This is a genomic window from Vibrio sp. KUL80, assembly GCF_059725495.1.
This window is the reverse complement of record NZ_AP045842.1, coordinates 1,153,428-1,384,113: the sequence shown is the minus strand read 5'-3', so window position 1 is coordinate 1,384,113 and position 230,686 is coordinate 1,153,428. Positions and strand designations below refer to the sequence as shown.

The following is a 230,686-nucleotide window of genomic DNA, read 5'->3' as shown; positions in this document are numbered from 1 at the left end:
TGGCTACAAGGTTCGGCACCCTACCTAGGGGGTGGTTTCGGTCACTTTTACGCTTATGCGCCGGAAAAGTTCGAGTACCCAATCAATCGCTTTACGATGGAAACCAAGCGCCAACTTCACCTTCTTGATGCTCGATTGGCTGAAAATCAGTTCCTTGCGGGTGACGAATACTCTATCGCTGATATCGCTACGTGGCCATGGTATGGAAACCTAGTGATCAATAACCAGTACGATGCGGCTGAGTTCCTAGATGTCGAAAGCTACCCTAACCTAATCCGCTGGGCAAAAGAGATTGCTGAGCGTCCAGCTGTGAAGCGCGGCCGTATTGTAAATCGCGTCTGGGGGGAAGAGTGGGAAACGTTGGCTGAGCGCCATAGTGCAGCAGATATTGACGAAGTACTCGCCAAGCAACCTAAATAGAGTAATACCGACATTGCAACAAGGTGTACAAAAAATGCGACGCCTACGGGAAAGCGCCAATATTGTGTGATAGGCTCCACAGAAATAGCGGTGTTGCATATGAGCACACCGCTATTTTTTACATGGAGTCATACAAGGAACGTTGAGTTAAATGTCTAAAGAAGAATTCTGTCATCTGGCAAGCTTTGAGGCATTCGATGGAATGGATGTCATCAACGCACAATTTGTCGATACCACATTTGGCAAACACGCACATGGAGAATTTGTGATTACGCTGGTTGATGCAGGCGTTCAGCAATTCTTTCATAAAGGTGCAACCCATAATGCTATTAGTGGCGATATTTGTGTCATTAGCCCAGACGAAATCCATACTGGCAGCAAAGGGTGTGAACAAGGATGGCGCTATCGCGGTATCTATCCAAGCGAACAGCAAGTCCGCGACATCTACAAAGAGATGTACGCAAAGGATGGACTGCCAACATTTCGTAATAGCACCATCTCTGATGAGCGGTTAAAACGGCAAATGCATCTGCTGTTTTCAACCATCAACAACGGCGGCGAACAGCTAGAGGTGGAGAGCCATCTAGAACTACTATTGGTAAAAATGATCCTACAATACGGTTCATCGAGACTTGCTACTACAGATGGTTCCAATGCCAAGTCCAACATCATTATCGCCCGTGACTACCTCGCTGATAACTGCACCAAAAAGGTCGCTCTCGATGAACTAGCGCAATTAACTGGTGTGAGTAAATATCATTTAATTCATGAGTTTAAGCGTCATTTAGGCGTTACCCCTCACCAGTTTCAAGTCCAACAGCGGATCAGCTACTCTAAATCCTTATTAAAGGCTGGCAACAAGCCCATCGACGTTGCGCTAGCTTGTGGTTTTCATGATCAAAGTCACTTCCATAAAACCTTCGTCAGCGCGATGGGAATCAACCCAACGACTTACCAACAGCAATTTTTTACAAGATAACTGACTCTAGGCTCATTAGAGTGGCTGCTGCATAAACTAATAAAATAACAACGTCAGTAGCTAGGTTAGTTGGAGTAATAAATAAAATGGAGTTACATCAAGTCGAGTTCTCGACAGAACGATCTCGTTCGTACAAATTGGCTTTGAATCAATTTCCAGAGTGTTGGAAAGAAGACACCTTAATGATGTTTGATTTTCTTGCCCCTCAATGTGGTGAGGCAATACTAGAAATTGGAGCGGGAAGCGGCTTTTTCTCATTCGACATTTCTACCGCCATTGGTCCAGAAGGACGACTTTTTGTTGTTGATCCCTCTCCAGATCAATTAAGACCCATCTATGATCGAGCCAGTGAAAACATCACCATAATGCAAAGACCCGCTGAAGATATTTCTCTGTCTGAAGGCGTAGCACTCGACGCAATTTGGTCACGCGGTGCTTTTCACCATGTAAAAAGTAAAGAAGCAGTATTGGGCAACTTAGCACAGTTCGCCAAGCCTGGTGCACGCTTGGTGATCTGTGACATCTTCAGTGGTACTAAGCTATCGGACTACTTTGATGAGCATGTGGCGATTTCATGCACAACAGGGCACGAAGTAAGTTTTTTGAGCAAACCATACGCCAAGAGTTTGTGCAAACTGACCGGATGGAGTGAGCCCAAGTTCACAGATTTAGCACTGCAGTGGCATTTTGAGCGAAAAGAAGATATCGGTGTCTTTCTGTCACTACTTCATTCAAACAAGCCTGAGTATTCCCACAAACACAGTTTGGATGATGCTGAGCGCCTACTCGGCATACGACGCACACCGCAAGGGTGGGCACTTAACTGGCCAATGACTGTGATGACAGCCATCAAGGAATAAAATGGAAAGTCAGCTAGCCTTTATCACCATTTGCATAGCTTCAGCGGCATCCCCTGGACCGGGGATGTTGGCAGTATTGAGCAACAGTTTGAACCAGAATATGCAACGTACAATTCCAGTCATTCTCGGCATTTCCACTGGGCTTTTGCTTGCTTCTATACTATCCAATTCTTGGTTGCTGACCTTAGTTCATACTAATGACCTCGCCTACCAAGTCATGACAGGGCTTTGCAGCAGCTATATTATCTACCTTGGTTGTCGTGCGATTTATTATTCACGAAGCCAAGCGATGATTGAGGCACGTTCATACGGTTACAAGAGCGGAGTTCTGATCTCGCTATTGAATCCAAAAACTATTGTTTTTTTTGGCGCTCTGTTTCCTCTTTTCGTGAAAAGTGAACAATACTTCGCGCTGCAAGCAGCATTGCTAACTTTGGAATTGGTAGTAATTACCCTTTCTATTCACCTTTTGTTATCTCTTGCGACGGAAAAAGTCGCTAGGTTCTTAAAGCGGTATGTAGTCACGATTAACAGACTGACGGGATTATTGTTTATTGGTCTTGGGTTTAGTGGGTTGCTACTTCAAGCGTAAAAAAACGGCCACTAGATTAGTGGCCGTTTTCTATTTATTTGTTTAGGTTTAAAGAACCGTAATGATATCTTCTTGAGCTAAACGAGACTTAGGCAGACCATAGTTATAGTCTTCACCTTCTTTGTGGTAGCCAAGTGCAAGCGCAAAGTCACACACATAACCACCGAGTTCGTCTTTAAAGATCTCACCAATCATCTCTGGGTCAACACCTTCCATCGGAGTAGATGCGATGCCCATGCGCGCAAGAGTATGAAGTACATTACCTAACGCGATGTAAGTTTGCGCTTTCGTCCACTGACCGTTAAAGCCGTTTTCATCGGTGTTTAGCTCTGCAAAGCCAAACGCACCATTTAGCATTTGGTCGTACATGTCTGCTGGCAAGTGACCGGATGTTACTTCCACATCTACCACTTTTTTGTAGTCATCTTTGGTAAAGTGCGGGTTGTGTGCGAATAGAATCGTGTGAGACGCTTCTTTCGCATGTGGTTGGTTGAACTGGTGCATGTTTGCAAAAGTGTCGTGGAAACGCTGCTTCGCTTCATCACTCTCGATCACAATAAACTTCCACGGCTGTGAGTTGATAGAAGAAGCTGACAAGCGAATTGCCTCTTTGATTACTTCCATATCCTCTGCAGAAATACGCTTAGCCGCATCGTATTTTTTAGCTGTGTAACGATTGTTTAGATCTTTAATGATTTGATGAGTCACTGTGCTCTCTCCACTATATATTCACTACAAAATTGGGGCTTCAGCGAATGTTTCGGTGATTTACAGCATCGCAAACCGCTTGTTAACCCATAGCCAACTCGTGTCGGCGAGGTGTAGATTAGAGCTAAAGCGCTAGAAGAAAAAGAGCCAAATCCCCCAGACATTATGGGCAAAATCTTCCACAATACTGTCGGTATGCATCTCTAGATCAATTTTCGTTCACTTAATCGCCGATACGAGATCTGTTAGACACAAATTTTTCTGATTTAAGACTATGATTGAGGTAGGTTATACGGCAAGAGGGCGTGGTTATGAAATACAAACATATCCTAGTGGCACTTGAGCTTTCTCCTGAAAGTAATGTGTTGATTGATAGGGCTGTTTTTCTAGCAAAACTATTGGACGCCGATGTTTCATTTATCCATATTGATGGCACACACGGTGAAATATATTCAGACCTAGTTGACTTGAAAGACGACCCTGAGCAACGGCCGCTAAACATCGAAGCGATGGAACAGTTACATGGTTTTGCAGAGTATGCCGAGTGCGAGCTAAATCACTTTATTATTGGCACAGGCGACCTTGGTGACAAATTGAAAGTTGCGATTGCGCAAAATGATTTTGATTTATTAATTTGCGGTCACCACCATGATTTCTGGAGCAAAATTGTGTCTGCTTCCAGACAAGTTATCAATAGCTCACCAGTGGATGTTCTTGTGGTTCCAATTGAGGATTGATTGCTGTCAAACCAGTATAAAAGCTCAGCCTTGCGCTGGGCTTTTTTATGACATTACTTATTGAGCGTCAAAGAGATACGAACGAAGTTTTCGTCTTCATATTGGATCTGATAACCGAAGATTTCATTCGCATAGATTGTTCCTAAGAACAGGTGCTTTTCACGCACAGTGCCGCGGAACAGGATGGAGATGTCGGCAACAAGCTGGTTCTTCGTGCCAAAGTGAGCATTGAGATCATTGGACAACACACAAAGTAAACAGCCATTTTCGTCATGGCTAAGATCCACATCTTCAGGTGTAGAAAGAAGCGCTGTTGTACCCAGTTTCTTCTCTATTTCTCGGATCAGTAGCAAGTAGCTATCTAGGTGAGGCTGCAGTGCTTCAGGTTTAGCCTCTACGGCTGTAAGCAGCACATCCTCTAGATCTACCTGAGACTTTTTAGCTTGCAGACTCATCGTCTTCAACTGCTTGCGAATCGCTTTGTACTTATTGCTCTTTAGCTTGGGTTTTAGCCAACGAACAAGTAACTCGTTCTTCTTTTCGCGGTCGAAGTACGGAGATTTGCGATCAAGCTTTTGAAATTCAAGATATAAAAGGGCGTGCAAAGACACCTCGGTCAATAGACGTATTGATTCCGAGTTAGACGTACTCATTTGCTTTGAACTGGATCCTTTGTTCTGCATTGTAGTCTGTAGGTAGTATAAGGAAAGGAATAATGGTGCCGAGAGAGGGACTCGAACCCTCACACCAAAGGCACTAGCACCTCATGCTAGCGTGTCTACCAATTTCACCATCTCGGCATCGATAATGCGGCGTGTTGCTGCATTTATTGACATCCACTTAATTAGTGGATGTTGAAATATTAACTGACGATTTTAGGCTTGTATAGCGTTTCGTTGGATAAATGTAGTGAAATCAGTTTGTTCGGTGAATAATTCATCACTTTGCGCGTTAGACGCTCAAACCGTTGTTTTCTCTCATCCATCTCCCCCATCCCTACTCACCATAAAGCAGCATGATTCATAAACCATATTTATGTTTAAAGCCAAGTTCAGGCTATGTATCCAAAAGTAACCGTTAGTTACTATGTTCACACCCAAGGCAATAGAGACTAAATAAAAATGACTTGGGGTGTTTTCCAATCACATAGCTACGGAGAGCCTGAATGAAGGAGCTGACATGGTCAGACTACTAAAATCAGCATTACGATTGAGTGTTAAATCAATCGTTATCGTCGGCGGCTTTTTGTCGCTGAGCTACGCGTTTGCGCAGCTTTCTACCGTCCATGGTAAGGCTTTGCCTGCGGAGTATTTTTCACAAGACCTGCCTAATATCTTAGGTCTGCTTAACTCCGAATTTTTTATGGGAATGATATTTGTCATTACCCTCTCAATCATCACATACGTACTTTATCTTCTTTGGCAATTGCACGAAGTGGCGGTACATCGCAGTCAATACATGCAAAGTGCGCAAGCAAACCTGGTGTTTGCATTGTCACTCTGCGGTCTGTTTATCGACAAACTATGGTGGGTACTCGCCGTCATTATCGCCTTTACCAACTGGGAAGCAGTAGCAAGTGCAGTGAGTAAAGTCATCAATGTGGGTATCCACGGCAAGAAAGAGTCGGAGGAAGCGTAATGAAAGAGATCATGCTGCCTTACGTATTGATTATTTGGTTACTCGTGAAACTTGGCGTCATAAAGTGGACGCTCAGAAATGCGGTTATCAGTGTTGGCTTTGGTGCATTTCTAGCATTCATGCTATTTACCGCACACCGATTTTGGTCGCCTGCCGACCTCACAGACAGCACCACGGTAAAAGCACCGCATGCAGTCCTTAGCCCGCTTTTTGGTCAACAGGTTAAAGATATCTATGTGACCCATAACCAAGTAGTTAAGAAAGGTGACTTACTGTACACCCTAGAGTCAGAAGACACGGATGAAGAGCTTAAAAGCTTACAATCCAGTTTAGTTGCTGCAGAGCACCGCATTACTAGTATTCGCGAGCAAATCTCTATTGATGAAAAGAACTACAAACGCCTAGTGAATCTAGATGAGTTCAGCTCAGAACAAGAGCGCGATGAATTATACACCCAGATTCAAAAAGGCACTGCGGACTTAATGGCGGCAAAATCTGATGTGGACGGTATCAAGGCTCAGATCAACCAAAAGCAATGGTTGAACGACCGTAATCAAGTGAGAGCACCGTTTGACGGCGTTGTCGGTGTTATCAATATTGCCGAAGGTTCACGCACTGGTAACTTGCACTTGTTCGATACCAGTCGAAAATTTGTCGAAATGCGAGTGAGTGATCAAACGTATCGCTACATCGAACAAGGTCAGTTTGCGGAGTTCTTTGTCAACTCGCATCCGGGAGAGGTATTTAGAGGACGCGTACACAGTGTAACAAGCAACACTGGTGAAGCAGCGGTGTCGGCACATGGTTCAACTCAGCATGTTAGACAGCATGTTGGTAACAACACCAGTACCCACGGACGTACAGTCATCATTGAGTTTAATGAGCCAGAGGGCTACAACGTACCGCTTGGTGCCACAGGTTCAGGTTGGATTTCAGCCACTAAACCTACGCCAAAGCTCGGATTTATGGACATTATCGGCGGAGCAACCGTTCGATTAAAAGCCTTGAAGGCATACTTGAATGCTTTGTAATACAACCCGTTAACCCTTTTTGGACCCGCGCATAGTTGGAACTCTGATTGGAACTTGGAACGGAAACTTGGGTCTACCGCACCTCACTTAGTTGAGGTGCTTTTTTTTTGCCTAAAATTTAATAATTTAACGCCTCTGAGACAATTTTTTCTTGGTGTTTTCGATACTCCACCGCCTTTTCCTGACTGCCAAAGCACCCTCTCGCGTACGGGTTAATCTTTCTTTGTGTTAGCTCGCCGTAGACGCTGTCCATCGTCACCTCTTCGTCACCAATCATGGTGCTATTTTCTGCCACATTACCCTTTTGTAGTGCCGTACAAAGATCATCACTTGATACGCCAGATACTTGGTCTAAGGGTGCGCTGCATGCAGCCAGCAAAAAAAGAGGGGAAATGATCAAGATTGGCTTCATCGTTATGCTCCATGTTTCGATAACACGTATATAGGTGTGGGCTTTGTTAAGTTTAGACGAGGGATTGAGGAACGATACTTGGGATATTTGATAAATCTCTGAATCCTGTCTATTTACAGAATTCTGGCTTCTCACCTTAGAAGCGGGGCGCGTAGCCGGAAGGAGTGAAACGTTAAGCTTTAATCGAGCTATATACGCTAGTTTTGAGTCCGCTTTACCCAGGGCGAGCGCATGAGTGTCTAGTTTTTCGCCACTTGACTAAAACCAGCACTTAATACAGCCTCTAGCATGGACGTATTCATCATACATCGCTTTTGCTTCCCTACGATGCTTAGCTTGGTTGGCTCTTCTTGGAGCATGTTCAAGCTCATATGACGTAGGCATGATAGGTTCTCTGCACCGTGAGCTTTGTATATCTGGCACGCATCTTCATTCATGGTGACATCAAGCACCCAGTGCATTGACTCTATGCCCCAATGTTCTCTGACAGCCATAGCTGCTTGCTCTGCACTAAGCTCTTTGGAGCTGATGTAATAACGGTACTCTAGGTCGACAGGTTTACCTTTCACAAGGCGAAAATTTTCAACCATTACAATGCTCTTCAAGCCTTTCCAGCGAGAGAAGTTACCGTCAAGCTTTGTACTGTCATAAACATAGCATTGGCGAGATTCTATGCGGCCGTGTCCCTGCTCAAGAGAGATGTCATCAGCCATATTAACTCGCTGGGAAGAGAATGCTTTTTTCGATTGCTTGTCGGAGTTTTCCTTGGTTGCTCTTTACGGCAAGCAAGTAGTCTCCACCTTGTTCTACAATGGCTTTAGCAATCTTGGTTTGACAGGCCATAGCATCAATAGTTACTAGAGCGCCCTTGATATCGAGCATCCTTATAAGTTCAGGTATCGCGGTAATTTCATTGCTTTTTTGTTCAGTTTTTAGCTGTCCCATTACGAGCTTGTTTGACGACGCATAAGCGCTGACCATATGAATCGTACTCGCCCTGTCTTCACGATTATATGAACCGCGAAGTGTTTTACCATCAATCGCAATCACTTGACCTTCTGTAAGAGTATGTATTGATGACATCCAGTTAACGAAGCACTCATGAAACTGCTCAGGTTCAATGGTAGAGATGATACGAGCAATCGTGTCATCCGCAGGAATGCCATTCAAAAACAGGTCATTACGCTTAAACCAATCATGATGACCGAGAATGTATTCACGAATATCAAACCAGCCTTTCGCGCCTGCAATTACCGCACATAGCGACCCAAAAAGGACATCAAACAAGCAATATGTGACCTTTGCACTTTGCCGTTGGTCGATAATCGTTTGAAAATGTTCTTTGAAGTGGTCAATGTGCATGATGCTCTCCCTAAAAAAGGGAGTATATGATCACAGCTAAATGTGATCGTCAAATCGATCGTGATTTTGATTGAAAAATGTTCACGATCTCACCCTGCCGCTTTACCCCCTCTAACTCCTCCTATCAATGGGGAGAACTGCAGGCTAGCTCCTATCGTCGCATCGCCTAAGTTAAATAGCGTTGCGCAGCGAGCCTGTTGCTCCTTCCCTTACTAAGAGGAGGTTGGGAGGGGGGGCTCTTACAATACAAAAACTCCCCGACCAATCAAAATACCGAATAGTTCCTAACTTAGACCTATTGCGTTTTCTAGGTACCTTTGTGCCGCTCCAATTACAGGAGCGAAAACAATAAAATAGGTAATAAGAAAATGAAAAAAACAGCAATCCTTCTCGCTATGACATCTGCATTCTCTGTAAACGCAATGGCTGAGGGCGTGACTGGCGGTATCGAGCTAGATGCTAAGTTCGTTGACGGTGTAAAAGAATACACAACCACTAACGGTTCTGGCATCAAAGCTTTCGTGGGTTACGAGGGATTTGGTCTTTCGGCAAAGCGCAAAGCAAACTTTGAGAACGAGTATAACGTTAACTACAAACACGACTTTGAAAGCTTCTGGCTAAAAGGTGAATACGAGTTCGTCGATAAGAAAAGTGTTCAAGGCAATGTGAACGACCAGAACAAGTTCGGTGTTACTGTAGGCGGTAACGTTGCTGATATGTTTGATACATCACTTCGCTTACGTAAGGATATTGACCTAAACTCAAACAATGGCAATGCTCGCGGTGACATCACTCGCTTTGACCTAGCTGCTGGTAGACAACTTACTAAACGCATGTATTTAAACGCTAAGTTAGTTGGTCAGAAGCAACATGAGAAAAAAGTGATTGCTGGCGACAAAAACAAAGACATGATCTACAACGTTGAGCTACGCGCGACGTTCAATGCTATCGACAACATGATCCCTTATGTTGAGATTGGTAACGAAGGTAAACACGGCACAGACAAACGTAATACCTACGGTAAAGTTGGCATCGTCTTCCCGTTCTAATTTTTTAAACTTCCTCTTATTCCAAGATATTCGAAGGAATGAATATCTTCTCTTTCCCAATAGAGCTTCCTTGCTCAACCAACAAATTAATCTAACCACTCGTCAAAGCTGCAGCTTCTAGAACTGATAGTTAAACTCCACTCTTTGATCGCCGTCGAAATAGCTTTGCTCTTGAGTCCAGTTAGCAAAATAGCGAACATTAAAACGTGGTGTGAACTGATAGGACACAGCAAACTCGTTAGTGAAAATAGAACCCATTCCTTGACCATAAGCATTTTCAACATAGGACTTTGAACCTGAGATCGTTGTCAGCCACATAGGATTGTAGTTTAACCATAGTTTGTCGGTAATCGCATACTTAGTATAAGCACCCACAACCGCGTAGGTTCCTGGGATGGTGTAACCGATGTTCTGCTGATCGATTTGGCAATCTACGCCGACATTAGCACAACCAGGAAACTCTCCATTTTGCACATTTACGCCAAGCCCCGCTAGCGGGTATAGGTTCAAGTTGCCCAATTTTGGCAGCGCTTGAATAAAGCTATACGATGCATTTAGGCTCTCTTGCTCAACGTTGTAATTAAGATCAATTTGAGCGCCACGGCCATTGGTCGTGTTGACGCTAAAATTGCGAAAACGAACGCTATCAATTGAATTATCGCGATGGCTTGAACCTGACCAGCCTAAATATTCACCAGCGATACCCTTCACCTCAATGATGTTCATTGCCATCGTTTCAGAGTTGCCCGTATCATAAGTTCGCCCTACTTTAATGTTGAGGCCCTTATCTGACGCACCCGCGCCCGCTTGGGTATATACCGCTAACGGATCAGACATATCCTGAACGTCATTATCAGAGTTTTGGTCTGCAAAAGAAGAAAAAGAAACCGTCGCGGCGATAGCCGCGCTTAAAATGGAAATGCTCGCACGCATGTAAACTCACCCTGAAGTTAAAAAGCGCGTCCTTACTCAGTGTGGTTCGAAAACTAGCGACCACAGCACTTCAATCCTAAAGTGCGCGTGCAGCCTAAAGGGGCGGAGCGGTGAGCTCAATTAACTGAAAGTTATAGTATTTATTCCGACGAGATTATTGACCAAACTATTAGTAAATTAAAACAGAGACTTACTACATTTGACATGATCTCTGTGACATTCTGAAAATGTAAGCGCGATCACTATGGGTTTTGGTCGTCTTATAGTCCAGCGGCCAGGGGCTCCTTTCGTGTTGACACTACAAATGGAATACAGTGCCAATACGAGCGATTTTCTCTACCAAACATCGTCCAAGGCAGCATCCACGATCGCATCATCAACTAAGCTATCTTCATAGTCGGAAACGATAGCATCTTCAACAACTGCTTCGCCAATCAAAGCATCACACTCAGCCTCATCATACGCCCCATCAACTACGCCAGCAGCGCCGCCAATCATAGCGCCAGTTTTGGCATCCCCAGCAATGGCGCCAACGACACCACCAACGACTGCGCCTTCGACTGCATCGGTTACGACATTTCCAGGCTCACAAGGGTGATACGCAAATGCAGAATGTGCGCCGAGCGCTAATACGCAGCCAATTAGTACTTTTTTCATTGTTTTCTCTGTATGTTGATGTGCATGGAGCACGATAGAAATGAGGCTGCACTTTAATGCGGCGGTACAAAACTGAGAAAATAGTTCCTATTGGTTGTATGAATACATCAAGATTATTTTTCGCAAGTTTCGTGAGACATGATGTCTATAAAAACTAGTTACTCGAATCTTCGATATTAACCAATCTAAATACAAATAGATGAAGTCTACGCTCATTTGAGAATGAAATTACCGAGGCGTACACTCGGCACAATTATTCATCAATGGGTAGCTGACATGTTTAAAATGTTCATAGAACGGCCAAAGTTTGCAATTGTCATTGCGCTTTTGATTTCACTTATAGGGGCAATCTCTGCCGCTAATTCTCCCATCGGGCGATACCCCGATGTTGCTCCTGTCACCGTCGAAGTTAGTACCTTTATGGACGGGGCTAGTGCCGACGTTATGGCAAAATCTGTTGCACCAGAGATTGAAAAGCAAGTCAACGGCGTGGCTGGTATGGAGTACATGAAATCCACCAGCGGCGCAGATGGTACCTACACCCTTGAAGTCGTTTTCGAGAGCGGTACTGACTCAGACAAAGCGGTTAACTTAGTTCAGAATCGTGTCAATCTTGCTCTGCCAGAGCTACCTGGCGATGTGATGCGAAACGGCGTCAAAGTGGAGAAGCTATCCAATGGTTTGATGCTTGGTATTTCGATTACCGACCCTTCAGGGAACGCCTCAGCAATTGATATCAGTGCGTTTGCTGGTGGTCCGCTAAAAGAGAAAATCCAACGTATCAATGGCGTGTCAAAGATCGACGTGCTTGGCGAGAAGAAGTACTCCATTCGTGTCTGGCTCAACCCAGACAAAATGAAGTACTACGCTATCAATGTTAACGAGATAAATGACGCGATTGCTACTCAGAACAAGATTGCTTCTGCGGGTAGTTTGGTTGACGACAAACTAGAGTTTCCGATTACCGTTGAAGGTGGTTTGGCAACGCCGAGCGAGTTTGGAAATATCGTTGTGCGTACAGATGCACTCGGCAAAACCATCTTCTTGAGAGACATCGCTAATATCGAGCTAGGCAGTGAAATCTATACCGCCAACGCATACGGAGAGAATGCGGATGGAGCGGTACTGTTCATCTACAAGACACCAGAAGCCAACGCTATGGACGTCGCCTCTGGTATTAAAACACTGCTCGCCGAGCCAAGCGACTACCAAATCAAAACGGTTTATGACGCCACTACCTTTATCGATGGCGCGATATACAACGTACTCGAAACCCTAGTGCTCGCGGTCGCTATTGTATCTTTGGTCACGCTCCTCTTTATGCAAAACTTTAGACTGACCTTGATTACGGTAACGGCAATCCCTGTTTCTCTAATCGGCACCTTTGCGGTTATGAGCGGACTGGGTATTCAAATCAATATCATTTCAATGTTTGGCTTGGTCATGGCCATCGGCATCGTCGTTGATGCAGCAATCATTGTTATTGAAAATGCAGAGCACCAGCTTCACGAACACCCAGAGATGACGGTAAAAGAAGCGGTTTCCAAAGCGCTGGATATTACTTTCTCCCCTATCATTGCCTCTATGTTGGTTCTGCTTGCCGTATTTACACCTTCTCTGTTTATCCCTGGTATGGCGGGCACGATTTATTCAGAATTTGGCATTGTATTGTGTGCGTCTATTGTTGTGTCCACATTGGTAGCACTCACCCTTACGCCTGCGCTCTGCGCACTGTTCATGAGGCCGCCAAAGAAAAACGTCATTGCGAAATCGGTGGAATGGGTGATCACTCAAAAGATCAGAGCGTTTACCGGTTTAGCTTGGACCGCCACTCGCCTCCCTATCCTAACTATCGCTTTACTTGCAGGTGGCCTGTACCTATCTGTTGAGCGTGGAGCAAGTTTGCCAACAGGCTTACTTCCAGAGGAAGACACTAGCGCAATCTTTGTCGTTGGCAGTTTCCCTCAAGGTACGGCTTTGTCTAAAACAGACGAGTATCTCGCTTCACTAACAGAGCAGCTTAACGCCCTACCTGGCGTCTCCACCAGCGTTGAGGCTTCAGGCTTCAACTTGCTGACCAATACCGCTGAGATGAGCAGCTTCATGATGTTGCTATCGCTTGATGAGATGCAAAACCGAGCCGCAAGCGATGCTGCAATCACAGAACAAGTGAATGGAGTTCTTGCATCCAATACCGATATTCAAGCGTTCGCATTTAAACCACCAGTGATCCCAGAGCTTGGCATGGTGGATGGCGTTAATTTTGTTTTACTCGCGCCAGAACTCAACCCAACTGAGCTATATCAGCTGACGATGGACTTTAATACACGTCTGATGGAAGACGAGCGCATCGGTCTTGCTATGGGGCAGTTTGAAGTTACCAAGCCTTCAATGAAACTCAACATCAAGCGCGATGATCTGCTCAAGTACGGTGTTACTTTCGCTGACGTTGTAGCAGGAATGCAGACTCACTTTGGGGGGATGTACATCAACACCTTTAACATGGGTGGTCGTAACTACAAGGTGATGGTGCAAAACGACCCTAAGTACCGACTGGATCCTGAAGCATTGAAGAAAACAGGGCTTTCAAAGTCCAACGGGACTCGCATTACCTACGATAAATTCTTCGATGTAGAAGAGATCAAAGTCCCTAACTTCATCACTCGTTACAACGCAGAGCAAGGCGTATTTATCGACGTCATCCCGAGCGTCGCTTCCGGTCAAGCGATTGAGGCTATACAAGAATTAGCTGATGAGTTTGGCTACCGCGTCGAGTTCACTGGTGCGGCAAAAGAAGAAGTTAGTGCAGGAAATACGGTCGCTATCGTAATGGGGTTGGCGATGCTTATTACCTTCTTGGTATTGGTTGCCCAGTACGAATCATGGCTTATTCCGCTAGCTATCATGCTAACGGTACCTACTGCGGTTATTGGTATTGTGGAAGGCGTGATTCACATTAACGGTAACATCAACATTCTCACCCAACTATCTGCCATCTTGTTAATCGGCATGACAGTGAGGAACGCAATACTTATCGTTGAGTTTGCCAAGACACTTCGAGATGAGGGTGAGTTAACCATCAAACAGGCAGCGGTACAAGCGCTACGCTTACGTGCTCGCGCCGTGTTTATGACCGCATTCTCATTCGGTGTTGGACTCATTCCACTGATGCTCGCTAGCGCGGTAGGCTCTGGTGGTCAACAAGCTCTGGGCTGGGCCTCCTTTGGCGGAATTGTGACTGCGACGTTTGTTGGCTGCATTATGGCGAGCGTGTTCTTTGTGCTTATCCAGCAAATTCGAGAAAGGTTCAAGCCCGTTGCCATTCAGGCTATTTAAAACCTATGACGTTAAGGAGAGCTCCAATAGCAGCTCTCCTATTAGCATAACTGATAGATACTAACTCGCACAATCTCGCCTTTCTGAGACAATAAGCCCATCCAAACACACAAACCTTGATTAACGGACTAATCACCTAAACCGATTAAACGAGGTCATGATGAAATATTTCCTAATCCAAAATGGTGCCAACCGCTTTGTTGTTGATTCTAGCGGCTTTAAACAGATCTGTGGCGAAGGCTGGTATGTTATCGATGTCACGATAGCTCCTTGCTACAAGTCAGCCGTTACTCTGTTTGCAGAATCGTAGCGGAGGTCTAATGGATATCGTATTGCAGCAAATGCACTACTGCTTAACCGACGATGCCAGCAATTGGCTGGTCATCGCGATTTCCGCGTTACTCGTCGTGCTTTGGTATGAACGTAAGCGCATCAAAGAGGCGATAAAGCAAGACAATACACATTAATCATGATGGGCAGGGAAATGGGTTCTCTGCTCCAATGGCTTTATGACTCCACTTTTTTGGTGAAAGAAGAGAATGAAAAGCCCGTCACTAACATAGTGCCACTAATAACCAATACGGTTCCGACGACTGTGTTGACACCTATCGGTTCTCCAAGAAACAGATTGCCCCACAAGATGCCAAACATTGGGATCAAGAAGGTCACCGATAGCGCAGATGACGGACCAATATCAGTAATCAGTCTAAAGTACAGCAAGTAGGCCGCTCCCGTGCACACCACGCCGAGCAGGACAACAGACAGCCAAACTTCTTGTGTTGGCACTTCTCGCATCGGTACAAAAGGGATCAAGGGTAAAACTATCAAGCACGCCGCCCACATACTTCCGTGAGCATTATTAAACGCCGGAACCGATGGGGCGTTTTTCGCATAATTGGTCGCGATGCCATAGCAACACGCAGCCATGACACCGGCAATAATTGGCAGTGTCGCCTCTTCTCCGATGCGGACTGCATCCCAACCAACTAATACCGCTACACCAATAACACCAACAAATAACCCTAGAGCACCACGCTTGGTCAGTGGCGTTTTAGTCCAGAAGACTCCAATCACAGCCCCCCAAATGGCAGCCGTAGAGTTAAGAATCGACAAGGTCGAGGCATTTAGCGTTTGAGCCGCGTAAGCAAATAGCAGAAATGGCAGCGCGGTATTGAAAAGCCCAATGGTGAAAAAGTGGCGGGTATGCTTGGTGAACTCAAGCTTCTTTTTTAGATAGAGACTTATAACGAGCAGAGCAATCGCTGCAAAGAATACTCTAGCCTCTATCAGAACCGCTGGTCCCATCACGTTAGCAGCTATACGCATAAATAGAAAGGAACCGCCCCATATTGAGGCAAGAAGAATCAACCTTAAAAAACTCGCTAAATCCATCTGTCTGTCTTTGTAGTAGTAATTTTCCCCTACTTTGCGCCATGGATATTTAAATCACAACCCCCACTTAGGTCTTATTTCAACTAGAGATCCGAAAATGACCAGTATTCATCATCACCTTTAAACATTCAAATATGCACGCTTCTAATTCATTACTGTCTATTTTTGAATGATAAGAAGCTCGGTATCATGCTTATCACTTGGTCACGTTCACTACAGGTTCAATACTATGAGCACTTCACAACTCATCCTCGAATTATCGCTAATCGTTACTATGTTGCTTGTCACTAGTTACTATCTTTTTCGCACTTATGACGCTTCAGACTCTGTCTCAAAGCGCTCACAAAAAATCCTAACCGGTTTACTGGGTGCGTTTATGGTTATGGCTGGAACCGTTAAGTTCTTTGACCCATTCACAACCATGTTCACACAACAAATCGCGCTAAGTGAGCTTCCGTTTCCGACCTTGTCTCGCTGGGCAGGTCAATTAGGAGAGATTACCGCAGGCGCTTTGTTAATGGTTCTCATGATCGCATTTCATCGATTGAGTACCAGAACCAATGACATTCTGATGACAGCTTCTACATTACTGACGACAGCAATCATGATCGTCGCCGCGTATGTTCATTTACTGCCAAGCGTGCCTGCTGAAGTACTCCCACTTCAATCTAAACCGCCGGTCATGACGCTAATTATTCTCGGATTAGCTTGGCTAAATGCCTATCTATATCAGCGAAACCGTTCATAAAAAAGAACCCGCATATGCGGGTTCTTTTTATTCTATTTGGGTTTTCTCATCACCAATCGATGCCAAAAATTGGTCAGTCTTTCCAAATTTCTCGAATACCATATCTCTAAATGCGACAACCCTTGTCGCAATCAACTTCCTATCTGCCCAAACTAGATAGGCCTTACCTGCCGGGCATTCTACTTCAGGTAATACTCGCACTAATCGCCCAGCCTTGGCATGTTTATCAAATGCCGCCAATGGCATCATGCAAACCCCCGCTCCCTGCAACGTCGCTTCAATATTCAAACGTAGACTGCTGATGTCATATTTGGGTTGATAAGGAATGCGCACGGTCTTGCTGCCCTCTTTTAGTTCCCAATAAGGGAGGTTATTTCCAGACAGTAAACGATGCATCAGTAAGTCTTCGGTACTTTTAGGCACACCATGCTTGGATAAATAATCCGGCGACGCCGCCATGACGAGCGGTGATTCAAAAAGACGTCGTTGAACTAAGTTTGTGGCATGGGGCGGACTCGTCACGATAGCAAGGTCAATCTGATCGTCAAAAAAGCGCTCAGTCCCAGCACTAAACTGGATACTTATGGTGATTTCTGGATGCTGTTCCATAAAATCGATAGCCAGTTTTTGCAAAAAGTTATCCGCAAATGGTTCTGGGCATGAAACACGGATTTCCCCGGTTAATACAGGTTGGCTATTTGAAAGCTGAACCCATTGATCATTGAGCTGAGAAAACAGAGCAGCAAATCGCTGATAGTACTCATCCCCTGCCGTGGTTAATTGAAATTGCTTGGCGTTTCGGTGAACTAACTTCTCTCCTGTTTGTTCCTCTAGACTAGCAACAGCTCGTGAGAGAGTTGGAGCAGATACATGCGTCTTGAGGCTCGCAGCAGCAAAACCTCCACACTCTACTGATTGGCAAAACAGGTACAGATTGGATATATCTTTAGCTTTCATAATTGCACGCTTCAGATTCAATATTGTCTATTTTTGATTGATTAATCGAAGACTAGAATAGCGTCATAAGTTAGTCAACTGGAGCAAACAATGAAAAAGTTTCCACGTAAATTTCAGTACCCATTAATGGTATCCATGGTATTGCCAACCATGCTGTTAGGTATGCCGGCAATCATGGTGGCTAAGAATCTTCCAAATGGCGCCTCTTTCCTAGACGCTTGGATGAATGCTGCGGGACAAATGCTTCCATCAGCCTTGCTACTTCTCGCGATCGTCGCACCGACAGTTCGCCTATTAGTGACTAAAATCCTTCTTGAGCCAGAAGCGAAATAATCAACGTAACCACTATCAAAAATAGTCAGAATTGAATGAGGAAAATACTATGAATAACTTCAAACTACATACCGTCGATAGCGCACCAGAAAAAAGCAAAGCGATTCTAGAGGGTGCTCAAAAACAGATGGGGATGGTTCCGGGGCTTTATGCGGTGATGGCAGAGTCTCCAGAAACACTCAAAGCCTATACCCAACTGCATCAACTGTTCACCCAGACGTCTTTTGATGCTGAAGAGCTCACTGTGGTTTGGCAAACTATCAACGTTGAACATGAATGTCACTACTGTGTACCTGCACACACGGGGATCGCTCATTCGATGAAAGTCGATTCAGAGTTGATCGAAGCACTTCGTAATGATGCAGCAATGCCAACAGATAAACTGCAAGCGCTTAAAGACTTCACTCTCAGCATGGTTCGCAATCGCGGAAATGTGCCACAAGAAGAGGTTGCTGCATTCTACGATGCCGGATACGGGCCACAGCAAGTACTTGAAGTGATCTTGGGTCTATCACAGAAGGTGATCAGTAACTATGTAAACCACATGGCGGATACGCCTGTCGATAAGGTTTTTGAAAAGTTCGCATGGCATAAATAATAACGTAACTGTGCATGCAAAGAGGGTTAGCTTTAAATAAGCGGACCCTCTTCTTTTCAAATTGAAGTGTCAGATCTAGTCTGAACTAATACAGTTCATACTTGGCGGTTTTGAAATCCTCAGCCCTCTAGATACTGCCCCCATACCCAAAGAGCTAGTACTCAAAAGGCACCCCAAACTGTACTGTTTTTTCCTGGAAATGATGGTCATCACTCCTTAAATGCCGCTCAATAGTTAGTAGATTGGGTTGTTAAAACGGTTACGCTTCAGGCTTATCTAGTGACTTTTCACTTCCTGATAGCTTTATTTGGCGATTGAACTCTCTATCAGCCAGTTCTTGCTCGTCATATAGGTCCTCTAGTACCACTTGATCCATCGCCATCACGTCAAAAAACTGATCTTTGCAATAGTCACTGGTCCATTTGGGTAGCATTTCTGGGTCGTTAGCGATGTCCTTTACATGGTCTGAAGCAAAATGCGCATAGTGCTCAAACAACTCCTCATCTGTGCCATTTGCAACCCATGCCAGCTTTTTAAACCACACCGCAGACTGCTCTTCGGATATGTGTTCGTTAACTTTGCAAACCGACATTGCCACCAGCGATTCGGTGTAGTTCTCATAATGCGGCAAGGTATTGTGGACGTGAGCGCCACAAGCAATAGCCAAAGTTGGAATCAGTGCTACCAAACCAGTTACGACTTTCTTCATAACGATTTCTCCTCAGGTTGAGTACACATTTGTTTGACATGCCCTTTCTGCTCGGCTTCTTGAATCAGTTTTTCCCCAAGGCTGACGCCCTGTAGATACATTTCATCCTCTTCACTGAAGGTATAAGTTTCATGAAGTACTTCTTTTGAAAGCCCTTCAATGGTTTCTCTAATCATCATGGCGTTTTGAAGTGAATACTCCTGGCTCATCGAGCCTAGCTCTACGCAGTATGCATTTACCCTCTCAACAGCCGCCGCGGCCATTACGGCATTATCTCGGCTAAAGAGTGTGTCGTGATCATGTTGCGCGGCATGAGCTGCGGTACCAATCAGGCTCAAGCTCATCAATGTGAAAGTGGTCATTCGTCTAAACATAATGTGGTCTCGATAAAAAAGCGGTTGGAACACGGGCATCGTGCGTGATGCCCGCCAGTCTGGGTTATTGTTGTTTTGTATTGTCTTTGCGAGTATCACGATAAGGGTCTGCAGACTCTTTTCTGTGGACAGAACGCGGCTCTAAGCCATGCGCTTCACGCATTTCATCCACCATTCGTTGCTTCTCACCCATGCCGCGTTTCATGCTCTCAGGTAACACTTCCGTTGGCACAATAAGGTCACGATCAAGCGGCCACTCTTTTAGCAGCTCTGGGTGATAGCCTTCTGGGTAATACAAAGCTTCGTCAATCTCGAGGTCTCTGATTTCTTGTTCTTGAATGTCTGCTCGTGAGTTTTTAGGAACAGGTACTCGGAATACTTCACCATCATTAAGGTTGAACTGAGGCGCTCGGTTATTTGGAAAATCTGGAATGATCCCTTCTCGTACCCATGCTTTCTCAGGGGTAATGTTGGCAACGATCATGTCTGGCGCGCCAAAATGGTAAGGTCCCTTCCAGTGTTCACGGACCTGCGCTACGGTCTCATTGTTGTAATAAGGGTCGAATTCCATGTGTGTGGTCATAAACAGCCTTGGCTGCACTTGATTTGCAAGCCAACCCGCCGCGTAGCCAGACGTGTGGTGCGTATCAATGGTGTAGCGCGTCAAGAAGGCTGGAACACCTTGTACGATTGAGGCAAGCCCGACCAACTCGGTTTGCACTTCGGTGACAAACAAGTCGCAGCCTTTGCCATATTCAATATCAAGTTCGGTCGGTCGACCATCGCCTGTCCATACAAAACATAACGACTCTTCTTCATTGATCGTCCAATCGAGCCTGTAAGCAGATGCGCCATCTTTCGCGTGTGAGCGACGCCAGTGAGAGACTTTGACACCGTCAACGTCGTAGATAACGCCGCCATCGTCTTTAAAGTCGTACTCCACTACTTCAATATCGTTGCCTGAAGGGAACACATCAAAGGCATCTTGGTGCCACGAAAGCATCTGAAGCATGCCCTCAACCATGTGACGTGTTCCGTCTTCTGGATTTCGACCTGACGGGCCATAGATGGTTAGTGGTTTTTCCCAGCGACCGTTCCATCCACCAAACTGGTACAGGTACGGTAATGAACCGAAGTGGTCTACGTGTAGGTGTGTGATAAAGACCTTATCAAGTTCGTTTAAAGCTACGCCAGCACCGATGTAGTTGGCGATCGACGCTTCTCCCAAGTCGAATACAAAATTATCGCCGTTACCCAGTTCTACATAGATAGATGTATTCGCCTGACCAGGTCGAATCATTGGCGACGTACCCATGAACGTCACGCGCATTTCGTTGTGCTGAACCTGTTCTGTTCGAGGAAACCAGTTTGCCGCGGTAACCATATGGTCCATCGGCTCGATACCATCAAACATCAGGCCCTCTTTCCAGAGCTCTTCACCCGTTTGAATGTCCGTTTTGAGACCGCCTTGTAAAATGGCGTGAATCTCTTCTGGAGACGAATAAATTTTTCCTCCTTGTTTCATCAGCTCATCCGTACTGACATTTTGTTCGTAGTTGTAGTGCTTGTAACCTGAAAAACTGGCTGAATTTTCAGATTGATAGTGCTCGAAAGGGTTCTGTGCAAATACCGCGCTCGACATGAGAATCGCGCCCGTGATAACACTTAATTGGTGAATTTTTCGCATAGTGATCTCTCCACACCCACAATGTGAGGCTGGTGACTAAAAGTTGAGGTTTAAGCAGCAGGCTACCCCCTATTTGGTTTAGGGTGACGCTACAAGGGCAGTCGAAAACCGACCAACAATGTATTCTCAGGCAAGAAACGTGCGTCGGTATGGGAAGTGTGAATGTCGGTTTTAAACTCAGCATAAACGGGGACTTCTTGGTGTTGCACTCGAAGACCGATGTTAGAACTGAAACCTAGGTGACCGTCTCGGCTCATGCCTTCAACTTCATTATTCATGACACCCGTCGTCATGCCGCCTTCAACAAATGGGCGAAGTTCAAAACTGTTTGGTAAAGCAAAGTTGTAGCCAAGCTCAAGAGCAAAACCGCCACCGGTATAATCAATACTGCTGTCCGTACCTTTATAAAGATCGAAATTGATCCCCAAGTATTGATTTAGCTCCAGACCGATAGTGGCATTGACTGCTGAATGGTTGCCTTCAAGAGATGAATAGCCTAAACCGCCTCTAAACTTAAGATCTGACTCAGGGGAGTGAGCTTTCGCTGCGCCAGTGAATATCAGCGCTGACAACGCCATAATAGAAATGATACGAGTGTTTTTCATTGTTTGAGTTCTCTTAATCTCTGAATAACCAATCACCTCCTTGTGTCGTTGAGAGCAAGTTTAAACATCCATAAAAATGATATAAATAAAGAAGAAAACCATTTAAATATAAATATGATTTATATTTAAATGCTGCGATGTCCTAAATGTTTAGGCTATTTCCCCCAATTGACAGCACTCAACCCTCTGCTAGGATAGAGATATCATCCATCAAATCAGTTTGTTATGGACTTAAACCTACTCTCAACGTTCAGCGCAGTTTATCGCCATCGCTCTATCACCAATGCAGCGGAAGAGTTGGAGCTCACACAGCCGGCAGTTAGTGCCGCATTGAAACGTTTGGAAGGCGTCGTAGGTAAAACTTTGTTCGTGCGCTCAGGTAGAGGCATTGCACCGACTGGGGCCGCGGTGGCTTTAGCGGATAAAATTGAGATGCCGCTCGCCGTTCTAGAAACGATAGAAAAACGCCAAGAGATAACAAAGGTTTACTGTAGCGAGGCATTGATGCACTTGGTTTGTGACCTTCCGGGATTGTCATTCATCGAAGCACCATTAAGTGAAGAGCAACTTTTGGCAGATATAGACTCACAAAAAGTTCATCTCGCGATTGATATCGCAACAAGTATGAGCCAAGCCCATATTGTGGAGGATATCTTTGATGAGCCTGCCGTGTGTGTTTGTAGAAAAGATCATCCAGACATCGGCGACACTCTGTCTTATGAGGAGTACTTCAACGCACAACATATCGCACTAAAAATTCGCCGTAACAACGTCAACATGATGGACTTCCTATCGGAAAAACCTAGCCCGCACAGAGTGGTTAAAGCCGAAACAGGCTCAGTTTCTAGCATGTTGGCATTGGCAGCAACAACCAACCTTCTAGGTGCGTCAACGCTCTCGCTTGCAAACCATTTGGCGCCAATGCTTAACCTAAAGGTGTTCCCGATTCCATTAGAGATACGCAACGTGCAACATCGAATGATCTATCATCGCCGATTCATAAACGATGCCGATCACAAGGCAACACGTGAAACACTCAAAGCGGTCATCCAAAACAATCAGTATCAATAAATAAGAGCACTTATTACGTTAACGAAGTTGATGAGCGCATTAAGCTTGCACTATGGTTAACACTAGAAGTGACAACGTCGTAACGTCAAAGGAGTGACTGTGAAACGAGTAATTCTACTATTTACCCACCTCGGAGCCCTCTTCTTTGGGTTCATGCTAGGCATCTATGTATTGCCAATCTTGACTCAACCAGAATCGCCATCAGAAGAGATGGTTCGTTCTCAATCTAACGCCATCCTCTATCAGGGAGAGTTTGATAAAAACCGCCAAGACAGCGATTTTCTTCATTGGGGAGAAGGAACCATCAGCTTCTCAGCGGACAGTGCTATTTTCGTTGGGGAACTGGCACCGGGACCAGACTACAAGCTGTACCTATCGCCGACCTACGTTGAGACTGAAGCTGACTTTATGGCGGCCAAAGCATCAATGTTGCAGGTGGGAGATGTGAAAACATTTGATCGCTTCTTGATTCCACTTCCAGAGCAAACAGATTTGAGTCAGTATCAGGCGGCGATTATTTGGTGTGAGAGTTTTGGGGAGTTTATTACTTCAGCCAAACTAGCAGGAATGCCTTAATAACAAATACTTAGTTGGAACTGTGAACACAGTTCCAACTCACCATAGCACTAACATTGCGCTCACCTCATCCTGACAAAGGATAATGCAAGTCGATGCACTATGGCGATGCCTTAAGCACCTAGTGCATGTGTTATGCGTGTAACTCGAGGCAATACCCCCTTTTGTATTGCCTCTTTTTTTATCTCTGTTAGAATTTCCAAGATACACCTAAGTCCACACCAACTCCGACATCCGCACCATCATTAAACTTCACCTCAGGTGTTGCAAAAAGATCCACATCTAAGTTTTTCACTGGCTCCCAACGAAGACCGACAGGCGCGTGAATATCAACACGTTCGCTGTTCCAGTTATAACCGACACCACCCTCGACAAACCAGCTGATATTGTGTTCTGCAGAAATCGGTTTTTCTAAGAAAGCAAAGCCACCATTCACATAGTTGTCTTTAACACCAACAATCACCTTATCGAATTGGAAGGTCACACCGCGTTTGGTATCCGCACCTAACTCAAATGCCTGTGCCGTCGTTGTCAATGCCAAAATACCAGTAGTTGCTAGTGCTAGTTTTGTGATGAATGTTTTTTTCAAAGTCGTTGCCTCAATCAAGCCATCCTAAGCGGTTCAATCCTCAATAATGGGAGTCGGACACAATGCGATTCCTGCTGGGCATGTTGTTATTTACCCGTCGTTAGCAGCTTCTCATTTGTGTGTTCGACCAAGTGATGGAGCGTATTTTAGAGCTGAATGATTTTTGTACTTACCATTTCGTGCCACGATGATGAAAAGCACTCGACGTCCACTAGGAAACATAAATATGATTAATGGTACAACCCTATATGACTACCTATATCTAAAATGACTTGGTGGTTAATCTAGCTAGTAAGCCCCACAGAAGAGAAAACGATGACGACACTTAACCCTTATGAGCAATCGAATCAAGATAATGCTCACGCATCTCCAATCTGGATCGGAACACAGATGCGCAATGTAAGACAGGGAGTCGCCGCCGCCAATGAGCTGGAGTTAGAACATATACAACGTGCTTATCAAAGCTGGGAAAACCTCGTTGCTTATGGCATGGCACCGTCAATGATTTGCCATCTCGCTGACATCACGCCCGCAGATCTTATTCATATTCGCTATCTCGCCACACGAGAGACAACGACAGAAATTCAGGGCTAGCAGATAAAGAAAACCCAACGCAAAAGCGTTGGGTTTGTTGTTTTCAAGGATAAGGTTCGAAATACGAGTTAGTTACTTCAACAAACCCACCTCTTTGTAGTACTTCTCAGCCCCTGGATGAAGAGGCGCAGAAAGGCCATCTTTGATCATCTCTTCTTTCTTCAGGTTCGCGAAAGCAGGGTGAAGTCGTTTAAAGTCATCGAAGTTTTCAAATACTGATTTAACGATGTTGTAAACCACATCCTCTGGCACGGCAGTAGATGAAACAAACGTCGCACCAACACCAAAGGTCATAGCGTCCGCATCGTTACCCTTATACATGCCACCAGGCACTGTTGCTACACGATAGAAGCTGTTGTCTGCTACCAGCTTTTCAACCACCGGACCTGCGACGGTCACAATCTTGCTATCGCACGATGTGGTCGCTTCTTTGATTGCGCCGCTTGGGTGTCCTACGGTGTAGATCATGGCGTCAATCTTGTTATCACAAAGTGCTTTCGACTGTTCTGATGCTTTGAGCTCTGATGTCAATTTAAAGACATCCATCCCCCAGCCATAACCATCCATCAGAACTTCCATGGTACCGCGCTGACCTGAGCCCGGGTTACCAATGTTTACTCGCTTACCTTTTAGATCCTCGAATGTCTCAATACCTGAATCGGCGCGGGCCACAACCGTGAACGGTTCTGGGTGAATAGAAAATACAGCACGCAAGTCCTTGTATGCACCAGCATCTTCAAACTTACTTGTGCCATTGTAGGCGTGGTATTGCCAATCCGATTGAGCGATACCCAGATCCAACTCGCCTGCTCGAATCGTGTTGATGTTGTAAATTGAGCCACCCGTACTTTCTACCGAACAGCGAATCGAATGGTCGGCGCGGTTCTTATTTACTAGGCGACAAATCGCACCTCCAGTAGGATAATACACGCCCGTTACGCCACCAGTACCTATTGTCACAAATCGGTCTTGAGCTTGCGCGAGGGTCGCTCCGCCCATTGCCATACATACAGCGGACACGGTTAACATGGTCTTCAATTTGGTCATAAGTATTCCTTTTCCTGTCGTAGGGGTCCTAACCGGTTACTCCTTAACTACCGGTCGAAGTGAGATGGTATTTCATCCTTTCGGCTGTCATTCGTTCAATGTTGAGCGCACTTGCTGTCTCTACCAACTGAGAGACCAAAGTAGCGTTATTCGGGGCGATAGCACCTTGATTGTCATAATGATTATTTTCAAACCCAACACGAACATCAGCCCCCATAAGCATAGCAGCGGTTAAACACTTGTGTTCAAATTGACCAAATGCACACACTGCCCAACGGTGATCGAGCTCAAATAATTGCGATCCAAGTATGGTGATAAGATCGCTCGGATAAGCTACCTGCCCATCGCTATATCGCCCTAGTACCAATAGCAAATGGTGATGATAGTTAGGCAACACACCTTGAGATAACCACTGTAAGTAACGCCGTAAATCATGATTATCGTAGAGTATGTATTGAGATAAGATCCCCTGCTCAGCCACCCAGTGAAAAAAATGACTCGCTGAAGCAGTGTCGCTCTCGTCAGGAATGAGTTCTCTCAACGCAAAAGAGGCCGCTTCTGGCTTTACCGCTCTTATCAGCGCTTGCTGCTGCGCGGGGCTGTATTGACCGACAGCCTCCGTGGTGAGTTGTACCAAAATACTGTCGCCAACCTTGTCTTTTAGCGCTTCATAAAGCGGGAGGTTGTCTTCTATCTCAAGGGAATGCTGGCCAGTTCGCTTACGAGCATGAAGATGCACCATGGCAGCTCCCGCATCTCGACAGGCGATCACCTCATCTATTATTGATTGCTGCGCTATCGGTATATTAGGGTGGTCCTCTTGAGTCTTACGAGCGCCGTTGGGAGCGACAATGATGGCCGTTTGGGATGGCTGAAACAATGACATATTTAGCGCCCCCATTTATTAGCAGCAAGACTAAGCGACACACTGAGCTTTGAAACTAACTCATCAAGCTCTGACTCTGAAATGATGAAAGGCGGTGCGAGCAAGACGTGGTGCCCGAGCCTACCATCTATCGTTCCAGACATGGGATAACACATAAGGCCATTGTCCATCGCTATGGACTTCACCCATTTATGTGCCTGTGTTTCTATGGCTAACGGCGCTTTGGTTTCTCTATCTGCCACTAGCTCTATACCCACAAATAGCCCCCTCCCTCGAATATCACCGACAAATGGCAGTTCACCAATGGTATCTTGGAGCCTCGACTGTAGCCCTTGCCCCTTGCTGAAGACCTGTGCAATCAAACTTTCATCAACAATAGTGTCTATGGTTGCTAACGCTGATGCGCATGCCATTGGGTGGCCCATAAATGTATGTCCATGTTGAAAAAAGCCTGAGCCATTGGCGATTTGATTGTAGATTTTCTCATGAGCCAACACTGCCCCAATGGATTGATACCCCGCTCCTAACCCCTTCGCGACGGTAACAAGATCAGGCACCACAGCGTCTTGCTCGAAAGCAAGAAATGACCCTGTTCGTCCGATACCGCACATCACTTCATCAAGAATAAGCAGTACATCATATCGGTCACATATCTCTCGAATGCGATGTAAATAACCCGCTGTTGCTGGCACCGCGCCAGCGGTTGCCCCAACGACCGGCTCGGCGACGAACGCCATGACATTCTCAGCGCCTAGGGTCAGGATTTTACTCTCAAGCTCATTCGCCACCCTCAGGCTATATTCCTCCTCAGTTTCCGAATCCAGTTTGTCACGATAGGCATAGCAGGGGGCGATATGATGGCTTGTCGAAAGCAAGGGCCTAAATGGCTCCCGACGCCACTCATTACCTCCAACAGCGAGCGCTCCTAGAGTATTCCCGTGATAGCTTTGCCGCCGAGCGATAAACTGAGTCTTTTGTGTTTTGCCTTGTTCGACAAAATACTGACGTGCCATTTTCAGCGCGGCCTCTACAGCCTCCGAGCCACCACTCACAAAATACACATGCTTTAGTGAGTTAGGCGCGAGCTCCACTAAGCGGTCCGCTAAGCGTTCACTACTCTCGGTGGTAAAAAACCCGGTGTGGGCATAGGGGATGCTCTCGAGCTGATCTCGAATCGCCTGCTTAACTCTGGGGTGACTGTGCCCCAAATTAGACACCGCAGCTCCACCACAACCGTCTAAATATGCCTTGCCCTTGGTATCAAAAAGATAGACTCCGTTACCATGACTCACGGTCGGCAACTGCCCTCGGCAACTACGATGAAATACACTACTCATGGTTCCCCTCGGATGTGGTGAGTTATTCGTTAATAGTTGTTGGCTTTAAGGGGTTTTACAAACTTAAACGCAAGAAATTGATGTGACGGGAATCTTGAAAATACAAATTAGGCACAGAATGAAAAAAGCCCTCTGAACACAGGGGGCTAGCAGTGAGAATTAGTTGTTTAACGCTCTCTATTGGTTATTGAGCTTACCAATAAATTTATCCGACTCCTCTATCGCGGCATTCATCTGGTTGATCGCGACTTGAATGTCCTTCTCCAGACTGATTAATTCGCCTTGCAATGAGCCAATTGCACTCGCGTTAAGGTTGTGTTTGAGGTAGAGGGTGTTGTCACGCAGTGTATTCAATACAGGTGTCATCTTCTGCTCTGCTCGCTTCATCGCCTGAAGCATGGTTTGATAGGATGCTCGAGTATCCTTTAGCTTCTGCTCACTCGAACGACGCAGCTTGGCGCTGGTATATTGCTCAAGTTCAGTTTGCCACTCTTCAAACAACGCTTCTGAGACATCCTCTACTGCCGAAATGCGATCGCGCACCTCTTCCGCTGCCTTTTCGCTGTCTTCATACTTATCGTTGATGTCGTTGTAGACTTTTTCTAAATCACCACCATCAAAACCACTCAGTGCTGATACCGCTTCCAGAGCACTCGTAAACTCTTCTTGCGCTTCCTGCTGAGATTCTTTGGCGTCTTCAACTCGCGTCACCATAATGTCGCGTTTGTGGTAACCAACTTGCTCCATTGCAGAGTAGTAAGTTGATTGGCAGCCTACTAAACCACCTACTGCCAAGGCTCCAATTAACATCCAACGCATTGTTTTTATTCCTTTTCGGTATGCTTGATAGGTTAACTATAAATGGGATGGCTTGAAGATACCAAGTTCAAAGCTTGAACTTGGACCAGAAGGCTCAAAAAAGCGACAGCATCAAGTAGAGTTAGTGACGTTTGGCTACCAAGGTGAACTTGTACTCGCTCGACTTAAAGTAGTTGCGGCTATACTCAAATACCGTGTCATCTTGTAAGTGACTGCGAGTGCGTTTCTCTATGATAGGTTGAGCGGGGTCCATATCGAGTAGCTGTGCTATTTCATCAGGTGGTAGGATTGGGATAACTTCCTGCTCGCTACGATCAATGACCATCCCTTTCTGCTTCTCGATGTATTCATATTTCGATCCCTGCATCACTTGGTAAGTGAGATCAGGAAACATTGCGGTTGGCATCCAAGTTTCCTCTACCGTGATTGGAGCGCCGGGTAAGGCGATGTTTTTGCATGCGGAGACTCCTCATGCATATGTCGAAGGAACTGGTTTAGAGATCATGGCGAGTTCAGACAATGTGCTGCGCGCAGGCTTAACACTGAAGTACATAGACATATCCGAACTTATCGACAACGTTAAGTTCCAGCCTATCAAGCCAGAAGATATCAGACTTAATCCTGTGAAAAAGTCAGGCAGGCTAAGTTACCCTATCCCAGTGGACGACTTTGGGTTTGACATTATTCAGTCTAACCAAGAAGTCCAACGTCAATACTTGCGCAGTGCAGAGATACTGTTCTGCGTAGAAGGTGAAGTGACCGTATCGTCATCAGACAACCAAGTTGCATTAAAACCTGGCGAATCGGTGTTCATCAGCAATGATTCTGCTCATTACCAATATCAAGGGAATGGTGTTCTTGCTCGTGCGTTTAACTAACCCCCGGTTACCGTGAACACATTCAAAACACCTAGAGCCTGTTTAATTGAGACTTCACAGGCTCACTATTGGTAACTTATGGTCTTTTTACGTAAATCGTAACAACCGCTTTGACCAACCCCGCTGCTAGGCGGGGTCTTTTCTTGTGTTTCTCTGAGCTCTAAAGTTGGACAACCAATAGAATCATTAACGACCCAGCATTCGGCTTAGCGTGCCATCTTTGTCTACGACTTGGTGTTTGATAGCGCCTAGTACATGCAAAGCAACAGCAACCATCAACACCGTCGCGCCAATGCCATGCAAGTTACTGCCGAGCGAGCCAAGCCACTCAATTTTGTCGCCCTTGTCATACAGAACCCAACCAAACACATCGATACCTCTTCCTCCGCCGATGCTCATCATGATGCCAGACGTTGGCATAAGTAATGTGCCCAACAGAAGTAAGTGATGAATAGATTTTGCGGCGATTTCTTGCAGTCTTGGCATAGGTGCAACGCTTTCGATCGCACCCTCTTTAAATCGCCAGAGCAGGCGAGTGGTGGCGATCACAAGTAAAATCACACCCAGTGATTTATGAATTCCGAGGAGTTCGAATTTTTCTGGACTACGCTCCATCGATTCAAAGACTTTACCGAGTACGAAGATCCCGATAAAGGTTAGTCCTGTTAACCAGTGAAGAGCAATTGTCGGTTTTGATAATTTTTTTGACATGATTATGTTTCCTTAAAAAAGCTAAGGACATTATCAAGAATTTACAATTGTTAGGCGATAGTCAGGAATGTAAAGCTGTGTAAACATTCGTGGTTCGACGGTTCGATGGTTCGACGGGTCGATTAAGCCAAATCTAGCTAATCGGGAGCTTGGTTTTTCGCTTAACTTGCCCGAATGCAAAGCTGGATTCAATAGAAGCGATGTTAGTAAGCGGCGTGAGCTGACGACGAATAAACTGCTCGTAGGTTTTTAGTGATTCGCTCACCACATGCAGCAAGTAGTCGTGATTGCCTGTCATCAAAAAGCACTCCAATACCTCGTCCATGCTGTCGATATGACGCTCAAAGTCACGCATATTGTCCTCGGTTGGTTTATCCAGTTTAACCAACACAAACACGTTTATCGGTAAGCCACACGCTTCTTGATCCACGCTCGCGTGATAGCCGAGGATAACACCTTGTTTCTCCAATGCTCGGACCCTACGCAGGCATGGAGAGGGTGAGAGAGCAATACGATCAGCAAGCTCCTGATTACTCAGCCGGGCATTGCTTTGAAGCTCTTTCAATATCTTCTTATCAATCTCATCCATTAGCAGGTTCCTTCAATAATTTGTATCTACGCGCAATTTTATTGCTCAAAGACCCTAAAACAGTTGGCACATCGCAATCATTAACATTTTTATAACGCTAAACTTTTAAGAGGTAAAACAAAGGATGGAAATATGAATACCTCGACTCAACTCAGCCCTCTACGCAAAACAACCAAACACGAACAAGCAGAGGCATTGGCTATCGAGCAAGCCAAACACTTTGGTATCGATCCAAACAGCGAATACGGCATGTCGCTCGTAGAACTCGCGACTACTTTATACAAAGCGAACAACAAGACTCATGACCTTTGGGCAATCACGGTCGAAGGCCTATCGGAACTTGATAAAAGCGACCGTATCGCATGGTTTAATGCCAAGCGATTTTTGTCGTTCCAGATCGCCAAGATCCTCGACAATCTGCAAAATCCGATGCGCGCTACCTATCAGTCGATTGCAACCAACAATGGTAACTTCGCGTCCAAAGGGGCCTACCCTATTTTTGACAATGTGGCGGCTATTTTCTCAGCGAGCCCGGTTATCACTCGCACAGCAACCTATCTTTTCGCTTGCACTGAGTGGATTGAAGATGCATTTAACGGCAAAGAGCCGCTGCATGACATCTACTCAAGGCTTCTTAATCCAACGTCTATCGCTCTCGCGAATCATATGGTCGATTTGGAAGCGGGGGAAAGAGCCAACCAATATCTCGCGTGGAACTTCAACTCTGGGATGGCAGCAATAGATGGTCTACTGAGTCATCTGTTGGGCTATGAAGATATCGTACTGGCGTCACGAAACATCTATGGCGGGTCCTATCAATTGCTAGAAGACTGGTTCGCTAAACCTTCAAATCTCAATGTCGCGGTTGAATGGGTAGATGGTTATTCCGGTGATGACTTCGCCAAACGCTTGGATGAAGTGGCCGAAAAATACGCTGATCGAATCGCAAACGGGAAACGCATCTATGTCTACCTTGAATCACCGTGCAACCCTCACGGATACGTGCTGGATGTCGCTGCTATTAGCCACGCCTCACACACTCGCGGTTGGGATGTGATCGTCGACTCAACGGTTGGTACGCCAATGCTACATCCTGTGCTGAAACGCGATGACGTTATGGAGCGCCCTGACTATGTCATTCACTCGTATACTAAAGAGCTCGCAGGCTCGGGAACAACGACCGCCGGCGTGGTCATAGGTCGAAACGAAACCATGTTTATCCCCAAAGGCGAGAGTGTTCCATTCACTAAACCCAACGGTGATGAGGTCACTATTGAGTGGAATAACTCGCTGTTTTGGAACGTTTACTACATCAAGGGGGCTTTCCTTGATGCGGACAAGGCGTTTGAAGTACTCAACGGCATGAAAACCTACGAGATGCGTGTGGTGCAAAAAACGATTAATACGCTAACGCTAGCCAAGATCTTCGATGCACATCCCGATATTAATGTCTCTTGCCCTGCTCTGCCTGATAGCGACAACTACCATCACTGTCAGAAGAACATGTATCTCGGTTTGCCAGCGGCGCTGTTTACCATCGACATGGAGGGAAATGGCAATCGAGCACCTATCAATCGAGAAGTGTTCAAGCAGTTCTTTGACATGCTTGAGCCTGCGATTGGCATGCAAGTCAGCCTTGGACAAACCAACACGGTCGCGCTGTGCCCTGCTCTGACGACTCACTCAGAGCTTAGTGATTCAGCGCTGTCCGAAGCAGGTATAAAGCCCACCACGATGAGGCTTTCTATTGGTCTTGAAGATCCACGTATGTTTATTGCCCACATCATAGAAGCAGCAACTCTGTCTATTGATAGTAAGCATCCTGAGTTTTCACAAAGTTTTCCGTGTGCTGAGCAGATTGACGACATCTACCTGCAAACCTACACGCAGGTTCATGACAAAATCGTTCGCAATCAACCGAGTTTCAATACATTAAGGCGATAGCTCCGACTATCAGAGACGAGAGAAGCGAGAGCCCAGGCTCTAATGCCGTTCACTTAAGGTGAGCGGCATTGTTTTTTCTAGGGTATCGGCATGGTTTTTTCTTCACTACTCTAGGGAAGGATCTTTCCCGTCTTGGCTCTAATATTAAACTCTCGCTTATTGAGTAAAAGTTCTGGAGTTGCCTAGGTATTGCTCCTGGTGACGAATATGGAAGGCCTACTAGTAAGCGCATAATATGGGCTAATGCACCGTTGAAGCTTAGTTGGTATGGCAGGTAATCTCCATTCAACGTGTGACACATTTGAACCATTTGATACCTGACCAAGTTATACGTTAGCAAGATCCCCCATAGCTCCTGCTTCACTAATTCTGGAAGTCGACTTCTTAGTGTAAGTCGGTTGCCAAGCATATATTGTTTTTGTTCTCTGTATCCGAGCTCAATTTCCCAGCGGTATCCATAAAGACCAACTATGTCTGACTTTGGGTAAAGCATCGGGTCGGTCATTGAGGTAAGAACATCATATGACTTGCCATTCTTGACCTTCGTGATTAGACGGACAACAACTTCTCGTTCTAGCGTTGGCCATTTCTTGCGAGCTTGCGGATTACTCTTCAGTTTAATGAGTTTATCTTGTCGACCAAGGGACTGAACGACTTCGTAATTTAATCCCTTTTTCATTGGGATGAGCCAATGTCGATTTACACCTTTAGCGCTCCACTCTTGAAGTAACCCAAGAGAGTAAAAGCCTTTATCGAAAAGGGTTAGACTGTTATCGGGAGTCGTTTCTATTAGTTGCTCGGCCAGCGTCATTTCATTCACGGTATAACAGCCGAAAGCGCTGCCTGTTATTAGATGACTGCTTAGTTCCATCTGGCACACCATACGTAGCTGAGGGTACTGTGTTTCTTTACCATCACGATTGGTAGGCTTTGCAAAAGCCTCGGCGTTATCATTAGTATCTTCTGTTCGCCACAAAACCCCATCAACACCAAGCAGTGTGAGTCCGTTCCAGTTGGGTAGTCTTGCATGCTCAAACCAATGCCTTTGCGTACACTTAAATAGGGCTTTAGCCGCGGATTCACCGAGATTTTTTCTACGCTGTGTCAATGCACTCGGGGCAACAAACGGTTTACCTGAACGGTCGACAATATCAAGCATATTGGCGATATCAGCCATAGATTTGTCGTTATAAATAGCCATTCCGACCAAAAGCCATGCCATCGATTCCAAAGTCAGTTTTCGCTTTCTAAGAGTGACTGTGTCTGTCAGCTCATAGGCATCTTTGATTAGCTCAATCGGTAGGAGGTCTGCGAGAGTTTCGACTTGATTCGGTTTGTAGTTATTTATGATATCGAGGGCTTGAGAAACGTGCATAAAAAAATCCGATAAACAGGGTCTATCGGATTTTTACACACTGGAGGGATCATTCAATTGATCTGCCGATTAATGTTTAACTGATCGGCATTAGAGCCCAGGCTCTCGCTTTGTTTTATTCCCTTGTTTGCTGTCAAATATGTCATTTAATCAGATGGTTATAATATCGACATAAAACTGTCATACCACTTCTCTACAGTCGGCGAGTCTACTTTCAAGGAGGAAACATGAAACACACACTCGCACTATCTGCAATAGCTCTAACAACATCAGCCTTAATAGGATGTTCTTCTAACTCACCAACATCCACTACCACCAGCTTTTCAGCGGTTGAGTCATACAACATCCAGTGTACAACTCGCATCGAACCTCAGCCGAGCGAAATGTCGGTAAGCGGCCTAACTTTGGTCGGCACTTCAATAGCAGACGCGCCATTTGGCACATCAGCAGCCGAGATCGTTAGCTATGACACCTGTACCGACAAGCTATACGTCGTCAACGCGCAGGGAAAGAAGGTTGACGTTCTATCGCTTTCAGAAAGTGGCGAGCCTAGTGCGCAAGGTCAAATCGATCTAACCTCAGCAGCGACTCAGTCTGGCGTTGCAATCGGCGCAGCAAACAGCGTGTCCGCGCACCAAGGTCTGGTTGCGGTCGCCATTGAAAACGAAAACAAGCAAGAACCAGGCATCATCGCACTGTACCGCTCAGACTCTCTTGAGCTGATCACCACCTACCCAGCAGGTGCATTGCCAGATATGGTCAGTTTTTCAAAAGATGGTCAATACATCGCAGCAGCTAACGAGGGTGAGCCTAACGCCGATTACTCCATCGATCCTGAAGGGTCTGTTACCTTAATCGACCTGAAAAGTGGACCACTCGATGCGGTTGTCACTCAGATTGATTTCCGTGAGTTCAATGAGGGCAACGCCCGTCATGGTGAACTGTCTTCAGACGTTCGTATCTCCCATCCGAACGCAACCGTCGCGCAAGACCTGGAGCCTGAATATCTAACCTTTGATAACAATGGTCAGTTGTTTGTCGCTCTGCAAGAAAATAATGCTCTGGCTTCGATTGATGTCAGTGCAAAACGAGTCACAGGCATCTATGGACTGGGTGGTAAATCTTGGCAGGACGCTAAACTCGATGCGTCAAACAAAGACAAGATGGTCGGCAATCTTCAAAGCTACCCAATGCTAGAAGGGCTGTACATGCCTGACAGCATCGCCAGCTACACGGTTGACGGACAGACTTATATCCTCACCGCAAATGAAGGCGACGGTAGAGAGTATGGCTTTGATACCACACAACAAAAGTGCGATGAGTTAGGTTACAAGTGGGATGGCGACGAAGACCAGTCGAAAGCTGATTATCAATCGAAACAAGACTTCTGTATCGCCTATATTGATGAAGTACGTGGTAAAAAGCTAAAGGTTGCTGATAACCACCCGCTTGCCGCAGCACTCAAAGACAACAAGCAACTTGCGCGCTTAAAGGTGATTAAACCTGAGGGTGAACTAGCCGCCGATCAGAAAGTGCAGGCATTTGGTGCTCGTTCGTTCTCTATTTGGAATGATAAGGGCGAAAGGGTGTATGACAGCGGCGACGAGTTTGCCAATATTGTCCTGATGAACGACAACGTCAACTTCAACAGCACCAATGACAACAACGACTCTGCGGATGACCGCAGCGATGACAAAGGCGTTGAGCCAGAAGCAATTGAAGTCGCATCGATCAATGATCGTCACTACGCCTTTATTGGGTTAGAGCGTCATGGTGGCATCATGGTTTACGACATTACCATACCAACTCAAGCACTGTTCGTAAGCTACGTAAACAACCGTGACTTCAGCCAACCTGTTTGTACCAAGGTGGATGATGGTGATTGTGACAACGACACCTACAATCCAAAAGCGGGCGATCTCGGTCCAGAGTCTATCAAGTACTTCACCAGGCAAGGTCAGCACTTTATTGCCGTGGGCAACGAAGTGAGTGGCACGACATCGGTATTCCGTATCGATTTCTAAACATAAAAAACGGCGCTTCACTTGAGGCGCCGTTTTTATTGCGATCCGATTTAGCGATTATGCCAATACACCACAGCCTTCACTCAGTTCTGCAGGTCGCTTCCAAGTATAAAGGTACTCATCTAGATACTTGCCACACGGCGATTCCATACGCTGCTTGAGCTCTCGATTTCCACCCAAAGATTCATAGAACTTAATTGCGTTAGCGTTATCTGCTAATACTTCAAGAAATACGCCGTTGTCAGGATAGAACTTCTCTGCCCACTCGACCGCTTGTATGATCAGTTGCTTGGCGATACCACGACGCTGCGCTTCGGGAGTAACGTGTAGATTATCGATGATAGTGCCGTAATCCACATTGTGATTACCAAAAAGACAGATAAAGCCCAATAACTTCCCGTCTTCTTCCGCAACCAATACGTGTTGGCTAAAAGGTGGATTGAGCAATCTTGTTTGCCAAATCAGTTGCTTATCTTCAAGTACGGTTTCATCAAGATAAGACTGACGCATGATGCCTTTATAGGCGGTTTGCCAACTTTCTGCATGAAGTTGCGCAACACTCTGAAAGTCAGCATATTCTGCTACTCTAAATTCCATTTTACAGTACCTAGTGCTTTAGTTTTTACATATCCTTAAATTACATACTAGTTATCTGTAACTAAATTGCAATCCATGCTGATTATCTTCTGTTCATTTGAACGTAAAAAAGGGAGATCTATCGCGATCTCCCTCAAATTGACTGGATAACGGCTTGTTTTTAACAGCTGACTACATCAGCAATACGCTCGAGCAAACTTACCTGAGCAGCTCACCTTATAACCTTTCGCAGATGCAGGGATAAATACCGATTGTCCACGCTCAATCGTCAGTATCTCGCCATCAGTATGCGTCAGTTCGACTGGCGCATCTAAAGCAAGAAGGATTTCAGGGGTGGTCACCGTTACCTCTCGGTTAACTTGATTGACGTACACACTAAACTTGAAGTCACCAACGGGTACTGGATAGTGCTCTGCGCCATTATCAAAGCTTGGTGCGGTTAGCAGTTCATCGCGAGCCTTTGGTTCAAAGATGGTGCAAGACGCCAGCTCTGCGACATCAATGTGCTTTGGTGTGAGCCCAGCTCTTAACACATTGTCTGAATTCGCCATGATCTCAAGCCCTGTGCCCTGACAATAAGCGTGCGGCGTACAAGCATGGAGGAACATGGCTTCTCCCGGCTCAAGAGTCAATACATGAAGCATCAACGGAGCGAACAGTCCAATATCTCCTGGGTATCGCTGTTCAAGCCACACAATGAGCTCAAAGGTCTCATTACCCGATTGGCTTTGAGCATAAGTCAAAAGCTTATCTAACGCGGCTTCTTTCTTGTGCCCCTCTAAGTTCAGCATTCGTACGAAAAAGCGTTCAAGCCCCTCAGCGTTTTGATTGGCTTTATAGCCTTCTACCATTTCCGACAGCTCTGCGATATCTAACGCTTCAAAGTAGCTCAGTATCTCTTGATAAGGTCGAAAACCGTTCATCGCTTGATAGCGCGTTAGAGCGTAGACCAACTCAGGCTTGTGGTTTGGGTCACGGTAGTTACGAGTGTCACTGCTTCTCGGAATCCCTTCACGGTCTTCTTTTGCAAAACCTTGTTCAGCCTGGCTTTTACTCGGGTGAACTTGAATCGACAGCGCACTTTTCGCCGCAAGGACTTTAAACAAATAAGGCAGCTCACCGAACTCTTGTTCGATCGACGCACTTAACACTGCCTCTGGATTCGCCGCTATCAACTGATCAAGACGAACTTGCTCGTTGTTTAGCGTGACATAAGAGCAACCGTTTGGATGGGCCCCCATCCAGAGTTCGGCTTGTGGTGTGTTTTCTGGGTTGTCGATACCGAGAAGCGCCGAGAACGACGTATCGCTGCCCCACGCATACGTTTGAATCACGTTACTCATCGGTAAAAAGTGCTGCTGTGTCATTGTATTCCAACCAAATTTCAAAGGGATCTTGATAGCCATCTGCGCCAAATCGCTATCAAGATCCGAATAAGTCACTGGGATCCTGTGAGGAGTCTAGATAATTTAACAGAACTACATTTATAACTATATAGTTTTGAATGTAGAAGAATATATAAATAAGCACCAGATCAAACTTTGAAAAAAATCACAGGAGAAAAAAGGTTGGAAGATCAAAAAAGCCCCCTCGGGCTCGAATCGAGGGGGCTTGTGTTATCGGAGCGAAAGTGGAGGTTTGGGGGTTACTTCGCTACATCCAGAATGATGGCTTCTAGCTTATCTAAGCCCTCTGCCAGCACATCTGATTCAATCGTCAATGGGGGAAGCAAGCGAATGACGTTTGCTTTCACACCACACGATAGCAAGATAAGGCCATTTTCTTGGGCTTTGGCGATCACTGCCTTAGTAACATCTTGCAAAGGCTTTTGTGTCTCTGGATCGGTGAACTCAATCGCCATCATTGCACCAATTGTTCGAATCTCACCAATGGCAGGTACCGTTTTTTGCAGCGCTGTCATGCGAGCATTGACGACTTCACCAATACCTTGAGCTTTCGCGCACAGCTGCTCTTCTTCGATGATCTTCAGAACTTCTAAGCCAGCAATACAGCCAAGTGGAGAGCCCGCATAAGTTCCGCCCAGACCACCCGGAAGTGCTGAGTCCATGACTTGTGCTTTACCCACAACCGCTGAGATTGGGAAACCACCAGCAATCCCTTTTGCCATAGTCATCAAATCTGGTTCGATACCAAGGTGCTCAGTGGCAAACATTTTACCTGTGCGAGCAAAACCCGTTTGAATCTCATCAGCGATCAACAAGATGCCGTGCTTGTCACAAAGTGCACGTACCGCTTCGGCAAAATCTTGAGGCGCTTGATAGAAACCACCCTCACCTTGAACAGGTTCAAAGATGATAGCAGCGACGCGACTTGGTTCGATATCACAAGCAAACAGATCCTCTAGCGCTTGTAAGCTATCTTGAGTGCTAATGCCGTGGAACGCATTTGGGTATGGCACGTGGAAGATCTCATTTGGGAAAGGACCAAAGCCCGCTTTGTAAGGGGCGATTTTGCCCGTCAGGCCCATAGTCATGTTAGTACGACCGTGGAAGCCACCTTTAAATGCGATAACACCGCTACGTCCCGTGTGCGCTCGCGCTACTTTTACCGCATTTTCTACCGCTTCCGCACCCGTGGTTAAGAAGATCGCCTTCTTTTCAGTATCACCAGGAGCAAGTTCAGTGAGCTTTTCTGCTAGCTCAACGAATGACTCGTAAGGCGTAACCATTGCACAAGTGTGTGAGAAATTCTCAATCTGCGCTTTCACCGCTTCTGTAATACGCGGATGAGAGTGGCCTGTGTTGGTTACAGCGATGCCCGCCGCGAAATCGATGTATTTGTTGCCATCGACATCCCAGACATGAGCGTTTTCTGCTTTTTCAACGTACAGTGGATACAGTGCGCCCATGCCCTGAGCGATAACCTTGCTTCTTCTTTCGTGTAGTTGTTGATTTTTCATTGTTTAATCCTTGATAAGTTATCGCTTAGTTGCCACCAAAACATAGGTATTTCACGTCCATATACTCGTCGATACCTTGCTTCGCGCCTTCACGTCCAATGCCTGATTGCTTAACACCGCCAAACGGTGCAACCTCAGTAGAAATAATGCCTTCGTTAATTCCAACCATGCCGTATTCCAGTGCTTCTGCGACTTTCCATACGCGGTGGATGTTTTGGCTGTAAAAATAGCTCGCTAGACCATAGATAGTGTCGTTTGCCATCTCGATAAGCTCTTCGTCTGTCTCGAAGCGAATCACAGGCGCAACCGGACCAAAGATCTCTTCTTGAACGATATCCATGCTGTGCTCAACATCTTTGAGCACCACTGGCTGCATGAAAAGACCATCTAGAGTTTTCAACGGTGTTACTGGTGTCGCACCTTGCTCAACCGCACGGTCGATCAGTGCTTGGATACCTTCTTTTGCACTTTCGTTAATAACCGGACCGATGTTCACACCTTCATCTAGACCGTTACCAATCTTAAGCTGTTGTACCGCAGCATCAAACTTAGCAACGAACTCATCATAGACATTGCTATGGACGTAAAAGCGGTTTGCACACACACAGGTTTGTCCAGCGTTACGGAACTTAGACGCCATGGCGCCTTGTACCGCGGCATCAATGTCAGCATCATCGAACACGATGAACGGTGCATTACCGCCAAGCTCCATAGAAGTACGTTTCACATCTTTCGCCGATTGCGCCATCAATACGCTGCCTACCTGAGTAGAACCAGTGAACGAGAGCTTTCTGATCAATGGATGCGAGGTAAAGATTGCGCCAATCTTACGAGAGCTTTCACCCAACACGACTTGTAATGCGTCTCTTGGGATACCCGCTTGATATGCAAGCTCAGCCACGGCAAATGCTGATAGCGGTGTAGAATCCGATGGTTTCACCACAAAGCTACAACCTGCTGCCAATGCTGGACCCGCTTTACGTGTGATCATCGCAATTGGGAAGTTCCAAGGGGTAATAGCAACAGCCACACCAATCGGCTGCTTGATGGTGACGACACGTTTATCCGCTGTTGGCCCCGGAATCGTATCGCCATAAGTGCGCTTAGCTTCTTCTGCGAACCATTCAATAAAGCTCGCCCCATAAAGCACTTCACCGGCCGCTTCTGCCAACGGCTTACCCTGCTCCATCGTCATGATTCGAGCAAGGTCATCTTTGTTTTCTAGAATAAGTTGGAACCAACGGTTCAGCAGACCAGCTCGAGTTTTAGCCGGCACTTTTGCCCACTCTTTTTGAGCCACGTGTGAGCGCTCAATGGCATCCATCAGTTCTGCTTCGCTTGAGCGAGGCGCGTAACCAACGATCTCTGCCGTTGCAGGATTTGTTACTTCAACAGCGTCATCCGCTGCCGTCACCATAAAGGACAGTAGGCTTTTGTTATCAATTTGCTGCATGGTGATTCCTTATGTTTCATCAACCCAGCGAGGGGCTGGGCGCTAATCTTTTAGCTGGTTTTCATTGAATAAGCAGACAAGCTATGCCGGTATCTGCTGCGTGATACAGTGAATATTACCCCCTCCAAGGAGGACTTCACGCGTCGGAATACCGACAATTTGGTAATCTGGTAATGCTTTTGCGAGTATTTCTTTGGCGATGTCGTCAAAGTCGCTATCTAGTAATGGCAGGAAAATATGCCCATTCACCATGAGGAAGTTGGCATACGATGCGCTTAAACGTTCCCCTTCTTGGCGATTCATGCCATCACTCGATTCAATCCCATTCGCTTCTTCATGAGAGTAGAACAAAGGTCCAGGTAGTGGCACCTTGATGACTTCAATCGGGCGACCTTTTGCATCTGTTTGTGAAGCTAGTGCCGCGAACGCTTCTCTTGAAAGAGAATATTGAGGATCGAATGGATCATCAGTCCAGCTCAGCACCACTTTCGCAGGCGCGACCACATGGATAAGGTTGTCTACGTGACCATCAGTCTCATCGTTAAATAAGCCTTTTGGTAGCCAAACCACCTTATCGATACCCAAATACTCGCGCAGTTGCGCTTCGATTTGTGATTTAGACAGACTCGGGTTTCGACCCGGACTCAATAAGCACTCTTCCGTCGTATACAAAGTACCTTCGCCATCGGTATGGATCGCTCCGCCCTCTAGTACAAACGGCGCACGGTAATGGTCAATGCCCATTACATCGCACACAGCTGCGGCGACCTTGTCGTCATCACTCCAATCCTCGTAAAGACCGTTGTACTCACCACCCCAAGCATTGAACTGCCAGCTCACTCCGCGTCTTTCTCCAGCCGAGTTAACAACCACCGTTGGACCAATATCTCGCATCCATGAGTCGTTAAACGACATCTCAACCAATTTGACAGAGCTGTTCAGCATGGCTCGAGCGGTTTCATATTGCGCGGAGCTCACTGCAATAGAGACCGTCACGACCTCAGAAATCGCATTGGCGACAGCTGCAAAGGTTTGCTGAGCGGGCTTGGCTTTGTTACGCCAGTTATCGCGGCGCTCAGGCCAAGCTAGCCATACTTCTCTAATTGGCTCGAACTCTGCTGGAAATACGAACCCATCTTGTCTTGGTGTTGTGGTGAGTTTCATCGGTCACCTCGTTACTTCGCTAGGCTCAGAACATCTTGATAAAGATCTGGGCGACGGTCGCGGAACAATCCCCATGCGTGACGTGCTTTTGTCGTCTCTTTAAGATCAATCTCTGCGTAGATGATCGCTTCGCCTTCACGCGGAGCTTCTGCTAGCTTGCCACCTGTGTGATCGGTGATAAATGAAGAGCCATAAAAAGTCGTCTCAATGCCGTCATCAACTTCAACACCCACACGGTTCGACGCAATCACAGGAACTAGGTTTGCTGCTGAATGACCTTGCATTGTGCGTTGCCAGTGATCGCGAGAATCAAGTGTCAGGTCTTGTGGCTCAGAGCCAATTGCCGTTGGATAGAAGATCGCTTCAGCACCATTCAATACTAGGCTGCGAGCTAACTCTGGGAACCATTGATCCCAACAAATACCTGCACCAAACGTACCGTACTTAGTCTTCCAAACCTTAAAGCCGGTGTCGCCAGGGCTAAAGTAGTACTTCTCGCTGTAACCAGGGCCATCTGGAATGTGAGACTTGCGATAGTTCTCTAGTACCGAACCATCAGCATCAATCATCACAAGGGAGTTGAAGAAAGTGTTGCCTGCTTTCTCAAAGTAGCTCACTGGAATCACTACATCGAGCTCTTTTGCGAGTGCGCTGAGTTCTTTGATTAGGCGACAGTTATCTGTCTCTTCTGCTAGCTCAAAGTACTTAGATTCTTGTTTTTTACAGAAATAAGGGGCAGCCATGAGCTCCTGTGGCACAATGACATTGGCACCATTTGATGCTGCTTCACGGATCGCACCTTTAATTTTCTCTAGGTTTGCTTCTAGGTCCCAAGTTTTCGTCAACTGAAGGGCAGCAAATTTGATTACTTTACTCATAGGATCTTCCTTTATCTCTTCTCAATTAGGGCTGACTGAGTGCCTGTCATTGCAGGCACTTCTTTTTGTCTAGTAGTGTCTTTATATTTTTTTGGGATTAGATTGCGAGTTTGTCGCGCAAGTTATAGTACGCCGCACCCATCGCCGTGAAAGGAATCGCGAAATGGCGACCGCCAGGGAAGGTTACGTGCGTAAGGTCGGCGAAGGCATCAAAGCGTTCAGCGTGACCCGATAGCGCTTCAGCGAGCAGTTTTCCTGCAAGGTGCGTACAAGTCACACCATGGCCGCTGTAGCCTTGCAGGTAGTAGATGTTGTCAGCAAAAGAGCCAAACTGCGGCATACGGGAGTAAGTCAGCAGGAAGTTACCCGTCCACTTGTAATCAATGCCGATACCTTTTAGTTGCGGGAAGATCTTTTCCATCTTCGGACGAATCAAGGCTTCAATGTTCTCTGGGTCACGTGCGCCGTATACTACGCCACCACCAAATAGCAGGCGTTTATCGGCACTTAGACGGAAGTAATCTAATAAGTAGTTACAGTCTTCAACACAGTAATCTGATGGCAGGATATCTTTCAACATCGCTTCTGATAACGGTTCAGTAGCCACAACTTGAGTACCACAAGGAATCGCTTTATTACTGATGTTTGGTGCCAAACCACCCAAGTACGCATTTCCTGCTAGGACAATGTACTTCGCTTTTACGCTGCCTTTTTCTGTGTGAGCAACAGGGTTTACGCCTTTCTCCACGCGAGTTACGCCGGATTGCTCAAAGATTTGACCACCGAGAGCTGTAATAGCAGCAGCTTCTCCAAGCGCAAGTTTTAGTGGGTGAATGTGACCACCACTCATGTCGAGTAGCGCGCCTTTATAAGCTTTTGTACCGACCGTAGCTTCAACTTCACTTGCATCCAGTAGGCTTAGCTTATCGTTACCGTAGCGTTCCCAATGTTTCTTATGCTCTTCCAAGCCTTTCATCTGCTTGTTGTTTAGTGCAGTGAACATACCGCCTTGTTTGAAGTCACAATCGATGTTGTGTTTGTCAATAAGACCGCGAATGATGTCGCCACCTTCGAAAATCATGTCACACAGAGCTTTTGCTTGCTTCTCACCGTAGCGGCTTTCAATGACATCTACATCGCGGCTATAACTATTTACAATCTGACCGCCGTTGCGACCTGTAGCACCAAAACCAACCTTGGCATTTTCCAATACGACGACTTTGAAGCCTTTTTCAGAAAGATGCAGCGCTGACGATAGTCCCGAGAAACCTGCACCAACCACGCAAACATCACATTCGATATTATCTTGTAGTTGTGAGTACTCACTTACATTCTGAATCGAGTGAGCGTAGTATGAATCTGTATGTTTATTCATAGTTCTATTCCTTGTTGTTACAGCTTCGGGCTTAAGGTTGGAGACGAATCCACGTCGTTTTGGTTTCGGTAAATTTTTCAATGGCATGGATAGACTTATCACGTCCGTTACCACTCATTTTGAATCCACCAAATGGGACGGTCATATCGCCCTCGTTGTAGTTGTTCACCCACACTGATCCCACCTCTAATTGCTTAGCGACGCGGTGTATGCGATTGACGTTATCACTCCATAAAGCCGCACCTAGCCCGTACTGAGAGTCGTTGGCAATGGCAATGGCTTCTTCTTCTGTTTTAAATGGAATGACACAAAGAACAGGTCCGAATATCTCTTCTTGGGCAACACGCATGCTATTATCGACGTTGTCTAGGATCACAGGCTCAACAAATGCGCCCTGACCTTCAACATCACCGCCGCAGCGAACCACAGCGCCGGCTTCTTGGCCCAGCTTTACATAGTCGAGTACTTTCGCTTTATGCTCGCGGTCGATTAACGCACCCATGGAAGACGTTGGGTCCATCGGGTCTTTTGGCATAAAGCCTTGAGCGGCACTGATGACCTTATCGATGAACACGTCTTTAATGCTTTCATGTACTAGCAGTCGGGTAGCGGCAACGCAGACTTCACCTTGGTTGTAGAAGCATCCCGCCGCTGTTTCTGCCGCAGCTCTATCTAGGTCAGCGTAATCTTCAAATACGATATTGGCATTCTTACCGCCAGCTTCCGCCCACACTCGTTTCAGGTTAGTTTCACCCGACGCGATCATCAGATGGCCCGCAACACGTGTTGAACCAGTAAACGCAATGCAGTCTACCCCTTCGTGACGAGCTAGCGCTTCGCCGGCTTCATGACCGAAGCCCGTAATCACTTGGAATACACCAGCAGGGATCCCTGCTTCATTGGCGAGTTTGCCGAGGAAAATGGCCGTCAACGAAGACTTTTCAGACGGTTTAAGGATAACGCTGTTCCCAGCTGCCAATGCCGGACCTAGCTTCCAGCAGCCAATCCACAATGGGAAGTTCCAAGGCACCACGGCCGCAACCACACCAATGGCTTGGTGAGACACGAACGCGTGTACGTCTTTCTCGGTTGGAGCGACTTCGCCGTACACTTTGTCGATAGCCTCTGCATACCAACGGATGGACTTAGCAGCGCCTGGGATGTCTGTTGAGACACTATGAGAAATAGGTTTACCCGTATCAAGGGTTTCAAGTAGTGCTAACGCTTCGACGTTCTCGTCGATGAGGTCAGCAAACTTGGTCAGGATAGATTTTCTGTGTGCTGGAGAGCTTTGACTCCATTCGCCCTTTTTAAAGGCTCTTTTCGCGTATTCAACGGCAAGATCGACGTCGGCAGATTTACAGCGAGCAATGTTCGCGATGATCTCATCCGTGGCAGGGTTGACCACTTCAAGTGTCGTTTCATCAACAGCGGCAGTGTATTCGCCGTTAAGAAAAGCGCGCTGTTCAATTACCTGCGCCTCTCGTTGTTCAATCCATTGTTGTTGCGTTTTCATACGCTCTCCTTGGTTACCTCAAGGCGCTAGAATGCTTTTGGTGTATGAGCACTTATCATTCTGCAAGCCTTATCGGAGTAATTAGTAAATTTGTGTGGGATGGTCGTGTCAATAACATAGGATTCGCCTTCTTTGATTAGATAGGTTTCACCGTTGTACTCTAGTTCGACTTCACCGCTCAATACGGTGCCGACTTCCTCTCCGTCATGCTTAATATTGGACGCTCCTGTTGTGCTTTTTGGAGCGTATTCCTCTATCAAAAATCCAATTTCTTGTTTGTTGCTGCCGTTGTTGACCAGTTTCATTGATACCGTTTCACTGCCGATTTCAATCAAGTCTTCCGGCTTAATCACAACCTTCACTTCTTTGTTTTCTTGCTGCTCCAGAGTAAAAAACTCTGAAAGTGACAAGGAAAAAACGTTCACTATTTTTTGCAGAGAACTCACCGAAGGACTCACTTTGGCATTTTCAATGGATGAGATAGCACTATGTGTAATGCCTGCTCGCTCTGCCAGTTCTCGTTGTGAAAGTCCGCGCTCTTTTCTTAGTTGAGCAATATTTTTACCAATCTGGTGGTTGTCCATGCATTCAGCCTCTAAATTACTGGGAAGCTGACATAATAAATTCTTTAAACAAAATTTGTGAGAAATGATTGTTTTTTGCTTCCCATTCTGGGTGCCACTGCACGCCAACAAAGTATTTTTGCCCCGGCAAGCTAAATGCTTCAATAAGACCATCCGGTGCTTTTGCTTCCACTTTTAGTACTGAACCGAGCTGTTTAACCCCTTGGTTATGAAGGGTATTGACCTCAAACTTGCTGGTATCTTCCCATTTGGCATTCACCAGCCACTCTTTAAATACACCGTCACCTTCAACGAATACTGGGTGAGCGGGTGCGTATTTCTCAGTAAAGTCTTTCGACTCGTTTTCACGGTGATCTTGATATCCTGATTCATGTACCGCCGGATCTAAGCTACCACCCAGTGCCACGTTCATTTCTTGGAAGCCGCGACAAATACCTAGACATGGGATGTTCATATCAATCGCACGGCGAATCAGTTGAATGGATAGCTCATCACGCGCTTCATCTTTCTTCTTCTCTTCATGACTGCCGTTATAACGGTGTGGTGCTACATTAGAGTGACTTCCCGGAAACAGTAGCCCGTCACAAACAGCCAGTATTCTGTCTAACTCATCCGCTTCTATAGCTGATGGCAAGATGATTGGTGTACCACCGAAATCTTTTACCGCTTGTAGGTAGAACTCATTCAATGCCTGTATTTGATAGCCAGCGAGCTCTTTCTTACAGCTTACGAGTCCTATTATTGGTTTTCTTACCTCAGACATTGTCACACTCACGTTCGATTTATTTAACAAAAACCGTACAACCCACGTACATAATTATCAACACTGGTGTTCAAAATAGATGCCAAATCGTGATTTTGATCTCTATTTTGGTCAAAAAAAGCACTTATTTCGCTCGATATATTGAGCAAAAGCCGATCAACTGTTACAAATTAGTTAACGTTTAACACGGTTGAAATAATTACCAAATTAAACAAAATACAATTAAAACAATAATTTAAACTTACAATTCAGCCAAAAACCCTCATTTGCTAATGGTTATTGTGTTCAATTTGTTAAACACCAACAACGTTAGCGTCAGTCAGACAGGGTAACTAGGAGTAGTTAAGATGGATACCTATTTACAGGAAGTTAAAAATTTTCGACAAAACTGGCCAGAGATTAAGTATGTAGACGTCATATTTACCGATCTTAACGCCACGCCTCGCGGCAAACGCATCCCAGTAGACGCGCTTGAGAAGCTCGCTAAAGGTGTCGCCCTCCCTCTCTCTACTATTACTCTAGATACCAAAGGCGCTGTTGTTGAATCGGCTGGATTGGGTGAAGACCTCGGTGAACCAGATAACCTTTGTTTCCCTGTTTCTGGAACACTGCTACCGACAGCCAAAGAAGGGACGGGTCAGGTATTGCTTTCCATGATGGAAGATGACGGCAAAACGCCACATCGTCTATTTATCCGCAATATTGTTGAACGTATGGTGGATACCCTACACGCTAGAAATCAGTTCCCTGTCGTTGCGCTCGAGCTTGAATTCTATCTTATCGACAAAGAGCGCGGAGAGAATGGTGAACTGCAAACCGCCATTAACCCAACTAAGAATAAAAGAGAACGTGACACCGAGGTTTATGACGTCGATGGCCTCGATGACTATGCCGACTTCTTATCAGAACTGAACGCCGCAGCCGCTGACCAAGGTTTAAACACAGCAGGTGCACTTGCTGAATCCGCGCCAGGTCAGTTCGAAATCAACTTCAATCACTCCAAAGACGTACTACGTGTTTGCGATGAAATCGTCTTCTCAAAACGCCTAATCAAACAGATCGCTCACAAGCATGGCTTTGACGCCACCTTCATGGCGAAACCTTTCCTCGAAGAAGCTGGAAACGGTCAGCACATGCACATCAGTCTCATCAACGAGCAAGGCGAAAACCTATTTACTAATAATGAGGATGACTCAGCAAGTCCATTGTTCTTCCAAACAATGGCAGCGATGTTGTCCCAAATTCCGGACGCGATGGCACTTCTCTGCCCGAACGTGAACTCTTACCGTCGATTTGTACCAGGTGCTTATGTACCAACACGTGCCGATTGGGGTGAGAACCACCGAGGAGTAGCGCTGCGCGTACCGATTAGCGATGGTAAAAACCGTCGTATTGAACACCGCATCGCTGGTGCGGATGTTAACCCTTACATTCTCGCTGCAGTAGTACTATCCGCAGTATTAGCGAGTGATAACTATACCCAAGAACAGTGTCCACCAGCCCTAAGTGAAAATGCCATCGACCTGCCAACACGCATGTCCGATGCCCTGACTCAACTCGATAACAGTGAGTTAGGCACGTATTTCTCCCAGGACTTTATTGATATGTATCTCGCTTGCAAACGAAGTGAACTGGCAGAATTTGAGCGCATTATTACGCCGCTTGAAATCGACTGGATGCTTCACTCTGCATAACGAAAGGAATTAGTTTATGACTACGCAGACAAAGGCGCTGGAGGCGCCGCTCAAAATAAGCAGTAAACATTTGGCGGTCAGCCTGACTATTGTCTTCCTGTTTATTACCTTTACTTCAATTGGATTGAACCATGTCGAAGGTGAAAGCTATGGTTGGCTCGCACTGCTGCCAACATCACTCGTTCTTGTGTTCGCACTCACCACTCACCGAACTGTCGAAGCGCTGTTCAGCGGTACCATTGCTGGGGTGCTGCTGCTTGACCCAACAAGCGCGGTTGAGCAAATCGTTGGCATCTCGATGGATGTTATGATGAACGAGACCATCGCTTGGATCATCTTGGTGTGTGGCCTAATGGGCGGTCTAATCGCAATCCTTGAGAAAGGCGGCAGTATCTTAAGTTTCAGTGACATGCTGGTAAACAAGGTTAAGAGTCGCAATCAGTCGCTGCTGATGACCTTCTTCTTGGGTATCCTGATCTTTATCGATGATTACCTCAATGCGATTGCGATCTCATCGTCAATGAAGAAGATCACTGATGGCTATAAGGTGTCACGTGAAAAGCTCGCGTACCTCGTAGACTCAACAGCGGCTCCGATTTGTATCCTAGTTCCTATCTCTACTTGGGCTATCTTTTTCAGCTCCCTTCTAGAAGCCAATGAAGTAGCAGAACCAGGTCAAGGTATTGCAGCGTACATCCAAGCTATCCCTTATATGGCTTACGGCTGGGTCACGCTTGGTATTGTATTCCTAGTCGCAATTGGCAAAATGCCAGACCTAGGTGCGATGAAAAAAGCGGAAGAGCGTGCACGTAATGGTCAAGTGAAGCCAGATGGTGCTGTAGACATCGATTTTGGTTCAGACATCAAAGCGCACTCGAATCCAACAATGGGGCTTATCAACTTCCTACTGCCTATGGTCGTGCTAGTCGGTGCATCTTGGTACTTTGGTATCGATCTACTTGCCGGTGTGTTTGTGGCTATCATCTTCACCATCTGTTTCTACGGCTTCCAAAAGCTAGTAACGATGAATGAGCTATTTGATGCGGTTTATGATGGCATCAAGGTAATGTTGCTTCCTTTGGCGACGGTTATTGGCGGCTTTATGCTGAAAAGTGTCAACGACTCACTAGGTCTAACGCAATACGTTATCGAGACGGTCAGCCCGTACCTATCTGCTCAGTACTTCCCTGCTCTGATCTTCCTGGTCACAGGCGGCCTGGTATTCGCATCGGCGTCTTCTTGGGGTACGTTCGCAGTTGCCATGCCAATCATCCTGCCACTAGCAGAGCAGATTGGTGTGCCGCTACACCTTACGATTGCAGCAATGCTTTCAGCATCGGCGGCAGGTAGCCACTCATGCTTCTTCAGTGATTCAACGGTACTTTCGGCTCAAGGCTCTGGTTGTACGTCAATGCAACACGCAACGACGCAGTTCCCATATGCGCTTATCGGTATTGTTGCTACTACCCTATTCTTCATTGTGGTTGCTTAACACTCGTTAACAAGTTCAATGAGAATCCAAAAGGGATGCCACTCAGCAGGCATCCCTTTTTATATCTGTTTTTCATCACTTTCACTCAGAATCTAACCCACTGTTTTGTAGTCTTTTTCTCACCTAAATCGCCACCCTTTGTAAATTAATGTAAATGAGAGGTGTACTCATTTAACTTTTGATCCACATCAATACCCACCTCTGTAAAACCATATTATTTAGTAGTTAATTCATACAATATGACGTGAATTTAGCCATCCCAAATCCAGCTTTGGGACTATATTTAACGGAAATTCTTAGCGTTGGTCGCAAATCGGAGGCGTATATGCAAAGTGATAAAAATGCACCGCAAGGCAAATGTCCTGTTATGCATGGTGGTAATACTCGTGTTGGTGGTCGTGGTACTCAAAATTTAGATTGGTGGCCAAACCAACTAAACATCAAGATCCTTCATCAAAACGATCGCAAAGGTAACCCTTACCATGAGAGCTTCAACTACAAGGAAGCGTTCAAACAGCTAGACCTTAAACAAGTTAAACAAGACATTGAGCATGTGCTGACCGATTCTAAAGATTGGTGGCCAGCCGACTACGGTCATTATGGTCCATTCATGATTCGTATGGCATGGCACGCAGCTGGCACCTATCGTACTGCCGATGGTCGCGGGGGCGGTAACTCTGGTAACCAGCGCTTTGCACCGTTAAATAGCTGGCCAGATAACGGCAACCTAGACAAAGCCCGCCGTCTACTTTGGCCTGTGAAGAAAAAATACGGGCAAAGCCTCTCTTGGGCCGATTTGTTTATTCTTACTGGTAACGTTTCTATCGAATCCATGGGCCTAAAAACCTTTGGTTTCGGTGGCGGCCGTGAAGACATTTGGGAACCAGAAGAAGATGTGTATTGGGGTATGGAAAGCGAATGGCTGGGTGACAAGCGTTACTCTGGTGACCGGGAGCTAGAAAGCCCACTTGCTGCAGTACAAATGGGTCTTATCTATGTAAACCCAGAGGGTCCCAACGGCGATCCAAGCGTACTTGCATCAGGTCGCGACATTCGTGAAACCTTCGCACGTATGGGTATGAATGACGAAGAAACCGTAGCTCTGGTCGCTGGCGGTCATACTTTTGGTAAAACACACGGTGCGGGTGACCCTGAGCTAATGGGTCCAGAGCCGGAAGCGGCTCCTATCGAAGAGATGGGCTTTGGTTGGCGTAATGGTTTTGGTAGCGGTAAAGGCGACGATACGACCACCAGCGGCATCGAAGGTGCATGGACACCAAACCCTATCCAATGGGATAACGGCTACTTCGACATGCTATTTGGCTACGATTGGGACTTGGTGAAGAGTCCAGCAGGTGCATGGCAATGGGTACCTGTCGGTGTTCCTGAGGAGCATATGGCTCCAAAAGCACACGATCCTTCTCAACGTGTCACAACCATCATGACAACCGCTGATATGGCGATGCGCATGGATCCGATCTACGGTGAGATCTCTAAACGTTTCCATCAAAACCCAGATGAGTTTGCTGATGCCTTTGCACGCGCTTGGTTCAAGCTAACCCACCGCGACATGGGTCCAAAAGCGCGCTACCTAGGTGAGGAAGTTCCTGCTGAAGATTTGATCTGGCAAGATCCAGTTCCAGCCGCTACATCTGCGCCTATTAGCTCAGAAGATGCAGCGACACTGAAAGCATGCATTTTGGCCTCTGGACTCACGGTTTCTGAACTGGTCTACACGGCTTGGTCATCGGCCTCGACGTTCCGCGGTTCTGACTATCGCGGCGGCGCAAACGGTGCGCGTATTCGTCTTGCTCCACAACGCAATTGGGATGTAAACCAGCCTGAGCAACTCGGTCGTGTATTGGAAGTCTATGAGCGTATCCAAGCTGATTTTGGTACGCCAGTTTCTATTGCTGACCTGATCGTCTTAGGTGGTAACGCTGCGATTGAAAAAGCAGCAAAAGATGCAGGTGTTTCTGTCGATGTGCCTTTCTCTGCGGGTCGAACTGACGCACTGGAATCTCAAACTGATGCTGAATCATTTGCTGTACTTGAGCCACTTGTTGATGGTTTTAGAAACTACAGTCAGAAAGCATTTAGTGTGTCTGAAGAAGAGCTATTGCTAGATAAAGCTCAACTACTAACGCTAACTGCGCCAGAAATGACCGTGTTGATCGGTGGACTGCGCGTCCTGGGTGCAAACTATGGTGACAGTGACTTTGGTGTGCTTACTGACCGCAAAGGCCAGCTAACCAACGACTTCTTCGTTAACTTGACGGATATGGGCACAGAATGGCGTCCGACCAACGAGGACGCGACTGAGTTTGGTGGCTTTGACCGTGCGTCTGGCAGCCAGAAATGGAAGGCGAAACGTGCTGATCTTGTGTTTGGCTCTAACTCACAACTGCGTGCACTGGCTGAAGTGTATGCGTGTGATGATGCCAATGAGAAGTTTGTTTGTGACTTTGTCTCTGCTTGGGTCAAGGTGATGAACGCGGATAGGTTTGATGTTTAATGGGTAATTGGGGAGATGGGCGTTTGCTGTTAGTCTCGCGCATTTACCCCTCCCAGCCTCCCCTAACTAGGGGAGGAGCCTAGTGCTCGCTGCGCATCGCCAACAAATCACAGGCGATGTGACGCTAGGAGCTAGCCTGCTGTTCTCCCCCTAATCTAGGGGGAGCTAGAGGGGGTACTATGCGGTGAACTATCAACCAGTGATTAACCCAAAAGAACTCAACTCCACTTCAACACCCTAACCTCATTCCCCTCTTCCGGCTTCTTCGGAATATTCTACGAAACCTTCGTCTGTGACTTTGTCTCTGCTTGGGTCAAGGTGATGAACGCGGATAGGTTTGATGTTTAATGGGTAATTGGGGAGATGGGCGTTTGCTGTTAGTCTCGCGCATTTACCCCTCCCAGCCTCCCCTAACTAGGGGAGGAGCTTAGTGCTCGCTACGCATCGCCAACCAATCACAGGCGATGCGACGCTAGGAGCTAGCCTGCTGTTCTCCCCCTAAAATAGGGGGAGCTAGAGCTGTAATGCCGTTCACTTAAGGTGAGCGGCATTGTTTTTTCTAGGGTATCGGCATGGTTTTTTCTTCACTACTCTAGGGAAGGATCTTTCCCGTCTTGGCTCTAATATTAAACTCTCGCTTATTGAGTAAAAGTTCTGGAGTTGCCTAGGTATTGCTCCTGGTGACGAATATGGAAGGCCTACTAGTAAGCGCATAATATGGGCTAATGCACCGTTGAAGCTTAGTTGGTATGGCAGGTAATCTCCATTCAACGTGTGACACATTTGAACCATTTGATACCTGACCAAGTTATACGTTAGCAAGATCCCCCATAGCTCCTGCTTCACTAATTCTGGAAGTCGACTTCTTAGTGTAAGTCGGTTGCCAAGCATATATTGTTTTTGTTCTCTGTATCCGAGCTCAATTTCCCAGCGGTATCCATAAAGACCAACTATGTCTGACTTTGGGTAAAGCATCGGGTCGGTCATTGAGGTAAGAACATCATATGACTTGCCATTCTTGACCTTCGTGATTAGACGGACAACAACTTCTCGTTCTAGCGTTGGCCATTTCTTGCGAGCTTGCGGATTACTCTTCAGTTTAATGAGTTTATCTTGTCGACCAAGGGACTGAACGACTTCGTAATTTAATCCCTTTTTCATTGGGATGAGCCAATGTCGATTTACACCTTTAGCGCTCCACTCTTGAAGTAACCCAAGAGAGTAAAAGCCTTTATCGAAAAGGGTTAGACTGTTATCGGGAGTCGTTTCTATTAGTTGCTCGGCCAGCGTCATTTCATTCACGGTATAACAGCCGAAAGCGCTGCCTGTTATTAGATGACTGCTTAGTTCCATCTGGCACACCATACGTAGCTGAGGGTACTGTGTTTCTTTACCATCACGATTGGTAGGCTTTGCAAAAGCCTCGGCGTTATCATTAGTATCTTCTGTTCGCCACAAAACCCCATCAACACCAAGCAGTGTGAGTCCGTTCCAGTTGGGTAGTCTTGCATGCTCAAACCAATGCCTTTGCGTACACTTAAATAGGGCTTTAGCCGCGGATTCACCGAGATTTTTTCTACGCTGTGTCAATGCACTCGGGGCAACAAACGGTTTACCTGAACGGTCGACAATATCAAGCATATTGGCGATATCAGCCATAGATTTGTCGTTATAAATAGCCATTCCGACCAAAAGCCATGCCATCGATTCCAAAGTCAGTTTTCGCTTTCTAAGAGTGACTGTGTCTGTCAGCTCATAGGCATCTTTGATTAGCTCAATCGGTAGGAGGTCTGCGAGAGTTTCGACTTGATTCGGTTTGTAGTTATTTATGATATCGAGGGCTTGAGAAACGTGCATAAAAAAATCCGATAAACAGGGTCTATCGGATTTTTACACACTGGAGGGATCATTCAATTGATCTGCCGATTAATGTTTAACTGATCGGCATTAGAGCTAGAGCTGTCTTTCATACACAAATAGCGCAAGGTTAATCCTTGCGCTATTTTATTAAACTTATTGATTTAACTGCGATCTAAACGATATCTAAAACAACACGGATATCGACATGTTCATCACAGATACTGCAAAATGGGCCAAAGCCACTTTTAATGATGCTCAGCTTGGTGACCCACGACGTACCCGTCGACTTGTTTCTCTTGCGAGCTCAATAGCCAGCCATATAGGTAAATCTGTGTTGCAATCTCTCTCCAATCCAGCCGATATTGAAGCCGCTTATCGGTTCATTCGAAACGAAGATATCAAAGCAGACGACATTGCAGAAGCGGGGTTCTCTACAACTGCTGAGTCTGCGAAAGGCTTAGGGACATTGCTTGCCCTTGAAGACACAACCTCGTTAAGCTTTACCCACAAAACTGTATCCAAAGAGCTAGGGCACACGACTCGTTACGAGAAATCGAAAGGTTTTCAAGCTCACTCAGTGTTGCTTTTTTCTCCTAAGCAACACCATGTTGTGGGTTTGATTGAACAGTACCGCTGGACCCGAAATATAGCTGAGAAAGGAAAAAGTGAAACGCAGCCCAAGCGTCCATATAAAGAGAAAGAAAGCTATAAATGGGAACAAGCCTCTCGCAAAGTAGCAGAACGACTGGGCGATACAATGGAGCACGTCATTTCTGTCTGTGATAGAGAAGCAGATCTGTATGAGTACCTGACGTATAAAACAGAAAATAATCAAAGATTTATTGTTCGTTCCATGCAAACTCGTTGTATAGAGGAGTCAGACGATAAACTCTACTCTTTCGGTTCTTCGCTTAAAAGTGCAGGAGAGCGAACGGTTCCAGTGATGCAGAGAGGTGGGCGAAAAGCACGAGAAGCGATATGTGATATTCGCTATGCATCTGTGACGCTCAAAGTTCCATCGGCCAAGAAGGGAGAGCCGGTTCAACTTAATTACGTGAGTTGTGTTGAGCAAGGTAATAGCAAAGGGTTGTGCTGGCATATTCTGACTTCTGAGCCAGTGAAAACCAAAAAACAAGCCATCACCATCCTAGAATATTACGAGCGACGCTGGTTAATTGAAGACTTCCATAAGTCGTGGAAGACAGGGGGAACTCAAGTTGAAAACCTACGTATGCAAAGCAGAGCCAATCTAGAGAAAATGATTGTTTTACTTAGCTTTATAGCATGCCGAATTCAGCAACTTCGATACTTGGGTTTAGATAAAGATAGAGCTAAGAAAGTGAGTTGCGAACAGATACTAAGCCCCAAGGCTTGGAAATTACTTTGGTTAAAAAAGAGAGAAGAAACATCTCCCAAAGAAGCCACCACACTTACACTGGGCATACCTAAATCTAGGGAAACTGGCCAACTGGCATGACACCAAGCGAACTGGCCGAGTTGGATGGGAACGACTCTGGGAAGGTTGGTTTAGACTGCAAGATATTGTTGAGGGGTATGATCTAGCAAAGTCTCTTGATCCAGACTTGTGATCAAGAGACAGGAGCTAGAGGGGGTACTATGCGGTGAACTATCAACCAGTGATTAGCCCAAAAAAACTCAACTCCACTTCAACACCCTAACCTCATTCCCCTCTTCCGGCTTCTTCGGAATATTCAACGACAATAACAATGACACTGCCGCCATCGCCGCACCGATATAAAACACACTAGAAGGCGAAATCAACCAAATAAAGCCAAACGTCACTGGGATCACAACTGCCGCAATATGGTTAATCGTAAATGACACGCCCGCCGTCGAAGCCATATCCGCAGGGTCAGCTATCTTCTGGAAATAGGTTTTAATTGCCAGTGCTAGTGCAAAGAAAAGATGATCGATGACATACAGCGCAGCAGCCCATTCCGCTGTTTGCACCAAACCGTATCCAACAAACACGAAAATCAGCCCAACATACTCAACGATCAGCGCCTTACGCTCACCCACAACGCCAATAAATCGACCAATCTTCTTCGCAAACAGGAAGTTAAATAGGTAGTTAATCAAAAATAGTAGTGTGATATCGGATACGCTGTACCCAAACTTTTCTACCATCAAAAAGCCAGCAAAAACGGTAAAAATCTGACGTCTAGCACCACTCATAAAGGTCAGCGCGTAATACAGCCAATAACGCTTCTTAAGCACCAACTTTTTAGTTTGTGGTGTGTCTGTCTTAAACTGAGGAAAAGCGAAGGCAATAAACAGAACCAGAATAAATCCAATACCACCGGAGATACCGTAAACCCATGCGTAATCGAGCTTAAATATTTCAACCATGACCCAAAGCCCAGCGTAAGTCAGCAGTGATGCCAACGCTCCAACGGAGATGAGCTTACCCAGTACCTCTGGCGCTTCTTCTTTAGTCAACCATTGCAGTGACAACGACTGTTTCAAGGTTTCAAAATAGTGAAAACCGGTCGACATAATAAGCGTCGTAATCAGTAGCCCAGCAACCGATGGGAAAAGTCCCGTAATCGCTGTGCCTGCGGTAAGTAAAAGCAAAGATACGATCATGAATTTTTGTTCTCGAATGAACAAAAGCACAAACACCGTAGTAAACGCCAAGAAGCCAGGTATCTCACGCACACTTTGTAATAAACCAATATCCGAACCGTCGAAATTGGCTTTCTCAATGACAAAGTTATTAAGCAGCGCCATCCAACTTGAAAAAGCGATGGGCACTATAATCGATATGATGATGAGGAAATTTTTGGGCGTTCGCCAAGCTGGTTCGGTTTGCTGTTGAGACATTGTTATTCCTTTGAATGCGTTATTTTTATATGCTCATCCTTAACCACAGCGACTTGGGTTAGACATAAGCTGTCATGGAGTCTAATACTTTGACACAAATAAATAAATTGAAAGTCACTACGTGCAACCTGTGCAATTTTGTAGAGCCACCGTTTGCATTTTATGAGATGGATAACATCTATGATGCGAAGCAATGGGCTCAAAAAACAAGCTGGCTCTCAAAAACCTTAACATCGCTCGACAGTGACGTTATCGCGTTCCAAGAAGTATTTTCTATTGAAGCGCTGCGTTCGCTCACCTTAGCTCTTGGTTACCCATATTTTGAGTATAACCAACAACCCACTATCGAAGCAGATTACATCTATTCCAATCCGGCGTTAGCGTTCGCGTCTAAACACCCGTTAAAAAGACACCCCAACTTAATTATGTCTGAGTTATTCTCAGGTGACTATAGCCGTCCGCCACTTCACGTGACATTAATGGCGGAAGGTCTGGGGGAGATCGACCTTATCAATGTTCACCTTAAATCTAAAAGAGCCATTCTTGGTGAACAAGACGACAACACTGATGAGGTCAAACTTTGGTTAGATGAGTTGCACGGTGTGGCCCTTTCCGAGCAATTAAGGCAACAAGAAGCGTTATCTCTACATAAGACGCTCATTGAGAATAAAAGCAGGAGTCAGCGTCCCGTTATTCTGTTAGGTGACTTCAACAACGTATTGAGTGCCAGTGAGTTTAACCCTTTTCATTCTAGGCATCGACAACGACGTAAAGAGTCTCGGTACTTTATTTCCCCTTACCACTTTTATGATACTTGGACGCTTATGCGACATGGCGAGCCCATCCGCCCTCAAGACCAAATCAAAGCGCCCGTTACCCATTATTATGGAGAGAAAGGGAATCGAATTGACCACATTCTAGTATCCAGTGAGTTTGCACCAGAATATGATCATTCGCTCTATGAGCTAACCGAATATACCATCACCGACAAGCATATTGTCGACCCGAGATTTGGTATTGATGACGTCGCCTCAGACCATGCACTCGTTTCTATTACATTTGAATCAAGACACTAGCATGGAACGAATAGAATTGCCTTGCTAACACTCGCTAATTCAATTAGTTATATAGCAAAGATACTTTACTTTTTTGACGCAATAACTTGTCATAACGGAGACTTCGATGAACGTCAATATTCGACCAACGGAAGAAAAAGATGCCGCAGGTTTATGCGAACTATTTTCACAACCTAAGGCTCAGAGGGAAACTCTGCATCTGCCTCACTCATCGCTAAAGATGTGGCAAGAGCGACTTAGCAATATTCCCACTGGTGTCTATACCTTTGTTGCTGAGCTCGACGGAAAAATCGTTGGCAATATAGCACTGACTCACTCTCAGCGTCCTCGCACTATGCATACGGCAACCTTTGGGATTGCGGTTCACGATAACTATCATGATATGGGTATTGGTAGCCAACTGATCGAAACGGTTATCGATTTAGCCGACAACTGGCTTAACCTAATGCGGATTCAGATTGAAGTGAATACCGACAATAAAGCTGCGATTGCCCTCTATTCAAAGTATGGATTTGAAATCGAAGGTGAAGCTTTGTGCTCTGCTTTTAGAGACGGTGAATATATTTCGACCTATTACATGGCAAGACTCAAAGATCAGTCCCTTTAACATGTTTCTAGCTAAGACCAAGAGACCTTTAACACCCAAATTAGGGCTAGTCAGATGTTTAACTGCTGATAACCAACTGTAAGAAATAGTTAACCTAATATCATCCTGTCTAGATCAGCTTTTTAAGATATGTATCGCTCTCGATTTCACGTGGTATTTTTGGAACCAATGTCACATTAAAATGAAAAAACGGAGCAAACATGTGTGAACATGGTGCGTGGCTACGACGTCATAGAAGAAAAAAGCTTATGAAGGTGCTAGGAATCAAGGAGTTCTACATTTGTAAAAATTGCGGGTATCAACTATTGGTCTATTCTGAATCAGCGATGCTTCGAAGAATTACAGATATCATATTCCCTCAACCAGAAATGATTTCGAGTTTGTCTTAGCTCTTTAGACCTTGATCAGAGAAGTCTGCCGATGAATCAATTTAACCGACGACGATATGACTCGCACTTATTCTCATGAGTTTCTAGACCTATTGTTGGTTTCTCTGTTTAACTTAGGTAGAGTACGCCACCAAATATAACACTCAAGTGATAGATAACGATGAACATTGATAACGAAGTAATTGAAACCCTTGAGGAACTCGAGCAATTTCTGATTCTTTTGGAAAGCGGAGCTTTAGGTTTACAAGGGGTCGCAGGGGTCGCACTGGCAACGTCGAACTCCGACGGTCGTCCGTTTGTTGCCGTTCTGAGTGACAACCATGAGCTTATTCTTGGACGCTGGGTATCTCAAGACGTCTATGAAAATGGTAAAGACTTGGTTCGCAATGGACCTAAACGCAACTAGATCTCAATGAAATAGAGAATGGCGCTAATCAGCGCCATTTTTGTTTTAGCTCCCCTTCCTAAGCAGAAGAAGGAAATAAGCGCCGCCAATAACGGAAGCCATTAGTCCCGCAGGAAACTGCCACGGAAACCAAATCGTCCTTCCTAACCAGTCTGCACTCACCATCAAGATGGAACCAACCAAGCAGGCAACGACCAGCTGGTTTTTTGCTTTGTATTGTCCAAGCGCTCTTGCAATATGCGGCGCCAAAAGACCCACAAAGCTAAGCGGTCCAATCACAAGCGTAGAGAGGGCTGTTAGCAAAGATGCCATCACAAGTAAGAAAAGACGCGTTTGCTTGGTATTCACGCCAACTGAAACAGCGGATACCTGCCCCAGATTCAAGATATCTAACCATCGGCTAGCAGCGTATGTCGCCCCACCAAACACGACAATACCTAGCCCTAGAGCGAATACATCATTGTAGCTTGCCAAGTAGGTAGAGCCAGACAGCCAAGTTAGCAATGCTTGCATGTTATCTTGCCCTGACGATAACGCAACTCGAAGTATTGCATCGAGCCCAGCACTTACCGCTATTCCCGTAAGCAGTAATTGCGACGGTGCATAGTTTGAGCGCTTGCTAAACTGCAGGATGACTATCATGACCAGAGCGGCACCGACCCCACCGTAAACAATCTGTTCGATTCGAGTTGGTGTGAAGCCAAACCAAGCACACAATACAAGTGCGAGTGCAGCACCAGAGCTGATACCCATCACCTCAGGGCTTGCCATTGGGTTCACAGTAATGCGCTGCACCATGGTACCCGCAAGTGCCAGTCCGCAGCCTGCGAAGATCGCGCCGAGTACACGAGGCATACGCAGATCTAGAATACTCAGGTCGCCGCTAAAGCCCCAACCAACTTGTGTGCGCCCCAAAAGAACTGCCAGTGCTGTTGCAACGACGAGTAACGTAGCTAAGATGAGCGACACTAAGGCAAAAGATTTAGGGTGATAGACTTTGTTAGCGACTTCTTCCGCTTTGAAGCTAGATGCAAACTTTTGTTTGGTTAACAGCCAGAGCAAGCAAGGCGCGCCAAACAAGGCCGTCATTGCGCCCGTAGGCAATAGTTCGCTAGAAACACCGGAAAATGGCTGAATGATCAAGTCAGCGGTCAATAGAAGCAGCGCTCCTACCACGCCACTTAGCAATACGCGCTGAGCAAATTTTCTCGCGCCCAACATTTTTGCAATGGTTGGTGCGACTAGACCGACAAAACCTATAACGCCAACTGTCGCGACGACGACAGAAGTAATAACAACCGAAAGCCCTAGCCCAAAAGCACGAACTCTAGCAACATTGACCCCAGCCGACTCTGCGACCTCGCTACCTAACTCCAGTGCTGACAATGGTCGTAGCATCACCATGACCAAGCCGAGCACAACCGCCAGCACCCCAAAAAGCAAATGAGCGTTTTCCCAACCTTGCTGAGCGAGAGCGCCAGCCCCCCATACAAACAAACTCGTAAGCTGCTGTTCGTTTAGCATGACTAACATCATGTTGGTCGCTCCTATGAACAGGGTGACAACCATACCCGCTAAAACCATCTGAAGCGGTGCGAACCCTCGTTTGGCAGTAAGCAAGAAAACCAAACTTGCTGCAAGCATGCCTCCGCCAAACGCGTAAGCATATTGAATCAAGCTTCCCCCAGCGACACCTGCAAGCAGACTGGTTGTCATGCCGAGTTCGGCACCGGCTGCAACACCCAGTGTCGTTGGTGAGGCGAGTGGGTTTTGTAGCAAATGCTGCATCAAACAACCAGCAATCGCCAGAGCAGCACCACACAGCAGCGCCATACCTAGACGTGGAAAAAAGGTAAAGTGCAAAATGAGCTGACGATAATCACTGTCATCTCGACTTAAAAAGTACGTTTGCCATTCAGAGAATGACAGGTGATATGGCACCGCATTTTGAAAAAGCCAGACGAGTGCGAGCGCACTAATAAAAACAAACAGCGCCATTTTACCAAATGGCGCTGCACCGCGGTGGGTTGTTAACTGCATGAAGAACCTACTGCTTACCCAGTGTTGAAACCTGTTTGACGACTTCATCGCTCAAACGCTGCATCGCGACCAAGCTACCAAACGTCCATACTTTAGGTACGATCTTAACTCTGTTTTCTCGCGAAAACGCCATCGCTGCCCATAAAGGCGAGCCATTAAGCTGTGCTTGTTCGGCATCCGATAGTGGACCAAAAATAAGCACATTACTATCTTGGTACTGGGCAAGCTGCTCAACGCTTGCGGAAGAGAATCCCCAGCTGTTAGTCGGTCCTTGCCAACTGTTTTTCAGAGACATAGCAGAAATAGTGTCATTCATTAGAGAACCCGTGCTGTGAACACGAATGTGCTTGTCTCCAATAAAACGCACCATAATAAATGGCTTGCCATTGGTCATTTTTGCTACCTGCTCGCCATTTTGAGCCAGCTTCTGATTGGTTTCATCGACAAGCTGCTGTGCTTGCCCTGGTCGGTCGAACACTTCTCCGAGGGTTGTCACAAGTGTTTTCGCATTTTGATAAGGCTGTTTCTTGTCATTATAAATGCTCATTACCAGTGTCGGTGCGATTGCATTCAGCTTTTCATAGGCCGGAGCCAAATGTCCGCTCATCAAAATCAAGTCGGGCTTCAAGCTTGCTATCAACTCTAGGTTTGGCTCGCGACGTGATCCAACATCGGTCACCTCACTTGGCATTGTTGGTGACCCAACCCAATCCTGATAGCCTTTTACATCAGCGGAAGCGATAGGAGTCACACCGAGTGCAAGCACTGACTCTGCAAGAGCCCAATCCAACACAACCACACGCTTCGGCGCTTCGTTTATCTCAACAGTTCCTAACTCGTGTTGGTACGTTTTTGCTGATGCAGCGAATGATGGTAAACACACCAATAGACTGACTAATACAACAGTGAAGTGCGTGGTTTTAAATCTGTTAAACACAATAATGATCCTTTTATCGATTATCTAACGTAGCTGATGACATGCTGAGTGCTAGGGTCTGTGAAAGTGGACAGCGGCATACCATAGATTTCGGTCAGCGAGGCTTCGTTCATCACACGTTCTGGTGTGCCGTCGGCGATAATTTTCCCGCCTTTAAGAGCAACCAACCTGTCGCTGAATCTGGCAGCCATATTAACGTCATGGATGACCATGATTACCGTTAGGTTGAGGCTTTGATTAAGCTCTCGTATTAACTTGAGCAGCTCATATTGGTGAGCGACATCTAGGGCTGACGTCGGTTCATCAAGCAAGATACATTCACTTTGCTGCGCTAAGAGCATTGCTACCCATGCTCTTTGACGCTCCCCTCCTGACAAGGTGCTAACAAACCGCTGTGTAAATGCGGTTAGCCCAACCCTTTCGATCGCTTCATCCACCAGTTTGTAATCTTCTCGGGTATATCGCCCCAACACGCCTTTCCAAGGGTAACGACCGAACATAACCAGTTCGCGAACAGTAACCCCATCTGTGATAGGCGGATGCTGAGGCAGGTAGGCAACTTTTTTGGCGTACTCTTTTGCTACGTAACTATCAAGTGGCCTTTCATCCAACAAAACACTCCCAGAAGAGACTTGATTCTGACGGCTAAGAAGTTTGATTAGGCTCGATTTACCACTGCCATTATGCCCAAGCAAAGCGGTGACTTGTCCCGGAACAAACTCCAAGTCAAATGGCGATAGAATCTCAAGCGAGCCAATATGGAAGCTCGCCTGCTTAAGTGAAAACATAACTACTCATCATCTTATGGTTGACGCAGATAAATCTAACTGCAAATGAGAAATATTTGTATACGCATTGTATTAATTTTATTAACTCATGTCATTACGAGCTTCAAAAACGTGAACCAACGCTCTCATAGGGCGTGATACTCCTACCGCAGCGAAGTCAATTCGATGAAAATTCGAAACTTTCTTCTCGAGTAAAATCGCAAACTAAGTATGCAACTGATTGGATCAAATGGTTTTGCCCTAATCTAGTCGCCGAAAGCGTCCGCTTTCGCAAACGTCAGTAAACTAAGGATAATTATGAATACAGCAATGAAGCTTGCATTGGTCATCGGCACAGCAGTCTCGATCACTGCACCGGCTTATTCAGCGGAATGGGGATATGGTGAGGGCGATGGCCCTGCGACATGGGGGAAGATAAGCGCCACTTGTGCCAAAGGGCACAACCAGAGCCCAGTTGATATTCAAACCAACCAACTCACTCAGGCGAAAAAGGCACCACTGAGCTTTGACTACAATGGACGAGTAGATCAGATTATTAATAATGGTCACACAGTCCAAGTTAATGTCACGGGTAGTAATTCTCTGCACCTAGACGGTCAAGATTTTGAACTCAAACAGTTCCACTTCCACACACCATCAGAAAACACTATCAATGGCAAATCAGCCCCTCTAGAGGCACATTTTGTTCATGCTAACCAGAAGGGACAGTTAGCCGTTGTTGCAGTGATGTATAAAGACGGAGAACGTGAAAGTGATGAGCTGGCCGGTATCCTGAAAACCTTACCTGCCGCTGGAGAGAAGATAAATGCGGAATCCGATATCGGGCTTGAGCAACTACTCCCTAGAGTAAAAGACTATTATCGCTACAATGGCTCGCTTACAACGCCACCTTGCAGTGAAGGCGTACGATGGATCGTACTCCAAGAGCCTCAATTTATTCCAAAGAATCAGCTAAAGCGCCTATCAAACACCATGGGTGATAATGCAAGACCAACTCAAGAACTCAACGCACGACTTATCTTGAACTAATCATACTGAGCCCATGCTACCAGTCTTGAATATGGGCTCACATCTATCCATAATTTCAAAAAACTTAGCAAAACCCGCCATTTGTGTTCCGCTTTATGCGATCAACATTCCATAAATTTGGTTTGAACGTCATACAAATTAGACTATTTGAACTGCTTCAAAGTTTACCGTACGAACAACGTGTAATTTAACTGTTACACAAAAACAAGATTATGTTGCAATGATGAGATTTTGAATAACATGCTATTCATCTGCGTTCCCTGCACTCAAACGTGTGGTTAGCCTTGAATAACAGTTAATGAAAGTTTTGGGGGACAGTGGTATGCAGCAGTATGAAATTAATGTTTATGATATGCGCTATGAAGAGCAAGCGATTGTTCTGAATATCGAGTTCTCAGACGCAACCAAAGCCGACTTCATGTGGAGCAATATGCCTACTACGTCGTGCCGTGACTACATCTCACACCTAGTCGTTGCCGGTAATGTCGTCGCCAAAAAATACATCACTGAAGATGACCTTAGTGATATGAATCGCGCGACCAGCCTACCTTTTTCAATGACCTGTTAAAAGCGGAGCTCTTTGGCTCCGCTAGGCATTCATTAGGCGATCTTAACGCTGGATAACGGCTCTTTTAGCCCCTCTACAACGTCTTTAGCAATAACAAGTTTGCCTTTTTCGTTGCTGCCAGCAGCTGATGTGACAATCACATCACGCATATCTTTACCGCCAAAACCAACCATTGTTGGGTTTTCCGAAGGTACGTCAATCACCGCAAGGACTTCACCATTCGGCGCGATCTTAACCACAGATTGACCTGCGTACATCGCAACCCAATAGTTGCCATCGACATCAACACTCGCGCCATCAGGACGACCGTTATAGTCAGCCAGGTCGCAGTGAAGCTCCTGCTCGCCGTATTCGCCAGTCTCAGCATTGTATGCGTGCTTGTACACTTTGCTTGAGCCTGTATCTGACCAGTATAACCACTGACCATCCGGTGAGAATGCTAAACCATTACATGTCCATGCGAACATAGGTAACGCCTCAATCGTGCCATCTAGGTGAAGTTGCCAGAATTGTCCTTGGTCTCCTTCTTTCGCACCGTTACGTGTGCCGGCAACGAAACGTCCTCCTGGAGCACAACGTCCGTCGTTGTAGCGCATACGCGGGAACTCAGAAACAAGAGGGACTAGCGACGTTAATTCCGCATTCCAGTCGCTGAGATAATACATACCCGTTTTCATACCGAGCATAAAGCCCTGGTCGCCATGCATCGCAAAACAGCCAAGCATATCATCAAACTTACGCTTCTCGTTTACGCCATCTTTATGACGCCAAAGCTCTCCGTCATTGATGTTGACCCACATCCATGAGTCAGTGCGCCAATCCCAACGTGGGCATTCCGCTAAATCAAAATCAAGGTCGACGAACTTTTCAAACTGTAGAGACTGTGCCACGTTGATGTCCTTTTTTATTCATTAATATTGTTTGTTTACCCGCTATCCTCAGTCAATGATTCCCGCAGGCAGGTTTGTGCCCTGTTTTAACAAAATAGAGGCGTCGGTGCTAGGGTTATTTGTTATCAAAATCTATCTCTAAATAGCGCCAACATAAAAAGTTCGATAAGCTAGATTTCTGATTTTGTTAAGGTAAAGAAGTCATGACGATCAAAACCCTAAGCTCAAAAGTCGTTTATCAAAACCCATGGATGACCGTTCGAGAGGATGATATTCAGCGAGAAAGCGGTGCCAAAGGCATTTATGGCGTTGTCGATAAGCCTGATTGTGCGGTCATCATCGCGATCGAAGATGAGCGAGTTCATTTAGTAAATCAGTATCGTTATACCGTTTCCGAAAGCTACTGGGAATTGCCACAAGGAGCCTGGGAATCGAACCCTGATGCTGATCATCTAGAACTAGCTCGAGGCGAGTTGCAGGAAGAAACCGGTCTCATCGCTGATAAGATGACGTACGTTGGCAAACAGTTCATTGCCTATGGCTTTTTAAACCAAACCTGTCATATCTACCTCGCAACGCAACTCACCTTGCAAGATCGCAACCTTGATACTGAGGAAGAAGATCTTATCACTCAATCGTTTCCAATTACTGAATTCGAACAGATGCTGATTGCAGGAGATATACCAGACGTGGTGACAACGGCTGCTTGGGGTCTTGCAAAACTTAAAGGGCTCATCAAGTAACGAGCGATCTTGATCTCATTTTTTTCTTTTTAGCTCGACTTAACAAGATGCTGTCCCATCATACGCTCAGAACCGATGCGCAAGGAGGCAGCATGGACCAACTTACCCTTCAAGAAACGTTAATTTCTACGATAAGGCAACTAGAGGTCTACAAACCCAACATTCGATTAAGCGAAGAAGCTTATGACCTAGAGCTCGCGCTCAGCAAGCTCACCGAACAACTGTTTAGTTTGCAATCGCTAAGCTCATTGAAAGGCTCCATTGAAGATATTTCAGCCTCAATTGAGATGTTGAATACCTTGTCATCGAAAACAAAACATTCTCTCGAGCAAGGCATCGACATTGATGACCCAAGACTCATCATCAACGAATCCTTGCGGGTGAACTCTGAGCTTTCAAAACTCACAATGGGTGAAATGCACGCTTTGTAATAACACTTGGGCAGCTGAGATACTGTGCTGCCTATATTTTACATTGTAAATAATACATTCATCTTTATGTCGGCCGAGAACCATTCCCCCCACAATTTAAGTTGTTTTCCTTTTGTCGCCGTACAACTCGGTTACACATTGGAGGAAATGCGACATGAATACAAAACTCAGCACGCTTGAACAGTTCGCGAGATTCGACAAATTAGTCATTCATTCGTTAGAAATGTCGTTGTACCAAGCGTCGGTAATACTGGACGGAGAAGAACACTACGTCACTCATGATAACGGGTCACTGCTTCGAACGCACAACGTCGTCGATATGAGAAGGCTGTGTCAAAATTTAACCGCGACGGAAACGGTATTGAGACAGGATAGTGCTTACGACGAAATGGTTGGTAGCCCTATTCGAGCAGGAGAAAATACGCTCGAGGTACCGCTTGGAAGGTTTGATTCTGTCATCTAATTGACCAGCTAAAATGAAGTCGAACTGGCTGTTGGTGATATCACCCAAGTAGCTGACTAGCAGTTATTGCACTTCTTCGACTTGGGGTCATAGTCCATCACGTTACCCTGTGTATCGAACGAGAACTGACAACACTTCTCGTAGACGCCGCGTAGCTCGTGGCGACTTTTTTGGACTCTTGATTTAAGTGTTGAATAGCTTATACCAAGCTCTTCAGCGACCTCTTTCTGAGAGCGACCGTCTATATCAATCGACTTAATTAAGGCAGTGGCGCTCTCTGGCAGCGATTCCATCATTGGGAGCAGACATTCAGCGAGCTCACGACTCACTTGTTCCTCCTCTTCCTCCGTCCAAAATGTGTCTAAATCGACATCCTCTGTCGCGTTACCTTTACGGTAATGGTCTATCACACTTCGGTTGGCGATTTGGAACAGCCAAGACTTGATGCTCTCTGGGCTCTCAAGCTTGTCTATGTTCTTATAGGTTTTAATCAACACCTCTTGAAGCACATCATCAACATCGGCTTCGTTTGCGATCTTGCTACGCAAGAAACGACGCAGCCCGTTTTGATATTCCGACCATACCGCTTCTAACATTGCATGACTCCTATTATTAGAATGATGATTGACGATTAGCTTCATACAGCACCGTGTGATTTTGCTCTTTTTACGCCATCTAAAGCCAATATTAGCAGAGCGATCATGACCAATACATAGGTAGGCATGTCCGCGGCGTCAACTCGCTCACCAAGCAGTAACCCAACTCCAAACACCAATACTGGTTCAACATAACCAAGCAACCCAAAGATTGACATAGGTAGCGCTTGAGATGCATAGAGGAACAGCAGCATAGGTACAGAGCCTGCAATAGCTAATCCGAGATAATATACCCAACTGGTTAGCTCTATTTGCTGAATTTGTTCAACTGGAAGCAGATAGAATAAAGCACCAAACGCGATTGGTAATAAAAACGTGTTATCCAAAGCGAAACCAACATCACTCGGCACATTAAGAGTCTTACGGTGAATGAAATAGATTGGATAACCAAGAGCAATCAGCAAAACAATCCAAGACAGCCCCTCTGCCATCACATAAGCGTAGATAACCCCAATGGCAGCAACTAAACACGCGATCAGTTGAAGCGGAGACAACTTGTCACCGTAAACAAATTTGCCAACCACCACTAGTACCAAGGGAAGCGTAAAATAACCCAGAGCAACAGAGAGCGTCTCGCCATACAACGGCGCCCATACGAAAATCCAATATTGGGGACCGACAAGCAAAGCAGAAAACAGATATCGATGCCAGCGGCGCGTTTTTCTCAACTCTGACCACAAGCGCTGAATGCGCCCACTCACCGTTAAGAACACGATCACAATCAAAACGCTCCAAATGATTCGCTGTGCCGCAATCCAATTGCCCGCACCGCCGCCTGAACGGAAGGTTCCGACATCGGGTTGAAATTGAACATACAACGGCAATAGACCAAATAAACAGGAGGCAATTATAGAAGCAACGACACCTTTCGACGTTTCTGACAAATCTTGAAATCTGCGAACCATAGCTAACACACAACCATAATAGAGTGTGCGGACATTACCGCATTTAATCCCAATAAAATACTGTTTTGTTCGCAAATTTATCGAACAAAACGTTAGCCCTTCTCTAGTGTATAAAACTAACCACTATTCATCATAGAAATTGCGTTTTAATTGAGCCCGGCTGTCAAAAAACTCTCGCCCCACTAGAGCAAAAAACCTAATAATCAAATAGAACCTATTCGATAAACAATTGGATGAAGCCGCAACTTTCAAAACAAGTACAGTTAGCCGCTCAAAAAATTACATTAACGTCGTTAAAATGCCGATATAATTGGACAAATTGCATGGAGCACCTATAAACACACCTTAAGCGACACATTGAACTATGAACTTAAATAATAGATCGATACGGCTATCTCTAATAACCAGTGCTTTAGTCGGCGGCTCCTTTTCTCATGCAGGCATGATGGATAATTTCATCGATCCACAAGATGGGCGGCTCGACGGTAGTCAGTTCATTCTCGACAACGCCGTTGGTTTTCTCCCTGTTCCATTGACGGTTACTGACCCAGCGGTTGGTGTTGGTGGCGGCGCGGCATTGTTGTTTTTCCACGAATCTGAAGAGCGCAAGCAGAAGCGATTAGCTGGGGAGGAAGTTAAAGATATTCCTGCAAGTACATCTGGTTTAATGGCGTTAGGCACCAATAACGGCAGTCATTTATACGGTGGCTTCCATTCAGGAAACTGGATGAATGATCGCATTCGCTATCTCGGCGGCCTATTCGGTGCCAAATTCAATCTCAAGTTCTATCCTGTGGCAGAATCAGCGCCAATGGACCTGAGTTTAGAGGGCTTATACTTCTTTCAAGAATTAGACGTAAGACTCGGTTATTCCAACTTTTTTGTTGGTGGTTCATACAGCTATATGTCATCAAAACCAACACTTGATGGCTTTAGTCACGCAGATTGGGCGCCGAAAGATGGAAAACTGGGTTGGCGTTTTATGTACGACAGTCGCAACAACCAGTTCTCACCGAGCGAAGGCACGAAAGCAGGTGTAAAAGTGGACTATCACAACAAAGCATTTGGTGGTCAGTTTAACTACCAGAAGTATAACGCCTACATGCAGAACTACTCTCGCCTATCCGATAAGTGGGGGCTAGGTTTGCGAGCTGATTTCAAGTCTATCTCTGAGAATGTCGATCCGAGAGCATCGGTCTACGCGACACCTTTTATTGAAATGAGAGGCATCGCGGCGATGCGTTATCGTGCCGAAAATACCGCCCTTGGCGAAGTCGAACTCAGCTACGACATTGATGACCGATGGACAGTACTTGGCTTTGTTGGTGCGGGCACCGCCTATAATCATGACGAGAGCATTGCCAAAAGTCAGGTACATTACACCCGGGGCGGCGGTTTCCGTTATCTTATCGCAAGGCAGTTAGGGCTTCGCGTCGGTGTTGATGTTGCGAAAGGTCCGGAAGAATGGACGACCTATATCCAATTTGGTAGTGCTTGGCGCTAGGCAATACGTTGAATGATGCCGCAGCAAAGCGGCATCTTCGGCGGGTATCATGACGATTTTTTCATACTGTACACAGAAAAAGTCACCAGACACAGCCCAATGAAATGGTACAAAGTAAAGGCTTCTGAGAGTATCGCTACTGCCATGACTGCGGTCACACCAGGTCCGATATTTGACGTAATACTCAATTCTGTTGGCGACAATCTCGCCATTGCAGCTGCGACAAAATAAGAAGGAAGAACAGTACAAAAAACGCCTAGCAATACGCCGAGTACAATAAGCTCAAAAGACCATTGACTCATCTCAGCCGAAGATAGGGACAAGTGGGTAATAATCGCAATGCCAGCGCTTCCCATTCCAATACTCGTGAACAGGTCACTACCCATCTTTCTGATAATACTTTTGCTCAGCATCAAGTAGACCGCAAAGACAAACGCTGAGCCCACCGCCAAGGCACTTCCTTTCCAAATTTCCTCACCTAGAGATTGAACATCATGAAACAGTATTGCCGCGATACCCAAATAGCCAAGACCGACGGCGCGCAGCACATTCCCAGTTGGCTTCTGCCCTAGAAACATCCAGCTTAATATCACAACAATGCTTGGGAAAAGAAAAATCAATAGACGCTCTAGCTGAGCGCTTATATATTCAAGCGCCGCAATATCGAGATAGCTCGCCACATAGTATCCCATCACTCCTACCAAAGCCGCTTGCCAACCAAACTGCGTAACCTGAGTTCGACGTTCCGGCTTTTTGCACAACATAAGAAGAATCAGGGCATAAAATGGGAGGGAGCTTAATGCACGAAGCGACATGATCGCCGTTGCATCACCACCATATTGATAAGCAACCTTGACGAAAATAGGTTTAATCGAAAAAAGCGCAGTTCCGATCAGAGCATAGATAAGCCCTTGCACTTGCTTCTGTCTGTTGGATTTTGGTTCTACTGATGTCGCTTGATTCATTCTTGTTCCCTTTTAATGGTGGCGACGAGAATGAATGTATGAGGTGGCTACAATCAACTCGTAGCCAGGCGCAAATAATCCTACCGAGCTAGAGGCATAATAAGAGAGAGCCAGAGGTAGGAGTGTGAAAAGTGCATTGAAAATCCTTTGTGATGAAAATTCAGGCTACAAGAACTTAGTCCCATATGCAACCACTATGGAGAAACCTCAAGCTCACGAAGGTATGTACACAGCCATTGAACCGCAGGGTCATTAATACTTGCTCGGTTCCAAACAACGCTATATGCGACTTTACCATACTCAAAAGGTAACGTTTTAACGGTCAGTCCTTTCGCTTGACGAGCAACATCGGCCCAATGCTTAGAGCAAGTAAAAAGCAGCTCTGACTGATGGCACATTACCGCCGCGGCACCAAAATCAGGCACGACTATTTTCACTTCTCGTGTGCCATGTTGTTGTCTTAGTGTCTGCTCAAAATAAGGGCGGCTCAGCTCAGATTCCGCAATACCGATATGCTGACTATTAAGGTAATGCTCGACGGTCAGTTCTACATCAGCCAAAGGGTGTTCCGGAGACATTAGACACACGAGCTCATCCTGCAGTACTACTTCCCAAACCAACTCCTTGGTATTGGTTGGTGGCTGGCTAACATCATGCGGCAATATAATGAAATCGACCTGACCACTGTGCAGGGCACCAAAGCCAAACTTTGCCTTGGTCATAATGTTGAGCTTGGCTTTCGGGATGTAATCAGTAGAGAGTTTCGCGAGCGAGTGTGCAAATAGTTCGAACGTACTTTCGCGCATTGATAAACTAAAACGCCCCTCAAACGCACTAGGCTCAAAGCGAGCTTGGTTAAGTAATCCATTCATGCTGGCCAGCATCGAATGGATAAGCGGCGCTATCTCTACGGCATAAGGTGTCGGGGTTAATGACGTACCATCGCGGAAAAATAGCTCATCATCTAGAATTTCACGAAGCTGAGTAATAGTTTTACTCACACTTGAGGGAGTCACAGATAACTGTTCGGCTGCTTTAGTTACATTGCATGTATCCAACATCACGTGGAGTGCTAGCAGATGCTTAAACCCAACCCGTGTAAGTCCTTCGATATCCATTTTTTAATCCATTAAATTATTGGTCAAGCGCTCACAAATACGCTTTAGCATTGTGGCTTCTTCCTCTGATAGTTTCGCCTTGCATGCTATGGCTCCAGGAATCGACATCGCTTTTTCACGAACCGCGTTGCCCTCTTCGGTAACAAAGATCATTCGAGCGCGTTCGTCGGTTTCGCTACGTTTTCTTTCCACCAACCCTTTTTGCTCCAAACGTTTTAGCAAAGGGGTTAGCGTACCAGAGTCTAACTTCAACTCTGCGCCAATGTCTTTAACGTTCATCGGTGCTTTTTTCCAAAGCACGAGCATCGTCATATATTGTAGATAAGTAAGATCAACTCGTTCCAGAATTGGGCGGTAGGCACGTGTCAGCGCATTACTCGCGCTGTAAAGAGCAAAACAGACCTGTTTATCCAAATCGAGTGCTTCAGAGCTTTCTAGATCCATAACCAGTCATCTTTTCAATTAAGTTGTGCACAATATACTTGCAATCCGTTCGTTTTGACAATATAGTTTGTGCACAACCTAATTTCACACAATTAAAAACTTGAGAAAGGAATACATCATGTCAGCACTCTATACTACTTCTGCCACCGCTCTTGCGGGTCGTAACGGTCAGGTTTCTACCGACGATGGTCTACTTGATCTTGCTCTCTCTTATCCAAAAGAGCTGGGCGGGACTGGCGCTGCAACTAACCCAGAGCAATTATTCGCAGCTGGATATTCGGCGTGTTTTTCTAATGCGATCTTGCACGTTGCTCAACAACAAAAGATTGCTGTGAAACAGGCTCCTACAAAAGCGACAGTAGCTCTGAAGCCTAATCAAGAAGGTGGGTTCGTATTGGACGTAGCACTGGATGTGACTCTTGCTCTAGAAGACAGCGCAGCAGTTGAACTCGTCCGTGTTGCTCACCAAGTATGCCCATACTCAAATGCGCTTCGCGGCAATGTTGATGTCGCAGTCACAGCGAATGGGCAAGCAATCTAAGTCTTACTCCAAGGGCAGCACCTCTCCTGCCTTTGTCCTCTCTAGCTTTAATCAACAAAGTCACTTTATTCTCCTTCAAAATTTTGACGATTAAAGAAGTCCATTTCGTTTACATTTCCGCAGCAAATCCACTAAAAGGCGATCGTGTTCAAGAAAAATCGCAAAATTCACAGAAAAGTAATAGCCGTGTCGAAAAGCTTTTTTTATAATGCGAATTAATGTTTCAGAACAAACTAAATTCTTTTATTAGGGGATCAACATGAGACTTATTCCATTACAGAACGCAGAACAAGTAGGTAAGTGGGCTGCACGCCATATCGTTGAGCGTATCAATGCTTTCCAACCAACAGCGGAAAAACCATTTGTGTTGGGTCTGCCTACTGGTGGAACACCTCTATCAACGTACAAAGCGCTGATTGAAATGCACAAGGCTGGTGAAGTTAGCTTCAAGCACGTTGTTACGTTCAACATGGACGAGTACGTTGGTATTGACCCTGAGCACCCAGAATCATACCGCTCTTTCATGTACGATAACTTCTTCAACCACGTTGATGTACAAGAGGAGAACATCAACCTTCTTGATGGTCTAGCCGACGATATCGATGCTCACTGTGCAGCTTACGAAGAAAAAATCCGTTCATATGGCAAGATCAACCTGTTCATGGGCGGTATCGGTATCGACGGTCACATCGCATTCAACGAACCTGGTTCATCTCTAAACTCTCGTACCCGTATCAAAACGCTGACGACTGAGACTCGCATTGCAAACTCTCGCTTCTTCGACAACGACATCAACCAAGTGCCTAAGTATGCCCTGACTATTGGTGTTGCAACTCTTCTAGATGCTGAAGAAGTGATGATCCTTACTATGGGTCACAACAAAGCTCAAGCTCTGCAAATGGCCGTAGAAGGCTGCGTAAACCATATGTGGACAGTAACAGCGCTACAAATGCACCCTAAAGCAATCATTGTTGCTGACGATGCAGCTCAACAAGAGCTTAAAGTTAAAACGGTTCGTTACTTCAACGAACTTGAAGTTGAGAACATCAAAGGCCTATAAGCCCTGTTCTCTCTCACATCAACTAGTCTTTTGATGATGTGTACACGTTTAGAGTAAAGCAGTGGAACTTTTTCACTGCCTTGTGTCTAAAAAATTGTTACCTGGTTTTACTGTGGTAACAAAGGCGATGGAAAATGCAAAATTATCCAAAGCTCCGTATAAGTCGGGCTTATATGCCAAGCTAAGCCCGACTTCCCCTTTTGTTCTAACCCCTCTCTCGCAAGTCGTACAACTCCGTTTGCACAAAATAGCGTTTCCACTGCGAGTACAAGCACAAACCTCAACCACCCTCTTGAAAAGCAAAGCACCTCCTGACAGACTCATGGTTCATTCTCGACCTGATACCGACTCCAATTTACTTATGACCCCTAACGAACTGCTCAAGTCCTTATTTGGCTATGATGATTTTCGACACCAGCAATCCGACATCATCGATTCTCTTATGGCTGGCAAAGATGTATTAACCTTGATGCCAACAGGTGGTGGTAAGTCAATTTGTTACCAGATCCCAGCAATCCTTCGTCAGGGTGTTGGTGTGGTGGTGTCTCCGCTTATTGCTTTAATGCAAGATCAAGTTGAAGCCCTGCATCAAGTTGGTGTAAACGCCGCGTACTTAAATTCAACACTCAGCTCTTATGATCAGCAAGTGGTCGAGCAACAGGTGCTAACCGGTGAAGTACAAATCTTATATGTGGCTCCAGAGCGTCTTTTATTGGAGCGAACGCTGCGCTTACTCGAGCAGTCCAATTTATCTCTTTTTGCGATTGATGAAGCGCACTGTGTGAGCCAATGGGGTCATGATTTTCGCCCGGAGTATCAAAAGCTCAGCGTTCTTAAGCAGCGATTTCCATCCATACCAAGAATTGCGCTGACGGCAACAGCTGATCTTAAGACTCGAGAAGAGATCATCGCGCAGCTAGCACTTGAACAAGCTGACGTTTATGTTCATAGCTTCGACAGACCAAATATTCAGTATCATGTGTCCGATTCAGGCAACGCAAAAAAAGAGCTTTGGAGCTTTATTAGCACTCACCATCCCGATGATGCAGGGATTGTCTATTGTCTATCTCGTAAAAAGGTCGAAGAAACTGCTCAGTGGCTTACTGATATGGGTAAAGTCGCGCTACCCTACCATGCTGGCCTATCAAGTGAGCAAAGAGCTAGCCACCAGCGCCGCTTTTTGAGCGAGGATGGCATCATTGTAGTTGCCACTATCGCGTTTGGTATGGGTATAGATAAACCTGACGTTCGATTTGTCGCGCATCTCAGTTTACCTAAAAGCATTGAGGCGTATTATCAAGAAACGGGCCGTGCAGGGCGTGATGGAATGCCAGCCAACGCATGGATGACCTTTGGTATGCAAGACATGGTGCTGCAAAGACAAATGGTTCAAAACTCAGATGCCGCCGAACAATATAAGCGTGTATCACTTCAGAAGCTCAACCGCCTCTTAGGCTACTGCGACCTCGCCACCTGCCGACGCCAATCTCTACTCGCTTATTTTGGAGAGACGCTTGCAGAGCCTTGCGGCAATTGCGACAACTGTCTTAACCCTCCAGAAACTTGGGATGGCTTACAAGCAACGCAAAAAGCCCTATCCACTGTCTATCGAACGGGACAACGATTTGGCGTGAGTTATTTGGTGAACATACTGCTAGGTAAAACTGACGCTCGCATCACGCAAAATCAACACCATACCCTATCGACATTTGGTATTGGCACTGAGTTATCCGCGAAAGAGTGGCAAGGTGTATTCAGGCAATTGCTGGCGATGAACTTGCTTGAAGCGCACGGCGAACATGGCAGCCTGCAACTTACCGAGACTTGCCGGCCTTATCTTAAAGGGCAGCACCCAATTGAACTAAGAAAGATTCGTGTTTCGAAGCAGTCAACAACTAAAGGCGCTAAAAAGAGAAGCAAGGGCTCACTATTGACCTCGGATATGCCTCAATTCGAGCGACTTCGTGAAGTTCGATCTGAGCTTGCCAAACAACAATCGGTTCCAGCTTACGTAATCTGTCAAGACGTCACGCTAGAAGCACTCGCCACCGAGCGTCCTACCCACTTGGACCAACTGGCAACCATACCGGGATTGGGTGAAGCAAAGATTGAAAAATATGGTGAAGCATTCATTGCAGTAATTGAACCGAAATCATTGGCAGAGAAAACTCTCTCAGAGACTGAGTTAGAATCGCTATCACTATTGAACCAAGGCCTTACCGTTCAAGATATCGCTAATGCTCGCGGGCTAAAAGCAACCACGGTCCAAACCCACTTAGCGAGTGCCATTGAACTGAATGTTTGTGAACTATCAAATGTCGTCGCTTTATCCAGCGAAGAAATAGAAGGCATTAACCAGCAGATCATCGCGTTGAACACTATTGAAGACGGAGCCCTCAAGCCTCTCTATGAACACTTCGAACAACGCTACGACTACGGAACATTGAAATGCGTGGTAGCAAAGATGCTCGCAAATTCAAATGCAGTTGCTTAATAAAAGTGCAAAATCAGATTTCATCTATGACGTTCGCTTTACCCCTTTAGTCTAATGTTGTTATCAGCGGTGTGAATATAAGATCACTTTCGTTGCCCTACATGTGTAGCCAACGATCCTTAAGATTTTTGTGTTGGGAGACTCAGCCCTCCCGAGTTTACTATTACTATCTTTTTTGACGCCAAGACCTATTGTCTTGGCGTTTTTTTATCTGTAGATCTTTGCTTACCTCTTACATCAGAGCAAAAAAAACCGCGCTCGAAAGCGCGGTGTTACCTTGGGCTTGGTAATTACAGTGTTTTATCTTTGTTGTGATTTTAATTTGAGTCGCATTGCGTGCAATACGGGCTCGGTATAGCCATTGGGCTGTGCGCAGCCTTCGAACACCAACTGACACGCGGCAGAGAACGCAATGCTGCTGTCAAAGTTGGGGGCCATATTGTTGTAATTTGGGTCGTCGGCATTTTGTTGGTCAACAACTTGTGCCATACGCTGCATGGTTTTCATCACTTGAGATTCAGTGCAAATACCATGACGTAACCAGTTGGCAATATGCTGGCTTGAAATACGTAGCGTAGCGCGATCTTCCATCAGACCAACATCATTAATATCTGGCACTTTGGAACAGCCAACACCTTGGTCAATCCAGCGTACTACATAGCCGAGAATGCCTTGCGCGTTGTTGTCTAACTCGCTCTGAATTTGTTCTGCTGTCAGCTTTTGCGAGCCTAATAGTGGAATCGTCAAGATATCATCCACACTCGCCATCACGCGCTCACGAAGCTCTTTTTGACGGCTTGGTACGCTCACTTGATGGTAGTGAAGCGCATGCAACGTCGCTGCAGTCGGTGACGGTACCCATGCAGTATTGGCACCTGATTGTGGGTGACCAATCTTAGCATCCATCATTTTTGCCATGTTATCTGGCTCCGGCCACATACCTTTACCGATTTGCGCTTTGCCTTGTAGACCGCACGCTAAACCGAGATCCACGTTTTGATCTTCGTAAGCACCAATCCAAGTCATGGTTTTCAACTGCGCTTTCGGGGCAAATGCGCCCGCTTCCATACTGGTGTGGATCTCATCACCCGTTCTATCCAAGAAGCCTGTATTGATGAATACGACACGCTCTTTCGCAGCATGAATACACGCTTTAAGGTTAACCGAGGTGCGACGCTCTTCATCCATAATGCCGACTTTGATGGTATTTCGTTCCAGACCAAGCGCATCTTCCACTCGAGTAAATAGCTCGTTGGTAAACGCCACTTCTTCAGGGCCGTGCATCTTAGGTTTAACGATATTGATGCTGCCTGATGTCGAGTTTTGATACTGGCTATTACCTTTGAGATCATGGATAGCTATCAGCGAAGTGATCATGGCATCCATAATACCTTCAGGCACTTCACGCCCTGCACTATCAAGGATCGCTGGGTTCGTCATCAAGTGGCCGACGTTGCGAATAAACAACATACTACGGCCTTTAAGATGGATCTCTCCGCCCGTCACGCTGGTATATTGACGATCTGGATTTAGACTTCGAACAATGGTTTTGCCATTCTTTTCTAGGCTCTCTTGCAGGTCGCCCTTCATCAGTCCTAACCAGTTACGATAGGCCAGTGCTTTATCCTCTCCATCTACCGCTGCAACCGAGTCTTCACAATCCATAATGGTGGTAAGCGCTGCTTCAACAACCACATCTTTGATGCCCGCTACATCTACACGACCGATAGGTGTGTTCGGGTCGATTTGAATTTCGATATGAAGGTTATTGTGTTTAAGAAGAATGCATGACGGTGAACTCGCCTCTCCCTGATAGCCGATAAACTGCGTGCTATCCATCAAGGTCACTTCCTCACCATTGGTAAGGGTGGCAGTAAGGGTGTTACCGACACTAACATTGCTGATGCTGTACTGAGCAACTTCTCGGTGTGATACGCCGTTGAGTGGCGCTGCTGAGTCAAGAAACTCACGAGCATAAGCAACCACTTTTTCACCACGTACTGGGTTAAAGCTACCACCACGCTCCGCACCGTCTTCTTCGCCAATCACATCCGTGCCGTACAACGCATCATACAAGCTACCCCAACGCGCATTCGCTGCGTTAAGTGCAAAACGGGCATTCATAATAGGTACCACCAGCTGTGGACCTGCTTGTGTCGCAATTTCTGGTTCTACGTTTTCTGTGGTGATTTCAAAATCTTCAACTTCAGGGACTAGGTAACCAATCTGCTGTAGGAAAGTTTTGTACTCAGTCGGGTCAATGGCCTGTCCCGCACGCTCTTGATGCCAAACATCAATTTGATGTTGTAGGTCGTCACGCTTGACGAGCAGCGCGCGATTTTTTGGTGCTAGGTCAGATAAGATCGACTCGAACGATTGCCAAAATGCGTCGGCTTCAATGCCAGTACCGGGAATGATTTGCTCATTAACCAAATTGTAGAGGGTGCTATCAATGTTCAAGCTTCCCTGTTGAATACGATTGCTCATAAAATTTCTCTCGAATTAGTCGATGACCACTACTTAAAAATCTACGTAACTGAGGAGAATTTGACTAATTTATGCCACTTATAGTTAACATTCATAGAAAAAATACCCCTATAATTGACCTTCTCTGTTACTCCGTTACGCCACTTTCTAGCTCATTAGCGACGCTTTTTATTAGGCGGCGCATCCATTGGTGATCGGGATTACTTTGCAAGAGTGGACTCCATGCCATCTTGACTTCAAACGGCTCAATCGCAAATGGTGCAGGTTTGATAAGCAACTTGGGATTGTTGCGTTGTGATTGGGCTGCCTTGCTCGGAATCGTCAAAATCAGATTCTTCTGCTGAGCAAAAAGGATGGCGGAGAGGTAGTGGCGGGTGAACACAGTGATATTACGCGTTTTGCCTATCTTCATTAACGCCTCATCAATCCAGCCTAGCTTCTGAGCTTGACTTGGGTTGACGCCGTGCCCAGTGCCCATGCCGGTTTTACTTACCCAGATATGCTGCGCTTTCAGATATGAGAACAGATCAAAGTTATCGGCGATGGGGTTGTCACGGCTGAATAGACAAGAAAAGCCATCGTGCCACAGGCTCATTTGGTGGAAGGACTGAGGGATATCATCAAAGCGGTTGATGACGATATCGACCGTCCCCTGCTCGACATCCTGATAGCTCACATCACTCGGTGTCATGATGTCCAAACGTATCTTGGGAGCAATTTCGCTCAGTTTTTCCAATAGCGGTTGAATAATCGTGGACTCGGCATAGTCACTGGCCATGATGCGAAACACGCGCTCGCTATCCTCAGCATGAAACTCGGTCGTGGTTTGCACCGTCTTTTCCACATTGGCAAGGATATTTCGGATCTGCGGCTGAAGCTTTTGCGCTCGCTCGGTTGGGATCATCCCCTCGCTGGTTCGCACCAACAGCGGATCTTCAAACAAATCGCGCAAGCGACGCAATCCATTACTCATCGCCGGCTGGGTAATCCCTAACTGATTCGCCGCGCGGGTCACGTTACGCTCGCGCAGCAGCATGTCTAAATACACAAGCAAATTAAGGTCAATACGAGCAATATTCATAATAAAAATACCGAGTATAACAACTATAAATTAACAAAATTATCACACGAGAGGCTAGGATTTGTCCATAACAACAAGTTAATACTACAGGCCACTGGCCACCCTATATCCAACGTGAAACTAAGGAATAGTTATGTCGCAAATTAATCAAGATATCGAAATGATCGAAGTTGCAAAACGCGCTGCAGGTACGCCATGGGATGCCATTGATGCTGAGTCTGCTGCTCGCATGCGAGCTCAAAACAAATTCAAAACTGGCCTAGATATCGCGCAATACACGGCGGATATTATGCGTGCTGACATGGAAGCGTACGACGCAGACAAGTCTCAGTACACTCAGTCTCTGGGTTGCTGGCACGGTTTCATTGGCCAACAAAAGATGATTTCCATTAAGAAGCACTTTGGTGGCAAGACAGACAAACGCTACCTGTATCTATCAGGTTGGATGGTTGCGGCGCTGCGCTCTGATTTCGGTCCACTTCCAGACCAGTCAATGCATGAGAAGACCTCTGTTCCAGCCCTTATCGAAGAGCTCTACACTTTCCTTCGTCAAGCGGATGCACGTGAACTAGGCGGTCTGTTCCGTGAACTAGACGCAGCACGTGAAGCAGGCGATGTGGCACTTCAAGACCAAATTCAAGACAAGATCGACAACCATCAAACTCACGTTGTGCCAATCGTTGCCGATATCGATGCTGGTTTTGGTAACGCAGAAGCAACTTACCTACTGGCTAAGAAAATGATTGAAGCGGGTGCTTGTTGTCTACAGATTGAAAACCAAGTAGCCGATGAGAAACAATGTGGTCACCAAGACGGTAAAGTAACCGTACCTCACGCTGACTTCCACGCGAAACTACGCGCACTGCGTTATGCATTCCTTGAGCTTGGCATCGACAACGGTATCATCGTTGCGCGTACTGACTCACAAGGCGCTGGCCTAACCAAAGAAATTGCGGTAGTGAAAGAGCCTGGCGACCAAGGCGATATCTACAACTCTTACCTAGATGTTGAAGAGATCGATGTAGCGGACATGAAGCAAGGCGACGTTTGCTTTAACCGTGACGGCAAGCTAGTACGTCCGAAGCGTCTACCTTCTGGCCTATATCAGTTCCGCTCAGGTACCGGTGAAGACCGCTGTGTATTTGACTGTATCGAAGCTATAAACGCAGGTGCAGACCTACTGTGGATTGAAACTGAGAAGCCACACATCGGTCAAATCAAAGAGATGATGGACGGCGTACGTGCAGTACACCCGAACGCGAAGCTGGTTTACAACAACTCGCCTTCATTTAACTGGACGCTAAACTTCCGCCAACAAGCGTACGACGCAATGGTAGAAGCCGGTGAAGATGTATCAGCATACGACCGCGCAAACCTAATGAGCGCTGAATATGACGAAACTGAACTATCAAAACGCGCTGACGACAAAATCCGTACGTTCCAAGCAGACGCATCTCGTGAAGCAGGTATCTTCCACCACCTAATCACACTACCAACGTACCACACTGCTGCGCTATCAACAGATAACCTAGCGAAAGAGTACTTCGGTGATGAAGGCATGCTTGGCTACGTTAAGAACGTTCAGCGTCAAGAAATCCGTCAAGGTATCGCGTGTGTTAAACACCAAAACATGTCTGGCTCAGATATCGGTGATGATCATAAAGAGTACTTTGCGGGTGAGAACGCGCTGAAAGCGGCGGGTGAGTTGAATACTTCGCATCAGTTTGACTAAGAGCTTTACCCCTCCTAGCCTCCCGGCTTCAAGGGGAGGAACAAACAGAGACGTTATGATAGTAACGAGCCGAAGTTCTCCCCCTATATAGGGGGAGCTAGAGGGGGTAACCACAGCGCGCTCCCAACCCCCACCCTCCAAAAAAATAACCACAGAGGCAGCCCTATGACCACTCAAACTCCCCCACATCTACAAGACGCAAAAGCCCTTCTATCAGATAACGGATTTGCCACCAGCAACACGTGGTATCACGGCACCTCTTCTGCTCTCGTCGCGTCAATCCAAGCACAAGGGCTCAAACGCTCAGGTGATAAGGCGCTAAATGAAGTTGCTAAATCCACCATGGCTACAATAGGCAACCAATACACAGAAATCGTTGAGCCTGTATTCCTAACCCAAAGTAAAGAGCTAGCTTATTATTGGGCACAGCAGACTGTTCGTGAACGTAGCATGAGATTTGAAAGGGTCGAAGAGCCGATTGTATTGCAAGTCAACCTCAACGAAAAACAGCAGACAAGCGTAAAACCTGACGTGGGTGCTATGAGTTTATTGATGATGCATGACGGCGAGGCTTATATGGCGCACATCGCTAAGTTATACCAAGACAACAATTTGGCAATTCCAGAGATCGACTTACGAAATGCAGATCGAATGGCCTTTTTAGACACGCTTGGCATGGCATACATCGACCAAGATGTTAGCCGTGGGAGTATCGAAGTGCTCCAAGAGCCTGCAACTGCGTAACTCAATCTACTCTACACGGCAAATTCTCAAACACCGAGCGCGAGGCTCGGTGTTTTACTCTCAGTGAAGTTGATACTAGATACGGATATAACCCGACGTATTTAGGCCATCGCCTTCATGAATAATTTTGCCGTCGATTTTGATGTGCTCCGGACACTCCAACGCTTTCCCCCACTTTAGTTCAAGCGGCATTTCAGTACTTCCTTTATAGAGGCAGGTTTTCACCTTTGTACTCACATAATCACGTATAACTACCTCTTTTTCACCGACATAAGCCCCATAAGTCACATCATCGTTGTTCGCAAACGAGAATGAAGACATCGAAATCAAGCACGCAGCCAGTACACATTGAGTTAATTTTTTCATCGTAACCACCCCACCTTAAAATCTGTAGTGAATAGCCGAATACTCCATCACCCCGCCTGTTGTTAATAAATATATCGAACAAAGTCGGAACAATGAAAACAGATACCATCAGGTTGACTGATACATATAGGTAACTTGTTGTTTCTTGAGCTAAGGCGATGAATTAAAGGTGCCTATCTATACGGTAATCTAATAGATCGCTGCAATCCGAGCTCACCTCGCATAATCAACTTAAGAAACCTTCTATTGAGAGCTCTTCAGTCGATATGTTCAGAACGAAAAAAGGTTGGCGCAATGCCAACCTTTTCTAACGCTTTCGCTTGTTAATTACTCGTAATCAGACGCGTAAGTTTCTTCGTATGTGTGCGAGTACAGTTCAAACAAGTTACCAAACGGGTCTTCTAGGTACACCATTTTCGCTGGTTTGCTGTCATCTTCTGGGTGGTAGCGCATGATATCCATACGTACTTTACCGCCAAACTCTTCAGTACGTGCAATCGCACCGGCAAAATCGTCTGTTTGTAGACAGAAGTGGAAGATACCTAGGCGAGAGAAGTCCACTTCATGGCGCTCTTGACGCTCTTTCATTTCGAACAGTTCTACACCGATACCATCTGTCGTTACTAGGTGAGCGATGTTGAAACCTTTAAACCCTTCACCAAATACTGCGATACACATTCTACCAATCGCTGTTTCACGCTCTTCGATAACCTTTGTGTTGTTCATAACGATTTTTAGACCAAGCGCTTTAGTGTAAAACTCTACCGCTTTGTCCATGTCACCAACCATGATGCCTACGTGATTCATTTTCATAATTTGTTACCCCAATTCGTGTTGTTTGTGTCAGACCTTGCGTCGATGAGGAGAGTATATGGAGAATTATGAATTAAGTTAAATTATCAATAATTATTTATTTAATAAATTTTTGTTATCACTATAACCAACTAGAAAATTCGTTACTGATTAGGCGATCCTAAACCAACAAGTTGAAACAAACGTGTGCTATCTTGCCGACCAATATTCATACTCTGGGCTCTAAACATGCTATCAATCCCTCCCTACCTCGCTCTTGCCATCGCAATAGGGCTTGAGGTATTTGCCACATCTTGGCTTCCTAAAACTCAACAGTTTACCGCTGTCGTACCAACACTTGCGGTCTTAGTGGGTTATGGGCTCGCTTTTTATTTACTCGCCGTAGCAGTGCAAACCCTTTCACTAGGAATCGCCTACGCGATCTGGTGTGGTGCTGGCGTTGTATTGGTGGCGGGTATTTCTTGGCTGGTTTATGGTCAGAAACTCGATATCTACGCGATTGTGGGGATTGGTTTTATCCTCATTGGGACGATGATCATCAATATTTTCTCGTCTTCGGTTAACCACTAAACGCGCATTCATGCGTCAGTAAAAATCCGCCTTCTTAGAAGGCGGATTTTTACTTTTTAGTGACCAAACTTATCTTGAAAATACTGATAGCAAAGTTCTTGAGCTCTGTCGTTACGCTCGACGACTTCGTTGTCTCGTAACTCTAAGTAAAGAGAGACACATTGCTTAACCGCTGAGATCAAAGACTGCTTCTCTACTGTTGCGACCGTTTTAGCCAGTTTTTCGGCAAACTCAGGAAGTCGCTTTTCAATCGTGCGCACACCAGATGGAGTAAGCCCTGCCTGCTTGAGCGCTAATGGCGATAAAACGTGTTGACGCAAGAATGAGAGAAACTCAAGAGTTTCAAAATACTCACCACGAGCAATTTTTGTTGCGGCATAGTGAGTCCAAATCCAAAAACGGTCTTCAATCCATTGCGGGTCTGGTTGCGGATAGGCGGGTACAGCTGTCGCAAATGCATCGGTTAGCATTGTCCCTTTCTCCCAAAGCACCGCACAGTCGTCTACTCGATTCGCGGCATCTGCCAGTGAGACGAATTTGAAATCAACGTGGATTGCATCCGGTGCGAAGATAGAAACGATCAATCTTGGTTCGCCCACATGTTCACCAGAGAAGCCTGCGGTATAGCCTTCTATCTGACTCACAATCTCAAAACGCTGTTCGAAGACTTCCTGATAATCATTTGGGTGAATCGCGATAACCAAATCGAGGTCGCTGTACTCATCCATTTTGTTCGAGCCATACGAACCGCTTGCTGCAATACCGCAAAGGCGAGAATCAGCGGATAGAGCTTCGATAATTCGATTAAGTACCGCTTTGTGTGTTCCTGGAAGTGTCGTTGGATAGTTCATATTTTACCTTTTAACTTGTGGAAACTACGGACGTAGCTAGTGCGGTAAAATTAACGCAGCATTGTAGAGTATTTTAAGAATGAGTTTCTTGCAATGCCGATCTTTTGTAGATCGACATATAGCGGAAAATGAAAGCCAACTGATATCAAGCTGGCTTTAAATCAACAAATTAACCCCTACGATAGTTGATTCCTTTACTCTCTAGATAAGAGAGCTGGGCGGAAACCCTAGGCAAGAAATGCGGCCAATCTTTATTTTGTGTCGATGTCCAGGCAACTTCAGCGACAGCAAACAATCTTGGATATAACAAAAACTCTAGTGTTTGTTTATCTTTCACAAACTCAGTCCAAACTAACGCTTGCGTCCCTATCACTTGCTGGCTGCTCTCAATGTTGGATGGCTCAAACTGATAGGCGGTTTTAAGATCAATCGTGCCCGCCCACAATACACCCGTTTCATTGATGTCTTTATTCCAAGCCATGTCTAGGTAAGTAGCTTGAGCAGGGCACATAATAACGGGGTACCCCGCTTTTGCGGCTTTTTGTCCCTCTGCACTATTTGACCATGCACAAACCGTCGCATTGTTGGTAATTTTGTTGCCGTGACTCGCTTCCTCCCAAACTGCAATTCGTCTGCCTTTATCTGCTAGGTATCGCTCTAGATGCGAAATCAAGTGTCCTTCAAGTTGTCTAACATCTTCAAACTCTAGCTCCTTGGCTTTCTGAATACAGGCTGGAGATTGCTCCCAGACATGAGCAGGTACCTCATCCCCACCCAAATGAATCACCTCCGAAGGGAACATCTCACACACCTCATCAAGAATAGTTTCGAGTACTTCGTAAGTCGCTGGCAGGCCCGGGTTGAGAACGTTATCTTGATATTGCTGAATCGAAACATAGTCAGAAGTATCTTCTTTCTCAATCAGCAAGTGAGGTAGCGCCATAATGAGAGCACGCGCATGTCCTGGTATATCGACCTCAGGAATGACAGTGATCTCTCGCGCCTTCGCATACTCAACCACTTCTGCTATTTGCGCTTTAGTAAAGAAGCCGCCATATCGATTCGAACCAGACCCAAACTGCGGAGGCTGAATCTCGCCCTCTCCGCGCCATGCACCTAAATTGGTAAGCATCGGATAGGCGTCAATTTCCATTCTCCATGCTTCATCATCGGTTAGATGCCAATGGAAGGTATTGAGCTTTAGCCAAACCATCTGGTCAATGACAGACTTGACCGTATCGATGTCGTGAAATGAGCGAGCACAATCAAGAAACTGACCTCGGTAAGAGTATTGAGGCGCATCTGTAATCACCACACAATCAACTGTATCTCGTCCTGTTACCACTAATTGAGCTAGCGTCACAGCGCCATAAAGAAAGCCGCTAGAGCTTGACGCCTCTATCTTTACAGACTCCTCGCTGATGGTTAGTTGATAAGCCTCTTCTGCTAATTGCTTTGACTCAACAAAAGAAACCAGAGGATTAGCGTTAGTCTGTTCAAACTGGGTATCACTAAACTGTTGTGTCAGCCAAGAGATCGCATTGTGAGAGACTTCATTCGCCACATTGATCGACACCGAATTTTGCCAAATAAATGTGCCTTGCTTCGCAACTACTTGGTTGGGCTGAGGAATCACACCAGCTTTTGGTGCTGGCATTGGTTGAGCGTTCAGTTCAAGCGCTTCAGGCTGTGGCATGCTATGGCTACCAACAGCTACCTCGATGAACTCCTTACCGACTTTCAAGTAAGGTCCGTTAGGTCTTTCTGACAGATTAAACAGCCCGCTGGTATTGCTCTCAATCGTTACTGTCCAACTTTCTCCGACGGCCAAGCTCATTCCCTCAAATGGAGCAAGTTCAATATGAGAGCCAACTTGGCTTTTCACAATACCATTGACAACTTTGCCTTTATCTAAAAATCGCGGCATATCAAAACACAAAACAAAATCATGGAGCTGAGACTCCGTGCTGTTTTCTAGAATAATGTGGAGCTTAAGTGATTGGGTTTCGTTATTGACCACTTCGAAGTGCAGCATTGGTTTACTCACGATGTTTCCTTATTACCGGGCTCAGAGGAGAGGCGTTAAGACCTGAAGCCTATGAAAGCAAGTTTCGACAAACGTGGTTCAGATTACCAATAGCCGCTTTATGTGTCGGCAAAAGCATTAGGATTAAGTTAAAAATGCGAGGCACCGTTGATATTCCTCTCTTAAATGAGCTGTGCTGTAGTGACTACTTAATTGGTACTTAGTTTGCTCAGCTATTCGTTCAAATATCTTACTATTGGCCTTAAAAATCACCTCTGACATCGCTTTGTTACTGAGTGCCATCTGCGTTCCAGATGCAATAGCAACAACGAATATAATGATAGTGACGATATGAACATGGATTGGAAACGACCTTTTCGAGATTTTCATTACATTCCCTGTAAATTGAGCGCCCTTGTTTAAAAATAGAACTTTTCTCATCCTCACGTTCAAATTAATCCTCGATATAAGACTCAAATCTTCAACTTCAAAAATACAATTCCGTTAGACAACATTTTCCTTCGTTACTATTTGAAAGTTCGCGATTTCTGTCCGAATCTTAATTCATATGGTTCATAAGTGGATTACGTATGGAGACGACACTTTCAGCAGGCCTATCAGGTATAAGGAAAGTCCTTATACCCTCGATACTGATCAACATTCTTTCCCTAGCGGTTCCACTAACTGTTTTGCAGATCTATGACCGCATTATTCCAAACCAAAGCTATGGTACCGCGACGCTTTTGCTGTTTGGCGCCACTGTTGCCGTGCTTCTCGACGCATTTTTGCGTTTTGCACGAAGTTGGATACTGGCGGCAGAGTCCTCGAATATGGAAAAGGCTCGCTATGCCTCGGCGGTTCGCGTGCTCGCAAGCTCACCAACCGCAGAGATTAAAAAGCTAAAGGTTGGAGGGGTTCAGAATGGATTGGAGTCAATATCTAAGATCAAGGATATATATTCAGGCGGGTTACTATCTGGTTTGATTGATGTTCCATTTGCATTGTTGTTCCTTTTCTTAATCTACTATGTAGGCGGAGCTTTAGTACTCGTTCCGTTGACTGTCTGGGCGATTACCTTCTCAATCGTTTGGTTTTCAGGAAGAAGAGCCAAGCGTCGAAGTGAGAAACACGCTCAACTCGACGATCTTAGAGCGGCTTTGTTGCGCAATTCGAGTGAACTAAATCAGAATCTTACGATCAGATCAGTGAAATCCACTCGTTAACATCGTTTCATGCCTAAACCCTACTTCAAAACCAAAAACTGGCGCCAGTACAACAGTTCATTGATTAACAGAGGCTCCCTCACATTTTGGATCGACGAGGAAGCGATAAGAGACTGGAAGCAACCAAAGCAAGGAAAGCGCGGTAGGCCTCGTACATTTAGTGATCTCGCTATCACCACGGCTCTTATGGTGAAACGCGTATTCTCGATGCCCTTAAGACCACTTCAGGGCTTTATAGACTCAGTGTTTAGGTTGGCCGATGTTCCATTGGTATGTCCCCATTATACCTGCATCAGTCGCCGAGCGAAGGATGTTGAGATCTCATTTAAAACCTCTACTCGCGGCACAATACAACACCTAGCCATTGATGCAACGGGCCTCAAGGTTTATGGCGAGGGTGAATGGAAAGTCAAGAAGCATGGTACCGATGGCAAGCGAAGAGTGTGGCGCAAGCTTCACCTAGCCGTCGATACCTCAACTCATGAGATCGTCGCTGCAGAGTTGAGTTTATCTGGTGTGACAGATGGAGAAGTGCTGCCAAATCTTCTGCAGCAAACACGCCGCACTATCAACGCAATATCAGGTGATGGTGCTTATGATACAAGAGAGTGTTATCAAGCTATCAGTCGCAAGAAGGCCACACCTTTGATCCCCCCACGTAATGGCGCGGTATTTTGGGAGAAAGGGCACCCTAGGAACTTAGCTGTAGGCCGTCAGAAACTCTACGGTTCAAACAAGAAATGGAAGCAGAAATACGGCTACCACAAACGCTCACTGTCAGAGACAGCTATGCACCGAGTGAAGCAACTTTTAGGCGCTTCATTAAGCTTGCGAAACTACAATGCTCAAGTTGGAGAGACTTACGCCATGATCAAAGCGTTGAACAAACTCACTAGGCTAGGTATGCCTGAATATATGGTACGTCCCGTTATTGCAACTAGAGTTCTAAATAACGAGCTGATTTGCGCAAATATATTCAGAGTCTATTAGAGACTTTCAATTAGCCTCAGCTCTATGATGAGGTGTGCGCCAGACTGTCCTCACAAACTCAAAAGCATATTAAGTTGCTGTTTCAGGCAACAGGTCTTCAGTCTGGTGGTCTAACCGTTGTGTCATCTTTTACTCTCATTGCAAATTCGATTATGTTCTTATTTCAAAAGACTTTTTATTGACTAATACTGCCCATGCTATGCGGGCTATCTTATTAGCTAGTGCTACCACAGCTACGTTAAAGGGTTTTCGTTTCTTAAGCTCAACTAACCATGAGCCAAAGTATTTCTCGCTCGACTTATCTCTCCATAAGATTGATCTTGCAGCATGGATAAATAGCGTTCTCAGTTCCTTATTTCCTCGTTTTGATATCCCAAGGAGCGTTGATTTTCCTCCTGTAGAGTATTGAATAGGAACAAGCCCTATCCATGCAGCAAAATTCCTTCCGTTTTTAAAGTCATTTGGATTACCAACAGTTGATATACAAGCGCTCGCGATAACAGGACCAATGCCAGGAACACTCTGTAATTGCTTCATTTGTTCATTGTCGGCGAGAATTTTTTCGACCTTATCCGCTTGTGAATCTATACGTTTATTGAGGTTGAGATAGTGTTCATGCAGCTCACTCAATTCAAAAATAATTAGAGGTGGGAGCTGTTGATTTTTGTCCACTAACCATTGAAACAAGCTTTTCATACAAGCGTGTCCTTTGGGAAAGTTTATTCCGAATTCAAGAAGAATAGATCCGATTCGGTTCATACAAGCGGTGCGTTCTCTAATATAACCGCTGCGTATTTTTCGGATAGTAGAGACTATTTGAGCTGTTTCAGTTTTTGCCGAAGAAAACCTCATTGTTGGCCGCGAAGCTGCCTCCGCTATAGCATCGGCATCATTGAAATCATTTTTATTAGTTTTAACGTATGGCTTCACATACTGAGGAGGAATTAGTTTGGCTGTGTGGCCGAACTCATCACACTTCCTAGCTAACCAATGAGAGCCTCCACATGATTCCATTGCTATGATTACAGGTTCATGAACAGATAAAAATTCTAGAAGTTTTTGACGGGTGAGTTTCTTTTTAAATAATTGATGTCCATACTGGTCATGACTGACCAAGTGAAAAGAGTTTTTACCTAAATCGATTCCGATAATGTGAGAGTTATTCATGGCACTTTCCTTTAAAGACTAAACCAGTTCAAGTTTAGCTGTAGAGAGGGACGTACCATCTCATTAACTCAGTATATTGTTTGAAAATCAGTCGTTTTATAAGGATTGCGCCTTGAATTCGATTTATGCAACAGAGCCCATCAGTGCCGTAGTAATGGCTCAGTCGCTAAATCGGCGTGGTCTACCACGCTTACCTTGTTTAGCTTCCACTCAGCTATCGTTTCCTCATCAATCCAAAAGGTTAGAGAACCACGACTGATTAGGGCTTTATGTACAGCTTCCAGTTAGTTGTTTTGTAACGAGGTTTCGGCATGAGGCTACAAGGGTTGATGCGTGTCGCCGATCAGATCGTAGCTTATTGATTTAGTTCCATCGATTTAAGCAACAAAGCCGATGCAAACCCACGTTTCTTAGAACGTTTTGATGGAGTCGACGTAGAGAAACAAGCACGTATGCTCAAAGCGTCTTTGGTTCTGATACAGAATGCGTCCACGACTACTTCCATACGTGAAGCCATCAGAAAATTGGCCACAAAACATAAAGAGATGAGGTTGGATATTTCTGAAAATGAGCTCGACATGTGGGTAGATAGCCTTTTAGCGACCGTAACAGTACATGACCCATTGTATGATGAAGACATTGAACTCGCCTGGCGTAATGTGCTGGCTTTAGGGTATTGAGATAATGAAGGAGGAAGCGTGCTGATAGCCGTTTCATTTGATACCTAGAAAAAGCATCACTTTAATAACGCGCTTCGCTCAAGGGGACTACCATACAAATGATGAAACTTTGGCATTCTCTCACTAATACTAAAAAGAAAAACTCGCCATCACGGTAAAAAGCTGAGCGCTATCATCGTTGCCCGGAGAGCTTATAAATAAGCCAGAACCACTGTTGAGCACTTGAAAATACTGGTACTCGGCATTGATGGACAAGCTACTTAACAAGTAATACCTCACACCAACAGTGGCACTGGCATTGGAACGTTCATTGTCTTGACACAATTGTCCGTAAGCGATGTATGGTGCGAGCGGAGCGAGACCTCACATCAAAGCCATCGTAACACTAAAACAAAACATTAGTTCAACGAACTCGCGTTTTGTTTACTAGTAGCACCTTCTCGTTATGCGTAAAGCCCAAAATAAGAGCGCCAATAACAATAGCACAAATTATCGAAAGTAAACGCATCAACTGTGCAGTTAAAGAGTCATATCCGGGATGACTCAGAATCTGATATGCCAAAGCAACAAAGTTAGTAAAAAGCAACTGATAAATGGATAGCGTTGTTTTATGTCGTATAGCAAAGCACGCCAATTGCAAACCGCACACTAAAGCAACTCCAAACAATACTAAATCTGGAACGCCCGCCATCATCAACAGCACAATCGGTATGGTGAATAGAATGCCAATCATTGTCGTCACCAATTTGTTTATGCTAAATGTTCGATGGTCATCACTGTTCCTGCTTTTTATCATGTTACTGATAGTTATGGCAATCAACATGGTTTGAGAGGCATTTATCCCTATCAGTAGTGCTAATACAATGGTTAGTGCCGTTGCTTTCAAAATAACTACAACGTTATCTCCCGTAGTCTCGTCCGCTTCGCTCACTCCTTGCTCTGCAAGAATTTCCTTATCCTCACCGGGGAAAACCCAGAAACCCAAATAGGTCACCACAATTGCGACTACTAGCTTTTCAAACAGCATTAATGGCAAAACACCTAAGGGGATGTTCATCTGTTTATTGAAAACCACCATCACGACAACTACGATGAGGGTAAGGGTTGCAATGATATCTTTAGGGTCACGATGACTACGAGAGTAGCCCCAATAAATCAATAACCAACTGTACAACCAAAAGCCTGTTGGAGAATCTACAAGAACGCCACCAAACAGCACCATACCAAAACTGATCACCAACATAGCGGCCATCACCTTTAATAATGTACTAATAGGTGGACGCGACGGCATAATCGTCATAAACATAACTACGAAGATAGGCGATAGTACCGCAAGACTAACACCACTGTTTATGAGGTAAAAAAGCAGAGCAAGTGGGATAAAGACTAAACGGATAACTGGGTTCGCGGCACTATGAAACATAAGTCCACACACTCAAGACACGCATCCAAAACCCCGCAAGTAACTCTCCAAAGCTACTTTGTCCAGTCATGATTGCAACGGTTGCTTGAGAACCAAAACGAACATTATGTGGTACATCATCACTGTCAAACACGATATTGACAGGATAACGCTGAGCATTCAGTGAGTTACTCTCAGCATTAAGAAAACCTGTTGCTTGATCGATGCTATTACTGCCTCCCGTGCCCCAACCAATGCTATCGACCTTACCCACTAACACACGCCCTGGGAGTGCATCTAGAACGATTTTCACTGTTTGCCCGACTTTCACATGCTCGAGCGAGTTCTCTCTAAACTGTGCGGCAATCCACACTCCACGAGGGTCGATAAAGGTTAACACTGGCGATCCTGCGGATGCTCGTTGACCGACTGTCAATTGTAAGTTAGTCACAATCCCTTTTGATGGTGCCAGAACCTTGGTTTTTTGCAGATTGAGCTGCGCTTGCTCTAGTGCAGCTAATGCAGCCAAGATCTGTGGGTTATCATTACCCTCTGGTCCCAACGCTTGTTTGGCTTGGGTTAAAGATGCTTCAGCAGCATGCAGGTTTGCCTGTGCCCTATCCTTAGCCTCTATCGCATTGTCAAGATCAGATTGGCTAAGCACCCCCTTTCCTGCCAACTCAGTGACACGAGCCGCCTGATCTCGAGCGTTATCTCGCGCAGCAACCGCATCAGTCACTTTCGCTTGCGCTACCTCAACCGCAGCGGTACTCGCACCAATATTCTGCCCTGCTAGTGCCAAATTTGCTTCAGCCGAGCGGAGACTTACCTGATAGTTACGATCATCAATTTCAAATAGCGTATCACCTACTTCAACAACTTGGTTGTTGAGAGAGTTAACCGCAGTGATATTGCCCGATACTTCAGGTGCAACGCGCACAAGATAAGAGTGGACCCGGGCGATCCCGGTCATAGGTGTAACGCGATCCGCCCATAAACTATAGAGCCAAACACAAACAATAACCGCAACAATAATGAAACTTAACTTTCTCGATGATTTCTCGGCTTTAGACATTTTTTTCTTTCACTCGTTATAATTAACATCTGATCTAATATTTATGAATTCAAATTAATATAGTCAGAGTAGATCTCTTTATAAACTGACAAAGTAACTTATAACTATTGCATTAATGAGGTCGACAAAAAAACCACACACCAGAGGCACGACTATAAACGCTTGAGGACTAGCACCATAACGATTCGTCACCGCCGTCATATTTACTATCGCCGTCGCAGTCGAGCCTAGTGTGATACCACCAAAACCGGAACAAATAACAACCGAATCGTAGTTACGACCCATCAAATAATAGACAGCAAGAATGGTAAAGACCAGTGAAACGAGTATTTGGATTGCCATAATTGTCGAGATGTAAGCAAATAGACCATCTAGATCCCATATACGCAATCCCATTAGTGCCATCGTCAGGAACATTCCCAGACAGATATCGGAAATCATCGCAAGACCCTTACGTCCTTGTTCAATTTTTTCTTGAGTCCGACGTTCTTTGAAAAGCGCACGACCAATATTGCCGACGAAAATACCAGCAATCAAACAGCTCACAAACAGTGGTAGCTTCAACCCCACTGCCTCAATTGCTTCACTCACGCTATAGCCAATCATAAGCGTAACGTTCAATACAAGCCACGCCCACAAGACACCATAGTGACTAAGCTCTGCACGTGCTTCGCTCTCATGGTAAGAACCCACAGAAACGTCCAGTTGATTTGACGGGCTAATGCGGTGTCTTTTCATCAGATAGTTTGCTATCGGGCCACCGATGACACAGGCTGCTATCAAGCCCACGGTATTTGAAGCCACGCCCAGCTCCATCGCATTACTGATTCCGAACTCTTCAACAAACGTCGGTGCCCAAGCGAGCGTGGTCCCAACTCCACCAATCAAGCTTATAGAGCCGGAGAGGAGGCCAGCTTTAGCATCTAAGCCGTACCCCATAGCAACTGCCATGCCTACCATATTTTGAATAACAATGAAGCTTGCTGCTAAAAGGAGAAGAATGAACAATGGGCGACCACCATTGATCAATGTCTTAAAATCGGCTTGTAGGCCAATACCCGCAAAAAAATAGAGAAGCAAAAAATCTCTTACATCCAAACTAAAGGTAATTTGAATGTTGAAGAAATAGTAGAGCACAGCGACCGTCGCTGCACATACAAAACCACCGATCACTGGTTCAGGCAACGAGTACCTTTGCAGTGTATCAGATCGCTCAATAAGTGCTTTACCTATAAACAAAAGGGAGATTGCAATCGTAAAGGACAGTAAAGGGGGAACGAGAGTTTCGATCATAAATCAGTTATCTTCCAGAAATAGAGTATCTTGCAAGCACACCGTTGTTCATGGTCTTAAGATGCCGCAGGATTGAAAAATATAGTAAAAAATCCGCCCAATTTACACTATCCAACCGATTTTAATAGGTCACTTTGTGCCAAAGTTTCACCACCGATCAGAAATGTGTACTGGCGTTCAAGTCGAAGGTTACCCATAGTTGGTCTATGCTCAATGTCACTAAAACTAAAATTCTGAAGCGCTGCATGTTCCGGAGCTACAAACTATGATTCGTTTTAAAGAACAACCTTTTTCTGCTTTGCTTGTGAGTCTTTGCTTACCTCTTTTAATAACCATAGCACATGCTAGTGATATCCAATATGACGTGGTCATTAACAATGGGCGTGTTATGGATCCAGAAACAAACTTCGACGACATCAGAAACATTGGCGTCAAAGATGGCAAAATTGCAATCATAACCGACAAATTGATCAACGGGAAAACCACTATAGATGCAACTGACCATGTCGTGGCACCTGGTTTTATAGAGGGTCATCACCATGCAACAGACCCTTTCGGCAGAAAGTTAGCGCTTCGAGATGGCTTAACTACCATGATGGACTTTGAAGCTGGTGTTCGAGACATAGTGCAGTTTTACGATGACGCTGAAGGCAAAACTCAAACCAATTATGGTACGGTCTTGAACGTGGGTTTAGCTCGAATGTCTGTACTAGATGGCAGTGAAGTCGCCGATCTTGGAAACGATGCGGGTGACATGTTCAGCATACTGCTGAACGCAGCTGGGCTGAAAGCTCAAAAAGAGGGGCGTAAGCCAGGATGGTCGGCTACCTTGGCGAATAAGTCACAAATGGAAGACATTTTTACCCTAGTTGACGAGGGACTGAGACAAGGAGCTCTGGGTGTGGGGATTCCAGTGGGGTATATGACAACGGGGCTAACGCATTACGAGCTGTTCAAATATCAAGAACTCGCAGGGATGTACGGACGCTTATCTAATGCTCATACTCGTTTTGCTGGAGTCAGACCTCCCAATGGCGGGTTGCTAGGTATCCAAGAAATGCTAGCCAATGCCCTTGTGCTTGACTCCCCTTTTATGGTCGCACACCACAACAGTATTCAAGATTGGGAATACAGCATTCCTATGATCAACACAGCTAGAGAGAAAGGGGCAAAAGTTTGGGGAGAGGTGTACCCTTATGCCGCTGGCTCCACCATGGCCTCAACAGATATTATCTTAGAAGAAAACATGCCAAACATGGGAATTACCTACGAAGACGTATCTAGCCTCGACGGTACTCGTTGGACTAAGGATATGTATGATGACATTAGAAAAAACAACCCTGGAGCGCCAATATTAATATTTAACAACAAGGTGGAGGATATTGGCAAATGGTTAGCTATGCCCGATGTCGTCATTGTCTCTGATGGTATGCCAATGCTCAATGAAAACGGGGAGTATTACAGTTGGGGTGAGCCCTACGAGGGTAAATCCGCTCACCCGCGAGCTGCTGGAACACGAGGCAAAGTACTGAGGATGGTTCGAGAAGAGAACATCATGCCTTTGATGGAGGCAATATCGAAAATGAGTTATTTGCATGCCAAGTATTTTGAGGAGTTAGGAGGAATAAGGCAGTTTTCTAATAAAGGTCGCCTACAAAATGGCAAGGATGCAGATATTGTCATCTTCAACCCTGAAACGGTGACGGATAATGCAACTTATCAAATCGGAGAGGGTGCTTTACCAACAACAGGAATACCTTACGTCTTAGTTAATGGGGTTGTTGTGGTCAGTGACTCCAAGGTCCAGAAGGTATTTCCAGGAAAGCCTATCCGTTTCCCAATACAAGACAAAGGCACAACTATCGAGGATCTAAAGTTGGAGCCGAGAGCGTTTGATCCACCGCAATCGTAACATTAGTATAATTTTTGCAGGAGGATCACGATGCTACCGTTGAATCTTCTCATGATAAGTTTGGCCGGTCTGGGTTTAATTACGGATGCCAAACCTACCCTAAATTGGTCTGATCTAATCGATAGGCATTCGTTGAATGTTGATGAACGAGATATTGATCGTGTAAGACCAGAGCTACAAATTGAGTTACAACTAGTTGTGAATTATCGCCTACATCAAAGCACTTTTTTGACTCAAAAGCCTAAGAGGGTTGAAGATGCGGAAGCCCTGTTACGTAAAGAAAACATTGATATCCAGGAGTATATCTCTCAGGCGGAAGCAATGGTACGAGAAACCTCAACCTCGGGGCGTACAATCAACCAAAAAGTTATCGGCAAAGTGCAATCGATCGCGGGGTTTATTGCCCCCCTTTCAATAGAAGGACTTAAAGTAACAGAATTTCTACTTGTTCCAACTGCTGGGGCGTGTGTCCACACACCTCCTCCTCCCGCTAATCAGATTATCCACGTGTTTTATCAAGACGGGATATCTGTTTCCCATCTCAACGATCCTTTCATTATTAAAGGCGTTCTCAATGGTCAACACAGAGATATTGACATCCAACTAAGCGACGGAAAGCTAGGTATCCATTCATCTTACGAAATGTATGCACAAGCCGTTATGTTAATGTCTACTTATTAGACATCAACACTGCACGTTATGTAGGAGCTAAGCCTGAGCAATTAACCTTTACTAATGGATCTTTAGGTGCTTTGGAACTGATATTTAATAAGCTTTTGCCCAAAGAGAAAACTATGTTAGGTGTAGGTCCTCAGTTTGTAGAAGTCGTGTCTGAGTTAGGCATACCAAGTCCTGTAATCTTGTTCAGCGCTTTAATCATTGCGTAAGTCTCGCCAACCTGAGCGTTGTAATTTCGGAGACTGAGTTTACCACCCAACAACTGTTTCACTCGATGCATTGCTGTCTCTGATAGCGAGCGCTTGTGATAACCATGCCGCTTTTTCCAGTTCTTGTTGGAGCCGTACAGCTTCTGGCAACCTACCGCCAGATTGCGAGGGTGTCCTTGTTCCCAGAAGGCTGCTCCTTCCCTTGGCGGAATGAGCGGAACCGCTCGCTTTATACGTATTGCATCATGGCAATGTCTTGTGTCATAAGCACCATCACCCGATATTTCAATAATTTTACGACGTGTTTGCTTGAGTAGGTTGGGAAGCACTTCGGCATCTGTAACGTTAGATAAACTCAGCTCTGCTGCAACTATTTCGTGGGTGCTGGTATCTACTGCTAAATGTAGCTTACGCCAGACTCTGCGCTTCCCATCAGTTCCATGCTTTTTGATCTTCCATTCACCTTCGCCATAAACCTTGAGACCAGTGGCATCGATGGCCAGATGCTGTATCACACCTCTGGTTTTGGTTTTAAATGAAACCTCAACGTCCTTAGCTCGACGGCTTATACAGGTGTAATGCGGACATTCAAGCGGTATCTTAGCCAGCTTAAATACGGAGTCTAGAAAACCTTGCAACGCTCTCAATGGCATAGAGAAAACGCGTTTTACCATGAGTGCTGTAGTAATGGCTAACTCACTGAATCGACGAGGCCTACCTCGCTTATTCTGTCTACTTTGCGTCCACTCTCTTATGGTCTCTTCATCAATCCAGAAAGTAAGTGAGCCACGGTTGATTAGGGCTTTGTTGTACTGTTTCCAGTTAGTTGTTTTACAACGAGGTTTCGGCATGAGGCTACGAGGATTGATGAATGTAGCCGATCAGATCGTAACTTCCTGATTTAGTTCCATCGAATTACGCAACAAAGCCAGCTATCTCATGAAAAGTAACTAATCAACATCCATGGCAATTTTTTTTTGATATTCGAACAAGGATAATGGCAATACTGAACCTTCGTTCAAACTATCAATATAATACCATTGACTATCATGCGAAGATTCTTTTTTATTTATCATTGTAGAAAATAATGGTGAACTCAATCCGACAAGAATTGACTTGGGATGGAGCTTAAAATGATCGAAACCATTAGATTCGTAGACAGTATTTGAGGTACTATTCCAACCAGAACTAGCTGAAAAAAACTCCCCTCCAGATGTCTCTATGTTCCAAAATGTATTTCTAGTTCCAGCATGAGGCATGTTTTGAACCGCACCAGAACTATTGACTAATACATTTTTTGAACTTTCAACCAAGTTGAACGATGGTAACCCTCCACCATGGAAGTCGATCATAGTTGGATTTTTGAGTTGGTCATTAACAGCATGAGTAACAACGTTACCATTTGAATGTCCATTAAAAGATACCCCATGAACAAAATAAGCAGCAAGCTGTACATCTTTTATTATGTTTGCATGTGAAGATTGATATATACCAATACCATGATGCCCTCCACCACCCACACTTGTTAACTTAACATTTGTGATCTCATTAAAATTTGAACTGCTTAATGTTACATTTTGTGTAAAGCTCTCCAGTGTCACGTTTTTAACCCAAGAATTTGAAACATTAGAAAATCGTATTGCAGCATTTTCATACTGAAGAGGCTCATCTGATGAGTGATCATAGTAGTAACCGTTAGGCATCACCATTGAAATTTTCAAATCTTGTATACCAGAATGATTGAGTGTTTTTTCTGATAACCGCATGTCGGAAAAATATTCTGGCTTAAAAGTGAATGGTAAGCGTGCTTCAAGTGTAACCAACGTACCTTCAGACATTACCTCAAGCGACTTAATTTTGTTTAAATGTGTAAATGCAATATATCGATTAAAATTAGACCAAATATTATATGGCTTTAGTGGTTCTATTATATCTAGTGACGCAAAAGGATCTTCTCTATCTTTAGAAATATTATTAATGGTAACAGTATTACCTACCTCTAAGCCCGACACATTGTTAACTAACACCTGATAACTACCAACATTGGCTTCTTTAAGAATAGGGTTCGAAATTGCACTGGATTCTACTTCACCCTCGAAATTTATAAAATGTGGCTTGTGAGTTCCTTTGTTAACCGGATCTCTGGCCGAGTAATACTGCCTAAGTATTGTATCCTCTCCCATCCCCCGAATAATTATGTTCGAGCTACGAACATAAAGTGGTATAGAGGATTCAGTACTATCTACGTTAAAGTCGTACGTACCTTTCCCAAACTGTATTATCCCGCCACCATTTTTCGTAACATCATCTATCGCATCCTGTACCGCCTTTCGATTATCAAAACCCGGTATCGGTATAGCGCCGTATCCTTCTACATCAAACACCCCCATCTCGTTAAGGTCGAGGTCATTTAAAGGCTCTATACCCAATCAACTTGAAGATGCAGGCTTGAACACCTGAAAATTATCATTGATTCGAGACGTCAGCGAGCCTGCAATCTCTGGAAGAGTCACCGTAAAGAATTGGGTAATGGCTTCCTTGAAATCCCGTTTACTTTTGAAGTAAACGTTATTCCTTGACTTCTCGTTCATAACCTTCCAAAGCCGCTCTATTGGGTTAAGATTCGGGCTGTAAGGTGGGAGATAATGCAGTTCAATATTAAGGACAAATGCCGCATCTCTGACTAAATCACTGCGGTGATATCCAGCTCCATCTAAGATGACATGGAGCTTGTGATTTAGCGGGTAGCTCTCTCTGAGTTTGCAGAAAAATCGAACCATGTTTTCACTGTTAATGCTGTCGTATTCGCTAACAATGGTCGCTCCAATATCTGATAGGTTCAGAGCACCAACAATGTTCAATCGGCTACGATTACCTGTTGTGTCCAGAACTTTACTTTGACCTGTACGTATCCAACCATGGGAGAGTTTGGTTGACAGTGTGGGGTGAACGGCATCGATAAACACTATCGATTCATCCTCGCCACAGCTTGCTTTCAGTGCTTCATAAGCCTCTATGAACGCTTGCTGTTTTTCCTCATCGAACTTATGTGGAACGCCTTTCGGCTGCTTGTAGCTGAAACCATTGTGATGAAGCCATTTGTTCATGCCAGGAACACTATAGTGAATCTGAAACCTTTCAAACACGTACGCAATAATCTCGGACGAATGGTGGTATGTATTTTCAGTTAGATGCTGAACCAACTCTTGGGTTTGCCGAGCCGATAGATAGCTTTGTGAACCGCCATTTTCAGGCTTGAGCTTGTTCGACTCTAGGTAATCTTTGATATGTTGTCGAACAGTGGATTCATGAATAAGAAGTGCGTCTGCAATTTCTTCGGGGCACCAACCATTACTCGCATGAATAACCGCTTTTATACGGTCACGAACTCGTCCGTCACGCGTTGTGCTGTGCTGGATTTTTAGTTCCTGCTTTTGTTCATTGGTCAGAGTAATTTTCATAGTTGCTAGCATGATCCTCTATTCAGGAAAAATCAAGCGTCTTCAATGATCACGGGTATATAACACCAGCAAGAGACCAGTCATTTAAATAATAGTCTCGTGAATAGTCTTCATCTAAGTAAGCATCAAGTATCTCCGGGAATCGATTCGGAATTTCAACGAAGTCATCTTTAATTTTAACACTCAGTTGAGGAGATTTATTTCTCCCATCAGTTACTTTATTTGAGAAAATCTGCATTGAAGATTTGTCTTCACTACCTTCTGCAGTTATTAAGAAAGAGAGTTCGCTACTATCACTAGTTTTAAAGTAATCTGTAACATCCAGCTCTACAACTCCTACACTTATAGCACTATCCGGCACAGCCCCAAGATAGTCTCCCCTTGACAAATCGGTTCTACCAGTAACGGTTTCTTCTATCCAGTCATTAGACAGTGCGTAAACTTCCACTCTCAAAGGAGCCTGCACTGCATTAACAAGCCGCACATCAAAAACTAATTTAACACTGTCGATCTTTTCCGCACTCGGTTTATTTGATATATCAAACTTTAGTAAAGTATCAGCGTACCATTTATCTGATACACTTTCTTTACTATCTCTAGAAATATAAAGATAACCTACATTGCTATAGTTAACATCATTCCCTCTCCTGATCCAACTATTCTCTATTACATTATAGTGCATGTACTTTGTAGTATCTTTCTGTTCTAAAGGTATAGAGCTTGGAGGATCCGATGTTTCATGGCAGGCGGTAAGAATAGTAATAATCAATCCACATATAATTTTTTTCATTAAAACACACCAATTTAAATTGACCATATTTTTGTTAAGTTGATAACTCATTGCCTCACGGATATCCAACGTAAATTTGTCAAAGACAAAAGGCTCTGCAAATATGCAAAGCCTTTTAAAGTCACACGGTTAAACTCATTTTATTAGTAAGTGTTACCAACCGTAATATGCTTTCTGAACGAAACAGCTTGATGTCTTTAAGTTTTCCGGGCTGTTTTCTGTTACAGAGGTTGTCCAGACATTCTCTGCATCAGTTATCAAAGGAACGCTGATATCCACCATTATCGTATTCAAGTATTTTGCATATGCATTGTAATAAGATACCCTTTGAACGGGGCCTAGATGCCAAGAAGCAGCACCATTGCATTCAAGCCCACCATTCACAATATTTGTTACGGTGCCTAAGCGATACGCAATGACAGCTTCATCATAGGACTCTCCTTCCTCTGTAGGAACAGAGCCAGAATCGTTACGTTGTGGCAATCCTTGGTCTCTGCTCGATTCTGATACGTGAGTCATATCTCCATACATTACATCATGCGCAGATGGTTTCGCTTCTTGTGGTGTCATCCAAAACCAAATTCCTGACAAAATAGACAGCTCGCCATTGGTTGCGACATAATCAGGTCGAATGAGCAAAGTATCTTTGTCTTTTATAAGATCTGCCAGCATGCCGTTATTATACAACCATTCACTGAATGCGCCGTAATTGTAGTTCCACGAAAGCTGAATGACTCCACGACCATAATATGAGCGACCGGATACAGGTTTGTAATTTGAAGCTGCATCTACATAGTTGATAGTCGGGCTCGTGCCATCTGGGTTAGTTGAATAACCAACTTCTTCAACCCAGTATAACGCCCCTTTCCAAACATCTTGGCCATCATTGTCTTTAGTGATCCAAGGTTCCGGAGCATTTGCCCAAGTTCCTGACGTCTCACGAGATGCCTTACCCCAAAAAGAAGCAAACTCTAATGCTTGTTGTGACTTTGAACCCTCATTCAAAAACTGCTTGTAGTTGTGTTGAGCAGCCCACGCATTGTATTCAACAACGGCTTCTTTGAACGCTTTCAGTGTAAAAACGTCGGTTGAACCGTCAGGGTTTGCAAATGGTGGGCGATTCCTAGCATCACCGCTTTCATTGTAGCGACCGGAACGCATCGGAAAGAACCAATCCCAATTTTCTTTGGTTAAATCTCGGAGAAATGCGTACCCCTCTGCTGGTAGCACATCATCACCTGGGCCAGGCTCTGGTTTAGGCGCAGGCTCCGGATCAATCAATGGCTCTTCAGGCGGCCCAGGAATAACTGGAGGAATGTTCGGGTCCTCAGGTAATTTGCAATCGTCACCTTCACAAGGAGGCAGTATCGGTAATCCATGCTCAGGCTTTGAAGGGTCTGGTTTGTCTCCCTCCTCTGGAGCCTGGGTTTTCTCCCAAGGCGTTTCCCACTTTTCTAGATCGCCACCATCTTCTTTAGTTAGTGCTGGTGTGTCTCCCTTAGTCCAATATCTTGCTCGGAACCAATACTCAACATCACCTATTCTGTATTTTACCTTGTCATCAATAAGGTATGTACTGTCGATTCGCCACTCTTTGACTGAATCAAGTTCAGTCAAATAGCGACCATTGGAGTCAGTTTCCGCTACAAGAGTCCAAGGACCAGATTTATCATCAAAACTCGGCACATTACCTTGCGTCCACCACTTGTTAGAGAATACACCGTAGCGTTGCCCATCAGTAAATATGACTAATGTTGCAGTTTGGTCGTATGTTTCCCCCTCAATAAAACTTGGAAGTTCATCAAACCCTGGGTAAGAGTCTTCATTGGATTGGGGGTACTGATGAGCAATCTCGTTATAAGTAGTAACCCTAGATTGATACTCTTGTGACATATGCTCCCATTCAGCACTTTCTTCTTTTTCATAGGCGTATCGTACATCAGTAGCCTTATAGCCTTCTTGAATGACAACAGCTTGAGAAGGTGCTGTTTGAGCTTTTTCTATATCAGGAAGCGTTGGTCTACTATCACCTTCATCTTGGTGATGACATCCGGAAACAACTCCTATAGTGACCATAGCTAATAATAATTTATTTAATTTCAACATTGTATTGTCCGAAAAATATTTCTTTTTATTATTATTATTGAAAGATTAGATTATCTTCATTTAATAATATCTTTTAGTTCTATATTTTTATGTTACTGAAACGTGATTCAATATCTCTTTGTTAATATTTCCACTCCACTCCCATCATCACTCTATGGTTAACTCTTGAACCATCTTGGGTTCTTACGTATTTCGAATAATCATACTCGACACCAACTGTTAGCGCCTTCTGAACTTGCCAAAGAAAATTAATCATTGCGTAGTCACTGCTTGTAAATGTATCGACATTCTGTTGTTCCTGCCAATTTAATGGCGAAGACTTAGCATGACCGTAAGCGGCAACAGACTTTAATGATGAATTCCATTGACGTGTATACGACAGCATCAAACTATTAGTTTCTCTTAGGTCTAATGAACTCGTATTTTCGTTCCAAGTAGCACCTGTTCCTGAAATGCCAAGTAAATACCTTTCCATACCTTTACCAGTATTTGTTAATAGTGTGACTTGATCACCATTAATGAAATTGTGTCCTAAGGAAAGCTGTACACCATACTTAAGCTCTTGGTAATTATTTGAATCATCTTGCACTCTAACCTGCCCAAGCGCTGAGGTTAAACGCAACCAATTCTGCTCGCCTGTGAATTCAATGCCTCCGACTAGATCAGGTAAACTACCACTTGTTGTCAATTCCTTACTATTGCTTATCTCGCTATTAGTGCTGCTTTCTAAAGCAATATCATATTTCACACCACTGAAATCTTGACTCCATCTAATCATAGGCTGCCTTTTAAACACGACACCACTTAAAGTTGGCTCCGCTAAAGACAGTGGATAGTTCTTCATGTCCATAAATGTAGACCATGTCTGACCAAGAGTTAAAGAACCAGAACCAAGTTCCCAATTTAAATACGCTTCTCTTAACCGAGGAGACATAGTGCCATCATTATTAGCATTAAAGTCCATTACAAAATGAGAACTTATCTCTGTACCGTTATCAAAGTCTTGAAGAAAGTTAGCTTTAATTTGAGATAAAGAGGCATCAATCTTAAAGTCAGTATTATTATCCCGACCATATAATGCATTTGCGGGTATGTTTACACCTATACCGGTAGCACTACTATCAAAAATTGCGAGAGTTTTAATTGACCCACCAAAACTTGTTTCAAGTGCCATGACAGGTTGAGATTGTAGTAATGCTAGCCCTATTGGAAGGGCAAGCTTACACAGTATTGTTTTTCTATTCATGTAACTATTTATAGGATGAGACGACTCTTCTTAGGTATGACTCAACTAAGAAAAGTCGTTTTTTGAAATATCTTGGGGGAATTATTTATCCGCTAACTGCTTCGCAGCAGAGCGCATTAGTGCAGGTCCTTTATTCTCGCCGAATCCAGAGTGATATGGATTGGTAGAGAACATTACGCCTACAAAATCACGAGCCGGGTCGATGTAAATAAATTGACCTAAGTTACCGCTCTTAGCCATCGCACCGTCATCGAAAATGTAATCGAATTGATATGAGTTGTAGTCTGCTTTCTCGTTAAATGCATGAACAGAAGAGGACTCTTTACTGGTGCCCTCGAATGCTTTTTTATCACCGCCATTTAGGATTCGATCAATAACCGCTTTCGATACAACCGGTTCATCAGCTACTGCATTCCAGCTTGGCGTAAATAGCGTACCCCATCGAGCCATGTCTTCAACAGTCGTTGAAACTAATCCTACAGCGATCGCCATCCCATCAGGAGTCATATTGAACTTCATAGACTGACGAGCATTAACCTTAGACCAAACTCTATCCTCAAATACACGAGTCCACGTTTTATGCTCAACGTTTTCTACCATTTTTGTCAGTATCATCGTATTGATTGAGGCATATCTGAAGTGATCACCAGGTCCTTCACCTTGTAATTTTTGAGCGCCTTTGGCAACCTCCATCCATGTTTCTAGCTCGCCCGTCTTGGCTCTTGGAGAGTTAAACGATGCTGCGAAAAACCTTACTACGTCTGAGTCAGGATTTAGCACTGACTGGAGTGTTTCTTCGTTATCTAAACCTGTAGCCATATTCAGTACGTTGTGCACCGTAATGTCACTCCAGCTTGTACCCTTGAGCTCGGGAACGTAGGTAGTAATTAGTGCTTCTGGATCAATCTTTCCTTCTTCGACGAGCATAGCTACCACTGTACCTACCGTTGTTTTCGCAGCAGAAGCCCAAATATGTGAGTCTGTTGGCTTCATACCAGGGTATGCTTCGTATACTATTTTCCCTTGATGGATTAACATGAAGCCCTGAGTTCTAAACTGCTCATCTGCAAGGTATTCATCCATTGTTACCTCACCTTTGGTCTCAGTCTTCACTATCAATTTTCCAAGTTGAGACTGAATGTTTTTAACCAAAGGTTTGTAGTTTTCACTTGGTGCAGCCAGGGCAGTTGGCATGAATTCACTCATGTGCATATTATAATACAGTGCATGATCCCCCCCCATCTGCCAATGGAAGTTGTTGAATTCTTTGCGAGCGGCCGAAGTGAATTCGGGTGAAAACGGCTTTTTAGCATCTTTTACTGGCATAGTGACCAGTGCTCCTTCGACTTGAAGTGCGGCTTCCACTGGGTTTAGAGCTGCTCCACTGCTCTCTGTAGAACCAGCGAAGACAACGTTTGAAAGAGCTAATGAAGCAGTAAGTGCAAGTGCTATCGGTTTAACTTTCATCTTTATATTTTCCTGCATAGTTTGTACGGTAATATGATATGATTGAGCACCACACTGGTATAGGTCATTTAACGCCAATATGTACATAGAGATCCTTGATGAGTAGTCAACTTAACACAACACTTTCAGACAACTTGCTTCCTTTCATAGCGTATTTCGAGAAACGAAATATTCAGTGGAAACAAGTAGCTGATAAATACAACATTCCAACAGCTGAAGTCGACGAATCATTGTGGTTATCCTCTGCTCATATTATGCAGTTCTTGAATGAAATGAGCCTTATAACCAATACTAATCTTGGTTATGAAGTAGGAAAAAATCTCTCACTGTCAAATATTTCGCCTTCTATCGATACACTTGTGAACAGCTGTAATGACCTTGAAGGCTGTATTCATAAACTGATTGAGATCATGTCCGATTTGAACAATCACGTGATTGTTTGGACAGAGGAAATTGACGGACGTTGGTATTTATGTCATCGTGGATTTTATTCCCCAAGAACAGTTGGGTATGAACACACTGAGTGGTTTCGTACCTTTGCTTTAGTTTTATTATGTAGAAACTTTTTAGGCGAAATTTGGGTTCCCCTTAAAGTCTTCATGAGTTCACCTTCCAATATTGCCAATCAAAGGCTGGCAGGAAAATATACATTCAACTGCGAGTTTGGTGCTATCCAAGTCCCATTGAAAAATAATTTTAAGCCTTTAGTTGAAGATATACCAAATTTAGAATGGAAAACAAAGATCACAAGACTGGCAAATACGTATGCACTACTACCATTTTTTACCTCTGAGTGGTTTGGTCGATTCTTGGGGGTGTCTAAGAGAACATTACATCGACAACTTAGAGCAAATAACACGTCGTTCAAAAGAATAAGAGATGAAGCGAGGAACAGAACTGCAAGGCGCTTATTGAGTGACACACCTTTAACGCCTAAAGAAGTCGCGTGGCGTTGCGGATATAGCGATTTGTCAAACTTTAATAGAGCCTTCAAAACCTGGAACAATTGCACGCCATCTCAATATAAAAATATGACCTACAGTTCAATTGGTTGACCTTTGTCGAAGTAAAAGCCTTGTATGCCCCACAAGAGATTCAGAAGTGGACTCGCTCTCTCTAGGGTTGAATCAGATTCAACATTTTCGAGTATAATTTTTTCTTTCCTATACCGAATAAATGATTCAAGCACTTTCCAATGCTTACACTGAGTAGGAGCGGGGATCTTTATATAGTCATAATATCCACTGCGGACTTCATTAAATCTTGGATCTCCTTGATAGATATCCAAGTCATCGATCGCTAGAGTCACTCCTTTATGCTTCAAATACTCTAATGCGACTCTAGTACCTTCGCAGCGACCACAGTAGTTTCTTTCTGTTATTTCTACAATCAATCCATATCCTTTAGATTTCAAGTCATCTTTTAACTTTACAATCTGCTCTAGAACTAGGTTATTACAAATAGTTTTTCTCTCTATATTTATGAATATATTTGGTATTTCAAACACATCCTGATATGTTCCAGACGCAACTGACATTCCTAGTCTGGAAAGTAATATATCATCTAGAGTAGTAAAATCCACCGCCTCTCTAGTATAACTAGACCTTAATATTTCATTGATACTCTGGCTAGATATTAGCACTTCAAGGCCCACATCTTTAAAAGTTGAACTCACTATTCTTTGACCTTTATATTTGACTTTGCTTTCAGACATAAAAAACCTTGTGAAACCATATTAATTAGTATAGATAAAAAGTATCGATTAGTACCTCCTTGTACTTAATGACATTATTGTTAAACACAATGCATTTTTATTAGAAGTATGCTTTAAAGAATGCCCATGCGACTGTATCGTTAATGTCAATTTTTTGACTTGTAGACTTCATGCTTCCATTTGAGTTCTCTATCTTGAACTGAGCCCATTTCTTACCATCACTAGTAATTGGAGTCCCAACAGTAAGAGAAGTTTTTAGTAACGATGTATCAATGCTGCCATCCATATATGTATACTCTGGGTTAAGCATGATATAAGTACCATCATCACCTGTTTTATATGAAAGGTAGATTGCTGCCATACCACCAAAAATATTGTTGTTAGATTCTCCCATTGATTGTGCAAAGTTCGAATCATATTCACCGCCCAGTACACCTACGCGAGCAAAACTCATGAAGTTCTTAACTCCAGGGTTAATCATAGAAACAAAACCAAGTGCACCAGTAGTAAAGTTCTGATTATCAATAATATCTAACGAAGCTGCCATTTTGGGAGCTATTGCACTACCAGTGTTATAGACTTGAAAATACTGAAGCCTACTATCACTATAATCACCATCTTTGTCCATGGTCGCTTCCGCTGTTACCATTGAACTACTACCAGTTTTTGAACCTAGGCTAACCGAACCAGACAGCTTCATATCGCCTTGGTTATTAAAACCTAAATAACCTGAAGTATTAACTGCAGTAACGTCAGATGGATCAATCTTAGTTTGTGTGTCGTCAGCTAATGCTGTGTTTACTCCCACACATAACAGTGTTAATGACAATATACCCTTTGAAATACGTCTCATAATGTAACCTTTTGTTTAGCTTTGAAAGGAATATATAATATAGAATTAGCTCGGTATAGGTCATTTAGCGCCAAGGGTGCACTACGTATAAACAGTAGTGGTTTAGTGATCTCGGACACCAAATTAGGTGGTAAAGTCTCCACCATAAATGAGGTGTTCAATGACAAAACGACAACGACGTACGTTTTCTTCTGAGTTCAAAGCAGATGCCGCAAGCTTGGTTCTTGATCAAGGTTACTCAATATCTGAAGCGGCACGCTCTCTAGACATCGGTGATACGGCCTTACGACGCTGGGTCGACCAACTAAAGATTGAGCGTGGCGGAGAAACGCCAACGGTCAAAGCTCTGACGCCCGAACAGCAGAAGATCCAAGAGTTGGAAGCTAGGATTAATCGCTTAGAAAGAGAAAAATCCATACTAAAAAAAGCTACAGCTCTCTTAATGTCGGACGAACTCGAACGTTCTCGCTAATTGACCAGTTGAGGGAGCATGAACCGGTCAAAGTTCTTTGTGAGCTGTTCGATGTCGCGTCTTCTTGCTACTACGAGTTTAAACAACGAAAGCCGGTTGCTAATCGCTGTCTCGTCCCAAAATACTGTCAACAGCGTTAGTTGTTGGCTTTTTTCATGCTCTTCATTTGGCGTTTTCATGCCGAGGCTGAGATGCAGCCTCATACTGTTATAGATACTGATTGACTCTTTTACGGAGTCTAGAAAACCTTGCAAGGTTCTCAATGGCATAGAGAAAAGTAAACGCCCCATGAACCCACGGGGCGATATGACTAATGTTTGAAGTTCCAAGGTAGGAGCGCATCGACATCTGGCTCTGCTTTTGCCAGCTCTTTCATGCACTTGACCATGTAGTCGTATAGGATAAGGCCGTTGGCTTTTGCAGTTTCCACGATACTGTAAAGCATCGCGCTCGCGTCAGCCCCGTTAGGATTGGCCGAGAATAACCAGATGGTATGACCTTATATACTAAGACTCACCTATGGTGCGTTTTTGGAGGTCATCAATATGGAACCCGTCAACTATTCTGCTTATATTGGGCTTGATGTGCACAAGGATACGATTGCTGTTGCGATTGCAAGTCCAGAACGGCAGGGAGAAGTTCGCTTTTATGGGAACATTTCTTCAGCAAAGGATGCCGTTATTCGTCTAATGAAGAAGCTCATCAAGCTACACAGTACGATCCTTGTCTGCTACGAAGCAGGCCCAACAGGCTACGGGCTGTATAGGTTGCTACTTAGCATGAACATAGATTGTACCGTTGTGGCTCCTTCTAGAATACCTAAGATATCAACCAACAAGATCAAAAACGATCATCGCGATGCCGTCGCTTTAGCGAGGTTGTTGAGAGCGGGCGAGTTAGTTGATGTCTGGGTACCTGACATGACACATGAAGCTATGCGTGATCTTGTGAGAGCCAGAAGTTGTGCAAAGAAAGATACTAAGGTTGCAAAGCAGCGAATTCAAAGCATTCTTCTGAGAACGGGGAAAAAGTACGAAAAGAAAATGTGGACTGTGCGCCATCGAGTATGGCTAGCCAACCAATCTTTCCCCTTGGCGTCTCAACAAATAGCTTACGAACACTATCGACAAAGCTTGGAGCAAATAGAAAATCGTATTGAGCAACTAGACCAAGAAATTGATAGGTTACTTCCTAACTGGTCGCTTTATAGCCTGGTTAATCAACTGCAAGCTTTAAAAGGTGTCGGACGTACTATTGCAATCTCCGTCGTGGCTGAGCTGGGTGATTTCTCTCGATTTAGTAATCCTAAACAAATAATGGCGTTTCTTGGTCTAATACCTGGAGAGCACTCAAGTGGTAGTATTACTCGTAAAGCTGGGATCACTAAGGCTGGAAATGTTGAGTTAAGACGGCTTCTGTATGAGGCTGCATGGGCATATAGAAACAATGCTAAGGTCGGTAGTTGGCTAATCACGAATCGACCAGATAGCGTATGCCAAGAAGCCAAAGATATATCCTGGAAAGCTCAACAGCGGTTATGCTTTCGTTACCGAAGCTTGGTAGCTAAAGGGAAAAAATCACAAATAGCAATTACTGCTGTTGCTAGAGAGTTGCTTGGATTCATGTGGGACATTGCAGTTACTACTCGAAACCAGAACGTTTAAAAATTTGCTTGAAAGTGAAGAAGCTCTGGTGAGTAATCCTCGTCAAGAATTTAAGCGACCACTTGGTTAGATGCTAGTAGCCAGATAGAGGTAAACTCATTACGAAAACCATGTTGGGGCTAAAGATCCCCGAATAAGAGTATGTATAACCCAAGTAATTGCTGATTCACTTTCAGGCAATTCTAGCGTTGAAAACATGCCTCATCTCACAGAGGAGAGAGAGGTTTTACCTAAAAACTTGAAAAAGGTCATAAGAATTTTTTCGGCCAATGACCAGCGGTTTAATTGCGCGTTCAGCACGGTTATTGGTAAACGCCCCATGAACCCACGGGGCGATATGACTAATGTTTGAAGTTCCAAGGTAGGAGCGCATCGACATCTGGCTCTGCTTTTGCCAGCTCTTTCATGCACTTGACCATGTAGTCGTATAGGATAAGGCCGTTGGCTTTTGCAGTTTCCACGATACTGTAAAGCATCGCGCTCGCGTCAGCCCCGTTAGGATTGGCCGAGAATAACCAGATGGTATGACCTTATATACTAAGACTCACCTATGGTGCGTTTTTGGAGGTCATCAATATGGAACCCGTCAACTATTCTGCTTATATTGGGCTTGATGTGCACAAGGATACGATTGCTGTTGCGATTGCAAGTCCAGAACGGCAGGGAGAAGTTCGCTTTTATGGGAACATTTCTTCAGCAAAGGATGCCGTTATTCGTCTAATGAAGAAGCTCATCAAGCTACACAGTACGATCCTTGTCTGCTACGAAGCAGGCCCAACAGGCTACGGGCTGTATAGGTTGCTACTTAGCATGAACATAGATTGTACCGTTGTGGCTCCTTCTAGAATACCTAAGATATCAACCAACAAGATCAAAAACGATCATCGCGATGCCGTCGCTTTAGCGAGGTTGTTGAGAGCGGGCGAGTTAGTTGATGTCTGGGTACCTGACATGACACATGAAGCTATGCGTGATCTTGTGAGAGCCAGAAGTTGTGCAAAGAAAGATACTAAGGTTGCAAAGCAGCGAATTCAAAGCATTCTTCTGAGAACGGGGAAAAAGTACGAAAAGAAAATGTGGACTGTGCGCCATCGAGTATGGCTAGCCAACCAATCTTTCCCCTTGGCGTCTCAACAAATAGCTTACGAACACTATCGACAAAGCTTGGAGCAAATAGAAAATCGTATTGAGCAACTAGACCAAGAAATTGATAGGTTACTTCCTAACTGGTCGCTTTATAGCCTGGTTAATCAACTGCAAGCTTTAAAAGGTGTCGGACGTACTATTGCAATCTCCGTCGTGGCTGAGCTGGGTGATTTCTCTCGATTTAGTAATCCTAAACAAATAATGGCGTTTCTTGGTCTAATACCTGGAGAGCACTCAAGTGGTAGTATTACTCGTAAAGCTGGGATCACTAAGGCTGGAAATGTTGAGTTAAGACGGCTTCTGTATGAGGCTGCATGGGCATATAGAAACAATGCTAAGGTCGGTAGTTGGCTAATCACGAATCGACCAGATAGCGTATGCCAAGAAGCCAAAGATATATCCTGGAAAGCTCAACAGCGGTTATGCTTTCGTTACCGAAGCTTGGTAGCTAAAGGGAAAAAATCACAAATAGCAATTACTGCTGTTGCTAGAGAGTTGCTTGGATTCATGTGGGACATTGCAGTTACTACTCGAAACCAGAACGTTTAAAAATTTGCTTGAAAGTGAAGAAGCTCTGGTGAGTAATCCTCGTCAAGAATTTAAGCGACCACTTGGTTAGATGCTAGTAGCCAGATAGAGGTAAACTCATTACGAAAACCATGTTGGGGCTAAAGATCCCCGAATAAGAGTATGTATAACCCAAGTAATTGCTGATTCACTTTCAGGCAATTCTAGCGTTGAAAACATGCCTCATCTCACAGAGGAGAGAGAGGTTTTACCTAAAAACTTGAAAAAGGTCATAAGAATTTTTTCGGCCAATGACCAGCGGTTTAATTGCGCGTTCAGCACGGTTATTGTCTATCGATAAGTGACCGTCGTCAATGTAGCGGATGAGCTTCGGCCATTGTCCAAGCGTGTATTTTATCGCTTTACCCAACGGGCTAGACGCTATCACTTGTTGAGTTGTCATCCACTCGTACAACTCATCCAGTATTGGCTTGGCATGCTGTTGGCGTTCAGCTTTTCGTGTTTCGACAGACGCACCTTTTAAGCGGGATTCTATTCCATACAGCTTCTGGATTTTGGCCAACGCTTTATCTGCTTTGCCTGACTTACCTTTACCTTGAAGCTTCTTAGCATCCATGAACTTACGACGTGCATGCGCCAAGCAGCCGACATTGGTTACTTGATGAAGGCCATCATAAGCACCATAGCCATCGGTTTGCAGATAACCACTGTAATCCCCCAAGAAGGCAACAGGGCACGCCCTCGCGCGACTGTTTTGATAGTCGTACAAGGCGATATTTTTCACGTTGGGAAGTGCGACTTCTGGCGAGTCTGCGCCTGAGCAGTATAGCCACATGTAGCATTGCTTATCTTCCTTGAGGACATTGAGCGGCGTTTCATCCGCCTGAACCACCACTTGTTCAAGTAGGTGTGTTTTCAAGGCCGCGTAAAGCGGTGCGAACTTTTCACTGACTTGGATAACCCACCTTGCCATAGTCGTGCGCGATAGTTCGATACCCGATTGGGTAAAGAGCGACTCTTGGCGATACAGCGGCATCGCGTATTGATATTTGCCAAGAATGATATTGGCCAGCAGGCTTTCTGTCGCGAAGCTTTTAGGGATAATGCTTTGCGGCGCTGGTTTTTGAACGATGTGGCTTTTTTCTTCAGTTTGCTCGCACTGACGACAAGCATATTTAGGACGAACATATTCCAGCACTTTGAGTACCGCTGGCGAGAACTCTAGCTTTTCACTGCGGTCTTCACCGATTTTATGCAGGTTATGCTTGCAGCACGCACACTGCTTTTCATGGTCGTCTAAATCGAGTTCGATAACCTCACGAGGCAAGGTTTTTGGAAGTGGCTTACGCTTACCACGTTTCTTCGTTGTGGTGGTTGTCGTGACCTCAACCTCATCTTCCTTAGCGGCTTCACATTCCACTTCGTTGAAGAGGTCACCTTGAGATGCATCGTAAGGCTTTAACGCCTCCGAGCGTTTAGCGAACTGGCGGTCGAAGGCAAACTTGAGTTGTTCAAGTAGCGATTGGCGCTCTTGTTTCAATCGGTTTTCTGACGCCATGAGCGCTTTCACCATCGCTTGTAGCTCGGCAACATCTTGACTTTCTGGGTTGATATTTGGCGTCTTTTTCATGGCATTTATTATACTGAAATCATGCCGCTAACGCTTGGTATATAAGGCTTTATTATCGTTTAAGTCATTGTAAAATCGTTTATTCTTACGGGTCTATGGCCGATAATCGTGAAGCCTGAAAGCAGCCTATCAAGCTCAAATTGAGTCAGGGTAAACACCTCATTTTTCTCTTTTGATGGCCATTTGTACTTGGCTTTTTCGAGGCGTTTGTACCAAAGAGCAAAGCCTGTTTTATCCCAGTACAATACCTTGATTTTGTCGCGCTGTTTATTGGTGAACAGGAACAGTGCGCCACTTCCTAAAGGTAAGTCGGTGTCACTTTCGATAATCGCGGCGAGGCCGTTGATGGACTTTCTAAAGTCGACACTCTCACGATATAAATAAATCTCTGGAGCGCTAAGCATGCGTTTCATGATAGCGCTCCGATGAGTTCTGCTAAGTAAGCGGCTGGCGTGCCTTGTGGGATGCTCAGCTCAACATCATTGACGAGCAGAGTCATGTTAGCCGTTACCACTGTCGCTTGATACTTGGTTGTCTTTTCGACAACTTCAGCTTTTACGAAGCCTTGAGAAACCTCAATTTTATTGAGCTGCTGGCGCTTGGCATAAAACGTCGAAGGGTTGATCTCCTTGAGTTTGCAAAAAGCGAGTGTTGACAACGAACTCGATTCAGATTGCTCGATAAGCGTTTGCCATTCTTGGTTAGTGCGTCGTTTTCCCATTTCCAAATCTCCTTATGGTTGGAGATTTGATCTTATTGTTCGTTCTAGGTGATTAGAATGCGGGGTTTATGATGCGCTTACAGAGAAAACGCGTTTTACCCGATATTCCGCAGCCAATTTAGGAATAAACCGCTTCATACAGTGCGCCAAGAAGCTTGAGCAGCCGAATCTGATGCTCTTGAATGCCCGTGATGAAGTTTTGACCGCCAAACTCGAGTGTGTCGATACCTTCGAATTTTAAGAATACCCAACGAGCCGTCGGTTTGGTTGTCGTTTTGTTCTTCACCATGCTAGGAAAGAACTCTTCGGTCTTAGTGAGACTCTCTCGGATTTTGTGCTCTAAGCTTGCGTAAACGAGTAGGCTAAGCGTCATGATCATCAACAGTGCCTCAATTCGCTGAGGTTTCTTCAGGAAAATTGATGATGTTAGGAACTCAGGGCTTTTCAAGAAGCGAAATCCGCGCTCTACCTTTTGCTGTGACTTGTAATGCTCAAGCAACTCAGCCATTGTTAGATCGGCGCAGTCAGTATCGTTGGTTGCGAGAATAAACATACCTGCTTTAAGCTTGGCCAGCTTCACTCTTTCTAGATCGGTATAAGGCGTAGCATCTATAACATAATGGTAACCCGCTGGCTTTGCGCCTTTCTTCGGCCGACCGCGACCTGAATAGATTGGCTCTTTAACGATGGTTGGTTGCGCAAAGCCAAGCAAATGACACTGGCTGACGAAGTCGCTCATTGCTTGCTCGGCATCCACTGCGCAAGCAAACTTCTTTTCATTAGTTGTCCCAGTACTTTCAGCTCTTTGGTGATATTTTTATCTAAGTTCTTATAGAACGTTGCCTCTTCTCGTTTGGTTGCTTGTTCACTATGAACCAACAGCCATTTCTGAGATACTGAGCCATAGTCAGCGTCAATCCAACAACCCGAGTAACCATTACCGATAGGACTCAACTGCTTTAGTTCAAGGTTCATTAAGGCTTCTTTGGCCGACTTAATGGTCATTGGAACACGCGTAATAAACTTCTGTTGTTGCTCATCCAGTGAACGAATGCTTTCCTCGGTGTATAGAGCGGCATCGGCGATGAAGTAGCGACTGTTTTGAGCAGCCTTAAGGCAATGAATATGCCGTTTAGTGACCTCTGAAAATGCCTTAGCGTCATTGGTGTTGCCACTGAGCGCTTGCATGTAAACAGGTAGGCCTGCTTGATTTTCACAAATCAGTTCAAGAACCACTTGATTTAGCTCTGGACGGTGGTCTCGGCTGTAGCCTTTTACCAGTTTGATGGCATTAAGATCTTCGTTTTGGGCGTATTCACCATCGACATGAAAACTCGTGATATCGAGGTGGACAGAGTCTGTTTTAAGTCCAAGCTTATCAACGACATGCTCTGCAATCGCTTGATAAACTGCGGACACATCTGCTTCATATAAAGCATCTAACGTGCGTCCGAGTACATCGTCAGTTAAATGGTGCGCTTCAATGTCTTTAGCGAGTAACTTGGCAACAGGCTTCGTCTCGAAGAAGTCAGAGAACATATGCAGCGTTCTACTGTGAAAGCCAAGACCATTCAGAATCATAGCTAAGACTGCATCGCCATGTGAGACGTTGTGATCCGAGTACTTGGGAATGATGCGATCAATAATGCCTGGTAAACCGACTTCATGACAGAAAGCAGCGATTAGCCCTAAGTGGTCCAGGCGTTTAATGACAGGTTGAACAGCAGACATAATAAGTGACCGTTAAATAACAGTAATAGATCAAAACTGGGGATCGCGGTCAAGAGGCCTATCGCACTAACCGTTGTAAATGATCACTGGATCACATTATTTTAATTCTGAAATTGGCTGCGGAATGACGGTTTTACCATGAGTGCTGTAGTAATGGCTAAGTCGCTGAATCGACGAGGCCTACCTCGCTTATTCTGTCTACTTTGTTTCCACTCTTTTATGGTCTCTTCATCAATCCAGAAAGTAAGTGAGCCGCGGTTAATTAGGGCTTTGTTGTACTGTTTCCAGTTAGTTGTTTTATAACGAGGTTTCGGCATGAGGCTACGAGGATTGATGAGTGTAGCCGATCAGATCGTGACTTCCTGATTTAGTTCCATCGAATTACGCAACAAAGCCTTTACAGAGGTCAAATAACCTCTTTTTTTCATTTTGGCTCATTTGGACAGAATTCGCTTAGAATCATCATGCAAATTAACAAAAATGAATAACTTCAATTATGGACCGTCGCCTAGTTCGGTTTCACAACAGCAGTGAAGGAGTAATATTATACAGAGCTAACGACAACAAAAATGATGGCTTGTTTAAACACCTTTTCTATCACTAATAAACAACACTCAGAATTGATAAATCAAACCTGTGTTATCAAGCGCGCTATAAATGGTTCTTTGATTGTTAGTGGTAAAACCTCTAGTCCCGCCTTGTTCACGCACTTTACGTCTCATTTCAATCCACTCAGCACTACCCCAGCGAGACGACTGCGCTTTCAATCGTTCGAATTCATTGTTTAACGTGTCGATCACATCACCACCTAGTAGGAAGAAGCCCATTTCATTATTGTAGATTAGCGAACGAAAATCTAAGTTGGTTGTACCAACAAATGCACGGTCATCAACCACCAAAAATTTTGCGTGCAATTTACCATAATGTTCACTGCCACCAAGGTTGACCGCGTCTGGCTTACCAAGCTGATAAAAGAAAATCCGCGGATGGTTCACAAGCTTTTGCCAAGACTCCGAGTCCAAAAAATCACTATTTTCTTCGTTCAAACTGAGATCACGGTCTAGCCACTGCTTCTTATCTTCCTCCGACATCAACATATTTGGTGCGGTATGCATGTCGATAACCGCTTGAGTAAAAAAATTGTCACTGGTTAAGACAGAATTAGTAATGATCTCCAGTTGCCGATTAGGGTCTTTTTCAAGCCACGCAAGTGTCGCATTAACATCTCTCCCTAGACGTTTTTCATCTTTCAATAAGTCAGACTGTAGAAACAAATAAGGCGAAACAATGCGTACTTTAGTCACAGTTTGATCTTCGTAACCGACTCGCCCTAGAATGCCACTAATCGAGTTGGCATTCGCAAGTTTATTATGGCTGTAGTTACCAATTAACTCAGAGTTAATTAGATTATCTAGTTCATGTGCAAAGCGGGTTTCAGTACGTGTAAACCCTTTCTGCAAATGTTCTCCTGCTTTTAGATAAGCGGGTTTGAAAGTGCTACTCCCGCGTAATGATTTAAGTACATCACTCTGTTTTTGCATTTCGAGGTTATAACTTAAGACCGTAGACAACTCTTTGTTCCCAGGTTTCGAGAATAGTACTGAGTAATAGTATTCCGCTAGCTGGGTGGGTGAACTGTGTATATCTGAATTTTCCAACGGTTTAATGATCACCTCGATATCTTTAAACGCTGTCAGATCAGGCTCAGCCTCTTCGGTTAGCCCGTAATAATGCACTGAAATATTACGACCACCCGTCATCAATGCCGCACGATTTGGGTAAGCTCCATCAGCAATCAACAATTTATCATGTGAGCGCCTATTTAAGTCTGACTCCCATTTCGTCAGCGCATTGAAGATGACAATTTGAATTCGTGCTCTTTGTTCAGTGACTTCACCCGTTTTTGAGATCACATACCCAGCTTTGCTTTCACATTGCTTAAGCCCTTTAAGATCTTGATGTACCATACTAAACGAGCCTAAGCTATCTACCATTAGTCGGATATCAACTCCCCTTTGCACCGCTTCACATAATGCACCCAGTACCGAGGTACCAACGATATCTGTGGAGAAAATATAATAAGTTAAGTCGAGGGTGTGCTTGGCATGATCAATAAGATAGATTTTATCCGCTATACTTTGAACACCACTATCCATGTCCGTTCCGAGGATTTTAACCCAAGAATCTTGGTGTGGCAGTGCGGATTCGCTGGCCAGCTTAATGTAGTCCCTATCTTGCTCTTTCGGAGAACGCCATCTTCTATCTTCCATATGTTGCGTTGTCCACGGATCGATAATCGCATTTTCAGGAGGTTGTGGTGCAGTTGCACAACCAGAGACAACGACGCTGACAATCAGCATAAGCAATAGATGATTTAATTTCACAAAAAATTCCCTTTGATCTGTAATACAGATTGAAATATAACTTTGAGGTCAATAGCTTTCCAAGTTCTTTAATTCTAGTACACTTTCACGTAGCCCGAACCATTCGGGGAATCTATTGCAGTACTCGACGAGACTATCTATGTTAAGAGAGTATCAGCAAGCCTGAAGTGACCATCAAAAGGGTCATTTAACTGTTCAACTATATGTTTGCTTTGTACCTGCAAGACTGGACACCACATTAAACGACATTTTGCTGTTCAAAGTTAACTGAGCTTGGGTACCCAAGAGCACTGTGCCTTCTCGTTCGATTATAATCAACTCTATGTTATCGAAGATCGTTGGTCACATCTGCTCTCTCGTCATAACCGGCTCATATTGGACCACTTCACTTTCATTAAATGGAAAAAGCTCTCAGCACAAGAATTGACGCTTCCTATGTCAAGCCAATCTCGCTAGATCTTTCAGAACTAGTGGGAATAACTCTCTCACTATATAGCGCTTCAAGTTACAAGCTATTTCTTTAGTTAATAGCCCTTCCGCTGTTCGTCGAGCAACATTGTCTTTTGTTCTGAGATCCCTGCGTATCCTTACCATTGCGACAATCCCAAGGGGCTTGTCGCAAAATCAGCTCGAGGGAAAAGCTATCATCGTCTGTGGTGATGATTGGTGAGTTAAATGACAAACCCTGAAATCATTTTTTGGTGTCTACGTTGGTATGGCTCAACTCCAATGAGTTACGCTAACCTCTGCGACATACTTCAAGAGCGAGGGATTTAAGTTCATCGTTCAACCATTTATCAGTGGTTCATTGAGTATGCCCCAGCATTACGAAAGAGGTTACGCCGTCGTCTATTTGTCCGAACAGACTCTTCGTGGGTGCTTGATGAAGCCTACGTGAAGGGGAAGGGGCATGATCTGTATCGAACTATACTATAACTAGCAAGGCAAGACATTGGGCTTCTATTTCTCTCATCAGCAGGCTGCTTATCAATTCTTGAAGCGACGCTTAAGATACTATGATGTAGATGCGCAGCCTAAAACATTAAACACAGACAGGTACTTTTCATATGCCAGTGCTATTGCTCACCTGAGAGACAAGGACGATTTCGACCGCATGTCGAGCTGCGGCATGTGAAGTATCTCAATAATGGTATCGAATCCGACCACGCTCTCATCAAGAAGCTCGTAGTAGGTATTGTGGTTTTAATGTAGTGGTACGGTAAGTTTGGCCACATAGTGAGGTGAGGAAAAGTAAGTCAAATGACGCTTTGGTAAAGTGTGTGTTGAATCAGCCGAAACAAACAATGGGGCAAAAACACGCTAGATCAAACAGCAAAAAGGCAGCGAGAACGAATCTTCGCTGCCTTTTTAGTATGAAACTTTATTACTCTCGCACATTTCATGTCGGGGGACAATAAAGTCTGATCAAAAAACTAAGCTTTTAGCCTTTCAATGACGATACTAATATCTATAGATTGATCATTTTTGTATTAGACTGCACGAACTACAGGTCATAGCTTGACAATAAAGTTTGATCAAAAATTTATACCCAAGTCGCTTAGTGATCACATAGAGACACATCCAAACGTAACGCCCCTATGAGCATTCACCAGTTAGGTCAAACGCATAAAGACCAGTACTAAATATGCCCGTCAAGACTGCAAAACTCAGCCTTAAATTCAAAACTATTGTTCATCAAAATTAGACTATAGAGTTCGAAAGATAATATTTGATTATTCTTTGAGTTAACCAATACAGAGGGCATGAAATGGACAAAACAACCCAACCTGGAGCTGTCTATTCAGTACTAAAGGTGTTCACTATCGTCTCTGCCTTGGCTGACCAAAAAGAGGCCTGTCTAACTGACCTCTCAAAACAGTTGAGAATGTCGAAAGCAACGACCTTGCGTTTTTTACAAACAATGAGGAGTTTAGGATTTGTGCATCAAAAAAGAGGCGAAGAGAAGTACCTATTAACATCGAAGCTATTTGAGCTTGGTTCAAAAGCGCTTGAGCATGTTGATTTAATCGACGCGGCAAACAAGGAAATGACCACTGTCTGCGGCGCCTTTAATGAAACTGTTCACTTGGGAGCCATTGATGAAGACGCCATTATTTACCTTCACAAAATAGATTCAGACTATCACTTTCGAATGCATTCAAAAATTGGTCGACGAAACCCTCTCTACAGCACCGCAATTGGCAAGGTTCTTATGAGCTACTTATCTGACTCCGAAATCAGGAAGCTTCTCGCTACTGTGGAATTCAAAGCTCACACAGACAAAACACTCAAAAACGTTGAGCAACTTCTTGCTGAGCTAGATTGGGTCAAGCATCAACATTATGCGGAAGATATTGAGGAGCAAGAACCGGGGTTACGATGCGTCGCTGTACCTGTGTTTGACCGATTTGGAGAAGCTGTCGCAGCGATTTCAATCTCTTTTCCGACTAATCGATTTGATGAAAAAAGAAAACACGATTACCTCAACTCATTACAACATGCTGCTCGTAACATTTCCAAGAACCTCGGGTATCATCATTACCCTGTATAGCGTTTGAGCTTTATAATGATCACACATTTTGAAGAGCCACTCCGAAAAAGAGAGGCTCTCCTAAATGCTAACTAAAGCGATATTCTATTCACCCACTTATCGAGTCTAGAATAGCTATTATCCTCGATAACAACATTCGTCGTTTCTCTACCATCCTCCGGACGAAGGACGATACCCCATGTCGTTGTGTCTTTCTCCCGTGAACCGTCTTGCGTGATTCCGTTTATTATATTTTTTGTCACACGATTACTGCCCTGAACCCCATTGAGCGCAATACCTTCGTATTGTTTTCCATACTTGTTTGTCGGCGTAGGAGAGTCGGCAACAATCGAACCAAGGTTATCGATGCGATTACTGTCTATCACCACATCGTTAGCACGCTCGACACTGATGGGTCTGACTGAGTTTGACACACTATTTTCAGAGATATTCACGTTAGTTGCAGTCCAACCGTCATACACTCTTTTGATACTCAGACCTACAACGACATCGTTCATAACATTGTTTTGCATTTTGATATTATCAGCGCCTCGTTTACTAGTTATGCCATCATAGGCTCTTTCTACGTAGTTATTGACGAGCGTGAAGTGGTCTCCATACTCTCCGGACTCGCCCCCAGCAGAGACATAGATTGCTGCATCACGAACGCCAAAGAAGCTGTTGTTTCTAATGATTGCCTTTAGTGCTCCCGTCATGAGAATTCCACTATCTCCACCCGCTAAGTAGTAAGGATCCGTATAATTTTGAGTGCCTATGAAAACAATATTCTCTATGAGTAGTTCATTTAGTTTGCTCTTACCTGAGCTTGTCGCACCACGAATTGAGAGCGCATCTGCTGTCTGCTTTGTTCCTTCTCTTCCTTCCGGGGTCTTATGACGAAGAGGAACAACAGTAGAAACCTTGGCTTTTGACATATTGAACGTACCACCAGTCCAATCGAAGTTCGCTAGTACGCTCACACCGCCACACTCATCCGATTTTGACGAATGCGTATCGAAGCTAAACATATCCCCATCCAACTGCTCCGTAGCAATAAAACTAGCCTCACTAGCATCTACTTTAAGATCGTTCCTCAAATAAACTTTTGTATCCTGACTGATGTAATACGTGCCCGTAAGCACCAGTTCAGAGCCTGTATTGGTCGCTTGTTGGAGCGCAGCTTGGAGTTTGCTTGAATCACCCTTGGGGTTTATCGGAGCAGAAATACAGTCTTCGGCGATTGCGGCGCTAGAGACTAAGGAAAGGATCAGAAAGGGTAGTTTTTTTGATAAATGATTGAGGTTCATGAATTTCTCTTGTCTTATTTCTGTTATTGTTTAAATGAGTATGTATATTGTTGTTATAAGCACTAAGGCGTCCACCTTAGCTAACAAATTAATCATTTTCAGTAAATAACAATTGAACAAGGTAATTTATTGCCTTCAGAAACATCATAAGTTGCCTGCAAGGCTCGAAATCAAAAACAAAGACATCAATTATGTTTCGCCGGAAACTAAAAAAACCCTTAACGAGAGTCAACTCATTAAGGGTTTCGTTATTATGTATATCTACACTGTTGCTGCAGATTTGGTTACTTTTGTACCTTCAAGTTTACGTTCAGACCTAACCAACAAGGTGCCGATTAGAGCTAGAATTGCTGCAATTACGACAAACAGCATTCTTCCCCACAATGGGTTAGGAACTAACGTTAAGGAAACAATGAACACCGATGCGATAAGTACCATCTTACCTAGTACGCTGTTCTGCTTGTTATCCATTGCAACACTTTCTATCGTGTCTTCAACGACAACTTCAGTATCAACATTGGTGAAGAATTGCTTTACTTCGGCTTCTCGTTTAGCCGTTAGGCCCTTGTAGAAGAACTGAGAACAAATAAAGAACGGTAATGTAATCGACATGTGTCCAATCAGACCTAACGTTACTGACTTCATCTCAGTGTATTCACGAGAAGTGAGTGGCTGGTCTAAACCAAGAATCGATTGCAAAACTTCTGGTGTTAGAACAAAGGCAATAAAACTAGAAACACACATACCGACGACAACTGTACCCCACCCTGCCCAATCTGGTGTTTTTCTAACAAAGAAACACATGATAGATGGGATAAGAATAGGGAAACCAATTAGCGTACTCACTAACATCGTTAAATCAAACAGACCAAACTCTTTGAGTGATGTTAGGAAGAGTGCTGAAACAATAATAATGATACCAAATAGCGCTGTCAGTAGTTTACTCACAAAAATCAGATGCGATTCCGATTGATTCTTACAGAAATATGGCTGATAAACACTCTTTAGAATAATACCCGCATTTCTGTTTAGCGCTGAATCCATTGAAGACATAGTGGCAGCAAACATAGCGGCCAGCATCAAGCCAACCATACCCACAGGCATTTCACGACTAACAAACATGAAGTAGGTCGCATCCGCTACTTTATTACCTAGTCCAGCCAATCCCCAAGTGCTTGTATCTGGATAGTGAGCTGCTACATACCAAGCTGGTACAAACCACAATAGTGGACCAATAAGCATCAGCGTACCCGCAAGAATTGCGGCTTTACGAGCATTTTTAGTGTCTTTTGCAGCGATATATCGATACGAATCCACCATGTTGTTGGTACTAAAGAATTGTTTAATAAACATGAAGATAAACCAACCAACAAACAAGTAAGCGTGGTTGTATCCGTCACCGATGAATGGCTGCTCAGGAAGACCTGCTTCAAGCAATGGTGTTAAGCCACCTGATTTCCAAATCGCCACAGCACCTGTTACCAGGGTCATTGTCGTTAGAATTATCATTTGCATAAAGTCTGATGCGATAACAGCCCAGCTACCGCCCACAAGGGACATAAACAAAACAACAGAACCAGCGACTATGATTGTTAACTCAAGAGGTAACCCAATTACTGCACTACAGAATACTGCCAGTGCGTTGATCCAGATAGCGGCTTGTAGAACACTGAGTGGCACGTTAGCCCATGTAAAAACCTGTTCGTTCACGGGCCCCAATCGCATACGGACACCTTCCAGTGGGGTGTCAACTCGCATTTGACGCGCTTTTGCAGCAAAAAACAGGTAGTTACATAAGTAGCCGAGAGCATTTGCATAAAAAACGGTTGTCGCAACTGCAAAGCCTCCAGTTAATGCTTTTCCCATGTGACCTGTGAACGTCATAGCACTAACAGCTGTCATGAACGATGTGGAACCCACCATCCACCACAGCATTTTGCCGCCCCCACGAAAATAATCACTTGTGGAGTTACTGAAGGATTTGAATAAGACCCCAATTGCCACAAGGAAGCCAAAGTAAACCAATACGATTGCTATATCAATCATGTTTCTTCCCTTTCATATTTATTTCAACGTAATTTATTTTAAATTTGTTCGTTTTGCCCGAACATTAATCAAAAAATCCGATTTGAATATACAGTGAACATAAGCGACATCTGCGTACAAATCGCGATATAACTTATTAATCACCGACAATCCTTATGTGGACCACATTTAACAATCAATTAAAACCAACGATACCAATTTACATTTTCTAACTTCTAAGTGAAATGATAATTTTTGGTAACTTTGAGGGCAAATTTTGCGCGACACGGTTTTGTTATGAGACCTACCCTTTCGGTCAATTGTTGTTAAAAGCTAGCAAGCCCCCTTAACTTAATTGTAAGCACTTACTTTGCCCCAAATACTTATATTAAATAATGTAGTCACAAATAAATGAGAAAAAGTCTCAATTGCAACTCCTGTTCCTAACTCAACTTCAGCCACCGAACACATCTGTTGAGCCCGAAAAAAGGATTAAATCTCTGCTGATGAAAAGTCAATAGTTATACAACCAATAGTTATAAAACCAATGGCTTATGCAGAGTCTTTATAGTTCAATACTGTAAGCTAGAAGAAATATTTATACTCTTAAAGTAGCAATCAGTTCGGAAATAACATTTGGACTCTCTAACTTGCATTTTTATAAAACAAAATGTTCTTTAAACCTAAATCTGTGACTTTAATCACAGTGTTAAGTAAGCTATTAAACTTACCGAAATAACCAGCATAGTCACCGAATAAACATGACGATCTGACATACGTTTCATCAAGTAGGCAGCCACCGGAACACCAAGAAATGAGCCAATAAAAAATAAGATTGCCGTGTGGATATCTGACTGTCCACCTTTGGCATACCCTGCCGCAGCAATCGCAGACAAGCAAAGTGCAAGAACCACGGAAGAACCAACGGCCTTCTTAATGTCAACATGCAACACGTTGTTGAGCACCGGAAGTAGCAACACACCGCCACCAACGCCAGTAGACCCCAAAACAGAACCACAGAACATTCCAGACATGATGGCTTTTTTAGTGTTTGTCTTTGGCGCTATCGGTACCGTTTCAACCGTATCCGCCACTGGTGTAGATTTGTATTTTGAGAAAACAGAGATCAATGAACCAACCATGACGACTGTCACCAGCCAAGCAACCATCTGCTCCGTCGCTTGAGCATAAAAAGGGTGGTTACTGAAGAAAACCACCATTTGCGTGACAACCAATGTGACTGGTACCGCGCCGACAAACAACAAAGCGATCTTGTTCCAAGAAACGTTACGCGCTTTAATGTGCACTAGCGACGCATTGATCTTAACCATTGCCGAAATCATACTTGCAGTACCCACAGCCAGTACAGGAGACATACCACAGAACAACTGCAACATCGGTATTAACAATACACCTCCTCCCACACCAGTCAGCCCCAGGCATAAACCAAAAACACTCCCCAGAAGCAGTTTCAAAACTACTGCATCGGCAGACCATACGTTCGTCAGCAGTTCATAGAACGGCATAACACTCTCCTTCACAACCATAATTAAAACACTTTTTCAATAAAAACAATCTAACGTACCAATTAGTTTTTTATTTATGGCGTTGATCATATTTTGGCTGTTTTATTTGCAGTACACTAACACTTCTAGTCACACGTAACGATGACAGTATGACCATACCAGTACCCACATCACTGCAAGCAATGACAACTAGGCTCACAATCGACAAACGAGAAGCCGTCTACTTCAGTAACAACAAAGCATCCGGGTTTTATCGGGTTGAGAGCGGATTTATAGGCCTATATCAGGTGGCAGAAACGGGCAAAGAATCTTTGCTTAGGTTGTACGGAAAAGGGTCGTACTTTGGCTACCGCTCTCTGTTTACCGGTCAACGCTATCCTGCTACGGCCAGAGCCATGGAAAACAGCATTATCAGTAAGGTCAATGTCCATACTTTTGAGGAGTTGCAGCAACAGTCTCCCGCTCTCACCAAGGCGTTAACAACAGAGGTCTGTCAAGAGTTGGGGGAAGCGGAGCGACGTCTGGTCCAGTTTAGTGCTTTCAATGCCAAGAATAGAATCATCGATGCGATACAACATTTTTTCACGCACTACCCGCACTACCCTTGGACTTACCGAGAGATAAGCGAATACAGCGCTACTGACGTCACGACTGTGATTCGTTTTTGCAAATCACTAAAACAAGTAGGCGTATTAAGCAAACACCATCGCAAACCCTATCCTCTAGATCTATCCAAACTGACTAGTGCCAAGCCGAAATCCAAGGAACCTGTTGAATGAAAAAGATCCGCTCTAAAAAGTCATCGTGGCGACAACAAGGAATCGCCCCTGATTATCGCTTTTCACTTGCTAACGAGCGTACCTACCTAGCGTGGATTAGAACGTCATTAGCCTTACTAGCGGGTGCTATTGCCCTTGATCAGCTTACCCCTGAGCTCGCTAACCCATTAGTGCGCCTATTGCTTTCTTGTTTCTTATGCATCTGCTCAGGAGTCGTTGCCATCTACGCCTATCGGCGATGGTCTCGCAATGAACAAGCCATGAGACTAAATCAAGAACTGCAATATACATCCAACATGAAGATCATCAGTGGGGCCATTTTAGTTCTCACCTTCATTATTACCTTGGCCATCACTCTATGACTACCGTCAAGGGTCTGCAGTTGGAACGGACTGCCTTATCGTGGTTACGAACTCAGCTAGTCATGTTTGCCATCGGTGTTGTGCTGCTAAAAGTGTCGATGCCTGAGCATGCAGCACTGCCTTATTTAACCGGTGCGATAGCGATGCTTGTCGCTATTGTTTGCTCTCTCTCTCACGGCAGAATCATCAAATTTTTTACATCAATAATAATAGTACTGATAGCCGTTACGTACGCCCTAACTATGCTATCTGAAGTCTTCATAGGAACTATCTAATGAACCAAGTTACCAATTGTCATGTCATGGCTAAGCCATCTGGATCGGTGTGTAATATCGACTGTGACTACTGTTTTTACCTAGAAAAAGAAAAGCTCTATCCAGACAGGCAGAAGAACTGGCGCATGGATGAAGCAACACTAGAAATGTTTATTGAGCAGTATATTGCCGCTCAGCAGAGCGATACTGTGCAGTTCGCATGGCAAGGTGGCGAACCCACCTTGCTCGGTGTTGATTTCTACCGTACCGTTATTCAACTGTGCGAACGCTATCGGGGCAAAAAAACAATTTCTCACGCCTTTCAAACCAATGGAATTTTGATCAACGATGAGTGGTGTGAACTATTCAAGCAAGCCGATTTTCTTATTGGCGTTTCAATAGATGGTCCTGAAGACCTACATGATGCATATCGTACCAACACCAGTGGTAAGGGGACTCACAGTAAAGTCCTCGCAGCAATCGAGCTATTGAAAAAGCATCAAGTCGAGTTTAATACCCTCACGGTTGTCAATGACAAGAACGTCAAGCACCCTCTCAGGGTCTATCAATTCCTAAAAAGCATCGGTTCGAACTTTATTCAATTTATCCCATTAGTTGAACGACAAGAATCTGACCAATTGACAAACGACACTTGGTTAGTTAACCCTGACCAAAAACATGGAAAAGTCACGCCTTGGTCTGTACAGCCTCGTGAGTATGGTCAATTCCTCAATACCATCTTCGACTACTGGGTAACCAAAGATGTTGGGCGCGTCTTTGTTCAACAATTTGATACCACACTAACCACTTGGCTTGGTCAACCCAGCCCGATATGTGTATTTGCACCTCGATGTGGACATGCGTTTGCCATCGAAGCAAATGGTGACCTTTATCAATGTGACCACTATGTGTACCCAGAGTACAAACTTGGCAATATCCATGACCGTACCATCCTATCGATGAACAATAGTCAAGAAGCTATCGACTTCGGACTCAACAAGTCAACACAACTGAATAGCAAATGCCAGTCATGTCGATATCGATTCGCCTGCCACGGAGGCTGCCCGAAACATCGATTTTTGCCTGGACCAACAGGAGAGTTCGACCATAACTACTTGTGTGAGGGTTACTATAGTTTCTTTGATCATTCTCAACATGCGATGGCTTATATGGCGAAGCTAATAAAGAATGGCCAGTCCCCTGCCGAGATCATGGCGCAGTTTGCCAATAGCCAGGTTGAGAAAGTGGGCAGAAATGACGCCTGCCCATGCGGCAGTGGCAAGAAATACAAGCGCTGTTGTGCATAACGAGTAGGTAATATTCCGCCTTCTAAGAAGGCGGATTGACTTTTAGTCCTGCCGGACCATATCCTCATTTACTCCCGCTGTATCAACGAACGATCCTCACCAATTATGGTTTCCTTATAGTTGCTTACGAATAAGGACAATAAAAAAGTCCACAGTGTTTCCACTATGGACTTTTTCAGTAAACACATTAATGTGTATTCAGTACCAACCGTTATGCTTCAATGATTTCCGGTTTAGCACCTTCAATACGATAAATCTCGTCCAGTAAAAGCTTTCGTAGCTCCTCTTTCACTGGCTTCAGATCTTCATTCGCCACCAAGTTTTCTAACTGATTAGGATCATCAACTAGATTGTACAAGAACTCTTCTTGGTACACCGCACTGTCTTTCTCAATTAGACCACTTTGATCTGGAGCGGATACCGAATACGTCCATGAATCCGTGCGAATAGCACGACCAATCTGTGATTCACTGATCTGAATAAAGCTGGCATTGCTCTTCTTAGCATTGTCAATATACAGATCTTGAAGCGGCTGACCCTGCATATAGCTTGGCACTTTCACACCTGCAGCCTTAAGTAGAGTTGGCACGACATCAATGATGCTTGCATGGTCATCAATCACCTGACCCGCTTTCGCACGTGGATCATAAATCACGAACGGAATACGAATCGAAGAGTCGTGACATGAACGCTTGTATTCACCATTACGTGTCTTGAAGTGAGAGCCGTGGTCACTCAGATATACGATCACAGTGTTGTCATCTAAGCCTTTGTCTTTTACCGCTTGGCGAATCTTACCGACATTTTGGTCGAGATTATTACAACAACCTAAATAGTCTGGGTATTCTTCTGCCCAATCGCCATCAACAAATGGTTCTAGATCGCCGGGGACTTTGAAGTTACTCCATTTATCTTGCGAGCCATGTGGACCTTCGTACGTCTTTCTGTCATTCTGGTGATGCGGTTCTAGATAAGACAAGAACAAGAAAAACGGCTTCTCTTCTTGGTAACTATCGATGTAGTCCGTCGTCAAGTCAGTTAAAAAATCTGCGCGATAGACATCTTCATCCCAACTTACCTTGTTGCCATCGATGTCAAACATATGACCGCCATAGCCATGCGATGTGCCTTCTAGGATATCGGAAGCAACCCAAAAGTCTTTATATCCACCACGGTACTGTTTTGGTATTGCGGTAAAACAGTTATCGATGGTTTCACCTGAACTCTCGGTAGGTGCAGCAACGACAAACCCTTCATGAGCAGTATTGTTTGAAGCAAGGTGCCATTTACCCACATAACCAACACTGTAACCCTCATCAGATAAAAAGTGAGCTACCGTTTTTTGGCCTTCCGGGAGAATAATATCGTTTCGGAAGCAGCCAGTTTCAGTTGGGTAAAGACCTGTTTGCATTGTTGAGCGTGTAGGACCGCATACTGGGTTAACTGTAAATGCGTTCTCAAACATAACCCCATCACGTGCGAGCTCATCAAGATTCGGCGTCACAGGCAGCTCTTGACCATAACAACCTAACGTATCCCAGCGCTGCTGATCACTAAAAATTACAATGATGTTCGGCTTGTTCATATTTACCTCTTGATACTTATTTGTTTCTTCGCGTTAGCTGATCGTAGTTACGCTAGATAAAACATCTCTGTTAACTCAGTGGATTTAGGACTACTATCTGGATTTGTCTCCATGATATCTTCCATATAACTCCACCACTTTTGACAAGCCTCAGTTTTTGAAACATCGTTCCACTTATCAACAGATTCTAACTCGACATACCCAAACAGACAACCTGTCTCCTGATCTAGGAAGATCGAATAGTTGTTAGCGCCTGCAGATTTAAGCACTTCAACGAGTTCAGGAAAAACATTGTCATGACGCTTTTTGTATTCCTCAAACTGGCCTGCATTAACCTTGAGTTTAAACGCTTTTCTAATCATTCAACGTTTCCTCAAGCCAATGCTTTTTCATTCAGCTTCACGTTGAATGCAGACTCTAGTTCCTTGAACTCTTCTGGTTGAATAGTTTGTCGTTTTCCACCCATAGCAAGAACTTTAACCAATATTTCTGCTGCTTTTTCCGCAGTATCCATCAGGCCAAATGCAAGGCTAAGATCTTCCGCTGAACAGAAAGTACCGTGATGCGCCCAAATAGCGACGTCATATGTCTTCATCAACTCACTGGTGTGTTCTGCAATCGCTTTTCCACCTGGAACCATCCAAGGTACAATGCCTACACCAGCAGGGAATACCACTGGACACTCAGTTGCCATCTCCCAAAGTTCTCGAGTAAACGTTTCTGCTTCAAGCGGTAGAACGAATGTAAGCGCAATCAGATTAGTGGTGTGAGAGTGCATTACCACACGGTGCTGACCGCCTGTCACATCAAATTTAACTGAATGGTTCATTAGGTGCGCAGGCAACTCACTTGTTGGCTTCGCATCATTGATAAGTCCCCACAGAATTTTGTACTGAGCACCATCCTCTGAAACTTGAATAATCCCAGCATTCTCTTCAATGCAAACTTCTACGTTACGAAAATACTTGCCGCTACCGGTGACGATAAAGTACTCGTTAGCTAGATTAGGTACGCTTACACCGATATCCATCCACGTAGACGACTCATTGAAAAACGGACGAGCCTGTTCAACTTCTGACGGTTTTAGACGATATGAAAGGTTACCACCGTTGCGTTCATGCCAACCCTTTAACCAGGCATCCTGCGTGGTTTTCGTAAATTCTTGAATAAATGCTAGCTTTTCCATTATTTGCCTCGCTTGAACAGAACGTCTTGCTCATAGATTTCGATAGACTTGAACCAGTCTTCGTTCGCTGGAACATCGTTGATTTCACAGAAGTAGTTCCAAATATCGCCTAGTGGATAAGTTTTTAGTTCTTCCATCAGTACTAGACGCTGGGTAAAGTCACCCTCATTTTGAAGCGCAGTAAGCTTGTCATGTGGCATCAGCATCGCTTCTAACAGTGCTTTTTGCATGTTACGTGTACCTAGAACCCAAGCAGCAACACGGTTGATACTAGCATCGAAGAAATCTAGCCCTAGGTAAACATTATCTAGGCTGTCGGTACGAACCAACTCTTTAGCGATTTCTTTTACTTCATCATTCAGCGTCACTACGTGGTCACTATCCCAACGAACTGGGCGAGTCACGTGCAATGCAAGCTCATCTTGATAAAGCAGCATTGAAGAAATCTTATCTGCTACAGACTCTGTCGGGTGGTAGTGACCATTATCAAGCAAACAAAGCTTATTGTTGGCAATGGCATAACCCATGTAAAACTCGTGAGAACCAACAGTGTATGACTCAACACCAATACCGAATACTTTTGACTCTACTGAGTCTTTGTTGAATTGCTCATCAACCTCAACAGCAAAAATTTCGTCTAGCGACTCTTTTAGACGTTGACGCGGTTCAAAGCGGTTGCTCGGTGTATCCTTATAGCCATCTGGAATCCAGATGTTAGTTAGACACGTTTGGTCCAATTCTTTACCAAAGTATTCGCCGATTTTACGTGACGCAATACAGTGTTTAATCCAAAAATCACGAATCTCTTTGTTAGGGTGAGACAACGTCAAACCATCACCAGCGTTTGGATGAGAGAACAGACTTGGGTTGAAGTCTAGGCCTAGATCGCGCTCTTTAGCCCATTCCACCCAATTGGCAAAGTGCTCAGGTTTTAGCTCATCACGGTCAATAGCAACGCCATCTGTTTCTGCATATAGTGCGTGAAGGTTAATCTTATGCTTACCAGGGATCAGGCTTAACGCCTTATCGAGGTCTGCACGCAGCTCTTGCGGGTTGGTCGCTTTACCTGGGTAGCTACCCGTAGCAGAGATACCGCCAGACAATTCATGAGCCGCTTCTTCGAAGCCAGTAACATCATCACCCTGCCAGCAGTGGATAGACACTTTTACCGCTTTGAGTTTCTCAAGAACGGCATCCACATCAATGCCCCATTTTGCGTATAGTGATTTACTCAATTCGTATCTATTCTTTAAACTTTGTTCCATGATAATTCCTAATTAAATGCTGTTTCTAATATAATTTTTCGCTTGTTTTAAATGAGCAATTTCGCCCATAGATAACATTTGTACAATAATATTGCCCATACCAGTTGCTTCTACTGGGCCGACAATAACTTCTTTCTTGGTTTCCTGTTCAATTAACTCATTAAGAAACTGATTTTTACAACCACCGCCGATAATATTAATCTTATCAACAGTCTTACCCGTAATACTGACAAGTTCTTCAATATACTGGTTATATGATTTTGCTAGACTTCGATAGACACACATACAGACTTCGCCCGTTGTTTGGGGGATGTCTTGTCCTGTTTCTTTACAATAACCACTAATTTCTTCAATCATATTTTCGCTGACGAAAAAGCGTTCATTGTTTACATCGATAACTGATTTGAAAGAGCTCGCCTCTCGAGCAAGATCAGCTAGCTCTGCGTAGGAGTACTTATAATCCAGCATCCTTGAAACTTCTTGAACTATCCAAAGACCCATAATGTTCTTCAAAAATCTATATCGTTTATCGTAACCACCTTCGTTGGTGAAGTTACTTTGACGAGAGATATCAGAAACTATCGGTTTCTCAAGTTCGGTACCCAACAGTGACCAAGTACCAGAACTCAGAATGACACCATCGTCTTCAAGATCGAGAACACTGGCAATAAACGCAGACGCTGTATCGTGTGACGCTGGTAATACTACCTCGCAATCAAAGCCAATTACCTCTTGTATGGAAGACTTAAGATTTCCAAGTTGATGGCCAGGATATTGGGGTTTAGTAAAGATATCTTTACTAATGCCACACACTTCAAGTAAGTCTTTATCCCAATCATCAGTACCAATATTTAGCATTTGAGTCGTTGTTGAGTTGGTATACTCATTTGCCTTAACGCCAGTTAGGAGATAGTTAATATAATCCGGAATCATCAAAAACGAACAAGCTTGTTGCTTCGCCTCTGAATTCACAGATTTCATCTGATATAGGGTATTAAATCCCATAAACTGAATGGCAGTTTTCTTGTATATTTCTTGGTGTCCAACCTGTTCACAAATATCATCCATAACACCTTTTGTACGACCATCTCGATATGATACGGTATTACCGATAATATTCTCTTCATTATCAAGCAGAACGAAATCGACACCCCAAGTGTCAATACCGACACTTTTTGGTATCTTGCCGATCGTGACACACTGCTTCAGCCCTTCAAGAATATGACCAAATAGCTTGTCCAGCTCCCAACAAAGTTGACCATCAACCGATGAGAGTTTGTTTTCGAATCGATATATTTCTTCAAGCACTATTTGTTCATTCTCAATATGCGCTAATAAGTGCCTTCCACTAGAAGCACCAATATCGACTGCCAAAAAGTAATTCATAACCACCTCCTAGTGTTTGATCTCATCATACAAGAATCAGCGGTTAGCAAAATGCGCTAAATTGCCCTTAATGGTGTCATTTTTTGCTACGCAACCAATCGAGTCCAACACAAAACAAATAAAAAATTATCCCTTTAATTCAATAGATTACAATTCAAAGGTCGGGATAATGATAACGAACACCACCTATTAAATTGTGCGTAGAGTTATCGCGAATACAAGAAGTTAGTCAATAATTGCCACGCTGGGATTTGTCGGTATTCGTCTCAATTGGCTGGGGTGCGAGAGAGTTATATAGTGGTGAAGTAATAAAAAAACCAGTTACCAAGGATGGTAACTGGTGAACTAGACTCAACGTGAACTAGGGGGTTCACTAATAACGTAATTATACTAGACAATCTAGCTAGATTAAATCATGTCTTTACAAGATGCTATATTAAACCTAAATGTAGAAACATGGCTATTTTATGCCAATCTCATGGTTAATTTTTGCAAGTAACTGGAAATATTAGTAATACTATCAATCACCAAACACTAGACATTGAAAAATGAAATCATAACGTGAACCAGATCACAAAACTGATGCAGGACAATCTTAATAAAATATAAACTTTCAGCTAACTTCATCTTTCAACACCCTATTCAGAGGATGTTATATATCACCTTTTAGCTTTCCATCGGATTAGTGATATAGCCTCATCGCCACAGTTGATATCTAGATGCAAATTTTGTCTTCCAACAAGCCAAAAATAGCCATGGAAACAAGCATGCCCCAACTTTACGATAACATAGGACTTCTTTATGCAGAAAATCAACGATTGATAATCCATAGTTTTCTAATTTTGGTTTGTTATTCAATAAAAAATATAAGGAACATTGATGAAGATTAGTAATGACAACATGTTACATGCACAACCTGGTACCTGTACGCAATCTCGATTTAAGAAACGCCTATTAGCATCTGCCATGATATTTTCTCTAGGCACAGCCGCATTCAACGTGATGGCAGATCAGACAGCCAAAGATAAAGGGGAGATGGTTGACTACTTTGCTAACAATGGATTCGGAAACCCTCTTGCCGTAGTTCAAGCGCCCGCAGGGATCTATGAAAATGGTATCACCTATCTTACTTACCAAGGCGACCTAGAAGATCCCTATGTCGTAGCCTACAACCACGACACAAAGGAGTGGCAAGGTCCAATAAAGGCGGGCTTTAGTGAGTTAGGTAAAGATAACTATTGGGCACCGTCTGGTCGCGCGATTGATAATCACGGTAAACCGACGATGATTATCGATGATCTTGGTTACATCCACATTTTCTTCGGCGGTCATGGTGGTAGTGCGCGCCATGGTGAAAACCCATTAGGTGATGTTCATGATGGCAGAAATAAACATATCGTATCTAAGAAGCCATACGACATTTCAGAGTGGTTAGAGCTTGATAACATTCCTCCTTTTGGCAACTACAACCAAGCGGTAAAAATGGATAATGGCGATATCTATCTGTTCTATCGCCATGGTGCCCATGAGAGTGATTGGGTGTACCAAAAATCGACAGACCACGGCCGTACGTTTGAAGATCCTGTCTCATTCCTCAAACACAAAGAACGTGATGACGTAGAGGCAGTCGACAGCTGGTATGCTTGGGCTGTCAAAGGACAAGGCGATGACATCATAATCACTTACGACTATCACTTGTGTTGGAAAACCCACGCAAACAATGGTCGTGGACACACTACAGAACGTCATAACGCTTACTATATGGTATTCAATACTAAGGAAGGGACATGGCGTAATATCCAAGGTGAAAAGTTCGACCTACCGGTCACCAAAGAGCTCGCAGATAAGAAGACACTCGCGGTTAACACAGGGGATAAGTGGACCTTCAATGGCTCAGTGCATTTAGACCAAGATGGTAACCCTCATATCGGAACCAACATTGGTGTTGACTTAGGTGTTAAGAAAACAGGTGGTCCAAAACAGACGTCTCACATTCGCTGGACAGGTGAAGAATGGGTAGGTGGGAATCCAGTCAACCCTGCAGCAGTAAACTGGGGGGTCGATACTCGTGGTGATTTCTTTATTTCATCACCTGAGAAAGTAACCTTTGCACTTGGTTATAAAGAAAAAGGTGATGGCGTCGTCGCTTACTTTACCTCTGAAGATGGCGGCGAGACTTTTAAAAAGAGCCAAGAATTACTTCGCAAGCCTAAATCTGGGTGGGCTATGTCGGCTATGATCACCAATGCTCACCCTGACGCTCGACTCTTTGTCGCAGAGAAAATGAAAGGCGAAAGAGAGTGGAGAAGAATGTATCTAGTGGGCGATAACGGTCCAATCCCACGCTCTTTAGAAGAAGCAACTACGCGAACCAAATAAACTAACAACAATTAAAAGCCTCAACTCGCGCCTACAAAGATGAGTTGAGGCTTTTTTCGTTTCAACCGCAACGTTTGGCTAGTCTATGTCCGCGTCTGACCACATATCCAGAGCTAGTTCAAAATCGTATTCATACTTAGCCTCTAAACTCAGATTACTGCACTCTTCAGAGCTCAGGGTCCATGAACTGCTCTCAATCCGAGAGCGCATTTCATCAAAGAACTGCACCTGTCCTTGGGTGTTGTTTGAGGCGATAGCAACGCCATACGCCTCACAAACATCTTGATCGGTCATTGCATAAGCGCTCAATGACATACAGACTGAAACTACTGCAACAACTACTTTCATGTTTTATTCCTCATTTCAATGGTGGGTCTCATCAATAAATGTAGCCAACATCACACTTTTATCAAAAAATATTTTTCAATAATATTTTCAATGGCAAAAATAAACACCAAACAGAACCAAATTAGCCAAAATTTCAGTGTTATGAACTATGAAATGAGAATGGATGGAATCAGTAGAAAACAGTATCTATTGCATTGTAGATAAAAAAGTAGGATAGAGGTGTAGTACATTTAGCTATCGTAATTGTTCTTATTTTGCTGCCATAAAAAAACAGACCCTCAAAAGAGGGCCTGATTTTATATAATACCAGCTAAGTAATTTTATACTAGAAGCTATACAAGAAGCCTGCCCTTGTACGCAGTTGATAGTCTTCTGAGGTCGCACTAACTGGTACACCTGCAAACGTAACAAATGGCGTCCAGCCTTTAGCAACGCGGTAATACGCTTTGAACTCTAGATGCTGTTTAAAGTCATGGTTATTATACTGTTTTACATTGTCTAGGCTTTTAAAGTAGTCATATTGCACACCTAAAGTCAATGCTTTGTGTCGATAGTTTAGGTTAAATTGATATTGACTCTTTTGTGTTGTATCTTTGTCGCGTTCGTTACGAACGAAAAACTCATGCTTATACTTCAGCTCAGTAGAGAAACCACCTCCGAGCTGATAAAGCATGCCCATTTGTGGCTTGTACATCAGACCACTGGTTGCCGATGTCACTTGGAGTTGTGGGATGAATCTTAACGAATCATTTACGTTATAACGATAACCAAGTTGAACCTCACCACTACCCAGTTGATACGTGCTCAACGTTTCGCCTTTATGAGAAACTTGTACGCCGAAGAATGTGTTACCTGAGCTACCACCCAGCTTGATGAGTGTCGCATTTTTATTGAACGCTTTATTGGGATCAGACAAGTGTTCTTGACGGACCATCAATGTTGCTGAGAGTGCAGAGGTACTGATAAGGGTAGAGGCCACTGCTAATGCTATTAGATTCACTTTTTTCATGTTTCAATTCCTTGAATTATTATTTTTCAACCAAGTATCGTAACGAAGTTTACTTGGCCTATATTCAATCTTTTGTTTTGCCAACTTTATAATTACAATTATCTCTACAAGTTATAAGATTTATTTTTGTTAACTCCTGAGACAATTTCTGCATAACTACCTAGATAATGTTAAAGTGCTTTTGTAATACAATAACGATAAAATTAAAGCAATAGTGATTAAATGCGGGAGCAATATATGATAAGTCATTGAGCAATAATAGTTATTGTAGATAGTATGAAGTCCATCGATACTAAAAGCGATGAATACATTTAATTTATAAGGTAATGCGGTATGAAAAATGTTGCACTTTTACTCAGTGACGGATTCGAAGAAGGTGAAGCTATCAACGTGATTGACATATTGCGTCGCTTGCAGCTATCAGTGAAGGTGTTGTCCTGCGATCCAACCGTCAACCTTACCTCCTATCATGGAGTAAAAATTGTTGCAGATGACCTATTATCGGCCAACACGCAATATGATTTCGATGCAATTGTTCTTGTTGGTGGTCCACCGAATACCGACAAACTGGGTACAGACAGTCAGGTGATCAGCTTTATTGAAAAACACATCAGTAAGGGAGCTTATATTGCAGCGTTATGCTCCTCAGGTGCAAAAGTTCTAGCTAAGAACTCACTGTTGGGTACTCATCGCTATGTTTGCTGTGGGAGCTTCCACGAAAATTACTCTGATGGCTCTTACATCAATCAACCCATTGTTATGGATGGCCAATTTATTACCGGGCAAGACTATGGCTACACAATCGATTTTGCGTTTGCGATTGCAGAGGTTCTACTCGGCGACACTAGAACCAGATCTAATGAGGTTAATGATGTCGACTGGGTAGCAAAGCATATTAATTATCGTCGTTTTACTGAATACAGGCTGTGATAACTCGTCTTTAGTAATTGTAACTTCGATTTATATGTAAAAATCCGCCTTCTTAGAAGGCGGCTTTAGCTTTCAGCTCCCTCAAAGGGGGCATCTCCACGCATGTTAGTTCGTCTTCAACTCCAACTGAGCCTCATACTCTTGGTCTTTTTTGTCTTGATGTCTAACGTAACGCCGAATTATGTCCTCGTTCACTCCTACCGTATCAACAAAGTATCCCCTCACCCAAAAATGATTTCCCCATAGTTTCTTTCGAATATGAGCAAACTTATGAAACAGGCGAATTGCAGACCGCCCCTTCAAAGTACCCATTAACGTTGAAATTGAAACTTTCCTTCATATTACAGAGTATGTAGATAGACTTGTACAACTCTTTGGCTACGTTGCCCTTAAGAATTTTGAACCTGTACTTTGGAGTCCAAACTATATGGTATTTGCATCGCCAGTAGACGTGTGATGAACTTCTATAATCGCCCATGTTAATTGTTTCCTCTTACTTGTGGTGAATAAGAGTCTTACTTCTAACATGGGCGTGTTTTCGGGCAACAGCCCTTAGGAACAATCACCACCGCCAAAGGCGGTGGTTTAGGGATGACAATAAAAAGGGCCAACAAGATAATCACCTTGTTGACCCTTTTATTATAGACTTAGATTATAGATCTAGGTCAATAACTTGTAGATAAAGTGGACGAGAGTTCCCTTTCCCACGTTCCATTAGATAGTAATACAACTTACCATCTGTAATATGCACTTTCCCGTGGCTAAACTTCTTGTCCGATTTGGACTCATAGACACGTTCAAAGTCGTTAGTACCACCTTTCGCTTTTTCAATATATGGTTTTCCATTTTTGCTCAAACCAATAATATAGACGTTATCACCAGCAGTATATATATTAGAAGCACCTACAAAATCATCAGTAATAATAAAATCTTTAGCACCAGCAGGCTTATATGAGTGTAGATTAACCCTCTCGTAATCTGAGCGTTTTTTATCTCTGGACTGAACAAGGCTGATCATGTGTATGTCGCCCTTCTCTGTCACAGTCCAGTCAAAGTTGCGTACAATATGGACCGAATCTTTTTCAGTATGACTAATATAGTCGCCTGGCTCAAACACCTTGATTTCATCTGAATTGACAAGTGGGAACGTCATGCTCTCACCTGAGTGGTTTTTCCATTGACCATCACCACTTGGGCTATCAGAGTATGCGTAGTAAACGCCATTTTGATAAACAAATTTATCGTCCCGTTTGGCGCGCTGCTGGAAACCAACCCTAAGCTTACCATTAACATACTTCATACTGCCATACAGACCCCAATTGTAGGCATTTCCTTGGGATTTAGCATTTAAAACGTTAAATTGGTTCCAGTCAGACCAATGACCTTTCTCGGCATCATAATGAGCAAATACATATCCACCATTATTGTTACCGCCTTTACGCATATAAACCAGTAAGGTGCCATCATCGTTTGTGTAGAACGTTGGATAAGTGAGGCCGTGGTAGTTGGCGTAATCAATCTTGCCACTAAGCGTTAAGTGCTTGTAGTCATTGTCACCTGCACTTGATGGGCTGGTGTCCTTAACGAACTTATCCAGCGTGAAATCTTTATCCGCAACCTCAGCAGCCCCAGGCACACTGTATGAATAGCGGAAGTAGTCCTCACTAAATGAGCCATCTGCCGGTCTATCTTTACCATATGCATGCATATCATAAAGCATATGAATCGTTCCATCGATCGGACTTATCTCAACCGCGATGGTGTTGTGTGACTCACCGATGTGCGGTTGATTTAGAAAACCTGTATGTTGATGTGGGAATTCAATCGTTTTAATAGCACCAGTTTTAGTGTTAAGTCGACTTAACATGACGTGTCGATCTTGCTTACCGCCACGATACCAAGTCATAAACACGTAGTCTTTGTAGGTTTTTACACTGTCTCCATGAGCTGAGATCTGAGGGCCAAATTTATAATCATAGACATCAGAACCGTTGTCATCGGCATGTCGAGCTTTAATGTGCTTCCCGTCAAAATGTAGGGCTCCATCGGTGATTTTTACTTCACTCTCAAGAGTGATAGCTGCATTGGCTACTCCAACAGGTACAAATATCATTGAGCCTAATATAGCACTCGTACATAAGCTAAATTTAAACTTATTCATTGGCATTCCTATAACAATTACTTTTGCTTCTCGTTAATATAACAGTTACTTATTATTTGTTTGCTTAGCGAATTTAGATATAAATAACACTGTCTATATAGTTTATCAAGATAATTACCAGTAAGTAACACATACTATTGCAGTAAAAAATGACAATATTTGCCATGTACAGATATAACACCACCATTTTATACCTAGCAAAGTCAAGTTCAATATCGCTTGTGAGATCACATTTATGAACTAAGTATCGTTGACTACTAAAATTAACAAACTATATCACTTTGAATATCAAGTAGCGATTTGTGACATATTTATAGCTCACTACATCTAATAATTTCTTTTGCCGAAGATAAGTCGGAAATTTCATTAATCGCAATCATCTGTGTGACTATGTTACCAATCCCTGTTGCTTCAATCGGGCCAATAATCACCTCACGTTCCGTTTCTTTTTCTATCAATTCGTTGAGGAACTCATTCTTACACCCACCACCAATAATATTGACAACTCTAATTTCTTGCCCTGTGATTTCGGATATTTCATCAATATATTTCTTGTAACAGATTGCCAAACTACGGTAGACACAAGCACTGACTTCTCCTACGGTCGACGGTGGCACTTGTCCCGACTCTTTACAATAATTGACTATTTCTTCGATCATATTATCGCTTACAAAGAATCGTTGGTCATTCACATCAATTACTGAAGTAAAGTCTTTTGCTTCTCGAGCCAGGTTAACAAGTTCTGAGTACGAATATCGATGATCCAAGTTTCGTGACACTTCTTGGACAATCCACAACCCCATTATATTCTTCAAGAATCTATAGCGCTTGTCGACGCCACCTTCGTTTGTGAAGTTCTTCAACCTTGACTGTTCGTTGACTATAGGCTCTAGTAATTCCTTACCTAATAGTGACCATGTGCCTGAACTAAGAATGACACCGTTGTCTTCTATGTTTAAAATACTAGCTATGAAGGCAGCTCCAGTATCGTGAGTCGGTGGTAGAATCACCTCACAATCAAAGCCTATTTCATCTACCAACTCTTGTCTTAACCTGCCTACTTTTGATAACGGAGGAAGTGCTTCATGAAACACCTCTTTCTTAAGGCCAACAAACTCAATCAACTCATCGTCCCAGTTATTAGTTTCGACGTTAAAAAGTTGTGTTGTGGTGGCATTCGTATATTCGTTGACTTTTTTTCCTGTCAGTAAATAGTTTAAGTAATCAGGAATCATTAAGAAAGACTTGGCTTGTAACTTAACCTGTTCTGGGAGTTTCTTTAACTGGCAGATGGTATTGAAGTCCATAAATTGAATACCAGTTTTAGCATAGAGCTCCTTGTCACCAAGTTGTGAGCAAATCTCGTCCATTACGCCATGGGTTCGCCTGTCTCGATAAGACACAGCATTACCAATCAGACGATCATCACTATCAAGGAGGACAAAATCTACTCCCCACGTATCGATACCAAGTGCTGCTGGCTTCTTTCCCAATTTTGCACATTTTTTTAGGCCGGTAACTATTTCAGAGAACAGATAACCAAGATCCCAACAAAGTTGGTTGTCTACATTAAAGATTTGATTTCCAAATCGATGGATTTCTTCAATCTTGAGTTTGCCATCATCTAGATGGCCCAACAAGTGTCGTCCGCTTGAAGCACCAATATCAATTGCTAAAAAGTAATTCATTACAACCTCCAATCGTCACTGATCAGTTATTGTAATTTGCTAGAACACTCCAATAAATACAGAGCTTTGCACTCCAAAACATCATTTTTTGCTAGATAACTCGACCATTTGCCCAACTTGTCTTGGCTGCGCTTATGACACTATGCTGTCGACTGTTCGGTGATATTGGTGCGTAAAGCACTGTATGTAGATAACGAATAGATACAAGGTGATCTTTCCGACACCGAGGGTAGTTACTCCCATCGTGATCGATACCAAAAAAAATACATCTAGCACGCCGCCATTGTTGACTCAAATCACAATTAAAACTGAGGTTCAATTTTTTTTCTTGTTTGTGTGTATATTTTAAATCCAGTAGGGTACGTGGCAAAAGTTGGTCGTTAGAAAGTCAATGTTTGCGAAACATCACACGAGTAGAACTAGATAGTAAGCGAGGTTTATTATGGATAGAGGACTTTACAATTTCATGGAAAAGATGAGATCTACTACTATCGAAGAACAGGCGATAATCAATAGAGATTCTGGTATCGATAACAGCATTTTTACCGATAGATACCGAAACATCATATCGTTTGATAAAGTCTGTCCAACAGGTAAGATGATATCTATAAGAAAACATACACGTTTTATCCATTACCCTGCTCATAGCCACGATTACGTCGAGATCTGTTATGTACTGAGTGGGCATTCGCTACAAATTGTAGAAAATGAAGAGGTGGACCTACAAACGGGGGATTTATTATTCTTAGGCCCAGGAGTGACACATGAGATTTATCCTACTGGGGATGATGATATACTAGTAAACTTTATTATCCATAAAAAGTTCTTTAGCTACATTTTCGAATTTATAAATGAAGACTGCAACTTATCTAATTTTTTTACTGATGTCGTATTCAAAAAATCTGCGACCTCAGCGCTTATTTTTCCAACAAAGGGGAATAATAGGCTTGAGACGTTGCTCAATGAGATGCTTTCAGAATTAGACGATGAGGAATATTTAACAGAGCCACGTGTTAAGTTCTTACTCGGTATTCTTGTTCTTGATCTAACGCTGGAAAATCCTACAATAATTGAGAAAGTATCCTATGATCAAGGTGTTCTGTGTAAAGTAATTACCTATATGGAGAAACACCTTAAAACAGCCAACCTAAATGAGATCTCTGACCAACTAAAAATGAAGAACTACAATTTGTCTAAGCTGATTAAAAAAGAAAGTGGTGTCACATTCAACAACCTACTTAGAGAGATTAGATTTAATAAGTTCTGTGAGATAATTAAGATTAAGAATATAAGTATCAACGATCTTGCAATAGAAGTTGGTTTTTCTAATACCAGTGACTTCTACAAAAAGTTCAAAGCCAAGTTTGGTGTATCACCAAGGGAATATAGAAACACTCACTAATTAAGGTATCCCAAATTAATAATGACATTTCCGCAATTTCAACTCTGATTCAAACATTCAACTAACAAGCGCCATCCTTATAATTGATATGATGGCGCACAATCCTAGAATGCAAAGGTGATTAACTGACAAAGAGCAATTAGTTATTTCCTTATCTTGCTACCCAAGTTGGCTTATGTTGCCAACTTGAGATTGCAAAACCTGGTATGATTAGATCTAAGTACTAAATATTGGTAATCACACCAAGCTGTATCACATAAATCTATTTCATACTCGCGCCTGTTACCAAAACTAAGATATCGTCAACAACCTCAGTTTCACCGACATAAATACCCCAACGGAAACCAACCTCTTCTGTACGCTCAAATTGACCACTACCAACAAGTTCCTCATCGATATACATTTCATAATCTAAGCCATTGTCACGGACTCGCATATCAAATGGTTTACCAATTGCATTGTCACTAATTTTGATCTTGTCCCCGATACGTGGGTAGAACCACAAACTGCCGTCGCCGTGGACCCTTAACATAACTGACCAATGGTCCACATTGTTGCCTTTGGCTTGAAACAATGAACAGTAATGCTCTTTTACCGGTTGGGCTGAACAACCCTTAGCTTTTAGCACGTTAAAGCGCGCAGAAAACTCATGCCATTCACCTGGTGCCCAGCGGTCATCCGGACTGAAAGCCTCTATGCGAGCAGCTAATCCACGTGCTCCGCTGACACTTTCTTCGTCTTTAAACAAGCGGAAAATTTGAGTATTGCTATCCTCTTGATACCAGCGGCTCCATGCGCCAAATTTACTTGGACTAATTGATGTATTGCCAACTGTATGTATACGGTAATTATTGGCCTCGCTGTCTATTGGTCGATTGCCGTATGGACCTGTTTCGACCGTCTCTGGGTTTATAGTGATAGTCGAACCCTGAACACCTGTTGACGTTGGCGTGCCAAGTGGTGATAGATTACCGGAGTCTAATACCTCTTGCCACGTCATATCAGTTCCGTTTTGACTATAGAACTGACTAATATCAACGGGAGCTTCTCCCTGCACAGTAGTTACAGATGATTGAATAGTGCTAGAGTGATAACCACCCACACTGCCTCCAGTTAAATCTTGTCCACTACTATAGCTCTCAAAGTCATCAGAAAAGACCACTTTTTGCGAATCATTTGAGTACACCTCGAGATTGTCCACTAAGAACTCGTAACGACTGGTTTTACTGACCGAGCCTACACGCAGAGAAAAGCGATCGACAGGGCCAGCGATTACAGCGTAATCTACTGTTTTGTCGGCGATAACTTCATCACTTTGTATGATCTTAAATGTGAAGTAATTCTCGTCCCAGCTTGTTTCAATGGACATAGGAACGCCAAATTCAAATTTACCCACCTCATCAGAAAAGCCAGGATTTCCCTCACGGTAGCGAATTCTCCCTTCTCCTCCGTCAGCTGGGTCATTATCCATAACGATGTCGCCGAAGTTTTTACCCGAAGTGAAACTACCATTAAAGAGACCCACATATGCGTAGTCGCTTTGATTATCACCAACCTCATCATCGGTGTTAAGACGCACAGTGGCATCTAACGTGAATTTACCAGAGCTAACTTTATCTGACGGAACAACAAATCGAAGCTCACCGGCGCTAGTAGTCAAAAGATCTTCGATTTTGCCCACTTTGTTTTCAGTGGTATTGTCGGCCTGCTTAACAGCATCGGTTACCGCTTCATCATCAGAGCGGTCTTCACCGATTAAGTCACCTTGATTTCCAGTATTAATGGTAAGTACATTACTCTCGACAGAATATGTCCCAGATACTACGGAAATAGCATCACCTTCGTAGTATGTAAATGAAATGGTTTTTTTATCCTCATCATGATCATAATCAGAGTACTCGATTTGATAGCTTCCAGCTTCTGCATCATCATGATAGTACTTCAGATTTTCATCGGAGAATAGATAGATATTAGGTAGAGCTTCAGCTGTATTTGACAGGGAAGTTACACCTTGTGGTGCTAGCTCCCAAAGCACGCCTGTTAGCTCATCACTGTCTCCAGGAGGAGCTGTCGGCCCTTCATTTATTTTATCGTCACTGTTACATCCAGCAATCAGCAAGGAACCACAAAGTATAGATAATAAGATCCTGTTTTTCTTCATATAATGCTTCACCTAATGTTGGGATTAAGTCCATTTTTCAATATATTCATGCACGCATAGTTTTATGTTTGATTAAATAACCCACCTAATTTAAGTAGTTTACTCGCGTGCAATTACTTGTATTTTGCTTAGGTTACTCAGTCCAAACAATGTAAATAATTGGTAACTGTTGTATCAAAATTTGCATTGATAACGAGCACTATATGTTAAGCGTTGATTAAGCATCTTGTTAATTAACTTTAACTATACTGACTTTGTGTGTTGTTGTTTAACAGAATAGTTTGATTGACTTAATGTAATACAATAGAACTTTTAGTTAACGCTACAACATTATGTATAGATTTAACGAGGAATCGCTACTTCAATACCGACTAGATACAAAAACGCCCGATACTCTATATCGGGCGCTCACATTCATGGGTCGTAGCTTAGAATATATTCAACATTACTGACATCACACCACAATTTCTTGGGCGAACGTTTCTTTTTTCTCAACAGATAGTTTTGTCACCAGTTTAGATAGAGCTTCTACAAAGTAGTAGTCACCATAAATAAGCGAGCAATTTACACCCAAACCTTTAGGGCAGTTGAACGCCCCTCCTGTTAAAATTCCCTGCTGGGTATCATCACCCGCAGTACAGTAGTTGTCGTACAGACTCTTGAGGATTCGATTAGCAGCATCAAAATAGTGAGCTTTCTTTGTTTCATCTTCAACAAGCTCAGAGATGAGAAGCATACCGCTCGCAGCACACGCTGCGGCCGAGGTATCTCTTGGCGTATTTTCATCTCTTGGAGCTCTAAAGTCCCAATGTGGGACTGAATCTTCTGGTAACTGATCAATAAAGAAGTCAGCGGTTCTCATGGCCGCTTCAAGGTATCTTGGCTCTTTAGTATATTTATAACTTAGTGCACAGCCATGAACCGCCCACGATGCGCCTCTACTCCAAGCTGAGTCCTCATTGTAGCCTTGCCCACCATAGTAGCTTTTCACATCGCCAGTCATATAGTCAAACTCAACCATATGTCTTACCGAACCATCTGGCCGAATAAACTCTTTAAGCACTGTATCAGCATGCGCCATGGCAATCAGTTTGAACCGCGGTGCATCGAGTTGATCGGCAGCCCAGTACAAAAGAGGCAAGTTCATCATGCTGTCGATAATACTCAAACCTCTCGGGTCTGCAGCACTTACATCATTCTTGTTCCAAGCAGTTAAGAAACGCCCATTGATGTTAAATCGGCTCGCCAAATGACTTGCGGCTCTAAGTGCGCGATTTTTAGAGCGCTCGTTGCCAAACAATTCATACTGTTTGATCGAAGTTAGTTGCCACATAAAGCCAACATCATGGTGGATATTGACATATTCATCAAGTGGGCCATCCATGGTCTTCTCACGTGCTATTGCAATGTCTTTAAACGGTTGGTAGTGCTCTTTCTCATACAGCAACCATAGCAGGCCAGGCCAAAAGCCGACAACCCACGCCCAAGGTGCGTGGGTATCTTCATAATGACCCTCCGATGTCATGGAAGGAAACTGTACTGAAATGTCTTCGCTGGTAAATTTGACTTTCTCAAACACACTTTTCCAAGCATCATTTGCCCACGTTTTCTCTGAATCCATTGCTATCCCTCTACTTCTTTCGGTGATAATTGCGTTAAGTCTATAGGTCAAATATAGGGTAATCACCTTGGAAAAAACATGTCTGTTTTTGGTGTAATCAGGGGTGATTTTTGCGATGGTCAGCGTGTTTACTTGAGTAAGTCAGAGAATACTTCTGCATCAGTCACTCCTGAGGAACGTAGTCCTGAGCTGCCCCTTTACCCCATTTTTCATCTAAACGCTTTTGATCTTTCTTATTAAGTGCCTTTTGTACATCTGATATAAAAAACCCCTACTAAACCAAACTTAGCAGGGGTTAAAAACGATCAAACTTTATTGTCTTCCGACAACTTATTAATCAGAGCAACTCAAATTACTCAACCGTCACCGCTTTCGCTAGGTTACGTGGTTGGTCAACGTCAGTACCTTTGATCAATGCTACGTGGTAAGACAGTAGCTGCATTGGCACTGTGTAGTAGATTGGAGCAATGATATCGTCTACATGAGGCATTTGGATAATCTTCATGTTTTCGTCGCCTTCAAAGCCCGCTTTCTCGTCTGCGAATACATAGAGTAGTCCGCCACGTGCACGTACTTCTTCGATGTTTGACTTAAGCTTCTCTAGCAGGTCATTGGTTGGTGCTACGACAACGACTGGCATGTCTGCATCGATGAGTGCTAGAGGGCCGTGTTTAAGCTCACCTGCAGCGTATGCTTCCGCGTGGATGTATGAGATCTCTTTAAGTTTTAGAGAGGCTTCCATCGCGATTGGGTAGTATTCGCCACGACCTAAGAATAGTGTGTGGTGCTTATCAGCGAAATCTGTTGCCAGAGCTTCGATTTCTTTGTCGAACGCTAGTGCTTTCTCGATGTTTGCAGGCAGTTCGTGCAGTGATTTCACGATTTCAGCTTCACGCTCTTCAGTCATGCGACCTTGAAGGCGAGCAATAGACACAACCATCATCAGCATCGCTGCTAGCTGAGTTGTGAATGCTTTAGTTGAAGCAACACCGATTTCTGTCCCTGCGCGAGTCATGAATGCAAAGTCAGATTCACGAACCAAAGAAGAACCAGCCACGTTACAGATAGTCATTGCAGACATGTAGCCCTTCTCTTTCGCAAGGCGAAGTGCCGCTAGCGTATCGGCTGTTTCGCCTGACTGCGAAAGTGTCACAAGTAGGCTGTTTGGACGAACAACGAAGTCGCGGTAACGGAACTCAGACGCGATTTCTACGTCACAGCTTACGCCAGCGATAGATTCAAACCAGTAGCGAGCCGCCATACCAGAGTTGTATGAGGTACCACATGCGATGATTTGAACGTGCTCAACTTTCTTAAGGATATCAACTGCGTTAACACCAATAGCTTCAGTCACGACTGCTTTATCAGTAACGCGACCTTCCATTGTGTTAATAAGCGCACGAGGCTGTTCAAAGATCTCTTTTTGCATGAAGTGACGATATTGGCCTTTGTCACCTGCGTCATGTTCTGCGTTCGATTCCGTGATTTCGCGCTCTACAGGGTTACCGTCAACATCAAGAACTTTAACGTCGCGACGAGTAATTTCTGCTACATCACCCTCTTCTAGGTACATAAAGCGGCGAGTCACGCTAAGAAGGGCAAGTTGGTCAGAAGCAAGGAAGTTTTCACCAACACCGAAACCGATAACGATTGGGCTACCAGAGCGAGCAGCAACGATGCGGCTTGGGTCTTTGCGGTCAACAACTACTGTACCGTAAGCACCGTCTAGTTGAGCTGCTGTTTTTTGTAGCGCTTCAACCAGTGTTTCTGACGTGCGACGCTCCCACTCAACTAGGTGAGCGATTACTTCTGTATCTGTTTGAGATTGGAACACATAACCGCGTTCTTGAAGTGTTGCACGTAGTTCTTCGTGGTTTTCGATGATACCGTTGTGTACAACCGCGATATCACCAGATACGTGTGGGTGAGCGTTCGCTTCAGATGGTTCACCGTGAGTTGCCCAGCGTGTGTGTGCGATACCTGTACCACCTGTCACATCTTGTGCATCAACGGCATCAGCAAGCTCTTGCACCTTACCTAGGCGACGAACGCGCTTAAGCTCTAGATCAGCATCAACAACGGCTACACCCGCTGAATCATATCCACGGTACTCCAGACGGCGTAGACCCTCTACCAAAATTTCTGCTACGTCACGTTGTGCTACCGCACCTACGATTCCACACATAGTAATTCTCCACTTTTAGTTTCTGTTTCCCTCTATGAACGCAAGCAAGTCAATAGAAGAGGGATAAATTGTTTAAGCGCAAATAACCTTTACGCTATTGGATTCGATGAGAGCTTTTTGCTCTTGAGTTAAGCCTTGATCAGTCACTAGCACATCAATTGCATCCCACGCTAATTCTAGATTAGGAATTCTTCGGCCAATTTTCTCGGATTCGATCATGACGACAACTTCACGGGCGACTTCAGCCATGACATTACTCAGCCCGATAAGCTCGTTAAAGGTTGTCGTACCGCGCGCTAAGTCCACTCCGTCAGCGCCAATAAACAGCTGGTCGAAGTCATAAGAGCGTAATACCGATTCTGCTACTTGACCCTGGAAAGATTCAGAATGTGCATCCCAAGTGCCACCTGTCATCAACAAGGTCGGTTCGTTTTCTAGGTCGTTTATCGCGTTGGCAAGAGAGAGCGAATTTGTCATCACTACCAAGCCCTTCTTGTTGCCTAGGCGAGACACCAATGCACCTGTTGTGCTTCCGCAATCAATAACGATACGATAATGGTCGTTAATCAACCCTACCGCGGCTTCTGCGATCTTCTCTTTGGTTTCAGACGTCGCCACGGATTCGTTTAGCACTTCATCTACGGCTTCTTGAGGAAGAGAGACGGCTCCGCCATAGCGACGAAGCAACTGACCATTTTTTTCTAGCGATGTGAGATCTTTTCGAATCGTAACCTCTGAGGTATCAAATAAAGCAGACAACTCTTCAACACTGACTTCACCACGCTCTTGGACAAGCTGGGCAATGGAATGGCGTCGAACCTGAGTATTACGTTTTCTCACTTTAACTTTCGCTTCAAAACTTAACTGATGCAAAAATTATTTCATAACGTAACTTATAGCGCAAGAAAATGGCGGTATTATTTGTAAGACACGATTTAACTGATGAAAAATCGAACAATTAAGTTTCGTTTCGAAAGTTAATTGTGTAAGTTTACAGAATAAGTTCGAAACTAAGCTCGCTAACGTGGATAAACGAAAGTGGGTCTAGGGAAATTGGTAAAAGACGAGAAGGCAATTAAAAGCCCCAACACTTGTTAAGCATTAGGGCTGAAATAGACTAGACGAGAGGGTTATCTCGGCAAAGTGTGTTCACCATTTCGGTGATGGCAAGGATGATAGTAGATTTCACTCGCTGATAATGACGCTCTAAAAACATCTCCAGCATCACTTCATCAAGACCTGCGGTCATGCTGGCATCGTATTCGATCGGCATCATTTTTTGAATAGCACTGATTTTATTCAGCTCGAATAAAACGTCGACTTCTGTAAAGCTGACCTTGTTCTCTTGATGCTTTGTCCACTCTCTTAGGGTTACAAAAATGTCTATATCATCAAACACTTCTTTAGATATAACACCGAGGCCGAGGAGCAATTTAGCGCGAACAAGAATGTCGCCAAGAGGACCATCACTGGTAAGAAGGGGATCAACAACGTACTTCACTGCGTAGTCGTCTTTATGAAAGATACTATTGATAAGGGTGTCCAGAGTGTCGTCGATGGCATCATAAGCGGCCATAAGACATTCACTCGCGTCCTTTGCTTCGGACAGAGCTTCTAATAGTTCGGTTTCATTGGGCGGGTGCAGTGGCATAACATCTCTTAAAACAAAGGGTGCCACTTGCGTGGCACCAACAACTTGAATCATTTGAGCGCTAAATACGCTTCATGCGCTAGTGTAACAATTTCTGAATCAACATTCAGCTCTGAATAATGAGCCAGTGTTTTTTCAAATCCTTGTTCTGCAAACATAGCTTGAAGCTCAACCGCTTGTGGGTCATCGTCGTTTTTGTAAAGGAATGCTGCGGCGATACCTTTTAATAGGTGACCATTCGGCAATCCATACTCAAGCGTACCGTTAAGAGGCTTAATCAAGCGATCTTGCGGGCTCAGTTTGCGGATTGGTTGACGACCAACGCGGTCCACTTCATCACGAAGATATGGGTTGGCGAAACGGCCCAGGATCTTCTGGATGTAAGCAGCATGCGCCTGCGCATCAAAGCCGTAGCGACGAATCAGTACTTCACCGCTCTCTTGCATTGCAGCGGTTACATCAGCTCGAATCGCTTCGTCTTCAATAGAATCTTTGATCGTTTCGTGACCCGCTAGCACACCAAGGTAAGCCGTGATTAGGTGACCTGTGTTAAGTGTAAACAGTTTACGTTCAACGAACGCCATTAGGTTATCGGTACATTCCATACCTGCAATTGTCGGAATATCACCCACAAACTGAGTTTGATCGACGATCCACTCGCTAAACGTTTCTACCGTTACTGCTAGAGGATCGGTTTCACCTTCTTCTGCCGGCGGTACGATACGGTCTACCGCTGAGTCAACGAAGCCAATGTTTGCCTCAGCAAACGCTTTAACATCGTCTGAAAGGTGTTCAAAGATCATTGCTTTTAGCTGGCTAGTACCGCGCACCATGTTTTCACAAGCAATAATATTAAGTGGCGCTGTATTGCCATTTGCTGCACGCTTTTCAATACCTTGTGCGACTGATTTAGAGATGATCTTCAGTACTGTTGGGCCAACGGCTGTCGTTACCAACTCTACGTTAGCGATAAGGTCGATAATGTCGCCGCTGGTCGAGTTTACTGCGGTAACATTCGTTACTTCTTCTACTACTACATCTTCGCCAACGATTTTTACAGGGTAGGATTGACGTTCAATCAGAGCGTTAACCACGGTTTCGTTTACATCTGCAAATGTTACGTGAATGCCTGCATCTGCAAGTAGTTTTCCGATAAAGCCACGACCGATATTACCTGCGCCAAAATGTAATGCTTTCATAAGACGTCTTCCTAAATAACTCATTAAAAAAAGAAAAAGAAAAAATCAAAAATGAGACCAACAAGGGGGGCTGTTGGTCTCTTTCACTTAGGAGCTATGACTCAAAGCCAAAGTGATAATCACCACTTCTGCTACTTACCACTCAGGATGCGAAGTACATCTTCAGCATTGGTGGTAGACTTCAAACATTCGACAGCTTCGTCGTCATCAAGTGAATTCGTAATCGCAGTGATAACCTGAATATGCTCATCACCTTGCGCTGCGATACCAATAACCATCTTAGCTACGTCATCTTCGTCCTCGCCCCACTGAACACCTTCAGGGAACTGACAGAACACGATGCCCGTCTTTTTAACGAATTGTTTTGCTTCAATAGTGCCGTGAGGTACTGCAATCGACTCACCTAGGTAGGTAGAAACCAACTCTTCACGAGCCAACATGCCTTCAACATATTGCGGTTCTACATAACCAAGTTTTACGAGTTGCTCACCAGCAAACTTGATAACCTCTTCTTTGGTTTTTGCTTCCATTCCCAAGAAGATATTTTCATTTGATAGCTTAAGCGTTCCTTCTTCATTGCTTGAGCTAGTGTCTGCTGGCGCTTCAGGCTTTTTTGGCTCAGCGCCTGCTTGTTGTGCGTTAACTAAGTCAGCGACTAAACCGTCGTACAGTGCACCATCTAGGAAGTTACCCAGAGAGATGTGGTGTGCATCTGGCGCGTGAGTGCGAGCACGATCAGTCAGGTCTTTGTGAGTGATAACAATATCCGCACCATCTGGTAGGTTGTTAATCGCTAGGTTAGTCACCTCAATGCCTAGGTCTGCCGCTTCTACTTTCTTACGAAGCATGCTTGCACCCATTGCGCTTGAGCCCATACCTGCGTCACAAGCAACGATGATTTTGCGTACTTTTGCTAGGTTTAGTTCGCCACCTTGACCTTTAGAAGCTGCCTTCATGTCTGCCATTTGGCTTGCTGCTTTCTCTAGTGACTCTTCTTCATCATCTTGCTTAGATGTTTTCATTAGTAGCGAAGCTACGAAGAAGGTAACCGTTGCTGAAGCAATCACTGATAGAATCACACCAAGGAATGAAGACTTAGGTGTCATTAGTAGTACAGCAAAGATTGAACCTGGTGATGCTGGAGATACTAGACCTGCATCAAACATGGTTAGTGTGAACACACCAGTCATACCACCAGCAATAACCGCAATGATTAGACGTGGGTTCATTAGAACGTAGGGGAAGTAGATTTCGTGGATACCACCGAAGAAGTGGATAATTGCCGCACCCGGTGCTGATTGCTTAGCGTTGCCACGACCGAAGAACATGTACGCAAGTAGGAGACCTAGACCAGGACCTGGGTTTGCTTCAATCAAGAAGAAGATAGATTTACCCACTTCCTCAGCTTGTTGGATACCGAGTGGCGAGAAGATACCGTGGTTGATTGCGTTATTTAGGAATAGGATTTTCGCAGGTTCAACAAAGATAGAGGTAAGAGGTAGTAGACCCGCGTTAACCATCATGCCAACGCCAGCAGCTAGCGCTGTTGAAAGCACTTTTACTGCAGGACCAATCACAAGGAAAGCAAGGATCGCACAAAGCATACCAACGATACCGGCTGAGAAGTTGTTCACCAACATCTCAAAGCCGCTCTTCACTTTGCCTTCAACTGCTTGGTCAAACTTCTTAATCGCTAGGCCACCAAGAGGACCAACAATCATAGCGCCCATGAACATCGGAATGTCCGTACCGACGATAACACCCATAGTGGTAATCGCACCGACGACAGCACCGCGATCGCCTGCTACCATTTTACCACCGGTATAACCGATAAGTAGCGGTAGAAGGTAGGTGATCATAGGACCAACCATTGCGGCTAGTGTTTCGTTTGGAATCCAACCAGTAGGAATAAATAGCGCCGTAATCAAACCCCAAGCGATAAATGCACCAATATTTGGCATCACCATGTTGGAGAGGAAACGACCAAAGTTTTGTACTTTGATTTTTGCTTCAGGAGATAGCATAAGGTCATCCTCGTTATTAGAATCTGTGTCCAATGGACTAAAAATGTTTATTTAAAAGTCCATTAAAAAGTAACACAGGATTTCCAAAAGTCAGCATGACGGCAATTTTTGTGACAGCAATCACACCAAAAGACTCATAGATTATTTTTTATAGTGATCAATATCACGTTATTTGCGCGTTGATAAATTACACAGCATTTCAATTGATAACAACTCTCATTCAATGGTGATCTAAATCACTAATTAACATCAAGACACCCCCAAATAGTTAGTGACCAAAGTCACATAATGAGCAAATCACTTCACAACCACCTATTCAAGGCAGCTATTTCATACGTAAAACTGAACACGTATTAACCGCAATAGTATTGAAATGTAATTTAATTACAGGTTTGATGTTTTAATTTCACGAGACTTCTGACAAAGTAGAGCGAATAAAAAACGTGAAAATAAAGAGGGCATCACAATGTTCAAAGCACTACTGTTCGATATGGACGGACTTATCTTTGATACCGAGACGGTATATAAAGCGAGCTGGCAATACGCAGCAACGACGATGGGGTACGACTTAACGGATGAGTTCTATCAAGGTTTTATTGGTGTGCAAGATCCAGACTGCGAGAGAATGCTGGTTGAACATTTTGGTTCAGGCTTTGACCTCAACCACTATAAAGCCATCCGCGACGCGCATTACCATGAAGCGCGTCAAGCAGGCATTGCCTTTAAAGAAGGGTTTCATGAACTATTTGCAGAAGCCAAAGCCCAAAAGCTCAATATTGCTCTCGTTACTTCTTCCCATTTACCCGAAACCAAGCTGAACTTTGGTGCTACTGACTACCTCAATCAGTTCGACCTCATTATCACCGCAGAAGATGTCGATAATGGCAAACCTCAGCCAGATTGCTACATCATGGCGTATGACAAACTCGGACTTGAGGCACAAGACTGTTTGGTGCTTGAGGATTCTAATAACGGGATGCGCTCGGGGAAAGCTGCTGGATGCTATGCCGCAATGATTCCGGATATCATGCCGCCGCATCAAGATGTCATAGAAACAGCGGACTATATTTTCGACTCACTTAACCAAGTCACTGAGTTGTTGAAGTCACAACGCTAATACATAGCGTGTAAAGAATAGGAAGCCCTGTACCGTTTGGTTACAGGGCTTTTTGTGTTGTATTTTCCGAAGTGAAGGGCAGTTGTTAACTCAACGAACCTTTAAACGGTGCGCTTGCCGCGCTCAATGGGTAAACATCAAAATCTGACGCCCCTCCACGTAACTCGATACCAGTAGCATCTTTGTCAGTGAAGACTCGACCAGTCATTACAAACTCACCACCATTAACGAAGATCTCCAAAGATGACTCATCCGAGAGAATTCGCAGCTCTACTTTTTCGCTATCCAACAGCAATTCGCGCTTTGTATCTCCCTCACGAATTAAGGTGTGGGTTCTATCAAACACTAATGAACGAGTCGTTTCATCTAGTCGTATCGATACGTATTGATCCGCTTTTGCATGCAACCTAAGCTCACTACCCCACTCTAGAACCACACTCATATCAAACGCCTTGTCACAAAGAGATGGGTATCCGCTGTTGTCTAATGTGAAGCACTGCTTCTCTTTACGTAATGTCGCAATTTCAGCTATTGGGGTTTGGACAAGTCGCCCGTTTCTGTTCGTGAGTTCACGAAGCGCTGTCAACTGATGCACCCAACCGTTATCACTCGACGGATGGTTGATTTCATCTGGCAGTCCCATCCATCCAGAGAGAATTCGACGACCATCGGCAGCTAACATGGTTTGCGGCGCATAAAAGTCGAAACCTTTATCAAGATTGTCAAAATCTGTTAGAGAGATTTTTCCCTCTAAATCCAGTTCAGCCTTCACATACCCATTGTGATGAGGGATGGTGTGGTACGCGCTGTCCGACTCAATCCCCTGAGGTCCAACAATCGCAAAATGCTCGCCATTCAGTTCGAAAAGATCCGGGCATTCCCACATATAACCAAAATCCCCCATTTCATCACCACAAAGCGATACGAATTCCCATTGATGTAAATCGCTTGAACGGTAGATTGCCAATCGCCCCTTGAGATCGGTTGTTTGGGCGCCTAGTAGCATTAACCAATGTTCACCGTGACGAACGATTTTAGGGTCTCGAATATGAGGCGTGACACCCTCAGGCAGTTTCGGGATCACAGGCCCCAGTTTTTCAAAGGTAATTCCATCATTCGATACCGCTAAACATTGAGTCGTATGACGATCTCTCTGATTACCAATTCTTGTATTACCGGTATAAAACAGCATGAGTTGCTCGCCTTGGCTCAACGCATGACCAGAAAAAACGCCGTGGCTATCAAACCAATCTGATGGCGTTAATGCGAGAGGTTGCCACTCCCAATTGATCAGATCTTTGCTCGTTAAGTGAGCCCAGTACTTGTCTTTGTGGACACAGGCATATGGATACCACTGATAGAAGAGGTGGTACTCTCCGTTGTGGTAGATAAAACCGTTAGGGTCGTTCAAAAGTCCTTGAGGTGGAGAAACATGCCAAGACGGTCGATGCTCGCAATCAACTGGTTTGCTGACAGCCTCAACTTTCAATACTTGCTGCTGACTAATTACGCTACCCAGCTCAAGTAACGATGAATCATCGAAATGATCAGGCATATCAAACGTCAGTTGAGGCTTACCTAACACCTCTTCAAGCGAATAGCGTGGCGCGCCCTCGTTAACTAGAGATGTGTTAACTAGAGACGTATCATGGATTTCAATTACCAGCTGATTATTCGGAAATAAGACACGACTCACGTTAGCCGGACCACCAAGCAGGTTCACCAAGTCGCTCACTGACATCGCGGTTGTTGAAGACTTCGCTTCAGGATCTTTGGTTGCTGAAACCTTGCTAGTGACTGAAACCATAATAGCTATACACCTATACCAATGATTAATATTTTTGGGAACGTTTGCAATACTAGCGATGAAACAGGAGTGATACAAGAGCAATGGCTGAGTTTAATAGAAACTGTGACTTAACACACACCATGACTCCGTTGGATTAGGAGCCATAGTGAGGGTGTTGTCGTGAAAATTTGGGGAGGAATTAGCAGGTTTGTCGTTCGATATTTTGGAAAGTAAGAACGACCTTACTCATAACAGGTGGATGCCCATCAAGCAATTCAATCAGTACCTTAGCAGCACTTTCCCCCGCTTTATCAAAGGGATAGTTAAAGGTTGAAATACTCGGCGAAGATACCGAGCCCAGTTCATCATTACCGACTCCTAGTACCTTAATATCCTCTCCGGCTTGTCGAGCACTCTCTTCAATCGCCTTAACCGCACCTATTGCGATTCTGTCAGTCGCGCAAAACAAGCCATCTAGGTTTTCATATTCTGTTAGTAGCTGTTTCGCCTGTTGGTAGCCCGACTCTATGGTGAACTCACCACGACTATGAAACAAAGGTTCGCCTTTACGCTTGAACTGTAAAGCTTGTTCTAAGCCTTGGTAACGCAGTTTATCAACAGCAATGTCGGAACTCGCCACACCAATAAAACCAATATTACTACAACCTGCTGATAGTAAACGATTTCCCGCCTCAAATCCGACGCGAAAATCATCATGCACAATGCTTGGGATATTGAATAACGAACCATCCTGACCGACGAGTACAACAGGAGCTATCGAGTGCTGAATCGCTTCTACCAATTCTTCGTCCAAATGGGTTGCATAAAGAATAATGCCTTCAACCCGCTTTTGGTTAAATAGACGAATAAACTCAATCTCTTTTTGAAAAGACTGTTGAGTACTGGCTAATAAGACGTGTTTTCCAGCACTTTCAAACACCGCACTTAATCCATCAACCCCTTGTGAGGTGGCGTTAGACGCAACCCTTGGTACGATTACTCCGATCAAGTTGGTCTTTTGCGATTTAAGGTCTTTAGCAACAAGGTTCGTTTGATACCCCAACTCATCAATGGCCTTTTGTACCTTATCTTTGGTCGCCTGCTTGACTCCATACTCATTATTTACCACGCGAGAGACTGTCGATTTAGAAACGCCAGCAAGTTTGGCGACATCATGAAGGCTTGCCATAGGATAAGTGTCCGATATTTATGGGAATGTTTGCAAAGAATACCACGATTTTCACCATTCTTATAACCAGTTAGGGCCCCAAGTATGGTTCTAATTTGATAGCTTCAAGAAAAAACCTTATCTAGCGCACATTCTTTTGACTCCTAGTATACTAAGAAATGATCACGGTCACACTGTCGCCTTTTATCTTTTGACACGACCTCATCCATGCTTATGATTCGAAATTGCAAACGTTCCCAAAAGTATTCAACACACAATAGGGAGCGAATACGATAATAACGCACAAAATGTAACCGGAGCTCGTTATGAACTACCCAGTCATAGCCAAAGAACTACTTACTCTGTTAGGGGGAAAGGAAAACCTCTCTGCCTTAGCTCATTGCGCGACTCGCTTGCGCCTCGCCGTTAAAGATGAATCTCTGATCCAAGAAAAAGCCATTGACGATCTTGAGGGCGTAAAAGGACAATTTAAGGTAGCAGGCCAGTACCAAATCATTTTTGGCTCGGGCATCGTAAACCAAGTTTATGCAGAACTCGCAAAACTAACGGGCATGTCCGAAATGTCGACCAAGGATGTCGCGTCTGCGGGTGCCGAGAAACAAAACTGGTTGCAACGCGCAGTAAAAGGTTTGTCCGATATCTTCGTACCTATTATTCCAGCAATCGTGGCCGGCGGTCTGTTGATGGGTATTTTCAACCTTCTCACTGCACAGGGTCTTTTCATTGAAGGGCAATCTCTGATCGATGCAAACCCAGGTCTTGCTGACCTCGCAAGCATGATCAACACCTTTGCCAATGCACCTTTTGTCTACTTACCTGTTCTATTGGCATTCTCTGCTTCCAAGAAGTTTGGTGGTAACCCGTTCCTTGGCGCAGCTTTGGGTATGTTGATGGTGCACCCTGATCTACTCAACGGCTGGGGCTTTGGTGGCGCAGCAGTGTCTGGCACGATCCCAACTTGGAACATTCTGGGCTTCGAGATCCAAAAAGTGGGCTATCAAGGTTCAGTACTACCTGTATTGGTATCGGCGTTTATTCTCGCTAAAGTTGAGAATGGTCTTCGCAAGTTTATCCCGTCCGTGTTGGACAACCTGCTCACTCCGATGCTTGCCATCTTTATCACAGGTTTCCTAACATTCACTGTGGTGGGTCCATTCACACGTGACATCGGCTTTTTATTGGGTGACGGTCTAAACTGGCTCTACGATTCAGCTGGCTTCATCGGCGGTGCACTGTTTGGCTTTATCTATGCACCGTTTGTTATCACCGGCATGCACCATAGCTTTATCGCCATTGAAACTCAGCTTCTTACTGATATCGCAATCACAGGTGGTACTTTCATCTTCCCAATCGCGGCAATGTCTAATATTGCTCAGGGTGCAGCAGCTCTAGCTGTTGGCTTCACCACTAAAGATGTGAAACAAAAAGGTATTGCAATGCCATCAGGCGTAACAGCTCTGCTTGGTATCACTGAACCAGCGATGTTTGGTGTTAACCTTAAACTGCGTTATCCATTTATTGCAGCGATTATCGGTGCAGCGGTTTCAAGTGCGTTTATCACTATGTTTAATGTAAAGGCTCAAGCGCTTGGTGCGGCAGGTCTACCTGGTATTATCTCAATTCGCCCAGAAAACATCGGCTACTATGTCGCCGGCATGGCAATCTCATTCGCGGTTGCGTTTGGTTTAACCATTGTTCTTGGTATGCGTGAAAAGCAAAAAGCTTCAAAGCGAGTTACAGCAACCGCTTAACTAACTGAATGCTTTCTACCCCCATAATAAACAAAGGCGCTAATTATCAGCGCCTTTGTTTTGCTTCGTTCCCTTCCTCACTCCACCAGCGCTCATCGTTTTTTCGAACATTAAGCTCACCCACGGTCACTTTCTCTCCAATCTTCGGGCAAACAAAATCAACATTGCGACGCTTAGCTTCGCTTTCTGCTCTTAGCAAAGGTTCATTCCATTCATGATAGGAAAGATCAAAAGTCGCGTTGTGTATCGGTAGCATCACCGCGCCTTGTACATCAATGTGTGCCTGTACACTTTGTTCAGGAAACATATGAATATCCGCCCAGTTCTCATCATAGGCACCCGTTTCTATTAATGTCAGATCAAAGGGACCGTATCGTTTACCCACTTCTTTGAATCCACCAAAATAGCCAGAATCACCGCTAAAATAGACTCTAGACTTAGTCCCTAAGATAGCCCAGCTTCCCCAAAGCGACGTATCCCTTTGCTTGTACGAACGCCCTGAAAAGTGCTGCGTCGGAGCAAAAACAAAGCGGGTCTTTTCCACTTTTATTGATTCCCACCATTCGAACTCAACGATTTTTCTTACCTCGACTCCCCACTCAATGAGGTGGTCGCCCACACACATTGGCACCAGGAACTTACCAACTTTATGATGCAGTTGTTTTACAGTTTGTTTGTCTAAGTGGTCGTAGTGATCATGGCTTATCAAGCACACATCAATATAAGGCAGCTCTTCAACCGAAATCGGCAGCGCGTGATAGCGCTTGGGGCCCGCCCAATCGAGAGGCGAAGCTCGATTTCCTAGCACCGGATCAGTCAAGATTGTTATCCCATCGACTTTAAGCAATACCGTTGAGTGTCCCAAACGATAAACGCAGTCTTGCTTCTCTGTCTCTATCGCATCAGCTTGCATTGGCTCTACGGGAATATTAGGAACTTTGAAGTTCAGTATCTTGTCGATGTTAAGGTAAGAGCGAAGGGTAGTGATCGTATCTTTAAAGGTGGGGTTGTAGAGAGTCTCTGAGTTTGTGAACCGCTGGGGCTTGGATGCTTCTGGCAATAGAAGGGTCTTTACACTTCTTGATGATAACGCTGGCATACTTGGCTTCCGATTGAGTAGTTAAGCCTATCCAGTGTTGCCCCGCTCAATGACACTTAGATGCCAGTAAGACGAAATAAATGTGTCGATAAAATGACCGTTTTGACATATTCAACACAAACAAAAAACCCCACCGGTTAAGGTAGGGTTTTGTTAACTTAAAAGCGCTAAATTAAGCTTCAGCTTCTGCTTTTAGGTTAGTGAAGTAATCGAAGATTACTGGCACGTCGTTTTGACCTAGGCCAGCATCAACTGCTGCTTGTAGGCTTGTAGAAGTACCTTGAGCGATTAGAGACTCAGTACCTAGCTCTTCACATAGAGCAAGGAAGTAGCCAAGGTCTTTGTTTGCGTTAGCAACAGAGAAACCTAGTTTTTCTTCGCCGTCAACCGCGTAGAACTTACAGAACTGCATGAACGGAGAGTTAGATGGACCCGCTGACATGATGTCAAATAGTTGCTGACCGTCAACGCCTGCTAGCTTAGCTACTGCGAAAGCTTGAGACATAGTTGCAACAGTAGTCATACCCATGAAGTTGTTAACTAGCTTAGTAACGTGACCTGAACCTAGAGCGCCTAGGTGGAATACGTTTTCGCCTTGCTCGTCAAGAACTGGCTTAACTTTGTTGAATGTTTCGATGTCGCCAGCAGCCATGATGTTTAGAAGACCATCTTTAGCGTGAGCTGGAGTACGACCTAGAGGAGCGTCAATCATGCCTGCGCCGATAGCAGCAAGGTCAGCACCAATCTTCTTAGTAGAAGCTGGGATAGAAGTACCGAAGTCGATAAGCGTTTTGCCTTCTGACATACCCGCTAGGATACCAGTGTCGCCGTAAACTACTTTCTCAACAACTTCAGAAGTTGTTAGACATAGCATAACGATGTCACTTTTCTCAGCTAGTTCTTTACCAGAAACTGCTTCAGATGCGTTGCCACGAGCTAGAACAGCTGCAACTGCATCTTTGTTAAGATCCATTACGTTTACTTCGTAACCACGGTTTTGAAGATTCTCAACCATGTTGCCGCCCATAAGGCCAAGACCGATGAAACCAATTACTGGCTTTGTCATGTGTGACTCCTAATAAAATACTATTGTATGACTATTTGCAGTTACTATATCTGCTCGATAGGAATTTCGCAATCTTCATTCCTCGAGAAAATGTGATCAGATCTAAATTATGAGAGATAGAACAGAAAAATTCATACAAAAAGGAAGAAATTGCCTGAATTGCGCCTAAATCGTTCAATTTTTACGCATCACTTGTAATACATTATACCCAATTTATCGACAAGGGTCTTCATACAATTCACCAAATGTCTTGCTAGCGCACATATCAAGATTGAGAGAATTGAAAAACCACCCACGACAGACTGCATACCATCCGACGCAATCAGCATTCTGGGTATATAGTTAAAGTGTCCAAACGCGAAACCTTGGCATGGTGACTATGAACGACCCACATCAAATACAGTGGCCGGAGTATTTCCACCCTAAGAATGCTCCTGTTCACGTGAAAAACGAAATTGTCATCCCCTCAGATTGTGAGACCATCTGGAGTCACATTGTGCGAGCCCCATGCTGGCCCAACTGGCAGCACCGAAAGACCGCAGTACAAATCGTGAAAGGCGACAGTAACGAACTTCACAAAGGCAGTGTATTTAATTGGATAACGAAAACCATGCGCTTTGAGTGCACGGTGGTCGAATATGAACCTTTTGAGAGAATAGCTTGGCGAGGTAAAACGGGAGACGTGGACATGTACCACGCATGGCTCATCTCACCCTGTACTGAAGGGTGCCGTATTGTGACAGAATCAACGCAGCGTGGTGGTCTGCGTTGGCTCACTGGGATTTTTGTTAAACGTCAAGTAGACGCCTACCACCAGCATTGGCTCGAAACATTAGTGCACAAAGCCAAAGAGTGAGGCTGGATCTTTATTGACTCGTGCTAATTACCTCGGTTTTTGCTAGTTACTTGAATCCTCACTATAGAGCTTTAAGCATCCATACATCACAACCATTGTGCAACGTGCCTTCATATGGCTCGCTGAGATGCTCAAATCCAGCCCGCTCATATAAAGCAATGGCTGATCCCATTGAACTCAAAGTATCTAGGTAACACTGTTTGTAGCCTTGCGCTTTTGCAAATGACAAGCATTGTTCAGTCAGCGTCTTGCCAAGGCCTAAGCCTCTACTTTCGGGTAGTAGAAACAACTTTTTGAGTTCGCATACGTCATCGCCTTGACCAAATGGTGCGATACCACCGCCGCCCACCACTTTTCCATTTACCAACGCCACTAAATACAGGCTGCGGTCTTCTTCATTGTAATACTGACTCATCGCTAGCACTTCTTCATCCGAGGGACCAAATCCTTCTCCCACCGCACCGAACTCTGCACCGACAGTCTTGATAACCTCACACAACGCTTCATCAAACTCTGGTGACACCTTTACTACTTCTACGCTCATCCTTTACTTCCTATTCAAGCCGCTGAGGTTACTCGGGTATATATCTTATAAACAATTATCTGTTTAGCGATTGCTGACATCAAGTTAGGATTTAGACATGCTCAAGATAGGCGCCCAATAATGAATAACACGCTTACCCTCTCCTTCGCTGCAATGACAGCCTTTGCTTTTAACTCTTTGCTGTGCCGCTTGGCACTGGGAACATCGGCTATTGATCCACTTAGTTTCACCTCTATTAGGCTCGTGAGTGGCGCTGCAACACTGGTCTGTTTAGGTTTGATACTCAAAAAGCAGCAGGGCGATTCAAGTCCATCACTAAAAATGTCTCTCGCCTTAGGAGTGACACTTTTCGGTTATGCGCTGTCATTTTCACTGGCCTATATCACGCTCGATACGGGTACGGGGGCGCTGATTCTTTTTGGTACGGTGCAGTTTGCACTCATCCTTCATCATAAGTTCAGTGGACACAAACTCTCTTTCGTTGAAATGATTGGAATCGCAGTCGCACTGGGCGGCTTTGTATTACTGATGTTACCCAGTGCCTCCCAGCCTTCTATTCTAGGAGCATTGCTTATGATGGTCTCAGGGTTGTGCTGGAGCGGTTTTACCTTATTGGGCAAAAAGGTGGCTTCACCGATAACCGCGACTCGGCAAGGGTTTGTGGTGGCAAGCATTCTGGTTATCGTTGCGGTGCTTGTTCATGGTTTAACAGCTTCAACAAATGGCTACCTGACACTGAGCGGCAGTTTGTATGCGCTTCTTTCTGGTATTGTCGCTTCCGCTCTGGGGTACTACCTTTGGTACCGTCTCTTGCCGAAGATAGATGTACTGGAAGCATCATTAATGCAGCTCACGGTCCCCGTTATTGCATTATTGCTTGGCTGGCTATTCTTAGCTGAGTCTCCTTCATTACTCGCGTTGATAGCGACTTTGTTTATTTTATCGGGAATCGCAATAACCTCTTGGGCAAAAGCGCGCAAATGAACCTAGCTGCAGTCTTCTTACCCATAAGAAGATGAATAAGAAAGTGAATAAAATACAAAACCTTAATTGGTATCTCGACTCGAACTGCACTAACTTATAGCAACAGTAATTCATCCTATGACTACCCGAGATGATCATGAAGAGACCATTTATTCTATTGCTTGCCGTCCTTTTGCCACTACAAATCAGTATTGCGGCAAGTGATCTTCCTGCGGACGACGCTGAACAAGAAACAGAGCAGCCTTTAGTGAACATCAATATGATGCTCGACCTAAAGGGGATAGAACAGTCGATCAACAGATCAAGCATTGCCATCGATAATTTAGCCACCTCTCTCACTCTACTTTCAAACAACCAAAGTTTGAATGAAGAGCAACGACAAGTGCTGGTTGATACCATGGACAACATCAATGAGCTGACTGAGATGTCTAAATCCTCGTTGGCGGCACTGCCAGGCGCTTTAGAGCAATCGCAAAATTCGATTGCTAACAGCACCAAAAAGTTCGCTTATGATGTTCGCTTTAATGTGCTGCTTCTGTTAGCGCTACTGGTACTCTCGATTGTATTGGCGCTGATCGCTGCTTATTGGCTGCTACTGCGTCCAATGCAGGGCACGATACTGCATGCAACACGCAACGTATCTAAGATGGCATCAGCGATTCATAAAACTGCGGAGTCACTGGAGACAACAACATCGAATCAAAGAGTGTTGACCGAGAGACTGGAAACGTATGAGTCAGAAAAGGCTCAATCTGCAGACCAAACATCTCGAATTTGAGGCCAGCCCCAAGTCGTTATCTCAACGCCTTTTAAAATTCCTTGAAAGCTCAATGTCTGCCTATGATGGAACATTGGGCTTACGATACCTTCGTGTATCAAAAGAGAGCCGATTTGTTCGAGCTCTGTTAGGTATTTTTCTGGTCTACAATCGGCACGAATCTTATTAAGCTCCGCCTTCAACCATTGGCTCACATCATCACCGATACCAGCATGCAGTACAGGGTCACTTAAGAAGAACAACAGTGCTGATACCTGCCTATTGTCATCAAGGTTTAGACTGCTCATCACAATATCTTCATCGAAAGGCTCCCTTGTCGCCTTGCCAACAAATACATCAAAGTCATAAAGGTTAAGCGTTACCCCAATGCCTTTCGCTTCTAAAATTTGCTTTACGGCTTTAGCGCTTCTTAGTATCCCTGGATGATTGTAATAGGCAATTTTTAGCTCTCGTGGTAGTTCTACAGCTCGATTGTGGATGCGTTTTACGTTGTGCCAGAACGGGAAGAAGCTGCTCGCAAACTCGGCGCCAAAGGTGTCTTGATTTCTAACAAGTTGCTGCCAAACTTTTTCGCCACTTAACATCTGACTGAGCCAGCTGCGCTGCGCAAAAGACAACGAGGGATTCGCTTGATTGAAAATCATGAACATACAGCCGTCTTCGATTCGAGCTCGAGAGGTTGTACTGCTCAGCGCCTCTTTTTCCAAATCAATCTCTGGATGCGTGATCACCTTTTTAGAGTAAGGTTCGTTGACTCGTGACCCTGACACCAAAGCTTGTTCGCAAGATGCCTGATTTTTAGGAGTATGGCCATCAGAATCCTGGCTATTAGCACTAACAGACCATATCGAAACATGATCGGTAAGAGAACGTAAACCATGATAGCGCTCATTGGCAGAAAGGTTGAGGAGAGAACTCGATTGTTCGGCAAGTGAAAACACGCCACACCCAACCACATTAAGATCTGACTCTTCAAGCTGTTGTGGGGGTTGGATGGAATATTTTAAATCACTAAGCAGTGCCGCAAAGCCTCTATCAGATCGACTAAGCGAGACCGTAAATCCAAGCGCATGATTGACTTCAATGCTCTCTAGGTGATCGAGCTCTGAACGATAATAATCGTGCTGTTTCAGTTGCATCAATAATGTGGCGATGGACTCTGCGTTTACCCTAGTACCATCATGAAAGTAAACGGACGGTCTTATATAGAATGACCATTTTCTGAAGCGCTCATCGGCTTCCCAATGATGGGCGATATCTGGTTTTAGCTCACCGTCACGGCTCATCGACACTAAACAAGCATGAACCTGTCGCACCAAAAAACGTTCACTATTGCGATGCGGTACGTTCGGTGCTAATCGAGCAAATGACCGGTTGTAAGTAAGCTGAACATGTACACTGCCCTCATTAATCTGAGCCCCTGCGGTTTGCTGCAAAAGCTGGCCAAATGTGGACTGATCATTATCTAAGAACTCCAGCGCACGATCATACTTACTCTGTTTTAACCATTCGGTCGCAATTAACTTCTTAACGTCACTTCGGTCCAGCTTTTTAATCAATGTCGATCGCTGGTTCCTTCCCACTTTGGGCAACCAAGCAATCCAGCTCAGTTCGGTCATCTGCTTTAGGACAGAGCGAGCATGGCGCGGACTGGTTGCCATCGTATCGGCAACATCGGCGAGGGTCACCGCGTACTCAACTGAGACTTCAAACTTGATGAGACGCTCATAGTAACGATATAGGTTTATACTTTCCAAATTAGGCACTCCACCTGGTGCAAACCATTCCTTATATAGGACAATTATGGCGTAAAAAGCTGAAAAAAATCATTTCCAAATCAATATAAGGAACAAGAAAACCAAAAGTCTATCTGTTTTATTATACCGCATAAAACAACACAATATGTACAGATTCCCCCCAACACAAAAGATACCGGAGAGCCTAATGAGAAAAGATACAACGCGACGAACCAGCAGCTCTGCACGCCCTTTAAAAGCTTACTATTTAAATCAGCTAAGCAACGCCAAATCTCAATTACAAGCAAATGCCCTTTTGCAACTCGCAAAAACCTGCCAGTTTTTTGACTAGAAGAGTTCAGACGGTCGTGAACTACATGTTTATGCTCCTACCCCCACAAGCACTATTCATGCTCACGATCGTCACCTCATACGTCACATTAATTGTTACCCCGAAGCGCTCAAAGGAAAATTCTGACAGTCTTTTAAGTCAAAACATCAAAGCATACTTTCTTAACTCGTAAGAAACGCAACGGCTACTTACACTGCACATACCACAAAACATCATAGAGTTAGTAACGAGACCCATCCTCTTATAACGCCTACTAACACTGCATTCACGGCTCGCAATCAGGAATGTCACTTTTATTCACACAAAAATTGCATGGTATAAAAATCCATCATGCTAAGATGCCGTTTTTTCATCGCTTGATAACAAACATGCCTATTACACAACGCATTGCGATTACAGCAATGGTTTGTAGTTCACCGATCGCTAACGCCACTGGCCTTAACTTTTGGGAATCCTCTACGTCAAATAGCGCGCTCGCGAGCGCGAATGGCGCATCGGCGGTCGATGCGAGTATTTTGGCAACCGCACCGTCCAGCATGACGCAGTTAAATACCACTACAGTAACCGCAAGTGTCACTCGCTATCAGGTCGATACTGATTACGATATTCTGGGCACGCAATCGTCTTACTCAAAAGCGAATCCGATTCCAGCTGGCTTTATGGTGATGCCGATTGACTCAAACTGGTATGTTGGGCTTGCTGCCTATAGTCGTACCGCTGCGGATATATCGATTTCAGAGTTTAGGCTTCCGCCACCGCTCGGTTTTCGTATCTTGGAACAAGCGCGAGTGCGCCCTATCGTCGTGTCCTTTGCACCGAGCGTTGCCTATAAGATGGGTGATGTGAGTATTGGTGTGACGCTTGAATATCAATATGCAGACTACTTACTTGAAGTTGATAAATGTAAGTTCTTAGGCGGGTGTAATACTGAGACCACAACAGGCAATACCGATGGCTGGACAGGTGCTATCAGCGCAACTTGGCAAGCTAACTCGTGGCTGACTCTTGCAGCAACACACAGGCTCGATAGCCAGTTTGGTGACAGTAACATCCAATTTGCTCTACCATCGATAACAAGCGTCTACGGGACCATTGCTTTGACCGACAGTTGGTCATGGCACAACACCTTCAGTCTATCGCGTTGGGATGGGCAAGGTGTTACCTACACTGACTATGACGATCCTATCCAACTATTGAAAGGATCCCGTCACAGCAAACGCTACGCGACTTCCATGGAATATCGAATTGGGCAGCTAGCGCTACGTGGTGGCGTCAGTATGGATGAAGCTATTGATTCCTTTGGTGGAGAAGATGTTCGTTATCGACTTGGCGCAGCCTACACAGTTAACGAACACCTGACCTTAGATCTTTCTGGCTTTAGCGAAAACTATGCGAGAAAGAACGTGAAGCTGAATGAAAGCTATCAGGTGGATGTGCAAAACAAAGGTTATGGTGTGAGTTTCGGTCTAACCTATCGCTACTAACCCCCAATAAAACAACTACCAACGAATATAGATGGGCGTACCAATCTTAACTAGAGAGACCAGTTCGTCCATCTCATCGTTGGTAATGGCAATGCAGCCATTGGTCCAGTCGAAGCTTTGCACAAACTGTGGCGGCTTATTGTTGTCATTTTTAAGTCCGTGGATCTTAATGTTGCCACCTGGGCTCACCCCTAGACTTTGCGCGCGCTTCTTATCTCTCAAGTTTGGATAGCTAATGTGCATCGAACGATAAAACGCAGAATCATCCATCACGAAGTCGAGGTAATATTTGCCCTCAGGGGTGCGATTGTCACCTTCCTGAATCTTGTGACCACGTGGATTTTTCCCGAGTGCAATTCGATACTCTCGGACCACAACATCACCGTCCATCAAGTACATTCGCCTCGAAGACTTTTTTACTTCCACTCGATCAACGACAGCCTCTTTTGCCAATTCCAAACTAAGCGCTTGAAATGGAAGAGCAATAGACAAAACTAAAACCAATAACCACTTATACATCAGTCTTCCCTCAAAATTCGAACGCAAATCTTATCCCTTTATGACAATAGTTCCAACGAAATGTGCCATTTCATCGCTCTTGTTATCCTGATACGAACTAATGCAATGAGTAGAGTATAGAAAGAAAACGAGCAAGTTAATTATTGCAATATGACAACACTGTTTTAATTAAATCCCCATATATCAACAATAGTTTATTGACTAGACTTGTTAGCAACTTCACTACAGAAGTCCACTAATTCAAACAAGGGTGAACATATGAAAAAGCTAGTTGTTATTACAGGTGCAAGTTCTGGTATTGGTGCAGCGATAGCACGTCGTTTAAGTGATGCTGGTCACCCACTACTTCTTCTTGCTCGTCGCGTAGAGAAGCTAGAAGCACTGCAACTACCTAATACACTGTGTGAAAAAGTCGACATTACCGACAAAGCGACGTTTGAAGCAGCAATTGCGAAAGCGGAAGAGCAATATGGTCCTGCTGACGCACTGATTAACAATGCTGGCGTTATGCTACTAGGTCAGATCGATACTCAAGACGCATCAGAATGGAAAACCATGTTTGACGTGAATGTCGTTGGTCTTCTCAATGGTATGCAGGCGGTACTTGCACCAATGAAGGCACGCAACGCCGGCACCATCATCAATATCAGCTCAATTGCGGGTCGCAAAACCTTTGGTAACCATGCTGCGTATTGCGGTACAAAGTTTGCCGTTCACGCTATCTCGGAGAACGTTCGTGAAGAAGTTGCAGAGTCTGATGTTCGTGTTGTCACCATCGCTCCTGGTGCAGTAGAAACCGAACTGCTGTCGCACACGACTTCACAAGAGATCAAAGATGGCTATGATCAATGGAAGGAAGTCATGGGTGGCGTCCTTGCCGCCGATGATGTTGCGAGAGCGGTAGAGTTTGCTTATGCGCAACCTCAGAACGTGTGTATTCGTGAAATCGTATTGGCTCCGACCCGTCAGCAGCCATAAAATCACAGAAACATCTAAAAGCAGCGCCATTTGGCGCTGTTTTTTTGTGTCTACTTAAAGGCAAAGTCTTACTCAGGCAAAATGCTATATCGTTATCAAACCCAATCTCTTAAGTGAAATAACTAAAGTGATATTCGTCAGCATCAATAATCAAAATTGATTGTAACCAGTTGTAATTCTATGACGCGTTCGCGTTTTACGGAACATAATTCATAAATCGATTTAATAATAGCGTCGGCTCGCAATTTGGCCTTGTGGGTTATTGTAAAATATACCCAGTCAATAACGGTTCCTGATTTAAGGAGAAGTAATATGGAGAGAATAATCAACACCTTAGGGTTATGTATCATAGCAAGCAAGTACGCTATCGTGCTATTGATGGCTGGTATCACATTCAGTAGTGGTGCATTCGCCGCTGAATTATTACTGTGCACAGGGATGGAAAACTCTGATTAATTTTTGTAAGGGAATATACAGCGACATTCTTCTAATAAACCTTTTTACGTTGCTTTATATTTTTAGGGAGCTATTTGCTCCCTTTTTTTATTTTAAGGCATTAAGCTTGACTTAAATCAATTATTTCATGCCTTCCTATATATCAATAATATCCAGTTTATCGTTAAAGTCCTCTGCCCCTTACCGTAACTTAGCGGTACAATGTCGCCCTCTATGACCTTTGATATTAAAAAGGATGATTCATGCTTGCTGATTGGCTCAGCCAAACCTCACTCATTGCGATGCTATTGATCTTCGTTGGCGCTTACGTGCAAACAGCAATCGGCTTTGGGCTCGCAATTGTGGCGGCACCTCTCTTGTTTCAGGTCTCTCCAGACTATGTGCCGGCTCCGATTTGCCTCGTCGCTTTGTTTATCTCACTCCTTAACGCCATGAAGCATAGAAGCAACATCGCTATCGGCGGACTTAAAATGGCAATGATAGGTCGCGTTCCTGGCTCTATTGCGGGTGCAGCTTTGTTGCTATACGTATCGACTCAAGTGCTGTCACTTTGGCTGGGGCTGTTGGTTGTATTTGCCGTTGTGGTTAGCCTTTTACCCGTGCGTATTGAACCGACACCAACAAGAATGGGTATTGCAGGCTTCTTTTCTGGCTTCTTTGGCACTAGCAGTGGTATTGGTGGTCCGCCGATGGCACTTCTACTTCAACACCAAGAAGCAAATCAATTACGCGGCAACTTATCTGCGTTCTTTGTGTTCAGCTCAATTATGTCGCTCATTGTGCAAGCCCCTATCGGCTTTCTAACACTCCATCACCTCTATATCACTGTGCCACTCATTCCCGCCGCGTGGTTAGGCTATCACTTAGCAAGACTTACTACTCAGTCACTACCTAAAGAGAAAGTTCGACTGGCGGCTTTATTGCTGTGTTCAATTAGTGGTCTGACGGCGATTTGGCAGAGTTTTTAAGGGTGTGGTGTTTGAGGACTTAGTCCCCAAAAGCGATGCTAATGCCGAATCTATACCGATAAAGGGGGTGCAAATAGCTCTACGCATCTCTTTATATATTCGGCTTTCGCTCAGCGATAAAGCGCTCGCTATCTAAGTTCGGTTCCCACGTAAGCAATATTGCTCGAAAAAGCATAGTTCCCATCTGGCCACTTTACTGCTGGATAGTGATAACGCTTCGACTCGAAGATTTTCACAAGCCCCGGCAACATGTGCTGTAACTCTTTGCGCGTTTTGACACGCATCTCATCGCTTTCAAGATCGGCTTTAGAGCCCAAGTATGCGGCCGTTCCCAAATAGAAGAACTCTATGGTTTTACACGCATCATCACAGGTAGGGTCATCATACTTATACAGCCCTTGTTGCTCCGCTAACTGCCACTGTTTATAGATCTCACTGCGTTGTGTTTTACTGTCACTAAACACCTTCGGCAAATATGATTGCCATCCAGCATTGACGATAAGGTGATGAATCTCCTCTTGAGACGCATCTCGTTGACGATGCGGGTCGGTTTCATTAGCGGCTAGATCCTGGCCAACCATATAATCAAAATAAGGCTCAAGTTTATCAAACGCTTGGTCGCTAAATCCTTCGCTGCTCATCAACAAAGTCGCATGATTGCCCTGCAGTGGAACAATCAATCTTGGTTCATCAACCACGCCATCTTGATTATTATCAAGCCATTGCGCCGTCACGTTCGCAGCATGCTGCAATTTTTTATCTGACACACGTTGAGTGGCACAAATGGTCACTGCATCAAAGACCTTAGCCTTCTTAGTAAAGAAATCACCCGGACAACCTGCCGCCGGCGATTCAGCAGTAGAAAACTCCCCTGCACTAACCAAACTACTTAGTAAAGCGAGCGCACTAAGACTGTATCTCATCCCTGTCCCCTTATATCTATCGCGCTAGTTGCTTACATGTTAATCAACTAGTGCAGAATTACTGTATTAAGAGGTCAGTAAATGTAAGGCTAGGAAGCTTCAGATTCAGGAGCGAATTCTTGCAAGATGAACTCGATAAACTTGCTAAGTCGTTGCGAACGGTTAACGATGGGTGGATACAGCAAGTAAAAGTCATTCGACGTCGATATATGGTCTGATAACACGCTGAACAATTTACCACTGTCTACTTCTTTACGAACAAAGTAGTCCGGTGTGTAGATGATGCCTCTGGCTTCAAGAGCCTGCGTTTTTAGGATCAAATTATCGTTATTCTTAAGCCAACCACGAATTGGGTAATCACCGTCTGCAAATGACCAGGTCGCATCATCACTATTGTTCATGCAATCATGTTCGACCAATTGTTTTGGGTGTGTAGGCACACTTTTTTGCGAAAAATAGTCGGGAGAGCCCGTCACTGCATGGCTATAAGAAAAGAGCTTTTTAGCAATCATGTTCTCAGGTGGATTTCGCGTTGCTCGAAAAGCGAAATCGAAATTGTCTCTCACCAGATTAAAGCTTCGATAGCTGCATTCAACATCAAACTGTATGCCTGGGTGTTTATGACTGAACCGGCGGCACAAATCTAACAATACCCCTTGAGTAAACTGCATAGGTGCAGTAATTCGAATCGTCCCCTCAAGGCACTGATTTTCATATTCGGCTCTACGTTCAAGATCCACCAGCGTCTGTGAGATAGACTCCATCCCAGCCGCCACCCTCTCCCCTTGAGGCGTTAATCGAATGCTTCTTGTAGAACGAATCATCAAGCTGTAGCCCAGCTCTTTTTCAAGCTGTTTGATTTGTGTCGAGAGATAGCCACGCGAAATATCCAGCGCATCCGCTGCCCTGGTGAAACTCAGCTGTTTCGCTACTTCTGCAAATAACATCAGCTTTTCTATTTTCTTATGCTGCATTCACTTTACCTAACTCTGATCTCGCTCACTTTATTGTTTGTTATATCAAATAATGATTTTTATTGGCTATATTTTTCTTACCAATTTCTTCAGGCATTCTAGTGTCAGTCAAAATAAAAATGGAGTCGTAAGATGTCTTCTCAAAATGTGAACAAAGGAAACCACTCTCAACTTATTTACGGTTGCATGGGGCTCGGTGGTGGATGGGATGATAGCCCTATTACCGCTAACCACATTCAACAAGCCCATCAAGTTATTGATACTGCGATTGAATCTGGAATTACCGTGTTCGATCATGCAGACATCTATACACGCGGCAAAGCGGAAAAAGTCTTTGGGATCGCGCTAAAAGATCGCCCAGAGTTAGCCGACCAACTCACCATTCAGTCTAAGTGCGGTATTCGCTTCGCCGATGAAACCGGTCCAGGTCGATACGATTTTTCGAAAACGCATATTCTCAACATGGTTGATGGCATTCTTGAGCGTTTGGGTATAGAGCAAATCGATACACTGCTCCTTCACCGTCCAGATCCACTGATGGTGCCAGAGGAAGTAGCAGAAGCGGTCGAGGCGTTGAAACAGTCAGGTAAAATCCGTCAGTTAGGCGTGTCCAACATGAACTTGCACCAGATGGCCCTGCTTCAGTCGGCGCTATCTACACCTATCGTTTGCAATCAGTTAGAGATGAGTATCACCAAACTAGACTGGCTTGAAGAGGGCGTTACCTCACATGCAAGTTCAACACTTGGCACCATAGAGTATTGCCGCAGCAATAACATAGAGCTACAAGCATGGGGTAGCCTAAGCCAAGGCCTATTTACTGGTCGTGACATCAGCAACCAGCCGGAGGCAGTGAAAAACACCGCCGCTACCGTCGCTGAGCTAGCCGCCAAATATCAAGTCTCTACAGAAGCTATCGTCTTAGGATGGCTGTTGCGCCACCCTGCGAAGATTGCACCTGTAATTGGTACCACTAATCCTGACCGTATCCGCGCTTGTGCTCAGGCTGAGTCTTTCGAACTCACTCGTGAAGACTGGTATTCACTATTTGTCGCTGCTCGCGGCCAGCAAATGCCATAGGAAGGACAAATCATGACATTAGACCAAGCACAAAAGATACTGAACTTTGTTCAAGCGTACGCGAACGAAAACAACCTGCACCTCGCCGCAGCGGTGACCGACAGTCACGGAGAACTCATCTCGTTCTTCAAGATGGATAATTGCAGTTTACAATCTGGCGTATTAGCCCCAAACAAAGCCTATACTGCCGCACGAGAGCGCCAACCAAGTGGCAACCTCGGCAAATGGGCTCAAGAAACCGGCAAGGATATGGGCTACTGGACGGACGCTAAGTTCACAGGTCTCGGTGGCGGTGTCCCTATAGAATTGGATGGTAAAGTCATTGGTGCGGTTGGTATAAGTGGTATGAGTGAAGCCGAAGATGAAGCTTTAGCGAAAAAGGCGATAGCTCAAGTAATCTCTTAGAGCTGCGTTTATAGCCGTTCGCATCGCAACGACAAGGAAGCCAAGGCATATCGCTTCGGCTTTCTTTTAATCTGAGGTCAGTAAAATGTGGGTCACGAAGTCCAACGACACCTCATCTAAACTCATTTGATAGTTCGCTTAAACGAAATGAATAAGTGTGAGCTTGGCTCACTCAACGCTATGCTGCTTAACAAACTGTCCCGGTGTCACGCCAAAATGCGCTTTAAATGCCCGAGTTAAATGAGATTGATCGTTGAAGCCAAGCTCTTGCGCCGTAACAGCAATGTTAACACTACAAGCACTGAGCCTCTGCTTGGCTTGCTCAAGCCGTTGGCTCACAAGATATTGATAGGGGGTCACGCCAGCAAGCTTTTTAAACTCTCGCAGAAAGTAAAACTTACTACAGCCCAAAAGATCTGCGAGATCGTCCACCGAGATGTTGCTACCGATGTTTTCCGCGATATACGCATCAACACGATCCATTTGCCTTTGATCGAATTTAGACGCAGCTAGTTGACTGTTCTTAATGTCAACATAGTTGGAGTAGTTTTGAATGTAGTGCGTCGCCAAAAGAGATATCAGATTATTGAGGTAAACAGGACCGTTACGCCCTTTGTTCTCACTCTCTAGCAAGAACAGTTCTATCACACCTTTAATGGACTCATCTAATACATTGTAATTATTGAGAAACTGAAGTGGTACACCCTCTAAATTTAATGGACAAAGCTCAAGAAAGACGCTCTCTTCCACAGCAAGGATGACGAAATAGCAGGGCTCATCAATATTATGTGTAAACGGGGTTTTGGGAGGGTTGATCCAGATGTTACCAGGACTCGTTTTCAGAGATGCAATGCCCTCCTCTTTTTCGACTTCCCAAGTAAGGTCCTGCTCTAAAGCCAGCGCAAAATAGAAATAAGGCGTATGGACATTTTGCGGATAGAAATGCGGCGAACTGCCCTTTTCAATCACCACACCATTCCAACCTAAACCTTGATTAGAGTTTTCAATATCAAGCACTTGCCCACAATCGGACAGCGCCCCGGTTTCGTGATCTATAAAGGTTAATTGCGACTTCATCATTCATTCCATTGGTCTCCATATTATTTGAAACTAGCGCAATGTTGACCTAATCGTCAATGACCAAAAAGCCAGTTAATCGCGCTGCAATAAAGTTCAAAAAGCCAAGCAGGAATGTTCAATCTCAAAACCCACTCCAGAGCTAATCTATACCCAAGTTAGCCAAACAGAGGCTAAGTCGAAAAGTCAGCAAGAGGGATACAAGATGATTAAGCCAGCGCTCATTTCAACAATCGGTCTATTCTCGATATCAGGGATGGCAAACGACCTTGACCAATCTAGCAATCCAGCTCAATACGAGGACACAACTATGCAAGCGATTCAACTCGATACTAAAGTCGGTCAATTAGCAGCAAATCTTTACCTACCTGAAGGTGTAGAGAATCCACCTGTGGTCGTTGTGACAGGAGCATGGACAACCGTTAAAGAGCAAATGCCAGCAGTTTATGCCCAAGCGTTAGCAGACCAAGGCTACGCAGCAGTCACCTTTGATTTTCGTGGATGGGGTCAATCGGGTGACACCGTCAAATACCTAGAAGATCCGACCCGTAAGACAGAAGACATTCGCGCCGTCATCGACGCAGTAGCGAACCTTCAACAAGTCGATGGCAGTCGAGTGGCGGGTCTGGGAATCTGCGCGTCTTCCGGTTACATGATGGATGCGACGGCAGGTAATGACAAAGTGGCTGCAGTCGCACTAGTCGCACCGTGGCTGCACGACAAACCAATGGCAACTGCCATTTACGGCGGTGAAGAGAGTGCCAATAATCTCCTTGCTGCTGCCCACCAAGCGGAGCAAAGTGAGACCCCAGTGTACATTGAAGCTGCAAGCCTAACCAACGAAGGCGCCCTGATGTATCAAGCACCTTACTACACAGAAACCGACCGTGGTCTTATTCCAGAATACGACAACCAATATAACGTGGCTTCTTGGGAAGGTTGGTTGAACTACGATGCTCAAGCAAGCGCAGCGACTCAAGATAAACCCGTCATCATGGTTGCCTCTGAAGCGATGGCGCTTCCTGCAGGTGCACATCAATATCTTGACCATGCTGGCAAAAACGTTGAAGCGGTCTGGCTAGAAGATGTCTCTCAGTTTGATTTCTACGACCAACCAGAAGCCGTTCAAGCCGCAGTTGCTGCGATGACCAAACATTTCAAAGCCAACCTGTAATTAATGGGAGCTAAGAAAATGCGTATTCGTAACCTGTTTATCTTGTTAATTGGAGTAGTCTCAATGAACGTGCATGCTCAAACCCAAGCTCTATCTAAGGATGAAGCGATCATTCGTAGCAATATTCAAAGCTTCTCAGCAATGGCAGACCAAGGTGCTTTTGAATACTTAGGTCGACTGTTTGCCCCGCAAGTGACTGTGGACTATACCTCACTGTTTGGAGGCGAAGCAGCGCCCGTTGACCGTACGGATTTAATGAAACAATGGGCGGCATTCTTGCCTGGCTTTGATGCCACTTATCATGATCTTAGCAACCTAAGAGTGGATGTGAATGGCAGCTCTGCAAGCGCATCAGCAGATATTACTGCCAGCCACTGGCTTGGCGATGACGGTTTTTGGGCGGTATCGGGTAACTACGAGTTTACGCTTCAAAAAAGCGGCGATAACTGGGTGATTACCTCGGTAAAACTCAATAGTCAAAGTGAGTCTGGAAGCCGAGACATTCTAGGTGAAGCACCTAAAAACGCAGAACAGAATCTCTCTACAGAGCAATCTGAGCTAGTAAAGCTATAAAAGGTAGGCTATTACCGCAAAGGCGCCCATGATGGCGCCTTTTTGTGGTGACAAACTCTCAAGTGTCAGAGACCTTTCTCCACAATCAGATAGGTGTGAAGCTCTGGGTGCTGATCAAACTCTAAGTGGCGAATGATACAGCCAAGGTCCATAAACAATTTCAAGAAACCATTTGTCCCCAGAGAAGAGTAGTAAACCTCGGGGCCCATAAAATCATCGGTATGCTCCCCTGCTTCTAAGGTGCCGCCAAATGAGAAGATGAACACGCCACCAGCATTGAGGCTTTCCACGATTTTGGTTAGCACCGGAACTTGTTGTTCTAAAGGGATATGCCAAATGCTATCCCATGCTGTGATAAAGTCGTACTTGGATGGCAGTTTCCCTTCGCAAATATCTCGATGATGAAAGGTCACATCAGGGTGTCGCTCCCTAGCAAGCTCAACCATCTTAGTCGAGATATCCAGACCTTCCGGCTCGAACCCTTGTTGGCAAAGTAAATCGATAAATCTTCCGGTACAGCCACACCCAATGTCCAGCGCTCTGCCGTTTTCTTTAGCGAACCCTAGTGCACGTTTATGAGCTTGGATCCCGTTATTTCGATTGAAATCTTTGCTTTGCCACATATAGGTGATCGTATCGTACGCTTGACCTATCTGACGGGGTTTGATCATTGCTAACTGTCCTGCTCGATAACTTGATTCATACAGTCGATCTTCAAAATTGTTGATAGACCTATTCGAATTACTCCCGTTCATTGTTAATTACCGCGCGTCTACACTAAATCCCAACCCTACAAAGTTACAAGCAAGGGAGACTTATTATGATCACTGTCAGACACTCGCAAGACCGAGGCCGTGCAAATTTTGGCTGGCTGGATAGCAAACACACTTTTTCATTTGGGAGTTACTACGACGCTGATTATATGGGTTTCTCAGCGCTACGTGTAATCAATGATGATATTGTGCAAGCTGGCGCAGGCTTTGATACTCATGGGCATCGCGATATGGAGATCATTAGCTATGTACTTGAGGGAACTATCGAGCACAAAGACAGCGAAGGGAATGTACAAAGTCTACCAGCTGGCGAATTTCAACTGATGTCAGCGGGAAAAGGAATTTACCATAGCGAGTACAACGGCTCAGCCACCGATGAGCTAAGGTTTTTACAGATTTGGATTCAGCCAAATGAGTTTGGCAAAGAGCCTGGCTATCAACAGAAGAACTTTGGTCGCTCGTCGGGCATCACCGCTGTTGCAACACCTGATGGCAGAGATGGGACTTTACAGATAAAACAAGATGCGTCATTGCATCAATTGATTTTAGAGCCTGATACAGAGCATAGTTTCGAGATACTAGAAGGTCGCAACCTTTATGTTCATCAAGTACAAGGGACACTGCAGGTAGGCTCAAGCTCACTCGATGCAGGAGATGGCGCGAAGGTAGAATCCGAAACAAAAGTATTGCTGGCAAACCACTCTTCGGAAAAGGTAACAGCTCTGCTGTTTGATTTGCCCTAATATCTAGAGCGCTCTAACGATACGGTCAAACTCATACTCCAAATCGCGGGCAATCATTCGAATATGATGGAAAACATCGAACCCTAAGATGTTTTCCAACTCTCTTGGATGTTGACTCGCGATCACCAGCCCAAGAACAAGCAATAGATACGTGACTAACCTACTCAATTGATATCCTTATCTTTTTTGAGGTTAAAATTGCATTCACTATTGAATGGCAACTCAATAAGTTAGTCTAAAAAAACTAGAGCAAATGTCCAATCTATTTGAGAATAAAACCTGTTCCCGGTTAAACACAGAGCATGCTGCGAATGATATAGTGCGCCTCCGAGAGCATAGCCTCATCCCCAGAACATATGACATCGAGCGGTTTCTTACCTTCAAAGAAAACACTCTTCGATGGCTGCTTCAAAAAACTAATTTTGCGAGACAAGTCCGGATACAACATCTGCAAGCACTCCTCAATTCCCGCAATGTGCTCCCCCTGTGACTCTAAATTGCCGCTATCGACAACGTTTTGTATTTGTTGAGGGCTCGCTCCCCAAGATTGCAATATCGAGATGATGCGCTCGCCTTTACTCATTTTGCCTCCAACAAGTCAACGATATCTTGGTATTGATATTCTCTCGCAAGCTCGAGCGGTGTTTTGCCATCAAAGCTCACTAACTCTGTATTTGCACCTGCTTCGATCAGTACTTTTGCAGCCTCGGTATGACCGTGCCAAACAGCGTCGTGCAACGGCGTATAGCCGTTATTAGGGCCTTGAGCATTCAAAGTTTCTTTGAATCCAGGGTACTGTGCTAACAGTTTTATTGCGTTGGTTCTGCCGTTATATGCCGCTTTATGGAGCGGGATTGCCTTCATGTAATGATCGGGGATCGTCTGATCACCACCGTGCTCCATCAGAATATTCAAAGATTCGACCAAACCATCTCGAGCAGCAACCATTACCGCAGTGTGTTCGTCATTGCCAGAGGCTGTAACCGCAGACGGCGCATTTAACGACGACCAGTCTTCAAGTGCATTTAGCTTTGCCGCTTTTTGCTTATCTGACAGCGCTGAATCAGTGACAATTTGATAGGCACTTAGTGAAGAGTCGTACTGCGAACGACGTGCGCTGTAGTCGATAAAGATCTGCTTAAGTTGGTTAGCTTGTTGCATACCAAACTTGTCTTCCTCGCTAGCGCCGAACTCGGTCAGATCAGCCGCTTTTAGCCCAAACGTTGAAATTATTTCACTATTAATTAAAGGCTGAGCAAGCAGCGCTGTTACCACCTCTGGCTTACGATGCCAAACCGCCACCATCAGAGGCGTCACACCATGTTTTGGCGTTTGTAAGTTGATAAACGCTCCGGCATCAATCAATGCCAACGCCCACTTTGCCGACGACTGCTGCGACGCAATGTGAAGCGGTGAGTTACCCATTTCACTATCCAACTGATTCACGTCAGCACCTTGTTCAATCAGCGCGATAAAGGTGTCGTAGTCACCAGAAATAATCGATTGATGGAGTTTCGGTAAGTTCATCTCAGCCTCACTTGGGATGTGTCGTTTCGGTGGAGTTAGTATCGACCATTCTTTCGTTAACTTGTAGCACTCAATTAATCACCATTAAGATAACCATTAGTTAATGAGATGACGTCTAACTCTATTGCTCACCTTCATTCTAGTTGCTAAAACAACAGTTTCACTATACCGACACGAATACTGGGAATCTCAGCTACCGCTATAGTTAAGACTGAAATCAGGCGAGAAAAGTAATGGAGTTTTATTTAACGAACGTCAGAATGCTCGTTTGATTATCTGGTTCGAAAAATTAAGAGAAAGGATAACAATCAGCCCATAGAATGGGCTGATTAGGGGGCATCTATAACGCTTGGGAGCGAGTCGGCAAGAAGACTTCACCCAACATACATCGAACGCTTCCACCACCAATACTTTCTATGGTAGATACGTCAAATGGCAGTAATTTCCCGTGGGTGGCAAGCTGCTGTTTTTGAGCGGGAGTAAAGGCGTTAAAGGCCGATTGCGACATGGCAATCACCTTATCACCATTCACCGTCTCCAATTGCAGAATGTTGCCGCAGAATTGGTTTACTTGCTCAAGGCTTATATCAATAACCTGTTTACTGTTCGCAAGTGACTTAACCACAAAACGCCTCTCGTATTCAGGGATGACCTCTGAACATATCACCGCAAAGTACTCACCGATCGCCATCATCACGTTGGTGTGATAGATAGGCTGTCCTGATGGAAGTGCTGTCTGGAAGGAAACCACTCGATGGTAACCAATGCGTTTAGCGTAATCCTCGAGCGCTTCACGCTCACAGCGTTGAGATAGTGCCGCATAGATGGTTTTGTTGATGTGGTCTTTCACCATAACGCCAGTGCTTTCTAGAAACGCGCCCTGGTCAATATACCCAAGCAGATTATCTGTCGAAACCACCTGCCTACCCGCGGCGTTTAAGCTGCTTATCAGTGCATCAGGTCTCACCTCTCGCTGGCGATTCTCACAGGCCATTGGGAAGGTAAAGAACGCACCATCATGGGTCGTGCTAAACCAGTTATTCGGAAACACAGCATCCGGCGTTTCTTTGGCTTCAGACGGGTAGTCAAACTCTACTACTTGCACGCCTTCTTTACGAAGCCCTTCAACCATAGCGTTGAACTCAGACATCGCTTTTTGCTTCACTGAACTCGCATCAAGGTCAACTTGATGCTGAAATTCATTGTCCGCGGCGGTCTCTGCGTTAAAGCCAAACTCTTTCGGCGGTACCATAACCACACAATTGGCGTTTTGAACCGACTTCCCTACTCGGACTACTTTACTTTGGTTGATTTCGTCTTGGTCGATAAAACTGAGATCGCTGCGTGCTGTCATTCCGTGATTCATAGAACATCCACTTAACTAGAAATGTTTTCAACAATCCTTAGATTGTAAATAACGTGTTAAATATTAATTTACTGAATACTGAATTGAATCACAGAGTAAACAAGAATGTTTACTGCTAGATGACAGGAAAACCGCAAATCTTCCTGCACAAAAGTCAGGCATAAATGAAAAATATGCACCAAATTGTGGATTATTATTCCGAGTGACCACGAAAATAAGGTGTTTATCTTCGGCAGTTATTGAGAGAGGTGGTTAAAAGCTATACACTTGTCATCATCTGATTCGTCAGATCTCTTTCATGTGTTCTAACCTGCGAAACGGAACATTCGCTATGTAAAATCAAAACAATAACGCTCTTACTATTTACTCTAATCCCATGACTTCAAAAGCGGATTGGAGGTTTTCTTGTCTCTTCTTGAAAGTGCCCCTTTAAAACTGAGGCACTTTACAACGTTACTAGGTGAATCATGTTTAAACGCTTTGAAAAATTTACCGAAGCTTTTCCAAAGCAAGATCCTGAGAAGCCGCCAGAGGGCATACTCGCTTTCTGTCGTTACTACACTCGGGGCTTTGAAAAGCCCATTATTCTAATGTCACTGTTCTCGACCGTCATTGCGATCGCAGAGGTGATGCTGTTTGGCTTTATGGGTCAAATAGTCGATTGGTTGACAGCGAGCGACCCGCAAACCTTCTTGTCTGAAAACGGACACACCCTGTTTTGGGTCGGCTTTTGTGTGCTTGTGGTACTGCCTACCATTCTATTAATCGCATCCTTGTTGGTGCACCAGACTCTGCTTGGCAACTACCCAATGGCGATCCGTTGGCAGGCACACCGTTACCTGCTTAAGCAAAGTCTCTCCTTCTATCAAGATGACTTCGCAGGACGTATTGCAACTAAGGTGATGCAAACCGCACTCGCCGTTCGCGAGACCGTGATGAAAACGGCTGACGTGTTTGTTTATGTGTCGGTCTACTTCACATCGATCTTAGTGATGCTGGCTGCAGCGGATTGGCGACTCATGATGCCGATGCTGGTTTGGCTTTGTGCCTACATCGGCATTCAAATCTACTTTGTGCCTAAACTGAAAAAGGTCGCGACGGAGCAAGCGGATGCCCGCTCAACCATGACAGGACGCATCGTCGATAGCTATACCAATATCTCTACTGTCAAACTCTTCTCGCACACCGATCGTGAGACCGAGTATGCCGAGAAAGGTATGAAGGGATTCTTGGATACGGTCTATCGTCAAATGCGCTTGGTGACAGGTTTTGATGTCGCTGTTGAGTTTACCAACTATGTATTGCTGTTTACGGTTACCTCTATCTCTATCTATCTTTGGATGGATGGTGCTATCTCAGTCGGTGCGATCGCGATTGCGATTGGTTTGGCGTTACGTATCAATGGTATGTCGATGTGGATCATGTGGGAAGTCGGTGCCCTGTTTGAAAACATGGGTACGGTTGTGGACGGCATGAAAACGCTCTCGAAGCCCATTGATATTAAAGATGAAAAGGACGCGAAGCCTATCGTTGTTGACCAAGGCGGTATCGACTTTGATGACGTGAGTTTCCACTATGGTGAAAACAAAGGGGTAATCAGTAATCTTAATCTGAACATCAAGCCGGGTGAGAAAGTTGGCTTGGTTGGGCGTTCGGGTGCGGGTAAGTCAACGCTTGTGAACCTGCTTCTGCGTTTCCACGATGTAGAAGGGGGCAATATTCGCATTGATGGGCAGTCAATCTCAAAAGTGACTCAAGACTCGCTGCGAAGCAAGATTGGTATGGTGACACAAGATACGTCACTGCTGCACCGTTCTATTCGCGACAACATCTTGTATGGTAAGCCAGATGCAAGCGAAGAAGAGCTGCTTGCGGCAACCAAACAAGCGCATGCACATGAGTTTATCGAAACGCTTACCGACCCGTTCGGCAACGAGGGCTATGACGCTCAGGTTGGTGAACGAGGCGTTAAGCTTTCCGGAGGTCAGCGCCAGCGTATAGCCATTTCACGAGTGCTACTCAAGAATGCGCCGATACTGATTTTGGATGAAGCCACCTCAGCGCTCGACTCCGAGGTAGAAGCCGCTATTCAAGAGAGTCTAAACGAACTCATGGAAGGCAAAACGGTCATCGCTATCGCTCACCGCCTGTCTACCATCGCTGCAATGGACCGCCTTATCGTACTTGATAAAGGCGAAGTCATCGAGCAAGGCAGCCATAAGGAACTGGTGGAACTAGGCGGGGTGTATGCCCAACTTTGGGCGCACCAGACCGGCGGCTTTATTGGCGCTGAAGACAAAGACGATAGCAACGTCGCGTAGACTGAAAAGCGGAGCCACATGGCTCCGCTTTTTTATTTCATTTCAATCACATATATGACAATCCAGCAACAATGTGACCTTGTGTAGAAATTTGCACACTCGTTTAAATATGGGCGATTTTCCGTATCTAGATCAGTATTTGATACTGCATACGGGCGCATGATAACTCTGTCGCTATTAAAAGGAGTTGTTATGTTTTATGTTCACATGCTGCTGCTTCTGGCAGTCATTTTTGTAGGTATACGCTACGGCGGTATCGCCTTCGGTTTATTGGGCGGTCTCGGCGTTTCTATTCTTAGTTTCTTCTTTGGTATTGCTCCCGGGACGCCACCTATTGGCGTTATGCTCATTATTCTTGCGGTTGTTGCAGCTTCCGCAACGCTTGAAGCAACAGGCGGTCTAAAACTACTCGTTCAATACGCTGAAAAATTGCTTCGTAAGCACCCATCTAAAGTGGTTTTCCTTGGTCCTCTTTGTACCTATTCACTGACTGTGATGGTCGGTACAGGTCACTCGGTATATCCACTGCTACCCGTTATTTACGATGTAAGTATCAAGCGCGGTATTCGTCCTGAACGCCCTATGGCGATTGCAACGGTTGCCTCGCAAATGGGGATCACTGCAAGCCCTATCGCAGCGGCAGCAGCCGTGGTCATGGCAACAGCAGCGACTAACAACCTTGATATCACCTTAGGCCAAGTGTTAATGGTGACCATTCCTGCCACCCTTACAGGCGTCTTAATTGCGGCAACTTGGAGCTTAAAACGCGGTAAAGAGCTGAACGATGATCCTGAGTTCCTTGAGCGTATGAAAGATCCTCAGTTTAAAGCGCAGCTTATCGATACCAGCGAAGCGAGTACAGGTGAAGCTGGAATGAAGGAAAACCAGACAGCAAAACGCGGTCTTACTGTTTTCTTACTGGGTATTCTGACCGTTATCTGTGTGGCGATGTTTGGTAAAGATCTTGGTTTATTACCAGACGGTGTGAGCACATCTACCGCCCTACAATTCTTAATGCTGTCGGTCGGTGCGATTATTTTGCTCACTACCAACGTTGACCCTAAAAAAATCGTCAACACCAACGTGTTCATTGCCGGTATGAGCGCGGTCATCATCATCTTTGGTATCGCTTGGATGAGTGACACCATCATCGCTTACAACAAGCCTTACATCATCAGTTTGGTTGAGGACGTAGTAAAGTCGCACCCATGGACCTTCGCGATCGCTATGTACGTTTCTTCTGTGTTCCTTAAGAGCCAAGCTGCCGTGCTAACCATTATGCTACCTCTCGGTTTTGCACTGGGCATTCCAGCGGAAGTCCTGATTGGTGTACTTCCTGCTTGTTACGCTTACTACTTCTTCCCATTCTACCCATCAGACCTTGCTGCCATTACCTTTGACCGCTCTGGTACCACTAAGATTGGTAAATATATCCTTAACCATAGCTTCCTGATCCCTGGGTTCATTGGGGTAATTACCGCCACGGCTATTGGTTATGCAATATCGACAGGCGTGCTTCCTATCTGGTTATGGGCAATCGCCGTTGCTGGTCTTGCATTTGCTGTAAACAGCTACATGAATCGCTTGAGCAGTGAGACGCTAAAACTGGCGTAAAAGTGCAACCAAAAACGCGATAACAAGTGGAGTCGGACAAACGACTCCACTTTTTTTATTCTTAATGCTCCCCGTTTCAGAGAAACTAGTGCGCAGCTAATTGGGTGTACAATAAGGTTTACTTTTTTAACATTTCATTTACACCAGCATCCTGCAATTCTTTCACGCGCCAACGCTTTGCTTTCTTTTTATTTCAACAAGTTAATTGGCTGATGTTCTCAACATTAGCCGTGACATTTTCTTTGTAGCAAATTTGTTACAGGAACAACCCTCTGACTGCATTTTTGTCTAACGCTTTGACCCTATTCCCTTTTCTCTCAACTTTGCTCAAATTTAAGTCATGTCCCCTACAACAAGGTCTTCCAACGAAGGAGACCGTCTTATTATCAAAAGGAAATGACCATGACTATCAACTTCAACCCTCTTGGAACCGATGGCTTTGAATTCGTTGAGTACACTGCAGCAACGGATGACGGTATCAACGATCTGAAACGTCTGTTCGACTCGCTAGGGTTTGCCGAAATTGCCAAGCATCGTTCAAAAGAAGCCTGGCTCTATCGTCAAGGCGATATCAACTTCATTGTTAATGCTCAGCCTCACAGCCAAGCTGAGGAGTTCGCACGTATTCATGGTCCTTCGGTTTGTGGCATGGCTTTTCGAGTCGAAGACGCAGCGAAAGCGATGGCGCATGCGTTAGAGAATGGTGGTGAGCAGTTTATCACCGAGATTGGTCCCATGGAGCTGAGCATCCCCGCGATTTACGGCATTGGTGAGAGCCTACTTTACTTTGTAGACCGTTATGGAAGCAGCAGCATCTATGATGTGGATTTTAAGTTCTACCCAGATGCACAAAAACGCCTAGCTGAGCAAGATGTCGGGCTCTATGAATTGGACCACCTTACTCACAACGTAAAACAAGGCAACATGGATGTTTGGTCGGGCTTCTACGAACGCATTGGTAACTTTCGAGAAATTCGCTACTTCGACATCGAGGGCAAACTCACTGGACTTGTCAGCCGCGCAATGACGGCTCCATGTGGCAAAATCCGCATCCCTATCAACGAATCTTCAGACGACAAGTCGCAAATCGAAGAGTTCATCCGAGAGTACAACGGCGAAGGCATTCAGCACATCGCGTTAACCACAGATGACATCTATCAGACCGTACAAACACTGCGTGATCGCGGCATGGACTTTATGCCGACGCCAGATACCTACTATGAAAAAGTCGACGCTCGTGTCAAAGGTCATGGTGAGGATGTAAGCCGTCTGCAAGATCTGCGCATTCTTATCGATGGCGCACCAATGAAGGATGGCATCTTACTGCAGATCTTTACTCAAACCGTCATTGGTCCGGTGTTCTTCGAAATCATTCAACGCAAAGGCAACGAAGGGTTTGGGGAAGGTAACTTTAAAGCGCTATTCGAATCGATAGAAGAAGACCAGATCCGCCGCGGCGTATTGAACGAGGTGACCGACGATGCGTAAATGGCCAACGTTCCCTCATCGCGAGGGAACCTATTCGAAACAGGCTCATGCGGATTTCCCTGAAGAGGCGATCTATGAGCGTGAGGCTGGTCGCGAGGGCTTCTTTGGGCCAGCTAGCCACTTCCACCACCAGCATGCACCAACGGGGTGGTCTGAATGGGAAGGTGAGCTCAAACCACGTGCCTTTAATCTCAATCACATTGAATCAGCACATCAACAAATACCATGGACAGCGCCAACCGTGCTTGAGAATCGCGAATGTAAAGTCCGCATTTGGAAGGTCGCTGAAAACATGCCAGGGCTTGTTCGCAACGGAGATGGTGATGAGCTTCTGTTCATACACCAAGGAAGTGCTGACCTTTACTGTGATTATGGGCACCTTTCGGTAACGGAAGGGGACTATGTCTTGATTCCTCGATCGACAAATTGGCGCCTAGAGCCCAAAGCACCGATGTTTGTCTTAATGATAGAAAATACCGGCGCCGCTTATGCATTGCCAGAAAAAGGCATCGTCGGTCAACACGCGGTTTTTGACCCCGCGGTACTCGAAGCACCTTCGATCAATGATGAGTTCAAGGCGCAATATAGCGAGGAGCAAACCAAGGTTTTCCTCAAGCGTGCAAACAGGATGAATACCATCACCTATCCATTCAATCCTCTTGATGCGATTGGTTGGCACGGTGACCTTTCAGTGCTCAAGTTAAATTGGCGCGACATCAGACCGTTAATGTCTCACCGCTATCACCTACCACCTTCAGCACATACCACCTTTGTGGGTAACGGGTTTGTAGTATGCACCTTTGTACCAAGGCCGATAGAGAGCGATCCGGGTGCACTTAAGGTGCCGTTCTATCACAACAATGATGATTACGACGAGGTATTGTTTTACCACGCAGGCGATTTTTTCAGTCGCGACAACATCGAAGCAGGCATGATGACGTTTCATCCCGCGGGTTTTACTCACGGACCGCACCCAAAAGCTTTCCAAGCTGGGCTTGAAGCGAAGAAGACCTTCACCGATGAAGTCGCCGTGATGATCGATACCCGTAACGCGTTGGAACACACCTCCGCTGCCGCTGACGTTGAGAACAGCGAGTACGTCTACAGCTGGAAAGTAGGGAAATAGTATGAAATTAGCCACACTCAAAAACAACACACGTGACGGTCAGCTTGTGGTCGTCAGTCGTGATTTAAGCCAATGTATTGCAGTACCCGATATTGCCCAAACTTTGCAAAATGCGCTCGATAATTGGGAGCAAGCGAAGCCCCTTCTGGAGGAAGTCTATATCGGCCTAAACCAAGGCATTTTGCTGCAAGCACTTCCCTTTGAGCAAACTCAATGTGAATCACCGTTGCCCCGTGCCTATCAGTGGGCAGATGGCTCCGCGTACGTAAACCATGTAGAGCTGGTTCGAAAAGCACGCGGGGCTGAAATGCCTGACAGTTTCTGGACTGACCCGCTCATGTATCAAGGTGGATCCGACGCATTTTTGGCACCACGTGACCCTATCGTCATGGAAAGTGAAGAGTGGGGAATCGATTTTGAGGGTGAAGTTGCCGTAGTAACTGGCGATGTGTCCATGGGAAGCAAAGCAGAAGAGGTTCAAGATTCCATTCGCTTACTCATGCTGGTTAACGACGTTTCCTTGCGAGGTCTAATTCCAGCAGAGCTTGGCAAAGGCTTTGGATTCTTCCAATCTAAGCCGTCGTCAGCATTCTCTCCTGTCGCCATCACACCGGATGAACTTGGCGATGCTTGGCAAGAGTCCAAAGTACATCTGCCATTGGTTTCTGACTACAACCGCGAGCCTTTTGGTCACCCTAACGCAGGGGTGGATATGACCTTTAACTTTGCAGAATTAGTCGCGCACGCGGCGAAAACAAGGCCTCTGTCGGCCGGCACAATAGTAGGGTCGGGCACCGTTTCCAATAAACAAGGAACCGAGTATGGCACCTCAATCGAAGAAGGTGGCGTCGGCTATTCGTGTATAGCGGAGCGAAGGATGATTGAAACCATTCGCGATGGTCAACCCACCACAGCATTTATGCGCTTCGGGGATACCATCAAGATAGAGATGTTCGATGACAATGGCGACTCGATATTTGGCGCCATTGAGCAAACCGTGGAATCGTACCGAGGGTAGCTATTTGATTCTCTATGATTATTGGCGCTCCTCTGCTGCTTATCGAGTCAGGATTGCGCTTAACCTTAAAAACATCGCCTATCAATCAGTGCCAGTAAACTTAATTAAAGATGGGGGCGAGCAGCATCGGCCTCCCTTTAATCAACTGAACCCAAATGAACTGGTTCCTGTACTGATTGATGGAGACGTTGAGCTCAACCAATCTCTCACCATCATAGATTATCTGGATGCCCACTACCCAGAGCCTAGGCTGGTGCCACGTGATGAACGACTTCGATACCAAGTGACTGCGCTGGCACAAGATATTGCCATCGACATTCATCCAATCAACAATCTACGAGTGATTCAGCATCTCAGTAAGACGTTCGGAATTGATGATGACGGTAAGCAAGAATGGATGCGACACTGGATCAATACAGGCTTTAGCGCGCTCGAACAAAAACTGACTGTGACGTCCGGTAGGTGTTGTGTAGCTGATGAGGTGAGCTTGGCCGATGTTTGTTTAGTTCCGCAAGTCTATAACGCTAGGCGCTTTGGCGTAGATATGTCTTCGTACCCACACATTGTGAAAATCGTGAGCCACTTACAACAGTTGGATGCCTTCGAGCAGGCTCAACCAGAGCGGCAGCCCGATGCAACTTAATGACGCAAATGTATAAGGGCTGATGACTCAGCCCTTATTGCTTACTGTTCACTTACTTGAAGCTGACTTTGCTGGGCAACATCAAGCGAGGTTGGCGGCCAAGGTCTGTGTAGCTCAGAGTCAATCCACTCTTGAACCCACATGGGTATATCCGTACTCATCTCTTTCTCACCAGCCGCCTCAATCACTTTTGATGGAGGTACAATACCTTCCTTGGAGGTCACGCCCGCTCGAATCAACACAGATGAGCACGGCGCTCCTTTCACCCACATGGATTGCTCTAAATAGAACCATTTTTCGTCAGTCGCGACGCACTGTGTTTTCATCGTTATTTTGTCGAACATTCGAACTCGTTTGCGGTAACGCACCGAGCTCCCCGCCACGACTAAGCCCCAGCGCTGCTGCTCCAGTGTTTTCATCAATCCACATTTTACCGATAGCGCCGTGCGGCCGAGGTCATAAAGCGTCAGGATGCGACCATTGTTCATCTCCATGAACATATCTATATCCCATGGATGACATCGGAACTCTATTTCGTCTTGTTGTGTATACGTGATTGCTGGCTTCTTATTAGATTGAAGAATCGTTTTGGCCAGTCTAAAAAAAGGGTACATGTTTATACTCATCTTTGAATGCTGATCTGTAACCATAGACCGGAGTTGGAATTTTTACTCTAATATGAGTGATTTTTGTGACCCAATTGGCACACAGCTACATGACTAGAAGTTATAAGCTCACCTATTAACGATGCTTTTACTACTAATAATTGATACAGTCTCCTAAGTATAGTGACCACTTCAACGTTAACCATGATGATATCGCTTATTGCTACCCGACTGACTCGCGGTCAAGATCTTAAACTCGCAATTGCTAATCTTATTAGCGAGAACAAGCTTACTGCTGGATCAATTGCCTCTTGTGTTGGTTGCCTATCGAAGGTAAACCTTCGACTTGCCGGAGCGGAGAAAACCTTATTACTTGAAGAGCCATTAGAGATTGTCTCGATAACTGGCACACTCACCTCAGATCATCAACATATTCATATTTCAGTTGCCAACCAAAATGGCGAAGTCTTGGGCGGACACCTTCTCGAAGGAAGCATCATAGATACAACTGCCGAGCTGATGATTCATCACTATCCAGAGTGCTGTTTTCATCGAGAGTATGATCAAAGCACAGGTTACAGCGAACTAGTTATCAAACAGAATTAAAAAAGGCTTCCGAATGGAAGCCTTTGATTAATGTGAACCGTTATTGTGGATTCAACCCAAGTGTTTGTAGTACTAGCTTAAAGTTGTCCTGACGCTCTTTCACTGCGTGTACCTCACCGCTCACAGGACACGTGCTATCTGGGCAACCGCGGTTAACAATACCTGACACCGCATCAATAAACTCAGTGCCCTGCAGTCCGCCATCTACGTACTTCTTCAGCTCAGTATGATAGTTCCAAGCCGCATAAGGACCACCTTCATCATTGTAGGTTTGTACTGAAGAAACCCAGTAGAACAGACCTGCTATCCATTTGATTTCACGATTCTCCTCTGAGCTACAAATCAAGCCAGGGTTTGAACAGAAATCAAGGTCAGCATAGAGAGGGTTTGCCGGCGGCGCTTCCACGACAACACCATTGACTGTCGTACCGACGGTCTCTGGATCCACATGAGAGCGCCCCATAAAGTGGTTGAGCGTACCAAAGTTTTGGCGACCAGTGGTTTGAATAACACCACGTCCCCACCAACCACAGCCTTCAACCGTTCCAGTAGTATCGCTGCCATCCCAGATGAACTTACCTGCCTTTTGACCTTCGTAAACTTTACAGTCCGCTCGCTCCCAAACTTGCTTTGAGCCATCAACTGTTGCAGGTACTTCCATACAGTGACCATCATTAGTCCAGCGACCAACGTTACCATTCACCAATAAGCCTTTTTCTGCGAGCACCGAATCTGGAGCAGCAAAAATAGGTGCTGGAGCCCCGTACCATTTGGCATTGGTCAGCGCGCTGACTTCCATCTTAGGATCGCGAGGGCAAGAATAAGGGTGATCAACACCTGTCACTGGATCCATACCATAGTCCGCGTATTTTTGACCTAGCTGTCCACAACTTGCCGTCATAGGGTAGTTAACTGGCGCGCCGTATCGTACTTCTGACCAGTTGTTCTCATCACACGCGTTGTAACGTATGGTCTCTTGCATACTTTGCGATAAGAATGCCGCAATAGCGACTTTCGCATAGATGGCATTGGTCGCATCGTCTGCGGTGTCATCAATCAACCAGAACGTATTGCCCGCAACACCCACATTGTGCATTGAGTTTAGACCCGCTAGGAAGTCCGCCCATTTATAAACTGTCGAGGGAGCCCAATTGCCCTGAGAGACTTCATATAAGAACGCTTGGTTGTTCATTGCATTCTCTGCACTCGTTAACTCGCTATTCAATGAAGCAATGCGAGTAAGTGGTCCATTGGTGATGCTCTCGCCTACGTAATAGAGAGGCACGGTTGCCGTGTTATAGGCTTCGATCTTATTGGTTAACTCAACAGTTTCAGAGTCAAACAAGATAGCAAATACATTGCTGTGTGCCGCTTTTCGAAGTTGACTGCTTGCGGTTGTCGCTCCCATAAAATAGGTGGCAGCTTGAGCCGTTGGCAACTGAGACAATAGCGCTGGCGTCTTAATATGATCAGAAACCTGTTTAACGTATTCCAGCGCGTAGTGCCACTGTTCATCAGTCAGAGCAGGTGTCGCGGCTGATTTAGTAAAGGCAATAAAATCGGCTTTATTCTGTGAGTCAGCTTGGTAAAGGGCAAAACTTGAAAGTAGATCTGCTGATTCAGAAGAAGCGGCGTTCCATACTGCTCGCTTGCCAGAATAAGTATTGTAAGCAAAGTCACCAATAGTTAATGTCCAACCGAAGGTTGCTTGAGGGGCTAGCGATGAGAGGACGAGATTATGAGCCTGTGCCAGACCTTGTGCATCATCAGTAAGCGAATTGATGTCGTTAATGTCGATTTGGCTCGATGTCGAGCTGACTGCAGCGGTCAATGCCTCTTTAACTGCGATGACACCAAGTGCTTGACCTTTGTCTGCACTTGCTACGTCGAGAAGATCGCTGCTAATGATGATGGAAGTCGAACCCGCTGAACTCGCCTCGTTAATCAAAGTAACAAAGGCATTGGTAAGTGCTGTCGTATCTGCCAATGACTGACTACCTACACCAGTCACCATTGTGCGTGATGGTGCCTCTAATGTAGCAGGACTTGCGACTACAAAATGATTTGGCCATCCACTCACCTCTAAGCGAACAGGGTCTAGAGGGTTTGGCAAGGATACTGCCGTTCCAGAACCGCCACCTGAGCCCGCGTCATCACAGGCAACATGGAGAGTCCAACTGCCATCACTACCCGGCAAAGACGATGTCCACCAGTTCGCCTTATACGCAGAGTTGTCATTCACCATGATGTCACCCGCGTTCGCGTGGTCACCTTGGGTCCAATTTGGGTAGACGTTGAAGTCAGCACATACACCGTCAGAAGGTCCAGGATCTGGGCTTGGGTCTGGCGTAGGATCAGGAGTTGGGTCCGGTGTAGGGTCTGGATTCGGATCCGGCGTTGGGTCTGGCGCTGTCCCACTGACCAGTTTCCATGGCGAGTCCCACTCATTAGCGTAAGTATCGGTTGGACTTTGTCCTACTCCGACCCACCATTTCGCTTCGTAAATAGCCCCATCCACTGTGACCTGTGTCCCACCTGCATAAGATTGAGTTGCATCGTACGGTTCAGCAGCGAGTAACTGCCCACTTAACACAATGCAGACCAAAGAGGTCGCTATCTTGTTCATCCTAAACATATTTTTACCTTCTCTAGTAGGGTACTGTCTTTTAAAAACATCGATATCAATCAACTCATATGATGTTCAATAGATAATTGCCAGTTAAAAATATGTTAACACTCAGAATGGGCAGCATCAGATAATCTGCCTAAAAAGACACTTAATTGCGGCTGATTTCACACAAGATTTGTAACTATTCAGGTTGTTATTTTCTTTTTTAAAATAAGCCTTCCAAATTTAGAACAAGAATGGCGATGGATGATCGAAGCAAAACCTTCGATTTAGGCACTATCACCTCTCTCAAAAAATGCCAATCAGTGCGCCTAGTTGCAATAAAGCTGTCACAGTTCCTGTTTATCTTGCCTCTCGACCTTACAACAACATCCCCCTTTAATGTTCTGATTCAAAGAGTCAAAATGAACCAGCTTAAACACCCCACAGATGCAACCATTATTCGTCTGCTTCAGCAGCAAGGCTGCATTAAAAGCGAAGCTCGCCAGAGACTTAAACGAGATGTCTACCAACTCGATAAAGACCAGATATCTAAAGTACAAAACTATGCTGAGCATTTTGGTATTAATGCGAAGGAGAAGCTAATAGATGAAATTTTGGATCTCAGAAGAGAGAGATTAATTTCTCATTTGTCGAAATAGCGTTCAGTTGACTACATGCTTTCTTGACTTTACCCTAGGGGTAACCTTTATAGTTACTATATTCTGCTAGAAAGGTTTGTTATGCGCACCATCATTGCCAACAAAACATGGATCACATTGCTAAGTTTGACAGCACTCGTTATTGCAACGTTTGTTTCAAGCTATCCGGCAATGGGCATGAGCAATGGTGACATAGACCCTTTGTCTCCTTGTGGCATGACTCACCAGCCCTCATCGGCTCATCACATGCACCACGGAGAATCCGCGCAAACAGACTTGTCGAATCAACAGCAATGCCCAGATTCAGAGCCAGATTCCTCATTAAACTGTTGTACAACCTTATGCGGAATGACCCTTGGCTTCACTTGGTCTTTCATCACGCCAGGAGAAAGCCTCTCGCGTTTCTCTAAACGTGCTGTTGATCCCTTTGAACATCCAGTACAACGCATCGAGCATCTCGAGCGCCCACCCTCGGTTTAATCATTTCACAACGTAATTACGCCCAGCATTTGTTGGGGAATGTTTGTCGTGCCTGTTTTTCAGGCTCGTAGTTTGGAAATGATCGTGAAAACAACAATCCATTCGGTTGCACTGGCTGTAAGTGCGATCTTATTTGTTGTCCCTGCTACTCATGCTGTGAGTAGCGCTGGGACTAAACAGCACGCGAGTGAACAGAGCGTTTCTGATGCTTTGTCGCTTGAAACCCTAATAAACATGGCGATTGCTAATGATGCAAATCGTACGCAGTACCACGCTCAGTCTCAGGCGATGCGTGACACAGGCATCGCCAGTTCAACACTCAAAGACCCGACAATTAAGGTCGGTGTGGGCGGTTTACCTACCGATAGTTTTCGGTTTGATGAAGATCCTATGACCAATATTTCTGTGGGTCTAATGCAGCAATTTGGGCGCGGCTCAACACTCGATCTGCAAAACAAGAAGGCCCAACAACAAGCCGATGGCATTGGTTTTCAAGTTGAAGTACGCGAGCTAGACATTGCCAATAGCATCACTCAATTGTGGCTAGAGTTAGGCTTCCAACAACAATCTGAGCGAGTGCTGCTTGAAAATCGAACCTTGATGGTCGAAATGGAGCGATTCATTCAAACCAACTACGCCATTGGCAACAGTGAGTCTCAAGATCTGATTCGTACGCAACTTCAAGTCGGTAAGCTGGATGAAAAGCTGCATGCGAACCGCCAGATGCAAAACCGCATTGTATCGCAGCTCTCAGAATGGCTAGGCGCAGAATGGTTAGCCAACCAACCAAGCTTAACTGCTGACGTTTCAGCAGACTGGCAGCGCCTTGAGCAGCAACTTGGCAATCAGCAGCGAGCAAATTACTTTCAACTGTTGAATCAGCACCCCATGGCACGCATTGCAGATGTGCAAATCGCAGCGAGCGAGACTCAGGTATCCATCGCAGAAGAAGCGTACAAGCCGCAATTCGGGGTTGAGGCCATGTACGCCCATCGCCAGGCTCCCAATATGCGCGGCGCACCTGCCCCCGATCTATTAAGTGCCTACGTCACTATGGACATCCCTTTATTCACGGGTAATCGACAAGATAAAAACCATTCTGCGGCGGAGTATCAAGTCGTTGCTTCCAAATCCAGTAAAGATGCCCTACTGAGCCAGATGAATGCCAAAGTAAACGCTCTTTTGATGGATAAACAAAACCTTAGTGAACGTTTTGAACGTTATCAACAAAGCTTGCTTCCCCAGGCTAAAGCTCGGACTCAGGCAGTAGAAAGAGGCTATGAAAACAATACCGCTCAGTTTAGCGATGTCATCACCGCGGCAAGCGATGAGCTTGCTATCGAGATTGAAGCGCTACGTCTTGAGACTGACCTCAACATTGTTAACAGCAACTTAGCCTATTTTCTCGGTGGTTTTAATTACCACGCCGAAGCGCCTGTGCTTTCAAAGCCAACAACGGAACAACAATAATTCAAAGGGAAACAACTAATGAAAACACTAAATGTCGCTCTGTTGGCACTCGCCGTTGGTGCAGGTCTTGGATATGTCGGGAACCAATACCTTTCGAGTCATTCAATGAGCTCTATGGGAAATGGTGATTCAGCGGGTTCTGCTGCAGACAGCAACGAGCCACTCTACTGGGTCGCGCCAATGGATCCAAATTACAAACGAGACCAGCCTGGCAAGTCACCCATGGGCATGGACTTGATTCCCGTTTATGCCAATGACCTAAATGGCGGTAACGACAAGCCAGGTACAGTGAAAATCGATCCATCAGTCGAGAACAACCTTGGGGTCAAAACGGAGTCTGTTAAACAGGAAAAGCTCTCACCGCGTATTGAAACCGTCGGATACATCGCGTTTGACGAGAGCCGCCTTTGGCAAACCAATGTACGCGTCTCTGGCTGGGTAGAAAAACTCTACATCAACTCTGTAGGTGAGCGAGTGAGCAAAGGTGACGTATTATTCAAACTCTACTCTCCTGAACTGGTAAAAGCGCAAGAAGAGCTACTCAATGCCTACCGCACGAAACGCAACTCGCTTATCAAGGGAGCAACGGAGCGTCTAATCACTCTAGGCGTCGATAAGCAGCAAATCCGCCAGATAGTGAAACAGGGTAAAGCATCACAAACCGTTGATGTCAAAGCCTTTGGCAATGGTGTTGTCGCAACGCTTAATGTCCGTGAAGGTGGCTATCTGTCACCAGCTCAATCAGTCATCAGTGCTGGTCCTATCGACGAGGTTTGGGTCGATGCCGAAGTCTTTGAAAGACAAGCTGAATGGATCAAAACAGGCAGCGAAGCGGTAATGACGCTTGACGCAATCCCGGGCAAAGAGTGGCACGGCGCTGTCGATTATGTCTATCCGATCCTAGACCCTGCGACTCGAACACTGAGAGTTAGGCTCAAGTTTACCAACCCAGACTTTCAGCTCAAACCAAACATGTTCGCCAACATTGCTCTGGAACCCAAGACGGAAGAAGCCGTATTGACCATTCCGCGTTCAGCGGTCATCCGTTCAGGTGGCATGACACGTGTTGTGCTCTCTGAGGGGGAAGGCAAATACCGCTCCGCGCGCATTGATGTCGGTCGTGAAGCAAGTGACCGAATTGAAGTGATTCAAGGGCTTAGTCTTGACGACGTTGTGGTGACATCAGCACAGTTTATGCTCGACTCAGAATCGAGCCAAAGTGCTGACCTATCAAGGATAAATGGAGTTGAACCACCAGCGGAGTCTGTTTGGGCGAGCGGGGAGATCACCAAGGTGATGTCGGGACACTCTATGCTAACCATCAACCATCAGCCCGTTCCAGAATGGAGCTGGCCTGGTATGGTCATGGACTTCACTATCGACGCTTCCGTGGACATGTCCACACTAGCATCGGGTCAACAGATTGACTTCGAGATGGAAAAAACGCCGCAAGGACAATATGTCGTCACCGAGATAAAACAAGCTGAAAACGCCATGCCAAGTGAAGTATGGGTGGATGGCGAAATAACGATGCTCATGGCCGACTTTGGCATGATCACAATCCAGCACAGCGCCGTTCCTGATTGGCAGTGGGAGCAAGGTGAGATGAACTTCTCTACCGACGGCAGCATCGATTTAAGCAGTTTTTCTGAAGGTGATAGCGCCCGCTTCTTGATAATAAAACAAGGCAGTGATTATGTTCTTTCGGAGCTCAAGCATGGGGAGGTTCAACCATGATTGGTGCCATCATCCGTTGGTCTATCAACAACCGATTCTTAGTGTTGGTCGCGACGTGTTTCCTAACGCTTGCTGGTCTTTACAGCGTCAAGAACACGCCTGTAGACGCCATACCTGACCTCTCTGACGTACAGGTCATCATCAAAACCAGTTATCCAGGGCAAGCACCTCAAGTGGTCGAAGATCAGGTAACCTACCCGTTGACGACGGCCATGCTTGCCGTACCCGGTGCAGAAACCGTTCGCGGCTATTCGTTTTTTGGTGATTCCTACGTTTACATCATCTTCAACGATGATACTGACATGTATTGGGCTCGCTCACGTGTGCTTGAGTACTTGAGTCAGGTCGCGCCTAAGTTACCCTCTCAAGCCAAACCGACCCTTGGTCCCGATGCGACGGGTGTTGGTTGGATCTACAGCTATGTCCTACAAGACAAAACCGGTCAGCATGACCTTGCAGAGCTGCGCAGCATTCAAGACTGGTTCCTCAAATATGAGCTACAAACCGTCGAAGGGGTTTCTGAGGTAGCGACGGTCGGTGGCATGGTCAAACAATACCAAGTGCAGATCGATCCAGCCAAGCTTCGTGCCTACGACTTAACGCTCCAGCAAGTCAACCAAGCCATCAAAAACGGCAACCAAGAAACAGGTGCATCGGTCATTGAAGTTGCCGAAGCTGAGCACATGGTGCGAACTACCGGATATCTGACAAGCATCGATGATATCAAGGCACTGCCACTAAAAGTGACTGGCAAAGGCACACCTCTACTACTGGGTGACATTGCTGATATTAACCTCGGACCTCAGATGCGCCGCGGCATCTCTGAGTTTAATGGGGAAGGCGAAGCGGTGGGTGGCGTTATCGTCATGCGCTTTGGAGAGAACGCCAGCGAGGTAATCGACAACGTCAAAACTAAGTTGGACGAGTTACAACGAGGTCTGCCTGAAGGCGTCGAGATTGTTCCAACTTATGACCGCTCAACCCTGATCAATGATGCCGTCGACAACCTTTGGAAGAAACTGGCAGAAGAGTTCATCGTTGTCGCGATGGTGTGTGCGCTGTTCCTGTTTCACATTCGCTCCTCAATCGTTATCGCTATCAGTTTGCCTGTGGGCATATTGGCAGCGTTCATCGTCATGCATTGGCAAGGTATCAACGCCAACATCATGTCCCTTGGTGGCATTGCGATTGCCATCGGCGCGATGGTGGATGGAGCTATCGTTATGATCGAGAACGTACATAAGCACATAGAGAAAACACCACTCACCGACAAAAACCGCTGGCAAGTCATCGGCAAAGCGGCAGAAGAGGTGGGGGCACCGTTATTTTTCTCATTGCTCATCATCACGCTCAGCTTTGTCCCAGTTTTTGCCCTTCAAGGGCAAGAGGGCAAGATGTTCTCACCATTAGCGTTCACTAAGACCTACGCCATGGCTGCAGCCGCGGGTTTGGCTATTACTTTAGTGCCCGTGCTCATGGGCTATTTCATCCGTGGCAAGGTATTACCTGAACATAAAAACCCAGTGAACAAAGCGCTTATTGGTCTATACAGACCAATGCTGAGCTTAAGTCTGCGTTATCCAAAGAGCATGATCATCATCGCACTCGGATTAATGGCATCAGCCTACTACCCTACCTCAAAATTGGGCAGTGAATTTATACCGCCATTGGATGAAGGCGATCTCATGTACATGCCAACGACCTACCCTGGTATCTCGATTGGTAAGGCGCGTGAACTGCTTCAGCAAACCAATAAGCTGATTAAAACGGTACCTGAAGTGAAAAGCGTCTGGGGCAAAATTGGACGCGCAGAAACCGCTACCGATCCTGCACCACTGACCATGATAGAGACCACCATTCAGCTCAAACCTCGAAGTGAGTGGCGTGAAGGGGTGACGACGGAGTCATTGCGAAAAGAGTTTGATGACTTGGTTCAATTCCCTGGACTCACCAACGCCTGGGTAATGCCAATAAAAACTCGAATCGACATGCTCGCAACGGGTATCAAGACACCGATTGGTATTAAGATTGCCGGGCCGGACTTAAGCGTCATTGAGCAAATAGGTTCGGACCTTGAACCTATCCTAAATGACATTCAAGGCACGGTTTCAGTCTACGCCGAGCGCGTTGCTGGCGGTCGCTACGTGACCATCGACATCAAACGCCTCGCTGCTGCTCGTTACGGCTTGAACGTCAGCGACGTACAGCAGGTCATCTCAACAGCTGTTGGCGGTATGAACGTTGGAGAAACCGTCGAGGGGCTTGAGCGCTACCCTATAAATGTTCGCTATCCACAAGATTATCGAGATTCTGTAGTCAAGCTACAAAACCTGCCCCTAGTAACTCCAAACGGCGCAAGAATCGCGCTCGCAGATGTCGCCGATATTCGCTATGAAGACGGCCCCCCCATGATCAAGACCGAAAATGCACGTCCAAATGGTTGGGTGTTTGTGGATATTGCTAATCGTGATTTGGGCTCTTACGTTGAAGAAGCTAAACAAGTGGTTGCTGAGAGGCTTTCACTACCGGCTGGTTACTCATTGGCTTGGTCTGGTCAATATGAATATATGGAGCGAGCCAAGCAGCGCCTTGGCGTGGTCATTCCGATTACCCTCGCCATCATCATGTTACTGCTTTACCTGAGCTTCCGCCGTGTTGGTGAGGTGATGATCATTATGGGCACCTTACCACTGGCGATGGTTGGAGGGCTGTGGCTAATGCACTACCTCGGCTATAACTTCTCTATTGCCGTTGGGGTTGGCTTTATCGCGCTGGCGGGTGTCGCCGTCGAGATCGGGGTAATCATGCTGGTTTATCTCAACCAAGCCTGGCACGCAAAAAAACTCAGCGCCGAGCAAGAAAACACTCAATTGACACCAAAGATGCTAACCGACGCCATTCGCGAGGGCGCAGGTCTGCGCGTTCGCCCCGTAATGATGACTGTTCTGACCGTCATCATCGGCCTTATTCCCATTATGTACGGCTCAGGTACTGGTTCAGAAGTTATGCAGCGTATCGCCGCACCAATGATTGGGGGAATGGCTTCTGCACTGTTACTGACTCTGCTGGTGTTACCTGCAATCTACAAACTTTGGAAATCAAAAGAAACTCAACACTAACGAACAAGCTCCCTCCAGAAAACGCTGGAGGGACATCAACACAACAAGGAAAGACACATGAAAAAGACACTTATTGCATTCACTATGACGCTATTAGCGACTCAGGTTTGGGCTGATGGCATGGATCACTCAAAGATGGATCATGGCAACATGGACCACGACCAAATGGACCATAGCACGATGGATCATGGTTCGATGGATCATAGCAAAATGGATCACAGTATGATGGACATGGAAGGAATGTCAGCTGTGGGCATGCCAGCACCAGGAGCAAAACCTGACAAGGTTGTACACGTCATTCTTAAAGATGATATGACGATTTCATTCAAGCGTGATGTGGAGATCAAGCCAAACGATGTGGTTCAGTTCGTAGTGATGAATACTGGTAAAGACGACCATGAATTTGTCATTGGCTCACCTGCGGAGCAAGTAGCCCATCGTAAGATGATGGAGAACCCAACCGGAGACCATGACCACCACAATATGGGTAATGTGGTCTATCTAAAACCAGGTAAAGCAGGTCAAATCAACTGGCACTTCCATGGGGAAACCGAGATAGAATTCGCCTGTAATATCCCAGGGCATGCTGAAGATGGGATGACAAAAACCATCACTATCAAGTAATTCGCAAGACTAGACCAGAGGCTCTGATTTTCACCAATCAGAGCCTCTTTCTATTTCCGCTTTGTCGGTGCAAAAATTCCGTGATCGATTTTCACAACGCATTTCGTATCATTCCGTTATGATTACTACTCATAGATCACTTTTTCCAAGCACCACTTTAAGAGAGTTAAGTATGGATACACTCATTAACGCCGACTTTGATAAACGCGTCGTCATTCGCCCAGAAGATTACCAATGGGTCGACTCTCCTATGCCAGGTGTTGAGCGGATGAGACTCGATCGAGTCGGCGATGAGGTAGCGAGAGCAACCTCGTTAGTTCGCTATCAACCGAATAGTGAATTCTCACCTCACACTCATGGAGGAGGAGAAGAGTTCTTTGTACTTGAAGGCGTCTTTTCCGATGAACATGGTGACTACCCTGCAGGAACTTATGTGCGCAACCCAATCGGTACTGCACACACTCCGAAAATAGGACCAGAAGGCGCGACAATCTTCGTCAAGCTTCAACAATTTAAAGCTGAAGACCAATTGCAATTTAGTATAGATACCCATAGCCAACCTTGGTATCAAGGACTTGTCGAAGGATTAACGGTAATGCCTCTACATGAGTTTGAAGCAGAGCACGTAGCACTCGTGAAGTGGGCACCGAATACTCAGTTCAATGCTCATCAACATTGGGGCGGTGAAGAAATCCTCGTACTCGAAGGCACCTTTTATGACGAACATGGCGTCTACCCCAAAGGCACTTGGATCCGCAGCCCTCATGGAAGCAAACATACGCCATACACAAAAGAAGACGGCGCGTTGATTTATGTAAAGACGGGTCACCTCTGATCCGAATAGGTTGCGCTCGAATACACATAAATTCATGCCAGTAGAGGAAAAAGAGACTACCCAACAGGCTTCGATGGCGCTTTAATAGAGTCATCAAATCAACAACAGGAAGTATGGTATGAAAACAATTGGCTTGTTGGGAGGCATGAGCTGGGAGTCTACTCTCAGCTACTACAAATCCATTAACGAAGGCGTAAAACAAACGATGGGTGGACTGCACTCAGCAAAAATCTGTTTGTATAGCGTTAACTTCGATGAAATAGAAAAACTACAACACCAAGGACGCTGGGATGAAACGGCCACTATCTTGGGCGAAGCGGCGGCATCGGTAGAAAGTGGTGGCGCAGATTTCCTGCTTATCTGTACTAATACCATGCACAAAGTTGCTCCCGACATTGAAAAGCACATCACTATTCCAATCTTGCACATTGCCGATGCGACAGCAGAAGCGCTAAAAAACGATGGCATCAAAAAGGTGGGGCTTCTCGGCACACGTTTCACCATGGAACAGCCTTTCTATAAAGGCAGATTAATTGAACAGCATGGTATCGATGTTGTTGTCCCAAACGAGGCGGACCGCACCTTAGTTCACGACATCATCTATCAAGAGTTGTGCCGAGGCGAGATCAAAGACCAATCAAGACAAGTCTATCTAGAGATCATTGCTAGGCTTAAGCAACAAGGGGCTGAAGCGGTAATCTTGGGCTGTACCGAGATTGCATTACTGGTGCAACAGCAACACACCGATGTCGCGCTATTCGATACCACTGCGATTCATGCTGATGCGGCAGTCAGCATGGCGTTAAAGCAAGACTGAACAACATATCGATTCTCGTGCTAGCTATCTGGCGCGAGTATAGTTCACTGATTTACATAACATTTCTATTTATCCCTCCTCCCCTTTACGTGCTATCCGCCACATTACGCCATCATATAACTTGAGTTTCATATATCATCACCACAAGATAGGTCCAAACCCCAACAGTGCTATTTCGTTTAAGTACAGCACATAGAACAAAGGAACTGGAATGTCCGACTCTGAAACGGCTTTACACTGCGGTAACTGTAACCAGAAAACCCAGCACCAGCGACTGACACCCGCCGAGATTGAAGCTCAAAAACAGCAAAAAAACAGCGCTAAATCCCAATGGCTTAATCTGATCGTTGGCGTATTCCTAGGAACTCATAAATCTGAAACCCACATCAGTTACTTCAAATGTAAGGTATGTGGTGCTGAGTATGACGATAGAGAGAACTTGCCTCATGGATGGGGTTAGCGTTCAGATCTCAATAAAAAAGGGTTACCTCGTAAGGTAACCCCAATCGAAAAGCCTCACTCTTACAAGCTCTTCTGATGAGCCTCTATCAAAGCACTCATTTTTACATCCGCAGCTTGGCTAGCCTGCTCGTAATCCATATCTTCTGGGAAGTCATTGATCACTTCGTAGTAGCATTTGAGCTTGGGCTCAGTGCCTGAAGGGCGAACAATGACCCGAGACTTATCCTCCAATAAATAAATCAATACGTCACTGACTGGAAGGTCAATCCGCTCTGAAGAACCATCCGCAAACTGACGTTGAGATAGCTTAAGGTCCTCGATGATTTCTACACGCTGACCTGCAATTTGGGTTGGTGGATTACCACGAAGCTTATCGCCAATTGACGGTACTTTAGGGTCGAGCGCGATACTACGCTGGGCATTGCAGTAGAAACCATGTTGGCGATACAAAGCCTCTAGCTTGTCCCAAATGGTTTTGCCCTGTGCCTTAAGCTTACTCGTTAGTTGCGAGAAAGCCACCAGTGCAGACAGCCCATCTTTATCCCAGACTTTGTTGCCAACGGTGTAACCTAACGCTTCCTCGTAGGCAAACAAGAATGGATGCGAATCTGTCTCTTGCTTCATCGCGACGTTGGTTAACCATTTAAACCCTGTCAATGTTTGGTAATAACGTGCGCCATACGCCTTGGCAATACTGCTTAGTAGGCGTGAAGAAACTATGGTATTCCCCACCAAAGAACCAGGCTGCCCTTCAAGAAGATAATCACCGAACAAAGCGCCGACCTGATCGCCTGTTAGCATTTGATATTCACCATCAGGGCGCTTTACCGCGACGGCAAAACGATCCGCATCGGGGTCGTTCGCGCAGGCTATATCAGCGTCAACCGCTCGACCTAACGCCATCACTTTATCCATCGCACCGGCTTCCTCTGGGTTAGGGAAGTTTACAGTCGGAAACGTGCCATCGGGTTCTCGCTGCTCAGCAACACTCGCAACTTTGTTAAATCCAGCATCGGCTAACAAGGTTTCCGCCATCTCAGCCCCTACCCCGTGCATTGCGGTGTAGGCAATCGAGATGTCAGTATTGCTATCAGGTTTGAGCAAGTGATTGTTATTCATAACCTTACGATAATTCTCATAATACTCATCATTTAACCAGACAAGCAGCCCCTGCTGCTCAGCGTCTTTGAGAGGCTTCAAGTTGAGTGGCTTAGTGGTTGCTTCATCAATTTTGGCTGCGATCCCTGAATCGTGAGGCGGTATGATCTGAGCGCCATTTTCCCAATAGACCTTAAAACCATTGTACTCAGGTGGATTGTGACTCGCGGTCACTACTACAGCGGCAGCAGCACTTAATTCTCTAACCCCAAACGCGACAATTGGGGTTGCTGCTACCTTATGAGTTAAGTAAACCTTGATACCCTGAGCGGTTAATACTGATGCAGCGTCATGAGCGAACTGCTTTGAGTCGAGGCGGCCGTCATAGCCAATAACGACGCCGCGCGATTTAGCTTCCTCGATCTGTTCTACAAGATAGTCGCCAAGACCCGTCGCCGTCTCTTGAATTACCAATCGGTTCATTCGGTTTGGTCCAGCACCGACTTTTCCGCGCAAACCGGCTGTACCGAATTCCAAACGTGAGCCAAAACGATCCGCTAACTCCTGTGTACTGTTAGCATCAATAAGCTGCTTAAGTTCCTCGCGAGTTGCGGCATCAGGGTCCCGAGCGAGCCATTGAGAGTATTGTCCTGTCATAGTTACCCTTCCTTTATCGTGGCATCTTCATCGTTCTGCCATCATTCTTAATTTTTCTTTCGTCACCCCTCAAGTGTAAATGAAAATAACTCTCATTTTATAGAAGGCAACCGATAAAATGCAGTTTGCTTTATAAAGAGCATAGTCAAGGAGACTTCAAGTCACTCACGACAAAGGCAGTATGTCGAAAACGGACATTACCGTTGTCGCATTGCTCACTCGTGTAACCGAGTACCACTCACTAAAATCTGGTTACCGTTTACAGTGAGGTTTTCATGTTTAAGTTTCTTATTTGCAGCTTCGCGCTGGTTCTGCTCTACCCAACCGCCATCGATCTTTACCTAGTTGGGCTACCACAAATCGCCGCAGACCTCAGTGCAACAGAGTCTCAACTTCATATCGCCTTTTCCATCTATTTAGCGGGGATGGCAACGACTATGCTACTAGCAGGAAAACTGTCTGACTCATTGGGAAGAAAGCCAATGGCGATAGCAGGAGCCGCCATATTTGTCGGAGCCTCGCTGATGGGAGGCGCTGCCGAGCAAGTGAGCACTTTCCTCGCCGCAAGGTTTGCTCAAGGTATCGGTGCTGGCTCTTGCTATGTTGTCGCATTCGCCATACTGCGCGACACATTGGATGACAAGCGTCGAGCCAAGGTTTTGTCGATGATTAATGGCATCACCTGTATCGTTCCCGTCATAGCGCCCGTAGTGGGTCACCTAATTATGCTGAAGTTTCCTTGGCAGAGCTTGTTTACCACAATGGCAGGCATGGGGGTTTTGGTGTGTCTACTTTCACTGTTGCTACTTAAGGAAACTAAGCCAACGGGAGAAATATCCAAGTCCACAAGCGGGAGCAGCTCTCAATCTCACCATGAACGCTTTTTGAGTCGATTTTTCGTTAGCCGCGTCATCATCGCGTCATTAAGCTGTACCGTCATCCTCACTTACGTCAACGTATCGCCAATGTTGATGATGGGAACACTTGAGTTGGATCGTGGGGGATATTCTACGGTAATGGCAATGACTGCGTTGGTTAGTATGATTACATCATTTTCGGCGCCACTCGCTTTGACTTTTTTTCGTGAGCGCACGCTTATCATCACATCACAAAGCCTATTTGCTATAGCGGCAGCAACGCTTTTTCTAGTCAGCACTTACGATGTGAATGCGGTTGGTTATTTCATTAGCTTTGGACTGATCTGCGCCGCGTTTTCGATTGGATTTGGCGTGACCATGAGCCAAGCACTGAGTCCCTACTCAAGGCGCGCAGGAGTAGCAAGTTCCATACTCGGTGTGAGTCAAGTCTGTACCTCTGCGTTTTATATTTGGTTATTGGGCATATTAGGCGTCAGTGCACTATATGTTCTGATTGCTATATTGGCGCTAACTAGCATAGTTTGCTTAGCTCTAATATCATGGACACCAAAATCGACATCATCGCCTCAGTATGAAGAAAGCCACAACTCGACTTGACCTTAATTTGCTCACCACGCTGCAACTGTTACTACAGGAACGCAGCGTGTCTAAAGCCGCAAAAAAGCTAAATGTCACACCATCCACTGTGAGCAAGTCATTAGGCAAGCTGCGAGATTGGTTCGACGACCCGCTGTTCATTAAAACCCCGAATGGACTGGTTCCAACACCCGTAGTGCAAAGCATGGAACAAGAGCTTGGCGACTGGTTTCAGATGGGCGGACAAATTCTAGAAAAGCGCAGTGAGGACTCCACCAAAGGGTTGAGCTTTAACTTAATGGTAGAATCCCCGCTTCTGCTCACCATGCTGAACGAGTTGCTGCCTCTAATACAAGAGCGCTACCCTGATGCAAAAGTAAAAACCAGCAACTGGGACTATGACTCACTAGAAGCCATCATTCGTGGTGACGCCGATATTGGATTTACAGGGCGAGAAAGTCATCCACGTTCGAAGGAGTCGGTAGACCTACTCCCCTACTTCATCGACTTTGAAGCGCTGTTTTCTGAACTGCCTCAAGTCTATCTACGTCGTGACCATCCAGCTTTTCAGCAAGAATGGGATCTAGAGAGTTTTCTCTCCTACCCGCACATCAATACGGTATGGGAAAAAAGTGAGAAATGGGCACTGGATGAAGTACTCACTGAGCTAGGTAGAGAGCGTAATGTCTCTCTAACTATGGCAAGCTTCGAGCAGTCTCTGTACATGGCTGCCCAGCCGAATCACGATATGGTAACAACGGCGCCTAAATACTGTGAGCACTATGTTTCTCGTCTTCACCCAGAGTTAACGTCATTGCCTATCCCGGTGAGTGAAGAGCACCAAGAGAAATTACTTATTCCATTTACGATGATCTGGCATAAACGCAATGCCCACAACGCCAAAATCCGTTGGCTAAAAGAGACTATAAGATCGCTCTATCGCGACAGAGAACAACAATGAAAATGAAATTTGATTTTTATGTCGGCACCATCGACGACACCCTAACTGTCGACGACTCTATACCTGAGTTTGTGCAAAAAACACCAAAAGAAAAACTCATCGAGCGCTTGAAAGACAAAAAGCACCTAGTGTTAATCGCTGCCCACAGCAACAAGCCTGTCGCTTACAAGATTGGCTATGAACTGTCTGAAGCTGAGTTCTATAGTTGGCTTGGCGGTGTTTCTATCGATTACCGTAAACTGGGTATCGCAACCGAATTAAGGGAGCAGCAAGAAGCATGGGCGCTTGAACAGGGCTACCAAGCGATCAGTGTTAAATCTATGAACCGCTTCCCTGCTATGCTCCAACTGCTACTTTCGTCTGGTTATAAGATTTCCGGTTACGAAGACAATGGAAGTGTTGATAACAGTAAGATTCATTTTTTGAAACAGCTAAATAGCAAGTAACCTCGGGGACAACATCGAGCAATCTGGAACAAGTTTTTTCAAGCTACCCTGACTATGCTTTGCTTATTCCAGATAACAAGGGCAACTATCAAATGAAAATCTGCATCACCAGCGTTCCTGTACAAGACCAAGACAAGGCACTTGCCTTTTACACCGATGTACTAGGCTTTATCAAGAAGACAGAAGTTCCTCTCGGCGAGCATAAATGGTTAACCGTGGTTTCACCACAAGAGCAATCTGGGGTGGAACTGCTACTCGAGCCGATGGCATTCGAACCGGCGAAACAGTACCAAACATCACTAAAAGAGGCCGGGATCCCTTGGACTTCATTTTCCGTTGATGACATTAACGAGGAATATGAACGACTACTCGCTCTTGGAGTCGAGTTCTCGGTCACCCCGCGCGAAGTGGGCAATGTGATCATCGCAGTGCTTGATGACACCTGTGGCAACTACATTCAGATCATGCAGATGCTTTAGCTCATCTCTCGAAACAGGCGAGGCGAAAGCCTCGTCTACCAACATTCTGGCGACAACATGATGCCTGGTAAAAAGAAAACGTATTATGAACTAGAGATCGAGCGCATCTATAAAGAGCATTCACTGCCTGCTAGAAAGACCACGCTCATCAGACAATCAAAAGCCTTCATGGAAGCCCACCATGCCGAGAGTATCGATCTAGATGATCTCGCCAAAGCCGCATTTATGTCGCGCTTCCACTACATCCGAGTCTTCAAACAGCTCTACGGTGTGACGCCTCGTAGCTACCTAAGAGATATGCGTATCTCTAAGGCAAAACTATATCTAAAACAAGGCCATACTATAACTGACGTGTGCTTGGCGGTAGGCTACGAAAGCGTGGCAACCTTTTCTAATACGTTCAAAAAGTGCACAGGTATGTCTCCGAGAGAGTATCAAGAGCGAAATCGAGAATAATCCGACAAATACAGATATTGTTTTGCTAACAAGGGATACTCGCGTATCCCTTACCGTTTTGCCGAAGCTACATTTGCTCAATAGAGTTTTGGATTGCAGGTCCAATCTGACGCTTACGAGATGTGACACCGTCAAGAGTCAGCATGTCGCCCGTCACTGGTGTATCAAATGCTTGACTCAAGATCTGCTTCTCTACATCATCTCCCCAGATGATATTGGCACGCTTGTTCTTTGTATCTGTGATGGAGAAGAACAAGTGATCAAGGTTCTGTGCTTTCTTGTACTCAGCCATCGCCGCCAGTAACTCGTCTTTGCGATCAATCAGCTGTTGCGCAGTTAAGGTTTCAGCAACGCCGATACCTACTTTTTTACCACCGTATTCGAAGTTCTTGTAATCCATTGTCAGGATTGAAGCGGCTGGAAGATGGCTGAGATCCGACTTGGCCACTAGCATCTGCTGACCAAAGTCTTCAATATCTTCAACGCCAGCGATCTTCGCTAGCTTTTGAGCAAAGTGATGGTCGTAATCTGTGGTCGTTGCCGACTGAAATACCACGGTATCTGACAAAATAGCACCAAGACCCGCGCAGGCTACTGACTTAGGAAGTGAAACCCCTAGTTGTTCAGCATTCGCTGCAAGGATAGTCGCAGTTGAGCCCCAAGCACGAACATCCATTGAAACAAGCTGTGAAGTATTAATCGGCGCTCCACCGATAGCATGATGGTCGATGACGGCAACAATCGACTCGGTGTTGATGCTTGGTGCTAGCTGTGTGCGTTGATTGAAATCGACCAGACCTACTTGATAGTTGGAGTAATCAGCAACAATCTCTGGCTTCTCAGCATTACAATAGTTCAGAACAAAAGTGCTTTCTGGATTGATGTTTTCTGCAACCGTTGCCTTGCCTCCATAGATATGAGCCGCCATCATAGCGGCAGAAACTGTGTCTGTATCTGGGCTCATGTGACCAACCCAAACTAAGTTGTCCGTTTCATTATTCGATGGGTCATAGAGATCAAGTGCCGCATGTGCCGATGTAGCAGCCAGCAGAGACAGAGCGATTACTGAGAGTTTCATATTTTGTCCTGAGGTGAATTAAAAGTCAGGCAATACTAGGAACACTAGATGTCGAATTTGTGACAGTTTTAGTTCAACAAGATGTCGACATGTAACAACTAGTTACCTATTTGTTTCACTACAGCTTCGCACTATAAGAAATCGTTTGGCTCCTCCAATTATAATGTCGAGACAAACAGCTGGCTCTATCTTGTTGATTTATTTGCACCGTTCTAGGCATTATGCAACCATATCAAATGACAAGGAACATAATGCTGGATGAATATCGCTCGGCTCCTTGAGGTATGACTTTATCTGCATTTTAGAGACTTTCTTATGGCGCGCTCTTCATCACACTATCTTTTCAATTCCAACCACCGAGTAAGCCGCGAACTCAATGACATTGCTAACGACATTAGAAGTGATGCTAAGCTCTATTTGCTAATCGCAGCTGTCACGTTGTGCACCTTTGTCTTCTCTTCACTGTATGGTTACACGGGAAAACTGTCGTTTTTCTCTTACATGCGAGCTCTCAACGTTTTAGTACCAATATCACTGACACTTGCTGGTAGCGGCTACTTCTTTGTTCTACTGCTTCGCCGAGAAAAAAGCCCTATTCAATGCTACGTGAACAAAATCAAACTGCTCTACCAATATCGGGCGAGAGTTATCTCCAGTTTTGTCTTACTTACCGCGATTAGCATATTTATGTCAGCCTTTTCCTCATTCAAAGGGCTGATTCCCATTATTCATCCGTTCCAGTATGACTTGCTCTTCCATCAACTCGATGTGTGGCTGTTTGCTGGAAACGAGCCATGGACTGTTGTCCACACGCTCCTTGATTCTCCGTACATCACCTTCGCACTTAATTTCTGCTACAACCTCTGGTTTTTCTTGATGTGGGGGATGGTTTGCTACTTTTTGCTATCCTCGAAATCGCCGCTAAGAACGCGTTTTTTCTTAAGCTGGCTACTATCATGGACCTTACTCGGCATGATACTAGCGATGTGCTTGTCTTCGGCAGGACCGGTCTTCTTGTCTAAATTGGGATATGACAATCATGGCTATGGTCTTCTTTTGCAACTGCTTCAGCAGCAAGATGCCTGGCTAACTGAACACAATAGTTGGGGACTATTTGCGCTCGAAACCCAACAAGACTTGTGGCTGGTGTATTCTGAAGGCAAAGATATGTTAGGCAGTGGCATTTCCGCAATGCCAAGTATGCATGTCTCCATGGCTGTGCTCATGGCATTAACGATGAACGCCATCAACCGCACGTTAGGTATTGTGTTTTGGTTGTACGCCCTAGTGATTTTTATCGGTTCGATTTCTCTGGGTTGGCATTATGCTTTGGATGGAATTGTGAGTGCGCCATTAACTTGGTTGATTTGGTGGTTTGCAGGAAAGATCTCTCATTCAAATACACAACCTAAACGTCTTGCCAATGCTTAACTCCGGCGCAGCAGCCTAACAGCAATGTGTAAGTCGTTTAACAGACAGCAAAAATTAGGACTACCGCACAGATGCCGCAACGGAATATGTTAGGATGCGGTTACGATTCTTTCTATGGTTAACATTACGTTGAACAATAAAATCAAAATCTTGCTGGTTGCCGCTGCGCTAGGAGCAGGATTCTATTTACCGAATCTGTTAAATCACGCGCCAAACGCCGATGTCGACCTGAGCAGCTATTGCATGCTCTCTTCAGAAGTGTGCGAGCAACAAGGTGTAAAACTTAAGCTCGATGCTCAGCGGGTCACGCCATTGACGCCCATTAAAGTCGATGTATTTTGGCCTAACTCTGAAGCCGAGACATTGTCTATCTCACTGCAAGGCAAAGAAATGGACATGGGCATCGCAAAGTATCAGTTAGAGATGATAAAGCCTGACGTTTATCAAGGTGAAATCATTTTACCCGTTTGCGCTGAAGAACGTATGACATGGTATGGCACCGTTTCTGACGGTAGCACTGACATCAAAGCAGCACTGAGGATGAGCGCTCGATGAATAAAAAATGGATAGCACTACTGATTGTCGCTTTTGGTCTTGGTGTGGGGAGTAAGGTGTATCTCGACAACCAACAGCAAAAAGAGAAACAGGCACTAGAGTTAGCGCAACTTGAAAAAGTGTCTGAATCCATTTTGTATGGCGAGAATGGCGACCCCGTCGAGATTTTTGACCAAACGGACCCACGTACGCGCATCGTGTATTTTGGGTTTACCCGCTGCCCTGACGTGTGCCCAACGTCACTTGCCATGTTGGCAGGCGCACTGAATCAGATCGATGATGAAACCAAATCAACATTAAGACCAATGTTTGTCTCTCTCGATCCCGAGCGCGATGCCGCTGAAGCCTCAGCGGAATATGCACACTATTTTCATCCCATGATTGAGGGGCTATCAGCACCTCTTGAGGTCACAAAACCTTTAGCTCACAAGTATGGCGTGATCTTTAGAAAAACGGAGCTCGAAGATTCCCAGCTTGGTTACACGCTCGATCATAGCTCATATTTCTATTTTTTAAGCCCTGACGGTACGCTTATTGAAAAAGTGCCGCACACCATGACTCCTGCTCCAATTATTGAAGCGATAAAACGCGTCAATAAACAAGGATAAAACTCATATAACAATGGAATAAACCATGAAGCTCAATACAATCCTTCTAACTGCTCTTGCCCTTGCCCCTCTTTCAGCCGCCAAGGCGGCGATTGATGTCAATGACGCGTATGCTCGCGCAACACCACCGAATGCGACGACCAGTGCCGTCTTCGGTACCATCGAGAACACAGGCAACGAGGTGCGTACTATTGTCAGCGCCACCTCTCAAGCCTCTTCCGTCGTTGAACTTCACGATGTCATTAAAGACGGTGACGTGATGAAAATGCGTCAAATAAAGTCGATTGAGATACCAGCGAATGGTAAAACCATGCTAAAGCCGGGTAGCTTGCACATCATGCTGCTAGACGTAAACCAGCCAATGAAAGAAGGCGAGACCATTAACGTTGAGCTGAGCTTTGCGAATGGCGAAGTAAAGGTATTGACCGTACCAGTCAAAAAGGTGATGTCTGGAATGAAGCATAATCACGACCACATGCATCACTAAGCCACAAGAATCGTAATTTACCGCGGTGCTGTACAAATAGCGCCGCGGTGCTATTATTGCCACGTCTTATACTAATATTTTTTGGAGGATTTTCATGATTGTAATGCGTACCCACCCGGTAAAGTTGGAAACAAACTAGCGTTAAGCGAAACGTAAACACACTCTTAGTTCCGCTCAACCATACTCTTCTGCTTTACCCGGTGACCAAAACCGGGGTCTTGTGCAACCTGCACACACTTACATCGGTAAGTACCTGACCCTTATAAAAATAAGTCTATTTTAGGTACTAACAATGCATTCTATTTTTACCCATCCAATCGCGATCAACGAACTTGGCTGGAAAACCTATTTTCAACAACAACTCACTCTTGAAGAGTACGAAGGTATTATCTTCGGTCGTGTTATTGCTCATCATCGCAGTGGCTATATAGTCTGTACTGAGCAAGAAGAGTTTCACCTTGAGCATCATATCAGTCACCCTCAAATGACGGTGGGTGATTGGATACTTCTGGATGAACAACATCGATTTGTAAGACTGCTCGATCGTAAATCTCTGTTTAGCCGCAAAGCTCCTGGCTCAAAGCCAGAAGAGCAATACATTGCTGCCAACGTCGACACTGTTTTTATTGTCTGTTCCTTAAACTTTGACTTTAATCTCAGCCGCATAGAACGCTACCTGACTTTGGTCAATGAAGCCAAATCTGAAGCAGTGATCGTGCTAACCAAAGCCGACCTATGTGAGGACGTCGAAGAGAAACGTCAACAAGTACAATCACTTGACCCATTCTTAATGATAGAAACGGTCAACGCATTGGAGATTGATTCTCTTCATGGCCTTCAGTCTTGGTGTGGAGTTGGTCAAACCGTGGCATTTATGGGCTCTTCTGGTGTAGGGAAATCGACACTGGTAAACACCCTAATGCAGGCACAAGCGCAAGCAACGGGTGGTATTCGTGAAGATGACAGTAAAGGTCGCCACACGACAACCTCTCGTTCCATGCATAAGATGCCAAATGGCGGTTTATTACTTGATACGCCTGGAATGCGAGAGATTCAACTCACAGCAAGTGAAGACGGTCTGTCCGAGACCTTCAGTGATGTAGAAACCTTGATTAACCAATGCCGTTTTGCGGACTGTCAGCACACCAATGAGCCAGGTTGTGCCGTACGAAGTGCACTAGAGAGCGGTGAGCTTGATGAGAGACGAGTCGACAACTACTTTAAGCTCCAGCGCGAACAAGCACGAAACAGTGCGTCTCTTGCAGAGAAACGAACCAAAGACAAAGAGTTGGGTAAGTTCTATCGCTCTGTTCAGTCGGAAAGTCGTCATCGCAAGAAAGGCTATTAATCAACAACAAGTGAAATAAAACCATAGACCAGCCCCGATCCCTATCGGGGCTTTTTTACACCACACGCAAGGCAAACCTCTGCTGGTAAATCGACTCACTCGCGCTCGTTTCCAAGTAGCTGTGATGCAGCATTAGGATAGATTGAACAATTTTGGTTCCAATGCCTAGTGAACCACTTGGTGCGCTTTGCTCAACCTTATTGATAAACACAAACTGGATGCTCTTTCCATCTTCGGACTTATGAGCCTGACAATCGACACTGGCGCCACTCGGGCTATGACGCAGGGCATTTTCTAGAAGATTTAACACAAGCCGTTCCAACAAACCTCTATCGCCTATGGTTTGAATACCACTATCCACATCGACGTTAAGCTCTATCTGCTTACGTTGAAATTGACTCATCATGGTTTCGGCACATTCAGCAACCAAGGAACTCAGCTCGACAGGCTCATATTGATAGCTGGGCAAGCCAGCATCCGATTGGGCTGTTTCTAGCAACGAGTGAAGTTGATCCGATAGCTTACCGCAATTTCGATACGCCACCTCAATCAATGGATCGGAGCCTGGGTGCTGTAACTTCCAGGTTTCCAAATAACCAAGCACACTCGATAGGGGCGTTTTCAGGTCATGACTCAGCTGTACCAACGTGTCTCGCCGGCTGCTAGCTTGATACTCAAGTTGTAAAAACTGCTGCTGTATATGCTTTGCCATCTTTTGGTAAGAGTGAGCAATAGGCACAAGCTCGGGCACCTGTTTGGTGAAGCCTGGGTTAAGCCGAAAATCATGTTCAGCTTGCTGCTCTAGACTCGAAGTTACCTTTTCGATTGGTGTAAGCAAGCTACGCTTAACCAGCCAGTAAGCACCTAGTGCAAATCCTAGAATCGAGAGTAAGGTCAATCCGGTAAGCGCGATATAAGGCGTGTCTACCTGAGCCTTTGCGATGGTCGAGTGTTTGGTACTTCCTATTACCACGTATAGGTAGCCGATCGTTGAACCAAACTCTTTAATTGCCGCGACGGAGAACACGGTGTCTTCACCAGGATGACGGGGGTCTTGACCTAATATCGGGAAAGGCTCATCAGCGAGAAATCGTTTTATCGGCTCGACATCAATGGAGCCCATGATCTCAGCGCCTTCAGGTGCAGCGTGTGTGGTGATATTGCCTTGAGCATCAAGGAAGTAGATCTCGAAGTCGGGCCCTATAAGCATCAAGGTGTGGAAAATGGATTTAAGCGCTTTAGGGTTGTATTCCGTGCCTATCATGAGCGGGTTATCGTCCCGCATATGGACCGCGAGATCTTTGTGTAAGCTTTGTGTGGTGCGATGTTCTATGGTCTGTCGCTGCCAGTGATAGGTATAGGCAATAATGACCGTCATAATACAAAACCAGAGGCTTGTGAATATCACCAGTCTTGCTTTAAAACTCATAATCCCTTCATCCTTAAGCTCTTTGTTGAGTCCATTCAAAGTGACTGAAACTTATAACCCACACCCCAGACCGTGTGCACAAAATGTTGCTCATCACGCTCTTTACTTGGCCGAGTAACGGCGGTTTCCACCGTCAATTTGGTTCGAAGTCGGTTAATGGTGCTACACACCGTATGGTGATAACCGGAATGATTGGTATGCCAAACATGGTCTAATAGTTCATCTTTGCTGTACACGCGTCCCGGTCTCGATGCCAAAAAATGCAGTAAGGTAAATTCTGTGGCGGTTAATGCTATCTCCTTGCCATGTAGGGACACGGTGTGTTGATTTGGGCGGATCTCTAAGGGACCAAATATCATGGCATCGTCTTCTGGTTGAGACTCTTCCGTTTCAGGTCTAGCTTGTCGACGCAGTATGTTTCGTACACGGGCCTGAAACTCTAAGACGCTAAAGGGCTTAGTAATGTAATCATCAACCCCAGCCTCTAAACCATCGACTTTATCCATTTCACTGTCTCGTGCGGTCAGCATCAGCACTGGCGTCCAATCTTGAACTCGGCGCAGCGAGTGGCAAACATCGATACCATCGCCGTCAGGTAACCCCCTGTCGAGAATCACCAGGTCAAAAGGTTGCGCTGAATAGCATTGACGAGCTTCGCCGCATTGACTCACTCTAGTAACATGATGTCCTTGAAATTTGAGGTGCATCTGCACCAACTCTGCGAGGTCATCATCATCTTCCACCAGTAGGATACTAGCGGTTTTGAGCACTGCGCCCGCATCTAGGGACGCATCTGCTGAAAACGAACTGCGGTTTAGTTGACTTGCCATATCACGATACCTGCTCCAATTCCGTAGACCTAGCACATGACCGGAGCAGGTAAGAATATCTTTCATTATTCTATTCGTGTAATGGTAATTCTCGCCCCCGGATTTAAGAACCTATGGTTTGCGGACAGAGCGGAGGTTGCTAAACCATCGTCTTTACTGACCACTCCCGAGTGGAAAGAGACCTTGTCATCATCGTTTCGAGCCGCGTTAAAGCCCTCACCGCCACCCGCCGGACCGGGAATGGTTGCTGCGAGCTCATCGTTAGCTTCAGTACCCGAGTCCCAAACATTCATATTCATCACGAAGGTTTCGCCTGTCGCCAGACTACCGATAGAGAGCCCGGTTTCACCCACAAACGCATCGTTGGTATTCACAAACATAGAGGCAACCGACAGATACTTGGCGCGATCAGGAGATAAGGTCAAAGTAATCGAGTCACTCGTCCCTGGCATGATGAGCCCATTACCTGACGTTCCAGTATAAATGTTGTCATCACTGCTGCTTAGAGCCAACAACTCCGCATTACTGCCACCCTCAGCAAGATGCTCCAGCTCAACGGATGCAGGTTGTCCTACTTCAAACATGCTAAAACTGCTGTTATGAGCCAGTACCGCGAGCGGACTCAATGGCTGATTCGCAGATAGGTTTTGAACACTGACGGTATAACGATAGTTTTGAGCAGCAGGACTGTCATCATCGTTGTGACCGCACCCTGCTATTACGGCAACCGCACTTGCGAGTAGTAAAATTCGTGTCTTCATGGGACCTCCTATTTCACTACAACAGTGATAGTGGCTACAGGGTTCAGCCAACGGTGGCTAGTGTTATCAAGGTCGCTGATACCGCCTGCAGGGTCGCTGTCACCTAGGTTGCCGGGATGAACATGGACCGTATTATTGGTTACGGCTGTTTCAACGCCTGTACCACCTGCACCAAAGGTGAGGAATGGAGGGTTAGGCATACTACCCGCTAGCTCGTCATTCGCTTCGGTGCCCGCGTCATAACCGCGTAGTGTTGCTTTGTAGGTACCTGGCTCTGACGGGATCTTCCAACTATCCAACCCCACAAAGCCATCATTGGTTGGTAGTAACATCGCACTGAGCGAAAGGTAGCCAAAGCTGCCGCTATCCATAGAAAAAGTGGTGGAAACGCCTGGATTCAAAATCCCCGAAGCAGGGTTTTCAACGACCACACCACCAGCGTTACCGATGACACTTGCCAAACCAGAAATGTCACCACCTTCAGCCATCGACTCCAGCTCTGCAGAAGCGGCCTGTCCAGTACGGAACATCACTAGGTCCGAATTGTGTGCGGCGACAATGAGAGGAGTAAAATAGATACCTTTGGTTGCGTTGGTAATGGTTATTTCTAGGTCTGCTGCAGTTGCTGAGCCCGCTCCTAGAAGAAGAGATGCAGACGTAATTGCGAGTCCAAGTTGAGTACGTTTTTTCATTGTGATTCCATCCTTTAACGGTCCCTAGGGACACTATGTATTAAACGCACACTGCTCTGATTGAGTCGTTGCGCGTTTCCATGGGTTAAAGCATGCAGGGTAAGGTTTTCAGCAGCCTCACTAATTTCTCACAAATTTCTCTCAAATGACTCTGATGTTTCTCCGTGTGTTTGAGGCAGTGTCTAGAATTGATAACCGGGTATATCAGCCAGCAACATTTTACTTCGAACAAACAATCCGTTACCTCGTCCAATTTCACGACCCTCACCATCGTACACCACAGATTCAACGATAAATTGACTGCTATTTATGTTCACCACTTTACCTACCGCTTTCATTCGACCTTTAGAAACAGGTCGCGTGATATAGGTAGTGAAAGACGTGGTAAGTACAAAGTACTCTTTCTCTAGGCTAGCGGCGGCAAAAAAAGCGGCATCGTCTAGCATCTTGAAGTAGACGGAACCGTGGACGGTACCTCCGGTGTGGAAGTACTTTTTATGCAGTTCAATCTCAATGTCTGCCTGACCTTCTTGAACCTTAATTTTAGGTAGATAAAACTCATTGATTGGAGCGGCTAAGTACATATTTTCTAGGACTTTATAGTGTTGTGCGTTTTCCATTCTATTCCTCGATCATTCTGACTGTATTTTTGTTGTTATGTAAAAACGTGTTATGTAAAAAAGCCTGTCTACATAAGTAGACAGGCTTTCAGACTGCTGACGAACCCCACTTTTCGAAGTGGGGTTCTCTTTTATGAGCGGCCGTAGGCCGCGATCGCGATATTTTTGGTCATGCCAAGTTTAGAAAAGCACAATGCTTAATTTGGTATCTAGACGCCATAATTTGACGTATTTGGGACATATTTAGCCCTATTTTTCGTAAATAGCTCACCACCAACGCTATCTTCTTGATGTTTTGAGCGGCAGCAGCCAGCCAACACTGCATCTGCACTTTGGATAATCCACGGAAGCGGGCATAACGGTGACCATGGTGCTGCTTAGCGTCGGCGAAGCTCCGCTCTACCGTCTCACTTCTTCGTCTGTATGTCTTTTTTCCATAAGGTGAGAGCCGCATTTGGTTTGCTCTATCCACCGCGTCTGTATAGATGTGTCTTGTAATGACTTTCTTCATGTTTTTACTTTGCGTACAGTCATCTCGCATTGGGCAGAGAGCACACTCTTTCGGGTCGGAGTGATACTCACGATACGCATCTCTAGACGTTGTTTTATAGATGAGCTCTTGACCGTTAGGACAGCGGTAACTGTCTCGCTCTTTGCTGTAGATAAAGTGTTTTTTCTTGAATGCATTCTTTGTTCTGGACGGTCTGCGATAACCGAACACGCCCAAGATGTTTCGACGCTCTAATGACTCAGCGACTGGCGCAGTGAAGTAGCCCGCGTCGAGTCCAACGGCGATTGGATTAAGGTTAAATTGCTTTAGGGTAGAGTCCAGACGCTTAACATAAGGTTGAGAGTCATTGATATTACCTGCAGTGACATGGGTATCTAAGATAATGCCATGCTGCCCATCCACTGTACGGTGGTCGAGATAGAAGAAGCCTTGAGGCTTATTATCTCGAGTCATGAAGCCACTTTCCGGGTCGGTCGTACTTGTTTTTGTATTCTTAGTTTTAGGCTCTGAGGCACGTGCTTTTAAAGGTTTCTTACCCTCTTTCTCTCGGTCTAGCGCGACATCTTCATCGAGCATATCAAGATAGGCACTGGCGCGAACCTTAGTCACTTTGTTCGTGTGCTTATTCTTATTGGCATTGGCTTTTAGGTGCGTGCTGTCAGTAAAGAGCTCCTGGCCAGCAACCAAGCCTTTCGCCATAGCCTGCTCCACGACATTGATAAAGATACGTTCAAACACATCGGTACCATTAAAGCGGCGAATACGGTTTTGGCTGAGTGTCGACGCATGGATAACTTTCTCTGTCAGTGACATACGCAAGAACCATCGATACGCGACATTGACTTCAATCTCTTTCACGAGTTGTCGCTCGCTTTTGATTCCGAAGAGATAGCCAAGCAGGATGATTTTAAACAGGCGCACAGGGTCAACAGGTGGGCGACCGTTGTCTTTACAGTAGAGGTGAGCGACTTCATCACGGATAAATTCGAAGTCGATGGCTTTATCCGATATTCCGCAGCCAATTTAGGAATAAACCGCTTCATACAGTGCGCCAAGAAGCTTGAGCAGCCGAATCTGATGCTCTTGAATGCCCGTGATGAAGTTTTGACCGCCAAACTCGAGTGTGTCGATACCTTCGAATTTTAAGAATACCCAACGAGCCGTCGGTTTGGTTGTCGTTTTGTTCTTCACCATGCTAGGAAAGAACTCTTCGGTCTTAGTGAGACTCTCTCGGATTTTGTGCTCTAAGCTTGCGTAAACGAGTAGGCTAAGCGTCATGATCATCAACAGTGCCTCAATTCGCTGAGGTTTCTTCAGGAAAATTGATGATGTTAGGAACTCAGGGCTTTTCAAGAAGCGAAATCCGCGCTCTACCTTTTGCTGTGACTTGTAATGCTCAAGCAACTCAGCCATTGTTAGATCGGCGCAGTCAGTATCGTTGGTTGCGAGAATAAACATACCTGCTTTAAGCTTGGCCAGCTTCACTCTTTCTAGATCGGTATAAGGCGTAGCATCTATAACATAATGGTAACCCGCTGGCTTTGCGCCTTTCTTCGGCCGACCGCGACCTGAATAGATTGGCTCTTTAACGATGGTTGGTTGCGCAAAGCCAAGCAAATGACACTGGCTGACGAAGTCGCTCATTGCTTGCTCGGCATCCACTGCGCAAGCAAACTTCTTTTTCATTAGTTGTCCCAGTACTTTCAGCTCTTTGGTGATATTTTTATCTAAGTTCTTATAGAACGTTGCCTCTTCTCGTTTGGTTGCTTGTTCACTATGAACCAACAGCCATTTCTGAGATACTGAGCCATAGTCAGCGTCAATCCAACAACCCGAGTAACCATTACCGATAGGACTCAACTGCTTTAGTTCAAGGTTCATTAAGGCTTCTTTGGCCGACTTAATGGTCATTGGAACACGCGTAATAAACTTCTGTTGTTGCTCATCCAGTGAACGAATGCTTTCCTCGGTGTATAGAGCGGCATCGGCGATGAAGTAGCGACTGTTTTGAGCAGCCTTAAGGCAATGAATATGCCGTTTAGTGACCTCTGAAAATGCCTTAGCGTCATTGGTGTTGCCACTGAGCGCTTGCATGTAAACAGGTAGGCCTGCTTGATTTTCACAAATCAGTTCAAGAACCACTTGATTTAGCTCTGGACGGTGGTCTCGGCTGTAGCCTTTTACCAGTTTGATGGCATTAAGATCTTCGTTTTGGGCGTATTCACCATCGACATGAAAACTCGTGATATCGAGGTGGACAGAGTCTGTTTTAAGTCCAAGCTTATCAACGACATGCTCTGCAATCGCTTGATAAACTGCGGACACATCTGCTTCATATAAAGCATCTAACGTGCGTCCGAGTACATCGTCAGTTAAATGGTGCGCTTCAATGTCTTTAGCGAGTAACTTGGCAACAGGCTTCGTCTCGAAGAAGTCAGAGAACATATGCAGCGTTCTACTGTGAAAGCCAAGACCATTCAGAATCATAGCTAAGACTGCATCGCCATGTGAGACGTTGTGATCCGAGTACTTGGGAATGATGCGATCAATAATGCCTGGTAAACCGACTTCATGACAGAAAGCAGCGATTAGCCCTAAGTGGTCCAGGCGTTTAATGACAGGTTGAACAGCAGACATAATAAGTGACCGTTAAATAACAGTAATAGATCAAAACTGGGGATCGCGGTCAAGAGGCCTATCGCACTAACCGTTGTAAATGATCACTGGATCACATTATTTTAATTCTGAAATTGGCTGCGGAATGACGGCTTTATCTATTTTACGAACTAAATGATTCTGAGGAACGAGCTGTTCCATAGTGACCATTTCGAGTTCATATTGTTGAGGTGAAGGCTCTTGAAGCATATTGAGATATCCATATTTCGATACCTCTATTAGATCAAAGGTCTAGCCTGATGGCTAGACCTTTGTCAGCAATCTGAAAGCCTGTCTACATAAGTAGACAGGCTTTAGGGGGTTAGCTAACGTTGGCTAGCTTTTCTTGCGGAGTGTTTTTAGTCTGTTGCGGTGTACCCTTGTTCTCCTGCGCTATACCACCGGTTAACGTGGTCTTCATATCATGGCTGAAATGGTCAACCTGAATCGCTCGATAGCGCAGCGCATCTGCTTTGAGGATTTTGTCAACTTCTTCCTGACTTAGTACGTTTTCTTTCAACGCTTGAGCCAAACGTTCAGTCAACACGCCTTTGCGTGCAACCTTCCCAGCTTTTACACCTGCAAGGAGCTTTTTCTCTAAATCTCGAACGCCATACATAGCGATAAACGCTCGGTCCATTAGACCGACATTGTCATCCTCTGCTGCCCCCACATAGCAAAGGTGGGTTAAGCGATCGCGCATTTCACCTGGCACCATCAGCTTATTGGCTATGCGAAGGGTCACCTCATCACTAGGCAGTTTGAAATGGTTACCAATTGGGAACAGTAGCGATTTAAGCGTTTTGCCTGCAATCTGGCTTGGGAAGTTGCGATATGCCTCGTTCAAAGACTTGGCTGCATGATAGAAACAGTAGTCAACCGCGTAGTCGACAAAATCGCGCTCTTCTGCTCGGCTACCTTCGTCCTGATACTTCTTCAATACCGCTGACGCTAAGTACAAGTAGGCTAGACCATCACCCAATCGCGCTGAGATCAGCTCTTTACGCTTCAGTTCGCCACCCAAAGTTAACATCGCAAAGTCAGCACTCACGGCAAGCGCTTTGCTTAGTCGCTTCAAGTTCTTGTAGTGACGAGCTGTAGCACCACTGACCGGGGATGATGTCAACGCAGACCCCGTCAACGCAGCAAACAAGCCTCCGATAGAGTTCTTCGTTGCGTGACCGATATGTTTGAACAGCAGCTTATCAAATGCCTCAAGATCCGCTTCATGATCTGGGTTTGCGGCCGCTTCCATCTCTTGGAATACAAATGGATGGCATCGCGTTGCACCCTGACCAAAAATCATAAGGTTACGGGTCAGGATGTTCGCGCCTTCTACTGTGATGGCAACAGGCACACCTAAGTAAGCCGATGACAAATAGTTCATTGGACCGCATTGAATCGCGCGTCCGGCGTGGATATCCATCGAATCATTAAGAATGGTGCGTGATATTTCCGTCATATGGTATTTAGCTATAGCAGTGACGATGCCTGGTTTTTGCCCCATATCGAGCGAGGTAGTCGTCAGTGTTCGGCTCGCTTCAAGTAAGTAGTTCAGACCACCAATGCGACCTAGCGCTTCGGCTACACCTTCAAACTTACCAATCGACATACCAAACTGCTTGCGGACATAAGCGTATGCGCCCGTCGTTCTTGCTGTGAGATGACCAATGGCTGTACCTAGTGCCGGAAGAGATATTCCTCGACCTGCTGACAAGCATTCCACCAACATGCGCCATCCTTTACCCGCATAATCAGCTCCGCCAATCAGCCACTCCATAGGAATGAACACGTCTTTCCCCTGAATCGTACCGTTCATAAAGGCAAGATGAAGAGGGTCATGTCTTTCACCAATAACGACACCAGGATGATCAGTTGGGATAAGTGCACAGGTGATACCGACATTCTTCTTGTCACCCAATAGACCCTCGGGATCGAGCATTTTGAACGCGAGTCCCATTACCGTCGCAATTGGAGCAAGCGTGATGTAGCGTTTATTCCAATTGAGTCGAATACCCAGCACCTTTTCACCCTGATATTCGTCATAACAAACCACACCCGTGTCTGGAATACCGCCCGCGTCAGAACCCGCCTCAGGTCCCGTTAGGGCAAAACATGGTGTGTCGGTTCCGTTTGCAAGTCTCGGCAACCAATAGTCTTTTTGCTCTTGGGTACCATAGTGGGAAAGCAGCTCTCCTGGACCTAAAGAGTTAGGAACCATGACTGTAATCGCTGCACTCATGCTACGTGTTGCTATCTTGGATACTATGGTCGAGTTCGCAAATGCAGAGAAGGCGCGTCCGCCATATTCTTTAGAAATGATCAGCGAGAAGAAACGCTCTTTCTTCAGGTACTCCCAAACCTCTGGTGGTAAGTCACGATCTTCTTTGACGATCTTGTGATCATCGAGCATAGAAAGCAGCGTTTCTAGCTGGTTATCAATAAAATGCTGCTCTTCAGCGGTAAGAGTAGGCTGAGGGTAGTTATGCAGCGTGTTGAAATCTGGATTCCCGGAAAACAACTCACCATCCCACCATACACCACCGGCTTCCATTGCCTCACGCTCGGTTGCTGATAGTGGTGGCAGCACCCTCTTAAATAAATTAAATGCAGGCTGGCTGATCAACTTCTTTGTAATGACACTCATATCCACTAGTCCTTTTGTTGAGTTTCGCAATTAACTTGCGTGTTGTCGGTTTCTAAGCCAGCCGAAATGTAGGGTATGGCTTGCTCGATAATATTTAATAAATCACTGTCTTGTTCGAATTGGCTCGATGCGATCTCGTTTAATGCCTTAGAGGACACGGTGGCGAAAACAAACGCTCCTAAGGCAAAATGCAATCGCCAAAACAGCGACTCCTCATCAATATTGGGATTGGCTTTCACCATCGATTGCTTAAAAAGCGCTAGGGTTTTGCCGTAGTGATTGACGATGAACCATCGCAGATGTCCTTGCACATCACTGTATCCGCTAGCGATGAGCAGTAAAAAGCTATGCATGCCATTTGGATGCAAGGTATTCAGGCCCAGCAATGGTGCCTTAACGGTGGTAAGTACCTCTTCAACGCTAAAGCTCGCTTTAATATTTAGCTTTACAAGTTGCTCATGAACCTCTGGCATGAGATGAACCAAATAGTGATCCAGTATTGCTTGTACCAGTGAGTTCTTGTCTCCAAAGTGATAGTTCACAGCGGCTAAGTTTACTTCTGCTTTTTGAGTAATATCTCCTAGAGAAGTATTGTTATAGCCACGCTCTATAAATAAAGACTGAGCAATATTAAATATCTTTTCTTTCGTTCCAACTTTAACTTTCATAATTTAAAACGCCCGTATCAAACGATAGTTTTAATATATCCAGCAAAATTTAATTCAACAAGTGATTAACATCAACTTATTCGCATTAACATCCATTACAACCTTCATATGCACTTAAGTTTATGAAACCAATAGGAAAATATTTTTATTGTAATTTAAATCTCAGATAAAAATATAAAAATAACAACAAAATCAAAACCTTAACCATAAAAAGTCATATTCATTAATGCTTGATCGAGATAATATTCACACCATCAATCTATGGCCAAATAAACACCATCAATTCAAATATTAAATAGCTAGCGTGCACTATTAATTAATAATCGAATATTTGTATTAGTTTGCCACCCAGGTTATACCGAGTGTTTATGTGATCTGGCTATCATTTTAAGTAATTATTCACCCACTATTTTAATCGCGATTCAAACACAGTTTAAATATCAACAATTACTCCCGATTTCAGATAATAAGTGCGACATTCATGGGAAGGTGTAGAAGAGGAAGCCAACTGCTGAAAGTGGTACGCTCTTCTCGCCAAAGAAACAAGCAGT

Annotated in this window: 203 protein-coding genes, 1 tRNA gene and 15 pseudogenes (1 of these 219 running past the window's edge); 96 read left to right on the top strand and 123 right to left on the bottom strand. The window is 45.0% G+C overall.

The window, feature by feature from the left end; all coding sequences use genetic code 11:
* The 4 genes from yghU to AC6I8U_RS22670 form a co-directional block, all read left to right on the top strand.
* Window positions 1–420, top strand: partial view of a glutathione-dependent disulfide-bond oxidoreductase gene (gene yghU, locus AC6I8U_RS22685; protein ID WP_498018625.1) — the 3' portion only. It extends 441 nt beyond the left edge of the window; the window shows 420 of its 861 coding nt (coding positions 442–861); its start codon lies off the left edge, out of view; it ends in the stop codon at window positions 418–420.
* A 151-nt stretch (window positions 421–571) separates the two neighbouring features.
* Window positions 572–1,399, top strand: a complete 828-nt coding sequence (locus tag AC6I8U_RS22680; RefSeq protein WP_498018624.1) for an AraC family transcriptional regulator — start codon at window positions 572–574, stop codon at window positions 1,397–1,399.
* An 86-nt stretch (window positions 1,400–1,485) separates the two neighbouring features.
* Window positions 1,486–2,259: a class I SAM-dependent methyltransferase gene (locus AC6I8U_RS22675; RefSeq protein ID WP_498018623.1), complete on the top strand. Its 774-nt coding sequence runs from the start codon at window positions 1,486–1,488 to the stop codon at window positions 2,257–2,259.
* A 1-nt stretch (window position 2,260) separates the two neighbouring features.
* Window positions 2,261–2,851, top strand: coding sequence for a LysE family translocator (locus AC6I8U_RS22670; RefSeq protein WP_394150130.1), 591 nt, complete (start codon window positions 2,261–2,263; stop codon window positions 2,849–2,851).
* A gap of 48 nt (window positions 2,852–2,899) precedes the next feature.
* Here AC6I8U_RS22670 and AC6I8U_RS22665 read toward each other — a convergent pair whose 3' ends face one another.
* Entirely contained in the window at window positions 2,900–3,559 is a 660-nt protein-coding gene (locus AC6I8U_RS22665) for a nitroreductase family protein (protein WP_498018622.1), read from the bottom strand.
* 311 nt (window positions 3,560–3,870) lie between these two features.
* On the opposite strand from AC6I8U_RS22665, the gene AC6I8U_RS22660 reads away from it, so the two are divergent.
* Entirely contained in the window at window positions 3,871–4,296 is a 426-nt protein-coding gene (locus tag AC6I8U_RS22660; protein WP_042470815.1) for a universal stress protein, read from the top strand.
* 53 nt (window positions 4,297–4,349) lie between these two features.
* Here the strand turns inward: AC6I8U_RS22660 and AC6I8U_RS22655 are convergent, their stop codons facing one another.
* Together AC6I8U_RS22655 and AC6I8U_RS22650 are read right to left on the bottom strand one after the other, a co-directional pair.
* Complete coding sequence (locus tag AC6I8U_RS22655; RefSeq protein ID WP_498018621.1) at window positions 4,350–4,949, bottom strand: DUF2913 family protein; 600 nt, start codon at window positions 4,947–4,949, stop codon at window positions 4,350–4,352.
* A 63-nt stretch (window positions 4,950–5,012) separates the two neighbouring features.
* Window positions 5,013–5,096: transfer RNA gene (locus tag AC6I8U_RS22650), tRNA-Leu, on the bottom strand.
* A gap of 379 nt (window positions 5,097–5,475) precedes the next feature.
* Here AC6I8U_RS22650 and AC6I8U_RS22645 point away from each other — a divergent pair.
* The gene (locus AC6I8U_RS22645) at window positions 5,476–5,934 is read left to right on the top strand and encodes a magnesium transporter (RefSeq protein WP_498018620.1); all 459 of its coding nucleotides are present in this window, start codon (window positions 5,476–5,478) and stop codon (window positions 5,932–5,934) included.
* Entirely contained in the window at window positions 5,934–6,965 is a 1,032-nt protein-coding gene (locus tag AC6I8U_RS22640) for an HlyD family secretion protein (protein WP_042470807.1), read from the top strand. Before AC6I8U_RS22645 ends, AC6I8U_RS22640 begins: the two co-directional genes overlap by 1 nt.
* Before the next feature lie 118 nt (window positions 6,966–7,083).
* Here the strand turns inward: AC6I8U_RS22640 and AC6I8U_RS22635 are convergent, their stop codons facing one another.
* Together AC6I8U_RS22635 and AC6I8U_RS22630 are read right to left on the bottom strand one after the other, a co-directional pair.
* Window positions 7,084–7,377 carry a hypothetical protein gene (locus AC6I8U_RS22635; RefSeq protein WP_498018619.1) on the bottom strand — a complete coding sequence of 98 codons (294 nt, stop codon included), beginning with the start codon at window positions 7,375–7,377 and terminating at the stop codon, window positions 7,084–7,086.
* Between the two features lie 239 nt (window positions 7,378–7,616).
* Window positions 7,617–8,739, bottom strand: a pseudogene (locus tag AC6I8U_RS22630) (ISAs1 family transposase).
* A gap of 368 nt (window positions 8,740–9,107) precedes the next feature.
* On the opposite strand from AC6I8U_RS22630, the gene AC6I8U_RS22625 reads away from it, so the two are divergent.
* Window positions 9,108–9,788 (top strand): hypothetical protein, encoded by a 681-nt coding sequence (locus tag AC6I8U_RS22625; protein ID WP_498018618.1) that lies wholly within the window; start codon window positions 9,108–9,110, stop codon window positions 9,786–9,788.
* 117 nt (window positions 9,789–9,905) lie between these two features.
* Here the strand turns inward: AC6I8U_RS22625 and AC6I8U_RS22620 are convergent, their stop codons facing one another.
* Window positions 9,906–10,721, bottom strand: a complete 816-nt coding sequence (locus AC6I8U_RS22620) for a hypothetical protein (protein WP_498018617.1) — start codon at window positions 10,719–10,721, stop codon at window positions 9,906–9,908.
* A 336-nt stretch (window positions 10,722–11,057) separates the two neighbouring features.
* Window positions 11,058–11,378: a hypothetical protein gene (locus AC6I8U_RS22615; protein ID WP_498018616.1), complete on the bottom strand. Its 321-nt coding sequence runs from the start codon at window positions 11,376–11,378 to the stop codon at window positions 11,058–11,060.
* A gap of 276 nt (window positions 11,379–11,654) precedes the next feature.
* Between AC6I8U_RS22615 and AC6I8U_RS22610 the strand changes: the two genes are divergently transcribed.
* The 3 genes from AC6I8U_RS22610 to AC6I8U_RS22600 all read left to right on the top strand — a co-directional run bounded on the left by AC6I8U_RS22610 (window position 11,655) and on the right by AC6I8U_RS22600 (window position 15,181).
* On the top strand, window positions 11,655–14,714 hold the full coding sequence (locus AC6I8U_RS22610; protein ID WP_498018615.1) for an efflux RND transporter permease subunit: 3,060 nt from the start codon (window positions 11,655–11,657) through the stop codon (window positions 14,712–14,714).
* Between the two features lie 157 nt (window positions 14,715–14,871).
* A complete protein-coding gene (locus AC6I8U_RS22605; protein WP_234497282.1) occupies window positions 14,872–15,024 on the top strand; it encodes a hypothetical protein in 153 nt (50 codons plus the stop codon).
* A gap of 10 nt (window positions 15,025–15,034) precedes the next feature.
* Window positions 15,035–15,181, top strand: coding sequence for a hypothetical protein (locus AC6I8U_RS22600; protein WP_234497283.1), 147 nt, complete (start codon window positions 15,035–15,037; stop codon window positions 15,179–15,181).
* A gap of 40 nt (window positions 15,182–15,221) precedes the next feature.
* Here the strand turns inward: AC6I8U_RS22600 and AC6I8U_RS22595 are convergent, their stop codons facing one another.
* On the bottom strand, window positions 15,222–16,106 hold the full coding sequence (locus AC6I8U_RS22595; RefSeq protein ID WP_498018614.1) for a DMT family transporter: 885 nt from the start codon (window positions 16,104–16,106) through the stop codon (window positions 15,222–15,224).
* Window positions 16,107–16,335: 229 nt separating this feature from the next.
* Between AC6I8U_RS22595 and AC6I8U_RS22590 the strand changes: the two genes are divergently transcribed.
* Window positions 16,336–16,854: a hypothetical protein gene (locus tag AC6I8U_RS22590; RefSeq protein WP_498018613.1), complete on the top strand. Its 519-nt coding sequence runs from the start codon at window positions 16,336–16,338 to the stop codon at window positions 16,852–16,854.
* 27 nt (window positions 16,855–16,881) lie between these two features.
* Here the strand turns inward: AC6I8U_RS22590 and AC6I8U_RS22585 are convergent, their stop codons facing one another.
* Window positions 16,882–17,811 carry a LysR family transcriptional regulator gene (locus tag AC6I8U_RS22585; protein ID WP_498018612.1) on the bottom strand — a complete coding sequence of 310 codons (930 nt, stop codon included), beginning with the start codon at window positions 17,809–17,811 and terminating at the stop codon, window positions 16,882–16,884.
* Window positions 17,812–17,901: 90 nt separating this feature from the next.
* On the opposite strand from AC6I8U_RS22585, the gene AC6I8U_RS22580 reads away from it, so the two are divergent.
* The gene (locus AC6I8U_RS22580) at window positions 17,902–18,144 is read left to right on the top strand and encodes a DUF2798 domain-containing protein (RefSeq protein WP_042470784.1); all 243 of its coding nucleotides are present in this window, start codon (window positions 17,902–17,904) and stop codon (window positions 18,142–18,144) included.
* A 49-nt stretch (window positions 18,145–18,193) separates the two neighbouring features.
* Entirely contained in the window at window positions 18,194–18,742 is a 549-nt protein-coding gene (locus AC6I8U_RS22575; protein ID WP_252016455.1) for a carboxymuconolactone decarboxylase family protein, read from the top strand.
* A 259-nt stretch (window positions 18,743–19,001) separates the two neighbouring features.
* Here the strand turns inward: AC6I8U_RS22575 and AC6I8U_RS22570 are convergent, their stop codons facing one another.
* From AC6I8U_RS22570 to AC6I8U_RS22555, 4 genes are all read right to left on the bottom strand, one after another.
* The gene (locus tag AC6I8U_RS22570; RefSeq protein ID WP_498018611.1) at window positions 19,002–19,451 is read right to left on the bottom strand and encodes a hypothetical protein; all 450 of its coding nucleotides are present in this window, start codon (window positions 19,449–19,451) and stop codon (window positions 19,002–19,004) included.
* Window positions 19,448–19,825, bottom strand: a complete 378-nt coding sequence (locus tag AC6I8U_RS22565; protein WP_498018610.1) for a hypothetical protein — start codon at window positions 19,823–19,825, stop codon at window positions 19,448–19,450. Before AC6I8U_RS22565 ends, AC6I8U_RS22570 begins: the two co-directional genes overlap by 4 nt.
* A 64-nt stretch (window positions 19,826–19,889) precedes the next feature.
* On the bottom strand, window positions 19,890–21,512 hold the full coding sequence (gene gntH / locus AC6I8U_RS22560; protein ID WP_498018609.1) for a guanitoxin biosynthesis MBL fold metallo-hydrolase GntH: 1,623 nt from the start codon (window positions 21,510–21,512) through the stop codon (window positions 19,890–19,892).
* Between the two features lie 89 nt (window positions 21,513–21,601).
* On the bottom strand, window positions 21,602–22,117 hold the full coding sequence (locus AC6I8U_RS22555; protein WP_498018608.1) for an outer membrane beta-barrel protein: 516 nt from the start codon (window positions 22,115–22,117) through the stop codon (window positions 21,602–21,604).
* Between the two features lie 225 nt (window positions 22,118–22,342).
* Between AC6I8U_RS22555 and AC6I8U_RS22550 the strand changes: the two genes are divergently transcribed.
* Both AC6I8U_RS22550 and AC6I8U_RS22545 read left to right on the top strand, forming a co-directional pair.
* Window positions 22,343–23,188, top strand: a complete 846-nt coding sequence (locus AC6I8U_RS22550) for a LysR family transcriptional regulator (RefSeq protein WP_498018607.1) — start codon at window positions 22,343–22,345, stop codon at window positions 23,186–23,188.
* 99 nt (window positions 23,189–23,287) lie between these two features.
* On the top strand, window positions 23,288–23,764 hold the full coding sequence (locus AC6I8U_RS22545) for a DM13 domain-containing protein (RefSeq protein WP_234497294.1): 477 nt from the start codon (window positions 23,288–23,290) through the stop codon (window positions 23,762–23,764).
* A 190-nt stretch (window positions 23,765–23,954) separates the two neighbouring features.
* On the opposite strand, the gene AC6I8U_RS22540 is transcribed toward AC6I8U_RS22545, so the two are convergent.
* Window positions 23,955–24,353, bottom strand: a complete 399-nt coding sequence (locus tag AC6I8U_RS22540; RefSeq protein WP_234497295.1) for a hypothetical protein — start codon at window positions 24,351–24,353, stop codon at window positions 23,955–23,957.
* A 315-nt stretch (window positions 24,354–24,668) separates the two neighbouring features.
* Here AC6I8U_RS22540 and AC6I8U_RS22535 point away from each other — a divergent pair, with 315 nt between their 5' ends.
* Window positions 24,669–24,947 carry a hypothetical protein gene (locus tag AC6I8U_RS22535; protein ID WP_498018606.1) on the top strand — a complete coding sequence of 93 codons (279 nt, stop codon included), beginning with the start codon at window positions 24,669–24,671 and terminating at the stop codon, window positions 24,945–24,947.
* 72 nt (window positions 24,948–25,019) lie between these two features.
* Here AC6I8U_RS22535 and AC6I8U_RS22530 read toward each other — a convergent pair whose 3' ends face one another.
* From AC6I8U_RS22530 to AC6I8U_RS22510, 5 genes and pseudogenes are all read right to left on the bottom strand, one after another.
* Window positions 25,020–25,994: a TAXI family TRAP transporter solute-binding subunit gene (locus tag AC6I8U_RS22530; RefSeq protein ID WP_394150106.1), complete on the bottom strand. Its 975-nt coding sequence runs from the start codon at window positions 25,992–25,994 to the stop codon at window positions 25,020–25,022.
* A gap of 43 nt (window positions 25,995–26,037) precedes the next feature.
* Window positions 26,038–26,880: a beta-keto acid cleavage family enzyme gene (locus AC6I8U_RS22525; protein ID WP_498018605.1), complete on the bottom strand. Its 843-nt coding sequence runs from the start codon at window positions 26,878–26,880 to the stop codon at window positions 26,038–26,040.
* A 2-nt stretch (window positions 26,881–26,882) separates the two neighbouring features.
* Window positions 26,883–28,217, bottom strand: coding sequence for an aspartate aminotransferase family protein (locus AC6I8U_RS22520; protein ID WP_498018604.1), 1,335 nt, complete (start codon window positions 28,215–28,217; stop codon window positions 26,883–26,885).
* Between the two features lie 177 nt (window positions 28,218–28,394).
* Window positions 28,395–28,964, bottom strand: coding sequence for a DUF2959 domain-containing protein (locus tag AC6I8U_RS22515; RefSeq protein ID WP_498019634.1), 570 nt, complete (start codon window positions 28,962–28,964; stop codon window positions 28,395–28,397).
* Window positions 28,965–29,157: 193 nt separating this feature from the next.
* Window positions 29,158–29,466: pseudogene (locus AC6I8U_RS22510) on the bottom strand (UTRA domain-containing protein); the annotation flags it as partial.
* On the opposite strand from AC6I8U_RS22510, the pseudogene AC6I8U_RS22505 reads away from it, so the two are divergent.
* A pseudogene (locus tag AC6I8U_RS22505) lies at window positions 29,453–29,914 on the top strand (cupin domain-containing protein); the annotation flags it as partial. The pseudogenes AC6I8U_RS22510 and AC6I8U_RS22505 sit on opposite strands and share 14 nt — an antisense overlap.
* Window positions 29,915–30,100: 186 nt before the next feature.
* Here the strand turns inward: AC6I8U_RS22505 and AC6I8U_RS22500 are convergent.
* Together AC6I8U_RS22500 and AC6I8U_RS22495 are read right to left on the bottom strand one after the other, a co-directional pair.
* Window positions 30,101–30,625 carry a cytochrome b gene (locus AC6I8U_RS22500; RefSeq protein ID WP_234497309.1) on the bottom strand — a complete coding sequence of 175 codons (525 nt, stop codon included), beginning with the start codon at window positions 30,623–30,625 and terminating at the stop codon, window positions 30,101–30,103.
* 133 nt (window positions 30,626–30,758) lie between these two features.
* On the bottom strand, window positions 30,759–31,214 hold the full coding sequence (locus tag AC6I8U_RS22495) for an Lrp/AsnC family transcriptional regulator (protein ID WP_498018603.1): 456 nt from the start codon (window positions 31,212–31,214) through the stop codon (window positions 30,759–30,761).
* A 132-nt stretch (window positions 31,215–31,346) separates the two neighbouring features.
* On the opposite strand from AC6I8U_RS22495, the gene AC6I8U_RS22490 reads away from it, so the two are divergent.
* On the top strand, window positions 31,347–33,158 hold the full coding sequence (locus AC6I8U_RS22490) for a PLP-dependent transferase (protein WP_498018602.1): 1,812 nt from the start codon (window positions 31,347–31,349) through the stop codon (window positions 33,156–33,158).
* A gap of 49 nt (window positions 33,159–33,207) precedes the next feature.
* On the opposite strand, the gene AC6I8U_RS22485 is transcribed toward AC6I8U_RS22490, so the two are convergent.
* Window positions 33,208–34,533, bottom strand: a complete 1,326-nt coding sequence (locus AC6I8U_RS22485) for an IS4 family transposase (RefSeq protein WP_498018591.1) — start codon at window positions 34,531–34,533, stop codon at window positions 33,208–33,210.
* A 227-nt stretch (window positions 34,534–34,760) separates the two neighbouring features.
* Between AC6I8U_RS22485 and AC6I8U_RS22480 the strand changes: the two genes are divergently transcribed.
* Window positions 34,761–36,557 carry a choice-of-anchor I family protein gene (locus tag AC6I8U_RS22480; RefSeq protein ID WP_498018601.1) on the top strand — a complete coding sequence of 599 codons (1,797 nt, stop codon included), beginning with the start codon at window positions 34,761–34,763 and terminating at the stop codon, window positions 36,555–36,557.
* A 57-nt stretch (window positions 36,558–36,614) separates the two neighbouring features.
* Here the strand turns inward: AC6I8U_RS22480 and AC6I8U_RS22475 are convergent, their stop codons facing one another.
* The 10 genes from AC6I8U_RS22475 to AC6I8U_RS22430 all read right to left on the bottom strand — a co-directional run bounded on the left by AC6I8U_RS22475 (window position 36,615) and on the right by AC6I8U_RS22430 (window position 47,807).
* The gene (locus tag AC6I8U_RS22475) at window positions 36,615–37,154 is read right to left on the bottom strand and encodes a GNAT family N-acetyltransferase (RefSeq protein ID WP_498018600.1); all 540 of its coding nucleotides are present in this window, start codon (window positions 37,152–37,154) and stop codon (window positions 36,615–36,617) included.
* A 176-nt stretch (window positions 37,155–37,330) separates the two neighbouring features.
* Complete coding sequence (gene manA, locus AC6I8U_RS22470; protein WP_498019633.1) at window positions 37,331–38,521, bottom strand: mannose-6-phosphate isomerase, class I; 1,191 nt, start codon at window positions 38,519–38,521, stop codon at window positions 37,331–37,333.
* Window positions 38,522–38,799: 278 nt separating this feature from the next.
* Window positions 38,800–40,074 carry a 4-aminobutyrate--2-oxoglutarate transaminase gene (gabT, locus tag AC6I8U_RS22465; RefSeq protein ID WP_498018599.1) on the bottom strand — a complete coding sequence of 425 codons (1,275 nt, stop codon included), beginning with the start codon at window positions 40,072–40,074 and terminating at the stop codon, window positions 38,800–38,802.
* 25 nt (window positions 40,075–40,099) lie between these two features.
* The gene (locus AC6I8U_RS22460; RefSeq protein WP_498018598.1) at window positions 40,100–41,527 is read right to left on the bottom strand and encodes an NAD-dependent succinate-semialdehyde dehydrogenase; all 1,428 of its coding nucleotides are present in this window, start codon (window positions 41,525–41,527) and stop codon (window positions 40,100–40,102) included.
* An 81-nt stretch (window positions 41,528–41,608) separates the two neighbouring features.
* On the bottom strand, window positions 41,609–42,691 hold the full coding sequence (aguA, locus tag AC6I8U_RS22455) for an agmatine deiminase (protein ID WP_498018597.1): 1,083 nt from the start codon (window positions 42,689–42,691) through the stop codon (window positions 41,609–41,611).
* An 11-nt stretch (window positions 42,692–42,702) separates the two neighbouring features.
* The gene (aguB, locus tag AC6I8U_RS22450) at window positions 42,703–43,569 is read right to left on the bottom strand and encodes an N-carbamoylputrescine amidase (RefSeq protein WP_234497318.1); all 867 of its coding nucleotides are present in this window, start codon (window positions 43,567–43,569) and stop codon (window positions 42,703–42,705) included.
* Window positions 43,570–43,666: 97 nt separating this feature from the next.
* Window positions 43,667–44,944 carry an NAD(P)/FAD-dependent oxidoreductase gene (locus AC6I8U_RS22445; protein WP_498018596.1) on the bottom strand — a complete coding sequence of 426 codons (1,278 nt, stop codon included), beginning with the start codon at window positions 44,942–44,944 and terminating at the stop codon, window positions 43,667–43,669.
* A 31-nt stretch (window positions 44,945–44,975) separates the two neighbouring features.
* The gene (locus AC6I8U_RS22440) at window positions 44,976–46,460 is read right to left on the bottom strand and encodes an aldehyde dehydrogenase (protein WP_498018595.1); all 1,485 of its coding nucleotides are present in this window, start codon (window positions 46,458–46,460) and stop codon (window positions 44,976–44,978) included.
* 26 nt (window positions 46,461–46,486) lie between these two features.
* On the bottom strand, window positions 46,487–47,044 hold the full coding sequence (puuR, locus tag AC6I8U_RS22435) for an HTH-type transcriptional regulator PuuR (RefSeq protein WP_042470741.1): 558 nt from the start codon (window positions 47,042–47,044) through the stop codon (window positions 46,487–46,489).
* Window positions 47,045–47,060: 16 nt separating this feature from the next.
* Window positions 47,061–47,807 (bottom strand): gamma-glutamyl-gamma-aminobutyrate hydrolase family protein, encoded by a 747-nt coding sequence (locus tag AC6I8U_RS22430; RefSeq protein ID WP_498018594.1) that lies wholly within the window; start codon window positions 47,805–47,807, stop codon window positions 47,061–47,063.
* Between the two features lie 347 nt (window positions 47,808–48,154).
* Between AC6I8U_RS22430 and AC6I8U_RS22425 the strand changes: the two genes are divergently transcribed.
* The 3 genes from AC6I8U_RS22425 to katG all read left to right on the top strand — a co-directional run bounded on the left by AC6I8U_RS22425 (window position 48,155) and on the right by katG (window position 53,508).
* Window positions 48,155–49,501, top strand: a complete 1,347-nt coding sequence (locus AC6I8U_RS22425) for a glutamine synthetase family protein (protein ID WP_498018593.1) — start codon at window positions 48,155–48,157, stop codon at window positions 49,499–49,501.
* A gap of 16 nt (window positions 49,502–49,517) precedes the next feature.
* Entirely contained in the window at window positions 49,518–50,993 is a 1,476-nt protein-coding gene (locus AC6I8U_RS22420; RefSeq protein ID WP_234497322.1) for a Na+/H+ antiporter NhaC family protein, read from the top strand.
* 325 nt (window positions 50,994–51,318) lie between these two features.
* Window positions 51,319–53,508 (top strand): catalase/peroxidase HPI, encoded by a 2,190-nt coding sequence (gene katG / locus AC6I8U_RS22415; protein WP_498018592.1) that lies wholly within the window; start codon window positions 51,319–51,321, stop codon window positions 53,506–53,508.
* 531 nt (window positions 53,509–54,039) lie between these two features.
* On the opposite strand, the gene AC6I8U_RS22410 is transcribed toward katG, so the two are convergent.
* Window positions 54,040–55,365 carry an IS4 family transposase gene (locus AC6I8U_RS22410; protein ID WP_498018591.1) on the bottom strand — a complete coding sequence of 442 codons (1,326 nt, stop codon included), beginning with the start codon at window positions 55,363–55,365 and terminating at the stop codon, window positions 54,040–54,042.
* 208 nt (window positions 55,366–55,573) lie between these two features.
* Between AC6I8U_RS22410 and AC6I8U_RS22405 the strand changes: the two are divergent.
* A pseudogene (locus tag AC6I8U_RS22405) lies at window positions 55,574–56,957 on the top strand (IS4 family transposase).
* Window positions 56,958–57,024: 67 nt separating this feature from the next.
* Here AC6I8U_RS22405 and AC6I8U_RS22400 read toward each other — a convergent pair.
* Window positions 57,025–58,212 (bottom strand): MFS transporter, encoded by a 1,188-nt coding sequence (locus AC6I8U_RS22400; RefSeq protein ID WP_234497324.1) that lies wholly within the window; start codon window positions 58,210–58,212, stop codon window positions 57,025–57,027.
* A 167-nt stretch (window positions 58,213–58,379) separates the two neighbouring features.
* On the opposite strand from AC6I8U_RS22400, the gene AC6I8U_RS22395 reads away from it, so the two are divergent.
* From AC6I8U_RS22395 to AC6I8U_RS22385, 3 genes are all read left to right on the top strand, one after another.
* Window positions 58,380–59,288: an endonuclease/exonuclease/phosphatase family protein gene (locus AC6I8U_RS22395; RefSeq protein WP_498018590.1), complete on the top strand. Its 909-nt coding sequence runs from the start codon at window positions 58,380–58,382 to the stop codon at window positions 59,286–59,288.
* A 106-nt stretch (window positions 59,289–59,394) separates the two neighbouring features.
* The gene (locus AC6I8U_RS22390; RefSeq protein WP_498018589.1) at window positions 59,395–59,895 is read left to right on the top strand and encodes a GNAT family N-acetyltransferase; all 501 of its coding nucleotides are present in this window, start codon (window positions 59,395–59,397) and stop codon (window positions 59,893–59,895) included.
* Window positions 59,896–60,444: 549 nt separating this feature from the next.
* Window positions 60,445–60,690: a hypothetical protein gene (locus AC6I8U_RS22385; protein ID WP_234497327.1), complete on the top strand. Its 246-nt coding sequence runs from the start codon at window positions 60,445–60,447 to the stop codon at window positions 60,688–60,690.
* 45 nt (window positions 60,691–60,735) lie between these two features.
* Here AC6I8U_RS22385 and fhuB read toward each other — a convergent pair whose 3' ends face one another.
* From fhuB to AC6I8U_RS22370, 3 genes are read right to left on the bottom strand one after another with little or no spacing between them, the layout of a single operon-like run.
* Window positions 60,736–62,730 (bottom strand): Fe(3+)-hydroxamate ABC transporter permease FhuB, encoded by a 1,995-nt coding sequence (gene fhuB / locus AC6I8U_RS22380; protein ID WP_498018588.1) that lies wholly within the window; start codon window positions 62,728–62,730, stop codon window positions 60,736–60,738.
* A gap of 7 nt (window positions 62,731–62,737) precedes the next feature.
* Window positions 62,738–63,667, bottom strand: coding sequence for an ABC transporter substrate-binding protein (locus AC6I8U_RS22375; protein WP_498018587.1), 930 nt, complete (start codon window positions 63,665–63,667; stop codon window positions 62,738–62,740).
* Window positions 63,668–63,687: 20 nt separating this feature from the next.
* Window positions 63,688–64,455, bottom strand: a complete 768-nt coding sequence (locus AC6I8U_RS22370; RefSeq protein ID WP_498018586.1) for an ABC transporter ATP-binding protein — start codon at window positions 64,453–64,455, stop codon at window positions 63,688–63,690.
* Between the two features lie 297 nt (window positions 64,456–64,752).
* On the opposite strand from AC6I8U_RS22370, the gene AC6I8U_RS22365 reads away from it, so the two are divergent.
* Window positions 64,753–65,484, top strand: coding sequence for a carbonic anhydrase (locus tag AC6I8U_RS22365; RefSeq protein ID WP_498018585.1), 732 nt, complete (start codon window positions 64,753–64,755; stop codon window positions 65,482–65,484).
* A 322-nt stretch (window positions 65,485–65,806) separates the two neighbouring features.
* Window positions 65,807–66,052, top strand: a complete 246-nt coding sequence (locus tag AC6I8U_RS22360; RefSeq protein WP_042470728.1) for a hypothetical protein — start codon at window positions 65,807–65,809, stop codon at window positions 66,050–66,052.
* A gap of 32 nt (window positions 66,053–66,084) precedes the next feature.
* Here the strand turns inward: AC6I8U_RS22360 and AC6I8U_RS22355 are convergent, their stop codons facing one another.
* A complete protein-coding gene (locus tag AC6I8U_RS22355) occupies window positions 66,085–66,942 on the bottom strand; it encodes an SMP-30/gluconolactonase/LRE family protein (RefSeq protein ID WP_252016392.1) in 858 nt (285 codons plus the stop codon).
* 203 nt (window positions 66,943–67,145) lie between these two features.
* On the opposite strand from AC6I8U_RS22355, the gene AC6I8U_RS22350 reads away from it, so the two are divergent.
* From AC6I8U_RS22350 to AC6I8U_RS22340, 3 genes are all read left to right on the top strand, one after another.
* A complete protein-coding gene (locus AC6I8U_RS22350) occupies window positions 67,146–67,685 on the top strand; it encodes an NUDIX domain-containing protein (RefSeq protein ID WP_498018584.1) in 540 nt (179 codons plus the stop codon).
* 92 nt (window positions 67,686–67,777) lie between these two features.
* Window positions 67,778–68,116 carry a hypothetical protein gene (locus AC6I8U_RS22345; RefSeq protein WP_498018583.1) on the top strand — a complete coding sequence of 113 codons (339 nt, stop codon included), beginning with the start codon at window positions 67,778–67,780 and terminating at the stop codon, window positions 68,114–68,116.
* Window positions 68,117–68,270: 154 nt separating this feature from the next.
* Window positions 68,271–68,579 carry a DUF6482 family protein gene (locus tag AC6I8U_RS22340; protein ID WP_252016383.1) on the top strand — a complete coding sequence of 103 codons (309 nt, stop codon included), beginning with the start codon at window positions 68,271–68,273 and terminating at the stop codon, window positions 68,577–68,579.
* Window positions 68,580–68,635: 56 nt separating this feature from the next.
* On the opposite strand, the gene sigZ is transcribed toward AC6I8U_RS22340, so the two are convergent.
* A complete protein-coding gene (gene sigZ / locus AC6I8U_RS22335) occupies window positions 68,636–69,175 on the bottom strand; it encodes an RNA polymerase sigma factor SigZ (RefSeq protein WP_498018582.1) in 540 nt (179 codons plus the stop codon).
* A gap of 41 nt (window positions 69,176–69,216) precedes the next feature.
* Window positions 69,217–70,140, bottom strand: coding sequence for an EamA family transporter RarD (gene rarD, locus AC6I8U_RS22330; RefSeq protein ID WP_498018581.1), 924 nt, complete (start codon window positions 70,138–70,140; stop codon window positions 69,217–69,219).
* Window positions 70,141–70,504: 364 nt separating this feature from the next.
* Here rarD and AC6I8U_RS22325 point away from each other — a divergent pair, with 364 nt between their 5' ends.
* Window positions 70,505–71,644 (top strand): BamA/TamA family outer membrane protein, encoded by a 1,140-nt coding sequence (locus AC6I8U_RS22325; protein WP_498018580.1) that lies wholly within the window; start codon window positions 70,505–70,507, stop codon window positions 71,642–71,644.
* 47 nt (window positions 71,645–71,691) lie between these two features.
* Here the strand turns inward: AC6I8U_RS22325 and AC6I8U_RS22320 are convergent, their stop codons facing one another.
* From AC6I8U_RS22320 to ohrR, 3 genes are all read right to left on the bottom strand, one after another.
* Window positions 71,692–72,609 (bottom strand): DMT family transporter, encoded by a 918-nt coding sequence (locus tag AC6I8U_RS22320; protein ID WP_498018579.1) that lies wholly within the window; start codon window positions 72,607–72,609, stop codon window positions 71,692–71,694.
* 194 nt (window positions 72,610–72,803) lie between these two features.
* Entirely contained in the window at window positions 72,804–73,727 is a 924-nt protein-coding gene (locus AC6I8U_RS22315) for a LysR family transcriptional regulator (protein ID WP_234497340.1), read from the bottom strand.
* 3 nt (window positions 73,728–73,730) lie between these two features.
* Entirely contained in the window at window positions 73,731–74,171 is a 441-nt protein-coding gene (ohrR, locus tag AC6I8U_RS22310; protein ID WP_498018578.1) for a transcriptional regulator OhrR, read from the bottom strand.
* Between the two features lie 118 nt (window positions 74,172–74,289).
* Between ohrR and ohr the strand changes: the two genes are divergently transcribed.
* From ohr to recQ, 3 genes are all read left to right on the top strand, one after another.
* The gene (ohr, locus tag AC6I8U_RS22305; protein ID WP_498018577.1) at window positions 74,290–74,712 is read left to right on the top strand and encodes an organic hydroperoxide reductase Ohr; all 423 of its coding nucleotides are present in this window, start codon (window positions 74,290–74,292) and stop codon (window positions 74,710–74,712) included.
* A 259-nt stretch (window positions 74,713–74,971) separates the two neighbouring features.
* Entirely contained in the window at window positions 74,972–75,772 is an 801-nt protein-coding gene (nagB, locus tag AC6I8U_RS22300; RefSeq protein WP_042470706.1) for a glucosamine-6-phosphate deaminase, read from the top strand.
* Window positions 75,773–76,133: 361 nt separating this feature from the next.
* Complete coding sequence (gene recQ, locus AC6I8U_RS22295; protein WP_498019632.1) at window positions 76,134–78,266, top strand: DNA helicase RecQ; 2,133 nt, start codon at window positions 76,134–76,136, stop codon at window positions 78,264–78,266.
* A gap of 300 nt (window positions 78,267–78,566) precedes the next feature.
* On the opposite strand, the gene AC6I8U_RS22290 is transcribed toward recQ, so the two are convergent.
* Entirely contained in the window at window positions 78,567–80,753 is a 2,187-nt protein-coding gene (locus AC6I8U_RS22290; protein ID WP_498018576.1) for a malate synthase G, read from the bottom strand.
* Window positions 80,754–80,880: 127 nt separating this feature from the next.
* Entirely contained in the window at window positions 80,881–81,834 is a 954-nt protein-coding gene (locus AC6I8U_RS22285; RefSeq protein WP_498018575.1) for a LysR family transcriptional regulator, read from the bottom strand.
* A 133-nt stretch (window positions 81,835–81,967) separates the two neighbouring features.
* On the opposite strand from AC6I8U_RS22285, the gene AC6I8U_RS22280 reads away from it, so the two are divergent.
* Window positions 81,968–83,566 (top strand): isocitrate lyase, encoded by a 1,599-nt coding sequence (locus tag AC6I8U_RS22280; protein ID WP_498018574.1) that lies wholly within the window; start codon window positions 81,968–81,970, stop codon window positions 83,564–83,566.
* Between the two features lie 165 nt (window positions 83,567–83,731).
* Entirely contained in the window at window positions 83,732–84,310 is a 579-nt protein-coding gene (locus tag AC6I8U_RS22275) for a hypothetical protein (RefSeq protein ID WP_498018573.1), read from the top strand.
* 75 nt (window positions 84,311–84,385) lie between these two features.
* Here AC6I8U_RS22275 and AC6I8U_RS22270 read toward each other — a convergent pair whose 3' ends face one another.
* Together AC6I8U_RS22270 and AC6I8U_RS22265 are read right to left on the bottom strand one after the other, a co-directional pair.
* Window positions 84,386–84,676 (bottom strand): hypothetical protein, encoded by a 291-nt coding sequence (locus AC6I8U_RS22270; RefSeq protein WP_156111105.1) that lies wholly within the window; start codon window positions 84,674–84,676, stop codon window positions 84,386–84,388.
* A gap of 327 nt (window positions 84,677–85,003) precedes the next feature.
* On the bottom strand, window positions 85,004–85,489 hold the full coding sequence (locus AC6I8U_RS22265) for a VOC family protein (protein ID WP_042477932.1): 486 nt from the start codon (window positions 85,487–85,489) through the stop codon (window positions 85,004–85,006).
* 228 nt (window positions 85,490–85,717) lie between these two features.
* On the opposite strand from AC6I8U_RS22265, the gene AC6I8U_RS22260 reads away from it, so the two are divergent.
* Window positions 85,718–86,059, top strand: coding sequence for a DMT family transporter (locus AC6I8U_RS22260; protein WP_498018572.1), 342 nt, complete (start codon window positions 85,718–85,720; stop codon window positions 86,057–86,059).
* Between the two features lie 56 nt (window positions 86,060–86,115).
* Here the strand turns inward: AC6I8U_RS22260 and AC6I8U_RS22255 are convergent, their stop codons facing one another.
* Together AC6I8U_RS22255 and AC6I8U_RS22250 are read right to left on the bottom strand one after the other, a co-directional pair.
* Window positions 86,116–86,910, bottom strand: coding sequence for a nucleotidyltransferase domain-containing protein (locus AC6I8U_RS22255; RefSeq protein ID WP_498018571.1), 795 nt, complete (start codon window positions 86,908–86,910; stop codon window positions 86,116–86,118).
* Window positions 86,911–87,079: 169 nt separating this feature from the next.
* Window positions 87,080–88,957 (bottom strand): beta-N-acetylhexosaminidase, encoded by a 1,878-nt coding sequence (locus tag AC6I8U_RS22250; protein WP_498018570.1) that lies wholly within the window; start codon window positions 88,955–88,957, stop codon window positions 87,080–87,082.
* Between the two features lie 569 nt (window positions 88,958–89,526).
* Here AC6I8U_RS22250 and AC6I8U_RS22245 point away from each other — a divergent pair.
* Both AC6I8U_RS22245 and AC6I8U_RS22240 read left to right on the top strand, forming a co-directional pair.
* The gene (locus AC6I8U_RS22245; RefSeq protein WP_498018569.1) at window positions 89,527–90,159 is read left to right on the top strand and encodes an ABC transporter transmembrane domain-containing protein; all 633 of its coding nucleotides are present in this window, start codon (window positions 89,527–89,529) and stop codon (window positions 90,157–90,159) included.
* Between the two features lie 9 nt (window positions 90,160–90,168).
* Window positions 90,169–91,149, top strand: a complete 981-nt coding sequence (locus AC6I8U_RS22240) for an IS5 family transposase (RefSeq protein WP_498018568.1) — start codon at window positions 90,169–90,171, stop codon at window positions 91,147–91,149.
* A 150-nt stretch (window positions 91,150–91,299) separates the two neighbouring features.
* On the opposite strand, the gene AC6I8U_RS22235 is transcribed toward AC6I8U_RS22240, so the two are convergent.
* The 5 genes and pseudogenes from AC6I8U_RS22235 to gltS all read right to left on the bottom strand — a co-directional run bounded on the left by AC6I8U_RS22235 (window position 91,300) and on the right by gltS (window position 96,766).
* On the bottom strand, window positions 91,300–92,316 hold the full coding sequence (locus AC6I8U_RS22235) for an IS110 family RNA-guided transposase (RefSeq protein WP_498018567.1): 1,017 nt from the start codon (window positions 92,314–92,316) through the stop codon (window positions 91,300–91,302).
* A gap of 162 nt (window positions 92,317–92,478) precedes the next feature.
* Window positions 92,479–92,629, bottom strand: a pseudogene (locus AC6I8U_RS22230) (transposase); the annotation flags it as partial.
* A 770-nt stretch (window positions 92,630–93,399) separates the two neighbouring features.
* Window positions 93,400–94,419, bottom strand: a complete 1,020-nt coding sequence (locus AC6I8U_RS22225) for a DUF2955 domain-containing protein (RefSeq protein ID WP_498018566.1) — start codon at window positions 94,417–94,419, stop codon at window positions 93,400–93,402.
* On the bottom strand, window positions 94,409–95,473 hold the full coding sequence (locus AC6I8U_RS22220; protein WP_498018565.1) for an HlyD family secretion protein: 1,065 nt from the start codon (window positions 95,471–95,473) through the stop codon (window positions 94,409–94,411). Before AC6I8U_RS22220 ends, AC6I8U_RS22225 begins: the two co-directional genes overlap by 11 nt.
* Before the next feature lie 78 nt (window positions 95,474–95,551).
* Entirely contained in the window at window positions 95,552–96,766 is a 1,215-nt protein-coding gene (gltS, locus tag AC6I8U_RS22215) for a sodium/glutamate symporter (RefSeq protein WP_498018564.1), read from the bottom strand.
* Between the two features lie 388 nt (window positions 96,767–97,154).
* On the opposite strand from gltS, the gene AC6I8U_RS22210 reads away from it, so the two are divergent.
* Both AC6I8U_RS22210 and AC6I8U_RS22205 read left to right on the top strand, forming a co-directional pair.
* A complete protein-coding gene (locus AC6I8U_RS22210; protein WP_498018563.1) occupies window positions 97,155–98,678 on the top strand; it encodes an amidohydrolase family protein in 1,524 nt (507 codons plus the stop codon).
* A 30-nt stretch (window positions 98,679–98,708) separates the two neighbouring features.
* Complete coding sequence (locus AC6I8U_RS22205; protein ID WP_498018562.1) at window positions 98,709–99,359, top strand: DUF3299 domain-containing protein; 651 nt, start codon at window positions 98,709–98,711, stop codon at window positions 99,357–99,359.
* A gap of 130 nt (window positions 99,360–99,489) precedes the next feature.
* Here the strand turns inward: AC6I8U_RS22205 and AC6I8U_RS22200 are convergent, their stop codons facing one another.
* The 7 genes from AC6I8U_RS22200 to AC6I8U_RS22170 form a co-directional block, all read right to left on the bottom strand.
* Window positions 99,490–100,416, bottom strand: a complete 927-nt coding sequence (locus AC6I8U_RS22200; RefSeq protein ID WP_498018561.1) for an IS5 family transposase — start codon at window positions 100,414–100,416, stop codon at window positions 99,490–99,492.
* A 99-nt stretch (window positions 100,417–100,515) separates the two neighbouring features.
* Window positions 100,516–101,949 (bottom strand): hypothetical protein, encoded by a 1,434-nt coding sequence (locus tag AC6I8U_RS22195; protein ID WP_498018560.1) that lies wholly within the window; start codon window positions 101,947–101,949, stop codon window positions 100,516–100,518.
* Window positions 101,950–101,994: 45 nt separating this feature from the next.
* Window positions 101,995–103,026 carry an IS630 family transposase gene (locus AC6I8U_RS22190; protein ID WP_498016718.1) on the bottom strand — a complete coding sequence of 344 codons (1,032 nt, stop codon included), beginning with the start codon at window positions 103,024–103,026 and terminating at the stop codon, window positions 101,995–101,997.
* A 49-nt stretch (window positions 103,027–103,075) separates the two neighbouring features.
* Window positions 103,076–103,816 (bottom strand): CBM96 family carbohydrate-binding protein, encoded by a 741-nt coding sequence (locus tag AC6I8U_RS22185; RefSeq protein WP_498018559.1) that lies wholly within the window; start codon window positions 103,814–103,816, stop codon window positions 103,076–103,078.
* 153 nt (window positions 103,817–103,969) lie between these two features.
* Complete coding sequence (locus AC6I8U_RS22180; RefSeq protein ID WP_498018558.1) at window positions 103,970–105,922, bottom strand: glycoside hydrolase family 19 protein; 1,953 nt, start codon at window positions 105,920–105,922, stop codon at window positions 103,970–103,972.
* A gap of 121 nt (window positions 105,923–106,043) precedes the next feature.
* Window positions 106,044–107,168, bottom strand: a complete 1,125-nt coding sequence (locus AC6I8U_RS22175) for a DcaP family trimeric outer membrane transporter (protein WP_498018557.1) — start codon at window positions 107,166–107,168, stop codon at window positions 106,044–106,046.
* A gap of 81 nt (window positions 107,169–107,249) precedes the next feature.
* Window positions 107,250–108,635: a serine hydrolase domain-containing protein gene (locus AC6I8U_RS22170; RefSeq protein WP_498018556.1), complete on the bottom strand. Its 1,386-nt coding sequence runs from the start codon at window positions 108,633–108,635 to the stop codon at window positions 107,250–107,252.
* 98 nt (window positions 108,636–108,733) lie between these two features.
* On the opposite strand from AC6I8U_RS22170, the gene AC6I8U_RS22165 reads away from it, so the two are divergent.
* Window positions 108,734–109,690 (top strand): helix-turn-helix domain-containing protein, encoded by a 957-nt coding sequence (locus AC6I8U_RS22165; protein WP_498018555.1) that lies wholly within the window; start codon window positions 108,734–108,736, stop codon window positions 109,688–109,690.
* Here AC6I8U_RS22165 and AC6I8U_RS22160 read toward each other — a convergent pair.
* Entirely contained in the window at window positions 109,672–110,349 is a 678-nt protein-coding gene (locus AC6I8U_RS22160; protein WP_498018554.1) for an EAL domain-containing protein, read from the bottom strand. The genes AC6I8U_RS22165 and AC6I8U_RS22160 overlap by 19 nt on opposite strands.
* Before the next feature lie 100 nt (window positions 110,350–110,449).
* Entirely contained in the window at window positions 110,450–111,202 is a 753-nt protein-coding gene (locus AC6I8U_RS22155) for a hypothetical protein (protein ID WP_498018553.1), read from the bottom strand.
* 160 nt (window positions 111,203–111,362) lie between these two features.
* Here AC6I8U_RS22155 and AC6I8U_RS22150 point away from each other — a divergent pair.
* Window positions 111,363–111,781 (top strand): annotated as a pseudogene (locus tag AC6I8U_RS22150) (transposase); the annotation flags it as partial.
* Here the strand turns inward: AC6I8U_RS22150 and AC6I8U_RS22145 are convergent.
* Window positions 111,671–111,964, bottom strand: coding sequence for a hypothetical protein (locus AC6I8U_RS22145; RefSeq protein WP_498019680.1), 294 nt, complete (start codon window positions 111,962–111,964; stop codon window positions 111,671–111,673). The pseudogene AC6I8U_RS22150 and the gene AC6I8U_RS22145 sit on opposite strands and share 111 nt — an antisense overlap.
* A gap of 20 nt (window positions 111,965–111,984) precedes the next feature.
* Window positions 111,985–112,173, bottom strand: a pseudogene (locus AC6I8U_RS22140) (transposase domain-containing protein); the annotation flags it as partial.
* Between the two features lie 46 nt (window positions 112,174–112,219).
* On the opposite strand from AC6I8U_RS22140, the gene AC6I8U_RS22135 reads away from it, so the two are divergent.
* Window positions 112,220–113,338 (top strand): IS110 family RNA-guided transposase, encoded by a 1,119-nt coding sequence (locus tag AC6I8U_RS22135; protein ID WP_498018163.1) that lies wholly within the window; start codon window positions 112,220–112,222, stop codon window positions 113,336–113,338.
* A gap of 226 nt (window positions 113,339–113,564) precedes the next feature.
* Here the strand turns inward: AC6I8U_RS22135 and AC6I8U_RS22130 are convergent, their stop codons facing one another.
* Window positions 113,565–113,711 carry an IS66 family transposase gene (locus AC6I8U_RS22130; protein WP_498019594.1) on the bottom strand — a complete coding sequence of 49 codons (147 nt, stop codon included), beginning with the start codon at window positions 113,709–113,711 and terminating at the stop codon, window positions 113,565–113,567.
* Window positions 113,680–113,868 (bottom strand): annotated as a pseudogene (locus AC6I8U_RS22125) (transposase domain-containing protein); the annotation flags it as partial. The pseudogene AC6I8U_RS22125 and the gene AC6I8U_RS22130, both read right to left, overlap by 32 nt.
* Window positions 113,869–113,914: 46 nt before the next feature.
* Between AC6I8U_RS22125 and AC6I8U_RS22120 the strand changes: the two are divergent.
* Complete coding sequence (locus tag AC6I8U_RS22120) at window positions 113,915–115,033, top strand: IS110 family RNA-guided transposase (RefSeq protein WP_498018163.1); 1,119 nt, start codon at window positions 113,915–113,917, stop codon at window positions 115,031–115,033.
* A gap of 256 nt (window positions 115,034–115,289) precedes the next feature.
* On the opposite strand, the pseudogene tnpC reads toward AC6I8U_RS22120, so the two are convergent.
* The 7 genes and pseudogenes from tnpC to AC6I8U_RS22085 all read right to left on the bottom strand — a co-directional run.
* Window positions 115,290–116,642 (bottom strand): annotated as a pseudogene (gene tnpC / locus AC6I8U_RS22115) (IS66 family transposase); the annotation flags it as partial.
* A 59-nt stretch (window positions 116,643–116,701) separates the two neighbouring features.
* The gene (gene tnpB, locus AC6I8U_RS22110) at window positions 116,702–117,055 is read right to left on the bottom strand and encodes an IS66 family insertion sequence element accessory protein TnpB (protein ID WP_498018162.1); all 354 of its coding nucleotides are present in this window, start codon (window positions 117,053–117,055) and stop codon (window positions 116,702–116,704) included.
* Window positions 117,052–117,363 (bottom strand): IS66 family insertion sequence element accessory protein TnpA, encoded by a 312-nt coding sequence (tnpA, locus tag AC6I8U_RS22105; protein WP_498018552.1) that lies wholly within the window; start codon window positions 117,361–117,363, stop codon window positions 117,052–117,054. Before tnpA (AC6I8U_RS22105) ends, tnpB begins: the two co-directional genes overlap by 4 nt.
* 118 nt (window positions 117,364–117,481) lie before the next feature.
* Window positions 117,482–119,094: pseudogene (locus AC6I8U_RS22100) on the bottom strand (IS1634 family transposase).
* A gap of 122 nt (window positions 119,095–119,216) precedes the next feature.
* Window positions 119,217–119,411 (bottom strand): annotated as a pseudogene (locus AC6I8U_RS22095) (transposase); the annotation flags it as partial.
* 297 nt (window positions 119,412–119,708) lie between these two features.
* Entirely contained in the window at window positions 119,709–121,478 is a 1,770-nt protein-coding gene (locus tag AC6I8U_RS22090) for a phospholipase D-like domain-containing protein (protein ID WP_498018551.1), read from the bottom strand.
* Between the two features lie 238 nt (window positions 121,479–121,716).
* Window positions 121,717–121,903, bottom strand: a pseudogene (locus AC6I8U_RS22085) (IS3 family transposase); the annotation flags it as partial.
* A gap of 250 nt (window positions 121,904–122,153) precedes the next feature.
* On the opposite strand from AC6I8U_RS22085, the pseudogene AC6I8U_RS22080 reads away from it, so the two are divergent.
* Window positions 122,154–122,669: pseudogene (locus AC6I8U_RS22080) on the top strand (IS6 family transposase); the annotation flags it as partial.
* Between the two features lie 577 nt (window positions 122,670–123,246).
* Window positions 123,247–124,029 (top strand): DNA-binding transcriptional regulator KdgR, encoded by a 783-nt coding sequence (kdgR, locus tag AC6I8U_RS22075; RefSeq protein ID WP_498018550.1) that lies wholly within the window; start codon window positions 123,247–123,249, stop codon window positions 124,027–124,029.
* Window positions 124,030–124,100: 71 nt separating this feature from the next.
* Here kdgR and AC6I8U_RS22070 read toward each other — a convergent pair whose 3' ends face one another.
* From AC6I8U_RS22070 to AC6I8U_RS22060, 3 genes are all read right to left on the bottom strand, one after another.
* A complete protein-coding gene (locus AC6I8U_RS22070) occupies window positions 124,101–125,315 on the bottom strand; it encodes a right-handed parallel beta-helix repeat-containing protein (protein WP_498018549.1) in 1,215 nt (404 codons plus the stop codon).
* A 261-nt stretch (window positions 125,316–125,576) separates the two neighbouring features.
* Entirely contained in the window at window positions 125,577–127,361 is a 1,785-nt protein-coding gene (locus tag AC6I8U_RS22065) for a sodium:solute symporter family transporter (protein ID WP_498018548.1), read from the bottom strand.
* A 680-nt stretch (window positions 127,362–128,041) separates the two neighbouring features.
* Window positions 128,042–128,866: a sulfite exporter TauE/SafE family protein gene (locus AC6I8U_RS22060; protein ID WP_498018547.1), complete on the bottom strand. Its 825-nt coding sequence runs from the start codon at window positions 128,864–128,866 to the stop codon at window positions 128,042–128,044.
* A gap of 149 nt (window positions 128,867–129,015) precedes the next feature.
* Here AC6I8U_RS22060 and AC6I8U_RS22055 point away from each other — a divergent pair, with 149 nt between their 5' ends.
* From AC6I8U_RS22055 to AC6I8U_RS22040, 4 genes are read left to right on the top strand one after another with little or no spacing between them, the layout of a single operon-like run.
* Window positions 129,016–129,645: a Crp/Fnr family transcriptional regulator gene (locus tag AC6I8U_RS22055; RefSeq protein ID WP_498018546.1), complete on the top strand. Its 630-nt coding sequence runs from the start codon at window positions 129,016–129,018 to the stop codon at window positions 129,643–129,645.
* Window positions 129,642–130,007 carry a YidH family protein gene (locus tag AC6I8U_RS22050; RefSeq protein WP_498018545.1) on the top strand — a complete coding sequence of 122 codons (366 nt, stop codon included), beginning with the start codon at window positions 129,642–129,644 and terminating at the stop codon, window positions 130,005–130,007. Before AC6I8U_RS22055 ends, AC6I8U_RS22050 begins: the two co-directional genes overlap by 4 nt.
* Window positions 130,004–130,282 (top strand): DUF202 domain-containing protein, encoded by a 279-nt coding sequence (locus AC6I8U_RS22045; protein ID WP_498018544.1) that lies wholly within the window; start codon window positions 130,004–130,006, stop codon window positions 130,280–130,282. Before AC6I8U_RS22050 ends, AC6I8U_RS22045 begins: the two co-directional genes overlap by 4 nt.
* Window positions 130,282–131,568: an anaerobic sulfatase maturase gene (locus tag AC6I8U_RS22040; protein WP_498018543.1), complete on the top strand. Its 1,287-nt coding sequence runs from the start codon at window positions 130,282–130,284 to the stop codon at window positions 131,566–131,568. The genes AC6I8U_RS22045 and AC6I8U_RS22040 overlap by 1 nt, the downstream gene beginning before the upstream one ends.
* A 211-nt stretch (window positions 131,569–131,779) precedes the next feature.
* Here AC6I8U_RS22040 and AC6I8U_RS22035 read toward each other — a convergent pair whose 3' ends face one another.
* From AC6I8U_RS22035 to rhaB (AC6I8U_RS22015), 5 genes are read right to left on the bottom strand one after another with little or no spacing between them, the layout of a single operon-like run.
* Entirely contained in the window at window positions 131,780–133,153 is a 1,374-nt protein-coding gene (locus AC6I8U_RS22035) for a sulfatase family protein (protein WP_498018542.1), read from the bottom strand.
* 47 nt (window positions 133,154–133,200) lie between these two features.
* Window positions 133,201–133,515 carry an L-rhamnose mutarotase gene (rhaM, locus tag AC6I8U_RS22030; RefSeq protein WP_498018541.1) on the bottom strand — a complete coding sequence of 105 codons (315 nt, stop codon included), beginning with the start codon at window positions 133,513–133,515 and terminating at the stop codon, window positions 133,201–133,203.
* Between the two features lie 11 nt (window positions 133,516–133,526).
* Window positions 133,527–134,339 carry a rhamnulose-1-phosphate aldolase gene (gene rhaD / locus AC6I8U_RS22025; protein ID WP_498018540.1) on the bottom strand — a complete coding sequence of 271 codons (813 nt, stop codon included), beginning with the start codon at window positions 134,337–134,339 and terminating at the stop codon, window positions 133,527–133,529.
* Window positions 134,339–135,604, bottom strand: coding sequence for an L-rhamnose isomerase (gene rhaA / locus AC6I8U_RS22020; protein WP_498018539.1), 1,266 nt, complete (start codon window positions 135,602–135,604; stop codon window positions 134,339–134,341). Before rhaA ends, rhaD begins: the two co-directional genes overlap by 1 nt.
* A gap of 12 nt (window positions 135,605–135,616) precedes the next feature.
* Window positions 135,617–136,990 carry a rhamnulokinase gene (gene rhaB / locus AC6I8U_RS22015; RefSeq protein WP_498018538.1) on the bottom strand — a complete coding sequence of 458 codons (1,374 nt, stop codon included), beginning with the start codon at window positions 136,988–136,990 and terminating at the stop codon, window positions 135,617–135,619.
* A gap of 879 nt (window positions 136,991–137,869) precedes the next feature.
* Between rhaB (AC6I8U_RS22015) and AC6I8U_RS22010 the strand changes: the two genes are divergently transcribed.
* Window positions 137,870–139,369: a BNR-4 repeat-containing protein gene (locus tag AC6I8U_RS22010; protein ID WP_498018537.1), complete on the top strand. Its 1,500-nt coding sequence runs from the start codon at window positions 137,870–137,872 to the stop codon at window positions 139,367–139,369.
* Between the two features lie 78 nt (window positions 139,370–139,447).
* Here the strand turns inward: AC6I8U_RS22010 and AC6I8U_RS22005 are convergent, their stop codons facing one another.
* Together AC6I8U_RS22005 and AC6I8U_RS22000 are read right to left on the bottom strand one after the other, a co-directional pair.
* Entirely contained in the window at window positions 139,448–139,717 is a 270-nt protein-coding gene (locus tag AC6I8U_RS22005) for a hypothetical protein (protein WP_498018536.1), read from the bottom strand.
* 325 nt (window positions 139,718–140,042) lie between these two features.
* Window positions 140,043–140,726, bottom strand: a complete 684-nt coding sequence (locus AC6I8U_RS22000; protein ID WP_498018535.1) for an oligogalacturonate-specific porin KdgM family protein — start codon at window positions 140,724–140,726, stop codon at window positions 140,043–140,045.
* A gap of 333 nt (window positions 140,727–141,059) precedes the next feature.
* Here AC6I8U_RS22000 and AC6I8U_RS21995 point away from each other — a divergent pair, with 333 nt between their 5' ends.
* On the top strand, window positions 141,060–141,656 hold the full coding sequence (locus AC6I8U_RS21995) for a DJ-1/PfpI family protein (RefSeq protein ID WP_498018534.1): 597 nt from the start codon (window positions 141,060–141,062) through the stop codon (window positions 141,654–141,656).
* A gap of 105 nt (window positions 141,657–141,761) precedes the next feature.
* Here the strand turns inward: AC6I8U_RS21995 and tnpA (AC6I8U_RS21990) are convergent.
* The 3 genes and pseudogenes from tnpA (AC6I8U_RS21990) to rhaB (AC6I8U_RS21980) all read right to left on the bottom strand — a co-directional run bounded on the left by tnpA (AC6I8U_RS21990) (window position 141,762) and on the right by rhaB (AC6I8U_RS21980) (window position 145,505).
* A pseudogene (gene tnpA / locus AC6I8U_RS21990) lies at window positions 141,762–142,134 on the bottom strand (IS200/IS605 family transposase).
* 174 nt (window positions 142,135–142,308) lie between these two features.
* On the bottom strand, window positions 142,309–143,817 hold the full coding sequence (locus AC6I8U_RS21985; protein WP_498018533.1) for a BNR-4 repeat-containing protein: 1,509 nt from the start codon (window positions 143,815–143,817) through the stop codon (window positions 142,309–142,311).
* A 311-nt stretch (window positions 143,818–144,128) separates the two neighbouring features.
* On the bottom strand, window positions 144,129–145,505 hold the full coding sequence (gene rhaB / locus AC6I8U_RS21980; protein ID WP_498018532.1) for a rhamnulokinase: 1,377 nt from the start codon (window positions 145,503–145,505) through the stop codon (window positions 144,129–144,131).
* 442 nt (window positions 145,506–145,947) lie between these two features.
* Here rhaB (AC6I8U_RS21980) and AC6I8U_RS21975 point away from each other — a divergent pair, with 442 nt between their 5' ends.
* Window positions 145,948–146,907 (top strand): AraC family transcriptional regulator, encoded by a 960-nt coding sequence (locus AC6I8U_RS21975; protein ID WP_498018531.1) that lies wholly within the window; start codon window positions 145,948–145,950, stop codon window positions 146,905–146,907.
* Between the two features lie 262 nt (window positions 146,908–147,169).
* Here AC6I8U_RS21975 and AC6I8U_RS21970 read toward each other — a convergent pair whose 3' ends face one another.
* From AC6I8U_RS21970 to AC6I8U_RS21940, 7 genes are all read right to left on the bottom strand, one after another.
* A complete protein-coding gene (locus AC6I8U_RS21970) occupies window positions 147,170–149,068 on the bottom strand; it encodes a hypothetical protein (protein WP_498018530.1) in 1,899 nt (632 codons plus the stop codon).
* 454 nt (window positions 149,069–149,522) lie between these two features.
* The gene (locus AC6I8U_RS21965) at window positions 149,523–150,689 is read right to left on the bottom strand and encodes a hypothetical protein (RefSeq protein WP_498018529.1); all 1,167 of its coding nucleotides are present in this window, start codon (window positions 150,687–150,689) and stop codon (window positions 149,523–149,525) included.
* A 352-nt stretch (window positions 150,690–151,041) separates the two neighbouring features.
* Window positions 151,042–152,874 carry a glutamine--fructose-6-phosphate transaminase (isomerizing) gene (gene glmS / locus AC6I8U_RS21960; RefSeq protein ID WP_252016295.1) on the bottom strand — a complete coding sequence of 611 codons (1,833 nt, stop codon included), beginning with the start codon at window positions 152,872–152,874 and terminating at the stop codon, window positions 151,042–151,044.
* Window positions 152,875–152,946: 72 nt separating this feature from the next.
* The gene (locus AC6I8U_RS21955) at window positions 152,947–153,714 is read right to left on the bottom strand and encodes a DeoR/GlpR family DNA-binding transcription regulator (protein ID WP_042478027.1); all 768 of its coding nucleotides are present in this window, start codon (window positions 153,712–153,714) and stop codon (window positions 152,947–152,949) included.
* 277 nt (window positions 153,715–153,991) lie between these two features.
* Entirely contained in the window at window positions 153,992–154,525 is a 534-nt protein-coding gene (locus tag AC6I8U_RS21950; RefSeq protein ID WP_498019631.1) for an MltR family transcriptional regulator, read from the bottom strand.
* Between the two features lie 50 nt (window positions 154,526–154,575).
* On the bottom strand, window positions 154,576–155,724 hold the full coding sequence (locus AC6I8U_RS21945; protein ID WP_498018528.1) for a mannitol-1-phosphate 5-dehydrogenase: 1,149 nt from the start codon (window positions 155,722–155,724) through the stop codon (window positions 154,576–154,578).
* Window positions 155,725–155,855: 131 nt separating this feature from the next.
* Window positions 155,856–157,748, bottom strand: coding sequence for a PTS mannitol transporter subunit IICBA (locus AC6I8U_RS21940; protein ID WP_498018527.1), 1,893 nt, complete (start codon window positions 157,746–157,748; stop codon window positions 155,856–155,858).
* Between the two features lie 466 nt (window positions 157,749–158,214).
* On the opposite strand from AC6I8U_RS21940, the gene AC6I8U_RS21935 reads away from it, so the two are divergent.
* On the top strand, window positions 158,215–158,865 hold the full coding sequence (locus tag AC6I8U_RS21935; RefSeq protein WP_498018526.1) for an HAD family hydrolase: 651 nt from the start codon (window positions 158,215–158,217) through the stop codon (window positions 158,863–158,865).
* Between the two features lie 85 nt (window positions 158,866–158,950).
* On the opposite strand, the gene AC6I8U_RS21930 is transcribed toward AC6I8U_RS21935, so the two are convergent.
* Together AC6I8U_RS21930 and AC6I8U_RS21925 are read right to left on the bottom strand one after the other, a co-directional pair.
* Window positions 158,951–160,606: a glycoside hydrolase family 32 protein gene (locus tag AC6I8U_RS21930; RefSeq protein ID WP_498019630.1), complete on the bottom strand. Its 1,656-nt coding sequence runs from the start codon at window positions 160,604–160,606 to the stop codon at window positions 158,951–158,953.
* 247 nt (window positions 160,607–160,853) lie between these two features.
* The gene (locus tag AC6I8U_RS21925; protein WP_498018525.1) at window positions 160,854–161,843 is read right to left on the bottom strand and encodes a LacI family DNA-binding transcriptional regulator; all 990 of its coding nucleotides are present in this window, start codon (window positions 161,841–161,843) and stop codon (window positions 160,854–160,856) included.
* 305 nt (window positions 161,844–162,148) lie between these two features.
* Here AC6I8U_RS21925 and AC6I8U_RS21920 point away from each other — a divergent pair, with 305 nt between their 5' ends.
* On the top strand, window positions 162,149–163,594 hold the full coding sequence (locus AC6I8U_RS21920) for a sucrose-specific PTS transporter subunit IIBC (RefSeq protein ID WP_498018524.1): 1,446 nt from the start codon (window positions 162,149–162,151) through the stop codon (window positions 163,592–163,594).
* A 46-nt stretch (window positions 163,595–163,640) separates the two neighbouring features.
* Here AC6I8U_RS21920 and AC6I8U_RS21915 read toward each other — a convergent pair whose 3' ends face one another.
* Together AC6I8U_RS21915 and AC6I8U_RS21910 are read right to left on the bottom strand one after the other, a co-directional pair.
* Complete coding sequence (locus AC6I8U_RS21915) at window positions 163,641–164,693, bottom strand: MBL fold metallo-hydrolase (protein WP_498018523.1); 1,053 nt, start codon at window positions 164,691–164,693, stop codon at window positions 163,641–163,643.
* Between the two features lie 172 nt (window positions 164,694–164,865).
* The gene (locus AC6I8U_RS21910) at window positions 164,866–165,759 is read right to left on the bottom strand and encodes an NAD(P)-dependent oxidoreductase (RefSeq protein ID WP_042478005.1); all 894 of its coding nucleotides are present in this window, start codon (window positions 165,757–165,759) and stop codon (window positions 164,866–164,868) included.
* A gap of 379 nt (window positions 165,760–166,138) precedes the next feature.
* Between AC6I8U_RS21910 and AC6I8U_RS21905 the strand changes: the two genes are divergently transcribed.
* Window positions 166,139–166,615 carry an SRPBCC domain-containing protein gene (locus AC6I8U_RS21905; RefSeq protein ID WP_234497391.1) on the top strand — a complete coding sequence of 159 codons (477 nt, stop codon included), beginning with the start codon at window positions 166,139–166,141 and terminating at the stop codon, window positions 166,613–166,615.
* Window positions 166,616–166,676: 61 nt separating this feature from the next.
* Here AC6I8U_RS21905 and AC6I8U_RS21900 read toward each other — a convergent pair whose 3' ends face one another.
* Window positions 166,677–167,159, bottom strand: coding sequence for a GNAT family N-acetyltransferase (locus AC6I8U_RS21900; RefSeq protein ID WP_498018522.1), 483 nt, complete (start codon window positions 167,157–167,159; stop codon window positions 166,677–166,679).
* A 120-nt stretch (window positions 167,160–167,279) separates the two neighbouring features.
* On the opposite strand from AC6I8U_RS21900, the gene AC6I8U_RS21895 reads away from it, so the two are divergent.
* Both AC6I8U_RS21895 and AC6I8U_RS21890 read left to right on the top strand, forming a co-directional pair.
* Complete coding sequence (locus tag AC6I8U_RS21895; protein WP_498018521.1) at window positions 167,280–168,143, top strand: DMT family transporter; 864 nt, start codon at window positions 167,280–167,282, stop codon at window positions 168,141–168,143.
* Between the two features lie 136 nt (window positions 168,144–168,279).
* Window positions 168,280–168,921, top strand: a complete 642-nt coding sequence (locus tag AC6I8U_RS21890; RefSeq protein WP_498018520.1) for a hypothetical protein — start codon at window positions 168,280–168,282, stop codon at window positions 168,919–168,921.
* On the opposite strand, the gene AC6I8U_RS21885 is transcribed toward AC6I8U_RS21890, so the two are convergent.
* On the bottom strand, window positions 168,891–170,687 hold the full coding sequence (locus AC6I8U_RS21885; protein WP_498018519.1) for an SgrR family transcriptional regulator: 1,797 nt from the start codon (window positions 170,685–170,687) through the stop codon (window positions 168,891–168,893). The two genes, AC6I8U_RS21890 and AC6I8U_RS21885, sit on opposite strands and share 31 nt — an antisense overlap.
* A gap of 690 nt (window positions 170,688–171,377) precedes the next feature.
* Between AC6I8U_RS21885 and AC6I8U_RS21880 the strand changes: the two genes are divergently transcribed.
* Complete coding sequence (locus AC6I8U_RS21880; RefSeq protein ID WP_498018518.1) at window positions 171,378–172,493, top strand: OmpP1/FadL family transporter; 1,116 nt, start codon at window positions 171,378–171,380, stop codon at window positions 172,491–172,493.
* 15 nt (window positions 172,494–172,508) lie between these two features.
* Here the strand turns inward: AC6I8U_RS21880 and AC6I8U_RS21875 are convergent, their stop codons facing one another.
* Window positions 172,509–173,012 (bottom strand): L,D-transpeptidase family protein, encoded by a 504-nt coding sequence (locus AC6I8U_RS21875; protein WP_498018517.1) that lies wholly within the window; start codon window positions 173,010–173,012, stop codon window positions 172,509–172,511.
* 258 nt (window positions 173,013–173,270) lie between these two features.
* On the opposite strand from AC6I8U_RS21875, the gene AC6I8U_RS21870 reads away from it, so the two are divergent.
* From AC6I8U_RS21870 to AC6I8U_RS21860, 3 genes are all read left to right on the top strand, one after another.
* Window positions 173,271–173,990, top strand: a complete 720-nt coding sequence (locus AC6I8U_RS21870) for an SDR family oxidoreductase (RefSeq protein WP_498018516.1) — start codon at window positions 173,271–173,273, stop codon at window positions 173,988–173,990.
* Between the two features lie 312 nt (window positions 173,991–174,302).
* On the top strand, window positions 174,303–174,446 hold the full coding sequence (locus AC6I8U_RS21865; RefSeq protein WP_197058751.1) for a hypothetical protein: 144 nt from the start codon (window positions 174,303–174,305) through the stop codon (window positions 174,444–174,446).
* Between the two features lie 242 nt (window positions 174,447–174,688).
* Complete coding sequence (locus AC6I8U_RS21860; protein ID WP_498018515.1) at window positions 174,689–175,414, top strand: sulfite exporter TauE/SafE family protein; 726 nt, start codon at window positions 174,689–174,691, stop codon at window positions 175,412–175,414.
* 128 nt (window positions 175,415–175,542) lie between these two features.
* Here the strand turns inward: AC6I8U_RS21860 and AC6I8U_RS21855 are convergent, their stop codons facing one another.
* Window positions 175,543–176,337: a hypothetical protein gene (locus AC6I8U_RS21855; protein ID WP_498018514.1), complete on the bottom strand. Its 795-nt coding sequence runs from the start codon at window positions 176,335–176,337 to the stop codon at window positions 175,543–175,545.
* Window positions 176,338–176,426: 89 nt separating this feature from the next.
* Entirely contained in the window at window positions 176,427–177,311 is an 885-nt protein-coding gene (locus tag AC6I8U_RS21850) for a LysR family transcriptional regulator (protein ID WP_498018512.1), read from the bottom strand.
* A gap of 132 nt (window positions 177,312–177,443) precedes the next feature.
* On the opposite strand from AC6I8U_RS21850, the gene AC6I8U_RS21845 reads away from it, so the two are divergent.
* Window positions 177,444–178,391: an aldo/keto reductase gene (locus tag AC6I8U_RS21845; protein ID WP_498018511.1), complete on the top strand. Its 948-nt coding sequence runs from the start codon at window positions 177,444–177,446 to the stop codon at window positions 178,389–178,391.
* Window positions 178,392–178,403: 12 nt separating this feature from the next.
* Window positions 178,404–178,796 carry a GlcG/HbpS family heme-binding protein gene (locus AC6I8U_RS21840; RefSeq protein ID WP_498018510.1) on the top strand — a complete coding sequence of 131 codons (393 nt, stop codon included), beginning with the start codon at window positions 178,404–178,406 and terminating at the stop codon, window positions 178,794–178,796.
* Window positions 178,797–178,964: 168 nt separating this feature from the next.
* On the opposite strand, the gene AC6I8U_RS21835 is transcribed toward AC6I8U_RS21840, so the two are convergent.
* Window positions 178,965–179,873, bottom strand: a complete 909-nt coding sequence (locus tag AC6I8U_RS21835) for a helix-turn-helix domain-containing protein (protein ID WP_498019629.1) — start codon at window positions 179,871–179,873, stop codon at window positions 178,965–178,967.
* A 256-nt stretch (window positions 179,874–180,129) separates the two neighbouring features.
* Between AC6I8U_RS21835 and AC6I8U_RS21830 the strand changes: the two genes are divergently transcribed.
* Window positions 180,130–181,047: an alpha/beta hydrolase gene (locus AC6I8U_RS21830; RefSeq protein ID WP_498019628.1), complete on the top strand. Its 918-nt coding sequence runs from the start codon at window positions 180,130–180,132 to the stop codon at window positions 181,045–181,047.
* 18 nt (window positions 181,048–181,065) lie between these two features.
* The gene (locus tag AC6I8U_RS21825; RefSeq protein ID WP_498018509.1) at window positions 181,066–181,620 is read left to right on the top strand and encodes a nuclear transport factor 2 family protein; all 555 of its coding nucleotides are present in this window, start codon (window positions 181,066–181,068) and stop codon (window positions 181,618–181,620) included.
* Window positions 181,621–181,685: 65 nt separating this feature from the next.
* Here AC6I8U_RS21825 and AC6I8U_RS21820 read toward each other — a convergent pair whose 3' ends face one another.
* A complete protein-coding gene (locus AC6I8U_RS21820) occupies window positions 181,686–182,288 on the bottom strand; it encodes a class I SAM-dependent methyltransferase (RefSeq protein WP_498019627.1) in 603 nt (200 codons plus the stop codon).
* Between the two features lie 152 nt (window positions 182,289–182,440).
* On the opposite strand from AC6I8U_RS21820, the gene AC6I8U_RS21815 reads away from it, so the two are divergent.
* A complete protein-coding gene (locus tag AC6I8U_RS21815) occupies window positions 182,441–183,136 on the top strand; it encodes a pirin family protein (protein ID WP_394149490.1) in 696 nt (231 codons plus the stop codon).
* 3 nt (window positions 183,137–183,139) lie between these two features.
* Here the strand turns inward: AC6I8U_RS21815 and AC6I8U_RS21810 are convergent, their stop codons facing one another.
* The 4 genes from AC6I8U_RS21810 to AC6I8U_RS21795 all read right to left on the bottom strand — a co-directional run bounded on the left by AC6I8U_RS21810 (window position 183,140) and on the right by AC6I8U_RS21795 (window position 186,029).
* Window positions 183,140–183,304, bottom strand: coding sequence for a hypothetical protein (locus tag AC6I8U_RS21810; RefSeq protein WP_394149492.1), 165 nt, complete (start codon window positions 183,302–183,304; stop codon window positions 183,140–183,142).
* 121 nt (window positions 183,305–183,425) lie between these two features.
* Entirely contained in the window at window positions 183,426–183,719 is a 294-nt protein-coding gene (locus AC6I8U_RS21805; RefSeq protein WP_498018508.1) for a hypothetical protein, read from the bottom strand.
* Entirely contained in the window at window positions 183,716–184,663 is a 948-nt protein-coding gene (locus AC6I8U_RS21800) for an ankyrin repeat domain-containing protein (protein ID WP_498018507.1), read from the bottom strand. The genes AC6I8U_RS21805 and AC6I8U_RS21800 overlap by 4 nt, the downstream gene beginning before the upstream one ends.
* A gap of 340 nt (window positions 184,664–185,003) precedes the next feature.
* Window positions 185,004–186,029: an arginine deiminase-related protein gene (locus AC6I8U_RS21795; protein WP_394149495.1), complete on the bottom strand. Its 1,026-nt coding sequence runs from the start codon at window positions 186,027–186,029 to the stop codon at window positions 185,004–185,006.
* A 467-nt stretch (window positions 186,030–186,496) separates the two neighbouring features.
* On the opposite strand from AC6I8U_RS21795, the gene AC6I8U_RS21790 reads away from it, so the two are divergent.
* The 6 genes from AC6I8U_RS21790 (at window position 186,497) to maiA (ending at window position 194,239) form a co-directional block, all read left to right on the top strand.
* The gene (locus AC6I8U_RS21790; protein WP_394149497.1) at window positions 186,497–188,350 is read left to right on the top strand and encodes an ABC transporter ATP-binding protein; all 1,854 of its coding nucleotides are present in this window, start codon (window positions 186,497–186,499) and stop codon (window positions 188,348–188,350) included.
* 192 nt (window positions 188,351–188,542) lie between these two features.
* The gene (locus AC6I8U_RS21785; protein WP_234496150.1) at window positions 188,543–189,964 is read left to right on the top strand and encodes an anaerobic C4-dicarboxylate transporter; all 1,422 of its coding nucleotides are present in this window, start codon (window positions 188,543–188,545) and stop codon (window positions 189,962–189,964) included.
* Between the two features lie 402 nt (window positions 189,965–190,366).
* Window positions 190,367–191,452, top strand: a complete 1,086-nt coding sequence (gene hppD, locus AC6I8U_RS21780) for a 4-hydroxyphenylpyruvate dioxygenase (RefSeq protein ID WP_498018506.1) — start codon at window positions 190,367–190,369, stop codon at window positions 191,450–191,452.
* Window positions 191,445–192,578 (top strand): homogentisate 1,2-dioxygenase, encoded by a 1,134-nt coding sequence (locus AC6I8U_RS21775; protein WP_498018505.1) that lies wholly within the window; start codon window positions 191,445–191,447, stop codon window positions 192,576–192,578. The genes hppD and AC6I8U_RS21775 overlap by 8 nt, the downstream gene beginning before the upstream one ends.
* 1 nt (window position 192,579) lies before the next feature.
* On the top strand, window positions 192,580–193,596 hold the full coding sequence (locus AC6I8U_RS21770; protein ID WP_498018504.1) for a fumarylacetoacetate hydrolase family protein: 1,017 nt from the start codon (window positions 192,580–192,582) through the stop codon (window positions 193,594–193,596).
* Window positions 193,541–194,239, top strand: coding sequence for a maleylacetoacetate isomerase (maiA, locus tag AC6I8U_RS21765; protein ID WP_498019626.1), 699 nt, complete (start codon window positions 193,541–193,543; stop codon window positions 194,237–194,239). The genes AC6I8U_RS21770 and maiA overlap by 56 nt, the downstream gene beginning before the upstream one ends.
* Window positions 194,240–194,280: 41 nt before the next feature.
* On the opposite strand, the gene AC6I8U_RS21760 is transcribed toward maiA, so the two are convergent.
* Window positions 194,281–194,853 carry an acyl-CoA thioesterase gene (locus tag AC6I8U_RS21760; RefSeq protein WP_498018503.1) on the bottom strand — a complete coding sequence of 191 codons (573 nt, stop codon included), beginning with the start codon at window positions 194,851–194,853 and terminating at the stop codon, window positions 194,281–194,283.
* A gap of 198 nt (window positions 194,854–195,051) precedes the next feature.
* Here AC6I8U_RS21760 and AC6I8U_RS21755 point away from each other — a divergent pair, with 198 nt between their 5' ends.
* Complete coding sequence (locus tag AC6I8U_RS21755) at window positions 195,052–195,450, top strand: PPC domain-containing DNA-binding protein (RefSeq protein WP_498019625.1); 399 nt, start codon at window positions 195,052–195,054, stop codon at window positions 195,448–195,450.
* A 40-nt stretch (window positions 195,451–195,490) separates the two neighbouring features.
* On the opposite strand, the gene AC6I8U_RS21750 is transcribed toward AC6I8U_RS21755, so the two are convergent.
* Window positions 195,491–198,085: a cellulose-binding domain-containing protein gene (locus AC6I8U_RS21750; RefSeq protein ID WP_498018502.1), complete on the bottom strand. Its 2,595-nt coding sequence runs from the start codon at window positions 198,083–198,085 to the stop codon at window positions 195,491–195,493.
* Between the two features lie 398 nt (window positions 198,086–198,483).
* On the opposite strand from AC6I8U_RS21750, the gene AC6I8U_RS21745 reads away from it, so the two are divergent.
* The 9 genes from AC6I8U_RS21745 to AC6I8U_RS21705 all read left to right on the top strand — a co-directional run bounded on the left by AC6I8U_RS21745 (window position 198,484) and on the right by AC6I8U_RS21705 (window position 208,262).
* Entirely contained in the window at window positions 198,484–198,720 is a 237-nt protein-coding gene (locus AC6I8U_RS21745; RefSeq protein ID WP_498019624.1) for a hypothetical protein, read from the top strand.
* 81 nt (window positions 198,721–198,801) lie between these two features.
* On the top strand, window positions 198,802–199,200 hold the full coding sequence (locus tag AC6I8U_RS21740; RefSeq protein ID WP_498018501.1) for a hypothetical protein: 399 nt from the start codon (window positions 198,802–198,804) through the stop codon (window positions 199,198–199,200).
* A 78-nt stretch (window positions 199,201–199,278) separates the two neighbouring features.
* Window positions 199,279–200,670: a TolC family protein gene (locus AC6I8U_RS21735; RefSeq protein WP_498019623.1), complete on the top strand. Its 1,392-nt coding sequence runs from the start codon at window positions 199,279–199,281 to the stop codon at window positions 200,668–200,670.
* A gap of 18 nt (window positions 200,671–200,688) precedes the next feature.
* Entirely contained in the window at window positions 200,689–202,407 is a 1,719-nt protein-coding gene (locus AC6I8U_RS21730; RefSeq protein ID WP_498018500.1) for an efflux RND transporter periplasmic adaptor subunit, read from the top strand.
* Window positions 202,404–205,526, top strand: a complete 3,123-nt coding sequence (locus AC6I8U_RS21725; protein WP_498018499.1) for an efflux RND transporter permease subunit — start codon at window positions 202,404–202,406, stop codon at window positions 205,524–205,526. Before AC6I8U_RS21730 ends, AC6I8U_RS21725 begins: the two co-directional genes overlap by 4 nt.
* Window positions 205,527–205,583: 57 nt before the next feature.
* The gene (gene copI / locus AC6I8U_RS21720; protein WP_498018498.1) at window positions 205,584–206,150 is read left to right on the top strand and encodes a copper-resistant cuproprotein CopI; all 567 of its coding nucleotides are present in this window, start codon (window positions 205,584–205,586) and stop codon (window positions 206,148–206,150) included.
* A 172-nt stretch (window positions 206,151–206,322) separates the two neighbouring features.
* A complete protein-coding gene (locus tag AC6I8U_RS21715; RefSeq protein WP_498018497.1) occupies window positions 206,323–206,985 on the top strand; it encodes a cupin domain-containing protein in 663 nt (220 codons plus the stop codon).
* A gap of 118 nt (window positions 206,986–207,103) precedes the next feature.
* Window positions 207,104–207,802, top strand: a complete 699-nt coding sequence (locus AC6I8U_RS21710) for an aspartate/glutamate racemase family protein (RefSeq protein WP_498018496.1) — start codon at window positions 207,104–207,106, stop codon at window positions 207,800–207,802.
* Window positions 207,803–208,013: 211 nt separating this feature from the next.
* Entirely contained in the window at window positions 208,014–208,262 is a 249-nt protein-coding gene (locus AC6I8U_RS21705; protein ID WP_042469641.1) for a hypothetical protein, read from the top strand.
* A gap of 62 nt (window positions 208,263–208,324) precedes the next feature.
* Here AC6I8U_RS21705 and AC6I8U_RS21700 read toward each other — a convergent pair whose 3' ends face one another.
* Window positions 208,325–210,019, bottom strand: a complete 1,695-nt coding sequence (locus tag AC6I8U_RS21700; protein ID WP_498018495.1) for a phospho-sugar mutase — start codon at window positions 210,017–210,019, stop codon at window positions 208,325–208,327.
* A 275-nt stretch (window positions 210,020–210,294) separates the two neighbouring features.
* Here AC6I8U_RS21700 and AC6I8U_RS21695 point away from each other — a divergent pair, with 275 nt between their 5' ends.
* The 5 genes from AC6I8U_RS21695 (at window position 210,295) to AC6I8U_RS21675 (ending at window position 213,815) form a co-directional block, all read left to right on the top strand.
* Window positions 210,295–211,494 (top strand): MFS transporter, encoded by a 1,200-nt coding sequence (locus AC6I8U_RS21695; RefSeq protein WP_498018494.1) that lies wholly within the window; start codon window positions 210,295–210,297, stop codon window positions 211,492–211,494.
* Window positions 211,469–212,434 (top strand): HTH-type transcriptional regulator YidZ, encoded by a 966-nt coding sequence (yidZ, locus tag AC6I8U_RS21690; protein ID WP_498018493.1) that lies wholly within the window; start codon window positions 211,469–211,471, stop codon window positions 212,432–212,434. The genes AC6I8U_RS21695 and yidZ overlap by 26 nt, the downstream gene beginning before the upstream one ends.
* Window positions 212,435–212,436: 2 nt before the next feature.
* On the top strand, window positions 212,437–212,880 hold the full coding sequence (locus AC6I8U_RS21685) for a GNAT family N-acetyltransferase (RefSeq protein WP_498019622.1): 444 nt from the start codon (window positions 212,437–212,439) through the stop codon (window positions 212,878–212,880).
* 92 nt (window positions 212,881–212,972) lie between these two features.
* Window positions 212,973–213,359 (top strand): VOC family protein, encoded by a 387-nt coding sequence (locus AC6I8U_RS21680; protein WP_498018492.1) that lies wholly within the window; start codon window positions 212,973–212,975, stop codon window positions 213,357–213,359.
* Between the two features lie 60 nt (window positions 213,360–213,419).
* The gene (locus AC6I8U_RS21675; protein WP_498019621.1) at window positions 213,420–213,815 is read left to right on the top strand and encodes a helix-turn-helix domain-containing protein; all 396 of its coding nucleotides are present in this window, start codon (window positions 213,420–213,422) and stop codon (window positions 213,813–213,815) included.
* Window positions 213,816–213,882: 67 nt separating this feature from the next.
* Here AC6I8U_RS21675 and AC6I8U_RS21670 read toward each other — a convergent pair whose 3' ends face one another.
* On the bottom strand, window positions 213,883–214,893 hold the full coding sequence (locus AC6I8U_RS21670; RefSeq protein ID WP_498018491.1) for a manganese-dependent inorganic pyrophosphatase: 1,011 nt from the start codon (window positions 214,891–214,893) through the stop codon (window positions 213,883–213,885).
* Between the two features lie 315 nt (window positions 214,894–215,208).
* Between AC6I8U_RS21670 and AC6I8U_RS21665 the strand changes: the two genes are divergently transcribed.
* From AC6I8U_RS21665 to rsgA, 5 genes are all read left to right on the top strand, one after another.
* Complete coding sequence (locus AC6I8U_RS21665; protein WP_498018490.1) at window positions 215,209–216,324, top strand: phosphatase PAP2 family protein; 1,116 nt, start codon at window positions 215,209–215,211, stop codon at window positions 216,322–216,324.
* A 114-nt stretch (window positions 216,325–216,438) separates the two neighbouring features.
* Window positions 216,439–216,879: a hypothetical protein gene (locus AC6I8U_RS21660; protein ID WP_498018489.1), complete on the top strand. Its 441-nt coding sequence runs from the start codon at window positions 216,439–216,441 to the stop codon at window positions 216,877–216,879.
* On the top strand, window positions 216,876–217,487 hold the full coding sequence (locus tag AC6I8U_RS21655; RefSeq protein WP_498018488.1) for an SCO family protein: 612 nt from the start codon (window positions 216,876–216,878) through the stop codon (window positions 217,485–217,487). Before AC6I8U_RS21660 ends, AC6I8U_RS21655 begins: the two co-directional genes overlap by 4 nt.
* Window positions 217,488–217,512: 25 nt before the next feature.
* Window positions 217,513–217,974 carry a copper chaperone PCu(A)C gene (locus AC6I8U_RS21650; RefSeq protein WP_498018487.1) on the top strand — a complete coding sequence of 154 codons (462 nt, stop codon included), beginning with the start codon at window positions 217,513–217,515 and terminating at the stop codon, window positions 217,972–217,974.
* Between the two features lie 292 nt (window positions 217,975–218,266).
* Window positions 218,267–219,322 carry a ribosome small subunit-dependent GTPase A gene (rsgA, locus tag AC6I8U_RS21645; protein ID WP_498018486.1) on the top strand — a complete coding sequence of 352 codons (1,056 nt, stop codon included), beginning with the start codon at window positions 218,267–218,269 and terminating at the stop codon, window positions 219,320–219,322.
* 55 nt (window positions 219,323–219,377) lie between these two features.
* Here the strand turns inward: rsgA and AC6I8U_RS21640 are convergent, their stop codons facing one another.
* The 10 genes and pseudogenes from AC6I8U_RS21640 to AC6I8U_RS21595 form a co-directional block, all read right to left on the bottom strand.
* Window positions 219,378–220,751 carry a sensor histidine kinase gene (locus AC6I8U_RS21640; RefSeq protein ID WP_498018485.1) on the bottom strand — a complete coding sequence of 458 codons (1,374 nt, stop codon included), beginning with the start codon at window positions 220,749–220,751 and terminating at the stop codon, window positions 219,378–219,380.
* 35 nt (window positions 220,752–220,786) lie between these two features.
* Entirely contained in the window at window positions 220,787–221,581 is a 795-nt protein-coding gene (locus tag AC6I8U_RS21635; protein ID WP_498018484.1) for a response regulator transcription factor, read from the bottom strand.
* A 65-nt stretch (window positions 221,582–221,646) separates the two neighbouring features.
* A complete protein-coding gene (locus AC6I8U_RS21630) occupies window positions 221,647–222,342 on the bottom strand; it encodes a spondin domain-containing protein (RefSeq protein WP_234497726.1) in 696 nt (231 codons plus the stop codon).
* Window positions 222,343–222,350: 8 nt separating this feature from the next.
* Window positions 222,351–223,034 (bottom strand): spondin domain-containing protein, encoded by a 684-nt coding sequence (locus tag AC6I8U_RS21625; protein WP_498018483.1) that lies wholly within the window; start codon window positions 223,032–223,034, stop codon window positions 222,351–222,353.
* Between the two features lie 182 nt (window positions 223,035–223,216).
* Window positions 223,217–223,654, bottom strand: a complete 438-nt coding sequence (locus AC6I8U_RS21620; RefSeq protein ID WP_498018482.1) for a PaaI family thioesterase — start codon at window positions 223,652–223,654, stop codon at window positions 223,217–223,219.
* A gap of 169 nt (window positions 223,655–223,823) precedes the next feature.
* Window positions 223,824–225,170: pseudogene (locus AC6I8U_RS21615) on the bottom strand (IS1182 family transposase); the annotation flags it as partial.
* An 18-nt stretch (window positions 225,171–225,188) separates the two neighbouring features.
* A complete protein-coding gene (locus tag AC6I8U_RS21610; RefSeq protein WP_498016648.1) occupies window positions 225,189–226,802 on the bottom strand; it encodes an IS1634 family transposase in 1,614 nt (537 codons plus the stop codon).
* Between the two features lie 96 nt (window positions 226,803–226,898).
* Complete coding sequence (locus tag AC6I8U_RS21605) at window positions 226,899–227,030, bottom strand: hypothetical protein (RefSeq protein WP_498019679.1); 132 nt, start codon at window positions 227,028–227,030, stop codon at window positions 226,899–226,901.
* Window positions 227,031–227,142: 112 nt separating this feature from the next.
* A complete protein-coding gene (locus AC6I8U_RS21600) occupies window positions 227,143–229,467 on the bottom strand; it encodes an acyl-CoA dehydrogenase (protein ID WP_498018481.1) in 2,325 nt (774 codons plus the stop codon).
* 5 nt (window positions 229,468–229,472) lie between these two features.
* Window positions 229,473–230,135, bottom strand: a complete 663-nt coding sequence (locus AC6I8U_RS21595; RefSeq protein ID WP_498018480.1) for a TetR/AcrR family transcriptional regulator — start codon at window positions 230,133–230,135, stop codon at window positions 229,473–229,475.
* Between the last annotated feature and the right edge of the window lie 551 nt (window positions 230,136–230,686).

Excerpts from the sequence above, each read along its gene's own strand:
- AC6I8U_RS21650 (WP_498018487.1), top strand. The coding sequence starts at position 217,513 with ATGAAGCTCAATACAATCCTTCTAACTGCTCTTGCCCTTGCCCCTCTT.
- AC6I8U_RS22680 (WP_498018624.1), top strand. The coding sequence starts at position 572 with ATGTCTAAAGAAGAATTCTGTCATCTGGCAAGCTTTGAGGCATTCGAT.
- hppD (WP_498018506.1), top strand. The coding sequence starts at position 190,367 with ATGACTATCAACTTCAACCCTCTTGGAACCGATGGCTTTGAATTCGTT.
- AC6I8U_RS22320 (WP_498018579.1), bottom strand. The coding sequence starts at position 72,609 with ATGAATCAAGCGACATCAGTAGAACCAAAATCCAACAGACAGAAGCAA.
- AC6I8U_RS21985 (WP_498018533.1), bottom strand. The coding sequence starts at position 143,817 with ATGAATAAGTTTAAATTTAGCTTATGTACGAGTGCTATATTAGGCTCA.
- AC6I8U_RS21785 (WP_234496150.1), top strand. The coding sequence starts at position 188,543 with ATGTTTTATGTTCACATGCTGCTGCTTCTGGCAGTCATTTTTGTAGGT.
- AC6I8U_RS22400 (WP_234497324.1), bottom strand. The coding sequence starts at position 58,212 with ATGTCTCAACAGCAAACCGAACCAGCTTGGCGAACGCCCAAAAATTTC.
- AC6I8U_RS21595 (WP_498018480.1), bottom strand. The coding sequence starts at position 230,135 with ATGAAAGTTAAAGTTGGAACGAAAGAAAAGATATTTAATATTGCTCAG.
- AC6I8U_RS22475 (WP_498018600.1), bottom strand. The coding sequence starts at position 37,154 with ATGGAATTTAGAGTAGCAGAATATGCTGACTTTCAGAGTGTTGCGCAA.
- AC6I8U_RS22525 (WP_498018605.1), bottom strand. The coding sequence starts at position 26,880 with ATGTCATTGTTTCAGCCATCCCAAACGGCCATCATTGTCGCTCCCAAC.
- AC6I8U_RS21630 (WP_234497726.1), bottom strand. The coding sequence starts at position 222,342 with ATGAAGACACGAATTTTACTACTCGCAAGTGCGGTTGCCGTAATAGCA.
- rhaB (WP_498018538.1), bottom strand. The coding sequence starts at position 136,990 with ATGAATTACTTTTTGGCAGTCGATATTGGTGCTTCTAGTGGAAGGCAC.
- AC6I8U_RS22285 (WP_498018575.1), bottom strand. The coding sequence starts at position 81,834 with ATGAATATTGCTCGTATTGACCTTAATTTGCTTGTGTATTTAGACATG.
- nagB (WP_042470706.1), top strand. The coding sequence starts at position 74,972 with ATGAGACTTATTCCATTACAGAACGCAGAACAAGTAGGTAAGTGGGCT.
- AC6I8U_RS22445 (WP_498018596.1), bottom strand. The coding sequence starts at position 44,944 with ATGAATAAACATACAGATTCATACTACGCTCACTCGATTCAGAATGTA.
- AC6I8U_RS22535 (WP_498018606.1), top strand. The coding sequence starts at position 24,669 with ATGACGACACTTAACCCTTATGAGCAATCGAATCAAGATAATGCTCAC.
- AC6I8U_RS21850 (WP_498018512.1), bottom strand. The coding sequence starts at position 177,311 with ATGCAGCATAAGAAAATAGAAAAGCTGATGTTATTTGCAGAAGTAGCG.
- AC6I8U_RS21845 (WP_498018511.1), top strand. The coding sequence starts at position 177,444 with ATGTCTTCTCAAAATGTGAACAAAGGAAACCACTCTCAACTTATTTAC.
- AC6I8U_RS22370 (WP_498018586.1), bottom strand. The coding sequence starts at position 64,455 with ATGTTTTCACTTAAGCAGGCGAGCTTCCATATTGGCTCGCTTGAGATT.
- AC6I8U_RS22260 (WP_498018572.1), top strand. The coding sequence starts at position 85,718 with ATGCTATCAATCCCTCCCTACCTCGCTCTTGCCATCGCAATAGGGCTT.
- AC6I8U_RS22420 (WP_234497322.1), top strand. The coding sequence starts at position 49,518 with ATGACTACGCAGACAAAGGCGCTGGAGGCGCCGCTCAAAATAAGCAGT.
- rhaA (WP_498018539.1), bottom strand. The coding sequence starts at position 135,604 with ATGGAACAAAGTTTAAAGAATAGATACGAATTGAGTAAATCACTATAC.
- AC6I8U_RS22255 (WP_498018571.1), bottom strand. The coding sequence starts at position 86,910 with ATGAACTATCCAACGACACTTCCAGGAACACACAAAGCGGTACTTAAT.
- AC6I8U_RS21600 (WP_498018481.1), bottom strand. The coding sequence starts at position 229,467 with ATGAGTGTCATTACAAAGAAGTTGATCAGCCAGCCTGCATTTAATTTA.
- AC6I8U_RS22365 (WP_498018585.1), top strand. The coding sequence starts at position 64,753 with ATGAATACAGCAATGAAGCTTGCATTGGTCATCGGCACAGCAGTCTCG.
- AC6I8U_RS22160 (WP_498018554.1), bottom strand. The coding sequence starts at position 110,349 with ATGTCTGAAAGCAAAGTCAAATATAAAGGTCAAAGAATAGTGAGTTCA.
- AC6I8U_RS22395 (WP_498018590.1), top strand. The coding sequence starts at position 58,380 with ATGGATAACATCTATGATGCGAAGCAATGGGCTCAAAAAACAAGCTGG.
- AC6I8U_RS21640 (WP_498018485.1), bottom strand. The coding sequence starts at position 220,751 with ATGAGTTTTAAAGCAAGACTGGTGATATTCACAAGCCTCTGGTTTTGT.
- AC6I8U_RS21775 (WP_498018505.1), top strand. The coding sequence starts at position 191,445 with ATGCGTAAATGGCCAACGTTCCCTCATCGCGAGGGAACCTATTCGAAA.
- AC6I8U_RS22595 (WP_498018614.1), bottom strand. The coding sequence starts at position 16,106 with ATGGATTTAGCGAGTTTTTTAAGGTTGATTCTTCTTGCCTCAATATGG.
- AC6I8U_RS21710 (WP_498018496.1), top strand. The coding sequence starts at position 207,104 with ATGAAAACAATTGGCTTGTTGGGAGGCATGAGCTGGGAGTCTACTCTC.
- AC6I8U_RS22245 (WP_498018569.1), top strand. The coding sequence starts at position 89,527 with ATGGAGACGACACTTTCAGCAGGCCTATCAGGTATAAGGAAAGTCCTT.
- AC6I8U_RS21905 (WP_234497391.1), top strand. The coding sequence starts at position 166,139 with ATGAACGACCCACATCAAATACAGTGGCCGGAGTATTTCCACCCTAAG.
- AC6I8U_RS22345 (WP_498018583.1), top strand. The coding sequence starts at position 67,778 with ATGGACCAACTTACCCTTCAAGAAACGTTAATTTCTACGATAAGGCAA.
- AC6I8U_RS22040 (WP_498018543.1), top strand. The coding sequence starts at position 130,282 with ATGAACCAAGTTACCAATTGTCATGTCATGGCTAAGCCATCTGGATCG.
- AC6I8U_RS21745 (WP_498019624.1), top strand. The coding sequence starts at position 198,484 with ATGAACCAGCTTAAACACCCCACAGATGCAACCATTATTCGTCTGCTT.
- AC6I8U_RS22065 (WP_498018548.1), bottom strand. The coding sequence starts at position 127,361 with ATGATTGATATAGCAATCGTATTGGTTTACTTTGGCTTCCTTGTGGCA.
- AC6I8U_RS22165 (WP_498018555.1), top strand. The coding sequence starts at position 108,734 with ATGAGTAGTCAACTTAACACAACACTTTCAGACAACTTGCTTCCTTTC.
- AC6I8U_RS22615 (WP_498018616.1), bottom strand. The coding sequence starts at position 11,378 with ATGAAAAAAGTACTAATTGGCTGCGTATTAGCGCTCGGCGCACATTCT.
- AC6I8U_RS21680 (WP_498018492.1), top strand. The coding sequence starts at position 212,973 with ATGAAAATCTGCATCACCAGCGTTCCTGTACAAGACCAAGACAAGGCA.
- AC6I8U_RS22640 (WP_042470807.1), top strand. The coding sequence starts at position 5,934 with ATGAAAGAGATCATGCTGCCTTACGTATTGATTATTTGGTTACTCGTG.
- AC6I8U_RS22325 (WP_498018580.1), top strand. The coding sequence starts at position 70,505 with ATGAACTTAAATAATAGATCGATACGGCTATCTCTAATAACCAGTGCT.
- AC6I8U_RS21830 (WP_498019628.1), top strand. The coding sequence starts at position 180,130 with ATGGCAAACGACCTTGACCAATCTAGCAATCCAGCTCAATACGAGGAC.
- rarD (WP_498018581.1), bottom strand. The coding sequence starts at position 70,140 with ATGGTTCGCAGATTTCAAGATTTGTCAGAAACGTCGAAAGGTGTCGTT.
- AC6I8U_RS22060 (WP_498018547.1), bottom strand. The coding sequence starts at position 128,866 with ATGCCGTTCTATGAACTGCTGACGAACGTATGGTCTGCCGATGCAGTA.
- AC6I8U_RS22565 (WP_498018610.1), bottom strand. The coding sequence starts at position 19,825 with ATGTTTAGACGAATGACCACTTTCACATTGATGAGCTTGAGCCTGATT.
- AC6I8U_RS22070 (WP_498018549.1), bottom strand. The coding sequence starts at position 125,315 with ATGAACCTCAATCATTTATCAAAAAAACTACCCTTTCTGATCCTTTCC.
- AC6I8U_RS21735 (WP_498019623.1), top strand. The coding sequence starts at position 199,279 with ATGATCGTGAAAACAACAATCCATTCGGTTGCACTGGCTGTAAGTGCG.
- gntH (WP_498018609.1), bottom strand. The coding sequence starts at position 21,512 with ATGCGAAAAATTCACCAATTAAGTGTTATCACGGGCGCGATTCTCATG.
- AC6I8U_RS21840 (WP_498018510.1), top strand. The coding sequence starts at position 178,404 with ATGACATTAGACCAAGCACAAAAGATACTGAACTTTGTTCAAGCGTAC.
- AC6I8U_RS21970 (WP_498018530.1), bottom strand. The coding sequence starts at position 149,068 with ATGAAGAAAAACAGGATCTTATTATCTATACTTTGTGGTTCCTTGCTG.
- AC6I8U_RS22130 (WP_498019594.1), bottom strand. The coding sequence starts at position 113,711 with ATGCGCTCCTACCTTGGAACTTCAAACATTAGTCATATCGCCCCGTGG.
- rsgA (WP_498018486.1), top strand. The coding sequence starts at position 218,267 with ATGCATTCTATTTTTACCCATCCAATCGCGATCAACGAACTTGGCTGG.
- ohr (WP_498018577.1), top strand. The coding sequence starts at position 74,290 with ATGTCAGCACTCTATACTACTTCTGCCACCGCTCTTGCGGGTCGTAAC.
- AC6I8U_RS22175 (WP_498018557.1), bottom strand. The coding sequence starts at position 107,168 with ATGAATAGAAAAACAATACTGTGTAAGCTTGCCCTTCCAATAGGGCTA.
- AC6I8U_RS22480 (WP_498018601.1), top strand. The coding sequence starts at position 34,761 with ATGAAACACACACTCGCACTATCTGCAATAGCTCTAACAACATCAGCC.
- AC6I8U_RS21925 (WP_498018525.1), bottom strand. The coding sequence starts at position 161,843 with ATGGCAAGCCTTCATGATGTCGCCAAACTTGCTGGCGTTTCTAAATCG.
- maiA (WP_498019626.1), top strand. The coding sequence starts at position 193,541 with ATGGCGACTCGATATTTGGCGCCATTGAGCAAACCGTGGAATCGTACC.
- AC6I8U_RS21950 (WP_498019631.1), bottom strand. The coding sequence starts at position 154,525 with ATGCCACTGCACCCGCCCAATGAAACCGAACTATTAGAAGCTCTGTCC.
- AC6I8U_RS21705 (WP_042469641.1), top strand. The coding sequence starts at position 208,014 with ATGTCCGACTCTGAAACGGCTTTACACTGCGGTAACTGTAACCAGAAA.
- AC6I8U_RS22185 (WP_498018559.1), bottom strand. The coding sequence starts at position 103,816 with ATGAAAAAAATTATATGTGGATTGATTATTACTATTCTTACCGCCTGC.
- kdgR (WP_498018550.1), top strand. The coding sequence starts at position 123,247 with ATGGACAAAACAACCCAACCTGGAGCTGTCTATTCAGTACTAAAGGTG.
- AC6I8U_RS22580 (WP_042470784.1), top strand. The coding sequence starts at position 17,902 with ATGAAAAAGTTTCCACGTAAATTTCAGTACCCATTAATGGTATCCATG.
- AC6I8U_RS22520 (WP_498018604.1), bottom strand. The coding sequence starts at position 28,217 with ATGAGTAGTGTATTTCATCGTAGTTGCCGAGGGCAGTTGCCGACCGTG.
- AC6I8U_RS22610 (WP_498018615.1), top strand. The coding sequence starts at position 11,655 with ATGTTTAAAATGTTCATAGAACGGCCAAAGTTTGCAATTGTCATTGCG.
- AC6I8U_RS21610 (WP_498016648.1), bottom strand. The coding sequence starts at position 226,802 with ATGTCTGCTGTTCAACCTGTCATTAAACGCCTGGACCACTTAGGGCTA.
- AC6I8U_RS21835 (WP_498019629.1), bottom strand. The coding sequence starts at position 179,873 with ATGAAGTCGCAATTAACCTTTATAGATCACGAAACCGGGGCGCTGTCC.
- AC6I8U_RS22005 (WP_498018536.1), bottom strand. The coding sequence starts at position 139,717 with ATGAAAGTAGTTGTTGCAGTAGTTTCAGTCTGTATGTCATTGAGCGCT.
- AC6I8U_RS22340 (WP_252016383.1), top strand. The coding sequence starts at position 68,271 with ATGAATACAAAACTCAGCACGCTTGAACAGTTCGCGAGATTCGACAAA.
- AC6I8U_RS21920 (WP_498018524.1), top strand. The coding sequence starts at position 162,149 with ATGAACTACCCAGTCATAGCCAAAGAACTACTTACTCTGTTAGGGGGA.
- AC6I8U_RS22600 (WP_234497283.1), top strand. The coding sequence starts at position 15,035 with ATGGATATCGTATTGCAGCAAATGCACTACTGCTTAACCGACGATGCC.
- AC6I8U_RS21855 (WP_498018514.1), bottom strand. The coding sequence starts at position 176,337 with ATGAGATACAGTCTTAGTGCGCTCGCTTTACTAAGTAGTTTGGTTAGT.
- AC6I8U_RS22570 (WP_498018611.1), bottom strand. The coding sequence starts at position 19,451 with ATGAAGAAAGTCGTAACTGGTTTGGTAGCACTGATTCCAACTTTGGCT.
- AC6I8U_RS22500 (WP_234497309.1), bottom strand. The coding sequence starts at position 30,625 with ATGTCAAAAAAATTATCAAAACCGACAATTGCTCTTCACTGGTTAACA.
- AC6I8U_RS22360 (WP_042470728.1), top strand. The coding sequence starts at position 65,807 with ATGCAGCAGTATGAAATTAATGTTTATGATATGCGCTATGAAGAGCAA.
- AC6I8U_RS22575 (WP_252016455.1), top strand. The coding sequence starts at position 18,194 with ATGAATAACTTCAAACTACATACCGTCGATAGCGCACCAGAAAAAAGC.
- AC6I8U_RS21625 (WP_498018483.1), bottom strand. The coding sequence starts at position 223,034 with ATGAAAAAACGTACTCAACTTGGACTCGCAATTACGTCTGCATCTCTT.
- glmS (WP_252016295.1), bottom strand. The coding sequence starts at position 152,874 with ATGTGTGGAATCGTAGGTGCGGTAGCACAACGTGACGTAGCAGAAATT.
- AC6I8U_RS21865 (WP_197058751.1), top strand. The coding sequence starts at position 174,303 with ATGGAGAGAATAATCAACACCTTAGGGTTATGTATCATAGCAAGCAAG.
- AC6I8U_RS22495 (WP_498018603.1), bottom strand. The coding sequence starts at position 31,214 with ATGGATGAGATTGATAAGAAGATATTGAAAGAGCTTCAAAGCAATGCC.
- AC6I8U_RS21730 (WP_498018500.1), top strand. The coding sequence starts at position 200,689 with ATGAAAACACTAAATGTCGCTCTGTTGGCACTCGCCGTTGGTGCAGGT.
- AC6I8U_RS22265 (WP_042477932.1), bottom strand. The coding sequence starts at position 85,489 with ATGAAAATGAATCACGTAGGCATCATGGTTGGTGACATGGACAAAGCG.
- yidZ (WP_498018493.1), top strand. The coding sequence starts at position 211,469 with ATGAAGAAAGCCACAACTCGACTTGACCTTAATTTGCTCACCACGCTG.
- AC6I8U_RS22490 (WP_498018602.1), top strand. The coding sequence starts at position 31,347 with ATGAATACCTCGACTCAACTCAGCCCTCTACGCAAAACAACCAAACAC.
- AC6I8U_RS22000 (WP_498018535.1), bottom strand. The coding sequence starts at position 140,726 with ATGAAAAAAGTGAATCTAATAGCATTAGCAGTGGCCTCTACCCTTATC.
- AC6I8U_RS22280 (WP_498018574.1), top strand. The coding sequence starts at position 81,968 with ATGTCGCAAATTAATCAAGATATCGAAATGATCGAAGTTGCAAAACGC.
- gabT (WP_498018599.1), bottom strand. The coding sequence starts at position 40,074 with ATGAAAAATCAACAACTACACGAAAGAAGAAGCAAGGTTATCGCTCAG.
- AC6I8U_RS22190 (WP_498016718.1), bottom strand. The coding sequence starts at position 103,026 with ATGAAAATTACTCTGACCAATGAACAAAAGCAGGAACTAAAAATCCAG.
- ohrR (WP_498018578.1), bottom strand. The coding sequence starts at position 74,171 with ATGGATCTAGAAAGCTCTGAAGCACTCGATTTGGATAAACAGGTCTGT.
- AC6I8U_RS21940 (WP_498018527.1), bottom strand. The coding sequence starts at position 157,748 with ATGCTATCTCCTGAAGCAAAAATCAAAGTACAAAACTTTGGTCGTTTC.
- AC6I8U_RS21665 (WP_498018490.1), top strand. The coding sequence starts at position 215,209 with ATGGCGCGCTCTTCATCACACTATCTTTTCAATTCCAACCACCGAGTA.
- AC6I8U_RS21895 (WP_498018521.1), top strand. The coding sequence starts at position 167,280 with ATGAATAACACGCTTACCCTCTCCTTCGCTGCAATGACAGCCTTTGCT.
- AC6I8U_RS21995 (WP_498018534.1), top strand. The coding sequence starts at position 141,060 with ATGAAAAATGTTGCACTTTTACTCAGTGACGGATTCGAAGAAGGTGAA.
- aguA (WP_498018597.1), bottom strand. The coding sequence starts at position 42,691 with ATGAAACTCACCACAACACCAAGACAAGATGGGTTCGTATTTCCAGCA.
- AC6I8U_RS22645 (WP_498018620.1), top strand. The coding sequence starts at position 5,476 with ATGGTCAGACTACTAAAATCAGCATTACGATTGAGTGTTAAATCAATC.
- AC6I8U_RS22145 (WP_498019680.1), bottom strand. The coding sequence starts at position 111,964 with ATGGGGCGTTTACTTTTCTCTATGCCATTGAGAACCTTGCAAGGTTTT.
- AC6I8U_RS21695 (WP_498018494.1), top strand. The coding sequence starts at position 210,295 with ATGTTTAAGTTTCTTATTTGCAGCTTCGCGCTGGTTCTGCTCTACCCA.
- AC6I8U_RS22155 (WP_498018553.1), bottom strand. The coding sequence starts at position 111,202 with ATGAGACGTATTTCAAAGGGTATATTGTCATTAACACTGTTATGTGTG.
- AC6I8U_RS22620 (WP_498018617.1), bottom strand. The coding sequence starts at position 10,721 with ATGCGTGCGAGCATTTCCATTTTAAGCGCGGCTATCGCCGCGACGGTT.
- copI (WP_498018498.1), top strand. The coding sequence starts at position 205,584 with ATGAAAAAGACACTTATTGCATTCACTATGACGCTATTAGCGACTCAG.
- AC6I8U_RS21965 (WP_498018529.1), bottom strand. The coding sequence starts at position 150,689 with ATGGATTCAGAGAAAACGTGGGCAAATGATGCTTGGAAAAGTGTGTTT.
- AC6I8U_RS22235 (WP_498018567.1), bottom strand. The coding sequence starts at position 92,316 with ATGAATAACTCTCACATTATCGGAATCGATTTAGGTAAAAACTCTTTT.
- AC6I8U_RS21605 (WP_498019679.1), bottom strand. The coding sequence starts at position 227,030 with ATGCTTCAAGAGCCTTCACCTCAACAATATGAACTCGAAATGGTCACT.
- AC6I8U_RS22390 (WP_498018589.1), top strand. The coding sequence starts at position 59,395 with ATGAACGTCAATATTCGACCAACGGAAGAAAAAGATGCCGCAGGTTTA.
- AC6I8U_RS21700 (WP_498018495.1), bottom strand. The coding sequence starts at position 210,019 with ATGACAGGACAATACTCTCAATGGCTCGCTCGGGACCCTGATGCCGCA.
- AC6I8U_RS22055 (WP_498018546.1), top strand. The coding sequence starts at position 129,016 with ATGACCATACCAGTACCCACATCACTGCAAGCAATGACAACTAGGCTC.
- AC6I8U_RS22210 (WP_498018563.1), top strand. The coding sequence starts at position 97,155 with ATGGATCCAGAAACAAACTTCGACGACATCAGAAACATTGGCGTCAAA.
- AC6I8U_RS22350 (WP_498018584.1), top strand. The coding sequence starts at position 67,146 with ATGACGATCAAAACCCTAAGCTCAAAAGTCGTTTATCAAAACCCATGG.
- AC6I8U_RS21635 (WP_498018484.1), bottom strand. The coding sequence starts at position 221,581 with ATGGCAAGTCAACTAAACCGCAGTTCGTTTTCAGCAGATGCGTCCCTA.
- AC6I8U_RS22605 (WP_234497282.1), top strand. The coding sequence starts at position 14,872 with ATGATGAAATATTTCCTAATCCAAAATGGTGCCAACCGCTTTGTTGTT.
- AC6I8U_RS22205 (WP_498018562.1), top strand. The coding sequence starts at position 98,709 with ATGCTACCGTTGAATCTTCTCATGATAAGTTTGGCCGGTCTGGGTTTA.
- AC6I8U_RS21675 (WP_498019621.1), top strand. The coding sequence starts at position 213,420 with ATGCCTGGTAAAAAGAAAACGTATTATGAACTAGAGATCGAGCGCATC.
- manA (WP_498019633.1), bottom strand. The coding sequence starts at position 38,521 with ATGACACAGCAGCACTTTTTACCGATGAGTAACGTGATTCAAACGTAT.
- AC6I8U_RS21750 (WP_498018502.1), bottom strand. The coding sequence starts at position 198,085 with ATGTTTAGGATGAACAAGATAGCGACCTCTTTGGTCTGCATTGTGTTA.
- AC6I8U_RS21660 (WP_498018489.1), top strand. The coding sequence starts at position 216,439 with ATGGTTAACATTACGTTGAACAATAAAATCAAAATCTTGCTGGTTGCC.
- AC6I8U_RS22425 (WP_498018593.1), top strand. The coding sequence starts at position 48,155 with ATGGATACCTATTTACAGGAAGTTAAAAATTTTCGACAAAACTGGCCA.
- AC6I8U_RS21880 (WP_498018518.1), top strand. The coding sequence starts at position 171,378 with ATGCCTATTACACAACGCATTGCGATTACAGCAATGGTTTGTAGTTCA.
- AC6I8U_RS22385 (WP_234497327.1), top strand. The coding sequence starts at position 60,445 with ATGAACATTGATAACGAAGTAATTGAAACCCTTGAGGAACTCGAGCAA.
- AC6I8U_RS21900 (WP_498018522.1), bottom strand. The coding sequence starts at position 167,159 with ATGAGCGTAGAAGTAGTAAAGGTGTCACCAGAGTTTGATGAAGCGTTG.
- AC6I8U_RS21805 (WP_498018508.1), bottom strand. The coding sequence starts at position 183,719 with ATGAGTAAAGGCGAGCGCATCATCTCGATATTGCAATCTTGGGGAGCG.
- sigZ (WP_498018582.1), bottom strand. The coding sequence starts at position 69,175 with ATGTTAGAAGCGGTATGGTCGGAATATCAAAACGGGCTGCGTCGTTTC.
- recQ (WP_498019632.1), top strand. The coding sequence starts at position 76,134 with ATGACCCCTAACGAACTGCTCAAGTCCTTATTTGGCTATGATGATTTT.
- tnpB (WP_498018162.1), bottom strand. The coding sequence starts at position 117,055 with ATGAAACGCATGCTTAGCGCTCCAGAGATTTATTTATATCGTGAGAGT.
- AC6I8U_RS22530 (WP_394150106.1), bottom strand. The coding sequence starts at position 25,994 with ATGACCAAATTGAAGACCATGTTAACCGTGTCCGCTGTATGTATGGCA.
- AC6I8U_RS22675 (WP_498018623.1), top strand. The coding sequence starts at position 1,486 with ATGGAGTTACATCAAGTCGAGTTCTCGACAGAACGATCTCGTTCGTAC.
- AC6I8U_RS21935 (WP_498018526.1), top strand. The coding sequence starts at position 158,215 with ATGTTCAAAGCACTACTGTTCGATATGGACGGACTTATCTTTGATACC.
- AC6I8U_RS22120 (WP_498018163.1), top strand. The coding sequence starts at position 113,915 with ATGGAACCCGTCAACTATTCTGCTTATATTGGGCTTGATGTGCACAAG.
- gltS (WP_498018564.1), bottom strand. The coding sequence starts at position 96,766 with ATGATCGAAACTCTCGTTCCCCCTTTACTGTCCTTTACGATTGCAATC.
- AC6I8U_RS21655 (WP_498018488.1), top strand. The coding sequence starts at position 216,876 with ATGAATAAAAAATGGATAGCACTACTGATTGTCGCTTTTGGTCTTGGT.
- AC6I8U_RS22270 (WP_156111105.1), bottom strand. The coding sequence starts at position 84,676 with ATGAAAAAATTAACTCAATGTGTACTGGCTGCGTGCTTGATTTCGATG.
- AC6I8U_RS21740 (WP_498018501.1), top strand. The coding sequence starts at position 198,802 with ATGCGCACCATCATTGCCAACAAAACATGGATCACATTGCTAAGTTTG.
- puuR (WP_042470741.1), bottom strand. The coding sequence starts at position 47,044 with ATGGACAACCACCAGATTGGTAAAAATATTGCTCAACTAAGAAAAGAG.
- AC6I8U_RS22550 (WP_498018607.1), top strand. The coding sequence starts at position 22,343 with ATGGACTTAAACCTACTCTCAACGTTCAGCGCAGTTTATCGCCATCGC.
- AC6I8U_RS22315 (WP_234497340.1), bottom strand. The coding sequence starts at position 73,727 with ATGGATATCGAAGGACTTACACGGGTTGGGTTTAAGCATCTGCTAGCA.
- rhaD (WP_498018540.1), bottom strand. The coding sequence starts at position 134,339 with ATGGAAAAGCTAGCATTTATTCAAGAATTTACGAAAACCACGCAGGAT.
- AC6I8U_RS21860 (WP_498018515.1), top strand. The coding sequence starts at position 174,689 with ATGCTTGCTGATTGGCTCAGCCAAACCTCACTCATTGCGATGCTATTG.
- AC6I8U_RS21870 (WP_498018516.1), top strand. The coding sequence starts at position 173,271 with ATGAAAAAGCTAGTTGTTATTACAGGTGCAAGTTCTGGTATTGGTGCA.
- AC6I8U_RS22035 (WP_498018542.1), bottom strand. The coding sequence starts at position 133,153 with ATGAACAAGCCGAACATCATTGTAATTTTTAGTGATCAGCAGCGCTGG.
- AC6I8U_RS21725 (WP_498018499.1), top strand. The coding sequence starts at position 202,404 with ATGATTGGTGCCATCATCCGTTGGTCTATCAACAACCGATTCTTAGTG.
- AC6I8U_RS22590 (WP_498018613.1), top strand. The coding sequence starts at position 16,336 with ATGAGCACTTCACAACTCATCCTCGAATTATCGCTAATCGTTACTATG.
- katG (WP_498018592.1), top strand. The coding sequence starts at position 51,319 with ATGCAAAGTGATAAAAATGCACCGCAAGGCAAATGTCCTGTTATGCAT.
- AC6I8U_RS21685 (WP_498019622.1), top strand. The coding sequence starts at position 212,437 with ATGAAATTTGATTTTTATGTCGGCACCATCGACGACACCCTAACTGTC.
- AC6I8U_RS21910 (WP_042478005.1), bottom strand. The coding sequence starts at position 165,759 with ATGACAAAGCCAGTAATTGGTTTCATCGGTCTTGGCCTTATGGGCGGC.
- AC6I8U_RS22135 (WP_498018163.1), top strand. The coding sequence starts at position 112,220 with ATGGAACCCGTCAACTATTCTGCTTATATTGGGCTTGATGTGCACAAG.
- AC6I8U_RS22170 (WP_498018556.1), bottom strand. The coding sequence starts at position 108,635 with ATGAAAGTTAAACCGATAGCACTTGCACTTACTGCTTCATTAGCTCTT.
- AC6I8U_RS21715 (WP_498018497.1), top strand. The coding sequence starts at position 206,323 with ATGGATACACTCATTAACGCCGACTTTGATAAACGCGTCGTCATTCGC.
- AC6I8U_RS22225 (WP_498018566.1), bottom strand. The coding sequence starts at position 94,419 with ATGTTTCATAGTGCCGCGAACCCAGTTATCCGTTTAGTCTTTATCCCA.
- AC6I8U_RS22430 (WP_498018594.1), bottom strand. The coding sequence starts at position 47,807 with ATGTCTGAGGTAAGAAAACCAATAATAGGACTCGTAAGCTGTAAGAAA.
- AC6I8U_RS22485 (WP_498018591.1), bottom strand. The coding sequence starts at position 34,533 with ATGCACGTTTCTCAAGCCCTCGATATCATAAATAACTACAAACCGAAT.
- AC6I8U_RS22050 (WP_498018545.1), top strand. The coding sequence starts at position 129,642 with ATGAAAAAGATCCGCTCTAAAAAGTCATCGTGGCGACAACAAGGAATC.
- rhaB (WP_498018532.1), bottom strand. The coding sequence starts at position 145,505 with ATGAATTACTTTTTAGCAATTGATATTGGTGCTTCAAGCGGACGACAC.
- tnpA (WP_498018552.1), bottom strand. The coding sequence starts at position 117,363 with ATGGGAAAACGACGCACTAACCAAGAATGGCAAACGCTTATCGAGCAA.
- AC6I8U_RS22275 (WP_498018573.1), top strand. The coding sequence starts at position 83,732 with ATGACCACTCAAACTCCCCCACATCTACAAGACGCAAAAGCCCTTCTA.
- fhuB (WP_498018588.1), bottom strand. The coding sequence starts at position 62,730 with ATGCAGTTAACAACCCACCGCGGTGCAGCGCCATTTGGTAAAATGGCG.
- AC6I8U_RS21790 (WP_394149497.1), top strand. The coding sequence starts at position 186,497 with ATGTTTAAACGCTTTGAAAAATTTACCGAAGCTTTTCCAAAGCAAGAT.
- AC6I8U_RS21975 (WP_498018531.1), top strand. The coding sequence starts at position 145,948 with ATGGATAGAGGACTTTACAATTTCATGGAAAAGATGAGATCTACTACT.
- AC6I8U_RS22440 (WP_498018595.1), bottom strand. The coding sequence starts at position 46,460 with ATGAAAACGCAACAACAATGGATTGAACAACGAGAGGCGCAGGTAATT.
- AC6I8U_RS21930 (WP_498019630.1), bottom strand. The coding sequence starts at position 160,606 with ATGTCAGTGAGCGACTTGGTGAACCTGCTTGGTGGTCCGGCTAACGTG.
- AC6I8U_RS22180 (WP_498018558.1), bottom strand. The coding sequence starts at position 105,922 with ATGTTGAAATTAAATAAATTATTATTAGCTATGGTCACTATAGGAGTT.
- AC6I8U_RS21800 (WP_498018507.1), bottom strand. The coding sequence starts at position 184,663 with ATGAACTTACCGAAACTCCATCAATCGATTATTTCTGGTGACTACGAC.
- AC6I8U_RS22290 (WP_498018576.1), bottom strand. The coding sequence starts at position 80,753 with ATGAGCAATCGTATTCAACAGGGAAGCTTGAACATTGATAGCACCCTC.
- AC6I8U_RS21755 (WP_498019625.1), top strand. The coding sequence starts at position 195,052 with ATGATATCGCTTATTGCTACCCGACTGACTCGCGGTCAAGATCTTAAA.
- AC6I8U_RS22460 (WP_498018598.1), bottom strand. The coding sequence starts at position 41,527 with ATGCAGCAAATTGATAACAAAAGCCTACTGTCCTTTATGGTGACGGCA.
- AC6I8U_RS22555 (WP_498018608.1), bottom strand. The coding sequence starts at position 22,117 with ATGAAAAACACTCGTATCATTTCTATTATGGCGTTGTCAGCGCTGATA.
- AC6I8U_RS21945 (WP_498018528.1), bottom strand. The coding sequence starts at position 155,724 with ATGAAAGCATTACATTTTGGCGCAGGTAATATCGGTCGTGGCTTTATC.
- rhaM (WP_498018541.1), bottom strand. The coding sequence starts at position 133,515 with ATGATTAGAAAAGCGTTTAAACTCAAGGTTAATGCAGGCCAGTTTGAG.
- AC6I8U_RS22010 (WP_498018537.1), top strand. The coding sequence starts at position 137,870 with ATGAAGATTAGTAATGACAACATGTTACATGCACAACCTGGTACCTGT.
- AC6I8U_RS22625 (WP_498018618.1), top strand. The coding sequence starts at position 9,108 with ATGAAAAAAACAGCAATCCTTCTCGCTATGACATCTGCATTCTCTGTA.
- AC6I8U_RS21875 (WP_498018517.1), bottom strand. The coding sequence starts at position 173,012 with ATGTATAAGTGGTTATTGGTTTTAGTTTTGTCTATTGCTCTTCCATTT.
- AC6I8U_RS21620 (WP_498018482.1), bottom strand. The coding sequence starts at position 223,654 with ATGGAAAACGCACAACACTATAAAGTCCTAGAAAATATGTACTTAGCC.
- AC6I8U_RS22200 (WP_498018561.1), bottom strand. The coding sequence starts at position 100,416 with ATGCCGAAACCTCGTTGTAAAACAACTAACTGGAAACAGTACAACAAA.
- AC6I8U_RS22045 (WP_498018544.1), top strand. The coding sequence starts at position 130,004 with ATGACTACCGTCAAGGGTCTGCAGTTGGAACGGACTGCCTTATCGTGG.
- AC6I8U_RS21915 (WP_498018523.1), bottom strand. The coding sequence starts at position 164,693 with ATGCCAGCGTTATCATCAAGAAGTGTAAAGACCCTTCTATTGCCAGAA.
- AC6I8U_RS22655 (WP_498018621.1), bottom strand. The coding sequence starts at position 4,949 with ATGAGTACGTCTAACTCGGAATCAATACGTCTATTGACCGAGGTGTCT.
- AC6I8U_RS21770 (WP_498018504.1), top strand. The coding sequence starts at position 192,580 with ATGAAATTAGCCACACTCAAAAACAACACACGTGACGGTCAGCTTGTG.
- AC6I8U_RS22220 (WP_498018565.1), bottom strand. The coding sequence starts at position 95,473 with ATGTCTAAAGCCGAGAAATCATCGAGAAAGTTAAGTTTCATTATTGTT.
- AC6I8U_RS21825 (WP_498018509.1), top strand. The coding sequence starts at position 181,066 with ATGCGTATTCGTAACCTGTTTATCTTGTTAATTGGAGTAGTCTCAATG.
- AC6I8U_RS22515 (WP_498019634.1), bottom strand. The coding sequence starts at position 28,964 with ATGGAGCAAGTTGGTTACCACAAACGCGACATTATGGTGACGCGAGTT.
- AC6I8U_RS22585 (WP_498018612.1), bottom strand. The coding sequence starts at position 17,811 with ATGAAAGCTAAAGATATATCCAATCTGTACCTGTTTTGCCAATCAGTA.
- AC6I8U_RS21760 (WP_498018503.1), bottom strand. The coding sequence starts at position 194,853 with ATGTACCCTTTTTTTAGACTGGCCAAAACGATTCTTCAATCTAATAAG.
- AC6I8U_RS21795 (WP_394149495.1), bottom strand. The coding sequence starts at position 186,029 with ATGAATCACGGAATGACAGCACGCAGCGATCTCAGTTTTATCGACCAA.
- AC6I8U_RS22635 (WP_498018619.1), bottom strand. The coding sequence starts at position 7,377 with ATGAAGCCAATCTTGATCATTTCCCCTCTTTTTTTGCTGGCTGCATGC.
- AC6I8U_RS22240 (WP_498018568.1), top strand. The coding sequence starts at position 90,169 with ATGCCTAAACCCTACTTCAAAACCAAAAACTGGCGCCAGTACAACAGT.
- AC6I8U_RS21815 (WP_394149490.1), top strand. The coding sequence starts at position 182,441 with ATGATCACTGTCAGACACTCGCAAGACCGAGGCCGTGCAAATTTTGGC.
- AC6I8U_RS21670 (WP_498018491.1), bottom strand. The coding sequence starts at position 214,893 with ATGAAACTCTCAGTAATCGCTCTGTCTCTGCTGGCTGCTACATCGGCA.
- AC6I8U_RS21890 (WP_498018520.1), top strand. The coding sequence starts at position 168,280 with ATGAAGAGACCATTTATTCTATTGCTTGCCGTCCTTTTGCCACTACAA.
- aguB (WP_234497318.1), bottom strand. The coding sequence starts at position 43,569 with ATGAGTAAAGTAATCAAATTTGCTGCCCTTCAGTTGACGAAAACTTGG.
- AC6I8U_RS22410 (WP_498018591.1), bottom strand. The coding sequence starts at position 55,365 with ATGCACGTTTCTCAAGCCCTCGATATCATAAATAACTACAAACCGAAT.
- AC6I8U_RS22670 (WP_394150130.1), top strand. The coding sequence starts at position 2,261 with ATGGAAAGTCAGCTAGCCTTTATCACCATTTGCATAGCTTCAGCGGCA.
- AC6I8U_RS22660 (WP_042470815.1), top strand. The coding sequence starts at position 3,871 with ATGAAATACAAACATATCCTAGTGGCACTTGAGCTTTCTCCTGAAAGT.